This window comes from Paraburkholderia aspalathi (assembly GCF_905220735.1).
Taxonomy (GTDB): domain Bacteria; phylum Pseudomonadota; class Gammaproteobacteria; order Burkholderiales; family Burkholderiaceae; genus Paraburkholderia; species Paraburkholderia aspalathi.
The window spans coordinates 1-228,054 of record NZ_CAJNBA010000003.1 but is presented as its reverse complement, the minus strand read 5'-3'; the positions used below and the strand labels follow the sequence as shown (position 1 = coordinate 228,054).

Genomic DNA, 228,054 nt, shown 5'->3' with positions numbered 1-228,054 from the left:
AGCCACCAGTTGCGACTGGATCTGCACGGCGGCAAGCGGCGTGCGCAATTCGTGCGCGGCATCGGCGACGAATGCTTTCTGAATATCGAGCGCAGTGGCGAGCCGTTCGAGCAGGCCGTTCAACGCGCGCACGAGCGGCTGCACTTCGAGCGGCAGACGCTGATCGGGCAAGGGATCGAGCGCCTCGGGGTGACGGGCGTCGAGCGCGCTGGTCACGCGCCGCAACGGCCTCAGCCCGCGCCCGACAACGACCCACACCGCCACGCCCAATAGCGGCAGCAGCACGATCAACGGCCACAAAGTGCGCAACGCCACATTCGCCGCGAGCCGGTTGCGCACCGAAACCGGCTGCGCCAGCTGCACGACGTTATCGCCGACGATCGCGCCGTACACACGCCAATCTCCACGTTCCGTGTGCTCGGTTGAAAAGCCGAGTTCGGCGCGCGGCGCGAGCGGCGCTCGCGGGCGTGAGTAGTACATCAACACACCGTTGCGATTCCATATCTGCAACACGATGCCTTCGTCGCCGGTGTCGCGCGAACCGAGCACCTGGGAGAACGGCTCCGACGGCAGTGCCGCGGCGATCTGCTCCAACTGGTAATCGAACAGTTCGTTGGCTTCGGCAAGCGCTTGCCGGTAAATCAGCCAACCCGCAATGCCGACGCCGAGCAACACCAGCGCCAGCAGCCAGAACAACAATTGACGGCGAATCGAACGCATCGGCTCAGGCGTCCTTCGCGATCATGTAACCAAGACCGCGCACGTTGCGGATCAAGTCCGCGCCGAGCTTCTTGCGCAGAGCGTGGATGTAGACCTCGACCGTATTGCTGCCGATTTCCTCGCCCCAGCCGTACATTTTTTCTTCGAGCTGGCTCTTGGAAAGCACTGCGCCGGGCCGCGCGATCAACGCTTCGAGCAGAGCGAATTCACGCGCAGACAACGCGACCGGCGCGCCGTCGAGCGTGACCTGATGCGAGGCGGGATCGAGCGTCAGATTGCCGTGGCGAATCGTCGAATCGCTGCGGCCCGATTGACGGCGGATCAACGCGCGCATGCGGGCGCCGAGTTCGTCGAGATCGAAAGGTTTGACGAGGTAGTCGTCCGCGCCGGCGTCGAGGCCTTTGACGCGATCGGCAACCGCGTCGCGCGCGGTGACGATCAGCACCGGAATGGCTTGGCCCTTGGCGCGCAGCGTGCGCAGCACGTCGAGACCGTCGCGTTTAGGCAGGCCGAGATCGAGCAGCACCAGATCGTAAGGTTGGCTGGCCGCCGCGCTGAGCGCCGCTTCGCCGTCTTCCACCCAGTCGACCGCGAAGCCTTCACCGCGTAGCGCCTTGCGTACGCCTTCGGCGATCATCCGGTCGTCTTCGACAAGCAATATGCGCATGGTTGGTACGGTCCCGAAACATTTGATGATGCCGCATTCTAGCGCCCAGCCCTGGCGTGCGCGCCACGCGACGCTTTTTCACCGCAGCGTGGCGGCATGTCTCTACAATGGGCGCTTTGCGTCGCGCCGCGGTTTTTCGCGCGCTACGCGACGCTTCGACACACTCTGGATTGCCGCGCGCCACCGCGCCCCGAAATCTTGCTTCTTCGCCTGTCCATGACGCACGCTTTTTTGTCCGCTTTTTTGCACTCTCTCGCACGCCGTGTAGCGCTGCGTCCGCTGTCTTCTTCTGTTGCCGACTCTCTGCCTCGCCGATTCGCACCGCGCTCGGCGGCGTTGCTGCTTGCCTGCGCCGCGCTCGGCAGCGGCGGCGCGGCGCTGCCGCTTGCCGCGCAGGCGCGCATCAAGGCAACCCATCCGAGCGTCAACGTCACCACGGTGTTGCCGCAATCGGTCATGGTCGGCCTGCAGCGCGCGCATGTGCCTTTGTCGTCGATCAGCGTGGTGGTCGAGAAAGTGGGCGACCGCACGCCGATCCTCGCCTTGAACGCCGGCAAGCCGATGATGCCCGCCTCGACGATGAAACTCGTCACCACCTACTCCGGCCTGTCGATCCTCGGCCCGGAGTATCGCTGGCGCACGAGCGCCTACGCGGACGGCACGCTCGACGCCAACGGCGTGCTGCACGGCAATCTGACCATTCAGGGAACGGGCGATCCGAAACTCGTGCCCGAAGAACTGATCGACCTTGTGCAGAAGATCCACAAGGCGGGGATCAACGGCATCGACGGTGCACTGGTGCTCGACAAGCGCTATTTCGACGCCTCCACACGCGATCTGCCGCCGTTCGACGACGACGCCACCGCGCCGTACAACGTCGGCCCCGATCCGCTGCTGTACGCCTTCAAATCGCTGTCGTTCACGCTGACGCCTTCGCCGGACGGCAGCGTCGCCATCGACGTGCTGCCCGCACTCTCGCAGCTACAGATCGACAATCAGATGCACGCCGTCAACGGCCCGTGCCGTGGCGACGCCGCCTCCGTCTCGCCCACCGTCACGCCGCAGCCCAACGGCACCGTGGTGGCCTCGTTCGACGGCGACTACTCGGTGCGCTGCGGCCCGCGCACGATCAACGTCGCGGTGCTCGATCACTCCGCATTCTTCGCGGGCGGTTTCCTCGCCCTGTGGCAGCAAACCGGCGGCACGTTCAGCGGCGCGACCCGCGAAGGCCCGGTGCCGGTCGGCGCGCGCCTCGTCGCCACGCACCAGGGGCCGATGCTGTCCGACATCGTGCGCGACATCAACAAGTTCAGTAACAACACGATGGCGCGCAACCTGTTCCTGACGATCGGCGCCACGGAAGAAAAAGGGCCCGCCACGCCCGCGAAATCGGCGCGCGCCATCGAGGAATTTCTGCGTCGCGACAGCGTCGACATGCAATACATGACGCTCGACAACGGCTCGGGCCTGTCGCGCGACGAGCACGTTACCGCGCTCTCGCTCGCCGATCTGCTGCAGCGGGCCAATGCGAGCCCGGTCGCCCAGGTGTTCGTGGAGTCGCTGCCGATTGCGGGCGTCGACGGCACCATGCGCAACCGCTTGACCAACCAGGGCGCGGGCGGCAACGCACACATCAAGACCGGCACCCTGCGCGACGTGCGTGCGATCGCCGGTTACGTGGCCTCGTCGGACGGCAACAGCTATGTGGTGGTGAGCCTGATCAACGACCCGCATTCGGAGGCCGCGCGCGCCGCGCACGACGCCTTGCTCGAATGGGTCTATCAGGGACCGTCCCAGGGATTCACGAAGGTCTCCGACCCCGTCGCCGAACCGCGCGGCAGCAAGCCCAGGAAAAACCCGCACAAGCGCGGCACCCATTGAGGATTCCTTCTATAGAAGCCACGCGCGGCAATGCGCCCAAGCGTGTACGCTGTCGGGCAGTGTTTGAGGCGCGCGTAAAACATTATGCGTAGCGCACGAGCCACGCAGCCGTTACGAAAGCGTGGCCCAATCAAACGATAACGACAACGTCCGCTGCGGCAAGCGCAGCGGCAAGGGACCGCGGAGGAAGACACAATGCAATTCGATGCCGAATTGCTGCTGCTCGCCATGGCGCCAGTCTTTCTCGCATGCATTGGCTGGGAGGCGTGGCACCTGCGGCGTACGCGCCCCGGCGCGCAGCTCTATAGCTGGCGCGACACGTTCTGCAACGCCGCGCTCGCGCTGATGCAGCAAGCCGCCGACAAGCTCGCGTGGCTCGTGATCATCCCCGTCTATGCATTTTTCTACGATCACTATCGCGTCTATACGTGGCAGGCGAGCTGGGTGTCGTTCGTCGTGCTGTTCGTCGCTCAGGATCTGCTCTATTACTGGTTTCACCGGTGCAGCCACCGCGTGCGCTGGCTGTGGGCCGCGCATGTCGTGCATCACTCGTCGGAACGGATGAATTTTTCGACCGCCTTCCGCCAGAGCCTGATGTATCCGATTGCCGGCATGTGGCTGTTCTGGATTCCGCTCGCCGTGTTCGGCTTTCCGCCGAAGCAGATCGTCGCGATCGTGCTGATCAATCTCGGCTTCCAGTTCTTCGTGCACACCCAGGCGATCGGCAAACTCGGCTGGCTCGAATATGTGCTCAACACGCCGTCGATTCACCGCGTGCATCACGCACGCAACGATCGCTATATCGACCGCAACTATGCCGGCGTGCTGGTGATCTGGGATCGCCTGTTCGGCAGCTATGTCGAGGAAGATCCGCACGATGCGCCGGTGTACGGCATCGTCGAACCGCTTCACACCTATAACCCGCTGAAGGCGACGTTTCACGAATGGGGGTCAATGGCCGCCGATTTCGTGAGCGTGCGAGGCTGGCGCAACAAGTTGCGCGCGCTGTTCGCACCGCCCGCATGGGCCGCGGCTTATCACGCGGGCCGCGCTGCGGGTGCGGGTGCCGCTGCCGCTGCTTCCAGCGGCGCTACAAGCATTGAAGGTAACCATACGGCCGCGTTTCAAACACCGCGCAGGCCGTAGAAGATTCTGTAAGCTGTCGTCATGCCGCCGACGCGGTGGGCGCTGCCTGCAACACATGGCATAAGGGCCACACATACGAGGAGATGTAGTCAACATGAAACAAACAGCATCGAGGAAACGCAATTTCGTCCGCGTCACGCAGATCGCCATCGCCAGTGCGGCGTTTGCACTGCTCGCGGCTTGTGGCGGCGGCAGCGATAACAACAACAGTTCGAGCAGCAGCACGCCGGCAGGCGGCGTGAAATTGCAGGTCGTTTCGTTTGGCGACAGCTTGTCGGATGTCGGCACGTACGCGCCGGTGATTCAGGCGAGTTTCGGCGGCGGCCGCTTCACGACGAACCCGGGTGAAGTGTGGACCCAGAAGGTCGCGGAGTACTACGGCGGCACGTTGACCGCTGCGTATCTAGGCGGCTTCGGTCAACCGCTGGTTGCGACGGGCGGGCTCGGTTACGCGCAAGGCGGCTCGGACGTCGTGAACGCCCAGGGCGAAGGTTGGGCACCGAACAACGCGGCGGCAACGACCGTGCCGGTGGTGACCCAGGTGGCGAACTACCTGGGCGCGCATACGAGCTTCAACGCGAACCAGCTCGTGCTGGTGAACGGCGGCGCGAACGACATCTTCCAGTTCGCGGGGACCACCGCCAACCTGACGGCGCTCGCCACCGCGCTGCAGACGCAATATCCGCTGCTCGTGCAGGCCGGCAAACTGCCGAACACTCAGGCAGGCCAGGTACAGTTCATCGCCGGCTACCTGCAGCAGTTGGCCAACCCCCAGATCGCGACGGCCGCCACGCAGCTCGCCGCGCAAATCCAGACCATCGTCAACTCGGGTGCGACCCACGTGGTGGTGTCGACGGTGCCGGACATCGGCAATACGCCGCAAGGCGTTCAGGCCAACGCAGCCTCGCCTGGTGCGGCTGCACTCCTGTCGGGGATTACCGCGGCGTATAACGGCATCCTGGTCCAAACCATGACGTCGCTCGGCCTGCTGGGCACGGGCAAGGTCATCGTGGCCGACGCGTTCACGTGGATTGATCAGCAGTTGCCGAACTACCAGGCGCTGGGCTTCACGGTGTCCAACACCGGTACGGCGTGTAACCTGACGTCGATGGTGACCAACGCAACCGCGTACGCCACCGCCAATCCGAGCGCAACGAACGGGCTGACCCCGGCACAGTATGGTGCCCAGTTCGGCTCGTCGCTGTTCTGCTCGCCGCAGACTTACACGGTGGCCGGCGCTGACCAGACCTACATGTTCGCCGACCTGGTCCATCCGAGCACGCACTTGCACGCCTTGTTCGCGCAGTACGTTCAGCAGCAGATCGCTGCGACGGGATTGGGGAAATAAGTTGAGGGTTGCCGCGTAGCGGCAGCAGGATGCGAGTTCTGCGAACGCCCGGCTTGCTGGTCAAGCCGGGCGTTTTTTTATGTTTGTCGCGCGCGGGACAACGGTTGAGACGGTGGGTTGAAATGACAAGTTGCAGCAACAGATTGTGGCGGCGCCGGTGAGCAAGCCGAACCAATCAGGCAGGTCCTACCCCTGCGCTTCGAATGCAGCCGCGGCCCTGCCCAGCCGATCGTTCACAGCGATCCACTCGATCGTGTCCGGCAACTTCTCGATGAGAATCCGGCTCACATCCGCGCGATCGAGTGCCCTTAGCAACCCGTACAACTCGCGCGCATAAACGTGCGGATCTTCAGGCGCGGCAATGAAGTGCACGCCCTCGGCATGGGCCCACTCGCCTGCGCGGGAAGCACGCGCCACCAAGGCCACGCGTTCATCGCTCTGACGCGCCGCGAGCAAAATCTGCAACGCATCAAAAGGCAGCAAGGCCAACGGCGTGCGCGGCGCATAGTGCGCCTTTAACGTCCCCGAAGCGCGCGGTGCCGTGGCATCCGAACCGTCGGGCAGGCGTGGCGCCTCGCCGAGTACGTCGGCGATATCCTGCGGCGTTACGCGACCCGGTCTCAACAGCGCCGGAAATCCGCGCGACAAATCCAGAATCGTCGATTCGATCCCGACGTCAGATGCGCCGCCGTCCAGCACATGAATCGCGCTGCCGAACTCGTCGCGCACGTGCTGCGCCGTAGTTGGGCTCACGTGACCAAATCGATTCGCGGAGGGCGCCGCCACGCCGCCATGTCCGCCGCGCAACGCACTGAACGCTTCGAGCAAAGCCTGCGCAACCGGATGCGACGGGCAGCGCAAACCCACTGAATCCTGGCCGCCGCTCACGGCTGCATTGATCCGCTCGGCACGCTTCAGGATCAACGTAAGCGGCCCCGGCCAGAACGCATCGATCAAGCGCTGCGCCTCCGCGGGCAAATGCTCGACCCAGTAGTTCGGATCGCCCTGCGGCGCCAGATGCACGATCACCGGATGATTCGCCGGCCTGCCCTTCGCCGCGTAAATACGCGCGACCGCGTCCGGACTTTCGGCGTCGCCGCCGAGTCCATAGACCGTCTCCGTGGGGAACGCGACGAGGCCGCCCGCGTCGAGCAGCGCGGCAGCGTGTTCGATCTGCTCGGCGCTCACAGGCAAGGCGCTTGCGGCGCCCCCTTCGGCAGGTTTGCTTTGATCCGGCATGGTGCTCGCGTCAGCCCGTGATGATATGCAGGAGCCGCGCGCAATCGCGCGCCGACGTGCGGGCTTCTTCGAGTGTCGCGGCCGTGAAGTTCACGTGACCCATCTTACGGCCGCAACGTGCTTCTTCCTTGCCGTACAGATGCAAACGCGCTGCCGGCATCGCGGCGACTTCGTGCCACGGCGGCGTGACCGCGGCGCCCTTCGGGCCGCCTGGGAACCAGACGTCGCCGAGGATGTTCAGCATCACCGCCGGCGAATGCTGACGCGTGTCGCCGAGCGGCATGCCGGTCATGGCGCGGACCTGCTGTTCGAACTGGCTGGTCGCGCAGGCGTCGACGGTGTAATGGCCGGAGTTATGCGGACGCGGCGCCATTTCGTTGGCGACCAGCGACCCGTCTTCGAGAATGAAGAACTCGACGCACAGCACACCGACATAGCCGAGCTTGTCCGCGATTTGCAGCGCAGCCTGCTGTGCTTGCTGGACCAGCGTCGGGCTTGCATCCGGCGCAGGCACGATGGTGTGCGACAGCACGCCGTCGCGATGCGTATTCTGCGCCAGCGGATATACCACCGACGCGCCGCTCGCCGCGCGCGCGATCAGCGCGGACACTTCGAACTTCAGCGGCAAGCGCTTTTCGAGCACACACGGAACCCCTGCGAGCGACGCATGCGCCTCGCGTACTTCCTCGGCGTTGCGCACACGGATTTGACCTTTGCCGTCGTAGCCCATGCGTGCAGTCTTCAGAATGCCGGGCAGCACGGCTTCGAGCTTCGCGTTGTCGAGCGCGGCCAGCGCGTCCGACGATTCGATCACCACGTGCGGCGCCACGGTCACGCCTGACGACGCGATAAAACGCTTCTCGGCGATCCGGTCCTGGGCGACGGCGACGCAACGGCCGGCCGGGCTCACGAAGGTGGTTTTCGCCATGAAATCGAGGCTCGCCGCCGGCACGTTCTCGAATTCGGTCGACACCGCCGCGCACAGCCGCGCGAGTTCAGTGAGCGACGCTTCGTCGTCGTAAGCCGCCCGGATATGGCGGTCGGCAACTGTGCCCGCGGGACTGGTTTCGTCCGGGTCGAGCACGGCGACGCGATAGCCCATTGCCTGAGCGGCAAAACAGAACATGCGGCCGAGCTGGCCGCCACCGACCATGCCAAGCCATGCGCCGGGCAGAATCGGTGAAACCGGTGTGTTGTCTGGGTTCATCTTAGTGGTCGGTCGCGGCCGGGTGCTGCATTCATGCAATCGCAGCACCTGGCCGGGGGTCAGACAGGGGGACGTCTAAAAGCAATCAGCCTTGGCGCTTACAGCGCCGGCAGCACCATTGCGTGGGCCGCTTCGTTCTGGCGCACGCGGAACGCAGCCAGCTTTTCCGCATACTCGGCGCTCGTGCCGCTCAGAATCGACACCGCGAACAACGCCGCATTCGCCGCGCCCGCTTCGCCGATTGCAAACGTGGCGACCGGCACGCCTTTGGGCATCTGCACGATGGAGTGCAACGAATCGACGCCCTTCAGATACTTGCTCGCCACCGGCACGCCGAGCACCGGCACCGTGGTCTTGGCGGCCAGCATGCCCGGCAGATGCGCCGCGCCGCCCGCACCCGCGATGATCGCGCGAATGCCGCGCTCACGCGCGCTCTCGGCATACGCAAACATCTCGTCAGGCATGCGGTGCGCGGACACGACTTTGGCCTCATACGGCACGCCGAATTCTTGCAAAATCGCGACGGCGTTCTTCATCACTTCCCAGTCGGAACTGGAACCCATCAGCACGCCGACAACCGGCGCGCCATGCGTATGGGCAGTTTGTGCTTCACTCATGGTACGGCTTCCTTGTTTCTTGAGCACTGCAGATATAGCCAGGTAAGCGTACTTAAGCGAGCTTGTGTCCGGTCAGGCGTTCGAGCGCTTCCTGATACTTCTCGCCTGTCTTCGTGACCACATCGTCCGGCAGCTTCGGTGCAGGCGGTTCTTTCTTCCACGGCTGGGTTTCGAGCCAGTCGCGCACGAATTGCTTGTCGAACGACGGCGGGTTGGTGCCGACCTGATACTGGTCAGCCGGCCAGAAACGCGACGAGTCGGCGGTCAGCGCCTCGTCCATCAGATACAGCTGGCCGTGGTTATCCAGACCGAATTCGAACTTCGTATCCGCGATGATGATGCCGCGCGTTGCAGCATAGTCAGCGGCTTCCTTGTACAGCTTGATCGAGATGTCGCGGATCGTGGCCGACAGTTCGGTGCCGATGCGGCGTTCCATCTCGTTGTACGTGATGTTCTCGTCGTGGTGGCCCATTTCGGCCTTGGCTGCCGGCGTGAAGATCGGCTCAGGCAGCTTCTGCGCGTTTTGCAGACCCGGCGGCAGTTCGACACCACAGACCGAACCGGTTGCCTGGTAGTCTTTCCAACCGCTGCCGGCCAGATAGCCGCGCACCACGGCTTCGACGAGGATCGGCTCGAGGCGCTTCACCACCACGGCGCGGCCCTTCACCTGCTCGACTTCGTCAGCCGCCACCACGGATTCGGGCGCCACGCCCGTGAGGTGATTCGGCACCACATGCTTGAGTTTCTCGAACCAGAAGTTCGCCATTTCGTTGAGCACGCGGCCCTTATTCGGAATCGGCTCGCCCATGATGACGTCGAACGCCGACAGACGGTCGGTCGTGACAATCAGCAACTGGTCGTTGCCCACCGCATAGTTGTCGCGGACTTTACCGCGGCCGAGCAGCGGCAGCGAGTGGAGCGTGGATTCGTAAAGGGTAGACATCGTCGTGGTTCGCTAAAAGTGGGGCAAAAAGTATGACCGGAACAAAAGGGAAACGCCGTTCCCCGGATGATGCGGGAACGGCGATCGGACGACAACCTGGCCAATCGGCCAGATGTAGAGCCTGCTTATAGCTTAGCGGACGACTTGCGCGAGCTCGCCCGATTTGTACTTCTCCGCGATTTTATCAAGCGAAACCGGCTTGATCTTGCCAGCCTGGCCTTCGCAGCCAAATTGCGTGAAACGCTCGAGACAGATCTTCATCGCGGCTTCACGCGCCGGCTTCAGGTAGTCGCGCGGATCGAACTTGCCCGGATTGGTCGCCATGTAGCGGCGGATCGCACCGGTGATCGCCAGACGCAGGTCGGTGTCGATATTGACCTTGCGCACGCCATTCTTGATGCCTTCCTGAATTTCCTCGACCGGCACGCCGTAGGTTTCCTTCATGTCGCCGCCGAATTCGCGGATTTCCGCCAGCAGTTCCTGCGGCACCGACGACGAACCGTGCATCACCAGGTGCGTGTTCGGAATGCGCTGGTGAATTTCCTTGATGCGCTGGATCGACAGGATGTCGCCCGTGGGCTTCTTGCTGAACTTGTACGCGCCGTGCGACGTACCGATCGCGATCGCCAGCGCGTCGCATTGCGTCAGCTTGACGAAGTCGGCAGCCTGCTCCGGATCGGTCAGCAGTTGCTCGCGGGTCATCGTGCCTTCCGCGCCGTGGCCGTCTTCCTTGTCGCCCTTCATGGTTTCCAGCGAACCGAGCACGCCCAGTTCCGCTTCCACCGTGATGCCGATCGAATGCGCCGCTTCAACCACCTTGCGCGAGACTTCGACATTGTATTCGTACGAAGCGACCGTCTTGCCGTCGGCTTCGAGCGAACCGTCCATCATCACGCTGGTGAAACCGCTGCGGATCGCCGCCATACAGACCGCCGGCGACTGGCCGTGATCCTGGTGCATCACGACCGGAATGTGCGGATACGACTCGACCGCGGCTTCGATCAGGTGGCGCAGGAACGGCTCGCCCGCGTACTTACGCGCGCCGGCCGACGCCTGCATGATGACCGGGGCGTTGACCTTGTCCGCTGCGAACATGATCGCCTGCACCTGCTCCAGGTTGTTCACGTTGAATGCCGGAATGCCATAACCGTTTTCGGCGGCATGGTCCAGCAGTTGACGCATTGATACGAGAGGCATGCTTAACTCCTTAGATTGAAACGAATTCTGTGCCGTCGGCATCTTTTGGGGCGATTTTATCGCGAAGCAAGCTGCATACCCGTTCACACATTCCCTAAAGCGCGTCACCTGCGGACCTTTACCGCACGCGCGATTGGAGTCTGTGCGCCGCCTCTCGCGGGGCATGACAGCCTGCTTCACTCAATCAAGCCTGTGCCGATCGAGCAGTCTGTTGTGTAGGGCGGCAATAAGTGCTTTAGCGGTTACTTCCGTCCCACACACAGTGCGTCAAATCAATACGGTTCACCAACGCGCACGATCTTCAGCGTATTCGTACCGCCTGCCTGACCCATCGGCTCGCCGACGGTCAGCACCACCATGTCGCCGCGCGATGCATAGCCCTTGCCGACCACGGTTTCCAGCGCCTGCTGCAACGCGGTGTCACGATCGGTGCTGGTGTCCAGATGCAGCGACGTAACGTTGCGGTAGATCGCCATCGCCCGTTCGCTGCCGACACGCGGCGTGAGCGCAAAAATCGGCACATGCGTCCAGTGACGCGACATCCACAGCGCGGTCGAACCCGATTCGGTCAACGCGACGATCGCCTTCGCACCCAGGTGGAACGCCGTGAACAGCGCACCCATGGCGATGGACTGGTCGATTCGCGTAAACGTGCGGTCGAGGAAATCCTTATCCAGCTCCGACTGCTCCGACTTTTCAGCTTCGAGGCAGATCGCCGCCATCGTCTCGATGGTCTGCACCGGGTACTTGCCCGCTGCGGATTCGGCCGACAACATCACCGCGTCCGTGCCGTCCAGCACCGCGTTGGCGACGTCCGACACTTCGGCGCGGGTCGGCACCGGCGCGTAGATCATCGATTCCATCATCTGGGTCGCGGTGATCACGAACTTGTTCGATTCGCGGGCCATACGAATCATGCGCTTTTGCAGCGCAGGAACTGCGGCATTGCCCACTTCCACGGCCAGGTCGCCGCGCGCAACCATGATGCCGTCCGATGCGTCGAGGATGCCTTGCAGTGCCGGAATCGCTTCCGCCCGCTCGATCTTCGCGATCATCTTCGGCTTGATGCCGTAGGGCGCGCCCGCGATGTTCGCGAGCTGGCGGGCCATTTCCATGTCGGTGGCGTTCTTGGGGAACGATACCGCGACGAAATCCACGCCGATCGACATCGCCGTGCGGATGTCTTCCATGTCCTTGGCCGTCAGGGCCGGCGCCGTCAGTCCGCCGCCCTGGCGGTTGATGCCCTTGTTGTTCGACAGATCGCCGCCGATCTTCACGGTGGTGTGGATCTCGCTGCCGAGCACGCGCACGACGTCGAGCACGATCAGGCCGTCGTTGAGCAACAGCACGTCGCCCGGTTTCAGGTCGCGCGGCAGGTCTTTGTAGTCGAGGCCGACGCGATCGTCGTTGCCAAGTTCGCACTCGGCGTCGAGGATGAACGGGCTGCCGGCAACCAGCGTGGTCTTGCCGTTTTCGAATTTGCCGACCCGAATCTTCGGGCCTTGCAGGTCAGCCATGATGGCAACTTCACGGCCGGCCTGGCGGGCCGCCTCGCGCACGAAATCGGCGCGCTGGCGGTGGTCGTCGGCCGTGCCGTGCGAGAAATTGAGCCGCACCACGTCGGCGCCTGCCTGAATCATTTGCAGCAGGATTTCCGGCGTACTGGAAGCCGGTCCGATGGTAGCGACAATCTTGGTGGCGCGATGCATGAGTCTCCTCGTCTGGGTGGGATCGCTGGAATGAGCGCTGCGAGTCGGATGCGGAGGCTGCGCACCGAAGGGTGCTGCTGGGGGCTGCGCGCCGGTTGAAACCAGCGTCGCTTTATGGGGTGAAGCGGTGTTCGATACCGGCAGGGGGCGCGCCGGTGAGGGGGCGAGCGTCGTCTCGTCGTACGGGAGTTCTGCGGGCGAGTGGGCGGCTTGTCCGGTGGACAATTCCGCTGCCTCGCCGGCAGTGGTCAACTCCGCGAGCGCGAGGGACAACTCGGATTCCTGCTGCTGCGGGGCGGCGGCTTCAGCCACGGCCGCTGTGGCGGCGGAGCGCGCTTCGCGCTCCCCTGCCGTTGCTGCTGCGGTGTTGCGCGGCTTGCTACCGCGCGCTTTTGCAGACTTCGCTGAGGGGGAGCGCGTCACCACGTTAAGCCCGCGATTCCAGAACTGCGACAGCGGGGAGTGTCTTGCCCTCGAGGAACTCGAGGAAGGCGCCGCCGCCCGTCGAGATGTAGCTGACCTTGTCGTGGATGCCGTACTTGGCAATCGCCGCGAGCGTATCGCCGCCGCCTGCAATCGAGAACGCCGACGATTTGGCGATCGCGTCAGCCAGCGTCTTCGTACCGTTGCCGAACTGATCAAATTCGAACACGCCGACCGGACCGTTCCACACGATCGTGCCGGCTTTTTCCAGTTGTGCGGCGAGCACCTTGGCGGTTTCCGGTCCGATGTCGAGGATCATGTCGTCGTCTTGCACGTCGGCGACGGCCTTGACTTCAGCCTTGGCGGTCGGAGAAAACTCTTTCGCCGTGACCACGTCGGTCGGGATCGGCACCGAGGCGCCGCGGGCTTTCGCTGCGTCGATGATTGTCTTGGCTTCGGCGACCAGATCGGCTTCGGCAAGCGACTTGCCGATCTTGAGGCCCGCCGCCAGCATGAACGTATTGGCGATGCCGCCGCCCACAATCAACTGATCGACCTTGTCGGCCAGCGACTTCAGAATGGTCAGCTTGGTGGACACCTTCGAGCCGGCGACGATCGCCACCAGCGGACGCTTCGGCGCGCCCAGCGCCTTACCGAGCGCTTCGAGCTCGGCGGCCAGCAGCGGGCCGGCGCAAGCGATCGGCGCGTATTTGGCGATGCCGTGCGTGGTGGCTTCGGCGCGGTGCGCAGTGCCGAATGCGTCATTCACGTAGACGTCGCAGAGCTTCGCCATTTTCTGCGCGAGCTCGTCGGAATCCTTCTTTTCGCCCTTGTTGACGCGGCAGTTTTCCAGCAGCACGAGCTGGCCCGGCGCGACGTTCACGCCGTTTTCGACCCAGTTGGCGACCAGCGGCACGTCACGGCCAAGCAGCTCGGCGAGGCGCTTCGCGACCGGCGCGAGCGAATCTTCCGGCTTGAACTCGCCTTCGGTCGGGCGGCCCAGGTGCGACGTGACCATCACGGCGGCGCCTGCGTCCAGCGCGGCCTTGATCGCCGGCACGGAGGCGCGGATGCGGGTGTCTTCGGTGATGTTGCCTTGATCGTCCTGCGGCACGTTCAGATCGGCGCGGATGAACACGCGCTTGCCGGACAGCTTGCCTTCGGCGATCAGATCGGAGAGACGCAATACCTTGTTCATGGGCGTGTATGTGCGAGTTGATGGGAAGGCGGTGGCGGACGACGCGCTGGGCCTTAAGCGCGGCAAACTCCAGCGCTTCGGCACGGCAGCGGCTCCACTGAGTCGGGCGCCGGCGGCAAAGCCGCGGCTGTCGCGCCATGCAGCGGCGCGCTTATCCCGGAAACACCCATTTTAACTGATCCACACGGCCTTCTGACCCGCAACCAGGCGAATGTCCCGTATTTGAAGAATGCGCCGCGCATGTCGCAGTGCAGCATTTTCGTTCCAATCAATTACATGAAGAGGCGCAAGAGCGTGAACACGGCCATTCCCACCACAATCGTGCCGAGCATGGTGCGGCGCCACATAAACCACGCCAGACCGGATAGCGTCGCGTAAAACTCGTGGTTCGAGGGCGCGAACGAGAGCCCCTCCGGCGTCGCCAGCACATCGGGCAGCACGACGGCGGCAAGCGCCGCGGCCGGCGCATAACGCAGCATCCGCTGGACACGCGCCGGCAAAACCGTGCGCTCGCCGCCGATTAGAAACATCGCGCGTGTCACCGCGGTGACGAAGGTCATGCCGATAATGGACAGCCAGATCTGTAAGGACGTCATTGGGAATCTCCGGCGCTGTTGCGGATGCGGCGCAAGTCGGCGCGCTCGACCATTAGATCGGCCGCGCTGCCCGCGATAATCGCCGCAATCACCGCGAGCGGTAGCGCAAGCCGGTACGGCAGGTCGAAAGCGAGCAGCGACACCAGGCCGGCGATGCTGACCGCGACCAGCGTGGAGCGCGTGGCGATCGCCGACACCATGATGGGCAGCAGCGCCAGCGTGCCTGCCAGCGCGAGGCCCCAGTTATCCGGAATCAGGCTCGCCAGCAGAATGCCGACGATCGACGAGACCTGCCACGACAACCAGCTGCACACCGCCATGCCCCAGAAGTACGCCTCTTTGCCCGGCACGTAACCGGTCTGGAAGCTCTTCTTCTGGAACAGCAGATAGATCACGTCGCCGTTGAAGTAGCCGAGCACGATGCGGCGCCACATCGGCAGATAGGAAAAATGCGGTGCGAGACCGGCGCTGAAGATCACGAAACGCGTATTGACCATCGCGGCGGTGAGCAGCACGGTCCAGATCGGCAGCTTGGCGGCCAGCAACGGCAGCACGGCCAGTTGCGACGATCCGGCGTAGCAGAGCAGCGACATGGTGAGCGCCTGCGGCAGCGTGAGCACGGACTTGCTCATGGCGATGCCGGTGACGAGACCCCAGGAGAAGATCGCCATCAGCGTGGGCGAATAGTCGCGCGCGCCCTGACGAAAGGAACGGCGATCGGTATCTGACAAGCGAGCGAGCATGGGGCGAAACGCGGGCGCCAGGCGGCGGCGCAACGAAGGGAGGTCGGCGCCAGGTCGTCAAGCACCCGCTGGCGCATCCGGATGAATTATGCGTGCGCCGAATTATAGCGCCCGGCATGCGGCCAAATGCCCGTTCCTTGTGCAAAAGACGCTAAAATAACGCTCTTTCACCGCACCGCTGGAGAATCGCATGTCAATGGCCGATCGCGACGGCAAGATCTGGATGGATGGCAAGCTCATCGACTGGCGCGATGCCAAGATCCACGTGCTTACGCACACGTTGCATTACGGCATGGGCGTTTTCGAAGGCGTACGCGCCTACAAGACGGCTGACGGCGGCACGGCGATTTTTCGCCTCCAGGAACATACCAAGCGTCTCCTGAATTCGGCCAAGATCTTCCAGATGGACGTGCCGTTCGGTCACGAAACGCTGGCTGCGGCACAGTGCGAAGTGGTCCGTGAAAACAAGCTCGAATCCTGCTACCTGCGCCCGATCATCTGGGTCGGCTCGGAAAAGCTCGGCGTGTCGGCCAAGGGCAACACGATCCACGTGGCGATCGCCGCCTGGCCTTGGGGCGCTTACCTCGGCGAAGACGGTATCGCCAAGGGCATCCGCGTGAAGACCTCGTCGTTTACGCGCCATCACGTGAACGTGTCGATGGTCCGCGCCAAGGCCTCGGGCTGGTACGTGAACTCGATCCTCGCCAACCAGGAAGCAATTGCCGACGGTTACGACGAAGCGCTGCTGCTGGACGTGGACGGCTACGTGTCGGAAGGCTCCGGCGAGAACTTCTTCCTCGTTAATAACGGCAAGCTGTACACGCCGGATTTGTCGTCGTGCCTCGACGGCATCACGCGCGACACGATCATCACGCTGGCGCGCGACGCGGGCATCCAGGTGATCGAAAAGCGCATCACGCGTGACGAGGTCTATACCTGCGACGAAGCGTTCTTCACCGGCACCGCCGCGGAAGTCACGCCGATCCGCGAACTCGACAACCGCACGATCGGCTCGGGCGCACGCGGTCCGATCACCGAGAAGCTGCAATCCGGCTTCTTCGATATCGTGAACGGCAAGAGCGACAAGTACGCGCACTGGCTCACCAAAATCTAACGCACGCTGTGCCGGCCCAAGGCCCTTGGCCTTTACCAGCGCAACGCACGCACCCTGCATACAACGAGAAACTCCTCATGAGCGAAATCAAAGAAATGCCGCTGGTCGAATTGACCGCAAAAGATCTGCCGGCGTACTGCCCGAATCCGGCCATGCCGCGCTGGAGCGCGCACCCGCGCGTCTTTATCGACGTCACGCACGGCGAAGCGAAATGCCCGTACTGCAGCACGCGTTACAAGCTGCGCGACGGCGAAGTGGTCAAGGGTCACTGAACGCAAGCGCTTCGCAGTAAGGCCGCAGCCGCGGCGGGACCGGTCATGCCGGATCCGCGCCGCAAGGCTCGCGGCTTTCCCCTTTTTACCCAATCGAACGCCACGCGCATGGTTCGCGCGGCGCTTCGTTTCGACACCGGACACCCACTCTGATGCGTCGCGCGTTGGTTATCGCACCGAACTGGATCGGTGACGCATTGATGGCGCAGCCGCTGTTTGCGCGCCTCGTGAAATTGCATCCGCGCATCGTGATCGACGCGGTCGCGCCCTCGTGGGTCGCGCCCGTGCTCGAACGCATGCCCGAGATTCGCGACGTCTACGCAACCGACCTCGCGCACGGCAAGCTGCAGATGCTGCGCCGCTGGCAGCTGGCGAGCGACTTGCGCGATGTCGGCTATGACGCGGCCTATGTGCTGCCGAATTCGCTCAAGTCGGCGCTGATTCCGTGGATGGCGGGCATTCCGCTGCGCATCGGCTACACCGGCGAGAGCCGCTACGGCCTGCTGAACGTGCGTCACTCGAATCCGCGCAAAGACGAGCGCCCGCCGATGGTCGGTCATTACGCCGCCCTCGCCTACGCGCAAGGCGCCAAGGTCCCCGACGACCTGCCGATGCCGCGGCTCGACGCGGATCTGAACGAAGCGTCGCGGGTCTCGGCGCGCTTCAATCTGGATACGCGCGTGCCGCTGCTGGTGTTCTGCCCGGGTGCCGAGTACGGTCCGGCCAAGCGCTGGCCGCCCGAGCATTTCGCCGCGCTCGCGCAGATCGTCGGCCAGTCGTTCCCCTACACGCAGATCATCGCGCTCGGCTCGCCGAAAGACGCGCCGCTTGCCCAGGCCATCGCCGAGAAGGCGCCGAATGTGCGCAACCTGTGCGGCCAGACCGCGCTGAGCGAAGCTTGCGCGCTGATCTCGCGGGCCAACGCGGTCGTCACCAACGATTCCGGCCTGATGCACGTGGCCGCCGCGCTGCGCCGGCCGCTGGTGGCCGTGTACGGTTCGACCGATCCGCGCCACACGCCGCCCTTGTCCGAGCTCGCGAAGGTACAATGGCTTCATCTCGAATGCAGCCCCTGTTTTCAGCGCGAGTGTCCGCTCGGGCATCTGAACTGCCTGAAGCAGTTGAGTGCCGAGCAGGTGTTCGGCGATTTGCGCGGCATGTTGCTTGCGCAACGTTGAACCTGGCTGATTCGGCTGATACTTGCACGCAACACCGCACGCCTTGAGCGCGTCGCGTCATGTTCGCGCCTTGCGGCGCGGGCATCCTCGCGCTCAGGAGCGATTGTCCGGTGCTCCGGACTGTCCCGCTGACCGCTGCCCCGCAACCGCGCGCCGCGCACAAGAGACTGACGAGCCATGCCACGTTTTGCCCATATCTTCGAAGCCGCCGCCGATACGCTGAACGCCTATTACCAGGCCATCGCCGAGGTGAATATCGACAGCTTGATGGGCCTGTGGATCGATGAGGAATTCGTCAGCTGCATCTGCGCCGACGGCTCCCATCTGCACGGCCTCGACAGCATTCGCGCCGGCTTGCAAATCCAGCTCGAAACCGCGCCCGTTTCGATTGAACCGCTCGATATTCGCGTCTACGACAGTCTCGGCACCGTCGTCTACGCCATCGCCGAGGCGCACCGCCCGGCCGATCCGAAGGCGGCGCCCGCGATGGTGTTCACCACATACGTGATGGTCCACGAACGCGGCGAATGGAAAATTGCGCACATTCACGCGAGTCCGATGCCGAACGAAGCCGCCAGTCAGTTCGCGACCAAGATGCGGCATGGCCAGGGGTCGTTGCACTGACGCCTGACGTGCGCATTTCGCTCGTTCGGCCTGTTTCACCGGTTCTACCTTTTTTGCTTTGACGCTGGCATGAGCACGCCCCGCAGGAAGTCACCCGTCCAGAACGAATCCCCGATAGGGGATTGGGAGACGGCGCACGATCAATCCGCCTCTACCGGCGCAGCACGCGCCGCGGCGGCGGCTGTCGAGGCCACCGTCGAACTGCTCTACCGCGCGCCGCTCTGGCTGCCGAACCGGCATGTGCAGACCATCGTCCCGGCGCTGTTTGCGCGCCGCCCGGCCATCGCGTTCCGGCGCGAACGCTGGGACACGCCGGATGGCGATTTCATCGATCTCGATTGGGTCGTGCATGACGGCAAGCCTGCCTCAGCGCTCACCCCTGCCACGCCCGCCAGAATTCCCGCAGACGACGCTCCGTTGTTCGTGCTGTTTCACGGCCTCGAAGGCAGTTCCACGTCGCACTACGCCACCACGTTGATGGCGGCCGCGCGCGAGTACGGCTGGCACGGCGTGGTGCCGCACTTTCGCAGTTGCAGCGGACCGCTGAACCGGTTGCCGCGCTTCTATCATCTCGCCGACAGCAACGAAGTCGACTGGATCCTGCGGCGCTTGCGCGCCACGCATCGCGGGCCGATCGTGGCGGCGGGCGTATCGCTCGGCGGCAATGTGCTGCTGCGCTGGCTCGGCGAGCGGCGCGAAGATGCCTCGCCGGTGCTCTCGGCCGCCGCAGCGATTTCCACGCCGATCGACGTGCACGCCGGCGGCCGCGCGTTGTCGCAGGGCTTCGGCATGATCTACACGCGCAGTTTCCTGAAGACGCTGAAGCAGAAAGCCGAGCAGAAGCTGACGCAGTTTCCGGGGCTGTTCGACCGCGACGCGATGCTGGCGAGCCGCACGATGTACGACTTCGACAACGTGGTGACGGCGCCGCTGCACGGCTTTCGTGACACCAACGATTACTGGAGCCGCGCGACCACGCGGCCGTTGCTGTCGGGAATCACCGTGCCGACTCTGGTGCTGAACGCGCGCAACGACCCGTTCCTGCCGGCTGAAGCGTTACCGGCAAAGCATGAGGTGTCGGCGTCGGTGGAACTCGATCAACCCGAACATGGCGGCCACGCGGGCTTTATGACTGGGCCGTTCCCGGGCCGCATCGACTGGTTGTCGCAGCGCGTGCTCGGTTATCTGGAGCAGTACGTCGATCATGGATGACATCGTCAAACAGGCCTTGGCCAAATGGCCGAACGTGCCGAGTTGCACGGGATGGTTGATGTTGGACCGGCGCGGCAACTGGCGCATGCGGGATGAAGCCGCTCAGGCCAGCGGTACGCCAGGTACGGCGATCCGGCATGAAGCGTTGCTCGGGTTTATCAACCGGAATTACGACGTCGACGAACGCGGCCAGTGGTTTTTCCAGAACGGCCCACAGCGGGTGTATATCGAGTTGGGCTATACGCCGTGGGTGGTGAGGTTGTCAGCCGATGCCGCTGGCGTGCTTTCCTTGACGGACCAGGCCGGCGGGGCTTTCGAGCCTGCGGCCGTGTTTGTCGACGACGAAGGCGGGATTCTGTTCGTCGACGGCTCGACGCCGCCGAGAGTCGCGGTTTTGCACGATCACGACCTCGAGGTTTTTTCCGACCACGCGGCGTTGGGCGATGACTCGATGAGCGGCGCGTTTCACTGGAACAATGGGCTTGTGTTGCCCTTGCAGGGCGTGCAGCGAAGTGAGGTTGCCGCGCGGTTTGGGTTTGTCGATAGTCCGGCGGGTCAGATAGCGCAAGCCCGCAACCCCTAACTCTTCTCGTCAAGCCGCTCCTCTTTATAGCGGCTCTCCATTTCATGTAAGCGGGCGTCGACGGTCGCGAGATCGTAGTAGCCGATCGTCTTCAGATCCCGAGCTTCCTTCAATTGCCGGATGGCCGACGGCCACGCCCCCTCGAGCGCGAATTTTTCGGCGAGCGCCCGATGCTGCGTCAACGCATCGCCGCTGCCCGCGCTTGCCTGCGCGAGATACATCCACCAGGCAGGCTGATCGGGTTGCACACGCGTTTCCTTCAGGGCCAAAGACTGCGCGTCGGCGAATCGCTTCAAGGTCAGCAAGGTCTGGATATGCATGTCGATTGCAGCGTTCGACTGCGGCCAGCGCTTCTGCGCAAACTCGGCGAGACGTGCCGCCTCGTCATTACGCCCGGCGCGGCGCGCGATGTCGGCCGCCATCACGTCGAGGCTCGGCGAACTGCGCATGGGCTCGCCTTCGCCACGTTCGCCCGCGGCAAATGCTGCCCGCGACGAAGCCAGCGACGCCACCGCGTCGTCGTAACGCTCGAGCAGCATCTGCCCATAGGCAATCCCGTACCAGTTCGCAGCGACGTTCACCGCGGTGCGGTCCTCGATTTCGGAGCGCAGGCGCGAAATCTCATCCGCGTATTCGCTGCGCGAGCGGTCCTGCAGCAGGCGCGCCCGTGCCCGCACGAAGCCGTATTCGGAGGTCTGATGCGGTTGCCGGTAAGGCGCGCGGCGTGCACGGTCTTCCATGTCGGCGATCCGTTCGCCAGTCAGCGGGTGGGTACGCGCGTAAGCCGGTATGCCGGTGTCGCTCATCGCCGCACGATCGAGGCGACCGAAAAACGTCGTCATCGCATAGGGATCGTAGCCGGCGCCGGCCAGCAGCAGAAAGCCGACGCGGTCCGCTTCATGCTCGGCGGAGCGCGAGAAACGCAACTGGTTGTCGACCGCATAGGCCTGGCCGCCGATCGCAATCGCGCTGCCGAGGTCGCCGCTGTGCGCGAGCACGCCCGCCAGAATGCCGAACAACAGGCCGGCGAGCGCCGCATAGCCGCTACGCTCGCCCGTGGTGATCATCCGCGAAATGTGCCGCTGCAGGACGTGCCCCATCTCGTGGCCGAGCACGGAGGCGAGTTCGGACTCGGTTTGCGTCGCGACGATCAAACCGGTGTTCACACCGATAAACCCGCCCGGCAGCGAGAAGGCGTTGATTTGCGTATCGCGGACCGCGAACAGCTCGAAGTCCGGACGATAGCCGCCGATGTAGAGCGCGCTCGCCGCCGCCGAGAGTTTCGCGGCGACCGAGTTCAGATAGTCGCGCACGAGCCAGTCGTCGAGATAGTCGGGGTCGCGGCGCAACTCGCGCATCACGCGTTCGCCGAGCTTGCGCTCGGCTTGCGGCGTCAGCGAGCCGGAGCCGCCGTTACCGAGGTCGGGCAATTGCTGGGTGACGATCGGGGTGCGCCAGTTGGCGGTCGCGCCTGAGTTGCCGGAGAAGCGGCTCTGCGCACCGCCATAGACGCCGAATACGCCTTGGGCGATGTCCGGTGGCACGATGGGGTCGGCGAAAGTTTCGACCGGGCCGCTTTCCAACGGTGGTTCCGCGGACTGCATGTTGAGCGCGAGGGTCGCGCTCGTGTTGGTGTTCGCATTCGCTGCGCCGCGCGATTGCGGGTACGCGCCCGGCGGCGCCGCGAGCGCGACAGACAACAACGCAGCAAGAAACCGTTTCGAGCGCATCGCGAGGTCGATATGACGAAGTCGAAAAGCGGCGCCCGCCGCTCGGACTAAGATAGCGGGCATACGGTGATTGTAATCATCTCGCCCCGTCCAATCACGCTGCTATGATAGGCGCCCTCTGAAGGAGCCCAACCATGCCTGAACTCACTCATTTCGACGCGGCCGGCCAGGCGCATATGGTGGACGTCGGCGGCAAGCAGGAGACCAAGCGCATCGCGATTGCGCGCGGCTCGATTCGCATGCTGCCGGAGACGTTCGCGCTGATCCGCGACGGCAACGCCAAGAAAGGCGACGTGATCGGGATCGCACGCATCGCGGCGATTCAAGGCTCGAAGCGCACCGCCGATCTGATCCCGCTATGTCACCCGCTCGCGCTGACCCGCGTGAAAGTGGACTTCGAGCTCGATGAAACGTTACCCGGCGTGCATTGCACGGTGCAAGTGGAAACGCTGGGACGCACGGGTGTGGAGATGGAAGCGCTAACCGCCGTGCAGGTCGGATTGCTGACCGTGTACGACATGTGCAAAGCGGTGGATCGCGGCATGACGATCACCGATGTGAAAGTGCTGGAGAAGCACGGCGGGAAATCGGGGGATTGGGTGGCGGGTTGATGACGGGCAACGTCATCGCCCCGCTTTACTGCTACTAAGCTACAGAACGACAGCGCGGCTCAATCGTCTTCGCTGTCGTCGTCCTGATTGACGTCGCCCGCCGGCATGCCATAGCGCTTGACCAGTTCCGCCTTGAAGCCGGTCAGCGTCTTCTGTTCGTCGCACAGCTCATACACGTAGGCCAACTGCGACGGCCAGTCCTTCAACTCCTGGGCAAAAATCTTCAGACGCTCGACGGTATCGAACGCCCCCGCCGTATCGCCGCTCAATGCCTGCAGCACCGCATACCGGCGCAGCACAGTCTCGCCCGGCAGCAGCGCGATCGCCTGCTTGTGCATATCGAGCTTGTGTTGCAGGTTCATCGAATTCATCGGCTCCAACGTCGCAAGGCCATACTCGCCCCACGCCTGAAACAGGAACGACGGATCCGCACGATACTGCTCGGCGGGCCGCGAACCGTAATACAGCACCTCGGCACGCGAGTAGTCGCGATACACCGGATACAGCGCGGCGATCCCGCCGAACACGATCACGGCAAACGCGCCGAACGACAGGCGGCCAGGCACGAGCCGCAGCGACCGCGTCTCGAGCAAACCGAACACGAACATCGCCGGCAGCAGGAAGAACATGTACTGCTGTGGATATTCGACCAGCGCATGCATGACCAGCACGCCAATCAGCGCGACGCCGAACACACGCGCGGCGCTCTGCGGCGCGCGGACCACGCGAATCAGCCACGTAATCAGGCCGAACAGAACGATCGCAAGGCCGATCAGACCCGTCTTCGCGAGCAGGTCGATGAAAATGTCGTGCGAGTTATTGGCGATCTCGACGCCGCCCAGCGCCTTCACATACTCGAACTGGTAGCTCGGAAACTCGCCCCAGCCGACACCCAGCAGCGGATGCGCCTTGAACATCGTCCAGCCGTACTTCCACAGCGCGAGGCGCGGGGCGATCTGGCCGGCGTCCTTGAAACGCTCGGCCGCCGACTGCCCAAGCTCCAGGTGATAGTGCACATTGGCCCAGCGGATCAAGGCATTGATGACGAAGAACAGCACCGCCAAGCCGATCGGGATCAGCCATTCGCGATTGCTACGGCGGAGCTGCGGCTGGTTACGCATCTGCGCGAAGGCCATCCAGAAACCCGCCACCACGATCACGCCCATCTGCAGCCAGGGGCCGCGCGACACGGTCAGCGCGAGTCCAATGGCAAAAATCGTCGACACGAGCAGCCAGATGCTGACCGCAATGCGGCGCGTCTGCACGAGGAACAGCGCACCGGCCATCGCGAATGCGATATAGGTGGCAAGGTGGTTCGCCTGCGCCATATTGCCGAACGGCCGACGCTCGACGGTCACGTTGTAGGCGACGACCAGCGGCGACACGCGCACTTCGAGGTGAAACAGCTGGATCACCTGGCAAAACACCGCAAACAGACCACCGACGATCAACGCCCCTGCTGCCCAGCGCAGTGCTGTTTCGTTCAGCTTGACGCGTGTGAAACCGTAGCCCGCGTGCGTCGCCATGAATGCTGCGAGCAGGTAACCGCCGCCGAGCCAGTTCATCGACGGCTGCGAGACCGGCAGCAGCACCGACTGCGCCACCAGCACCAATCCGAACAGCAACGGCACCAGCGCGACCATCGGCGACGCAAACGTCACGCGCGGCCTCGCCGTCCACACCAGCAGCACGACGCCCGCGCCGGTCAGCAGATGTAGCGCGAGCGCCGTGAATTCAGCGTAGAAGGTCGGAATCGGATACGTGTGGTTGGCGACTGCATAAGGCAGCACCAACGCAAGAGCCAACAGAATGAGAGACAGGTAGCGCGCAAATGGGGTGGGCATCGAGTAACCGGGAGGGCGTCAGCAACCGGCGCACTATACAAAAAAATTCTCCTGCTGTGCGCCGGCTGGGCTGAAATATCCCGAAAATCAGTGTTTTACGTTCGGATAACAACTCACCCGAACTTTCTCCCCATTGCTTACGCTCGGCACTCCGGCGGTGCAAGATTCGACGGCAAGGAAGGCGTGTCGGCTGGTGCGGGCCCGGCGCCTGGCGCAGGCAACGAGGAGGCTGTTTTGCCACCGGCGAAACATTCCCAGGTGACCGCCCCCGACTGCACCGCGCCCTTGCTCAAGGCGATTCGCGCAGTGGGTGCGTCGGCGTTGTCCGGCACCGATGGCACCAGGGTCAGCGTGTTCGACCCGGCAGGCGCGACGCGCATCGTGAAGGCGACGGTGATCTGCCCGGTATCGTCGTCGACGTGAACGGATTCGACGTTGCGGGTGGCCGGCGGCGACGCATAACCACCGCCGAACGCATTGCCGCTGGCGGCGTTTTCGGACACTGCAAGCCGCGCGGAGGCAGCCAGCGAGAGACCCTCGCCAACGCGACTGCGGGCCAGATAGTCCTGATACGCCGGAATCGCATAGGCGGCGATCACGCCGACAATTGCCAGCACGATCATCAGCTCGATCAGCGTAAAGCCGAAGCCGAAACTGGAACCGACGCGGCGGCAGACACGTGCGAGGGGCACGGTCCAGCGCGCTCGTTCGAACGTGTTTCTCGGCGAGGGCGTCGATTGTGAAAAAGGGGAATACGGCAAAGTAACGGTCATCGGCAGGCTCCTGAAACGAAAAACGCCTGCCCCTCGAATCGGGGACAGGCGTTTCAATCGTAGCCAGCGGCGCGCTTTCGACACAGTCAGCCGAATGGCTAACGCTGCGCTCACGCCGCGGTGTTCAGGTCAGCTCGCCCAGCAGCGTCAAGCCGCCGCGCGACTCGCGTTGCGGCGCTTGAGCAGATACCCGAGGATCACGACGAACAGCGCACCGGCGATGCTCATGCCGTACTCGGCCAGCGGCGTATCGAGGATCGGCCAACGGTCGCCTGCCGGATCGTTGATGATCAGGCCACCAGCAATCCAGCCGAGAAGCGCGGCGCCGAGCGTGATGACGATCGGAAAACGGTCGAGCAGCTTCAACACCAGCTGACTGCCCCACACGATCAGCGGAATACTCACCACCAGCCCGAAAATCACCAGCGCAAGGCGATGCTCGGGGTCGGCCGCCTCGGCCGCGCCGGCAATCGCGATCACATTGTCGAGACTCATCACGGCATCCGCGATGATGATGGTCTTGATCGCCGACATCAGCTTGTCGGCCGGCTTGACGTTCTCGTGGGCATCATGAGCGGGCGCCATCAGACGCACGCCGATCCACAGCAGCAACAGGCCACCAGCGAATTTCAGCAACGGCACGTCGAGCAGCGCCACGGCAAACGCAATCAGCGCGACGCGCAGCACGATGGCGCCGGCCGTGCCCCACAGCACGCCTTTCGTACGCTGCGCAGGCGGCAGGTTGCGGCAGGCAAGCGCGATCACGACGGCATTATCACCACCCAGCAGGATGTCGATGACGATGATCTGAATGACTGCGCCCCAATGGAGCGTGGCGAAGAACTCGAGCATGAGTGAAAGAATGAGAAGGAATCGGACGCGCGGGCAATAAAAAAGCGGAGGAGTCTAGACTCCCCCGCTTTTTAGAATCGCACGCTTACGAAAGGATCTCGTAAGCGTATCAAAAAATGCGCTGTACGAGCCGCAAATTTCGTTTTTACAGCATCGCCTTCAGAAGACGCGCCATTTCCGACGGGTTCTTCGTGACCTTGATACCGCATGCGTCCATGATTTCCAGCTTGGCTTCGGCCGTGTCCGCACCGCCCGAGATCAGCGCGCCGGCGTGGCCCATGCGCTTGCCCGGAGGCGCCGTAACACCAGCGATAAAGCCAACCACCGGCTTCTTCATGTTGTCCTTGATCCACTCAGCAGCATTCGCTTCGTCCGGACCACCGATCTCGCCGATCATGATGACGGCGTCCGTTTCCGGATCGTCGTTGAACATCTTCATCACGTCGATGTGCTTCAGACCGTTGATCGGGTCGCCGCCGATACCGACTGCCGACGATTGGCCAAGGCCGATTGCCGTCAATTGACCAACTGCTTCATACGTCAGCGTGCCCGAACGCGACACGACGCCGATGCGGCCCTTGCGGTGGATGTGACCCGGCATGATGCCGATCTTCAGTTCGTCCGGCGTGATCGTGCCCGGGCAGTTCGGTCCGAGCAGCAGCGTCTTGCTGTTCTTTGCGCGCATGCGTGCCTTGAGCTCGATCATGTCACGGACAGGAATGCCTTCCGTGATACAGATTGCGAGATCCAGGTCAGCTTCGACGGCTTCCCAGATGGCAGCGGCAGCGCCTGCCGGCGGAACGTAAATCACCGACACGGTCGCGCCCGTTTCAGCCTTGGCTTCAGCGACGCTCGCGTAGATAGGAATGCCTTCGAAATCTTCGCCGGCCTTCTTCGGGTTCACGCCTGCAACGTACGCTTCGCGGCCGTTTGCATATTCACGGCAAGCACGCGTATGGAACTGACCGGTCTTGCCGGTAATGCCCTGCGTGATGACCTTGGTGTCTTTGTTAATCAGAATCGACATGTATTGACCTCTGTTCGTTTGGCGTCATGCGGTGGCGCCGCGAAGCGGAATGTTCTCGCCCGCGTCGCTGTTGCGCCACTCACGCGCCGCCATTCGTAATCCTGGTAAACGCGCTTGGGGTTTGGCTTACGCCTTGCCCGCAGCAGCCGCGACGACCTTCTGAGCCGCTTCTTCCATGCTGTCAGCCGCGATGATCGGCAGACCGGATTCAGCGAGCATCTTCTTGCCGAGGTCTTCGTTCGTGCCCTTCATGCGGACGACGAGCGGCACCTTCAGCGACACGGCCTTCGACGCCGCGATCACGCCTTCCGCGATCACGTCGCAGCGCATGATGCCGCCGAAAATGTTGACCAGAATCGCGGTCAGGTTCGGGTTCTTCAGCATGATCTTGAACGCTTCCGTGACCTTCTCGGTCGTGGCGCCACCGCCCACGTCCAGGAAGTTCGCCGGTTCGCCGCCGAACAGCTTGATGGTGTCCATCGTTGCCATTGCGAGGCCAGCGCCGTTCACGAGGCAGCCGATGTTGCCGTCGAGCGAGATGTAGGCGAGGTCGAACTTCGACGCTTCGACTTCAGCCGGATCTTCTTCGTCCAGATCGCGATACGCGACGATTTCCGGATGACGGAACAGTGCGTTCGAATCGAAGTTGAATTTCGCGTCCAACGCGATGACCTTGCCGTCGCCGGTCAGGATCAGCGGGTTGATTTCTGCCAGCGATGCGTCGGTTTCCCAGAATGCCTTGTACAGGCCTTGCAGGATCGCGCGTGCTTGCGGCAGCGAAGCGGCGGGCACGCCGATCTTCGTTGCGAGCTCGTCGGCTTCGGCGTCTTTCAGACCGGTCGACGGGTCGACGGCGATCTTGTGGATCAGCTCAGGCGTCTTTTCCGCGACTTCTTCGACGTCCATGCCGCCTTCGCTCGATGCCATCACGACGATCTTCTGCGAAACGCGATCGATCACGAGGCCGACATACAGTTCCTTCTTGATGTCAGCGCCTTCTTCGATCAGCAGACGATTCACCTTCTGGCCTTCCGGACCGGTCTGGTGCGTGACGAGCTGCATGCCGAGGATCTGGTTCGAGAATTCACGAACCTGTTCCAGCGACTTGGCGACTTTCACGCCGCCGCCCTTGCCACGGCCACCCGCGTGGATCTGAGCCTTCACGACCCATACCGGGCCGCCGAGCTCTTCCGCGGCCTTGACCGCATCATCCACCGAGAAGACCGGCTTGCCGCGCGGTACCGCGACGCCGAATTTCCGCAGGATTTCCTTACCCTGGTACTCGTGAATCTTCATGCGTGATTCCCTTCAGTCTGAGAGTTGGATTGAACTTCGTTTCCGCTGCCGTCGTTCATGCCGGACGCGTTGCCGCCCTCACCTGTCTGGCGGGCTGCCCCGTCGCCTGACGAAGCCGCGCGATCCGCTGTATACGGAGCGCGGCCATACCAGCGCGGATAAAACTGTTGCACCGCCTCGCCGTCGAAACGCAGCGCGTGGCAGCGTCCCAACTGGAATGGCGGTTTGTTTTTGGAATGCTCGTCTGTGCTGTCTTTGCTTCTGGACTGCTCGGTCCCGGAACTCGCCGCTTCGCCCGGCGTGTCTTCATTGGTGTTCCACACGTCGCCGGCGAACGCCTGGATTGCGGCGGTTGGCAAAAGCGCGCACAACTCGGTGAGATGCGTGCAGCCAGCCGTGCCGGCCAGCAAACGGGCAGCATCGCGACGGAAGTTGTGGAACAGATTGAGCCCGATGAGGGCACGGTAGGCGGGATTGCTGGCCTGGCACAACCCTGGATAGGGCACCCAGTCGGACGACGCTTCGGCGTCGACGACGTTGAGCTTGCGATCGATGGTGATGCGAAGCCAGAGTTCATGGATCGGCTGACCATTGGGCCGGACGCCCGACGCAAGCACCACATCGCGCGGTTTTTCGTCGGTCAAGCACGCTTCCACATCCCACAGGCCATCGGCTCGCTCATAGGCTTCCGCTCTGATTGCGCGACGATGGCGCAACTGACGGGATACTGGCGGGGAGAGCGGCATGCGGGAAGGAAAGGCCGGATTGGAAAACCCACGAATTTTAGCATACTGGGTATTTGAGACAGGCCGGAATGCGCAGGGCCGCCCAGCAGGCCGGAGAGCGCGGCAGACGCTATCTCAAAGTGGGAAGCGCACAGGTATGCGGCACGCGCTGTGCGCCAACCGGGATGACGCAGCTAGCCGCCGCATCACTCCTCGTCGAACCCTTTGAGAATTTTGCCAATCGTCGCGCCCGAGAAACCGCGCGATGCCAGAAAGCGCGCCTGCTTGGCCCGCTCGGCGGCAGTTTCTGGAAGCCGGTCGAATTTTTTCCGCCAAACGGCTTGGGCGCGCGCCAGTTCGGTCTCGCGCAGTTGCGCACTGGCTTCTTCGACCAGTGTTTGGTCGACCGCATGCTGCTTCAATTCGCCCACGATCCGGCTCGCGCCCAAGCGCGACGAGCGCCGATGGATCAGGCTTTCGGCAAAACGCGAGTCGGACAGCCAGTTTTCGGCTTCCAGCGCATCGAGCAAGGTATCGAGCGAATCGGTTTCCTCGACGAACGGCTTCAGCTTGCGTGCCAGTTCGGAGCGGCTGTATTCACGCCGGGACAAATAGCCGAGCGCACGTCCTTTTAGCGAACGGGCCGGACGTTGGGATTTTTTTGCCTCGTCCTGTTCCGGCTTCGCCTCGCCAAGCGTGCGGCGCGAGCGGGTATAGGTGGTTTCGGACGGGTCCGCGTCAGCCTGCGCGGATGGATCAGATTGCGGCTGGCGACCTGCGGCGCGATCGTGCGCGTCGAATGATTCGAAGGGATCGGCTTCGCCGGCTGCGGCAAAGGGATCGGGATCTGATGTGTATGAGCGTCTGGGGGCAGCGTTGCCGGCAGGATCACGCGGCGAACGTGAGGTGGAACGCCCGAAAGAGCTTCCAGAAGACTTGCCGACCGATGAACCGGATGAACGACTGAACGAACTGCTGGAATTGCTAGACGACTTTCCCGACGACCGCCCAAACGACCGCGTAGACCGGGAAGTCGATGAAGAGGACGACGACTCGAACGAATCGTCGCCACCGTCACGCGGGCCGTCCGCGTTGTGTCCAGCGTTGGACGGCGTCCGGCCCTTGCGTATCACGTGCTGGTTACTCTTCTTCGCCCGCGACTTCAGCGGCCGCACCGGTCGCCACTTCCGCCATGGCGTTCACGCCCAGCGATTCGCGGATGCGGTTTTCGATTTCACGAGCGATGTCCGGATTTTCGCGCAGGAATTCACGCGCGTTGTCCTTACCCTGACCAATACGTTCGCCGTTGTAGCTGTACCAGGCGCCGGCCTTGTCGACGATCTTGGCCTGCACGCCGAGGTCGATGACTTCGCCCTGACGAGAGATGCCCTCGCCATACAGAATGTCGAAAATCGCTTCGCGGAACGGCGGCGCAACCTTGTTCTTCACCACCTTCACGCGCGTTTCGTTACCGATCACTTCGTCGTTCTTCTTGATCGAACCGATCCGGCGAATGTCCAGACGCACCGACGCGTAAAACTTCAGCGCGTTACCACCCGTGGTGGTTTCCGGGTTGCCGAACATCACACCGATCTTCATACGGATCTGGTTGATGAAGATCACGAGGCAGTTGGTGCGCTTGATCGTACCGGTGAGCTTGCGCAGCGCTTGCGACATCAGACGCGCTTGCAGACCCGGCAGCGAGTCGCCCATTTCGCCTTCGATTTCGGCCTTCGGCACGAGTGCCGCGACCGAGTCGATCACGATCATGTCGATCGAGCCCGAGCGCACGAGTGCGTCAGCGATTTCGAGCGCCTGTTCACCGGTGTCCGGCTGCGAAACCAGCAGGTCGTTGACGTTCACGCCGAGCTTGCCCGCGTACTGGATATCCAGCGCGTGCTCCGCGTCGATAAACGCTGCCGTGCCGCCGAGCTTCTGCATTTCGGCGACGACTTGCAGCGTCAGCGTGGTTTTACCGGACGACTCCGGACCATAAATTTCGACCACCCGGCCACGCGGCAAACCGCCGACGCCCAGCGCGATATCGAGGCCGAGTGATCCCGTTGAGACCACCTGGATATCTTCGACCGCCTCACCTGCGCCGAGCCGCATGACCGACCCTTTGCCGAACTGCTTTTCGATCTGCGCAAGCGCGGCAGCGAGTGCCTTGCTCTTTTCAGCAGTCAGTCCAGCCGAGCCTTTCTTGCTTTCTTCCATGAATCGTCCTTTGCTATGATGAACGGCGTCTGAGGCAGATGTGCAGCCCAGTTTTCACGGACAGCACACGAAACTCAGACACTGTATAAAAAAACAGTAGTTTTGGCAAGCGCGATTCTCATGCGAACGCGCATTTTTACTGTCGCGCTGCCCAACTACCCACAATAATTTTCGGAGACCGCTGTGCGCCGGGGGACACCCCAAGGTGCCGGCAAGGCCAGGCTTGCGCACCATGCGAATTCTGATTGCCGAAGACGACAGCATACTCGCGGACGGTCTGGTTCGATCACTCCGCCAATCGGCCTATGCCGTTGATCATGTGAAGAACGGCGTCGAGGCCGACACCGCCCTGTCGATGCAAACTTTCGACCTGCTGATCCTCGATCTGGGCCTGCCGCGCATGTCCGGGCTCGAGGTGCTGCGCCGCCTGCGCGCCCGCAACTCGACCGTGCCTGTGCTCATCCTCACGGCGGCGGACAGCGTCGACGAGCGCGTCAAAGGCCTCGATCTCGGCGCCGACGACTACATGGCCAAACCCTTCGCGCTGAACGAACTCGAGGCGCGCGTGCGCGCCCTGACCCGGCGCGGCGCGGGCGGCGGCCCGACGGTGGTGCGGCACGGCTCGCTGTCGTTCGACCAGGTTGGCCGGATCGCCTATGTCAACGAGCAGGTGATCGATCTGTCGGCACGCGAACTCGGTTTGCTCGAAGTGCTGCTGCAGCGGATCGGCCGGCTGGTGTCGAAGGAACAGCTCGTCGACCATCTGTGCGAATGGGGCGAAGAAGTCAGCAATAACGCGATCGAAGTCTACGTGCACCGGCTGCGCAAGAAGATCGAGCCGAGCGGCGTACGCATCATTACTGTGCGGGGCCTCGGATACTGCCTCGAGAAAGCCGCCCTGCCGTCGAACGTGAACGCGAACGTAAGCCCAAGCGCCAATCCGCCCGCCGAATCCGAGCCGCCCCCCTCGGCCGCGATGCCCGCGAGCCACCACTTCAAATAGAGGATCTCCATGTCCGCACGCGCAGATCGCGCCACGGCGCACGCGGCGGACCTCGACGAGGTGCGCGACGAGCGCTACGCCAATCCGTTCGCCCCGCCCGACGAGACCGAAGCCGCCGCCGAAGCCCGCCCACGCTCGCTGTTTGGCGAGATTCTCGACTGGATGCTGGCGCCGCTCCTGTTGCTATGGCCGATGAGCCTCGCGGTCACCTACCTGGTCGCCAAATCGATTGCCAACGGCCCGTTCGACCGCGCGCTCGAAACCGACGCCTACGTGCTCGCCCGCCAGATCCATCCGATCAACGGTGTGGCGGAGCTGTCGCTGCCCGACTCCACCCGCGACTTTCTGCGCGCCGACAATGTCGACAGCGTGTTTTATCAGGTGCTCGGTACGCGCGGCGAACTGGTGGGCGGCGAGCGCGACATGCCGCTGCCGCACGAGGAAGACCGGCCACCGCCGGGTCTCGTCGAATTCCGTGACGACGTGCTGCGCGGCAACGATATCCGTGTCGCCTATACGACCGTCGAGTTTCCGCAGACGCCCGGCGCCCAGCCGGTGCTGGTGCAGGTCGCCGAGACGCTCGACAAACGCAGCCAGCTTGCCAACGACATCATCAAAGGCGTGATCCTGCCGCAGTTCGTGATCCTGCCACTGGCGATCCTGCTGGTGTGGTTCGGCCTGTCGCGTGGACTCGCGCCGCTGCACGCCCTGCAGGCGCATATTCGCGCGCGCCGCCCGGACGATCTGTCGCCGCTCGAAGCCCGCCGCGCGCCGCCGGAAATCGAGCCGTTGGTGACGTCGTTCAACGATCTGCTGACGCGCCTCGAACAGAACATGGAACTGCAGAAGCGCTTTATCGCCGACGCCGCGCATCAGATGAAAACGCCGCTTGCCGGCCTGCGCACCCAGGCTGAGCTCGCGCTGCGCCAGGATGCCTCCGAGGAAGTCCACCGCTCGCTCGAACAGATCGCCACCAGCTCCGAGCACGCGGCGCGCCTCGTCACCCAATTGCTGGCGCTGGCGCGCGCGGAGAACCGGATGTCGGGCCAGATTTTCACGCCGGTCGAGGTGACCGAAGTAGCGCGCAGCGCGGTGCGCGACTGGGTTCAGGCCGCGCTTGCCAAGCAGATGGACCTCGGTTATGAAGCGCCCGAAAAACCGGTTGAAGTCGACGGCAATCCGGTGATGCTGCGGGAAATGCTGTCGAATCTGATCGACAACGCGATCCGCTACACACCGCCTGGCGGGCGGATCACCGTGCGGGTGCGGCACGACGTGTCCGCGCGACTCGTGCATCTGGAAGTAGAAGACACCGGGCTCGGCATTCCGGTGGCTGAGCGCTCGCGGGTGGTCGAGCGTTTTTACCGGATTCTCGGCCGCGAAGGCGACGGCAGCGGCCTCGGGCTTGCGATCGTCCGCGAGATCACGACGATGCACGGCGGGGAGATGAGCATTGACGATAACGTCTATCAAACCTCCCCGCGGCTTGCCGGAACCCTCGTGCGTGTCAGCTTGCACGTGCTCGAACGGGCACGGGACTTACCCTAAGAGCGCAAAAACCCACGCTGATCCGGCGCCATATTGAGAGACGTTTGTCAAAAATTATAAGAACTTAACCGCCAGTTGCTGAATTTTGATGGGATTTCCCTCCGCACACCGGAAACTGCCATTTCACCCCTCCACGTCAGTACGCCGTAAGTTTCCACTCCAATAATCGGTTTCACGGGAACGCCTTTGCCGGCGGACCGCGTGCACATATCAATATTGGAGACAACATATGGCTACCGTTGGCGGGCAAATCTCGCACGTGCCAATGACGAAAGAAGAGAAGCGGGTGATCTTCGCGTCGTCGCTGGGTACGGTTTTCGAGTGGTACGACTTCTATCTGGCCGGCTCACTCGCCATCTTCATCAGCAAGAGCTTCTTCTCCGGCGTCAATCCGACTGCCGCTTTCATCTTCACGCTCCTCAGCTTCGCCGCAGGTTTCGCAGTTCGGCCGTTCGGCGCGATCGTATTCGGCCGCCTCGGCGATATGGTCGGGCGCAAATACACGTTCCTCATCACGATCGTGATCATGGGTCTGTCGACCTTCCTGGTCGGCTTCCTGCCCGGCTATGCGTCGATCGGCATTGTGTCGCCAGTGATCTTCATCGCGATGCGGATGCTGCAAGGCCTCGCACTCGGCGGCGAGTACGGCGGTGCGGCCACCTACGTCGCGGAACATGCGCCGGCGGGACGCCGAGGCTTCTACACCGCATGGATCCAGACGACTGCCACGCTCGGCCTGTTCCTCTCGCTGCTGGTGATTCTCGGCGTGCGCACGGCCATGGGCGAAGACGCGTTCGGCGCATGGGGCTGGCGCATTCCGTTCATCGCGTCGATCATCCTGCTCGGCGTGTCGGTGTGGATTCGTCTGCAACTGCATGAATCGCCGGTGTTCGAGCGCATCAAGGCCGAAGGCAAAACCTCGAAGGCGCCACTGTCCGAAGCGTTCGGTCAATGGAAGAACCTGAAGATCGTGATTCTCGCGCTGATCGGCCTGACCGCCGGCCAGGCCGTGGTCTGGTACACGGGTCAGTTCTACACGCTGTTCTTCCTGACGCAGACGCTGAAGGTCGACGGCGCGACGGCCAACATCCTGATCGCGATCGCGCTCCTGATCGGCACGCCGTTCTTCCTGTTCTTCGGCTCGCTGTCGGACCGCATCGGCCGCAAGCCGATCATCATGGCCGGCCTGCTGATTGCTGCCTGCACGTACTTCCCGCTGTTCAAGGCGCTGAGTCACTACACGAACCCGGCGCTGGAAGCGGCCACGGCGAAGTCCCCGATTGTCGTGATCGCGAACCCGGATGAGTGTTCGTTCCAGTTCAATCCGGTCGGCACGGCGAAGTTCACGAGCTCCTGCGATATCGCCAAGAGCGCGCTCTCGAAAGCCGGCTTGAACTACGAGAACGTCGCCGCGCCTGCCGGCTCGCTAGCGGAGATCAAGGTCGGCGATACGGTGATCAACACGTATGACGGCAAGGCCGCCGACGCCAAGGACCAGGGCAAGGTGTTCGACAAGACTCTTGCGACCACGCTGAAGACCGCCGGCTATCCACCGAAGGCCGATCCGTCGCAGATCAACTGGCCGATGAGCGTGGTGATCCTGACGATCATGATGATCTACGTGACGATGGTCTACGGGCCGATTGCGGCGATGCTGGTGGAGATGTTCCCGACGCGCATCCGCTATACCTCGATGTCGCTGCCGTATCACATCGGCAATGGCTGGTTCGGCGGCTTCCTGCCGGCGACCGCCTTCGCGATCGTGGCGGCCAAGGGCAACATCTACTCGGGGCTGTGGTATCCGATTGTGGTCGCGCTCATCACGCTCGTGATCGGCGTGCTGTTCGTGAAGGAAACCAAGGACTCGGACATCTACGCGAAGGACTGAAACGCCTGACAGTCCGGGCAATTTAAAAAAGTTGCGGGCCGGGGGTTGACAGCCTCCGGCCCTATCCTCATAATCTCGCTTCTTTCGGCGAATTAGCTCAGTTGGTTAGAGCGACGGAATCATAATCCGCAGGTCCGGGGTTCGAGTCCCTGATTCGCCACCAGTTGCAAGAAGAAGCCGCTGATCCACAAGGTCAGCGGCTTTTTTGTTTTGGCTTTCCCAAACAGCAACTTCAAGGAGGTTTCTTGATGACGTTCCGTACCGCCGCGCTTGCCGTGGCCACCGCATCCAGCACGCTTCTCGCCGCCGCATCGCCGCTCTCCGCCAACGCCCAGACGCCGCCCGACAGTCAGTGGCGCGCCAGTTCGCTCACGCTCTCGACCTTGCTGCAGGACGGCTACAAAATCGTCGCCGTTGTGAACGGCGTGCGCGGCAACGCCGGCCCAACCGACACGATCTTCGTTCAGCGCGATCAGAGCGCGTTCAAATGTCTCGACCCGTCGTCGTCCGATGCGAAATCGAAGGCTGCGTGCTTCGAACTGGTTCAGCCGTCGGGTGCTGCCCCCGAATCCAAATAGACGGATGACTTTGCACAATCGAGCCATCGGCTTTAACGCCCGCAACTAAAAAAGGAGCTGGCTTGCGCCAGCTCCTTTGCAGTGTCTTAGCCCGGTGCTGCCCTAACAAAAACGGCCAAGCCCCACACTCACCGATCCACCAGTCGGCTGAGATTCCCGCGCACCCGTTGCAGCAGCGCGATGAGCTGCTTCGCTTCTTCGTCGGTAAAACCGTTCAGCGCTTCGAGCGCAACTTCATCGCCCACTTTGCGGGCCTTGCCGAGCGTGCGCTCGGCCTTCGGTGTCATGCGCACCTGGCGTTCGCGGCGATCCTCCGGATTGGCCGTGCGCTCGATCCAGCCGCCCTCTTCCATCCGGTCCAGCAGACGCCCCGCCGAAATCGGCGCGACTTCGAGCAGGTCCGCGAGCCGCGCCTGATTGACGTCGCCGTAATGGGCGAGATTGGCCAGCACGCGGCACTGCGCGCGCGTCAGATCGACCGATGACTTCGCGAGATCGTCGAAACGCTTGCCTGTCAGGCGGCCGACGTCGGAAATCAGAAAGCCGAAGCGCTCTTCGAGTTGGGTAGTCATGCGCCGATTATACGAAAGGGTTTCGTTTGTCATCGTCGGAATGGCTGCAAAACCGGCGCAGCGGGCGTAATTCAGGCTCCGCATAAATCCTGGTGGGCGGATGCATTTGCAGCCAATATAATAAGCATGCTTACTATATCGAAGGTCCTGCTCTCCCATGTCAACCGACTCCGCGTCGACGAGCGCCGCCCCGCTCAATCGGCCGATGATCACCGTCTCGATCATGCTCGCAACGCTGATCCAGACGCTCGACAGCACCATCGCCAACGTCGCACTGCCGCACATGCAAGGCACGCTGTCGGCGTCGCAGGATGAGATCACGTGGGTGCTGACGTCGTACATCGTCGCGGCCGCGATCGCCACGCCGCTGACCGGCTGGCTATCCGACCGGCTGAGCGTCAAGCGGCTGCTGATCTTCGCGATCGGCGGCTTCACGGTGGCCTCGGCGCTATGCGGCTTGTCGGAAACGCTGACGCAGATCGTCGCATCGCGTTTGCTGCAGGGGATTTTCGGGGCCTCGCTGGTGCCACTGTCGCAATCGATCCTGCTCGACATCAATCCGCGCGAAAAGCAGGGCCAGGCGATGGCGGTGTGGGGTATGGGCGTGATGGTCGGACCGATTCTCGGGCCGACGCTCGGCGGCTGGCTCACCGATAGCTACAACTGGCGCTGGGTGTTTTTCATCAACGTACCGATCGGTGCGTTCGCGCTGTTCGGCGTGGCGACCTTCCTGCCCGCGCGTGAACCGAAGCACGATGCGAAGTTCGACGCATTCGGCTTTGCCACCCTGGGTCTCGCGATCGGCGCGCTGCAGGCGATGCTCGACCGCGGCGAGCAACTCGACTGGTTCGGCTCGAATGAGATCGTCATCGAGGCGCTACTCGCGGCGATCAGCTTCGCGTTCTTCCTCGTGCATACGGCCACGGTCGGCAAGAAATCGTTCTTCAAATACGAATTGCTGAAGGACCCGAACTTCGCCACCGGCACGTTCTTCATCTTCGTGATCGGCGCGGTGATGTATGCGACGCGTGCGTTGCTGCCGCCGATGCTGCAAAACCTGATGAACTATCCCGTGGCGACCACGGGTCTCGTCACAGCGCCGAGCGGCGCGGGAACCATGGTGGCGATGCTGTTCGCCGGACGGCTATTGAAGCGGATCGACGCGCGGCTTCTCCTGCTCGCCGGCTTCCTGATCTCCGCGTTCGCACTGTGGCAGATGATGCAGTACACGATCGTGTTGTCGGAATCGGACATCATCTGGCCTGGCGTGATTCAGGGCTTTGGTCTCGGCCTCGTGTTCGTGCCATTGAGCGCGCTGACCTTCTCCACGCTCACGCCCGAACTGCGCGCGGACGGCACCGCGACGTACAGCCTGATGCGCAATATTGGCAGCAGTATTGGCATTTCGATCGTGCAGACGCTGATGACCCGCAACACGCAGGTCTCGCATGCCGACCTCGCAGCGAATGTCACGCCGTTCAATCCGGCAATCCAGCCGATGCTCAATAGCGGCTCGAATTACGACCTGGCCGCGCTGAATGCGTCGATTACGCAGCAGGCGTCGATGATCGCGTATCTGAATGACTTCAAGCTGATGTTCGTGGCGACGCTACTGGTCATTCCACTGCTGCTGTTGATCCGACCAGCGCGCCAGGCGCCGGATGCATCAGTGGCGCACGCGGCGATGGATTGAGCATGATGATGGCGTCAAGCGGGAGCGGCAGAGCTTTCGCGCCACGCTCACGCTTCGATTCTCCCTCGCGTCACGCCCAGCAATCCGGCCATTGCCTCTCGCGCCGCCGTTGCATCACGGTCGCGGATCGCTTCGAACACCGCCGTGTGTTCGGCCAGCGACGCATTGAACACGTCCGCGCGTTTCGCGTTCAGGCGGAGCTGCGCTTCCAATGTGCGCTCGATCAGCGTGCCGAGCGGAATCAGCAATTCGTTGCTGCAGGCCGTCAGCACGCTTAGATGAAACTGCAGATCGGCGCGCACCCATTCATCGACGTTACGCGCCCCGACCATCGACGCATGCGCTGCCGCGAGCGCATTGAAGGTGCCGTCCGTATGCGAGGCCGCCGCCAGCCCCGCCGCGTACGGCTCGATCATCTCGCGCATTTCCTGCAGCTTGAGCGCAAAGGCCATCGGTTCGGCGACGCGCGAATACCAGTCGAGCACATCGACATCGAGCAGATTCCATGCATGTTTCGGCCGCACCCGCGTGCCCACCCGGGGACGCGATTCGATCAGCCCTTTCGACGTCAGCGTACGCAGCGCTTCGCGCAACACTGTCCGACTCACGCCGAAGGTGTCCATCAACTCCGCCTCACGCGGCAGGATCGAATCGGGCGCGTAGTCGCCGCGCAGAATCGCGGTCGCCAGCAGATGGGCGACGCGCCCATGCAGATCGTGCTGAATAGCTTTCTCCCAGCGGCCTCTCGGCGCTATTGATATTGGACCTGAGCCCGGAACGACCGCGATTATCCGGTATCTCCACTTGCCAACTTCTGAATTCAGCGCCGTTGCCGGGTTGGCATGCTCGGCGGCGTTCAGTTGCGACCTCGTCGTCGCCAGCCACTATTTGGCCAATAGTACTATTAATAGTACTTAATCGCACTTTTGTTGTAGCATGTGAATCCTCGAAATTGCCCGCACACGCAGGCACCCAAGCCGCAAGGAGACACACATCATGAAAATCACCAAGCTCGAAACCTTTATCGTCCCGCCGCGTTGGTGCTTCCTGAAGATCGAGACGGATGAAGGCATCGTCGGCTGGGGCGAGCCGGTGGTCGAAGGCCGCGCGCATACGGTGGCCGCCGCCGTCGAGGAACTGTCCGACTATCTGATCGGCAAAGACCCGCTGCTGATCGAAGATCACTGGCAGGTGATGTATCGCTCGGGCTTCTACCGCGGCGGCCCGATCACCATGAGCGCGATCGCCGGCGTCGACCAGGCGCTGTGGGACATCAAGGGCAAGCATCATGGCGTGCCGATTCACGCGCTGCTCGGCGGCCAGGTGCGCGACAAGATCAAGGTGTATTCGTGGATCGGCGGCGACCGTCCGAGCGACGTCGCAAACAATGCTCGCGCCGTGGTCGAACGCGGCTTCAAGGCCGTGAAGATGAACGGCTCCGAAGAGTTGCAGATCATCGACACCTTCGACAAGGTGCAAGGCGTCATCAACAACGTCGCCGCCGTGCGCGAAGCGGTGGGACCGAACATCGGCATCGGCGTGGACTTCCACGGCCGCGTGCATAAGCCGATGGCGAAGGTGCTGGCCAAAGAACTCGACCCGTACAAGCTGCTCTTCATCGAAGAGCCGGTGCTGTCGGAAAACGCGGAAGCCTTGCGCGACATCGTCAACCAGACCAACACGCCGATCGCTTTGGGTGAACGTCTGTATTCGCGCTGGGACTTCAAGCACATCCTGTCGGGCGGCTACGTCGACATCATCCAGCCGGACGCGTCGCACGCGGGCGGGATTACCGAATGTCGCAAGATCGCCTCGATGGCCGAGGCGTACGACGTCGCGCTCGCGCTGCACTGCCCGCTCGGCCCGATCGCTTTGGCCACCTGCCTGCAGATCGACGCAGTGAGCTACAACGCGTTCATCCAGGAACAGAGCCTGGGCATTCACTACAACCAGGGCAACGACCTGCTCGACTACATCAAGAACCCCGAAGTCTTCAAATACGAAGACGGCTTCGTATCGATTCCGCAAGGCCCGGGCCTCGGCATCGAAGTGAACGAAGAGAAGGTGCGCGAGATGGCGAAGGTCGGCCACCGCTGGCGCAATCCGGTGTGGCGCCATGAGGATGGCAGCGTCGCGGAATGGTAATAGCCGGCGCGCACGTTACGGCAGACGTAGCGTGCGCCGTCTCAGTTACGTAACACCACGGACCGAAGCCGCCGGAATACGCCCTTTCCGGCACTTTTCCGGTTTGATCGCATCACCCGCAAAGCCTTATCCATAAAGGCTTTCAAGCCGTTTGTTCGGCATCAGACATACGCATGGCCCGCTCCTTGCTCAAATGCATTCAGAACGACAAATGCATCGGGGAACATCATGGGCGAATTCCTTCCAGACTATCTGATCCGCGAACAGGCCGCCGTCGGCGCGCTGGTGGTGTTCGGCGTGCTTCGCATCTTCGGCGCGATGCTCGCGTATGAACGCGGCTGGCGCATCTCGGTAGTCGAAAAATGCTTTATCGCGGCCGCGGTGCTGTACTGCCTGCCGCAACTCTTCGACCTGCTCACCCACATGTATGGCTCGCGTGCCGCCGGCGCGGAACTGGAAGGCAAAGCCGCGGGCTGCGCGATCGCGCTCTTCTGCGCGCCGATTCTCGGACACCGGCTCGGCCTCGAATGATCGGTTTCGTCGAACGGACGCTCATCATGCGACTGCGAAAGAAACCTGCGAGCCCCGCGAAGCCTGCCTACCGGGCCGGCGACGTCCTGACGCTCAAATCCGGTGGACGTCCGATGACCGCCACCTGGAGCGGACCGGTGCTGTTCGCGCCGGGCAACTGGTTGATCTGCCAGTGGTTCGGCAACGACGGCGAACTGCAGCAGGAAATGTTTCCGGAAGAGACGCTGGAACGGGCGCACAACGCGTTCACCGCCTAGAGGGCAGTAACGGATCAGCCGGCCACCGCCGGGCGACCGTGTGTATTGCGCCGCACGCCTTTGCTGTGCGGCGCTTTTTTTAGCCTTAACTGCCCAACGCGGCGAATGCCGGCACGCTGTGCGACAAGACTGCCGCCGCGACAAACACACCGATTATCGCCAGCGCTTCGAGATACAGCACGTTGACGAAGGTATGCGCGTCCATCGTCGAGGCCGTGCGGCGCAGGCGCGGCAGCGCCGAGAAACGATTGAGCCCGCCGAGCACCAGCGCGAGCGCGACTAACGCAAGCTTCAGCGTCAGCACATGGCCCCATGTGCTCATCTCGATGGCTTCGAACGAGCCGCCCGAGCCACGCACGGCGTTGAAGATCCCGGTGAGCAGCACCAGCCCGACCGCCACCACAGATACGCTCGACACCTGGGTCGCCGTGCGGATCAGCATCCCGCGTGCGGTCGACGTGCCGAGCGCGGGCAATACCGCGAGCCCCGCCGCCATCGCCAGTCCGCCCCAGACGCTCGTCACCAGCACATGCAGCGTCTGCATGCCGATCGCCGCCGAAGCCGGACCGGCATCGGCCGCATGTCCGAGCGACGCCTTGCCTGCCGCGATCGCGATCACCGCGAGCCACAGCAGCGCATTGCGCAGCATACCCGTATGACTGGCCATGGCCGTGCCCAGCAGCACCAGCGCGCCGGCGAACGCCACGCTCCAGCCGTAACCGACATGGGTTTGCGTCAAGACAGTCGGCACCACGCCAATCGCCGCCGGCAACGCGACGCCGCTCATCGACGCCGCCTGATACAGCAGCCAGCCCAGGTCCGCGAGCACCAGCACGACGGATGCCGTCAGCATCGACCGTTGCGCGCGCAACCAGGCGGGCCGTGCGGGGTTGATCTTGCTCTGCGCGTCCTTGGCGAGCCAGGCGCTGAGCAGCGCCGAACCGACGGCAAACGCAAACGCGACATTCATGAGCGCGGCCATCGCGACCTGCCCGATCCACAGTCCGTCCATGCTCATTTGACGATGAACGCGAAGTTGCCTTGCGTACGGTGGCCGTCCGTGGCTACCGCGATCCAGTGCACCGCGTAGCGGCCGGCCGTCAGTTGCGGCAGCGCCAGGTGCATCACCTTTGCGTCACTTTGGTCGACTTGCGACGCAGCCGGTGCGGCGGGCTTGCCGCTCGCGTCGCTCAGTTCGATCCGGCTGAACGCCGGTTCGAGCGGCTCGGTGAAATGGATCGTCACTTCAGTGGCAGCGGCCACTTCGGCGTTTGCCGCAGGCTCGCTCGACACCAGATGCGCATGCGCGAAAGCCGTGGACGTCATGACCAGCGCCGCGGCGCCGAACGTCAACGCATGGAGCGCCGGACGGGAAAAATTGAATAGCTTCATGTAAGGCAGATAGCTCGTGGAAAGTAAAACGGTAGACGGTGAGCCGAAGGTCGTCCGCGTCGGACGGACGCCGGCGCGCCCGGAAGTGTACGCTTCGATGGCCGGCGCGCGCGTCGGTTCAACCTGCTTTGTTATGCAAGCCGGCATGAACGCAACATGCGTCCGCGATCCCGAGGATAGAATCGGGACGCCCGCTCCGCTTGCCAGCCAACGACGCGCGTCAAACTGTCGCATCGCTGTGACACCCGGAACCTTCTCTAATGTGGCAAATAGTCACCATCACCCTTCGATGATAGAATGCTGCGTCGCCGCAGCGCCGGCTGCCCTTCACACCGAGCCGCTCGAAGTTCGGTCAGGTCCCCGATTTTGATGGAGTTACGCGTGTCTTCAAGACGCATTTTCCGCCCGTTGCTTGCCCTTCTGCTGATCGGCTCCGCGGGTGTCTATAGCGCTGCGAAAGCGCAGACTCAACCGAAGGCCCCCGATACGATGGAAGCGCGCGTGCAAGGCTGCACGGCTTGCCACGGTTCGCACGGCCAAGGTACCGACAACGACTACTTCCCGCGTCTGGCGGGCAAGCCGGCCGACTATCTGTACAACCAGTTGCAGAACTTCCGCGAAGGGCGCCGCAAGTACCCGCCCATGAACTACCTCGTCACGTATCTTTCTGACGACTACCTTCATCAAATCGCCACGTACTTCTCGCAGCAACGCCCGCCGTACCCCACACCGGCCAAGCCGACCGTGTCGGCTAGCATCGTTGCGCGCGGCCAGCAGATCGTCCTGAACGGCGACGCATCCAAACAGATTCCGGCGTGCGCGGCTTGCCACGGCAAGGCGCTGACCGGCATGGAACCCGCTATCCCGGGTCTGGTCGGCCTGCATGCTGACTACATCAGCGCGCAATTGGGCGCATGGCGTTCGGGCTCGCGCCACGCCATCGCACCGGATTGCATGCACACCATCGCCACCCGCCTGACTGATGAAGACGTGAACGCCGTTGCTGCCTGGCTTTCCACGCAAAAGGCTCCACAAAACCCCGTGCCGGCTCCGGCCCGCTCGTTGAAGACTCCGCTTGCCTGCGGCAGCGAACCGCAATAAGGCACCGGGAGAGACACTCAAATGAAACGCAAGTCTTTGTTCGCCCTCTCGGCAGTCGTCGTCGTTGCGGCTGCCGCACTCGTTCCCGTCCTGTGGTCGGGCGGCGACAACCTGCATAACGGCACGGCCATGGCGGCAACGCCCGCCGACCAGGCCGCGCTGATCAAGAAGGGCGAGTACCTCGCCCGCGCCGGCGACTGTATCGCCTGCCACACGGTGCGCGGCGGCAAGCAGTTCGCCGGCGGCCTTCCCATGCTGACGCCGTTCGGCACGATGTTCACGCCGAACATCACGCCTGACGACCAGTACGGTATCGGCAAGTGGACGCAGGACGACTTCTACCGCGCCATGCACACGGGCCGCTCGAAAGACGGCAGCCTGCTTTACCCGGGCTTCCCGTTCACGAGCTACACGAAGGTCACGCGCGCCGACTCGGACGCGATCTACGCGTACCTGCGCTCGGTTACGCCGGTCAATGTGGCGAGCCGTCCGCACGAACTGAAATTCCCGTTCAACCAGCGCAACATGCTGATCGGCTGGCGCACGCTGTTCTTCCGCGAAGGCGAGTACAAGGCTGATCCGACCAAGTCGGTCGAATGGAACCGTGGTGCGTACCTGATCGAAGGCCTCGGCCACTGCGGCATGTGCCACACGTCGATCAACGCCATGGGCGGCCCGGTCAGCTCGGCTGCGTTTGCCGGCGGCTTGATCCCGCTGCAGAACTGGTACGCACCGTCGTTGACGTCGAACAAGGAAGCCGGCCTCGGCGACTGGGAGACCAAAGACATCGCCGATCTGCTGAAGACCGGTGTGTCGAACCGCGGCGCGGTGTTCGGTCCGATGGCTGAAGTGGTTCACAACAGCCTGCAGTACATGTCGGACGAAGACATCAACGCGATGGCCACGTACCTGAAGACGATTCCGCAGAAGAGCGAAGCGCCGGAACCGCTGCAGCTCGAAACCTCGGAAAAGTTCGGTGGCGAACTGTTGAAGCAAGGTCAGAAGATCTACGCTGACAACTGCGCGAAGTGCCACGCGGAAAATGGTCTTGGTATGCCGCCGGCCTTCCCGCCGCTCGCGAACAACCAGTCGATCCAGATGCCGTCGGCGGTCAACCCGATCCGTATGGTGCTGAACGGTGGTTATCCGCCGAGCACGGACGCCAACCCGCATCCGTATGGCATGCCGCCGTTCGCCCAGGCACTGTCGAACACGGAAGTGGCCGCCGTTGTGACGTACATTCGTATGTCCTGGGGCAACCACGGTACGGCTGTGTCGCCGCAGCAAGTGTCCGATCTGCGCTCGGCGCCGCTCGACTAAGCAGCGTCAGATGCACCTGGGGCGCGGCCTGCGAATCACGCGGCCGCGCCCTTCGTTTTTGCAGGACCGGTATCATGTGGGTATAAACCCTTATGAAACCGCGCAGGAGGAAAGAGCCGTGCATGTCGGTGAGCGTTTCAACAGCATTACCCATCTCGTCGGCGCCGTGCTGTCGGTGGCGGGGCTGGCTACGCTCGTGACAATGGGCGCGCTCGACGGCGACGCGTACAAGGTGGTGAGTTTCAGCGTCTACGGTGCGATGCTGTTCGTGCTGTATGCTATCTCCACGCTCTACCACAGCGTGCGCAACCCGCGTGTCAAAGCGGTTCTGCAAAAATGCGACCATTCGGCGATCTATCTGTTGATCGCCGGCAGCTACACCCCGTTCACGCTGGTCACTTTGCGCGGACCGTGGGGCTGGTCGCTATTCGGCGTAAGCTGGGGGCTTGCCGCTCTCGGCATCGTGCAGGAACTGACGCTCGGGCGACGCACCCGCAGCGTTTCGATGGTGTTGTATGTCTTGATGGGATGGCTCGCGCTCGTTGCCGTCCGCCCGCTGGTTCAAGCCTTACCGGCAGCGGGTACCGCCTGGCTCGTGGCCGGCGGGGTCATCTACAGCGCCGGCATCTACTTCTTCATCAACGACGAGCGCATCCGGCACGGACATGGTATCTGGCACCTGTTCGTACTGGCGGGCAGTCTGTGTCAATTCGTCAGTGTTGCGCGCTACGTCGCGTGACATCCCACGGCGGCGAAATGCAACTTAAGGCCAGTCAACGTGTCTTCATAGCGCGTTGAAGCATTCGGCACGCTTGTGAGCGTGCCGCCGATTTCTCTGCGACCGGAACTGGGCTTTGGCCTCGAACGCGCCATAGAGGCGTGTTCATGCCGTGCCTTACCCGCTGGTACCCGCCTGGGTCCATTGGGTGCCGTCTGGTGCCGTTCGCGAAACTGCATTGCAAAGAGCATTTATGTCTTTTGATTCCCTCGGCTTGTCCGAACCGCTGGTCCGCGCTGTACACGAACTCGGCTACACCACCCCGACTCCGATCCAGACACAAGCAATCCCCGCCGTGCTCAACGGCGGCGACCTGCTGGCCGGCGCGCAGACCGGCACCGGCAAGACCGCCGGCTTCACGCTGCCGATCCTGCAGCGTCTGAACACCATGCCCGCTGTCACCACGGCGTCGGGCAAGCGCGTTGTCCGCGCACTGATCCTCACGCCGACGCGTGAGCTGGCCGCACAAGTCGAAGAAAGCGTGCGCGCCTACGGCAAGTATCTGAAGCTGAAGTCGACCGTGATGTTCGGCGGCGTCGGCATCAATCCGCAAATCGGCGCGCTGCGCAGCGGCGTGGACATCGTCGTCGCGACGCCGGGCCGTTTGCTCGACCACATGCAGCAGAAGACCATCGACCTGTCGCATCTCGAGATTCTCGTGCTCGACGAAGCGGACCGCATGCTGGACATGGGCTTCATCCATGACATCAAGCGCGTGCTCGCGAAGTTGCCGCCGAAGCGTCAGAACCTGCTGTTCTCGGCTACGTTCTCGGACGAGATCAAGACGCTCGCCGACAATCTGCTCGACTCGCCGGCGCTGATCGAAGTCGCCCGTCGCAACACGACGGCTGAACTCGTCGCACAAAAGATTCACCCGGTCGACCGCGATAAGAAGCGTGAGCTGCTCACGCACCTCATCAAGCAACACAACTGGTTCCAGGTGCTGGTGTTCACGCGCACCAAGCACGGCGCGAACCGCCTTGCCGAACAGCTGACGAAAGACGGCATCAGCGCACTGGCGATTCACGGCAACAAGAGCCAGTCGGCCCGCACGCGCGCGCTCGCCGAGTTCAAGGACGCCACGCTGCAAGTACTGGTCGCAACCGACATCGCCGCACGCGGTATCGATATCGATCAGCTGCCGCACGTGGTCAACTACGATTTGCCGAACGTGCCGGAAGACTACGTGCACCGCATCGGCCGCACGGGTCGTGCAGGCGCATCGGGCGAGGCGATTTCGCTGGTGTGCGTCGACGAATTGCAACTGCTGAAGGACATCGAGAAGCTGATCAAGCGTCAGGTGCCGCAGGAAGTGATCGCCGGTTTCGAGCCGGATCCGACTGCGAAGCCGGAGCCGATTCTGCGCCGTGGCCAGGGTGGTGGTGGCGGCGGTGGCAATCGTCAGCCGCGCCAGAGCCAGGGTGCGCCGAAACGCGACGGTGGCCAGCGTGACGGCGGCCGCCGCGATGGCGCGTCGTCGGCCAAGCCCGCACAACGTTCGGGTCAGCGTCCGGCGAATGGTCAGCAACAGCCGAAGCCGCAAGGGGCGAAGCCGGCCGGTAACGGCGGCCAGCCGCGCCGCGACGGTCAGCGCCATGACGGTCAGCCGCGTGCCGCGGCGCACGAAGGTAGCGCCGCACAACATGCACCGCGCAAACCGCAGGCTGCAAAGCCGCAAGGCGGCAATCCGGGTGCGTTGCTGGGTGGCGCAAAGCCGCGCAACGACGCGCCGCGTGGCGGCCAGCCGACGCGCAGCGGTCAGCGCGGCCGTTAAGTTTCAAGCACTGCCGCTCGCTCGCCGTAGTCGCAGACTATCGGCTAGCCGCAGCGGCAGCCTGCTTCAGGTGCTCGATCTGCCGCTCCCATCGATCGAGCACCGCCTTCCCTTCCCCTTCCAGTTCAAACGTGATGCCGCTCGTCAGGCGCGCATAACGCACGCTCTGCGCCTCCGCTGTGTCGATCGAGCCGATGAGGTACACGAGGCCGCTGTCGTCGCCTGTCACGCCCGCTAACGGCGTCAAACGCAACTGCACCTGATAGAACGCCTCGTCGCAGACGAACGTCAGCGCGGCCCGGCCGTTTTGCGCGATCACGCGTGCCGCCCGAGCCTGCGGCCACAATGCGATGCACAGCGAGCGCGAATCCGGCGCGTACAACTCGCCGACGCCAAGCAGCGACGTGCGCACATGGCCGTTTGCATCGACGGTGAGCAGCGACGCGGTGAACCCCGTCTTGCTCGCCAGCGACGACCCGTCGAACAGCGTGCGAACGGCGTCGGGCCATTCGTCGAACACGTTCTGTTCAAGCGGACGGTCGGGTGAAGGAGAGTCGCTCATGGTATCGATCCAGTCAGTGGCGGATTGCCGAGGTTGCGAAGGCTGCCGAGGATCAATCATGCCTCGAAAAGCAAATGGCCCGCACAAGCGGGCCATTCATCTTCATCCATGCACCGTGCACTCAGCAGAAAAACATCAGCGGAAGAACACGTGCTGCGTGATCTTGGCGAGCGGATAATGCACGCCCGGCTGAATCTTGGCCGGCAGATCGAGCGGCTTAAGCAGCATCTTCACGCACATGTCCGCCGACAGATTGCGCCGAACCAGCGCATTGATGCGCGCGGCCCGTTCGCGGTTATAGGCCGAATCGTGCACGCGTTCCGGATAACGAATCGCGAAGACATGGCGCAAGGCGATCTCCGAGTCTTCGTTCTTGATCTCCATCACACGTCGCATCAACGCGCCGAGAACCGCAAGACGGCCATTGCCTTCGATCTTGTTGTACTTCTTGAAGAACTTGAAAAAGTGCTTGTAGTGACGGACTTCGTCAGTGCGAATGTTGTCGGTGATCTGCTTGAGCACGGGCTCGTCCGAACATTCGCCAATCGCGCGATACAGCGTTGCGGTACCCGTTTCCACTACACAGCGCGCAACCATCTCGAGCGCGCGGGTCTTTTCGAAGTCTTCGACCGAGCAGGTCAGCGAGTACTCCTCCATGAATTTGCGGAAGGCGGTGTCCCAATCGAACTCAGGCCAGACGTAGGCGATATACGTCTTGAGGGCCCGGCCGTGCTGCATTTCTTCCGGCTCCCATTCCTGGTTGAGCCAGGCCGACACTTCGGGGTCGCCGTCGAAGAACGTGCTCAGATTGCTGGTGTAAAGATCGGTACCGCTTTCGATGAACGAAGCGGCGCACAGCAGAAGCAGCAGGTCCTCATTAGCGACGGCCTTCTGACGATCTATGCGGGTAAGGTCGATATCCTCGATCCGCCAGGGCATCACATGGTTCAGCTCAGTGTGCATTGTGTCTTTGCTCCGAAAACTGTATCGACTCGTGGAGCGCGCTCGAAACCGCCCACTATCGCAAGGGCGGTCCGCCGGGTCAGATACAGCGCCTTGATTAGAGTTAACCCCTTGTATCCTGCATCTTAGCCGGTGTTTCACAATTCTGCAGATAACCCAGCACAGACCATGCCGAACCGCCGCAGTTCAAATTTCACGGTAGTCGAATGCTTCAGTTGATTACAAGCGGCACACGCAAGGCACAAAAAAAGCCAGCTCGAGGAGCTGGCTTTGACTTGCAAAGACGTTTCACGTCAACTGCGGCAGGCTCGCTGCGAAGCACAACGGCCGTCGGTCACGCCTTCATGCGGGCTGAACGCCGTCCAGACGCCGGACGCGCCGCATACGCCACGCGACCACGACAAGCGACAAGCCTGATAGCACGGCCGCAACCAGAACGTAGTAACTTGGCGCCAGTTTGTCGCCGGTCAAGTGAATGAAGGTCTCGACAATCGTCGGCGCAAAGCCACCGAAAATCGTTACGCCGATGCTGTAACCGATTGAAAGACCCGTCGAGCGCACCTGCGTGGGAAAGATCTCGGACATCAGTGCGGGCATCGGTCCGGAATAAGCCGCCTTGAAAATTCCAGCGGTGCCTTGCAACAGCAGCAGCCAGCCAATCGTCGGATGCGACTGCAGCAAAGCGAACATCGGATAGATCAGCAAGCCCATCAGTATCGACGTCGTCAGCATGATGCGAATCCGGCCGATGCGGTCCGACAATGCGCCCATCACGGGCGACAGCAGGAACTGCAAGCCGCCATTGAGCACCACCACGCCGAACGACGCCGCAGCCGGCATGTGCAACTGCTTGACCGCGTACATCGGCATGTAGAGCTGCAACACATACACGCCGACCGTGGATTGCGCGACGATGCCCACGGCCAGCAGCAGATTCACCCACTGGCTGCGGAACGACGCGTCCTTCGCATCAGACGCCACCTGATGCTTGCTCGCGGACTCACGCGCTTTACGCAAGGCGAGAAACTCCGGCGTCTCGTCGAGATGCGAGCGGATGTAATAGCCCACCGGCCCGACCAGCAGACCAAAGATGAACGGAAGGCGCCAGCCCCAGCTATTGAGTTGCTCGGGTGGCATCCACGCGGTCAGGAGCGAACCGAAGGCCGCCGCGGTGATCGCGGCCAGTCCCTGGCTCGCGAACTGCCAACTCGCATAGTAGCCACGCCGTGACGCACTGTGTTCGACCATGAAGGCCGTCGCACTGCCGAACTCGCCGCCCACCGCGAAACCTTGCACGAGCCGCGCGAGCAGGATCAACACGGGCGCCGCAAGACCGATCGACGCATACGGCGGCATCACCGCCATCGTGAAGGTGCCGACCATCATCAGCGCGATGGCGAGCGTGAGCGCCGCCTTGCGGCCCTTGCGGTCGCCGTAGACGCCCAGCACGATGGCGCCCAATGGCCGCATCAGGAACGAAATGCCGAAGGTGGCAATGGCGAGCAGCGTCGAGAGCCACTCGTCCTGCATCGGGAAGAACTCTTTCGCGATGATGGTCGCGAAGTAGCCATAGACCAGAAAATCGAACCACTCGAGCGCGTTGCCGACCGACGACGAAAACACGATACGCCGCACCATCGCTTTGGAAAGCGGTGCGGACGTTGAGCGCGGGGATGCAGTCGCGGATTGCGACGCGGGGATGTTCATTTAGAACCCCGCTGCCAGGCCATCGCGACGGCTGTCGCTTGCCGCTACATAGCCGCGGTCCGGATCGTTGCGATCGAGCTTCCAGATGTACTGGCCGGAGCCGAAGTCCATGTACGGATCGTCGACCGACTTGATCGTGTGACCCAGCTTCTGCAATGCCTCGGCAGTCTTCGGATCGAGCGTCGATTCGATGTCGATCGTGAAGTCGCGGTTGACCTTCCAGCGCGGGGCGTCGCAGGCGGCCTGCGGCTGCTGACCATAGTCGAGCATCCGCACGATCGATTGCAGGTGGCCTTGCGGCTGCATATCGCCGCCCATCACACCGAAGCTCATCACCGCTTCCTGCTTGCCGTCCACCTGCTGCGTCAGGAACGACGGGATGATCGTATGGAACGGCCGCTTGCCTCCTTCCACCACGTTCGGCGACTTCGGGTCCATCGAGAAACCGCAGCCGCGGTTCTGCATGGCGATACCGCTATCGGGCACCACGATGCCCGAACCGAAGCCCATGTAGTTCGACTGGATGAAGCTGACCATCATGCCGCGTTCGTCCGCCACCGACATGTAGATCGTGCCGCCGGCCTTCGGCATGCCGAAGTCGAATTGAGTGGCGCGCTTGTGGTCGATCAGCTTCGCGCGCGACGTAAGGTACGCGTCGTCGAGCATCTGCTCGGGCGTGACTTCCATCGAGCGCGGATCGGCGACGTAGCGGTAGACGTCGGCGAATGCCAGCTTCATCGCTTCGATCTGCAAATGCTGCGACTCGACGTTATCGACGGCGAGCTCTTTCACGTCGAATTTTTCGAGGATGCCCAGCGCGATCAGCGCCGCGATGCCCTGGCCGTTCGGCGGAATTTCGTGCACGGTGTAGCCGCGATAATCTTTGCCGATCGGCTCGACCCAATCCGCTTTGTAGTTGCGCAGATCGTCGAGGGTCAACGCGCCGCCGCCTTCACGCGCAAACGCCGCGATCTGTTCGGCGATCTCGCCTTCGTAGTACGCACGCGGACCTTGTTCGGCGAGCTTGCGCAACGTCTTCGCGTGGCCAGGAAAGCGCACCAGTTCGCTGACTTCCGGCGCGCGGCCGCGCGGCATGAAGGTTTGCGCGAAGCCCGGCAGGTCCTTCAATTCGGGGACGGCTGCCGCCCATTTGTAGGCGACGATGCTTGCCACCGCATGGCCGCGCTCGGCGATCTCGATCGCCGGTTCCATCAGATCGGCGAACGGCAGCGAGCCGAATTTCTGATGCAGCGCCTCCCAGCCGGCGATCACGCCCGGCACCGTCACAGCGTCCCAACCGCGCTTGGGTTGTTTGGCAAGACCGTTTTCCTCGCCGTACTTGCGCCTGAAGTAATCGACGTTCCAAGCCGCCGGCGAGACGCCCGACGCGTTCAGGCCATGCAGCTTCTTGCCGTCCCACACTAGCGCGAAAGCGTCGCCGCCAAGGCCGCACGAGACCGGCTCGACCACAGTGATGGCGGCGGCCGCCGCGATCGCCGCGTCGACGGCATTGCCGCCTTTCCACAGCATCCGCAGACCGGCTTGCGCCGCGAGCGGATGCGAAGTCGAAACGATGTTGCGCGCGAATACAGGCAGACGCGGCGTCGGATAGGGGTTTTGCCAGTTGAAGCCAGTCATGTCGAACACTCTCGAAAGCGCGGTCCGGCGTGTTCTATAACGCCGGAACCCATGGGAAACGGGTAAGACTCAGGTAAAACTCGGGTAGCACGCGGGGTAAAACGCGGAGCCTTGGATTGCAGCGCGATCCGGCACAAAAAACAAATTCATTTATCAAATGAATAAATGCGTAAATGACCTGAATAGATCGCCGCACGGTCGTCCTGAATCCGAACCATGACGCATGAGTTGGCAGACAAGACGTGCGATGGTCTTACAATACCCCCACCCTCGTTCACGCATTACCCGTCTTCCGGCTCGGCTTCTTGCGTCGGCGGCGGGCAGCGCCGATAAAAACCCACGACCCGAGACACATGACCCGAGACCCCCGCCTGACTCTCAACGCCCGGCAACAGGAACTGCTGGAGTGGGTGCAACGCGACGGCTTCGTGACCGTGGACGACCTCGCGGCCCACTTCGACGTGACACCGCAGACGATCCGCCGCGACGTCAACTGGCTCGCTGACATGAACCTGCTGCGCCGCTATCACGGCGGCGCCAGTCTACCGACCAGTTCCGAGAACGTCTCGTACACGGCGCGTCAGCGGATGTTTCACGAAGAGAAGCGGCGCATTGCGGCGCTAGTGGCCACTCACATTCCCGATCAGGCGTCCCTCTTCATCAACCTCGGCACGACGACCGAAGAAGTCGCACGAGCGCTCAACCGGCATCGCGGCCTGCGCGTGATCACCAACAATCTGAATGTCGCCAGCATGATGAGCGGCTATCCGGATTGCGAAGTGCTGGTGACGGGCGGCATCGTGCGGCCGTGGGACAAGGGCATCGTCGGCGAACTGGCGATCGACTTCATCCGGCAGTTCAAGGTGGACTTCGCGATCATCGGGACGTCCAGCATTGAAACGGATGGCACGCTGCGCGATTTCGACACCCGCGAAGTGCGCGTGGCCGAGGCGATCATCCAGCATGCACGCACCGTGTTTCTCGCCGCCGACAACTCCAAATTCGGCCGTCCGGCACTCGTTCGCCAAGGTCACCTCGATCAGATCGACGCGCTTTTCACCGACGCCGCGCCACCCGCCGAGATGAACGAAACCCTCGCCGCCGCCAACTGCCAGGTGTATATCGCCGAGTGATCCCAGGCGACTTCCGCCATGTTGCAGTGCACGCGAAACTTCGAGTGAAATCAAGGATCTGGCCGCTGCTCCAAACCGCCGCTGCGAGTCCCAATTGTCAAAGGAAAAATTTACTGGGGCCCATTTGGTGTTTGACGGGCGGTTGACTACACTCCAGTTCCCCGGCGTCCGTTCCGCGTTACGCGGAGTGCCGGCAGCGTGAACCTGTCGTGATAGCCGCACCTCCCGCCTGATCCTTTAGCGGACTCCACTGGCATCGTGCCAGTCGCCTCCAAGGCCGTCCGCGTTTGCTTGACATGGAGAGAACGATGCTGAGTCCGCATGAATTCGCCACGTTGTTGCTCGTCAAGGACGCTCCCAATCAAGTCGACATGGAGCGAGAAGAACTCGACGCCTTGCTGGAACGCCAGCTTGTGCAACTCGAACGGCTCGCGTCGGGCAACGAACAATGGCGCGTAACCGAAACCGGCGACAGTGCGCTCCGGGCCATCAAGCGTTTTTCCTAGTACCCTTGATTACCAAGCAAAGCGGCCGCGTCAACGGCCGCTTTGTTGTGCCCAATTCATTTACACAGTAAATTGACGCGACGGACCTTCTTCCTTCGCGCATGCCAAAAACGCTCTCTTCCGACGACATCCAGCAATTCCGCGAAACCATGCGGCGCGTGGCCGAAAACGCGTTCGCCACGCGCGGCGCGCAAGGCGTGACGATGCGCGAACTGGCGAAGGAGCTGGGTTGCAGCGCGATGACGCCCTATCGCTACTTCCGCGACAAAGACGAAATCCTTGCGATGGTCCGCGCGGCGGCGTTCAACCGATTCGCGGCGCGGCTCGAAGCCGTGGCAAAGGAAGCACCCGCGACCGACCGCTCCGCCGTCAGCGACGCCTACGTGGCGTTCGCACTCGACGAGCCGCATGCTTACCGCCTGATGTTCGATCTGACGCAGCAGGATGGCGCCTATTCCGAACTTCAGGCCGCATCGCACCGCGCCTGGCGCATGCTCGGGGTGCACTTCGAGCAGCTCGTGGCCGCGGGTCTTCTGGAAGGGGATCCGGAATTGATCGGTTACGCGTACTGGGCGAGCCTGCACGGCTTCACCATGCTGGCGCTCGCCAATCAGTTGCCTTTGCCACAGGCGCAGCAAGCAGCAGGGAGCAACGCGCCGACGCGTGAGGCCGTGTTCGCGCAGATTCGCCGGATGTTGTGGCGGGGGGCGCAGCCGCAGCGCGGCTAGCCCCGGGTTGGTCTATCAAATCACGCAGCGCGAATAAGCTGGCGAAACGTTCTGGGTAGGAACAAGCAGGCGCGAAACTCAGCCCGCGCGCAAGGTCGGATCGGCCGCCGCGCGCCAGCTCAACGCTTTGGCTCGCTGGTCGGTGAAGAAGGTCACCCACTGATTGCGCACTTGCGGATCAGCACTCGCACCGAGGCTCGTGTAATGCTGTGCCAGCGACGCCTGAAACGCGCAGTAATCGTCCTTCGACAACTTGCCGCGCCGGTTCGCCACGTACGCGTCGAACAGCGTCACGTAGACGCCTTGCGCGTCGTTGCCGTAGTCGACCGTCTGGGCGCTGCACATCTGCTGCAACGATGCGAACGAAGGTGCGCCCGTCGTCCCGTTCAGGCTCGGCGAGCTGATGCATCCCGTCAGGAGCGCAGCGGCCCCAATTATCCAAAGTCCACGCATGAGTTCACCTCGAAATGGCTGCTGCCGAGAGTATTGTCCGTGGCCGCGCGTTACGCCACCACCTTAGCCAGGCACTAGAGGGGCGCTTAAGAAAACCGAACTTTACTTTTTCGAATATGTTCATTAAAGTTCGCAAACGAACACTATCGGTTCGATAGTTTTTCCAAACCAGTTTCCGAATACGACGCAGAGGACACAGCAGGTGACGCAAGGCTCGAGATACGATTTGCTCGTCGTGGGCGGCGGGATCAACGGCGCAGGCATCGCACGCGATGCGGCGGGCCGCGGCCTGTCAGTGCTGCTCTGCGAACAAGACGATCTGGCGGCCCATACGTCGTCGGCCAGCACCAAGCTGATTCACGGCGGCCTGCGCTACCTCGAATACCGCGAGTTCGGGCTGGTGCGCAAAGCCCTGCAGGAGCGCGAAACGCTGCTGCGCGCGGCGCCGCACATCATGTGGCCGCTGCGCTTCGTGATGCCGCACATGCCCGATCTGCGTCCGGCCTGGCTGATCCGCGCCGGCTTGTTCCTTTACGATCACCTCGCTAAACGCGAACTGCTGCCCGGCTCGCGCGGCATCGTGATGCGCAACCATCCGGCTGGCGCACCGCTCGTCGATTCGATCAAGCGCGGTTTCGTGTATTCGGACGGCTGGGTGAATGACGCGCGTCTGGTCGTGCTGAACGCGCTGGATGCGAAGGAACGCGGCGCGAAGATTCTCACGCGCACCAAGTTGCTGAGCGCGGTACGCGCCGGCGGCGAATGGCGCGCGCAACTCAAGCGTGACGACGGCACGATCCTCGACGTGCGCGCCGCGTCGATCGCGAATGCGGCCGGACCGTGGGTCGGCGAATTGCTGCATGGCGCGCTCGGCCGGGAAGCAACGCACAGCGTGCGCCTCGTGAAAGGCAGCCATATCGTCACGCGCCGTCTGTTCGAACACGATCACGCGTACATCTTCCAGAATCCGGACAAGCGGATCATCTTCGCGATTCCGTACGAACACGATTACACGCTGATCGGCACAACCGACCTCGAATATCGTGGCGACCCGTCGCAAGTGGCGATCAACGCCGACGAAACGCAGTACCTGTGCGATTCGATCAACCGCTACTTCAAAGAAAAGATCTCGCCGCAAGACGTGCGCTGGACCTACTCGGGCGTGCGTCCGCTGCTCGAGGAAGAAGGCGCGGACAATCCCTCAGCGGTTACGCGTGACTACTCGCTCGAACTCGACGCACCTGCGGGCGAAGCACCGCTGCTATCGGTATTCGGTGGCAAGATCACGACCTTCCGCAAGCTGGCGGAAGAAGCCGTCGACAAACTCGCGTACGCGCTGCAGAACGGCACGCCCTCGTGGACGGCCGGTGCGCCGTTGCCCGGCGGCGATATTCCGCAGGCCAACTTCGAGCGCTTCCTCGCCGGTTTCAAGCAGCAGAATGCATGGCTGCCCGCCGATCTGGCTCACCGCCTCGCGCGTGCGTACGGCACGCGTGTGAAAAACGTCATTGGCAACGCGCGCTCGGTGGCCGACCTCGGCCGCGCTTTCGCGCCGGGTCTCTACGAAGCCGAACTCACTTACCTGCGCGACACCGAATGGGCACGCAGCGCGCAAGATGTGTTGTGGCGCCGCTCGAAACTCGGCCTGCACGTCGAACCGGGCACGCTCGATTCGATCACACACGACATTGACGCATGGTTCGCCCGCGAACCGTTCCGACAGAGTGCCTAGCCGAACCAGCTAGTCAGGTCATTTAGCTGAGCCGCATAGCCGGACCACCCAGGTCAGGCTATCGCAACACGGCCTGGTTATGTGGATGAACCCGCGTGACCCGATTCGATTTTCACCCCCTCGGCTACTGACAAAGCCGGGACGCACAAGCTCGAACTGTTGCAACCCGCTTGAACCAACACGCCGTTCCCGTCGCCGGTCAGCAATCCGGCGATTCATAAAACACATGGAGAAGAGACAATGCAGGATCAGTACATCCTCGCGCTTGACCAAGGCACCACCAGCTCCCGCGCGATGCTGTTCGACCGGCTCGGCAATATCGTGTCGACCGCTCAGAAAGAATTCCAGCAAATCTATCCACGTCCGGGTTGGGTCGAACACGATCCGCAGGAAATCTGGTCAACGCAAGCCGGCGTCGCCGCTGAAGCGGTCACGCGAGCCGGCATGAACGGCACGTCGATCGCGGCGATCGGCATTACCAATCAGCGTGAGACCACCATCGTGTGGGACCGCGAAACCGGTCATCCAATTTATAACGCGATCGTCTGGCAAGACCGCCGCACCGCCGACTTCTGCGACCAGCTCAAAGAGCAAGGTCTCGAAGAAAAAGTCCGCGCAAAAACCGGTCTGCCAATCGACTCGTACTTCTCGGCGACCAAGATCCGCTGGATTCTCGACAACGTCGAAGGCGCACGCGAAAAAGCGAAGCAAGGCCGCCTCGCCTTCGGCACGGTAGATAGCTGGCTGGTGTGGAATTTCACCAAGGGTGGTCTGCATGTTACCGACGTGACCAACGCGTCGCGCACGATGCTGTTCAACATCCACACGCTGAAGTGGGACGACGAACTGCTCGAAGCGCTCGACATTCCGCGCAACATGCTGCCGGAAGTGCGTGCCTCGTCGGAAGTGTACGGGCCGACCAAGACCACCGTGTTCGCCTCCAAGATTCCGCTCGCGGGCATCGCCGGTGACCAGCACGCGGCGCTGTTCGGCCAGATGTGCACGGAGTCGGGCATGGTGAAGAACACCTACGGCACCGGCTGCTTCCTCGTGATGAACACCGGCGGCAAGCCGATCGAATCGAAGAACAATCTCGTCACCACCATTGCGTGGCAGATCGGCGACCAGATCAACTATGCGCTCGAAGGCAGCATCTTCATCGGTGGCGCGGTGGTGCAATGGCTGCGCGACGGCCTCGGCATCATCAAGAACGCAGCCGAGATCGAAACGATGGCGCGCAGCGTGCCGCATAGCGATGGCGTGTATCTGGTGCCCGCATTTGCAGGCCTCGGTGCGCCGCACTGGAATGCACGGGCTCGCGGCACGCTGTTCGGCGTGACGCGTGGCACGAGTTCGGCGCACATTGCCCGCGCCGCGCTCGACTCGATCGCCTATCAGTCGCTCGACGTGCTGAAGGCAATGGAAGCCGACTCCGGCATTCGCATCGGCGAATTGCGTGTGGACGGCGGCGCTTGCGCGAACAATCTGCTGATGCAATTTCAGGCGGACATTCTCGGCGTCGACGCTGTGCGTCCGAAGGTATCGGAGACAACCGCATTGGGCGCGGCATATCTGGCCGGTCTCGCGGTCGGCTACTGGAAAGACGTGAACGAACTGAAAAGCCAGTGGGCCCTCGATCGTCGTTTCACGCCTGCCCTGCCGCACGCCGAAGTCAAGGAGTGCCTCGACGGCTGGCAGCGCGCGATCCGCGCCGCGAAGGCCTGGGCCGACACGCCCTGATTGCCGTTCATCGGTTCCTAAGACACCTTTCGACATAACGAAGCCGCCTATCCAGCGGCTTCCCTAACAACTATATTTCGGATACCCAATCATGTCTCCTTACATTGCGGAATTCATCGGCACCGCACTTCTGGTGCTGCTCGGCAACGGCGCGGTTGCCAATGTGCTGCTCGCGCGCACCAAGGGCAAAGGCGCGGACCTGATCGTGATCGTGATGGGCTGGGCGATGGCCGTGTTCATCGCTGTGTACGTCACGGCATCGTACAGCGGCGCGCACCTGAATCCTGTGGTCACGATCAGCCTCGCGCTGGCAGGAAAATTCGCGTGGGCCAAAGTGCCGGGCTACGTCGCGGCGCAGATGCTCGGCGGGATGGCGGGCGCACTGCTCGTGTGGCTCGCGTATCGTCAGCACTTCAACAAGGAAGGCGATGCAGACGTGAAGCTCGGCGTGTTCTGCACGTCGCCCGCAATTCGCAGCGTGCCGCATAACCTGCTCACCGAAATGATCGCGACTTTCGTGCTGATTCTCGGCGTGCTGTATCTCGCTTCGCCGCAAGTCGGCCTCGGCGCGCTCGACGCGCTGCCGGTTGGCCTGCTGGTGCTCGGCATCGGTATTTCGCTCGGCGGCCCGACCGGTTACGCAATGAGCCCCGCGCGCGATCTGTCGCCGCGTCTGATGCACGCGCTGCTGCCGATTCCGGGCAAACGCGACAGCGACTGGCGTTATTCGTGGATTCCGGTGTGCGGTCCCTTGCTGGGCGGCGCGGCGGCAACAGGGCTGTATTTGTATCTGCACGCGCACTGATTCTGCAGCGCACGTGGGTGCGTATTTAGGGCCCGCACGAGGCACACTAAAGGCTCACTAAACGCGGTCCCACGGCGCAAATTAGCGCCGACGGCAAGCGACGGCGCCGCGCATGCGGCGCCAAAGCACGTATCATGATGCTTTCAATCTCCGCGCATGAGCTTGCAACTGTCTTGCTCGCGTGCCTCTCGCTTTCCGTCTTAAAGCATGATCGACCACCTCATCTGTGACTGCGACGGCGTGCTCGTCGACAGCGAAATCATCGCTGACCGCGTAATGCTCGAAACGCTGTCCGCCACCTTCCCCGGCCTCGACTTCGAACCCGTCGTCAAGACGGCGTTCGGCCAGCAGACCTCGCGCTTTCTCGAAGGTATCGAGAAGTCGTTCGATATCACGCTGCCTGCCGATTTCTTTAATACGATCGAACACAACGTCGAGCTTGAACTCGCGGCGTCGCTCAGCCCGATCAACGGTGTGCGCGAAGCCTTACAACGCGTGACGCTGCCGGCCGCGGTTGTGTCGAACAGCCGGATGGCGCGCGTGAATGCGTCGGTGCGGCGCGCGGGTTTGCAGCAAATTTTCGGCGAGCGGATTTTCAGCGCCGAACAGGTCGCACGGCCGAAGCCTTATCCGGATGTGTATCTGTTCGCTGCAAAGACACTGGGCGTGGAGCCCTCTCGCTGCGTCGTCGTGGAAGACAGCGTGGCCGGTTTGAATGCGGCGCGGGCGGCGGGTATGAAGACGATTGCTTTCGTCGGTGCAAGCCATATCCCCGACGGTTACGCGGACGCCCTGCGCAAGATGGGCATGACACGCATCATGAAGCATATGGATGAACTGCCCGCGCTGGTCGAGGCCGGTGTGCGTGGGGAGTTTGGCGACGTGCAGTCTTAACGGGCGCAGCAATAAAAAAGCCGGCTGCAATAGCCGGCTTCAAATTCCTGAGAAACCCCGCGCTTTTCCGAGTGCGGTTTTTTTTCTAACGCATCAAACCTCATCCGCGACGCATTCGCGCGCCGTCGCCAGCGCCTCACGGAATTCCACCAGCTCGGCGATCGTCAGCATCGGCAGATTGTGTTGTTGAGCGAAGCGCTCCACATCCGCGCCGCGCGTCATCGTGCCGTCCGCGTTCATCAGCTCGCACAGCACGCCGGCCGGTTTCAGACCCGCGAGAATCGCCAGATCGACTGTGCCTTCGGTGTGGCCGCGACGCGCGAGCACGCCGCCGGGTTGCGCACGCAGCGGAAACACGTGGCCTGGACGCACGATGTCGGCAGGCTTCGCCGTATCGCTGATAGCTGAGCGGATTGTCGTCACGCGATCGAGCGCGGATACGCCGGTGGTCACGCCATCGCGCGCTTCGATCGAAACCGTGAACGCGGTGCCGTGACGGCTTTCGTTGTTGACAGACATCGGCGGCAGTTCGAGTGCGCGGATCTTCTCGTCAGGCAGGCACAGGCAGACGATGCCGCTGCATTCGCGAATCAGCAAGGCCATGGTTTCGACGGAAAGACGCTCGGCGGAAACGATCAGATCAGCTTCGTTCTCGCGGTCGTGATCGTCTTGCAGGACGACAGCGCGGCCATCGCGCATGGCTTGCAAGGCAGCGGCGATACGCGGCGGAACGGGCTCGGTGGCGAGCAGGGGAAGGTCAAGTGATGCGCTATCCGCAATCACCGACGGAGCAGGAAAAGTAGCAAAGGACATAGTTGAAACGCTCATCGCAAAAGTTGGGCGAAAAACGTTTCAGGGCATTGCAAACAGACAAAGACGCGCCGTTGAACGCCGCGCAAAGCGGCGCTCGCGCACCGCCCGAAACTCTGGCGGCAACACGGAAACGAACATGACTATCTGCACATCTTCTTCCATCCGGACTCTAACCGTCGGCTCTGGCTTCTCACCAGATCTGCTGACCCCGCTGCGCTTTCGATACGCTGAAAGCTGAACAAAGCGGGCGCTCGCGGGCTCACCGGCTCACGCTTTCGCGCTGCCGGCATACCGCCGGTGGGGAATTTCGCCCCGCCCTGAAGACGCACTGATTGCCGGATTGACCGGCCGGCAAAGAATACAACAGTCGCGCGAAACCTGCAGCGCAACCCCTACTGACTAGACGGACATCCCGGCTTCACCGCCGATTTTGACAGCACATCCGCCTGAAAAACTGCACTCGTCAAGCCGGTCAAACCGGCGCGGCCTGGCGTGTCAAATCGTGCTGCGCGGGCACATCCCAGCGCGGCGGCGTTTCCGCCTTCAACGTGACGCGAAACGCGCGCGCTTCGGTGTCGCCGGGATTGCGCAGGCTGTGCGGCTGGTCGGCATCGAACACGATCGCATCGCCCGTGGCCAGCAACTGGCGCTGGTCGTGCACGCTGACTTCCAGCGTGCCTTCGCTCACCACCAGATTCACCGTGGTGCCCGGCGCGCGGCGCGTGCCGGCCTCGGTGTGCAACGGCGCGATACGCAGCTCGTGAAACTCTGCGGCGGTCGGCTCGGCATCAGGATAGAGCGGCCGGGCCGAGTAGCGCCCATTCGAACTGACGAGCCGCGACGAACGCTCCGCCGGCAAATGCTCGAAGCCGTTGGTCGCATGACGCCGCAAGAACGCCGCCACCGAAACCTTCAACGCCGATGCCACTTTGCAGAGCACCTTGATCGACGGCACGCTGCGCGCCGACTCGATCTGCGCGAGCATCGCTCGCGAGACGCCGGAGGCGCGGGCCAGAGCGTCGAGCGAAAGTTGGCGCTCGGCGCGCAAACGAGCGAGATTCACGCCGACCAGATGTTCAAGAGCATCGAAAGGTTCAGCGGCACGCGGCGACGCATCGGTGTCAGCCGTGGGATCGCGAACCAGCGCAAGCGGGGAATGCATGATTGCCTCCAGGAGCGCCGCCGGACGGCGGGCAAGCGGTTAGTGGAAGCAAGATAGCACCGCGCCCCGCCGCGCCCAACGAAGTTATCTTCACACTGTTATCAGCATTGCGGAGGACGATTCTCGCAAAGCTTGTGCGAATTTTTCATATGGGCGTATTTGGGGCGGATGCGCTCACGCAGACTCAGGCGCTTTGCGCCACCGTCCTTGCCGGCGCATCCATCCGCGCCGCGAACCACGTGAGCAACAACGCCACCACGCTAACCGCCGCTGCGACCCACGGCAGCGTATCGAGCGAATGGCCATGATTGATCACCAGACCGCCGAGCCACGCGCCGCCCGCATTGCCAACGTTGAACGCACCGATGTTCAGCGTCGAAGCCAGATTCGGCGCGGCAGCAGCCTTCTCGACCACACGCATCTGCAACGGCGGCACCGTCGCAAACGCCGCAATGCCCCACACGAAAATGGTAATCGCCGCCGCCACCTGCGAGTGGCTGGTCCGCGCGAAGATCGCCATCACCACCGCGAGCGCCACCAGAATGCCCATTAGCGAAGGCATCAGCGCACGGTCCGCGAGCTTGCCACCCACGGTATTGCCGATCGTGAGACCGACGCCGAACAGCACCAGAATCAGCGTGACGCCACGCGGCGAGAAACCGCTGACCTGCTCGAGAATCGGCGCGATATAGGTGAACACGACAAACACGCCGCCGAAGCCCAGCACGGTCATCGCGAGCGCGGTCCAGACTTGCGGGTCTTTCAGCACGCGCACTTCGTGACCCAAGCCAACCGGGCCGGAATCATGGCGATTCGGCACCAGCAGCGACACGCCCGCCAGCGACAGCACACCAAACGCGCTGACGATCCAGAATGCCGCACGCCAGCCAAACTCCTGACCGACGAAAGTCCCGAACGGCACGCCGAGCACATTCGCGAGCGTCAAACCGGTGAACATCAGCGCAATGGCGCTTGCCCGCTTTTCAGCCGGCACGAGCGAAGCCGCTACCACCGCACCGATGCCAAAGAACGACCCGTGCGCAAACGACGTCACTACGCGCGCGATCATCAGCACCGAATAGCTGGACGCAATCGCGCACAGCGTATTGCCGACGATGAACACGCCCATCAGCAACTGCAACGCAAGTTTGCGCGGCATCTTGCTGGTGACCACGGCGAGCAGCGGCGCACCGACGGCGACGCCGAGCGCATAGCCGCTCACCAGCAAACCGGCCGACGGAATCGACACAGCCAAATCGCGCGCGACCTCGGGCAGCAAGCCCATGATCACGAACTCGGTCGTGCCGATCGCGAAAGCGCTGATCGCGAGCGCCAGTAATGGAATGGGCATTTTTCTACTCCAGGTTCTAAAGTTGAGCGTGTTAGCTACGGTGGGCGTTGCGCAGCGCCGTTACGAATTCGATGAGCACGCCCGGCGCGAGCGCGATAAACAACTGCTGCTCGGCTTGCTGCGGCCCCATCTGCGGCACTTCGGCAAGCTGATAAGGCAGCTCCGCCGCATGCACGCGCCGCAAGAGCGCCGCCCATTCGTCGGCACTTTCCAGCCGGAAGGCGACATGGTCGATGCGTGGCATGGCCCTGCCCGTTACGGCGGGCACCGTCGCATCGATCAGATGAATCGCCGGCCGGCCGTTCGCATACAGCCAGTAGCCGTCGATCGAAAACCGCGGACGCGCGCCCTCCGTCAGCCCGGCGACGTCGACGAAGAAAAGTCGGGCGGTCTCGAGATCGGCGGTGACGATCGTTGCGTGATCGAGTTGCATGGCGTGGGCTGCACGGAGCACAAAGGGTTTACGAGGAGTGCATTGTGAGCGGAACACGTCAATTTGATAATTGGCGTAGCATTTGAAACATTTTCAAATAACTTTGAAAGATCGCGATGGATAACCTCGGTGATATCCGCCTGTTCGTTGAAGCGGCGCAGCAGGGCAGCCTGTCGGCGGCCGGCCGCAAGATGGGCCTGACACCGGCCGCCGCCAGCGCGCGGCTGGCCAAACTCGAAACCGGGCTGAAAACGCGCCTGTTCGAGCGCACCACCCGTCAGTTGAGGCTCACGGACGAAGGCCGTCTCTACCTGAACTGCTGCCGCCAGGCGCTGCAATCGCTCGACGACGCCGAAGCCGCGCTGCAAGCCGGCCAGGGCGTGGTGCGCGGCAAGGTGCGGATCTCAGCGACCTCGGACTTCGGCCGCAACCTGCTGATGCACTGGCTCGACGAGTTCAACGCGCTCTACCCGGAAGTCACGTTCGCGCTGACGCTGTCGGACTCGCTGTCGAATCTGGTGCAGGAAGACATCGATCTGGCGATCCGCTTCGGCGTGCCGCAAGACAGTTCGCTCATCGCCCGTAAGCTGGCGCCGAACCGCCGTGTGCTGTGCGCGTCGCCGGACTACATCGCACGCAAGGGCGAGCCGAAGGACCCGAACGATCTGGCGAATTTCGACTGCATCGTGCTCGGCACCGCATCCGGCCCGGCCAACGAATGGCGTTTCACGCGCGGCGAGGAAGTGCAGCACTACACTGTGCCGTTCGAAACGTCCCGGGAAACCAACGACGGCGCGGTCGCCCGCGAATGGGCGCGGCGCGGCTACGGGATCGTCATCAAGTCGATGTGGGACGTGGAAGCGGACTTGCGGGGCGACTGCCTGAAAATCCTGCTGCCCGAATGGCGCTACCCCGACGCGCCGTTGCACGCGCTCTACCACCGCAACCGCTTCATGGCGCCGCGCGTGCGCGTGCTGCTCGATTTTCTGAGCGAGCGCTTCGCGCAGGTGTCGGACGAACTGGAGGGCCTGCTGGGCTTGCCGCCGGAGCGGCCGCGCGCCAAGGCCGCCGCGGAAACCGCATCCGGTGAAGGGCTATAATATTGAGCTACGCTGCAAACGTGCATTGAAAGTGGACCGGAATAGGCTCAAGCGGGCTCGAGCAAGCCCCAGCGCCGCCCCGCGGCGCCGTCCGCACGTTTTCACCTCTCTCCACCTTTTAAACGACGCCCCCAGGTTAACCACTGCGACCGGCGAAAATCGATGACCAAGAAAGTTTATGTAAAGACCTACGGCTGCCAGATGAACGAGTACGACTCCGACAAGATGGTCGACGTACTCGGCGCGGCTGAAGGCCTCGTCAAAACCGACACCCCGGAAGACGCGGACGTTATTCTCTTCAACACCTGCTCGGTGCGCGAAAAAGCGCAGGAGAAAGTCTTCTCCGAACTCGGCCGTGTGCGCGAATTGAAAGAAGCGAACCCGAATCTGATCATCGGCGTGGGCGGTTGCGTGGCGAGCCAGGAAGGCGCGTCGATCGTGGCGCGCGCACCGTATGTCGATCTGGTGTTCGGGCCGCAAACGCTGCACCGTCTGCCGCAAATGATCGACAAGCGCCGCGAAAGCGGTCGCGCTCAGGTCGACATCTCGTTCCCGGAAATCGAAAAGTTCGATCACCTGCCGCCGGCGCGCGTGGATGGCGCGAGCGCGTTCGTGTCGATCATGGAAGGTTGCAGCAAGTACTGCAGTTACTGCGTCGTGCCGTACACGCGCGGTGAAGAAGTGTCGCGTCCGCTCGACGACGTGCTGACTGAAATCGCCGGCCTCGCCGACCAGGGCGTGCGCGAAGTCACGCTGCTCGGCCAGAACGTGAATGCTTACCGCGCCGGCATCACGCTTGGTTCGTCGGAAATCGCCGACTTCGCCCAGCTGATCGAATACGTCGCGGACATTCCAGGCATCGAACGGATTCGCTACACCACATCGCATCCGAAGGAATTCACGCAGCGCCTGATCGACACCTACGCCAAGGTGCCGAAGCTCGTCAGCCACCTGCATCTGCCGGTGCAACACGGCTCCGACCGCATCCTGATGGCGATGAAGCGCGGCTACACCGTGCTCGAATACAAATCGGTGATCCGCAAGCTGCGCGCGATCCGCCCTGACCTGTCGTTGTCGACGGACATGATCGTCGGCTTCCCGGGCGAGACGGAAGAAGACTTCGACAAGATGATGGCGCTCGTGCACGAGATGAAGTACGACACCAGCTTCTCGTTCATCTACAGCCCGCGTCCCGGCACGCCGGCTGCGAATCTGCACGACGACACCCCGCGTGAAGTGAAGCTCAAACGTCTGCAATATTTGCAGGCTACGATCGAAGAGAACGTGCAGCGCATCAGCGATTCGATGGTCGGCAAGATCGAGCGGATTCTGGTCGAACGCCCGGCGCGCAAGGACCCGAACGAACTCGCGGGCCGCACCGAGAACAACCGCGTGGTGAATTTCCCGGCGCCGGTCGCGTCGCACGCACGGCTGATCGGCCAGATGGCGGACGTGAAAATCGTCCATGCGTACCCACATTCGTTGCGTGGCGAGCTCGTGCTGGTGCACGACGACGCGCCCGCAACCACCCACTGAGCGACGCCAGCCAGCGTCACAACCCCGACAGGATCGATCCTCCGCCTTGAAGACCACTCAGCAGCATCTGGAATTCACCGCACCGCGCGACGACAACGCGCGGCTCGCCAACCTCTGCGGACCGCTCGACGAGAATCTGCGGCAGATCGAGCAGGCGCTCGACGTGACGCTGCAACGCCGTGGCCACCGCATCACGATTCGCGGGCGCGGCGCGAAACTCGCGCTGACCGCGCTCGAAAAGTTCTACGACAACTCACAGAAACCCCTGTCGGTCGACGACATCCAGCTCGCGCTCGTTGAAGTGCGCCAGCCGGCACGCCATCGCGCGAACGGCAACGGCCATGGCACGGAAGCGCTGGACCCGCGCTTTCCGGGCAATCCGGATCACCCGTTCGATCAGCCCGCCGACAGCGGCGACGACGACCTCGAAGAACTCGGCCCGAAGCTGTACACGCGTCGCGCCGATCTGCGCGGCCGCACGCCGATGCAACGCGAGTATCTGAAACAGATCATTTCGCACGACGTGACGTTCGGCATCGGTCCGGCGGGAACGGGCAAGACCTATCTCGCGGTGGCTTGCGCGGTGGACGCGCTGGAGCGCGATCAGGTCAAACGCATCGTGTTGACGCGTCCGGCCGTCGAAGCGGGCGAACGTCTTGGCTTCCTGCCGGGCGATCTGGCGCAGAAGGTCGATCCGTATCTGCGTCCCTTGTACGACGCGTTGTACGACCTGCTCGGTTTCGACAAGACCGCCAAGATGTTCGAGCGGCAAATGATCGAAATCGCCCCGCTCGCGTACATGCGCGGCCGTACGCTGAATCACGCGTTCATCATCCTCGACGAGGCGCAGAACACCACGCCCGAACAGATGAAGATGTTCCTCACGCGGATTGGCTTCGGCTCGAAGGCCGTGGTCACCGGCGACACGACCCAAGTCGACTTGCCGCGTGGTCACAAGAGCGGGCTGATCGAAGCGCAGCAAGTGCTGGCGGACGTGCGTGGCATTGCGCTCACGCGCTTCACGAGCGCCGACGTGGTGCGGCATCCGCTGGTCGCGCGAATTGTGGAGGCGTACGATGCGCATTCGCAGAAAACCGCCAGTCCGGCGGATTCGCGCTAGATTGCCTCGTTAATTTACGTCGTTAATTTTGCGCCGAACTCCACTGGACAGGCCGCAGCAAACCAGGCAACAAACCGAACAAGCATGAGCCGCGCACCGAAACTGACGTTGAATCTGCAATTCCCCGCCGCCAAGACCTGGCCGGAACATAAGGCGCTGCTGCCGCGCGCCACCGTGGCCGGTTGGATAAAGGCGGCGCTCTTCGCAGACGGCGAGCTGACCGTGCGGTTCGTCGATGCCGAAGAAGGCCGCACGCTGAACCGCACCTATCGCGGCAAAGATTACTCGACCAATGTGCTGACGTTTGCGTACGCCGAATCGGAAGACGATCCGGTGACGGGCGATCTGATCCTGTGCTGTCCAGTGGTCGAAACAGAAGCCGCCGAACAGGGTAAGCCGCTGATCGCGCACTACGCGCATCTGCTGGTGCACGGCACCCTCCATGCGCAAGGCTACGACCACGAGGTCGAGGAAGAAGCCGAGGAGATGGAAGCGATCGAAACCGAAATTCTCGGCAAGCTCGGGTTCCCGGATCCTTACCAATAGTCTTTCCCAACCTCTTTAACTTCTCCGTCAGAAACTACCGTGAGCACGTCCTCCCCTGAAACCGATACGCGACGCACGCCCTGCCCGGACTACCCGCCCGCGCTCGGCGAACCGCGGCTGCTGACTGAGGAGGAGTTGCGCGCGTCGCTCGAATGCACGTTGCGCGACTGGGACCGCAAGAGCGATCTGTGGCTGTTCGGTTATGGTTCGCTGATCTGGAATCCCGGTCTGCCTAGTGTCGAAGCGGCCCGCTCGAAAGTGCATGGTTATCACCGTGGACTGTATCTGTGGTCGCGTGTGAATCGCGGCACGCCCGAACAGCCGGGCCTCGTGCTCGCGCTCGATCGCGGCGGCTCGTGCTCCGGCATCGCCTTCCGCCTCGCCGCCGAGGGTGCGATGCCGCATCTGGAAGCGCTGTGGCGCCGTGAAATGCCAATGGGTTCGTATCGCCCGACGTGGCTGCCCTGCGTGCTCGCCGACGGCCGCCGCGTCGACGCGCTCGCGTTCGTGATGCGGCGCGACGTGCCGACCTACACCGGCAAACTACGTGACGAGGTCGTCAAAACCGTGTTCGGCTGCGCGAGCGGCCGCTACGGCACCACGCTCGACTACGTGAGCCGCACCGTCCACGCGTTGCGCGAAAGCGGCATGCCCGACCGCGCGCTCGAAGCGCTGCTCGAGCGTTGCCGCGAGGAAAGCCGCGAGGCCGGTCATGACGCTGAGCGGCAAACGGGCCAAGGCTCGGCACAATAAGGCAAACGCAGCCGCGCCCACTTCAGCGCCCCGCTCGATCCTTACTTTTTTGCTCGAAAACGCTTTTCCTCCCGTAATCAGTTAGGATTGACCCATGCCCACCGCGCGCGGCCGGGCGGGTCACCACTGCTTCACTCATCGCCCAGCCCGGCAGGACACGGTCCTGCCATGTGCCTGGTGTATCCTTAATGCTCTGCAACAGCGCGCCCAGTCTCGCCGGGCGCACTACCATGAACGACACGTATCCCAGTCGACACCGAACTAGCGACAAACCACAGGAAAAACGCTCACTCCTCGAGCGTCTGACCGACTTCATCTCGCCCGAGCCCGACTCGCGGGCCGAACTTCTGGAAATCCTGCAGGACGCGCACGAGCGCAACCTGATCGACGCCGACTCGCTGTCGATGATCGAGGGCGTATTCCAGGTGTCCGAACTCAGCGCCCGCGACATCATGGTGCCGCGCGCTCAAATGGACGCGATCAACATCGCGGACAATCCCGCCGAATTCATCCCCTACGTGCTGGAAAAAGCGCACTCGCGCTATCCGGTATTCGAAGGCAATCGCGACAACATCATTGGTGTGCTGCTCGCGAAAGACCTGCTGCGCTACTACGCCGAAGACGAATTCGACGTGCGCGGCATGCTGCGCCCCGCCGTCTTCATCCCGGAGTCCAAGCGCCTGAATGTGCTGCTGCACGACTTCCGCGTGAATCGTAATCACCTCGCGGTGGTGGTCGACGAATACGGCGGCGTGGCAGGCCTTATCACGATTGAAGACGTGCTGGAACAGATCGTCGGCGATATTGAAGACGAATACGATTTCGATGAGGAAAGCGGCAACATCATCGCCTCGCCGGACGGCCGCTTCCGCGTGCGTGCGCTCACGGAGATCGAGCAGTTCAACGAGTCCTTCGGCACACATTTTCCGGACGACGAAGTCGATACGATCGGCGGTCTCGTCACGCATCATTTTGGACGGGTGCCGCATCGCGGCGAAAAAGTCCGCCTCGACGATCTGATCTTCGAGATTCTGCGCGGCGACGCCCGCCAGATTCACATGCTGCTGGTGCGCCGCGACCCGCTCGCGGGCCAGCGCGAGCGCGAAGCACAGCACGTGCAGACCTGATCCGTTCCTTTTCTTCGCCTCTTCAACTTCTCACGCCGACCGCGCAACAATGGCCGACCCGATTACATCCCGTTCGCGCCGCGGCGTGAGTGCCCCTGTCGCCCCTGCCACCCAGGAGGCGCGCGGCCGTGCACTGCCCCGCTGGCATTACCTCGTCGCGCTGGCCGCCGGTGCGGCCAATACGCTGTCGTTCGCGCCAACGCCGCATGGCGGCTGGCTCGAACTTGTGATCTTCGTGTTCTTTTTCGCATGGCTCACGCGCACGACCGGCTGGAAAAGCGCCGCGCTGACGGGCGGCGCATTCGGCTTCGGCAACTACGTCACCGGCGTATGGTGGCTGTACGTCAGCATGCACGACTACGGCGGCATGGCCGCACCGCTCGCGGGCGCAGCGGTCGTGTTGTTCACGTTGTATCTGGCGGTGTATCCGGCGCTGGCTGCCGGCGTCTGGTCGTTCTGCGCGGGGCACGCGCGCAACGGCGCATCCGACAACGACAAACCGTTTTCTCCGACCTGGCATGGCGCGCTGGCGTTTGCGAGCGCGTGGGCGATTGGCGAATGGTTGCGCGGCACGGTGTTCACCGGTTTTCCATGGCTCTCGAGTGGTTATGCGCAGGTAGATGGCCCGTTCGCCGGGTTTGCGCCCGTCGCGGGCGTGTACGGCGTCGGCTGGATGCTGGCGCTGGTGGCCGCATTGATCGTGCAGGCGCTGATACCGCTGTTGCCTTCGCGCGGGCAGCTCGATACCACCGATGCCGGCAACGAGGCTAAACGCAGCGTCGCACGCGTTGCTGTGCCGGGGGGAATCGCGGTTGCGCTGATCGCAGCCGGCCTGCTGCTGCCGCTCGCGCAATGGACCCTGCCGGCCAACGCGCCGCTGACGGTGCGCCTCCTGCAGGGCAACGTCAAACAGGAAATGAAGTTCGAAGTAGCCGGCATGCGCGCTGCGATCGACCAGTATCAGCAGATGATCACATCCAAGCCGGCCGATCTGATCGTCACGCCGGAAACCGCCATTCCGGTGCTCGCGCAGCAATTGCCGCCGCAGTTCGCGTCGGCGGTGCGCAACTTTTCAGACACGACTGGCACCGCGATCGTGTTCGGCGCGATCGGCGGCACGATCACGCCGGAAGGCCAGGTGGTCGACTACACGAACAGCCTGTTCGGCGTCACGCCGGGCACGCGCGACGTATATCGCTACGACAAACACCATCTCGTGCCGTTTGGCGAATTCGTGCCGTGGGGCTTTCGCTGGTTCGTCAACCTGATGAGCATTCCGCTCGGCGATTTCGCGCGCGGCGCGCCGGTGCAGAAGCCGTTCATCGTGCATAACCAGCCGGTCTCGGTCGATATCTGCTACGAGGATATTTTCGGCGAGGAGATTGCGCGGAACATTCGCGAGAGCGACACGCCCGCGGGTGTACTGGTCAACTCGACCAATCTCGCCTGGTTCGGCGACACGATCGCGCTGGATCAGCATCTGCAGATTGCGCGCATGCGTTCGCTGGAAACCGGCCGGCCGATGCTGCGCGCGACCAACACCGGCATGACCGCTGCGATCGACGCCAACGGCAAGGTGATCGGGCGCTTGACGCCGTTCACGATCGGCTCGCTCGATGTGACGGTGCAAGGCACCTCGGGCAGCACGCCTTATGTGACGAGCGGCAATAACACGGTGCTGGCCGTTTCGCTATTGCTGCTGGCGTTCGGGTTTGCATTCGGGCCCGGGATTACGCGGCGGCAAAACGGTAAGAAATAAATCGCGATAAAACGGCGTGACTGTGCGCATGCCGTTTATATGTGAAAACGCAGTGGTGAATCTCGCCTCAATAGAAAAACGCGCGCTCCGGAACCCCGTGAGCGCGCGTCTATAAAAAATCAGGCTTTACTGATTCGATGCGATCCGCTGCTGAATATGTTGTGCGCGCGCCGGTGAAGCCGGATGCGAACTCAACATGCTCGATTTACCGCCATCCAGTTGCGCAAGCTTGTTGAACGCCGTCACCAATCCCGACGGATCGAGATTCTTCTTTTTCTGCAAGTCGAATGAATAATCGTCGGCCGCGCTTTCCTGAGTTTGCGAGAACTGCGCGTTAATCAGCTTCTCGGAAAAATCGCCCAGTTGCGAACCGGACAATGCCCCCGCCACGCCACCCGCCGACGATGCCACCGTACGCGCCGCCGAAGTCGCGTACGCGACCTGCATCGCCTTCTTCGTATGGCCGAGTGCAACGTGGCCCATCTCGTGGCCGACCACGCCGCGCACTTCGTTGTCGTTCATCATGTCCATCAGGCCGCTATAGACGCGCACGCAGCCGTTGGCCATCGCCCATGCATTGACGTCCTTGGTGATGTACACCTTGTAGTTCACCGGCACGCCGTTGATGTTGTTGCCCAGTTGCGCGGCGATCTTGTTCAGGCGTTTCTGATACTTGCTGTTTGCGGGGGCAATCTGATTTTCGCTATCCAGCTGCGCGCACGACTTGTCGGTCAGCGTACGCACGTCAGCATCGCTGAGTGTGGCGGCCTGAGCGGCCTGCTGGCCGGACTGGATCAGCGCAGTCGGATTAACGTTGCTCACGTTCGAGCACGCAGCAAACAGCGCACAGGCGGAAGCGACAATGACAAAGCGGTACGATTTCATGGTGGAAGTCTCTTTTGCGGACGTTATTAATATCGACGGCGCGTTTTAATGCACCGCCCATTCGCAATGGCCGCAGATCACGGGAGAAAAACTCCGCGTATGTCGATTGCATAAACCATTACGCCACGCGACAGACAAAAAAATGCGCCTGACGGGTAGGCGCATTTTTACCACAAACGTAAGCTTAAATTTATGCTTATGAAAGCGTGAATGACATCATTTTGCAATTTAGCGAAAATTGCGGGCGGCGCGATTCCAGACAACCGCACCGTTGAGCGGTAACGCGTACTCCGTTCAGTCCGCCGGCACCGTATCAATGAACGACTGACGCAGCGACAGTTTCTGGAAATGTTTATCCAGGTTCGGATACCCTTCGCGCCAGTTCAACTGAGGCATGCGGAAATCGAGGTAGCCCAGCGCGCAGCCCACGGCGATATCCGCGAGCGTGTAGTGGTTGCCCGTGCACCACGGCTTGGTGCCCAAGCCCTGTGACATGGCGATCAGGCCTTCGTCGATCTTGCGCTGCTGCCGCGCGACCCACGCGTCCACGCGCTGTTCGGGCGCGCGCTGGGTGCTTTCGAGGCGAATCAGCACCGCGGCGTCCAGCATGCCGTCGGCGAGCGCTTCCCAGCAGCGCACTTCGACGCGCTCTCGCCCAGACGGCGGAATCAGCTTGCCGACCGGCGACAGCGTATCCACGTATTCGCAGATCACCCGCGAGTCGAACACCGCTTCACCGTCTTCCATCACGAGGCATGGCACCTTGCCGATCGGGTTGAAGGTGTGAATCGTGGTATCCGGCGCCCAGACGTTCTCGGGCACGAGTTCGTAGTCGATCTTCTTGTCGGCCAGAACGATCCGCGCTTTGCGCACGAACGGGCTGGCGAGCGAACCGATGAGTTTCATCATTACCATCTGCCTTTTCTTGAATTCGGCGAAAGTATAAGTGGTCGGCGGCATTCCCGAGCACAGCGCAGTCGCTTCGCAAGCCGCATGGATGCTCGCTGTGGATGGATTGCAACATTGCCGCGACGCCAGCATGCCGTCTACCCGGCCAAATGGCCAACGTGGCCGGGGCGACCACCTCTCCCCGCCAGTATCCGCGCAAAATAAGTCTCCGCATTGGGCGCTACAATCTCACGATGAACCAGCCGACCGAACCCACCATCGCCATCGACGTCTACCGCACGCGCCGCGAGCGCGTCCTCGCCGCGCTGCGCGCGACGGGTGGGGGCGTCGCCATCGTCCCCACCGCGCCGGAAAAGCTGCGCAACCGGGATGCCGACTACCCCTACCGGCACGATAGCTACTTCTACTATCTGACGGGCTTCACGGAACCCGAGGCGTGGCTGGTGCTCGATGCCAGCGCCGCATCCGGCGAACCGGCCTCGATCCTGTTCTGTCGCGAGAAGAATATCGAGCGCGAGACGTGGGAAGGTTTCCGTTTCGGGCCGGACGGCGCACGCGAGGCGTTCGGCTTCGACGCCGCCTTCCCAGTCGACGAAATCGACGCGCAACTACCCCGTATTCTCGCCGACAAGCCATCGCTGCATTACGCGCTCGGCACGTCGGCGGAACTGGACGAACGGGTGCGCGGCTGGCTCGACGCGGTGCGCTCGCTGGGACGCAGCGGCGTCGCAGCGCCCACGGCCGCGCATGATCTGATCCCGTTGCTCGACGACATGCGGCTCATCAAGGATCCCCACGAACTCGCCATCATGCACCGTGCCGGACAGATTTCCGCGCAAGCGCATCGCCGCGCGATGGCCGCCTGCCACCCCGGCGTGCGCGAGTACGAACTCGAAGCCGAGCTGCTCTACACCTTCCGCAAATTCGGCTCGCAGGCGCCGGCTTACACGTCGATCGTCGCCGCGGGCGCCAATGCCTGCGTGCTGCACTACCCGGCCGGCAACGCGATCGCCCAGGACGGCGACCTGATCCTGATCGACGCCGCCTGCGAACTCGACGGCTACGCGTCCGACATCACCCGCACCTTCCCGGCGAGCGGCCGCTTCACGCCGGCGCAGCGCGAGTTGTACGACATCGTGCTGGCCGCGCAGCAGGCTGCGGTCGATGCAACCCGCGTCGGCGCGACCTTCGACGATCCGCACCAGGCCGCCGTGCGCGTGCTGTCGCAAGGCCTGCTCGATACCGGCATCATCGACCGCGCGAAGTTCGCCTCGGTCGACCAGGTGATCGCGGAGCGCGCCTATGCGCCGTTCTACATGCACCGTACCGGCCACTGGCTCGGCATGGACGTGCACGACGTCGGCGACTACCGCGAACGCGGCGCGCCGCGCGACGAAGCGGGCGCGCTGCCGTGGCGCACGCTGCAGGTGGGGATGACGCTGACCATCGAGCCCGGCTTGTACATCCGTCCGACTGAAGGCGTGCCCGAGCGCTACTGGAACATCGGCATCCGCATTGAGGACGACGCAATCGTCACGGCGGCGGGTTGCGAGCTGATCACACGCGACGTCCCGGTGGCGGCCGACGAGATCGAGGCGCTGATGCAGGAAGCCCGCGCGGCCCAGCCGCTAAAGCAGTAACCGCGGCAGTTACCCAGGCAGCAACACAAGGAAGCAAACCCGCAATGAACGACGTTTCCCAGTCGACGGTGATTCTCAAACCCGCCGCGTCCGACCATGGCTTCGATTTCGACGTGACGATCGTCGGCGCCGGGCCGGTCGGTCTGGCGCTTGCCGGCTGGCTGGCGCGCCGCAGCGCGACGCAGGCGCTGAAGATCGCGCTGATCGACGCGCGCGAGCCGGAAGATTCGATTGCCGATCCGCGCGCGATCGCCGTCTCGCACGGCAGCCGGATGATTCTCGAACCGCTGCGCTGGCCCGCCGACGCCACCGCGATCCAGCGCATCCACGTGTCGCAGCGTGGCCATTTCGGCCGCACGCTGATCGACCACAGCGAGCACGGCCTGCCGGCGCTCGGCTACGTGCTGCGTTATGGGTCGATCGTGCATGGTCTCGCCGAAGCGGTTCATGCGAGCTCGGTGCACTGGTTCCGCTCCACCTCCGCCGCGGCGCCGACTCAGGACCTCGACGGCGTCACGCTGCCGATCGAAACCGCGGGTGTCACGCGCAATCTGCGCACGCGGATTCTGGTGAATGCCGAAGGGGGGCTGTTCGGCGACCAGAAACAGAAAGCCACCGGAAGCGCGGGCAGCAGCGCCGGCGGCGGTACGCGCGATTACGGGCAGACCGCGCTGGTCGGCACGGTCACCGTGTCGGCGCCGCAGCCGCATGTGGCGTGGGAGCGCTTCACGTCGCAAGGGCCGATCGCATTGCTGCCGATGGGCGGCGTGCGCGGCGCGAATTACGCGCTGGTCTGGTGCTGCGCCCCCGACGAAGCCGCGCGACGCGCACAACTCTCCGACGACGAATTCCTGCTTGAACTCGGCACCGCATTCGGCAATCGCATGGGCCGCTTTACGCAAATCAAGGGACGCGCGTCGTTCCCGCTCGGACTGAACGCGGTCGATACGCTGGTGAACGGCCACGTCGTTGCAATCGGCAATGCGGCGCAGACGCTGCATCCGGTGGCGGGTCAGGGTCTGAATCTGGGCTTGCGCGACGCGCACGCGCTCGCCGATGCCTTGTCGGCAGAAGGTCCGACCCCGCTGGCTCTCGCGACGTTCGCGCAACGCCGCGCGCTCGATCGGCGCCTGACGATCGGTGCAACCGACACGCTAGCGCGCCTTTTCACCGTCGACTTCCCGCCGCTCGCCGCCTTGCGCGGCCTCGCGCTCACCGCGCTCGAATTCGTGCCGCCGGTGAAAACCGCGCTGGCGCGGCAAATGATGTTCGGCCAGCGCCGCTGAGCGCGCAGCCCGTTCGCGCCTGACGCCCTCGGTGCTGCAGTCTTTTTAGGCACCGTACCAAGCACATAAGCAGGCCCGTTAGCAGCGCCGCGCGAACGGGTCCGATTCTATGAACCGGACCACTTTCATAGAAGATTTAATGAGTTACGACAGACTCAAGTCGGGTGTCGACTATCCGTTAACGCTAAAATGGCGGTTTTCCTTCGCATTTCGCGCAATCTTCGATTGTCAGAAACTTAACAATCGGCCACAAGCGCGTCCAAGTCATGCCCACTCTCGGCCCCCACAATCTGCGAAACAACCTGTTCGTCGCCCCCATGGCCGGCGTAACCGACCGGCCGTTCCGCCAGCTGTGCAAACGGCTGGGCGCGGGCTATGCGGTGTCGGAAATGGTCGCCTCGAACGCGCAGTTGTGGAAAAGCGAAAAAACCATGCGCCGTGCTAACCACACGGGCGAAGTCGAACCGATCGCCGTGCAGATCGCCGGCGCGGATCCGACCATGATGGCCGAAGCCGCTCGCTACAACGTGGCGAACGGCGCGCAGATCATCGACATCAACATGGGCTGCCCGGCCAAGAAAGTGTGCAACGTGGCCGCGGGTTCTGCCTTGCTGCAGAACGAACCGCTGGTGCAGCGCATCGTCGAAGCGGTGGTGGGCGCAGTGGGCGTCGGGCCCGATGCGGTGCCCGTCACGCTGAAGATCCGCACCGGCTGGGATCGCGACAACAAAAACGCTTTGACGGTCGCCCGTCTGGCCGAAGCCGCCGGCATTTCCATGCTGACCGTGCACGGCCGCACGCGCGCCGACCTGTATCACGGCGACGCCGAATACGAGACCATCGCTGCCGTCAAAGCAGCGGTGCGCATTCCGGTGGTCGCCAATGGCGACATCACGTCGCCGCAAAAAGCCCGCGAGGTGCTCGCCGCCACCGGCGCCGACGCCATCATGATCGGCCGCGCCGCTCAGGGGCGTCCGTGGCTGTTCCGCGAGATCGAGTATTTCCTGCAAACGGGTGAGTTGCTGCCGCCGCCGCGCATCGACGAAATCCAGCAGGTGATGAACGAGCATCTCGAAGATCACTACGCGTTCTACGGCGAATTTACGGGCGTGCGCACTGCGCGTAAGCATATCGGCTGGTACACTCGCGGCCTTTCTGGCGCCAACGTGTTCCGGCACCGTATGAATACGCTGGACACCACGCGCGAACAACTCCTCGCCGTCAACGAATTCTTCGACGCCCAAAAGGCGATTTCCGACCGCCTCGTCTACGTCGACGAGACGCTCAGCAAGAATGACGGCGAGCCGGACCATACCGACCGACTAGCAGCATGAGCAAGAACAATATCGAACAATCTGTCCGCGACAGCCTGGGGATGTATTTCCAGGATCTCGACGGCTCCAATCCGCATGACGTCTACGACATGGTTATTTCATGCGTGGAAAAACCCTTGCTCGAAGTGGTGCTCGAGCAGGCCGGCGGCAATCAGTCGCTGGCCGCCGAGTATCTCGGCATCAACCGCAATACGCTGCGCAAGAAGCTGCAACAGCACGGTCTGTTGTAGTTTTTTTTTCGGCGCCCTGCCACGTTTCCCTTCGGCTTTTCGTCTTCATCATGATCAAGCAAGCGCTCATCTCCGTTTCCGACAAGTCCGGCATCGTCGACTTCGCCAAGTCGCTGTCGGACCTCGGCGTCAAGATCCTGTCGACCGGCGGCACCGCGAAACTGCTCGCGGACGCGGGCCTCTCCGTCACCGAAGTCGCCGACTACACGGGCTTCCCGGAAATGCTGGACGGGCGCGTGAAAACGCTGCATCCGAAGGTGCACGGCGGCATTCTCGCGCGCCGCGACCTGCCGGAACACATGACCGCGCTTGAAAAGCACGACATTCCGACGATCGACCTGCTGGTCGTGAATCTGTATCCGTTCGTGCAGACCGTGTCGAAGGAAGAGTGCTCGCTGGAAGACGCGATCGAGAATATCGACATCGGCGGCCCGACCATGCTGCGCTCGGCCGCGAAGAATCATCGCGACGTGACCGTCGTGGTTGATCCGGCGGATTACGCGGTCGTGCTCGACGAAATGCGCGCGAACAACAACACGGTTGCCTACAAGACGAACTTCCGTCTGGCCACCAAGGTATTCGCGCACACCGCGCAGTACGACGGCGCGATCACGAACTACCTGACGAGCCTGACCGACGAATTGCAACACTCGTCGCGCAACACGTACCCGGCTACCTTCAACCTGGCTTTCGACAAGGTGCAGGATCTGCGCTACGGCGAGAACCCTCACCAGAGCGCCGCGTTCTATCGCGATCTGTCGGTGCCGGCCGGCGCACTGGCGAATTACAACCAGTTGCAGGGCAAAGAACTGTCGTACAACAACATCGCCGATTCCGATGCAGCGTGGGAATGCGTGAAGACGTTCGACGTGCCGGCTTGCGTGATCGTCAAGCACGCGAATCCGTGCGGCGTCGCAGTGGGCGCGGACGCGAACGAAGCGTATGCGAAGGCGTTCCAGACCGATCCGACCTCGGCGTTCGGCGGCATCATCGCGTTCAACCGTGAAGTCGACGAAACGGCAGCGCAAGCTGTGGCCAAGCAGTTTGTCGAAGTGCTGATCGCCCCGTCGTTCAGCGCGGCGGCTCGTCAGGTGTTCACGGCCAAGCAGAATGTGCGTCTGCTGGAAATCGCCTTGGGCGAAGGCCATAACGCGTTCGATCTGAAGCGCGTCGGCGGCGGCCTGCTGGTGCAATCGCTCGATTCGAAGAACGTGCAGCCGCACGAATTGCGCGTGGTCACGAAGCGCCACCCCACGCCGAAGGAAATGGACGACCTGCTGTTCGCATGGCGCGTTGCGAAGTACGTGAAGTCGAACGCGATCGTGTTCTGCGGCAACGGCATGACGCTCGGCGTCGGCGCGGGCCAGATGAGCCGCGTGGACTCGGCGCGTATTGCGAGCATCAAGGCGCAGAACGCTGGTTTGACGCTGACCGGCTCGGCCGTGGCGTCGGACGCGTTCTTCCCGTTCCGTGACGGTCTGGATGTGGTGGTGGCGGCAGGCGCAACCTGCGTGATTCAACCGGGCGGCTCGATGCGTGACGACGAAGTGATCGGTGCAGCAGACGAGCACAACATCGCGATGGTGTTGACCGGCGTGCGTCACTTCCGGCATTGAATTCGGCTTCGCGGGCGGCGTGAGCGTTACGCGCCGCTCGCCCGCGTAGCTTGAGCGAAACGGCTCGGTGGAGTTTTCCGCCGGGCCGTTTTGTTTTGGAACACCGCCCGCCACATGGCGCGTTCGTTGTAGTATCGCAAGCACCTGGTTTTTACCGCACGTGCGGCACCTCATGAGAATTCTCGGCATCGACCCCGGCTTGCGCGTGACCGGCTTCGGCGTGATCGATCAACACGGCCATAAGCTCAGCTACGTCGCGAGCGGCACGATTAAAACCGCCGACGCCGATCTGCCGTCGCGTCTCGGCACCATCTTCGAAGGCATTTCGACGCTGATCCGCCAGCACTCGCCGGATCAGTCGGCGATCGAAAAAGTGTTCGTCAACGTCAACCCGCAATCCACTTTGCTGCTCGGCCAGGCGCGCGGCGCGGCGATCTGTGGACTGGTGGCCGGTGGCGTGCCGGTTGCCGAATACACGGCCTTGCAGTTGAAGCAGGCCGTGGTCGGTTATGGCCGCGCGACCAAGGAACAGATGCAGCAGATGGTGGTACGGCTGCTTAACCTCTCCGGCGTGCCAGGCACCGATGCGGCCGACGCCCTCGGCATGGCGATCTGCCACGCGCATGGGGGCTCGACGCTTAGCACGCTGGGCGGCATCGCGCCGTCGCTAGCCAAGAAGGGCCTGCGAGTGCGACGCGGACGGTTGGTCGGCTAGGCCCTCAGTTTCGACTCGCCAGCGCCAAGCGGCACGCCAGTCCGGCAAACACCGTCCCCAACAAATACTGCGGCACGCGCGACGGCCTGCGCCCGGCACTGAGCTTACGGCTCAGCTTGCTCGCCATCAGAATCACGGCGCCGTTCACACAGAAGCCGATCAGATTCAGCACGGTCGCGAGCACCATAATCTGCAGCGCCACCGAGCCCGCTTCGGGCCGCACGAACTGAGGAAATAGCGCGAGCACGAACAGCGCGACTTTAGGATTCAGTAAATTGGTGAAGAGACCCTGCCGGAAGATGCGACCGACCGGATAACGGCTCATCGACGCATTCGGCGACAGCACGGTGCCTTGCGTGCGGAACGTCTTCCAGGCGAGATACAGCAGGTAGGCGGCGCCGGCGAAACGCACGACGTCGTAGGCCATCGGCACGGCCAGGAACAGCTGCGACAGACCGAATGCGGCGGCTAGTGCGTGACAGTAAGTCCCGACCAGAATACCCGCCAACGAGGCGAAACCAGCGGGACGCCCCTGGCTCACGCTGCGCGAAGCGATCAGCAGCATGTCGGGGCCGGGCGTGGCGGTCAATGCGAGACAGGCGCCGGCAAACAGCGCGAGAGTGGTGAGGCTCAGCATGGAAGCTCCTTCTGGTTGTGCCGGGCGAGAACCCGCCAAAAGGGATCTCAGTCTAGGGGGCTGCAACACGCTGGTCAACCGCAGTTGCGCATAATGCAGCGCGCTACTGCGCTGCTTGCCGACGCGCCATCGCGCTACCACGCCCGCGGCGCATCCACTGCGCTACACTCGCCCTTTCTCTCAAGATTGAATCCGCCATGATCGGTCGCATTGCCGGCGTTCTGCTGGAAAAAAACCCGCCGCACCTACTCGTCGACTGCAACGGCGTCGGTTACGAAGTCGACGTGCCGATGAGCACGTTCTACAACCTGCCCTCGACCGGCGAACGCGTCGTGCTGCTCACGCAAATGATCGTGCGAGAAGACGCGCATTTGCTGTACGGTTTCGGCACTGCCGAGGAACGCTCGACGTTCCGCGAACTGCTGAAGATCAGCGGCATCGGCGCGCGTATGGCGCTCGCCGTGCTCTCCGGCATGAGCGTGCATGAGCTGGCGCAGACCGTCACCATGCAGGACGCAGCGCGCCTGACTCGCGTGCCGGGCATCGGCAAGAAAACAGCGGAGCGGCTGCTCCTCGAACTGAAGGGCAAGATCGGCGCCGACCTGGGCGCGCTGGCGGGCGCGGCGTCGGCATCCGACCACGCCTCCGATATCCTGAACGCACTGATCGCATTGGGTTACTCCGAAAAAGAAGCATTGGCGGCCGTCAAGAACGTGCCGGCGGGCACCGGCGTTTCCGAAGGCATCAAGCTCGCGTTGAAGGCGTTGTCCAAGGGTTAAAAGCTCATGCCGTGACGATGGCACCACGTGCGACAAGTAAAGCTTCGCACACGGCGGCGCGGCGCACACCCTGGCCGTTCGGCCGAGTTTCGCAACGGGCGGGGCGCGGTACAATGACCGCATGATCGAAACCGATAAACTCGCCGCCGAGCGCATCATCGCGGCCACGCCCGTCTCGCCGAACGAAGAAGCGTTCGAGCGCGCGTTGCGCCCGCGCCAGCTCGAAGAATATGTCGGGCAGGAAAAAGTGCGCGGTCAGCTGGAAATCTTCATCGAGGCCGCCAAGCGCCGGTCGGAATCGCTCGACCACGTGCTGCTGTTCGGGCCGCCGGGTCTCGGCAAGACTACGCTCGCGCACATCATCGCGCGGGAAATGGGTGTCAATCTGCGGCAAACGTCTGGTCCGGTTCTTGAACGCGCCGGCGACCTCGCTGCATTGCTCACCAACCTCGAAGCCAACGACGTCCTGTTCATCGACGAAATCCACCGGCTCTCGCCGGTCGTCGAAGAAATTCTGTATCCGGCGTTGGAGGATTATCAGATCGACATCATGATCGGCGAAGGACCAGCCGCGCGCAGCGTGAAGCTGGATCTGCAGCCGTTCACGCTGGTCGGCGCAACTACCCGCGCGGGTATGCTGACCAATCCGCTGCGCGACCGCTTCGGTATCGTCGCGCGGCTCGAGTTTTATAACGCAGAACAGTTGGCGCGCATCGTCACCCGTTCCGCGTCGTTGCTGCATGCGCAGATTCACCCGGATGGCGCATTCGAAATCGCCAAGCGCGCACGCGGCACGCCGCGGATCGCGAATCGGCTGTTGCGCCGCGTGCGCGATTTCGCCGAGGTGAAAGCGGACGGCAACATCACCGCAGAAGTGGCGGACGCGGCACTCAAGATGCTCGACGTGGATGCGGTCGGCTTCGACCTGATGGACCGCAAACTGCTCGAGGCGATCCTGCACAAATTCGACGGTGGCCCGGTCGGCGTCGACAATCTGGCAGCGGCAATCGGCGAAGAGCGCGACACGATCGAAGACGTTCTCGAACCGTATCTGATCCAGCAAGGCTTCCTGCAGCGCACGCCGCGCGGCCGCGTCGCCACGTTGCTCACGTACCGGCATTTCGGCCTCGCTGCACCGGACGCTTCGAACCCCATATCCGGCCTGTGGGACGCGGCCGCGACCTGAGCCTGATGCGCGAGTTGAAATAACTCGCGCCGTTTAACGCCCCGGTTCCGGCACCCTCTTCTTGAAGCTATCGTCGTCGCTCGGTGCGTCGAGGTGCGACACGTCCGCCCACGACACGATCGTCGCCTTGCTGGCGTCGTCGGCATAATCCACTACGTTGACGCTCGTGTTCAGCAACGCGTAATCGCGCGGCGCATCGAGTGACAAACCGCACGCAAAGCGACGCACGCAATCGAGCACGCCGCCATGCGCGACGACAGCGATCCGACCGCCCGGATGCGCGGCCACTAGAGGTTCGATCGCGTGCAGCACGCGGTGATAGAGCGTGCGCTGCGACTCACCTTCAGGCGGCGCAAAACCCGGATCGCGGGTTTGCCAGTGCGCGTATTCATCAGGAAACCGGACTGCGATTTCGTCGCTGTCGTGCCCTTGGAACGCGCCATACGAACGCTCACGCAAACCCTCACGCAGTTGCAGCTGAAGGCCGAGCGCGTCGGCGATCGGCTGCGCGGTTTGCTGGGCACGTTGCAGATCGCTCGAATAGATCGCGTCGAGCCGTGCGCCCTCTTTCACCTCACTCGCGATGCGGCGTGCAAGGCGTTGCGCCTGCGCGAGGCCGGTCGTCGCGAGCGGAATGTCGATGTGACCTTGAATGCGCTTGATGCGGTTCCAGTCGGTCTCGCCGTGGCGAATGAACAGAATCTGCGTGGTCATGGGATGGACGTGGGCGCCAGTAGCCGGTTATGCCGAGCCGCTATTGTCGCAAAAAGCGGCTGGAGGAATGGATGCGTGCCGCCGAATACACCATGCGGCAGCAGTGGAAGCTCAAGCGTTCGTCTGCAGCCAGAACGTGACCGGTCCGTCATTGACGAGCGACACCTGCATATCGGCGCCGAACTCGCCCGTCTCGACGATCGGGTGCTTTGCGCGCGCTGCCGAGACGAAGTAGTCGAATAGTCGCTTGCCCTCGTCGGGCGGTGCGGCGGGTGTGAAGCTGGGGCGCAGGCCGCTATTCGTGTCGGCCGCCAGGGTGAACTGCGAAACGAGCAGCAAGCCACCTGCGCGCCCGGCGCCGTCGAGATTCTGCACGGAGAGATTCATCTTGCCGGCCGCGTCGCTGAAGATGCGGTAGCCGAGCACCTTGGCGAGCAGCCGGTCGGCTGCGGCCTCCGTGTCGCCACGTTCGGCGCACACGAGCGCGAGCAAGCCCGCCTCGATCGCGCCGGTCACGCGCTCGTCCACGCGCACTTCCGCGCGGCGAACGCGCTGGATCAGCGCGATCATCGGCTCGACTCCGGATGCGACAACGCCCGAATCAGCATCGTTATCGCTGAGCCATCAAGCCGTCAGCGTGACGCGCGCAAAACGGCGCTTGCCGACCTGCACGACGTACTCGCCGGCTTCGACCTTCAGGCCCTTGTCGGACACGGTCGTGCCGTCGATCTTCACGCCGCCCTGCTCGATGTTGCGCAGCGCCTCGCTGGTCGACGGTACGAGATTGGCCTGCTTGAGCAACTGGCCGATTGCGAGCGGTGCGCCCGCGAGCGTCACGGCCGGAATATCGTCCGGCACGCCACCCTTCGCGCGATGATTGAAGTCCTCGAGCGCGCGTTCGGCATCGGCTTGCGAGTGGAAGCGCGCGACGATTTCCTGACCGAGCATCACCTTGAAATCGCGCGGATTGCGGCCCGCTTCGATCTCTTTCTTGAAGCCGGCAATCTCGTCCATTGGACGGAACGACAGCAGTTCGAAGTAACGCCACATCATCACGTCGGAAATGCTCATCAGCTTGCCGAACATATCCGTCGGTTTTTCGCTGATACCGATGTAGTTGTTCTTCGACTTCGACATCTTCTCGACGCCGTCCAGGCCTTCGAGCAAGGGCATCGTCAAGATGCACTGCTGTTCCTGACCATACTGCTTCTGGAGTTCACGGCCCACCAGCAGGTTGAACTTCTGGTCCGTGCCGCCGAGCTCGAGGTCGGCGTTCAGCGCGACCGAGTCGTAGCCTTGCATCAGCGGGTACAGTAATTCGTGGATCGAGATCGGCACACCGCCCTGGAAGCGCTTGGTGAAATCTTCGCGCTCGAGAATCCGCGCCACCGTGTAGCGCGAGGCGAGCTTGATCATGCCGTCGGCGCCGAGCGGCATCGACCATTCGCTGTTGTAGCGAATTTCGGTTTTGTCGCGGTCGAGCACGAGCGCGGCTTGTTCGAAATACGTCTTCGCGTTCGATTCGATCTGCTCGCGCGTAAGCGGCGGGCGCGTGGCGTTGCGGCCCGACGGATCGCCGATCAGCGAGGTGAAGTCGCCGATCAGGAAAATCACCGTGTGACCGAGATTCTGCAACTGACGCATCTTGTTCAGCACGACCGTGTGGCCGATGTGGATGTCCGGCGCGGTCGGATCGAGGCCGAGCTTGATGCGCAGGGGCACACCGGTGGCCGCGCTCTTCGCGAGCTTCTGTGCGAATTCTTCTTCGATCAGCAGTTCGTCGACGCCGCGTTTGGTGACGGCTAGTGCGTGACGGACTTCGTCGGTGATCGGGAAGGCGGGGCTGGGCTTGGTGGACTCGGTGGTCATGCTGGAAACGTGAAGTCGCGAAAAAAGGAGATTGTCCCATAGATGCGCGCCGCCGCGCCCACTGACTCGGCCGCAAGCGTGCTGCCGACGCACGATTTCGGTCTGTCGGGATGCACCATTGGCGCTGCGACGCTTTATATTCGACCGCACTTGCACCGATAATCTGCTAAAACAGATCGCAACGAATCATCGAGAGGAGCAACAACGTGGCGCAAGACCCCGCAGACGGCGTGTACCTGGGATTGATGTCCGGCACGAGCATGGACGGCGTGGACGGTGTTGCCGTCAGATTCGCGAAAGGAAAGCCGCCGGTGGTGCTGGCCGAAGCGTTTGTCGGTTTCGCGGCAGGCTTGCGCGACGCGCTGTTCGCGCTTCAACAGCCGGGCGACAACGAGATCGAGCGTGAGGCGCTGGCCGCCAATGCGCTCGCCACACGCTACACGGTGTGCTGCCACGAACTGCTGGGCGCGAGCCGCGTGCCGGCCTCGGAAGTCCGTGCAATCGGCGTGCATGGTCAGACGGTGCGGCATCGGCCGGAAAAGGGTTACACGCGGCAGATCAACAACCCCGCACTGCTCGCGGAAATGATGCACATCGACGTGGTCGCCGATTTCCGCAGCCGCGACGTCGCGGCCGGCGGCCAGGGCGCGCCGCTCGTGCCGGCGTTTCACGCCACCGTGTTCGGTGCGAAAGACGAAACGCGGGTGGTCTGCAATCTTGGCGGCATCAGCAATATCACGATCCTGAACGCGACCGGCGGCGTGCGCGGTTTCGACTGCGGGCCGGCGAACGCATTGCTCGACGAATGGGCGCAGCGCCATCTCGGCAAGCCTTTCGACGAAAACGGCCATTTCGCCGCAAGCGGCCAGGTCGATCGCACGCTGCTGAACGCACTGCTCGACGAACCCTTTTTCTCGGCGCAGCCGCCGAAGAGCACCGGCCGCGACCTGTTCAACCCGCAATGGCTGGATGCCAAGCTCCAACCGTTCGCCGCCCTCGCCCCCGCGGACGTGCAAGCCACACTGGTCGCGCTGACCGCCGTAACCGTTGCTCGCGAAATCGAACGGCATGCGTCGGACGCCAAGGCGGTCTATGTGTGTGGCGGCGGCGCGCGCAATCCGGAGATTCTGAAAGCGCTGCATCAGGCGCTGGAGGACAGCGGCGTAAGCGGCGTGCCCGTGATGACAACCGACGCGCTCGGCGTACCGCCGAGCCAAGTCGAGCCGCTGGCCTTCGCGTGGCTGGCAATGCGCTGCGTGGCGCGCCTGCCGGGCAATTTACCGGCCGTCACCGGCGCCACCGCCGAACGCGTACTGGGGGCGATCTACCCGCGGTGATTGGGGGAATTCAGCTCAGGCAATAAAAAACGGGGCCGAAGCCCCGTTTTCTTTTACAACCTGTCGACTAATCAGCCATCAAACCGAGAACGACGAACCACAACCACACGTGGTCGTGGCATTCGGGTTCTTGATGACGAACTGCGCGCCGTTGATGTCGTCCTTGTAGTCGATCTCAGCGCCGACCAGATACTGGTAGCTCATCGAATCGATCAGCAGCTGGACGCCGCTCTTGTTCATGACGGTGTCGTCTTCGTTGACGGCTTCGTCGAACGTAAAACCGTACTGAAAGCCCGAGCAGCCGCCGCCCTGCACGAAAACGCGCAGTTTGAGGTCCGCATTGCCTTCTTCTTCGATCAGTTGCTTGACCTTGTCAGCCGCTGCGTCGGTAAAAACGAAGGGGGCGGGCATCTCGGTCACGGGTGTATCGGTGACTGCGTTCATTCGAACTCTCCAAAAAGCTTCTAACCGCTATTGTAGGGCTGATCTCGATATCGTGCCGAAGCCCACAAAATCAATGGGTTCTTACAGCAAATTCAACGGTCGGCCCTGATCCCGCCACCAGCTTGCCTGAGCAGACCGCGCCGGCACCTCCAGCAACAAAACCCTTACTGCAAAGCCTGGCTGCAAACCAATAAAAAAAGCCGCCTTCGCGAAAGCGTTGGCGGCTTTTGCAGCATTCCAGCCCGAAAGCCGGATTGCACACGAAGCGATTAACGCTTCGAGAATTGCTTCCGGCGACGTGCCTTGTGGAAGCCGACCTTCTTACGTTCGACTTCACGAGCGTCACGCGTAACGAAGCCAGCCTTCGACAGTTCCGGCTTCAGCGTTGCGTCGTAGTCCATCAGCGCGCGGGTGATGCCGTGGCGAACCGCACCGGCTTGACCCGTTTCACCGCCACCGTTCACGTTGACTTTGATGTCGAACGTGACGCCGTGGTTCGTGAGTTCCAGCGGCTGACGCACGATCATCAGCGACGTTTCGCGCGAGAAGTAATCGGCGATAGGCTTGCCGTTTACAATGATCTCGCCCTTGCCAGCCTTGATGAAGACGCGTGCGACGGCGCTCTTGCGGCGGCCCGTGCCGTAATTCCAGTTACCGATCATGTGGGCTCCCCTTAGATCTCGAGCGCTTTCGGCTGTTGTGCCGAATGCGGATGCGTTGCTTCAGCGTAGACCTTCAGCTTCTTGATCATCGCGTAGCCGAGCGGGCCCTTCGGCAGCATGCCCTTGACCGCTTTCTCGAGCGCACGGCCCGGGAAGCGTTCTTGCATCTTGCCGAACGTCGTTTCATAAATACCGCCCGGGTAACCCGAGTGACGGTAGTACTTCTTGTCAGTAGCCTTGTTGCCCGTGACCTTCAGCTTGCCGGCGTTGATAACGATGATGAAATCACCGGTGTCGACGTGCGGAGTGAATTCAGGCTTGTGCTTGCCGCGAAGACGGTGTGCCACTTCGCTGGCGACACGCCCGAGAACCTTATCCGTCGCGTCAATCACGTACCATTCACGCGTAACCTCATGGGCTTTTGCGGAAAACGTCTTCATGATCGATCCAAAAAAATTGCTGCGCCCAATGTATTTTTTCCTGCTTGTAGTGTGCGCATCGAGGCGCGTGCAGGCTCTCCCTGTTCTTCCTCCGCGGGCGCGGATGCGGAAAAGCTCTGAATTATAAAGGAATTTGTCACGCCGAGTCAAAGCTTGCGGGGGTTTCGGCGTGAAATCGGGCGATCCGGCATCAAGATTTGACCATTTGCCCTTCCCGTTCGCCCCGAATCCGGCGTTCGCGAGATCGAAGCTGTGGGCGAAAAAAAACCCGAACGAGCGGTTCGGGTTTAATCCACCAAAGGAGGAGGTGGAGGAGACAGCGGAGGTTGCAGAACTGCTGCAACCGATGGAATCGATTATATGAGGCGCACTTGTGCGACGCAAGAACATTTGCATTGTGAAATGCGTTTTTACAATGTGGCAGGCGAACTCGCCGATCAAAAAATTCTAAATTCCTTTTAAAATCAATCACAAAAGTCCTTTTAAGGGCTTGCATACACAGACATCATCTAGAGTAAAACCCCTAAACCCGTCAGGGCATTCCCGAATCGCCGAAACATGCCGCACCGCAACACGCAAGCGGTCATCGGGCATAAGTTCCAGCGAAAGTCCCCTCGGGCGGACGCGCAAACACCGGGCTACAATGCGTTTTCGATATAAGCGCAGCGCGGTGGAGCACAGCATGGAATGCAAAGTTAGCTGGATGGGGCAAGACGGGATGGCATTTGCGGCCGAGACGGGCAGCGGTCATCTGGTCACGATGGACGGCGCGCCGGAAGGCGGCGGCCGCAATCTCGCGCCGCGTCCGATGGAAATGGTTCTGCTCGGCACGGGCGGCTGCACGGCGTACGACGTCGTGATGATCCTGAAGAAAAGCCGCCAGGAAATCGCCGGCTGCTCGGTGACGCTGAAGGCCGAACGCGCCAGCGAAGATCCGAAAGTGTTCACCAAGATTCACTTCCACTTCACCGTGACGGGCAAGAATCTGAACCCGGCGACGGTGGAACGCGCGATCAACCTGTCGCACGACAAATACTGCTCGGCGTCGATCATGATCGCGAAGACCGCTGAGCTCACGCACTCGTTCGATATCGTCGCGGGTTGAACGCGGCGCTTCGGCCCAGGCTTCTGCGCGGATAACCGCGCATTGAGCCAAACCAGCGCGTCAAAATAAAAATGCCGACGTCCACACGGACGCCGGCATTTTTTGTTGGGTGGCAAAGCAAGCCGATAAGCCGGATTCTGTGCACGCGCCACGTCCGAAAACGCGACGCGCGTAGCAGTCATTCCTCTAGGCGCGCCATTACTGACGTGCTCAAGCTTCCTACCCGCAGACGTGACGGGGGCCCCGTCCTGCATCTCGAAGATGCTAGCCTGCCTACTTGGAATTGCTCCGGGTGGAGGTTACCGTGCCGGTCTGCCTTGCAGCAGCCGCGGTGCGCTCTTACCGCACCGTTTCACCCTTACCTGATCCCGGCTTGCGCCGGGCCATCGGCGGTTTGCTTTCTGTTGCCCTGTTCCGCGTGTCACCACGGATGGCCGTTAGCCATCACCCTGCCCTATGGAGTCCGGACTTTCCTCGCCCTCTTTGACCGAAGCCGCAGAGGCCGCGACTGCCTGGCCTGCTTTGCTGGGGCGCATTTTAACACTGCGGCGAATAGGGTGCGGCTTTAGCGCGAACGCCGTCCTGTGCGAAAGACGGAGGTGTCGTCGTAAAACGCGGGCGATTCGTTCTCGGCGCACCAGCCTGGGATCCCTAGTACGGGCAGCGGCGCAAACATGCGGCTCGCCAATGCTTCGGTGCCCAATAGTGCCGTGCTGACAGACTCGTCGAGCCATGCATCGCGAGCCGCGGCGTCCCATCCAAAGTACTCGGACGGTACGTCGACGATCCACGCGTGGCCCGTGCAGGCCTTGAACGGCGCGATCAGCTTTTCCAGCAACGCGTGGCCGAAGCAGCGCACTTCGCAGCGTGAGCCCCAGGCATCACGATGAGCAACCATCAGCGTCTGCCAGTCGAACCCGCGCAAAGCCGCGCTCAACGCCGGGTCGGCACTCGCGAACAGCAACGCGTTTTCGTCGAACAAGGTCAGCGTATCGCGCACGCCGCCGCGAGTCGGGCCGACGCCTAACACGTCGATCGCCGCCGACTGCCGCGCGTTCAGCGCCGCCTTGATCCGCGGAAACGCAAACCACATCGACCCGTTAAAGAAGTCATGCAGGTTGTGGCGGGTCGGCACGCAGCCCGTCGACGCAATGTGCGCCTCGTAAGCCGCGCCCGGCGGCAGATCGTCCTGCGCAATGAACGCGAGACGCTGGCCGCGCCCTGTCACCTGCCGCATCTCGCCGGCATCGGCATTCATCTCTGCGAGCAAGGCCGCGTAGCTCGTCAGCGCGCCCTGCTGCCAGCGCTCGCCGCGCGCCGCGAACTGTGCGAACCACGGCGTCGACCAGTCGATATCGGCGAAACCGAAGCCTACGCGCGCCGCCTCTTGCACCTGCATCTAATGCAACCTCAGACGAGGCGCCAGCCGATCGACTCACCGCCACGCAGCGGCACGACAGGCGTATCGCCGACCGACAATTCAGCCGGCAGCGTCCATTCTTCGCGACGCAGCGTGACTTTCTCTTCGCTGCGCGGCAGACCGTAGAAATCCGCGCCGAAGAAGCTGGCGAAACCTTCGAGCTTGTCCAGCGCGCCGGCTTTGTCGAACGCTTCCGTGTAGAGCTCGAGCGCATGCAGTGCCGTGTAGCAACCCGCGCAGCCGCAGGCGTGCTCCTTCAAACCCTTCGGATGCGGCGCGCTATCCGTGCCGAGGAAGAATCGCGGATTGCCCGAGGTCGCCGCCTCGACCAGCGCCACGCGATGCGTCTCGCGCTTCAACACCGGCAGGCAGTAGTAATGCGGGCGAATGCCGCCCTGGAAGATCGCGTTGCGGTTGTACAGCAGATGGTGCGCAGTGATCGTCGCGCCCAGCAGCCCCGGCGCCACGCCGGCTTCGCGGATGTAGTCGACTGCATCTTTCGTGGTGATGTGCTCGAACACCACCTTCAGCGCCGGAAATGCGCGGCGCAGCGGCGTCATCACGCGATCGATAAACACCTTCTCGCGGTCGAACAGGTCGATCGACGAATCCGTCACTTCGCCGTGCACCAGCAGCGGCATGCCGGTTTCCTGCATCACTTCGAGCGTTTTGGCGCACTTCATGATGTCGGTAACGCCTGCGTCCGAATTGGTCGTGGCACCCGCCGGGTACAGCTTCACGCCATGCACAAAGCCGCTTTCGCGCGCGCGGCGGATTTCGTCGGGCGGCGTGTTGTCGGTCAGGTACAGCGTCATCAGCGGTTCGAACTTCGCGCCTTCCGGAATCGCGGCGACGATGCGCTCGCGGTATGCGTGCGCCATCGCGGTGGTGGTGACCGGCGGCTTCAGGTTAGGCATGATGATCGCGCGGCCGAACTGGCGCGCGGTATCCGGCAGCACAGCAGCGAGCATCTCGCCGTCGCGAACGTGCAGGTGCCAGTCGTCCGGGCGGGCGAGCGTAACGGAGTCGATGGTGTCGACGGAATCGAGGGAGGCGTTGGAAGCGGTCATGGCGAGAGGGGAACGAGATTCGGCGGCAAAAAAAGCAAATCGGCGCGCTCGAAGCGGTACAAATCACAGCAATTCGCAGCGCTGGAGCCTAAACACACGTCAATTTTGCTATTTGGCGCTTCTGGCTCGGTGATATGCTTGGAAAATCATCATTGTAACGGCTCGCCCCGTTCACAGGCTTACCCGCAACATGTGCCAACTTCTCGGAATGAACTGCGCCGCGCCGACGGACGTCACGTTCTCGTTCACCGGCTTTGCGGCGCGCGGCGGCGTCACCGATCACCACGCGGACGGCTGGGGCATCGCCTTCTTCGAAGACAAAGCCTGCCGCCTGTTCATCGACCATCAATCGTCGGCCACCTCGCCGATCGCCGAGATGGTCAAGCGCTACCCGATCAAATCGAAGAACACGATCGCGCATATTCGCAAGGCAACGCAAGGGCACATCCTGCTGGAAAACTGCCATCCGTTCATGCGTGAACTGTGGGGGCGTCACTGGATCTTTGCGCACAACGGCGACCTGAAAGATTATTCGCCGGCGCTCAACGGCGTCTATCAACCCGTCGGCACAACCGATAGCGAGCTCGCCTTCTGCGCGTTGCTGCAAGGCTTGCGCAAGGCTTTTCCGGGCTGCCAGCCGCCGCTGGAAGAGCTGTTCGCGGCGCTCGAAACGCTCACGCGCGAAATCACGCAATTTGGCGTGTTCAATTTCCTGATGTCGAACGGGCAGGCGCTGTTCGCGCATTGCTCGACGCATCTGCATTACATCGTGCGGCGCTGGCCGTTCTCGACCGCGCATCTGGTCGATGCGGACGTGTCGATCGATTTCGCCAAATACACGACACCGGAAGACCGCGTCGCCGTGATTGCGACCAAGCCGCTCACCGACAACGAAGTGTGGACCGCCTTCAAACCGGGCGATCTGCTGATGTTCCAGCATGGCGAAGTGATCGGCCGGGTTAACGTGCCGGTGCCGGCTTCGGTGCTGGAGAAGCTACTCAATCCGGCGCTGGATGCGTCGGCTTCTGCGACTACGATTGCGGCTTCGGTTGAGGCGGTGGCCACAGCCGCCGAGCTCGACCTCGAAGCCGCAGACGACACCGCCGCTTTCGAATCCTGACCCAGGTTGGGCGGCGTTCGCGAAGGCCTGAAACGTCATCAGACACAAAAAAGCCGCTTCTTTCGAAGCGGCTTTTTTTCTGCTCGCGCCACTTAATCAGCGTGGTCCAGCAACAAACTCAGTGCAGGATCTTCGCCAGAAAATCCTTCGCACGATCCGATTTCGGATTCGCGAAGAAGTCTTCTTTCTTATCGTCTTCCACGATCAAGCCCTTGTCCATGAAGATCACGCGGTGCGCGACCTTCTTGGCAAAGCCCATTTCGTGTGTGACGCACATCATCGTCATGCCTTCCTGCGCGAGTTCGACCATCACGTCGAGCACTTCATTGATCATTTCCGGATCGAGTGCCGAAGTCGGTTCGTCGAACAGCATCGCGATCGGGTCCATCGACAACGCGCGTGCAATCGCCACGCGCTGCTGCTGACCGCCCGACAATTGCCCCGGAAACTTGTCCGCATGCGCACGCAGGCCGACGCGATCGAGCAGCTTGTAGCCCTTGGTCGTGGCTTCGTCCTTCGAGCGGCCGAGCACCTTGACCTGTGCGAGCGTCAGGTTTTGCACGATCGACAGATGCGGGAACAGCTCAAAGTGCTGGAACACCATGCCGACCTTCGCACGCAACTTCGACAGGTTGGTTTTCTTGTCGGTCAGCGATTGGCCGTTGATGACGATCTCGCCCTTCTGGAACGGCTCGAGGCCGTTGACGGTTTTGATCAGCGTGGACTTGCCCGAGCCCGACGGCCCGCACACCACCACCACTTCACCTTTTTTGACTTCCGTCGTGCAGTCCGTCAGCACTTGAAACTGACCGTACCACTTCGAAACATTCTTGATAGAGATCATCTTGCGACCTTTTTCTGAAGACCTTTGACGAGGCTCGACGCGATCACGCAGATCACGAAATAACACGCGCCCGCGAACAGTACCATTTCAACATTCGTGCCGTCACGGTCGCCAATATTCGTGGCGGTGCGGAAGAAGTCGGCGAGGCTGATCACGTAGACGAGCGACGTATCCTGAAACAGCACGATACCTTGGGTAAGCAGCAGCGGCACCATCGCGCGGAACGCCTGCGGCAGCACGATGAGGCGCATCGCCTGCGGGTAGCTCATGCCGAGCGCAAACGCGGCGTTGACCTGCCCGCGCGGCACCGCCTGAATGCCGGCGCGGATGATCTCCGAATAGTACGCCGCCTCAAAGAGCGAGAAAGCGACCATCGCAGATGCCAGACGAATGTCGATATCCGGCGACAAGCCCAGCACGTTCTGCAGCACCTGCGGCACGATCAGGAAGAACCACAGCAGCACCATCACCAGCGGGATCGAACGGAACACCGTCACGTAGGCCTTGGCGAACCATTCGAACGGCTTGATCGGCGACAGCCGCATGATCGCGAGAAGGGTGCCCCAGACAATGCCGATCACAATCGCAATCAGCGTGATCTTGATGGTGACGATAGCGCCGGTCCACAGCGTAGGCAGTGCGCCCGGAATACCGCTCCAGTCGAAATGATGCATCACTTACCTCCGATATAGCCGGGCAACCGGGTCTTGGCTTCGACCCAGCGCATCAGTTGCATCACGACCAGATTGATCAGCACATAGGCCAGCGTAACCGCGATGAACGACTCATACGTCTGCGACGTATAGTCGACCAGTTGGCGCGCCTGGGCCGACAGATCCAGCAAACCGATGGTCGACGCAACCGCCGAGTTCTTGAAGATGTTCAGAAACTCGGAGGTGAGCGGCGGCACGATGATCCGGTACGCAACCGGCAACAGCACGTAGCGATACGTCTGCCATTGCGTGAAACCCATTGCCAGACCCGCGGCGCGCTGGCCGCGCGGCAATGCGTTGATACCCGAGCGCACCTGCTCGCACACGCGCGCGGCGGTGAATAGTCCGAGACAGATAATCGATGACGAAAAGAACTGCGCGCCCGGCGGCAGTTGCTTGTACCAGTTCCCCATCGACGCGGGCAGCAACTCCGGTATCACCAGATACCAGATAAAGAACTGCACGATCAGCGGGATGTTGCGGAAGATCGCGACATAGAGCGTGCCGATACCCGACGCCCATTTGTTCGGCACCGTGCGCAGCACACCGAACAACGAACCGACGATCAGCGCGATCACCCATGCCGACAGCGACACGGTAATCGTCACCCAGAAGCCGGACAGCAGCCAGCCCAGATAGGTGGTCGGCTCGCCGGTGGAGACCGGACTCAGCAGAATGCCCCAGTTCCAGTGATATGACATGACCAAGACTCCAGCAAAAAGAAACGGAAGAAGCGCGTGGCCCCTTCCGTTTCGTTCAGCGTTTCAAAAAAACAGCTAAGGTTTAATCGATTGCCTTGTCATTCGGGCTTTTGTAGAGCGCCTTGATGTCGTCGCTTTCCGGGAAGGCCAGGTTCAGGCCCTTCGGCGGAATCGGCGATTCGAACCACTTCTTGTAGATCTGATCGGCTTCGCCCGAGGTTTCGACCTTCGCGATCGCGTCGTCGACGACCTTCTTGAATTCCGGATCGTTCTTGCGAATCATGCAGCCGTACGCTTCATGCGATTGCGGCGTGCCGACGATCACGAAATCGCCTGGGTTGTTCGACTTGGCGCGTTCGCCAGCCAGCAGCGCGTCGTCCATCATGAACGCAGCAGCGCGGCCGGTGGAGAGCGTCAGGAACGACTCGCCGTGGTCTTTCGCGCTGATGATGTTCATGCCCATGCTCTTGTCCTGATTCATCTTGCGAAGCAGGCGCTCGGAGGTCGTGCCGGCGGTCGTGACGACCGTCTTGCCCTTCAGGTCAGCGAAGTCCTTGATGCCGGAGTCTTTCTTCGTCATCAGGCGCGTGCCGATCACGAAGATCGTGTTCGAGAACGCAGCCTGTTGCTGGCGCTCGGTGTTATTCGTAGTGGAGCCGCATTCCATGTCGACGGTGCCGTTTTGCACCAGCGGAATACGGTTTTGCGACGTGACAGGCGTGAGCTTGACCTTCAGGTTAGGCATATTCAGCTTTGCCTTGACCGCCTCCACGACCTTCAGCGCGAATTCCTGCGAGTAGCCGATGACATTCTGCTTGTCGTCGTAATACGAAAACGGGATCGACGATTCGCGGTGCCCCAGCGAAATGACACCCGTGTCCTTGATCTTTTTGAGCGTACCAGCGTCTTGCGCATGCGCGCCAACCGTAAACAGTCCGAGAGTCGCGAGCAGCAGCGCAGCTTTTTTAACCTTCATGTGTGATCTCCTTGGCAAGAACCGGCGCCAGTTTAGCAAAGTAATTATTCTGAAAGTATTGCTATAAACCATGTTTGTTGCGCCCGCGCGCCGCTACGAGATTACGGGGGCTTAACCGGGCAATGCAAACACGACGGATACGCAAAGGCGGGCGGCATCGATAGGATGCCGCCCGCCGGGTGAAACACGCGGTCTTGTGGACCACGTCAAAGCAAGGATTCGCAGCGGCCCGCGAGGTGGCGGGCCGCCGTTTCAAGCCAATCGATCAGGGGTACAGTCCGCGCAATTCGCGCGCTTCGAGGATCCGCTTACATGCGACGATAAACGCCGCCGTCCGCACGGACACCTTCTGCTCGCTCGACACTTGCCACACTGCGGCAAATGCTTCGCGCATGACGCGCTCGAGACGCTGGTTGATCTCGTCTTCGGTCCAGAAGAAGCTCGAGAAGTCCTGCACCCACTCGAAGTACGACACCGTCACGCCGCCGGCGTTGGCCACGACGTCCGGAATCACGAGGATGCCGCGGTCGTGCAGAATGTCGTCCGCTGCCGTGGTGGTCGGGCCGTTGGCGCCTTCCACGACGATCTTCGTCTTGATCTTGCCGGCGTTCTTTTCGGTGATCTGGTTTTCCAGCGCGGCCGGAATCAGGATGTCCGATTCGACGGTCCAGAATTCTTCGTTCGTGACTGCGTCGGCTTCCGGGAAACCGCCTACGCCACCGTTCTTCGCCACGTAATCCGCCAGCGCAACAGCATCGATACCGGTCGACTTGTACAGCGAGCCAGTGTGATCCTGCACCGCGACCAGCTTCGAGCCCGCTTCCTGGAACAAACGTGCGGCGATGCCGCCCACGTTACCGAAACCCTGAACGGCAATCCGTGCGCCTTCGATGTCGACACCGATACGGCGTGCCGCTTCGGAGGCCACCACGAACACGCCGCGGCCCGTAGCCTCACGGCGGCCCAGCGAACCACCCAGCGCGATCGGCTTGCCCGTCACGACGCCCGTAGCCGTTTGGCCCTGGTTCATCGAGTACGTGTCCATCATCCACGCCATGATCTGCTCGTTCGTGTTCACGTCCGGCGCGGGGATGTCGGTATTCGGTCCGATGATGATGCCGATTTCGCTCGTGTAGCGGCGCGTGACGCGCTCCAGCTCGCCACGCGACAACGTACGCGGATCGACACGGATACCACCCTTCGCACCGCCGTACGGCACGTTCACAGCAGCATTTTTCACCGACATCCACGCCGACAGCGCCATCACTTCCGACAGCGTCACGTCCTGGTGATAACGCACACCGCCCTTACCCGGACCGCGCGACACGTTGTGCTGCACGCGATAGCCTTCGAAGTGCGCGACCGTGCCGTTATCGAGTTCGATAGGCACATCGACGATCAGAATGCGCTTCGGGCGCTTCAGGGTTTCGAGCCAGCGGGACAGCGAACCGAGGTACGGCGCGACACGGTCGACCTGACGCAGGTAGTTGCCCCACGGGCCGAGGTCATCTTTATTCAGGTAGGAAGGAACAGACTGCAACGTTGACGCGGATTGTGCTGCTTGTTGCTGGGATGACATGAACGCTCCGGCGTTGATCGAGTGACAGCATTGTCGAAAAACGCCGTTTTGAAATCCAATGCCGTTTCATTATCCGATTATGTTTTTTATGCATAACCATCAAAAACCCGCAAATTCGCGTCGTGGGGAAGCAGGTTCTCAGGCAGCGCTTGCGCGTTGAGCGATCTCCTCGGACACCACATCCCACAGTTGCCGCACGAGTATCTGCCGCGCATCGTCGGTCTTCGCTACGAGCTTGTCGCGATAGAGCCGGATCTCCATGGTCAGCGTGAGTTGCCCCTCAGGCGTGCCGCGGGTCGCGCGGTCGAGCCGGATCAGCTTGCCGTCGGCGACTGCGTCTTCTACGGCGCTGTGTGGCAGGAAGGCGATGCCGTGGCCGGCCAGCGCCATCGCCTTGAGTCCCTCGGCCATGTCGGTTTCGTACAGCCGGTCGAGATACAGGCGCTCCGGCGCGTTGGCGAGGATCACCTCGGTCATGCGGCCCAGATACGCGTTTGGCGTGTAGGACAGATAGGGCGTGGGCGCCTCGGGGGTGCCCGGCAACGTGTGACGCGCCCGGCCGGCGCGGGCCGGCGCGGAGAACGGGCTGATCGGCTCGTTGCCGAGCGTGAGCATGTCGTAGCGCGCCGGATCGAGCGCGACCGGATGACTCGGATGGTGATAGCCCATCATCAGATCGCAGCCGCCTTCCACCAGCGACAACGCCGCATCGTGCACGTTCAACGCCCGCAGCCGGGTGTGAATCGGACCCATCTGCGCTTCGATGCGCTGCAGCCAGCGCGGGAAGTAAGTGAGCGACAACGTGTGCGGCACCGCGAACTCGATGGTCGCCTGCGGCGTGGCCGTATGGCCGCGCAGTAGCGCGCGTGCCTCGTGGAACTGCGACAGCATCGCGAGCGCCTGCTCGTTGAACACCTGGCCGGCCGCAGTTAGTCGCGTCGGATAAACCGAACGGTCGATCAGTTCGGTGCCGAGCCACGCTTCGAGCGCCTGAATTCGCCGCGAAAACGCCGGTTGCGTGACATGACGCAATTCGGCCGAGCGGCTGAAACTACGCGTTTCCGCGAGCGAAACGAAGTCTTCGAGCCATTTCAGTTCCATGCGAAGCCTGCTGCCAGCGGGAGGGAGGAAGTCAGCATTCTAGCGGCGCGGGGTGGGGCCGCCGGGTTGAGTGGTAAAATTCGCGGTTCCCTCCGTTCCCGATCCGCTCGCTGAGCGCTCGCTTTGACTCCGGCCCCCATCATGTCCGACACCCGCCCCGACACCCTGTTCGCGCTGAACGCGCTCTCCCCGCTCGACGGCCGTTACGCCTCGAAAACCGAAGCCCTGCGCGACTGGCTCTCGGAAGCCGCTTTCATGCGCAATCGCGTGACGGTTGAAATCCACTGGCTAATCGCGCTCTCGCACGCCGGTTTCGCCGAAGTGCCGCGCTTTTCCGAAGCCGCCGAACAATTCCTGCTGCAACTGGCCGAGCGCTTCACCGCGCACGACGCCGCGCGCATCAAGGACATCGAACGTGTGACGAACCACGACGTGAAAGCGGTCGAGTACTGGCTGAAGGAATCGGTGAAGGGTCAGGAAGAACTGGAACGCGCGAGCGAGTTCATCCACTTCGCCTGTACCTCGGAAGACATCAACAACACGTCGCACGGCCTGATGCTCGCCGGCGCGCGTGAACACGTGATTCTGCCGGCACTGCGCTCGGTGCATCAGCGCCTCGTTGCGCTGGCTCACGCGCAAGCCGAACAGCCGATGCTGTCGCGCACGCACGGCCAGCCGGCCAGCCCGACCACGCTCGGCAAGGAAATCGCCAACGTCGCCGCACGTCTGGAACGCGCGATCGACCGTATCGCCAAGGTCGAGCTGCTGGGCAAGATGAACGGCGCGGTCGGCAACTTCAATGCACACCTGTCCGCGTATCCGGAATTCGACTGGGAAGCGTTCTCGCGCGCAGTGGTCGAACAGCGCCTGAAGCTCACGTTCAATCCGTACACGATCCAGATCGAACCGCATGACTACATGGCCGAACTGTTCGACGCCGTGTCGCGCGCCAATACGATCCTGCTGGATCTGGACCGCGACGTGTGGGGCTACATCTCTGTCGGTTACTTCAAGCAACGCACGAAGGCCGGCGAAATCGGTTCGTCGACGATGCCGCACAAGGTCAATCCGATCGACTTCGAAAACTCGGAAGGCAATCTCGGTCTCGCCAACGCCACGCTGCGCCACCTCGCCGACAAGCTGCCGATTTCGCGCTGGCAGCGCGACCTGACCGACTCGACGGTGCTGCGCAATATGGGCGTCGCGTTCGGCTACTCGCTGCTCGCGTACGACTCGCTGATCCGCGGTCTGGACAAGCTCGAAGTGAACGCGCAGCGTCTGAACGAAGACCTCGACAACTGCTGGGAAGTGCTGGCCGAGCCGGTTCAAACGGTGATGCGCCGTTACGGCATCGAGAACCCGTATGAGCAGTTGAAGGAACTGACGCGCGGCAAGGGCATCACGCGTGAAGCGCTGCAAACGTTCGTGACCGGTCTCGCGATTCCGCAAGATGCGAAGGATCGTTTGCTCGCCATGACGCCGGGTTCGTATATCGGCAAGGCAGTCGAACTGGCCAAGCGGATCGCTTAAGACCCAGTCACTGCCTTGCAGCTTCGGCCATAAAAAAGGCGCTCACAAACGTGAGCGCCTTTTTTTCATCTTGCAACGTCAGCGGGTTTAACTAAAACCTCACCGCTCCGTCATCTGCCTCAACACCTCGTCGACGATCGCCTCTGGCGACAACTCAATGCTCACCGTGATCGCTTCGTCCGGGCCCGGCTCTTCGAGCGTATCGAGCTGGCTTTGCAACAGCGACGGATCGAAGAAATGACCGGTGCGCGTGGTCAGCCGCTCGCGCAGCACCTCGAACGAACCCTTCAGATAAACGAAGCATACGTCCTTGTCACCGTTGCTCCCGCCGCGCAGAACATCGCGGTACGAACGCTTCAGCGACGAGCACGTGAACACCGCTTTCTCGCCCGCCCGCTGCTTTTCTTCGATCGCGACACGGATGGTTTGCAACCACGGCCAACGGTCTTCGTCGGTCAGCGGAATGCCGTGGTGCATTTTCTCCTTGTTGGCGGCGCTGTGAAACGCGTCGCCGTCGGTGAATGCGCAGTGCAGGCGTTCCGCCAGCATTTCGCCAATCCTCGTTTTGCCGGCGCCCGACACGCCCATTGCGATCAAAATCATCAAAAACTCCTTACACGACCGTCGCGAGCGCGAAAGTCAAACCCAAGCCCATCAGGGAAATAACGGTTTCGAGGAGCGACCACGTCTTGAAGGTCTGCCCCACCGTCATACCGAAGTATTCCTTGATCAGCCAGAAACCGCCGTCATTCACATGCGAGAAAATCAGCGAGCCTGAACCGGTGGCGAGCACCAGCAATTCCGGCGTGACCTGCACCCCACTAGCCGAAGCGATCGGCGCAACGATGCCGCAGGCCGTCGTCATCGCAACGGTTGCCGAACCCGTAGCCAGACGAATCAGCGCGGCCACCAGCCAGCCGAACAGCAGCGGCGACAGATGCATGGCCGTCGCCACGTTGACGATTTCCTTCGAGATCCCGCTATCCATCAGCACGCGCCCGAAGCCGCCGCCCGCGCCCACGATCAGCGTGATGCCCGCGATCGGCGCCAGACATTCGCCGCAGAACTTCTGGATCTGCTCACGATTGAAGCCGCGGCTCGCGCCGAAGGTCCAGAAGCTGACCAGCACGGCGATCAACAGCGCGACGTCCGAGTTGCCGACGAAACGCAGCAGGTCGTTCGCCAGGGTCTTCGGCGTAAACACGAGGTCGGCCCAGCTGCCGACCAGCATCAGAATCACCGGTAGCAGAATCGTGAACAACGTGATGCCAAAGCTCGGCAACTCGCGCTTGGGCGCCGCGCTCTTCGCGTTATTTTGCGCGTCGTCACCGTGCCCGAGGAATTGCGCGGCGAGCGGATTGTTTTCCGGCAGCTTGATGTAACGGCTGATCAACAGCGCGAACAGCGGGCCGGCGACGATCGCCGTCGGCACGCCCACGATCAGCCCGTACGCAATCGTCTTGCCGATGTCGGCGTGATACGCCTGCACCGCGAGCATCGCAGCCGGGTGCGGCGGAATCAGACCGTGCACGACGGACAGCCCCGCAACCATCGGCAGGCCGACCAGCAGCAGCGACTTGTTGGTGCGTTTGGCGACGTTGAACGCAATCGGAATCAGCAGCACGAAGCCGACTTCAAAAAACACCGGCAAACCGACAATGATCGCCACGACCATCATCGCCCAGTGAATATGCTTCTCGCCGAACTTGTCGATCAGTGTGGTCGCAATGCGCTCGGCGCCGCCCGATTCGGCCATCATTTTGCCGAGCATGGTGCCGAGGCCGACCACGATCGCAATGTGGCCGAGCGTGTTGCCGTTGCCGGTTTCGAACGATTTGACGATCGTGCCGATCGGCATGCCGGATGCGAGACCCAACAGCAGCGAAACGATGATCAGGACGAGGAACGGGTAAACCTTGTAGCGGGTGATCAGCAGGATCAGAAGTGCGATGGCGATCACCGCGAAGACCAGCAGCGTGCTGCCGTGGACAGCTTCCATGAAGCTCCTCCTTTGCGTTATTGATTGTTGGTGCGGAACACAGCTGGCACCTGTCTCACGGCGACCTCGAGCGGTGCCTGAAAACCCGGCAAGCCGCGCGGACGCTGAATTTTACTGTTTGTTGTCTTTAAAAGCGCGTGAATCCGGCATGCATATCGCAAAGGAGCCTCGGCGCGACAGCCTGACAGGCTGTTTCGACGAGGCTCCTTTGTGTAGGACCTGGTTACTGGACTAAGGTACGGGCCGTTTCAACTCAATGGGCAGGCGCGGCCAGCTCGCTGGCGGCACGTGCGAGACGCGTAACTTCGTCCCAGTTTTGCGCGGCAAGTGCGGCCTTCGGCGTCAACCACGATCCGCCCACGCACACCACATTCGGTTGGGCCAAGAAGTTGATGGCGCTTTCGGCCGTGATGCCGCCAGTCGGGCAGAATTTCAACGTCGGGAACGGGCCGTAAAACGCCTGCAGCATCGGGATACCGCCGGCTTGCTGCGCCGGGAAGAACTTGACGATTTCGTAGCCGAGTTCGAGCGCCGCGATAATGTCGCTCGGCGTCATGACACCCGGCAGCAGCGGCAAACCCGCATCCTGGGCTGCCTTGTGCATGTCTTTCGTCAGACCTGGCGACACGCCGAATTGCGCGCCCGCTTTCTTCGCCTGAAAACAATGCTCGGGCTTCGTGATCGTGCCGACTCCAACCACGATGTCTTCGGACAGCTGGCTCGCGCGTTCGATCGCGCCGAGCCCCGCAGCCGTGCGCAACGTGATTTCGAGCACCTTCACGCCGCCCGCATGCAGCGCGCGCGACACGTTTTCGCCCTGTTCGACCGAGTCGAACGCGAGCACCGGAATCACCGGGCCGAGGCGCACGATATCGCTTACTGTTTTCGCCGTCATAGTCAGACTCCTTGTTTCTGCAGCTCGTGGCTGGCTTGAGTGGTGCTTGAGTGTGCTTTCTTGTGTCCGCCGTGCTCGCCCACCATCGGACCGAACACCGAGGCGCCCTGCTCCGCCGGCGCTGCCGCCGCACGGAACACGCCGAACAGTTCACGGCCGAAGCCGACTTCGTTTTCCGCCTGATGCTGCGGCAACGCTTCCGGCCGCGCGGCCCATTCGGCTGCATCGATTTCGATGTCGAGCACGCCTGCGTCCGCATCGATCACCAGCATGTCGCCCGTGCGAACCTTGCCGATCGGGCCTTGCAGCAACGCTTCCGGCGACAGGTGAATCACCGCCGGCACTTTGCCCGATGCGCCGGACATGCGGCCGTCGGTGACCAGTGCAACGTGAAAACCTTGATCCTGCAACACACCGAGCAACGGCGTCAAACGATGCAGTTCGGGCATGCCGTTTGCGCGGGCGCCCTGGAAGCGCACCACGGCAATGAAATCACGCTTGAGTTCGCCGTTGTCGAACGCCGCCTGCACGGCTTCCTGCGAATCGAACACAATCGCTGGCGCCTTCACCTTGCGATGCTGCGCTGCGACTGCTGAAATCTTGATCACGCCGCGGCCGAGTTTGCCTTGCATCAGACGCAAGCCGCCGTCCGGCTGGAACGGTTCCTTGATGCCGCGCAGCACCGCCGTGTCTTCGCTCTTTTCCGTGCCCGGCACCCATTGCAGCTTGCCGTCGAGCAGCTTCGGCTCTTCAGTGTAGTGATGGAGACCCTTGCCGGCGACGGTGTTCACGTCTTCGTGCAGCAAGCCGCCTTCCAGCAGATTGCGAACCAGGAACGCGACGCCGCCCGCGGCGTGGAAGTGATTCACGTCGGCCTTGCCGTTCGGGTAAATCTTGGCGAGCAGCGGCACGGCTTGTGACAGCGTGTCGAAGTCATCCCAGTCGATCACAATGCCGGCCGCGCGCGCGATTGCGACGAGGTGCAGCGTGTGATTGGTCGAACCGCCCGTTGCCAGCAACGCGACGATGCCGTTGACGATCGCTTTTTCGTCGACCACGTGGCCAATCGGCATGTAGTTGCCGCGATCTACCGTCAGGTCGAGCACGCGGCGTGCGGCCTGCGCGGTCAATGCGTCGCGCAGCGGCGTATGCGGGTGCACGAACGCCGAACTCGGCAGATGCAGGCCCATCACTTCCATCAGCATCTGGTTGCTGTTTGCCGTGCCGTAGAACGTGCAGGTGCCCTGGCTGTGATACGCGGCGGCTTCTGCTTCGAGCAGCGCGTCGCGGCCGCATTGGCCGGTGGCAAACAGCTGGCGTGTCTTGGCTTTGTCGTCATTCGACAGGCCGCTGCCCATCGGGCCGGCCGGCACGAAAATCGTCGGCAGGTGGCCGAATTGCAGCGCGCCGATCAGGAGGCCCGGCACGATTTTGTCGCAGATGCCGAGGCACAGCGCCGCGTCGAACATGTTGTGCGTGAGGGCCACTGCGGTGCTCATCGCGATCACTTCACGCGAGAACAGCGACAGTTCCATGCCCGCGTTGCCTTGCGTGACGCCGTCGCACATGGCCGGCACACCGCCCGCGAATTGCGCGACGCCGCCGTTTTCACGCGCGGCTTCTTTGATGATGTCCGGGTAGTTTTTGTACGGCGCGTGCGCGGACAACATCTCGTTGTAGGAGGACACGATGCCGATGTTCGGCTGGCGAATCTGCTTGATGACGAGCTTGTCGTGGCCTTCAAGACCAGCAAACCCGTGCGCCAGATTGGCACACGAGAGCGCGCCGCGTGCCGGGAATTTGCCCTGGGCGTGCTCGATACGGGCCAGATACGCCTCGCGAGTGGGCTTGCTGCGCTCGACCACGCGTTGCGTGACCTTCAACAATTGCGAATGCGGGGAAACCATCGGAGCTCCTTCGTCGCTGGCGTGAGGCGTAGGCGCACTATGCCAGGCAGGTATCGCGGGGATGTCGAAACAGTCGACGTCGCAATGTTAGTAGAAAAACTACACGATCGCAATCGCGACCCCTGTTGCATTGCGACATTTTTGAATGGCCGGATTGCCTTACTGGCTTTGCTTTGGCGGTGTATGCGGCAAAAACCAGGGAATACACCTACGGCCCGATATGTAGTTTTTGTACCTTCTTCAGCAATCAGATATAGTCCACGCATTCTTCAGCATAGTGCGAGTTTTCCGATGATGCTGTCCCAGGTGGAAGAGATGCGCGATCAGTTGCGTCCGTCAGAACGCAAGCTGGCCGATTACGTGATCGAAGCACCGCGTGAGGTACTCGATCTCTCGATGACCGAAGTGGCCGCGCGCGCGGGTGTCAGTCAGCCGACCATCGCGCGGTTCTGTCATGCGCTGGGGTTTTCGGGCTTCCGCGAGTTCAAGATCCGGCTGGCGCAGGGCATAGCCGCGGAAGTGCCGGCCGTCTACCGGGATGTGCGGCCGGATGAGCCGACGCCGGGCGTCGCAGCGAAGGTTCTTGACCGGACCATCGGCGCGCTGATCCAGGTGCGCAACAATTTGTCGTCAGATAGCGTCGCGGCGGCGATCGCGCTGCTGGCGCAGGCGCGGCGCATTGAGTTTTACGGCGCGGGCGGTTCGGGTATTGCTGCGCTGGATGTGCAGCACAAGTTTTTTCGCCTCGGCATGCCGAGCGTTGCGTATTCGGATCCGCACACGTTTCTGATGTCGGCGGCGCTGCTTGGTGAAGGGGATGTGGTGGTAGCGATCTCGAATACCGGGCGTACGCGCGATATTGTGGATGCAGTGAAGTCAGCGCTGGCGGCAGGCGCGAAGGTGATTGCGATCACGCACGGCAATTCGCCTTTGGCGCGACTGGCGACGGTCGGCTTGTTCGCCAATGTCGATGAAGACACGGATATTTTTTCGCCGATGACCTCGCGCGTTTCGCATCTGGCGATCGGCGATATTCTGGCGGTGGGGGTGGCGTTGAGCCGCGGGCCGGAACTGGTCGAGAAGCTGGCGCAAGCGAAGGAAGTGATCAACCGCAGAAGGATCGATCCGAGGACGTAACACGAAACCCTGTTGGCTCTGATCGCGACGCAAGCGCGGTGCGATGCAATCGGGTCTGACGAGCGCCGTGTTACCGGCACCAAAAAAATAAGGCGGACTCCCCGAAGAGAGCCCGCCTTTTTACTACCTACCTAAGACCGGTTCACGAAAAGCACCTAAGCTGCAGCGCTTTCCGCAACCATCACACGACACTTACCACTGGTACGCGGCACCCACGCCATAAGTCGTATCCGCCGAGCTGATCCCTGCACCGGCCTTGATCTTCAGGTTCTGGGTGATACGCGCCGACATGCCCAACGATACAGCCTGATAGCCCTTGTAGTTGCCGGTACCAACGCCGACTGCGATCGTCTTGCCCGGATCGACGTCCGGAATCATCGTCAGCGCGGTAGCGGCTGCAACACCGCTGTAAGCGTTACGAGCGACCGAGCCGATACCCTGCTGGAACTGACGCATGTTCACGGCGTCCGTCGGGCCTTGGCCGTCGGCGACGTTCGTGATACGGCGCTCGTTGCCCGGCGAACCCACTGAAACGGTGTTGGCCTGATCTGCCACCGAGCCTGCGCCGAGTGCCACCGAGTTGTCGCCACTTGCCTGAGCGCCACCGCCCATCGCCATCGAACCGCTGCCGGTCGCCGATGCTGCCGGACCACCTGTGTCAGTCGCGATGCTGCTGCTGCCGGTCGACTGCTGGTTCTGCACCGCCTGGTTCAGGTTAGCCACTTGCTGGTTGGTATTCCACAGCTGCGCGCCAGTTACCGCATCTGAGCTCGTTGCCGACAGTTCACCGTCCTGCAAATTGGTCAGCTTCACCTTCGGCGCGCTGGCCGAACCGCCCAACGTCACCTGGTTGTGTGCCGCGCTGTCATACGACACCGCGTTCGCCACCGAGCCGCTCATCGTGCCGACAGTTGTTTGCAGGCTAGCGATGTCCGACGTGTTTTGCGTCACACGACCGTCGATGTTGGTGATTGCTGCGCCGACGCCGCTCACGGTCGTGCCACCCACGTTGTACGTGGGCATCGAGATCGTGCCGTCCTCATTGACGGTCGAACCGCCGCCCAAGGCGTCTGCCGTACTCTGGGCGTTTGCATGCAGTTGCGCGCCGTTCACCGCATCGCTGCTTGACGCATTGACCGCACCTGCCGCCACTCCCGTCACGACGCGGTTGCCCGCTGTGCCGGCCATATTGACCCGCAGACCGTCCGTCGCCGCACCGACAAGGATGTCGCGCGAGGTCTGATTTTGCGTGACCATGCCGATGCTGCCGTTGTTAATCTGCGTCTGCAGCGTCGACAGACCGTTATCGAGCGAATCGAGTGCGCCGCCGACCGTGTTCTGCGTGCCGCCTTGCACGTGGTACGTCGGGCCGGTGACCGAACCATCGGCATTGACCTGCGCACCGCCACCGAGCGACGCAACAACCGGACTCAACTGACCAACGTTGACTGCGGAGTTGCTCGTCGTGCCGGCTGCGACGCCGACCAGTTCACGCGCACCTGCGGTGCCCGCGAAGTTGACGCGCGTGCCGTCCTTGTCGCTCGCAACCGTCAGATCACGTGTGGTCTGATCCTGCTGCACCAGGCCCAGTTCGCCGTTGTTGATCTGGTTCGTGATGTTGCTCACCGAACCTTCAACGTTCGTCACACGCGAATCGATCTTCGTGATGTCGCCTGCGTTCTTCGCGATGTCGCTGGTGTTCTGGGCGATGTCCGATGCGTTCTGCGCGATGTCACCCGAGTTCTTCGTGATGTCGCTCGTGTTCTGCGCAACGTTCTGGTTCGTCGTGTACAGCTGTGAACCATTCACCGCGTCCGTGCTCGTCGCGCTCAGCTCGCCAACCGACAGACCGGTCAGCTTGCGCGTACCTGCCGTGCCAGTAAAGTCCACTACCGAGCCGGCAGCACCCTTCGCCACCGTGATGTTGCCCGAGTCGGAATCCTGCTGCACCAGACCGATCTCACCGCTGTTGAGCTGGTTCGTGATGTCGGTCACCGAACCTTCAACGTTCGTCACACGCGAATCGATCTTCGTGATGTCGCCTGCGTTCTTCGCAATGTCGCTGGTGTTCTGGGCGATGTCCGAAGCGTTTTGCGCGATATCACCCGTGTTCTTCGAAATGTCGCTCGTGTTCTGGGCGATGTCCGAAGCGTTTTGCGCGATTTCACCCGTGTTCTTCGTGATGTCGCTCGTGTTTTGGGCGATATCAGAAGCGTTCTGCGCGATATCACCCGTGTTCTTCGAAATGTCGCTCGTGTTCTGGGCAATATCCGAAGCGTTCTGGGCGATGTCACCCGTGTTCTTCACGATGTCGCTCGAGTTCTGCGCAACGTTCTGGTTCGTCGCGTACAGCTGTGAACCATTCACCGCGTCCGTGCTCGTCGCGCTCAGCTCGCCAACCGACAGACCGGTCAGCTTGCGCGCACCCGCCGTGCCGGTGAAGTCCACCACTGTGCCGGCAGCATCCTTCGCCACCGTGATGTTGCCCGACGTCGCATCCTGCTGCACCAGACCCAGTTCGCCGTTGTTGATCTGGTTCGTGATGTTGCTCACCGAACCTTCAACATTGGTCACCCGCGAATCGATGTTCGTGATGTCGCCTGCGTTCTTCGCAATATCGCTGGTGTTCTGGGCGATGTCCGAAGCGTTCTGCGCGATGTCACCCGCGCTCTTCGAAATGTCGCTCGTGTTCTGAGCGATATCCGACGTGTTTTTGGCGATGTCGCTTGTGTTCTGCGTAACGTTCTGGTTCGTCGTGTACAGCTGTGAACCATTCACCGCGTCCGTGCTCGTCGCGCTCAGCTCGCCAACCGACAGACCGGTCAGCTTGCGTGCACCCGCCGTGCCGGTGAAGTCCACCACCGTGCCGGCAGCATCCTTCGCCACCGTGATGTTGCCCGACGTCGCATCCTGCTGCACCAGACCCAGTTCGCCGTTGTTAATCTGGTTCGTGATGTTGCTCACCGAACCTTCAACATTGGTCACACGCGAATCAATGTTCGTGATGTCGCCTGCGTTCTTCGCAATATCGCTGGTGTTCTGCGCGATGTCACCCGCGCTCTTCGAAATGTCGTTCGTGTTCTGAGCGATATCCGACGTGTTTTTGGCGATGTCGTTGCTGTTCTGCGCAACGTTCTGGTTCGTCGTGTACAGCTGTGAACCATTCACCGCATCCGTGCTCGTCGCGCTCAGCTCGCCAACCGACAGACCGGTCAGCTTACGCGCACCCGCCGTGCCGGTGAAGTCCACCACCGTGCCGGCGGCATCCTTCGCCACCGTGATGTTACCCGACGTCGCATCCTGCTGCACCAGGCCCAGTCCGCCGTTGTTGATCTGGTTCGTGATGCTGCTCACCGAACCTTCAACGTTCGTCACCCGCGAATCGATGTTCGTGATGTCGCCTGCGTTCTTCGCGATGTCGTTGGTGTTCTGGGTGACGTTCTGGTTCGTCGCATACAGTTGCGCACCGTTCACCGCGTCCGAGCTCGACGAAGACACCGCGCCATTCTTCAGATTGGTGATTGCGTGACCGCCCATCGTCACATCACCATCCATAACGATGCCGGACGGTGCGTGTAGCGTAATCACACCTTGCGAATTGGAACCACTCAGGCCAACCCTCAGATCTGCTTGAGCGCTGCTTTCAGAAGCAATGCCGTTGGTGCCTTCGGAAAGAATGACCCCAGTGGAGCCAGTGATGCAATCCTTCGGACCCGCAGCGCTGCTACCCCACGCAGCAGAGCTCCCGGTCGTCACCGAACCCCAGGCTGTCGCGTCCTTACAGTTCAAGATGCTTCCCGCGGAAGCGTCGCCGGCGGCAAGTCCCGCGCCAAGGCCACTCGCAGCGACCAGAACGGAGGTCACAATCGTGCTTTTGGCAGACTTTCCACTACGCGCTTTCGCTGTCTCCGGAGCGGCAACCGACGTCCCCGTGGCTCTATTCCAGATTGCTTTGTAGATTTTATTCATTTCGATATCCTAAATATATATAAAGGGAATCCTGGACACGCATCATCGACTATCTACTTAAGAGAAAAGTGCGAACGCATCCCGGGGCGCGTCTCGCAAACCCGCTAGAAGTTGTGCATGAGCGACTTGACCGACAAAGCGTGCCGGTCACCGTCCGATCATCCAGCGAACACCGGGCCATTGGCCCGCGAATGAGAATGTGTCGTACACATCCCAATATCTTCAACCCACAGTCCTAATTTACTGGGTTGGGATGTAAGGAAACATAAGACTTCTCTGAAATCCGCGTGGGATTCCCATGTGCTGCAGGACGATTGCATGAAACGTTACAGATCGTGGCGGGATCGTTGTGAACCCTGTTGAAGGCGCGATTACTCCAGCTTTTGACCTTGGGAAGAAGCGATGCGGGAAAACGTGCTAAGTATTGAAGGGGCGTTTGGAAATTTGCGCGATCCGCGCATCCGCATGGCTGTTCATGATCTGACGGAGATCCTGGTGGTGGCACTGTGCGCAATTCTGTCGGGCACCGATAGCTGGGTGGAGATCCAGACATGGGCCGAAGCGAAGCTGGACTGGTTGCGGCGCTACCTGCCGCTGGTCAACGGCATAGCGTCGCACGACACGTTTGGGAGTATATTTGCCGCGCTCGATGCACAACAGTTCGAGGCCTGCTTCGTACGCTGGACGGCGCATCTATGCCCGGCGTTGGCCGATCAGGTGGTGGACCTCGACGGCAAGACGATACGCGGCTCCCATCGCGGCGGCCAGCGGGCGCTTGCGTGCCTGGTGCGTGGAATCTTTGCCGCACTTGAGCGCTGGCCGGGACTGCGTTCGGTAGTCATGGTGGAGGCGACGCGCGAAATCTCCGGAGTCGCGTCGACTGAGCGGTGTTACTACATCAGGAGCCTGCCCGCCAACGCAAATAGGATCTCCCATGCCATACGTTCGCACCGGTACGTGCCCCCAAGGGGACTTCCTTTCGGGGCGTTGAGAAGAGCACGCACCGGGTGCTCGACGTGGTCTTTGGCGAAGACCACCGCCGCGTGAGAATCGAGAATGCCGCACAGAAGTTTGCAATCCTGCGCCGCATTGCCTTGCATCTGCTCAAGCGCGATACAAATACAAAAGCAGGACTGACGAGACGCCGCTTCAAGGCCTGCGTCAACGATCAATATCGTGCCGGCCTGCTGGGCTTGTGAGCTTCATGCAATCTTCCCGCCATACTCTGAAGGAAAATTCTTGCGATCTTTGATCCAAGAGTTTGAGATTGATGACCTTAATATAGGCGAATATCTTGGTATCAAGCGCTCAAAACGGCTTAATAACTACCAACGCAACTGCCGCCAGCATCCCCAGCACAGGCAGTTCATTAAACATCCGATACCACTTATCCGAGCGGCGATTCTCGCCACGCTCGAACGTCCGCAGCAGCACGCCGCAGTACGCGTGGTAAATGATCAGCAACACCACCACACCGACCTTCGCGTGAATCCAGCCCTGCCCGCGTCCGATACCGACCGCGAGCCACAGCCACAGACCGCAAGCGAGCGCCGGCACCGCGATAAACGTCATGAAGCGGAACAGCTTGCGCGCCATCGTCAGAAGGCGCGCCGTGGCGGCGGGCTCCGTCTCCATCGCCAGATTGACGAAGATACGCGGCAGATAGAACAGGCCGGCAAACCAGGAAGCAATCAGAACGATGTGAAACGTTTTTACCCAAAGCATCAGCGATCCTCGTACTGCTTGTCAGCGTGGAAATGAACAGGGGCTACCCGAGCACTGAACGGAAAGCAAGGGCCATCCCAAGGATGACGACAGTGCGTCGGCAGCGAACCGCGTTATTGCCGGCCTTCGCCGTGCCCCAGCACAATGTATTTCAACGACGTCAGCCCTTCCAGCCCCACCGGCCCACGCGCATGCAGCTTGTCGTTCGAGATGCCGATCTCCGCACCCAAACCAAATTCGAAGCCATCGGCAAAGCGCGTCGACGCATTGACCATCACGCTCGCCGAGTCGACTTCGCGCAGGAAACTCATCGCGCGGTCATGGTCTTCGGTGACGATCGCGTCGGTATGCTGCGAGCTGTAGGTGTTGATGTGGTCGATGGCCGCATCGAGGTCGTCCACCACCTTGATCGCGAGCACCGGTGCGAGATATTCGGTGCGCCAGTCTTCTTCGGTGGCATCAACGAGCGGGCCCACGCCCGCATCCGACAATACCGCGCGCGCTGCCGCGTCCACGCGCAGTTCGACTTCCTTGTCGCGATACAGCTTGCCCAAAGGAGGCAGCACTTCAGCCGCAATGCCACGCGCCACCAGCAGCGTTTCCATCGTGTTGCAGGTACCGTAGCGGTGTGTCTTGGCGTTATCACAAACGGTCAACGCCTTCGCCACATCGGCGCGATCGTCGACATAGACATGGCAGATGCCGTCGAGGTGCTTAATCATCGGCACGCGCGCTTCATTCATCAGCCGCTCGATCAGGCTCTTGCCGCCGCGCGGCACGATTACGTCGACGTATTCGGTCATCGTGATCAGCTTGCCAACCGCGGCGCGGTCCGACGTGGCTACGACTTGCACCGCATCCTGCGGCAAACCGGCGGCTTCCAACCCTTCACCGATCAGCTTGGCCAACGCCGTGTTGCACTCCAACGCTTCCGAGCCGCCGCGCAGAATCGTCGCATTGCCTGACTTCAGACACAGCGCGGCCGCGTCGATGGTCACGTTCGGGCGCGATTCGTAGATGATGCCGATCACACCGAGCGGCACGCGCATCTGACCGACCTGAATCCCGCTCGGCCGGTACTTCAGATTGTTGATCTCGCCAATCGGATCGGCCAGCGCGGCGACTTGCCGCAAGCCTTCGACCATCGTATTCAGTGCCTTGTCCGACAGCGTCAAACGATCGATGAATGCCGCATCGAGCCCTTTCTCGCGGGCACGGGCAACGTCACGCGCGTTGGCGTCCTTCAGCAACGCGGCATCGCGTTCGATCGCGTGAGCAACGGCCACGAGCGCGGCGTTCTTTGCCGCCGTCGACGCCCGCGCCATCGCACGCGATGCGTGGCGGGCGCGGCGGCCGAGGTCGGTCATGTACTGGTCGATATCCATGGTGAGTCTCATAGCGCCGCGCACGTCGAGGTGCGGCGGACAGGCAGAATTAGCGAAAGATCAAACGATTGTAAGTCGGGTGGCGGAGCTTTGCTCGCCGCCACAAGCCACCAGAAGGCGTGCCGGCGGGGCCTGATCAGGCCAGCCTGCGAGCAGGCGCTGCACCCGCAGAGCGAGGTCGTAGCGGCGGCACGGGCGCCGCTTTTGCCGGCGAAGCGACTGTCATCGCCAGTTCGAACAAGCCGTCCCACGGATCGGGCGGCGGATCGTTGCGATGATTGCCTGGCGTGCCGCCAGACAACCCTTTCACCTGCCGATCCAGTCGCGCCGCCAAAGCGAGCGCCTTTTCAAGCGCACCCTCGGTGACGCGCGACAGTGCCGGGCCAATCAACCGTTCGCGCGGACCCCAGACGCGGTTCTCGCGCACCAGCATGGCAAGCGGCTTGCCCGCCGCGACGCCGCGCTTGATCCGCAACAACGTGCGCACTTCTTCGACCACCGCCCACAGCACCAGCACGGCTGCCTCGCCTTCGCCGCGCAGGCCGTCGAGCATGCGCGACAAGCGGCCGACATCGCCCGCCAGCATCGCCTCGTTCAGCTTGAAAACGTCATAACGGGCGACGTTCAGCACAGCGTCCTGAATCTGTTCGAAGCTCAACGAACCGGCTGGATACAGCAGCCCGAGCTTCTGGATTTCCTGATGCGCGGCGAGCAGGTTGCCCTCCACACGCTCGGCAATGAACGCCAACGCGCGCCGCCCTTCTTCACCAGCAACAACCCGCTGACCCTGAGCCGCGAGTCGCTGGCCGACCCAATTCGGCAACTGCGCGCGCTCGACAGGATCGATTTTCAACGCAACACCAGCATCGGACAGCGCGGTGAACCACGCGGACTTTTGCGTGGCCGCATCGAGCCGCGGCAACGTGATCATCGTCAACACGTCGTCGTTCACAGCAGCAGCGAGCGCTTTCAGCGCATCCGCGCCTTCCTTGCCGGGCTTGCCCGACGGAATGCGCAACTCGACCAGTTGACGGTCGCCGAACAGCGACATCGACTGACTCGCGCCCAGCAGCGAACTCCAGTCGAACCCACGCTCGACGGTGAACACCGAGCGATCGGTAAAACCGGCTGCACGCGCCGTCGCCCGAATCCGGTCGCACGCCTCCTGCGCGAGCAGGTGCTCGTCGCCGTACACGACGTACAGTCCGGCGAGTCCCTTCGCGAGATGCGCTTCGAGCGCGTCAAGTCGCAGTTGCATGGCTACCGATCGGCGAGGTTGAACAAGTGAATGAGCGAGCGCAGTACATTAAACAAAGACACAGCACACCGCTCACAGCGGCGGCGGCGGCAACGGCGCACGCGGCGCAATTCCCGGCACCTGCTCACCCGGCGCCGGATGCAGCGAGCGCACCATCGACAGACGGCGCGACAACTGGTCGATCGCATCGTTTTCCATGTCCGCGAACAGAAGGTCGGATTCCGCAGCCTTGGCCTGCGAGAACTGGTCGCTATAGGTCATCGCGCGGTTCAACGCGATCACGCTCGGCGGAATCAGCACCGTACCGTCCTTGCCGATCAGCGTGTAGTTCATCGAGAGATTCATCGCATATTCTTCGACGACACCAAGCGTGTTCAGCGTCAGCGTATTGATGCCGCGGCCTTCGGTGATCTGCAGCGTTGCATCGGCATTCGCGACCGAAGTGACCACCACCGTGTCGCTTCCGCCCTGCACGATACGCGTGAGCCGCGCGCCGGCTGCTGCCGAACCGCCGGAGATAAAGAGTCGTTTGAATGCGTAGTCCTGCTGGCCGCGCAACTGGAAGCCGCAAGCGGACAACATCAGCACGCTGCACACCAGCGTCAATAACGATCTGCGAGTCACATTGGCTCCTGGTTCGCAGTAAATTCCGTGGCGCGGGACTTGCGCCGCCGTGAGCGGCGGCGTCTCGCCAGCTGTCATGTTTCGGTGGACTGTCAAACGACCACGTTCACGAGACGGCCCGGCACCACGACGATCTTCTTCGGTGCCTTGCCTTCACTGAACTTCTCGACCGCCTCGTGCGCAGCGGCAAGCTGTTCGATCGCTTCACGTGTCGCATCTTTCGACACCGTGAGCGCACCGCGCACCTTGCCGTTCACCTGCAGCACGAGTTCGATTTCGGCCTGTTCGAGCGCCTGTTCGTCGACCTTCGGCCATGCTGCGTCGAGCAGCGAGCCGAATTCGTCGGCATAACCGAGTTCCTGCCACAACTGGAACGTCTGATGCGGCACGACCGGGTACAGCACGCGCAGCATCACGCTGTAAGTCTCGCGCAGCACTGCCGGTTGCGCGCCCTTCGCGCTATCCAGCGCGTTGAGCATCTTCATCGCCGCCGACACCACCGTGTTGTACTGCAAACGCTGATAGTCGAAGTCGGCCTGCTTCAGCACGCTGTAGATCTCGCGGCGCAGCACCTTGTCGACTTCGCCGAGTTGCGCGACGTCGAACTTGCCGCCGGCGCGCAGCGCCGCTTCGTTCGCGTGACCAAAGCTCCACACGCGGCGCAGGAAGCGGCTCGCGCCTTCCACGCCCGAACCCGACCATTCGAGCTGCTGTTCGGGCGGTGCGGCGAACATCACGAACAGACGTGCGGTGTCCGCACCGTGCTGATCGATCAGCAATTGCGGATCGACGCCGTTGTTCTTCGACTTCGACATCTTCTCGACGCCGCCGAGTACCACCGGTTGGCCGTCCGAATTCAGCACAGCGCCGACCGGGCGGCCCTTGTCGTCGAACGAGACGGTGACGTCAGCCGGGTTGTACCAGGTCTTCTTACCCGCTTCGTTTTCGCGGTAGTACGTTTCGTTGAGCACCATGCCCTGCGTCAGCAGGTTCTTGGCCGGCTCGCCGAACTCGATCAGGCCCATGTCGCGCATCACCTTCGCCCAGAAGCGCGAGTACAAGAGGTGCAGAATCGCGTGCTCGATGCCGCCGATGTACTGATCCATCGGCGCCCAGTAATCGGTGCGCTCGTCGACCATGGTCTTCGCGTCCGGCGCCGCGTAGCGGTAGAAGTACCAGGACGAATCGACGAAGGTGTCCATCGTGTCGGTTTCGCGCTTGGCCGCGCCGCCGCAGGTCGGGCAGGTGCAGTTCACAAACGCTTCCGACTTCGCGAGCGGATTGCCCGTGCCGTCCGGCACGAGGTCTTCCGGCAGCACCACCGGCAGATCTTTTTCCGGCACCGGCACGTCGCCGCAGGTCGGGCAGTGGATGATCGGAATCGGCGTGCCCCAGTAACGCTGGCGCGACACACCCCAGTCACGCAGACGCCACGTGATCTGTTTGTCGCCGAGGCCGAGTTCTTTCAGATCGGCGGCGATCGCGTCAACCGCTTCCTTGTAGTTGAGCCCGTCGTACTTGCCGCTGTTGATGCAGACGCCGCCGTCCTTCTCGCCATACCATTCCTGCCAGGCGTCAGTCGAATATTCCTTGCCTTCAATGGCGACCACCTGCTTGATCGGCAGGTCGTATTTCTTCGCGAACGCGAAGTCGCGTTCGTCGTGCGAAGGCACGCCCATCACCGCGCCTTCGCCGTAGCTCATCAGCACGTAGTTGCCGATCCACACTTCGACCTGTTCCTGCGTCAGCGGATGCGTGACGTAGAAGCCGGTGGCCATGCCCTTCTTTTCCATCGTCGCCATGTCGGCTTCAGCGACGCCGCCGCGCTTGCATTCCTCGATGAAGGCCTGCAGTTCCGGCTTGTCTTGCGCGAGACGCGTGGCGAGCGGATGCTCGGCGGCGACCGCGCAGAAGGTCACGCCCATGATCGTGTCGGCACGCGTGGTGAACACGCGCAGCAGCTTCTGTTCGCCGTCGATTTCATACGGGAAACCGAAGTTCACGCCGAAGCTCTTGCCGATCCAGTTCTGCTGCATGATCTTGACGCGCTCGGGCCAGCCGAGGCCTTCGAGGTCGTTCAGCAGCTCATCCGCGTACTGCGTGATGCGCATGTAGTACATCGGAATTTCGCGCTTTTCGATCAGCGCACCCGAACGCCAGCCGCGGCCGTCGATCACCTGCTCATTGGCGAGCACGGTCTGATCGACCGGGTCCCAGTTGACGGTGCCGGTTTTTTTGTAAGCGATGCCCTTTTCGAGCATCTTCAGGAACAGCCACTGGTTCCACTTGTAGTAATCGGGGCTGCAGGTGGCAACTTCGCGCGACCAGTCGATCGCAAGGCCCATCGACTGCATCTGCTTCTTCATGTAAGCGATGTTGTCGTAGGTCCACTTCGCCGGCGGTACGTTGTTCGCCATCGCGGCGTTTTCCGCCGGCATGCCGAACGCGTCCCAACCCATCGGCATCAGCACGTTGTAGCCATTCATCCGCAGATAGCGGTACATCACGTCGTTGATCGTGTAGTTCCGCACGTGGCCCATGTGCAGCTTGCCCGACGGGTACGGCAACATCGAGACGCAATAGAACTTGGGTTTGTCGGTGGTTTCCGACGTCTTATACGCGTCGATGGCGCGCCATTGCCCTTGCGCGGCGGCTTCGACGTCGGAGGGAACGTATTTTTCGTGCATGGTGTGATGGAATCGCTGGGTTCGGTGCTTTCGCACCGGGCCTGGTGCTCTGCTGGATGAAATGGCATCGTTTCCCCTTCTGCAGGGGAAAGGGCTGATTATACCGTTCGCGGACGGGTGCGCCGCGTGGCATGGCGCGCGGGTTCGACGGGGTTGCGCCTGAGCGGGCGCGGTGCCGCTGGCGCCGCTACTGCGCCGCGCCCGGCGGCGGCGGGTCCGTCACGAAACCGATCCGCTCGAGCCCGGCCTGCTGCGCTGCGCCCATCACCTGTGCGATCACCTCGTAGCGCGTCGAGCGCTCGGCGCTCAGATGGATTTCCGGCTGGTCGGCCTGCGCGGCTTTGCCCGCTGCCATGAATTGCGCGCGCATCTGCTGCAGCGTAATGACGGTGCCGTTCCAGTACAGCTTGCCGGCGGCATCGATTGAAAGAGAAATGGTTTGCGGCGTCTGCCGCGCGGGCGCGGCCGCGACTTTGGGCAAATCGAGCCGGATCGCGTGCGTGAATAAAGGCGCGGTAATGATAAAAATCACCAGCAGCACGAGCATCACGTCGATCAACGGTGTCATGTTGATCTCGGCCATCGGCGCGGCCGCCTGCTTTTTCTCGAGTCCGCCGAATGCCATGTCGCCTCCTTGAGTCTTCCAGTCGCGGCGGTGCGCCTAGTGCGTCCCGGCGTGGGCTTGCTGAGGCTGCGGGTGGGGCCGGGGCTGATCCGCCGGCGCGCACACATAGGCGTGAAGATCGTGCGCGAAGCCGTCGAGTTCCTCCGACAACTGCCGCACCATCCGCCCGAGCACGTTATAGGCGAGCACCGCCGGGATCGCCACCACGAGGCCGAAAGCCGTCATGATCAGCGCCTCGCCGACCGGTCCGGCGACATTTTCGATCTGCGCCTGACCGCTCGCCGCGATGCTGCCGAGCGCGTGATAGATGCCCCAAACCGTGCCAAGCAGGCCGACGAACGGCGCCGTGCTGCCCACCGAGGCCAGCAGCACCTGGCCGAACTCGAGCCGCCGCTGCGACGCGTTGAGGGCCTGACGCAGCGCTCTCAACACCCGCTCGCCACGTTCGACGCGGGCAAGCAGCACGCCAGGAATGTCCACTTCGGCGGCATGCAGCGCGGCCTCGGCGAGCGGCGTGAAGACGCGTTCACGGTCCGCACGCCTCATTGCGGCGACGCCGTCCGATAGCGTCGACGCCTGCCAGAACTGCGCAATCGCCGGCGTGGCCTGACGTTTGGCGCGGGTGAGTATCCAGCTTTTGACGATCAGAAAGCACCAGCTCGCAATCGACATAGCCAGCAACACGTACGCGACGCCATGCGTGATCGCGTCGCTGGTTTCCAGGTAATGGATGATGCCGCTGCTGCCTGCCATCTGACCTCGCTGTCGAAAAGTGACTACAGGGGGCGTAACGGGACCCTGCACGGGCCCCGTGGATGCTCAGCGCAGGCCGAGCACGTCCTGCATGTCGAAGAAGCCGTTCTTGTGGCCTCCGAGGAAGCGTACAGCACGAAGCGCGCCTTGCGCATATGACAGCCGGCTCGCCGATTTGTGCGTGATTTCGATGCGCTCGCCGATGCCGGCAAACAGCACCGTATGGTCGCCGACGATATCACCACCGCGAATTGCCGAAAAACCGATCGTGGACGGATCGCGTTCGCCGGTCACACCTTCGCGGCTGTAGACCGCGCAGTCGTCGAGATTGCGGCCGAGCGCGTGGGCGATCACTTCGCCCATAGTCAGCGCCGTGCCGGACGGCGCGTCGACCTTGTGGCGGTGATGCGCCTCGATGATTTCGATGTCGTAGCCGGTCGCGAAATGCTTCGCGGCGTATTCGAGCAGCTTTAGTGTGACGTTGACGCCCACGCTCATGTTCGACGAGAACATGATGGCGATCTTGTCTGCCGCGGCGCGCAGTTGCGCTTTCTGTTCGTTGTCGAAACCGGTCGTGCCGATCACCATTTTGACGTTGTGGCGCTGCGCGGCTTCCAGATGCATCAGCGTGCCTTCGGGGCGCGTGAAGTCGATCAGGTAGTCGGATTCCGCGAACACGCGCTCGACGTCGTCCGTCAGCAACACGCCAGTCTGTTTGCCGAGAAACGCACCGGCGTCCTGACCGAGTTGCGGGGAGCCCGCACGGTCGAGCGCGCCGGACAGCGTGGCGTCAGAATCATTGAGGACGGTTTCGATGAGCATCCGGCCCATACGGCCCGATGCGCCAGCAATGGCAATTTTCATGGCTACGAGGGTTCGAAAGGGGTAAAACGCGGCAAAACCCGCCAAACGCGGCGGCCGGCAGCACGCCAGGGCGCCGCACATAAAAGGTACAGCAGAACGACTGACGGGCGTTGCGCACGGTACATTCCGACGCAGCGCCCGTCTTAACCGTCCAAAGAGAAGGACAGCGTGCTTAGCCGCCCGTTCCCGAAGATGCGGACGAAGCGGGAGAAGCTGTCAGCGGCGCGTTCAACGTCGGGCCGCCGTTATTGCTTTGCGGGCCCGTCGGTCCCACCGGATTGTCCTGCGTACCCGGAACCTGCGGCGGCGGCGGACGATGGAACTGGAACTGCGGCTGCCCGGCGGCCGTTGGGCCTTGCGACGGAATACCACCACCATTGGCGGTCGGCGCGGTAGAGCGTACCGACGACTGCGTATTGCCAGTCGGCGACTGCACTGCATTGGTCAGGCGATTGGCGGCTTGCGCGGCTTCGGCGTTGGCGTCCGTGGACGGCACGACCACAGCGGCGGCGCCATCGACCGACGGCGAGCGCGTGGTGTCCACAGCAGCCGGCGCAGTAGCCACCGGCGCGCTGGCGCCAGTCGCAGCGCTTGCCACGTTCGGCACCGCGGCCTTTTTCTTACCGAGCTTGTCGCCGTCGATTTCCGCCAGCAACTCGAGGTTGGAAGGCAGATCTTCGCCGCCCGTCCAGCTGGCGACGCGGTCGCCCGCGAACAGGATCACGAAGTCGCGCTGCTGCACGACGTTAGTCGAGCCGCGCTTGAAATAGAACACGTAGTCCCAGCGGTCCGCGTGGAACATGTCGGTCAACAGCGGCGTGCCGAGCAACTGCTTCACCTGCGCGCGCGACATGCCGACCTGCATCTGCGCAGCCGCTTCTTTCGAGACGAAATTGCCTTGCACCACCGTAATACGGTACGGGGTAATGCTTTGGGCAACGCGCTGCGTCAAGCTGTCGTAGGTGGAACATCCGGCAAGAACCGCGACAGTCGCAACAGCGATCAAGGTACCCCGCATGCGGCTCCCCCGGTAGATCAATTGAGATTTTGAAATCATTTCACTCACCGTGCGGGCCCGCTGACGAGCCGCGCGAGTTTCATTCCATCGAAGATGACCAGAACGGCAAAAACACATTACTATGAGAGCCCAGCATTGTACTCTAGGGATCCCTTGTCATGACCAATCCAACCGATCTCAAGAATATCGGGCTCAAGGCGACCCTTCCGCGCCTCAAAATCCTTGAGATTTTCCAGCATAGCCCAGTGCGCCATCTGACTGCAGAAGACGTGTACCGCAATCTGCTGCACGAAGAGCTCGATATCGGTCTCGCAACCGTGTATCGGGTGCTGACGCAGTTCGAGCAGGCAGGCCTGCTGTCGCGCAGCAATTTCGAATCGGGCAAAGCCGTGTTCGAGCTGAACGAAGGGTCGCATCACGACCACCTCGTTTGCCTCGACTGCGGGCTCGTCGAAGAGTTTTTCGACTCCGAAATCGAAAGCCGCCAGCAATCCATCGCGAAGGAACGCGGCTTCAAGCTGCAGGAACACGCGCTGGCGCTGTACGGCGCGTGTACCAAGGAGAATTGCCCTCATCGCAAGCATTGAGGTTGAATGCTTGAGATGCCGGCCGCGCCGGGGGTGCGCGGTCCGGTGGGCAACAGAAAAACCCGGTCGATGAAAAATCGACCGGGTTTTTTTACGTGTGAGGCGCTGCGATTCCAGCCTATTCCGCCAACTCGACACTCGCTTCGAACAGCAGTCGCCACGGCTCGGCCAACGACAATTCATCGCAGTTGGGCTGCTCGCCGCCACGATCCACCACCACGAAATCGCTCACCTGATCGAGCGCCAGCAGCGGATGGTGCCAAACACCTTTCGCATAATTTACGCCCTGCCAGCCGTTGCTCCAGAACGCTCGCATCCGCGCCGGATCGAGCTCGCCCGCCGGCGCGACGACCACCAGATAGCGCCGTGCCGTTAAGGGAATGAAAGCCTGACTGCCCAGCGGATGCCGCTCCATCATCGTGATTTCGATCGGCAGCGCGCGCGGCTGCGCCCGAAACAGGTTGATCAGCGGCCGCCCGCCGTGCTCCGTCACGTCGACGTTTGCGAGGTCGTGATAGCGCTCGGTCGTGCCGCCGTTGATCGGGAAATGGCGCGCGCCATCCAGTTCGATGACGTCGCCGAACGGCGCAAAGGCCGCGCGCGTCAGGCGTTCCACATGCAAGGTTTTCATCGACGCAACTCCGTTAGGCGATCTCGCCCCACAAGCGCAGACGCGATACGCCGCCGTCCGGAAAGATATTGAAACGAACATGCGTCACCGGGCCGAGCGAGGCGATGTCGTCCGCGAACGTGTGCACGTGGTCCATCTGCAGTTTCTGTTCGCCGAGCAACACCGGCCAGAACATCGCCTGCGTGACCAGCGAATCGTCCGTGCCGCCCGCGACCGAAGCCGCCTGCAGCGAACAGCGATCAGGGTAATTGCCCTTGAAGTGCGCCGTATCGACTTCGATCTTGCGAATCACACCGGGGCGTGCGAACGCGACGATCGCCCAGTCGTTGCCCGGTTCGCGACGGCGTCGCGTTTCCCAGCCGTCGCCCATATTGACGCCGCGACCCGGCATCAGCATCTGCGAGGCAGGCCCGAAATGCTGGTTGTTCGCGGCGACCAGGTACGCGCCATTTTCGATCGCGGCCAGATCCAGCAGCGTGCCGCGCTCGACACGCTCCCAGTCGCGCTTCGGCTGGCCATACACGCGCAAACGCGCGAGACCGCCGTCCGGATACAGATTCACGCGCAGATGGGTGAAGGCGCGGGTGTCGTTCACTTCGACGTAGTGGTGATGGTTGCCCTGCAGCGTGGTGGCCGGCACGAGCGTTTGCCAGTCGGCGTTGTCGGGCGGAACGTCGCCGTCCACGTAGCAGGCATCGATCGACGCGGCCGGCGGAAAGTTGCCGGTGAAGTGGCTCGTGTCCAGATCGACGCCGTAGACGACGCCCGGCCGCGCGAGCCGGATCACGCAATAGTCGTGGCCGGTGGTGCGCTTACGGCGCGTTTCCCAGCCATCCATCCATTTGCCGTGTTCGTCGTACTTGCCGGGGATGAACACTGCCGGTTGCGGCTCGAGCATACGTTCTTTCGGGGCGAAGAATTCGTCGCTCGCGTGGAGCGCCTGCGCACCCAGACGCGGGTCGGCGAGGTTCATGTAGCGACGGGTGAAAGCGGGAGCGTTGGGGTCGAGGATCGGATTGGCCATAGTCTCAGTCAGGCAACGAAAAGTAAGGGAAAGCCAGCGGAGTCAGCCCATCCGCCGGGGTAGAACGCGCGCTGCGTTGGCGCGCTGATGAGTAGCGATAGATCAGGCCAAAGGGCGGCCTAATCCCACTCGGTCACACGGCCGGTACATGTTCGCCGGCGGCCTGCTCGACGGCTGAGTCTTCGCCCGCAGGCACATAGCGCAGCGCTGCGTCGCGGTTTAACACACGATGGGCGCGCGCCCGGTCGATATCGTTTTCCCACACGGCGACCACCACCGTCGCGACGCAATTGCCGATCAGGTTGGTCAACGCACGGGCAATGCCGACGAACCAGTCGACCGGCAAAATCAGCACGAGGCCGAGGACGGGGATCGCCGGAATTGCGGACAGCGTCGCGGCCAGAATCACGATGGCCGAGCCGGGAATGCCGTGCGCGCCCTTCGACGTCACCAGCGACACCAGCACCACCACGATCAGGTCATGGATCGACAACGGCGTGTTGGTAGCCTGCGCGATGAAAATCACCGCAAGCGTCAGATAGATGGAGAAGCCGTCCAGATTGAAGGAGTAACCGGTCGGAATGACTAGCCCGACGGTCGAATCCTTGACGCCCATCCATTCGAGCTTGCGCATGATCTGCGGCAGCACGGCATCTGAAGAGGCGGTACCCAGCACGATCGAAAGCTCCTCGCGCAGATAGCGGATCAGCTTGAAGATGCTGAAGCCGGCCAGACGCATCACCACGCCCAGCACGACCGCGACGAACACGAAGCAGCTCGCGTAGAACACCAGCACCAGCATGCCGAGTTGCTTGAGCGACTCCACGCCATAGGTGCCGGTCGTGAAGGCAATAGCGCCGAGCACGCCGAGCGGCGCGAGCTTGATGATGAAGCCCATCACGCGGAAGAACACCTGCGAAAGCTCGTCGATCAGGCTGCTGACGCGCTGCGCCTTATTGCCCAGCAACGACAGCGCCGAGCCGAACAGCACCGAAAACACGAGGATTTGCAGGATATCGCCGGTCGCGAACGCATTGATCGCCGTGTCGGGGATGATCTTCAGCAGGAAGCCGGCCGTGTCCTTGAGGCTTTTCGCGTGCTCGGTATAGGTCGACAGCGAAGCGGGATCAAGCGAATGCAGATTGATGTTCATGCCGACGCCAGGCCGCGTTGCGTAGGCCAGCACCGCGCCGATCACCAGCGCAATCGTCGTCATGACCTCGAAATAGATCACCGCTTTCAGCCCGACGCGGCCGACTTTGCGCAGATCGCCGGCATGCGCCATGCCGCTCACCACCACGCAGAAGACGATCGGGCCGATCACCATCTTGATCAGCTTGAGAAAGCCGTCGCCAAGCGGGCGCAGCGTTTGGGCGAAATGCGGGAACACGGCGCCGATCACAATGCCCGCCACCAGCGCTATGACGACCCGGCCAAACAGTGAATTGAAGAACTTCAACACGGCTTCCTCCTGATTAGGATTCACATCTGTTCAGACTGGTCCGACCAGTGCTGTTATGGCGAATAGTAGGAAGCCGATATACTGGCGTCAAGGATTCATTAAATAGCGTTTACCCGCTGTCTTCTGAGCATTTCCTGGCCTGATTGCACGTCTCAGACAGCTATCCGTACGAGCGTTCAGAACGCGTATTACAATGCTGGTCAGACCGCGCACCCAAAGTGAGCCACGATGAAAAACGTTCCGCATACCGTCACCGATGCCGCCATCGCGACCATCCGCGAACGGATCGAAGCGGGCGTCTATCCGGTGGGCAGTTTGCTGCCGGCGCAACGTCAGCTCTCCGAGGAACTGGCGATCAGCCGCGCCTCACTGCGCGAGGCGCTCTCGACGCTTGAGGCGCTCGGTCTGCTGATGATCCGCCCCGGTAAGGGCGTGTATGTGGAACGCTCGCAGGCCGCGGCCGCGCAACCGTGGCGCTTCGCGGAGCAGTCGTCGCTGCCGGATACCTACCAGATGCGTTTCGCACTGGAAGGCTTTATCGCGCGCATGGCGGCGCTGGCCGTCAGCGATTCCGACCTCGCCTGGTTCGAAGACAACATCGCGGCCATGCAGACGGCGCTCGCCTGCGACGAACTCGACGAAGCCGCCCGCCTCGACTACGACTTCCATATGCGCATCGTGAGCATTGCCGGCAACGCGGCGATCGAGTCGATTCTGAGCAGTGCCGCGGACATCATGAAGGAAAGCCAGCGGATGCCGTTTTATCGGCGCGAACTGGTGCTGTCCACGTACACCGAACATCGGGCGATTCTCGATGCGCTTAAGGCGCGGGATTCTGCGGCGGCCGGCAAGGCGATCGAAACGCACATCTCGAACGCCGCGCAGCGCGCCGGCGTTTATTTCCCGATTCCGATGACATAAAAACGCAGACGTAAAAAAGCCGCTCCGAAGAGCGGCTTTTTTTACGTTACCCCGCCACCGACCCAAGGCCGGCAGCAAAGGCACACGAAGCTAGAACAAGCTTACTTCGCGTTGGCCAGCGCCACGGCCGTGTCCAGCATGCGGTTCGAGAAGCCCCACTCGTTGTCGTACCAGCTCGACACCTTCACCAGACGGCCCGACACCTTGGTCAGCGTTGCGTCGAACGTCGACGAAGCCGGGTTGTGGTTGAAGTCGATCGAGACCAGCGGTGCGTCGTTGTAACCGAGAATGCCCTTCAGCGAGCCTTCCGACGCTTCCTTCATGATCGCGTTGACTTCTTCGACCGTCGTGTCGCGTGCAGCGATGAACGACAGGTCGACGACCGACACGTTGATCGTCGGGACGCGAATCGCGTAGCCGTCCAGCTTGCCGTTCAGTTCCGGCAGCACGAGACCCACTGCCGATGCGGCACCGGTCTTGGTCGGGATCTGGCTGTGCGTGGCCGAACGCGCGCGGCGCAGGTCTTCGTGATACACGTCCGTCAGAACCTGGTCGTTCGTGTAAGCGTGGATCGTGGTCATCAGACCGTTCACGAGGCCAATCTTGTCGTTCAGCGGCTTGACGAGCGGTGCCAGGCAGTTAGTCGTGCACGATGCGTTCGAGATCACCGTGTCCGATGCCTTCAGCACGTTGTGGTTCACACCGTAGACGATCGTTGCGTCGACGTCCTTACCGCCCGGCGCCGAGATGATGACCTTCTTTGCGCCGCCCTTGATGTGCGCGCTGGCCTTTTCCTTGGTCGTGAAAAAGCCCGTGCACTCCATCACGACGTCGACGTTCAGCTCGCCCCACGGCAGTTCTGCCGGGTTGCGGTTAGCCAGCACGCGGATCTTGTCGCCGTTGACGACCAGGTAGTCGCCGTCCACCGACACTTCGCCCGGGAACTTGCCGTGCGCCGTGTCGTATTGCGTCAGGTGAGCGTTGGTCTTGGCATCGCCAAGATCGTTGATGGCGACGATTTCGATATCGTGCTTCTTGCCGTTTTCATAGAAGGCGCGCAGCGTGTTGCGGCCGATCCGGCCGTAGCCGTTGATTGCGACGCGAATCGTCATGATCTATCTCCTGATGGCTGAAAAAAATCTTCCATGTTCGTCTGCCCTTGCGGCGCAACCGCGCGTGGGGTGCACGCGGCTGCGCTTACCGAAGGTCAGCCGAGTGCGGCTTTGGCCGTCTCTACCACGTTCTCGACGGTGAAGCCGAAATGCTTGAACAGCACGCCAGCCGGGGCCGATTCGCCGAACGTGTCGATGCCGACCACGCCGCCTTCCAGACCCACGTACTTGCGCCAGAAATCTGTCACGCCCGCTTCGATCGCGACGCGGCGCACGCCCTTCGGCAGCACGCGTTCACGGTACTCGGCGTCCTGCTTGTCGAACACGGTGGTCGACGGCATCGACACGACGCGTGCCGCGATGCCTTCGCGAGCCAGCGGCTCAACTGCGTTCAACGCCAGTTCGATTTCCGACCCGGTGGCGATCAGGATGACCTTGCGCGCGACGATCTCGTCGTTCCAGTCGCGCAGCACGTAACCGCCCTTTTCGATGTTGGCGATCTGCGCGTCAGTACGCTCCGAGAACGGCAGGTTCTGACGGCTGAAGATCAGGCACGACGGGCCATGATGCTCAACCGCGTGGGTCCAGGCCACCGCCGTTTCGACCGTATCGGCCGGGCGCCACACTTGCAGATTCGGGATCAGACGCAGGCTTGCGACGTGTTCGATCGACTGGTGGGTCGGGCCATCTTCGCCCAGACCGATCGAGTCGTGCGTGAACACGAAGATCGACGGCGACTTCATCAGCGCGGCGACGCGCAGTGCGTTGCGGCTGTAGTCCGAGAACGTCAGGAACGTGCCGCCGAAGGCCTTGAAGCCGCCATGCAGCGCGATACCGTTGATCGCGGCGCTCATACCGAATTCGCGCACGCCGTAGTTCACGTAATTGCCGGCAGCCTGGCCTTCGGCGTTCACACGCACCGGCTTGGCGGCCTTCCAGTTGGTGAGGTTCGAGCCGGTCAGGTCAGCGGAGCCACCGAGCAGTTCCGGCAATGCAGCCGACAAACCTTCGATAGCCTGTTGCGATGCCTTACGCGTCGCGATGGTTTCCTTGCGTTCGTTCGCGCCGGCGATGATCGCCTTGGCCTTTTCCTTCCAGTCCGCGGGCAATTGCTTCGCGTCGCGGCGCTTGAATTCAGCGGCTTCCTGCGGGTATTTGGCTGCGTATGCTGCAAACGCCTTGTCCCACTCGGATTCGTTGCGTGCGCCGGCTTCCGTTGCGTCCCACGCTGCGTAGACTTCCTGCGGGATCACGAACGGCTCCCACTTCCAGCCGATCGCTTCGCGCGTGGCCGCGATTTCCTTGTCGCCGAGCGGCGAGCCGTGCGAATCGTGGCTGCCCGACTTGGTCGGCGCGCCTTCGCCGATCACGGTCTTGCAGCAGATCAGCGTCGGCTTGTCCGACAGTTTGGCCTGCTTGATTGCCGCATCCACCGCGTCGACGTCATGGCCGACCACGTTCGGGATCACGTTCCAGCCGTACGCTTCGAAGCGCTTCGGCGTGTCGTCGTGGAACCAGTGAACCACTTCGCCGTCGATCGAGATGCCGTTGTCGTCGTAGAACGCGATCAGCTTGTTCAGCTTCAGCACACCAGCGAGCGAGCAGGCTTCGTGCGAGATGCCTTCCATCAGGCAGCCGTCGCCGACGAACACGTACGTGTGGTGGTCGACGATCGTCGCGTCAGCCTTATTGAATTCGGTGGCAAGCAGCGATTCGGCGAGCGCCATGCCGACTGCGTTGGCCAGACCCTGGCCGAGCGGGCCGGTGGTCGTTTCGACGCCCGGCGTGATGCCGTATTCCGGGTGACCCGGCGTCTTTGAATGCATTTGACGGAAGTTTTTCAGCTCTTCCATCGGCAGGTCGTAGCCGGTCAGATGCAGCAGCGAGTACAGCAGCATCGAGCCGTGGCCGTTCGACAGCACGAAACGGTCGCGATCGGCCCATTGCGGGTTCTTCGGGTTGTGACGCAGATGGCGCGACCACAAAGCCACACCGATTTCGGCCATGCCCATCGGCATGCCGGGGTGGCCGGAATTCGCTTTTTGAACGGCGTCCATGGACAACGCGCGGATTGCGTTGGCCATCAGGGAAGTGTGTGCGGGAGACGGGGTCGTCATGTCGAGTCCGGAGACAGAGTCAGAAGGCGGTGCGCGCTTGAGGCCCGGATGCTCGAATGCCAGTCCACTTCGGCGCACGGTGCGGCGCCAGGAGACGCGAAACGGGCAGAGCAAACGGACAAGGCTGAAAGCGTGACATTCTAACAGAACGTTGACCGGCCCCCCTCGCGCAAAGCCGCCTGGCGGCCTGGTTTCAGGCTGGTTCCGCACGCGGGCCGGGCCCGCGCCACGCCTGCGCCTTTACAATTGAGCGACACCAACCCACCGCGCTCCCATCGGAGCCCGCCATCCGTGAGCGCTCCCCTGCTGTTCCACCCCACCGCCGACGCCGTCTACGGATTTCCGAACGCGCGCCGGCTTGCGCGCGTCGATTCGCCCTACCAGCGGATCGAGGTGTGGGACACGCCGCAGTTGGGCCGCCTGTTTACGCTCGACGGCCGCCCGATGACCTCCACCGGTGACGAATTCATCTACCACGAATGCATGGTGCATCCGGCCGCGCTGGCGCATCCATCGCCGAAAGCAGCGCTGGTGCTCGGTGGCGGCGATGGTGGTGCCGCGCGGCAATTGCTGAAGCACCCGGGCATCGAGCGGATCGTAGTAGCAGAGCTCGATGCCGACGTCGTGCGCCTGACCCGCGAGTATCTGCCAGAAGTGCACGGTGGCGCTTTCGATGATCCGCGGGTCGAACTCGTAATCGGCGATGCCGCGGATTTCGTCGCCGGGGCCGCCACAACCACAACGCCGTTTGATCTCGTCGTCTTCGACCTGACACCGCCGGACTCGCCCGCTTCAGGCCTCTACACGCCCGACTTCTACATGCAGCTCAAGCGCGTCATGAGCCCGACCGCCGCACTCTCGCTGCATCTCGGTTCTCCCTATTTCCACACGGAACGCGTCGCCGGCCTGCTCAACGATTTACGCGACAGCTTCGCCATCGTGCGCACAATGAACACCTTCGTCCCGCTCTATGGCTCGCTCTGGATGATGGCGACCGCCAGCGACACACTCGACCCCGCCGGCCTCACTGCCGAAGCACTCATCGAGCGCCTTGCCGCACGTCAAATCAGCTCCTTGAAACACTACGACCCAGCCCTCTATGCCGGACTGCTCTCGGCATCCCGGTCCGTGCGCGATAAACTAAGTCAATTCTTAAAGCCATCAAGCTAACGCGTGGGCAGAATGCACGGTCGGTTGGCGCGCGCCATCGGTGTATCGATGCGCGACCGCCCGCCTGGCCTCGCAGCATGCACCCCGCAACCCCAAAAGATCCGGAGAACCCCATGACCGCCTCCCGCCCAGCCGGTGTGCCCTGGTTGACCCCCTATCTGACGGTGCGCGACGCACGTGCCGCCACGGCGTTCTTCGAAGCGGCGTTCGGCTTTGAGGTACGTGACAGCGTCCAGGACGATGGTGTCGTCATGCATGTCGAGATGACCTATCAAGGCCAGCTGATCGTGATGTTCGCGCCGGAAGGCGCGTTCGGCTCGGCGGCGAAAACACCCAAAAGCGCGGGCGCGATCGCGCCGCAATCGTTCTATGTCTATGTCGACGATGTCGACGCGGTTTACACGCGGGCGCTGGCCGCCGGCGCAAAATCGCTGAGCGAGCCACAGGATCAATTCTGGGGCGACCGGTTTGCCCAGGTCGAAGATCTGGACGGCTACCGTTGGGCGCTCGCTCGCCACCTTTCCTGAACTAATGAGTATTTTTCTGATGCCTCGCTTCTTCGTCGGTACGCCCCTCAAGCCCGACGACATCATGCCGTTGCCCGATGACGTCACGCGCCACATCCTCGTGCTGCGTTTGCAGCCGGGCGACTCGATCGTGCTTTTCAATGGCGAAGGCGGCGAATACAGCGCCGAACTCGTCGAGGTCGAACGCCGCTCAGCCAAGGTCAGAATTCACGAATTCCGCAATATCGAAGTGGAAGCGCCGTATCACCTCACCCTCGCGCAGGGCATCGCCGGCGGCGACAAGATGGACTGGCTCATCGAGAAGGCCGTCGAACTCGGGGCATCGTGTTTCGTGCCGCTGACCACCACGCGCAGCGTGGTGCGTCTTTCCGGCGAGCGCGCGCAGCGGCGCCACGTTCATTGGCAAGGCATCGTGCGCGCGTCGTGCGAGCAGTGCGGGCGCAATCGCCTGCCGGAAGTGATGCCGGTGCGTGAGATCGCCACGTGGCTCGGTGCGCTGCCTCGCACGCCTGAAGAAGGCGAAATGCGCATTCTGCTGTCGCCGCGCGCCAGCATCAGCTTTTCGGCACTGCCCGCTAATCCGCCGTTCGGGCGCGTAACCGTGCTGGTCGGCCCCGAAGGCGGTTTTTCGGCGGCGGAAGAAGCCGCTGCGACTGATCACGGATTTACCGCGGTCGGCCTCGGTCCGCGCGTGTTGCGCACGGAGACCGCCGGCATCGCAGTGCTCTCGGCATTGGCAGCCCGCTGGGGTGCCTGGTAAGCCGCAAGCAAAAACAAAAGCAAAGGCCCGCCAATTGGCGGGCCTTTCTCTTTCTTTTACAACGGTAGGCGGTGCTCAGGCCTACCTTACTTACGCAAACGAATAAAACACCCGGAACGCAACCTTGCGCTCGGCCCAGAACTCGGACGCTTCGCGGAACACGTCCAGTAGCGTCTCGCGCCCTTCCTTGTCGAACTTTTGCGCGACCGGCAACTGCTCAAGCACGATCACGAACCCGGGCTGCGCGCCTGCCTTATGGACCAGATCGGTCAGGCAATCGTAGAGCGCGTCGTAATTCTTGCCGAAATGCTTCGGAAACAGGAACGACGTAGCAATGGTCTCCAGCACTTCCTGTTTGGACTGTGCATTCGCGCAGTACGCGTACAGAAAGTGCTGGCCGAGCTGGTTGGCCTCGTCAGCGAGATCCTGCACGCGAAAGGCGCGGATCGACTGTACGATGTTCGGTCGTACGGTCTTGAAAAGACTCATGGGCTCCTCGTTCGATGAGAGCACAGTGCTGGCTTCGCTCTGGTTATCCCGGCCCTGGTCGCCGGCGCGCATTCGCATGACGCGCTGGAACAAATTGCCGTCGCCGGCCGCGAAAAGATCCGTCGCGACTCCGGAGTCGTGCGCGTAGACGTTGTCGCTCATGCCGTTCATCCCGATGTCATTCAACAATACGATTAAAACTGGTGTAATGGTCGTCCGAGTAATAGCAGTTGTCGGTCCGCTGTAGCGGACCTCCGCAGACGATGCGACGCGCCCCGCGGTTTCGTGAACGAGGCGTGGGAACGGTGTATTCGTGGTAAAAGCCGCGCCGATGCGGCGGTAGCAACCGTTCGCGATTGCCGAATACGATGCCGTCCTTCTCATACGGGTAAGGCCCGCCCGCGGCAATCAAGTTCAATGTATTGACCGCTTCGCGCGGCAACTGCGCCGCCGCGATAGTGCCCTGCACCTGAGCTTGTGTATCGGCAGATGCCGTGTAGTCGCGCGCAAACGCGCCAGGCACGGAGCCCGATACAGCGCAGAGCGTCAAAGCACCGATCAGCACGCCTTTAATGCGCAGCCACTTGCGTGCCATGAATCAAGGTTCCCCGCTGTTAGATCACGAGTTTGACGACCATGAAAGTCGTAAGGGTATCGCTAAAACCCCACAGAATCAACGTTCGCCGGACAGGCAAAAGCTTCCAATCGCGCGGGAAAGAGCCACGGAACGGGCTTTGACGACTTTTGACAGAATATTTAGCTTGTGCAGGCTAAAATTAACCCGACGAAGCAAATGGAGGCAGGCCCAAGCCCACTGGGCGCCCATTGCGCAGCCCATTCCCTCTAATGAAAGCCTTGGGGATCCGCAGTCTCTCGAAGGCGGAATGGTCTCATTCGGCCTTTTTAGGGTGGCTATCCCCTGTTCACCCGCAGGCGTGCCCATTGCGGGCACGCCTTTTTTTTTGCATGGCGCCCAATTCGGCGGCGCCACGCTTCAGCCCCGGATCAAGGATCAGCGGGCCGCGATCACGTCGGCAACCAGCAGCGCCGTCATGTTGACGATGCGGCGCACCGTGGCCGAAGCCGTCAGCACGTGCACCGGCTTGGCTGCGCCGAGCAGCATCGGACCAATCGCGATGTTGTTGCCCGCGGCGGTCTTCAGCAGGTTGTACGAGATGTTGGCCGCGTCGATGTTCGGCAGCACCAGCAGGTTCGCATCGCCTTCGAGCGTCGAGTCGGGCAGCACTTCGCGGCGCAGATTCGCGTCGAGTGCGAGGTCGCCGTGCATTTCGCCGTCCACTTGCAGGTCGGGTGCGCGCTCGCGCAGGATCGCCAGCGTGTCGCGCATTTTCTGCGCGGTCGGCGCATTGCTCGAACCGAAGTTCGAATGCGACACCAGCGCGATCTTCGGTTCGATACCGAAGCGGCGCACTTCCTCGGCTGCCATGATCGTGATCTCTGCCAGTTGTTCCGGCGTCGGATCGACGTTCACGTGCGTGTCGACGAGGAAAATCTGGCGGTTCGGCAACACCAGCGCATTCATCGCCGCATAGACCTTCGCGCCTTGCTTCTTGCCAATGACCTGATCGATGAAGTGCAGGTGGCGATGCGTGGTGGACACCGTGCCGCAGATCATGCCGTCCGCCTCGCCCTTCTCCACCATCATCGCGCCGATCAGCGTGGTGCGGCGGCGCATTTCGAGCTTCGCCATCTGCTCGGTGATGCCCTTGCGGGACATCATCTTGTGATATTCCTGCCAGAAATCGCGGTAACGCTCGTCGTGGTCGGTGTTCACGACCGAGTAGTCCTGACCCGCGATCAGACGCAGACCGTAACGCGCGATGCGCTGTTCGATCACCGCCGGACGGCCGATCAGGATCGGCTTCGCGAGCTTTTCGTCGACGATGATCTGCATCGCGCGCAGAACGCGCTCTTCTTCGCCTTCCGCGAACACAATGCGCTTCTTCTCCGGCTCGACGCCACGCGCCAGCTGGAAAATCGGCTTCATGGTCGTGCCGCTGTGATACACGAACTGCTGCAGATGCTGTTCGTACGCGTCCATGTCTTCGATCGGACGCTCGGCGACGCCCGAATCCATCGCGGCCTTCGCCACCGCCGGCGCGACCTTGACGATCAGGCGCGGGTCGAACGGCTTCGGAATCAGGTATTCCGGACCAAACGAAAGATCCTGGATGCCGTACGCCGTCGCGACGATATCGCTCTGCTCCTGGCGAGCCAGTTCGGCGATCGCATTGACCGCGGCGATCTCCATTTCACGCGTCACCGTCGTGGCGCCCGCATCCAGTGCGCCGCGGAACAGGAACGGGAACACCAGCACGTTGTTCACCTGGTTCGGGTAGTCCGTGCGGCCCGTGCAGAGCACCGCGTCCGGACGCACTTCGAGCGCCAGTTCCGGCAGGATTTCCGGGGTCGGGTTGGCCAGCGCCAGAATCAGCGGCTTGTCGGCCATCTGCTTGACCATGTCCTGCTTCAGTACGCCGCCGGCCGAGAGGCCAAGGAAAATATCCGCGCCGCCGATCGCCTCAGCGAGCGTGCGAGCGTCGGTTTCGCGTGCGAAGCGTTCCTTGTCCGGGTCCATCAGTTCGACGCGGCCCTTGTAGACCACGCCGGCCAGGTCGGTGACGGTAATGTTTTCGAGCGGCAGGCCGATGTCGACCAGCAGATCCAGACAGGCCAGCGCCGCCGCGCCCGCGCCGGACGCCACCAGTTTGACCTTCTTGATGTCCTTGCCGACCACCTTCAAGCCGTTGGTGATGGCCGCCGCGACGACGATGGCCGTACCGTGCTGGTCATCGTGGAAGACCGGAATCTTCATGCGCTTGCGGCATTCGCGCTCGACGATGAAGCAGTCCGGCGCCTTGATGTCTTCGAGGTTGATACCACCGAAGGTCGGCTCCAGCGCGGCGATCACCTCGACCAGCTTGTGCGGATCGGACTCGTTCAGCTCGATATCGAACACGTCGATGCCGGCGAACTTCTTGAACAGGACGGCCTTGCCTTCCATGACCGGCTTCGAGGCGAGCGGCCCGATGTTGCCAAGACCCAGCACCGCGGTGCCGTTCGTGACGACGCCGACCAGGTTGCTGCGCGCGGTGAAACGGGCGGCGTTCAGCGGGTTTTCGACGATTTCCTCACACGCGAACGCGACGCCCGGCGAGTATGCCAACGCGAGGTCGCGCTGGTTGATCATCTGCTTGGTGGGGGCGATCGCGATCTTCCCGGGGGTCGGGAACTCGTGATAATCGAGAGCGGCTTCGCGGAGTTTGCTATTGACGGGAGTCGACATAAGGCGGGCTTCGAAGGGCGGATTAGAATAGATGTTCGACGGCATTGTAGCCCCAATTGCCGGCTCGATTCCTTCAATACGGGTACAACTGCCGCGACTGAAATATAGCGAAAGGCAGACATGGCACACGTTGGGCCAACCACTCGTTGAATCGGAGTTGAGCGCGAATAGAGTGTTTACCCGCGGGCGTCTCCGTACAATGCGCGCCGTTAGCGACTTTTCGTTGCACTTATCCGCTTACCCACTACCCCATGCTCTCTGAGTTTTCGCTGATCGATCGCTTCTTCGCCCGCCGCGCAGCCGCTGCGTCGTCCCGTACTGCTGAAGGCGAACTCGGCATCGGTGACGACTGCGCCCTGCTCGCGCCGCGCCCCGGCGAAATGCTGGCGATATCGACGGACATGCTGGTGGAAGGCCGCCATTTCTTTCCTGACGTTGATCCCGAGGCGCTCGGTCACAAGGCGCTCGCGGTGAACCTGTCGGATCTCGCCGCCATGGGCGCAAAGCCGCAGGCGTTCACCTTGGCGTTCTCCTTGCCCAAAGCCGACGAGGCGTGGCTCGCCGCCTTCAGCGATGGCCTCTTCGCGCTGGCTGGGCGCTACGGCTGCGATCTGATCGGCGGCGACACCACCGGCGGCCCGTTGAATCTGTGCATCACCGTGTTCGGCAGCGTGCCGTCGCAAGTTGCACTGCGCCGCGACGCCGCGCAACCGGGCGACGATATCTGGATCTCCGGCACGCTCGGCGACGCCCGTGCCGGGCTGGGCGTGCAGCGCGGCGAGTGGTCTGCCGATGCCAGCGACACTGCGACGTTTCGTCGCGCCCTCGAACGTCCCGAGCCGCGCATCTTCCTCGGTCTCGCGTTGCGGGGGATCGCGCATGCAGCGCTCGATCTATCGGACGGGCTCGCCGGCGACCTACAGCACATTCTTGAACGCTCGAACGTGCAGGCCACGGTCGACGTCGACGCCGTGCCGCGTTCGACCGCGCTACGCCGCCTCTCGCCCGAGATCCAGCAACGTTGCACGCTAGCCGGCGGCGACGATTACGAACTGTGCTTCACCGCCCCGGCCGCAGCGCGCGCCAAGGTCGAAGCAGCCGGCCGCGAGGTCGCCGTACCGGTCACCCGCATCGGTACAATAAGCGCTCTTCAAACGGCGGCCGACCGCCCGGCGATCGGCTGGCGCGATGCCGCCGGCGCGCCGCTCACTCTGACGTTGCAAGGCTTCGACCATTTCCATGCAGACTGATCCCCCGCTGGGCCCCGCCGACGATCTGATCGGCCATCCGCAGCCCAACGCGTCCGGCCCGCGCGCGCCGCGTCCTCAGCCGCGCCGCGCCACCGCGCGCTTCATGCTGTCGCATCCGCTGCACATTCTGTCGCTGGGCTTTGGCAGCGGCTTGTCGCCGGTTGCGCCGGGCACCGTCGGCACCCTGTTCGCATGGGCCTCGTTCGCCGTCCTGAGCCGTTATCTGACCGTGGTCGAATGGGGCGTTCTGATCGTCGCCGGCTTTTTCGGCGGCATTGCGATCTGCGGCTTTACCGCTAAGAAGCTGGGCACCGACGATCCGTCGCCGGTCGTCTGGGACGAAATCATCGCGTTCTGGCTGGTGCTGCTAATGGTCACGCCGGTCACGCTAACCGGGCAACTCTGGGCGTTCATCGTGTTCCGCTTCTTTGACATGGTGAAACCGCCGCCCATTGGTTATTTCGATCGCCGACTGAAAGGTGGTTTTGGCATCATGTTCGACGACCTGGTCGCCGCGTTCTTCACGTTGCTCGTGATTGCGCTCTGGCGCATGTCGGTTTAACCGTTGCCCGCCGGTCACCGGCTGCCGACAGCCTCCCGCAGCAGTTCCCCGTTTTCCGGATTGACGCCATGCCTACCGATTCCGTGGTTCACCAGCTTGCGATTCGCGTGAGCAACCGCCTGCGCGACGAGCGCCTGATGCTCGTCACCGCCGAATCCTGCACAGGCGGCATGGTGGCGACTGCGATCACCGATATTTCCGGCAGCAGCGGCTGGTTCGAGCGCGGCTTCGTCACGTATTCGAATCAGGCGAAGTCCGAGATGATCGGCGTGCCGGCCGACCTGATCGAAAAGCACGGCGCGGTCAGCGAACAGGTGGCGCGCGCGATGGCGGAGGGCGCGCTGCGCAACAGTCGCGCGCAGGTGTCGGTGTCGATTACCGGCGTCGCCGGCCCGGGCGGTGGAACGGAAACCAAGCCGGTCGGCATGGTGTCGTTCGGCTGGAGCAATCGGCTGCATACGTCCGTCGAAACCAAAGTCTTCAAGGGCGACCGCGAGAAGATCCGCGTGCAGGCCGCCGCGCACGCGTTACGCGGTGTGCTGGCCCTGCTCGACGAGCGCGAACATTAACGTCTGGTTCAAAATCTGAGGCCCCGTCACGATGCCCAATATTTCGACTTCGCACGCAGCCAAAGACGAGTTGATCCGCCGCTTCGATCTGAAGCCGCATCCGGAAGGCGGATTTTTCAGCGAAACGTATCGGTCCGTGGAGTCCGTGCGCCGCGATGACGGTTCAACGCAGACGCGCTCGGCGTCCACCGCGATTTACTACCTGCTTTGCGACGGCGCGCATTCGGCGTGGCATCGGATCAAGTCCGACGAGGTCTGGCATTTTTATGCCGGCGAGCCTTTGAATGTCCACGTGCTCGACGAAGCGGGCAGGTTGATTACGCACACGTTGGGCAATGCGCTGACGCATCCGGATGCCGTGTTTCAGGCAGTGGTGCCCGCGGGTTTGTGGTTTGCCGCGGAATGCGCGGACCCGGCGACGTTCGCGCTGGTGGGTTGCACGGTCGCGCCGGGGTTTGAGTTCAGCGAGTTCGAACTGGCGGATGTCGAAGCGCTAAAAGCGCGGCATCCGCAGCATGCGGTGTTTATCGAGCGGCTGGGGCCGGTTACCTGACCGGCCTCACCCTCAATTACCGGAACGCATTGATCCGGTCACGCGTTTCCATCGCGGCCTTAGCCGCGGCTTCGGCGAAATCGTCATCCTTACCGGCGTAGATAATCGCCCGCGACGAGTTGATCAACATGCCCGTGCCGTTCGCCGTCCGGCCGGCGTTGACCGTCGCCTGAACATCGCCGCCTTGCGCGCCGATGCCCGGAATCAGTAGCGGCATATCGCCGACGATCCCACGCACCACTTCGATTTCCTTCGGGAAAGTCGCACCGACCACGAGAGCCAGTTGGCCGCTCGCATTCCACTTGTCAGCCGCCAGTTGCGCGACGACCTGATACAGCGGACGCCCGCCCGTCTCCAGAAACTGCAGGTCCGAGCCGCCCGCATTCGAGGTCCGGCACAACACGATCACGCCCTTGCCCTCGTGCTCCAGATACGGCTGGATCGAATCGAAACCCATATACGGATTCACCGTCACCGCATCCGCCTGATAGCGCTCGAAGGCTTCGCGCGCGTACTGCTCGGCGGTGCTGCCGATATCGCCGCGCTTCGCGTCCAGAATCACCGGCAGGCCCGGGTGGTTCGCGTGAATGTGCGCAATCAGCTGCTCGAGTTGGTCTTCCGCACGATGAGCGGCGAAGTAGGCGATCTGCGGTTTGAACGACGACGCATAGGGCGCGGTCGCATCGACGATAGTGCGGCAGAAGTCGAAAATCGCTTCGGGACGGCCCGCGAGCGCGCCCGGGAATTTGCTGGGCTCGGGATCGAGGCCGACGCACAGCAGCGAGTTCGTGCGCTGCCAGGCGTCGTTGAGTGTCTGGATGAAATTGGACATGGTGAGTCTCGCGGCGAGCCGATAACGGAAGTGGCGCGTATTTTACCTGTCCTGCGCGACAAGCCGCGGCCACGCGTCATGCCGGTTCCGGCTGGGGCGTGACGACGGGTACGCCGTACCGCTGCGCCCTGCTCGCGCCCTACTGTCGCCGGCGCGAACCGCGTGCACCCGGCATCGAGCGCAAACCCGTGCGTTCGACGGTAAAGCGGAACGTGCGCGTGAGCCGTTCGCCGCGCGCGAGCATCGTCATCCCGTTCTCGCACGCGCCGCCCGCCAGATTCATCGCGTTGATCGGATGATCCACCGGCTCAAAGCAGAAGAAGTCTTCGCGCGGCGGCGTGTACAGCACGTAGTAGTCGGTGTCGGCGGCGATATTCAGCGACAGCCGCCGCTTCGGCCACACCACCGCCGCCTGTCCGCTCCAGCCCGTGAACGCGTGATTGACGATGGTTTCCGGCAGCGGATACGCCACGCCGAATTGCCACGCGGGCGGCGCCGGCACATGACGCACCGGCAGCCAATCGTCGCCGGAAAGCCACAGGCCGCCTGCCGCCGCCGACAGTTCGGTGTCAGCGTCACGCACAAAAAATGGATGCACGCCCAGCCCGAAAGGCAACGCCTCGCGGCCGGCATTCTCGATGTCCAGCGTGATGACGAGCGTGGGACCCTCCAGCGTATAAGTTTGCGTCGCGCGGAATGCGTACGGTTTGCCGTCGTGGCGATCGAGCGTCAGACGCACGTTTTCGCGATCCGACTCTGCAACCTGCCAAGCGGAGAGCCAACCGTCGCCATGAATCGGCAAGGCTTCGTCGGCGCGATTTTGCGGCACCTCGACACGCCGCCCCGCCACATTGAAATGACCGCCGCCGATGCGATTTGAATACGGCAGCAACGGATAGCAGGCCAGCTGATTCGGCTGGGTATCCGAAGCGACGTGACGGCAGCGCCGGAAAATCGGCGTGAGCGCGCCGTCGTTACGCCAGTCGAAACGGGTGACGCCGCCGCCGAGTGTCGGCGCGACATCGAGGCGCAAATGCGCATTGGCGAGCGTAATGCACGCGAGCTCGCCGCCGCTCGTCTCACCGACCGCAACCGCAGAAGTACTGGGACCCGGAAGCACCGGATTGGCCGCCGCGTTGAGTCGCGCGCGCCGGCTCTGAGAAGAGGCGGAAACAGGATTCGCAACAGTCATATCTGGCTCCATCGAGAGGCGTAGGACGTTGCCGTCATTGCTGACGGATGCTGTTGGGCGATTTTTTTTGCACAGGTCGCCTCAGGGTCCGAACTGCATGCTGCCGATCTACTGCCGATTTGCTGGCACTTGGTTTGCGACATCAACGACTGATTCAGTTTCAAAATCACTGCTCGACTGCACTTTGCCTTGCGACTGAGGCTGCGTCATTCTGCGCTATGTAGGCGCGCCCTGGAACACCGGCTCGGGCAAACCTTGTCGTCCGGGTGTTGCGACGAACACGCCGCCCGCATGAGAATCGCTCGCGAGCGCGGTGGCATCGAGATCGATACGCGCGCTCGTGATGTACAACGTGTCCAGTTGCGCAGGCCCTGAAGGAAGTCCTCTTGAGGGGCCGCCAAACGCGACGCAACTCGGCTGCGCGGTCGGTACGTCGACACGCTCGGTTTCCACGCCATCGGGGCCATACCGCACCACTCGCCTGCCGCCCCACTGTGCGTTCCACACGCCACCATCACTGTCGACGGTCGAGCCGTCGGGCTCGCCGGTCGCGTCCGTCAATGTCGTAAAGACGCGGTCGTTGGCAACGCTGCCGTCCGCGCGGTAGTCGCAAACGCGAATTTCACGTGTCGGCGAATCGCCGTAGTACATCGTCGCGCCGTCGGGACTGAACGCGATGCTGTTCGAGATCGCCGGTGCGGGCAACGGCAAACGCTCCAGCGACAAATCGTGATTCAGACGATAAAACCCGCCGATTGCCTGCAACGGCGAACCCTCGTCTTTCGTGCCGAATACGAAACGACCCTGACGATCGCAGCGGCCGTCGTTCACGCGCGTGTTCAAGCCAGGTTCGACGTCGACGATACGCCGCGTCTCGCCGGTTGTCAGATCGAAGAACGCGAGATGCGTCGCCAATCCGAGCAACAGGTAGCGCAGATCGGCGCACAACGCGAAACTCCCGAGACGCTCGGGCATGCGCCAGAACGTGCTCCCGCCGTCGCGCGGATCATAGCGCCACAGCCGCGCGCCTTCGATGTCGTTCCAGTAGAAGCGGCCGGTTCGCGTGCACCACGTCGCGCCTTCGCCGAGCGTGCATTTCGTGTCCAGCAGCAGCGCCGCGCTATGTGTGGGCAAATCCGCACCCGCACTCACGCCCAGCCTCCGTCGACGACGATGTCCTGCGCGGTAATCATCCTGCTGTCATCGGCCGCGAGGAACAACGCCATGCGGGCGAGGTCGGCCGGTTGCAGTTCAGCATCGATGCACTGCCCCTCCTTGATCGAGCGACGGCCCGCATCGTCGAGCCACAAACGTTTCTGCTTTTCCGTCATCACCCAGCCCGGCACCAGCGTATTGACGCGAATATTGAAGTGACCGAGGTCGCGCGCGAGGCCGCGCGTCAGACCCTGCACCGCCGATTTCGACATCACGTACACCGGATAGCCGCCGTTCTTCAGCATCCAGCTGATCGAACCCAGGTTGATGATCGAACCCGCGTTCGCGGCTTTCATGTCCTCCATCACCGCTTGCGCCGCGAAGAACTGGTGACGGATATTCACCGCGATGCCCGCGTCGAAAAACTCGCGCGTCACGTCGCCAATCGCGTGGCGTTTGTCGTTTGCTGCGTTGTTCACCAGCACCTGAATCGGACCGAGTGCGGCCTTCACATCGGCGATCGCTTTTTGCAGCGCGTCGATGTCGGTCAGATCGCAAGGCAGGAACAGCGGCTTGTGTTTCGAATCGCCGAGTTCGTCGGCGAGCGCTTCACCCGCGGTCGCGTCGATATCGAAGAACGCGACGCGCGCACCCTGCGCCGCAAAATGCTCGACGAACGATGCGCCGATACCGGTCGCGCCGCCCGTGATCAACACCGTTCGGTCGACGAGACTCGGATAGCGGGCAAACGCGTTGTCCGCGAGGCGGTCGTTTGCATTGGCCGGAGACGACATCGTTCGATTCCTTTTTAGAGCAAGGTGGGTGAGCCGCGGGTTTATTTCCGGGTTCAATCCCGGGTTAGTCCCGTGAGCCGCGGTTCTTCAACTGGTCGAGCAGCACAGCGGCGAGCAGGATCGCGCCACGCACGAGGTACTGATAGAACGCGTCGATGTTCATCAGGTTCATCACGTTCTCAACCGTACCCATGATCAGCACGCCGATCACGACACCGGAGATCGTTGCACGACCGCCGAGCAGCGACACGCCGCCCAGCACGCACGCTGAAATCACGTTCAGCTCGAAGCCTTCCGCCGCGTTCGGCTGGCCCGACGTAATCCGCGAAGCCAGAATCACACCGGCCAGCGCGGTGACGGCGCCCTGAATCAGGAAGATATAAACGCGCGTGCGTTCGACATTGATACCGGCAAGACGCGAGGCTTCCGGATTACCGCCGATTGCCAGCGTGTTACGGCCGTACACGGTCTGATTGAGCATCACGCCGAACACGATGAAGCACAGCAGCGTGACCCAGATCGGCAGCGACACGCCGAAGAAGCTCAAACCGCCCAGGGCGATAAACGTATCCGACGACACGCCCACGGCTTGCCCATGCGACACGATAAAGCCGAGACCGCGGACGATTTCCATCGTTGCGAGCGTTGTGATCAGCGCGTTGATGCGCAGATAGGCGATCACGGCGCCGTTGACGAAGCCGATCACTGCGCCCGCGAACACAGCCGCGATGATTGCGATGAACGTGTTACCGGTCGCGTTCAGCACCATCGCGCACAGCACACCGGCGAACGCGACTGTCGACCCCACCGACAAGTCGAAATCGCGCGAGGCCAGACAGAACATCATCGTGCACGCGACCATGCCGATCTGCGAAATCGACAGGGCGAGACCGAGCATGTTCTCGATCGAGAAGAAGTGGTCGACCGTCAGCGACATCGTGATGAACATCACAATGAAGATCAGGATCAGGCTGTACTCGGTGATCTGCTGCCACCACTTCGCCTTGTCGTTACCTTGCGGAATCAGCGCTTCGGCCGCACTTTTTGCGGCTTGTTGCGCGAGGTTTTCTCTGGCTTGCATGTTGAAGACTCCTCCCGTTCCCCACGGGTTGCCGGACTTTCGTCCAAATAATGTTCAGGCCGCTTGCTCGGTGGCTGCGGTTCCGGGCAGCGCTGTCGAGCTTTGCGGCAAGGCGAGGCCCAACACGGATTGTTCCGTTGCGTCCTTACGCGCCAGCTCGCCGGAAATCCGACCCTGACGCATCACGACGATCCGGTCGGATACGCCGAGCACTTCCGGCAATTCCGACGAAATCATCACGATCGCGCAGCCGCGTTCGGCGAGCTGATAAATCACGTTATAGATCTCATGCTTCGCGCCGACGTCGATCCCGCGCGTCGGCTCGTCAAGAATCACGACCTTCAGATCGGGCTCGGCCAGCCAGCGCGACAGAATCGCCTTCTGCTGGTTGCCGCCCGACAGAAAGCGGATCTTCTGACGACGGCTCGGCGTCTTGATCTTCAGCAGCTTGATAAAACGGTCGGCGGTTTCCGCCTCTTTCTTGCGATCGAGGAACATCCCGGCGCGCAGATAGTGACGGCGGCAACTGATATTGATGTTCTCCGACACGGTCGCCATCGCAACGATGCCCTCTTCCTTGCGGTCTTCCGGGCACAGCACGATGCCGTGTTTGATCGCCTCACCGGCGCTGCGCACCTTGATCGGCTTGCCGTCGAGCACGATTTCGCCGGCCCTCTTGTGATCCGCGCCGTACACCAGATGCATCAGTTCGCTGCGCCCGGCGCCCACCAGACCGAAGAAGCCGACGATCTCGCCACGCCGCACTTCGAAGCTGGCCGGCTGTGCGAGCGCATGACCTTCGATCGCTTTGGCAGCGAAGCGCACTTCGCCGAGCGGCCGTGACGAGTAGTTGTAAATGTCGGAAATTTCACGTCCGACCATTTCGCTGACAATCGTGTCGCGCTTCACGCCTTCGAGCGTCGGATGCGAAGCAATTTTGCGGCCGTCGCGGAAGATCGTGCAGGCGTCGCACAGCTCGTAGATCTCGTCCATGCGGTGCGAGATGTAGATCATCGCGCGGTTATCGGCACGCAGATCGCGCACCAGTTTGAACAGCACTTCGGTCTCGCGATGCGACAGCGAGCTGGTCGGTTCATCCAGTGCGATCACGCGTGCATTGCGCAGCAGCGCCTTGCAGATTTCGACCATTTGCCGTTGCGCGATCGAGAGCTTGCGCAGCTTCGCGTTCGGATCCAGCGCCACGCCCATCGCTTCGAGGCGTTCGCGCACGAAGCGTTTGGCTTCGCGCTTGTTGACCCAACCAAGCGAGTTCGGCAACTGGCCCAGCAGCAGGTTTTCCGCGACCGTCAGATCGGGCACGTATTGCAGTTCCTGGTGAATCACCGCGATCCCCGCCGCGATCGACGACGCCGCGCTCGTGAAGCGCACCTCATTGCCGTCGATCATCACGCGGCCCGAATCGGGCTGGTATTCACCACCGAGAATCTTCAGCAGGGTCGATTTCCCTGCGCCGTTTTCGCCCATCAGGCCGTGCACCTGGCCGACGTTGACGTCGAAGGACACACCGTCGAGCGCGCGCACGCCTGGAAAGACTTTGCCGATATTGTCAAAACGTAGCGTCGCTGACACTTCGCCTCCTATCCCATGCTACTTAATTGCTGCTTCATGTGAACCGTGCGTGTTCTGCGAGGCAGTCACGCCAGCGGCAAACACGGTCTGTCTCAACTGCTGATCTTGTATTGCTGTTGCCGGCGCGCCCAATCCTTGGAGAAACGACGCACCGGCAGTTCACTTCATTTAACTACGCTTTCAGCCGCTTAATTTGCCGCGAGGCCCATCTTCTGGCGCACATCGGCGACGTTGTCACGTGTAGCCAGCATGCCGGTCGTCAGCGTGAGCATCGGCGGTTCCTTGCCTTGCGTGATCCAGTCGTACATCAGCGTCGAGGTTTCTTCGCCGTGACGCTTCGGGCTGATGATGACCGTGCCGTAGAAGCCCGTCGGGGTCGGCTTCTTGAACTCGTTCAATGCCGAGTCCGAACCGCCGATGCCGATACCGATCATATTGTCCGCCTTGAAGCCGCGGCCTTCCGCTGCGCGCACCGCGCCGAGCACGCCTTCGTCGTTCAGCGCGTAAGCCACCCAGTGCTTGAAGTTCGGGTTCTTCGTCAGCGCGATGTTGGCGGCGTTGAACGCGTTTTCCGTGTCCGTCTTCGCTTGCGGCGCGGCGATGATGTTCGCCTTCGGGAAGCCGGCGGCGACCAGCGCGTCGGTTGCGCCGCTCGTGCGGTCATGCGCGGTCGGCAGCTGTTCGTAGGTGACGTCGATCGCGCCGACGTCCTTCATGTCCCAGCCGCGCTTCTTGATTTCCGCGGCCAGGCCGTCGCCCACCTGCTTGCCGATGTTGTACGCCGAGATGCCCATATGCGGCACCGATGCGATCGGCTTGCCCGCGCCGTCGACGAGACGGTCGTCGACCGTCATCATCTTCAGGCCGTCGGCCTTCGCCTTGGCGACGATGCCCGGCCCGAGCTTGACGTCAGGCGTGCAGATCACAAAGCCTTGTGCCTTCTGCGCCGACAGGTTGTCGATAGCGCTCATCACCTTCTCGCCCGACGGCGCGCCGATCTTCACCAGCGTGAACCCCTTCTCCTTGGCGGCAATTTCCGCGAACTTCCATTCGTCCTGGAACCACGGTTCTTCCGGCTGCTTCACGAGGAAGCCGATCTTGACCGGGTCCGCTGCTTGCGCCACCGGTGCGTTGAAGAGCACACCCGTCGCCGCTGCTGCCAGCGTGAGGAAAATTCTTCGTTTCATAATGCGTGTCTCCTGACTAATTGATAACGAGAAGGTATCGGCCGCGTCTTCTTGTACCGGGTGTGACACACGCGGCCAGCGCGTCGTCCGGTGAAACCTTTGCTGCTTTGTTCTTGCTGCCCGTTTGCTTCTTCTTGCGTTTCCCGCTTCCTGTTGCGTGCTATCCCACTACGTTCAGTCGTGATACACCGCCGAGCGGCCGCCATCCACGGTGATACAGGTGGCGTTGATGAACGGCGCCTCATCCGAGGCGAGAAACACCGCCGTCATCGCGACTTCTTCCGGGCGGCCGATGCGCTTCATCGGTTGCAGAGCGAGCGTCGCCTGTTTCGCGGCAGCGGGATCGGCTTGTTCGTTCCACCAGTCGTGCGTCAATTGCGTTTCGATGTAGCCCGGCGCGATTGCGTTGACCCGCACGTTGCGCGGCGCGTATTCGATGCCGAGCGCGCGCGTCAATCCGATCACGCCATGCTTCGCCACCGGATACGGAAAACATCCCGGAATGATCTTGAATGCATGTGTCGACGCGATATTCACAATGCTGCCCGAGCCTCGTTCGACCATGCCCGGCAACACCGCGCGACACCCGTTCCAGACGCCGTCGAGATCGACCGCGAAGCAGCGGCGCCAGTCGTCGTCCGTCATGGTCAGTGGATCGCAGAACACGTTGATGCCGGCGTTATTGACCAGCACGTCGACCGCGCCGAACGCCTGCTCGGCCTCGCTCACCGCATGCTGAACCGAGGCCGATTGCGTCACATCCGTCTGCACCGCCAGCACGCGTGCGCCGGTTTGCGCCTTGATCTGTTCCGCCGTCTGCTGCGCGGTTTCAATATCGAGTTCAGCCAGCACGACCGCCGCGCCCTCACGCGCAAACGCAAATGCGATCGCCGCACCGATGCCACGGCCGGCGCCGGTGATCAACGTGACTTTGTCGGCGAGCCGCTTCATTTCTTCGCGCCTGCACGGGCGATGCGCAACCCGTTGATGAACGCCTTTGCGTGCGAGGCGGTCACCGCCGCGCTCTGTCCCGGCTTGTACAGCGCCGAGCCGAGGCCGAAGCCATTCGCGCCGACGCTAAGGAACGGACCCATGTTGTCCGGCGTGATCCCACCAACCGGCACCAGCGGCACTTCCGCCGCGATCACCGCGCGCCACGCCTTCACGACCTGGCAGCCGAGTTGTTCGGCGGGGAACATCTTCAACACATCCGCGCCGTTTTTCAGCGCGATGAAGGCTTCGTTCGGTGTCGCCACACCCGGCGCGCAGGCCATGCCTTGCGCTTTCGCGGCGCCGACGACCTCCGGGTCGCTATGCGGCATCACGATCAGCTCGCCGCCCGCCGACTTTACGTCGTTGACGAAACTCGGATGCAGCACCGTGCCGGCACCGACGATCGCATCGGCCGGCAACACCTTGCGGATTGCCGCGATGCTGTCGAACGGCTGCGGTGAATTCAAAGGCACTTCGACGATGCGAAAGCCGGCTTCGTACAGTGCCTGAGCGTGCTCGGCGGCATCGGCGGGCGTCACGCCGCGCATGATCGCGATCAGCGGACAGACCTCGAACGCCGCGATCAACCCCGCGTGCGGCATGTACGGGGCGGGCAGATTGATGTGAGGTTGCATGTCGATTCCTTGTTTCGTGAGCGGCGGCGCTGCCGGTTAGCCGGCGTGCGCCGCTTGCGGCGTAGGCTTGACGAGCCCCGCCTGGGTGGCGACGCGCCACAAGCCGCGCTCGGTGGCGTGCTTCACCAGCTCCGCGTGCGTGCAACCGAATTGCACCAGTGCTACGCGATAGCGCTCGCACAGCGCTTCATTGCCAATCAGACGCAGATGCTGCCCGGCAAGCGAACTTTGCTGTTGCGACAGCGCGGCTTCGAGACCGGCCAGTTCGTGCCCGATCAGCAAACCCGACAGATAGTCCGGCTGCTGTTCGCGCGAAAGTTGGCCGGTGAGCCCGAGCGTGCGGGAGCTGAATACGGTGGCCAGCATGCCCGCCTGACCTTTGTCGCGCGCGATGTTCACGCCATGCAGAAACGAAGCGGTATCCGGACGATCCGGCGTGACCATCGTGCGGCCGAGGATGGTGTGCTCGCGCAAAGCCGCGAACACTTCACCGGTCATGAAGGTATGAAAACGTTCGATGCGGCCCGCCTGCACGACGGCCCATTTCGCGTGCGTGCCAGGCAAGCCGATCAGTGCGCGCTTACCGCTGTCCACTGCACCCGTGTCCTGCCCCAGCGCGCCGAAAATCTGGGTTTCTTCGCCGCGCATGACGTTAGGCAACTCGCCGCGCTGCAGGACGCCCGGCACGATGTGCAGCGTCACGCCGCACGCGGCTTTCACACGGACGATGCCGGCCACCAGCGCATCCGCATTCGCCGGCGCATCGACATACGGTGCTTCGAGCCAGCCTTGCGCGCTGCCGACCATACCGGCCGCGATCACCGACACGGCGGGCGCCTGTTCGAGCCAGGCGCCGCACGCGTCCTCGAAGGCGGCATCGAAGCCGCCTTGCTCGGCGCTACGCGGCAAATTCATGATGCCGGCCGTCGATGCCCGCGTCGCCAGCACCTCGCCGGCCGCGTCGTACAGATACGCGCGCAGCGACGTCGTGCCCCAGTCGAGCGCAATGAGCGCTGCGTCCTGGAAGGTAGTGTCGGCGACAGCGGCGGCGTGCACCGGATTGGCCGCTTGCGTGTGAGAACCCGCTCGCTTCATCGTTTGATCCTGCGGGTTGCCGGTTGCGGGGCACGCCAGCCGAGTTCTTCCGAAATCGCGCGCGCTTCGCGCTGCACGACTGGAATCAGTTCATCCATGCGCTCGAGCGACATATACGGAATCGTGCTCGCCACCGACAGCGCCGCCACGACTGCGCCCGATGCATCGCGCACCGGCGCTGCAACGCAACGGATCGACGCTTCGTTTTCTTCGAGGTCGAAGGTGTAGCCGCCGGCGGCGTAGTTGGTCATGCGCTGCATGAAGGTCTGCGCATCGGGGCGGTTATCCGGCTTGAAACTGACGCCCGCGAGCGCACGCCGCGATGCTTCGAAGAGCGACTGCCAGACGTCCGGCGTGAGGTCGAGCATCATGGCTTTGCCGATCCCCGTCGATGCCAGCGGCATCCGGTGACCGACGCGCGAGCGCATTTCGAGGCCACGGGTGCCGGGGATTTTGTCGATGTACAGCACGTCGTCGCCATCGCGCACGCCGAGGTGGATCGTGTCGAGAGTTTGTTCGGCGAGCGATTCGAGATGCTGCCGGGCGACGGTCGTGAGCGGCATCTGTTCGAGTGCGATGGTGCCGAGTTCGATCAGCTTCGGGCCGAGCAGATAGCCGCCCTGCACTTGCCGCAGATAGCGCGCCTGCACAAGGCTGCTCACCAGCCGATGCGTGGTGCTGCGGGTCGTGCCGAGCGCGGCGCCGAAGGTGCGCAGATCGCGCACGCCGGCGGCGGCGGCTTCCAGAATCGCGAGGCCGCGCAGCAGTGTTTGCGTGCCGGCCTGTTGCGGCGTGATGTCGAGCAACGTGCTCGGCAAGGCGATTTCGTCGACCACGGGCGGATGCTGGACGCTGGCGCGTGAAACCTTCGCAGCGTTGACAGCCTGCCGCGGCGCGGCGCTGGAAGCGTGATCGGCCTGCGGCGCCAGATCGGCGTCAGATTCGCTTACGGCGTGATTGGGCATCGCTTTGTTCATGGCGATTCGCTTTCAGGTAGTTTTTTGCGCTTACAGCGCGGGGCCGGAGAGGGGGCCAGTTTTGCTCGCGGCGCGTGTGTTGCCACTGGCGCGGGCGTGCGGTTGCTGCCTTTGGGGCTTTGGCATGGTGTTTGGCTTGTCTCCGGTTTTTTTCTTGCTGTCGCTGGTCGTGGCTCTTTTTTGCTCACGGTGCGTGTTGGGTTGGATTGTAGGGCGGTTTTTTGGAAATCTCCAATATGTGAATGTTTGATTCATATAATGGGATTTGGTCCTGCCGGGGGCTTGTTTGGTCGGTTTGCCTGCGGCAGTGGGATTTTCTTGAGTTTGTTGTCTGCTTGGCGCTTTTTGTCTGCGTTCTTAGGGCGTTGGCCTTTCCTTGATTTGTTAGTGGTCTATTAGTGTTGCCCCTGTGCGGGGCGGCACTTACTTTCTTTGCCGCCGCAAAGAAAGATAAGCAAAGAAAGCGGCTAGAAGCCCCTGCTAAGTGGGCACCGTGGTCTGCCACGGGTAGTGGTGCGACTGGAATCCGTGCTCTCCCACGTTCCGCGTTAGTGACAAAGGAGTCATCAGCTCCCACTCCGCACTACGTGCGTCGCGGACGGGTTTGCATGGGAAACCAGGGGCTTCGTTCAAGATCTGTGGGAGCCGTCGGCTTCGCCTCGGCGAGGCGCCTCTGCACTCACCCCGGAAACCCCGCCTCAACCTATAGGTCGGTGTGCTGAATCACCGCCCCGCCTCTCTCCACCCTGCCCCAATCCCAGCCACGGTCGCGTTCGCATCTGCCATTGCCATTGCCATTGCCATTGCCATTGGCGTTGGCGTTGGCGTTGGCGTTGGCGTTGGCGTTGGCGTTGCAATCGGAATCGAGAAGGTGATGGCGGTGCAATGACGGGCCGCGACCTGTCGGCGAGGGGTAGGAATTGAAACGTAGAGGGAGGTTTTATGAACTGATCTTCGGCGCGCGGAGCGTCGCCGGAAGTATGACGCCCTTGTCACAAGCGCATGCATCGGCACGAACACAGATTCCAGATGCACCACTACCCCAGGCAAACCACGAGACCCGCTTAGCAGGGGCTTCTAGCCGCTTTCTTTTGCCTACTTTTCTTTGCGGCGGCAAAGAAAAGTAGGTGCCGCCCCGCACAGGGGCAACGCTAATAGACCACTAACAAATCAAGGAAAGGCACCAAGGCCAGAGACACGAACAAAAAGCGCCGCGCAGGCAAAAAAAACCGTCAATCTGGCAACTCAGCCGCCCCCATCCGCCGCGCAATCACGCGCGACCTTTGAGCCAGATACGCTGAGCCCCTGTGCTCATCAAAATACTTAGGCTGCGGCAGCATCACAGCCAGCCGCGCCGACTGCCCGGCAGTCAATTTGGCAGCAGAAGTCTTGTAGTAATAATGCGCGGCCGCCTCCGCGCCATAAACCCCATTGCCCCATTCAACGGAGTTGAGATAAATCTCAAAGATGCGCTGCTTGTCCATCAAGGTCTCAAGCATCCACGTGATGATCAGCTCCTGCCCCTTGCGGATATAACTCTTCTCACGAGATAGAAAGAGATTCCGCGCCAACTGCTGAGTAATCGTCGAACCACCGCGAACGATCTTGCCCTTGGCCTTGTTCTTCTCCCACGCCTGCAAAATGGCGTCGGTCTCGTAGCCGTTGTTATTCACGAAGTTCGCGTCTTCGGAAGCGATAATCGCGCGCTTCAGATTGTGCGAAATCTGTTCGTACGGTACCCACGTGCGTTGCACCGACAGATCAGGCCGGTCCTGCGACAAACGCCACGCGTCCGATCGCATAAAAGCGGTCGACCGGGGATTCGTGTAATTCCACACCGCAATCTGCGCGAAGTAAAACGCCTGCGTCGCAAGCCACGCAATCGCCAACACGGCGCCGAGATAGACGATCCATCGCACCGGACCTGGCCGGCTCGCGCGCCGCGTTGTTTTCATCGTGCCTGGAGTCCTCAAGTCGGTGAACGTGTGGGTTGGTGAGTTGCGTAGTCCGGAAATTAAAACGGCGGCCTAGGTGTGCGATGGCGCCGTCAATAACGCTCGCAATTCAGCCAGCACCGGCGCGCCGTCGGGCCGCACGCCTCGCCACACGTAAAACGATTCGGCCGCCTGCTCAACCAGCATGCCGAGGCCGTCGGCGCCGCGCGCGCCGAGCTTCTGCGCGTGCTCCATGAAGACCGTCGGATGCGCGCCGTACATCATGTCGTAGGCGAGCGTGCCGGCGCCGAACGCGCGGTCGTCGCACTCTGGCAACGAAGCATCCAGACTGCCCGCCGTCGCGTTGACGATCACGTCGTATGTGCCTGCTTCGATCGCTCGCGCGCTGCCGCCGGTCAGACGGCAAGCGGCGTCGCGTGCGGCCTGCGCGAACTGGTCCACGAGCACTTCGGCCTTCGCCGCTGTACGGTTGACGATCGTCAGCGTATGCGGCGAGCGGTCCAGCATCGGAAGCACGACGCCACGCGCGGCGCCGCCCGCACCAAGCAGCAAAATCCGTGCACCCTTTAACGAAACGCCGAGATTCACCTCGATGTCTCGCACGAGGCCGAAGCCGTCCGTGTTGTCGCCGTAGACACCGTTTGCGTCGAACCGCAGTGTGTTCACCGCGCCCGCTGCTGCCGCCCGCGGCGACAGTGTGTTGGCGAACGCATGCGCGTCGAGCTTGAATGGCACCGTCACGTTCATGCCGCGGCCGCCAGCTTCGATAAAAGCGCGCACGTGCGGCACGAAAGCATCCACCGGCGCGAGCAGGTGGCCGTACTCGATCGGCTCGCCGGTTTGCGCGGCAAAGCGGCCATGAATGAACGGCGATTTGCTATGACCGACCGGGTTGCCGATGACCGCGTAGCGGTCGCGCGAATCGCTGACGCTCATCGTCCCGGCTCCGTTACGTGCTGCTGGTCGGCTGCTGCATCGCTGGTGCCGGCGGCGTTTTCGGCGTCGCCCGATTCAGCCGCACCGCCGTCGAAGTCGGCTTCCGCCTGAGCCTCGGCTTCGCCTTCGGCGCTTTCCTCAGCCACGTCGATGATTTCTTCTTCACCCTCGTCGGCTTCCTCAGCTTCGCTGCCGCTCGTCACCGCCGGCGCGTCGAGCACATGCAGCAGGCGCACGGACGCTTCGACGGTCAGTTCGTCGATCGACATCACTTCCATCTGCAAGCGCGTACCGCGTGCATGCACGCCGAGACCCGGCACATGCAGCAGCAGCGGAATCTCTTCCAGACGCACGAGATCGCCCTTCACCACCGATGCCACCACCTGCTTCCGGTTCTCCTGCTTCAGCCAGCGCAGGCACCAGAAGTACTCCATGCGGCGCTGGTGATCGGCATACGCGGTGTAGGTGTCGTCGAAACCTTGCACGACGGCGAACAGATCGGCGTCCTTGGGCTTGAACGGTGCGGCCAGTTTCGCGGTCACGCCATGCTGCACGCAGGCGAGCAACTGCCACTGGTTCACCAGGTCGACGTAGCGGCGCAGCGGCGACGTGCTCCACGCGTATTGCGTGACGCCCAAGCCTTCGTGCGGCGCTGCATTGGTTTGCATGCGGGTGCGCTTCGGGCCGGTCGGCGCACCGAACGCGCGTTGCGTACGGTAGATGCCCGGCACGCCGTGGTCATGCAGGAACGCGCCCCACGACGAGTTGGCGAGAATCGCGAGCTCCGCGACGATCGTGTCGAGCGGCGAACCACGTCGGCGCGGCGTGATCGTGATGTGCTCGCCTTCCACATAGAAGTTGAAATCGGTGTTGCGCTGCACTTCGCGGCGCAGGCCGTAACCGGCGCGCGCGGTCTGACGCTTTTCGAACAGCGCCTGCGCGAACGGCCACAGCACGGCAATGTCTTCCTTGTGCGGATAATCGCCGGTGCCGGCGGCCAGCGCCTCTTCGGTGACCAGTTCGTCCAGCGTGTTGTGGCGCAGATTGTTCTTCACGAACACACGCTCGGCGCGCGTTTCGCTCGCCACGATTTCCTGCGTCTCGCGATTGATGATCACGTACAGCGACAGCGCCGGTCGCAAGCCGCCTTCGGCCAGCGTGAACGCTTCCACGACGCTATCGGGCAGCATCGTGATCTTGTCGCCCGGCATATAGACGGTCGACAAACGCGTGCGCGCGATCGCATCGACCTCGTCGCCACGCTCAATGCCGAGCGCCGGCGCGGCGATGTGCACGCCGATCCGCACACGGCCGTCGGCCAGATGCTCGACCGAGAATGCATCGTCGATTTCGGTCGTGGTGATGTCGTCGATCGAGAACGCCTGTACATCGGCTTCCGGCAGATCTTCCGGCAATGTGCCGACTGTGACCGGCGGAAAACCGGTGCCATGCGGGAAAAACTCGGAGAGGAATTTCGCCTCATGCAACGCGCGAGCCGACGGAATTCCGCCGCATTCGAGCATCAGCCGCGCCTGCGAGATACCGCGCGCCGCTGCCGCGCCTTCGAGCGCCTTGTATTCGATCGTGTTCTTGTCGGGCCTCGTGAGCAAAGCCAGCGCCTTGCTGCCGCTGAAGCCTTCCGGCAGACGGCCCGCCTTCAGTTCGTCTTCGTAACCGGCCTGCACCAGCGCCTGCTGGCGTTTGCGCTCCAGTCCGGCGAGCGCCATCTTGAGTTGCTCCTGCGGCGCGCGCTGGTACATGCCGCGGCCCTTGCGGCGGAAGTACACCGGCGAGCCGTGCAGGCGCAGCACCAGCGCCGCACGCTCGATGGCGCCGAACCCATCGCCGAAATACTCGGCGCCCAGCGTGGCAAACGGGAATTCGTCTTCCGGCGCGCATTCCCACAGGAAGTCCAGATCGATATCCTGAGCAGCGGCGTCAGCCTGTTGCATCAACTCGCCCGCGCTCGGCTTTTCGAATTCGATCAGCACGTCTTTCGCGCGCACTTTGGCGCGCCGGCCGCCCGGCAGCTCGACCTGAAAAGCATCGCCCTGGCGCGACAGCACGCTGCCCGCCTTGAAACTGCCCGATTCCTCAAAGAAAACGTTCACTCAATACTCTCGTTCTGTCTTGCATCTGCCGGCGCGCCCGATTGGGTTCAGCTATCGGTCACTGCGTGCGCGGCACGGCAACGTGTTCGTGGTAGTGGATCCGCGGCGCGATACGCGCGCGCCGGCGGCATGATTCTGGTGATCCGCAGCGGCCTCGCTGCGGGATCGTCGGCACGCTCAGGCGGCCTCGCGCGGCGCCGGCGGCTCGACGTCTTCGGCATCGCAAAAGGCCAGCACCTCGTCGATGTATTGCGCGAATTCGCTGATCGCGTGGTCACTCCCTTGGATCAGCGTAGTGCGTGCGCCCGGATAGTGCGCGAGCATTTCGCGGTAATCGAGCACTTCGTCGCCGGTGGCGGCCATCAAATAATAGCGTTCGGGCCGCGTGATCGACGCGACGCCGAGCGCGCGCAGCTCGTCCAGATGATGCGGCTCGACCGTGATGCTGCCGCCGCCGTGCCACAGCGGCTGCTCGCCGAGATAGGCGCTCAGGTCGCGCTGCGGCACGACCGCCGGGTTCAACAGCACCGCCGGCCAGCCGTGCTTCTCGGCGAGATGCGTGGCGAAGTAGCCGCCGAGCGAACTGCCGATCACCGTGACGTCTTTCGGCTTCGCAGCCGCGACCAGCGATTCAGCGAGCGCAACGGTCTCGAACGGCGAAACCGGCAGCATCGGACAGCACCACTCGTCGCTGCGGCCGAGTTCGACGAGACGCGCCGCCAGCACGCGCGCCTTGAACGAATTGGGTGACGAACGGAAACCGTGCAAATAAAGGATCACGAAGCGCCTCGTGCCGAAAGTGCGTCGAGCAGCTTCTGATGCACGCCGCCGAAGCCGCCGTTGCTCATCACCAGAATCTGGTCGCCGGGGCGCGCTGCGTGAACCACCGCCTTGACCAGCGCGTCGAGATTGTCGAATGCCTGCGCTTTGCCGCCGAGCGGTGCGAGCGCCTCGCCGAGATCCCAGCCGAGTGCGTCGCGGCCAGCCGGCGCGCCGTAGCCGAACACGAGATCGGCGTTCGCCAGACTCGCCGGCAGTTGCGCCTTCATCACCCCGAGCTTCATGGTGTTCGAGCGCGGTTCCAGCACGGCCAGGATTCGCGTGTTTTCATGGCCGACGCGGGCGCGCAGTCCGGCCACCGTCGTTTCGATGGCCGTGGGGTGGTGAGCGAAATCGTCGTAGACGGTCACACCGTCGACGCTGCCGCGCACTTCCATGCGGCGCTTCACATTCCGGAAACTTGCGAGCGACTTCGCGGCTTGCGCCGGCGGCACGCCGACATGGCGCGCGGCGGCGATCGCGGCAAGCGCATTCATGCGGTTGTGTTCGCCCTGCACCTGCCACTCGACCACGCCGACGCGCTCACTGTTGTGATACACGGCGAAACGCTCGTCGACCGGCACGCCGTCTTCCGCCGGCAGGGTTTCCCAGCCGCCTTGCACGCCGAACCGCTCGACTTCGCTCCAGCAACCGCGCGTCAGCACGCGCTCCAGCGCGTCTTCACGACCGTTCGTGACGATACGGCCAATGCCCGGCACCGTGCGGATCAGGTGATGGAACTGCGTTTCGATCGCGGCCAGATCCGGGAAAATGTCGGCGTGATCGAACTCGAGGTTGTTCAGCACCGCGGTTTTCGGCCGGTAGTGCACGAACTTGGAGCGCTTGTCGAAGAAGGCCGTGTCGTACTCGTCGGCTTCGATCACGAAGAAGCTCGAATCGGTCAGCCGCGCTGACACCCCGAAGTTCAGCGGCACGCCGCCGATCAGGAAGCCCGGATTGAGACCCGCGTCTTCGAGCAGCCAGGTCAGCATCGAACTGGTGGTGGTCTTGCCGTGCGTGCCGGCCACCGCCAGCACCCACTTGCCGTTCAGTACGTGCTCGCCGAGCCACTGCGGACCGGACACATAAGGCAGGCCGCGATCGAGGATCGCTTCCATCAGCGGGTTGCCGCGCGAGACCACATTGCCGATCACGAACAGGTCGGCATTGAGACCGTTCAACTGCTCGGCGTCATAGCCTTCAATCAGACGAATGCCTTGCGCCTCGAGCTGCGTGCTCATCGGCGGATAGACGCCGGCGTCGCAGCCCGTCACGGTGTGGCCCGCGCCGCGCGCGAGGACCGCGAGTCCGCCCATGAACGTGCCGCAGATACCGAGGATGTGGATGTGCATAAGCCTGTCGTGCCGCGCGGGCGTATTTTGCGAGGGATGGGAGTGCGGAAGAGCGGTCGAAACGACCGTCCGCAAAGGACGCTATTGTAACCGACGCCTCCGAATCGCCCTACGAACGGGGCCGCCAGGATGGCTGCCCGTCCCGCCCCCGCAAAACGCCCTGCGTGAACCGCCCAGAAAGGGCTGTCATCAATCTCTAGTATGATTGAGAGATGGTTCGCAAATCACATTTCGATCCGCAGCGCGTGCGCGAGGAAATCGCCATCGCGGCTGCCCGGATGATCGCTGAAGACGGTCTGGACTACGCAACGGCCAAGCGTAAAGCGGCACGGCAGGTAGTCGGCGAGAGTCGTGTTGCCGGCGAATGGCTGCCGGATAACGACCAGATCGAAGAAGAAATCCGTGAATATCAGTCGCTTTTCCAGGGCGACAGCCAGCCGGTGCTGTTGCGGCGGCTACGCCGTATCGCGATCGACTGGATGGAGCGGCTTGCGCCGTTCAATCCCTATCTGACCGGCGCGGTGCTTGGCGGCACAGCCGGCGAACACTCGGATATCCACCTTCAGGTGTTCTGCGACAACCCGAAAGAAGTGGCGATCTACTTTCTGAACGCCAACATCCAGTACGACGTTTCGGAGACGCGGCATTTTGCCGGCCGCGGCTACGTCGAGACGCTGAGCTTCCTCTGGCGCCCCACGAACGAAGGGCGCGATGCGGAGCCGGCCGGCATCCACGTCGCCCTGTACGAAACGGACGACTTGCGCGGCGCGGTTCGGGCCGACGCGCGCGGCCGCACGGCCCGGGCGAATCAGCAGGCCGTTCAGGCGCTGCTCGACAGCAGCAATGTCACCTCTTCAACTAATTAGACAGACCTAGACCTGGAATGAATACGAAACGGATTCTGGCAGGCGCGCTCGTCGCGATCGCCGCCGCGGGTGGCGGAGTGCTGGCCAATCACTTGCTGAACGGCGACCCGGAAGTCGCCCACGCGGCGCAGCCCGGTTCCACGCAAAGCGCCGTCGAGCAACTTTGGACCGCGCCCGTCACGAATGTCGACGGCAAGCCGCAATCGCTAAGTTTGCTTAAAGGTCACCCAATCGTCGTCAACTTCTGGGCGTCGTGGTGCGGCCCGTGCGTCGAGGAAATGCCCGCTCTTTCGCAACTTCAACGCGAATATGCGAAGAAAGGAATCCAGTTCGTAGGACTTGGCGTCGATTCGGATAAAAACGTCCAGGCGTTCCTGCAGAAGGTGAAAGTGGCCTACCCGGTCTACGTCACCGGGTTCGGCGGCGCCGACCTCGCGCGCGCGTTCGGCAATACCGCGGGCGGCCTGCCCTTTACCGTCGTAATCGACGCAAAAGGCAACATCCGCTCGACAAAATTAGGGCAAATCGACCCACAAGCGCTGAAACAGACGCTCGACGCGCTCTAAATTTCACATTCTTTTGACGATCAGATCGGGGCAAAAGGCGCGAAATTACGCGCAAATCGCTCGAATTTGAGAGAAGATGGGCGCCCGGAGAGATGGCGAAAGATCGCCGGGATCGTTTCCAACGCGCAGGAAACTAGACAAGTTTCTCTAATCAGCGCTAAAGTGCGCCCAATTCCACGGAAAAAGAAGCGACCATGACGCGACTGCTGGTACTGCACGGCCCCAACCTCAACCTTCTCGGCACCCGGGAACCGGAGGTTTATGGCCGCGTAACGCTGCCGCAGATCGATCAGGCACTTGCGGACCGCGCAGCGGACGCAGGCGTCGAACTCGCGTCGTTCCAGAGCAGTCATGAAGGCGCTCTCGTCGATCGCATCCAATCCGCCCGGACTGAACAAACCGATTTCATACTGATCAATCCCGCCGCGTACACGCACACCAGCGTGGCCATTCGGGACGCACTGGCGGGGGTCGGCATCCCGTTCGTCGAGATTCATCTCTCGAACGTACATCGCCGCGAACCGTTCCGGCATCACTCGTATTTCTCCGACCAGGCTGAAGGCGTGATTTGCGGCCTTGGCTGGAAGGGATATCTGTACGCGCTCGAATTCGCGCTCGACCGGCTGTCGGCCGGCTCGTCGCGCGGCTGATTCCAAACACGTCCAATTTAAGCCGGGTACTGCGATTGCACGCGCCGGCACTTTACGCATTGAAAGGGGCTTCCTGATGGATCTACGTAAACTGAAAACTCTGATCGACCTCGTCTCGGAGTCCGGTATTTCCGAACTCGAAGTGACCGAAGGCGAAGGCAAGGTCCGCATCGTCAAGAATGCGCCGCCGGTTTACGTGCAACCGTCCGCTTCGTATGCTCCGCAATATGCCCAGCCGGCACCGCTGCCGGGCGGCGAAGCACCGGCTGCCGCAGCGGGCGCCCCGGCTACGCCGGCGCCCGTCGCGCCGCAAGGCCACGTGGTGACCTCGCCGATGGTCGGCACGTTCTACCGCGCGCCGTCGCCGGGCGCCGACCCGTTCGTCCAGGTGGGCGACACGGTCAAGGAAGGCCAGACGATCTGCATCATCGAAGCGATGAAGCTGCTCAACGAAATCGAGTCGGACAAGTCCGGCGTGGTGAAGGAAATCCTCGTCGAAAACGGCCAGGCGGTCGAGTACGGCCAACCGTTGTTCGTGGTCGGCTAACGCGGCACGCTTTGCGCTTTTTTGCGCCTGCCGCCCGCGCGCCTGCCCTCCCGAGGCGCGCGACCGATCCTCTGAGGCAGCCTGTGTTGTGATCGACCGGGCGCCTATTGATGAGTCGAAAATCCGCTATGTTTGAAAAAATTCTCATTGCCAATCGTGGCGAGATCGCGCTTCGTATCCAGCGCGCCTGCCGCGAACTGGGCGTCAAGACGGTCGTCGTCTATTCGGAAGCCGACAAGGAAGCCAAGTACGTGAAGCTCGCCGACGAGGCGGTCTGTATCGGCCCGGCGCCTTCGAATCTGAGCTACCTGAACATGCCGGCGCTGATCAGCGCGGCAGAAGTGACGGACGCCGAAGCGATTCACCCCGGCTACGGCTTTCTGTCGGAAAACGCCGACTTCGCCGAGCGCGTCGAGCAGTCCGGCTTCACCTTTATCGGCCCGCGCCCGGAAACCATCCGGATGATGGGCGACAAGGTGACCGCCAAGCAAACCATGATCAAGACCGGCGTGCCCTGCGTGCCGGGTTCTGAAGGCGCGTTGCCGGAAGATCCGAAAGAGATCGTGAAAATTGCCCGCCAGGTCGGCTACCCGGTGATCATCAAGGCCGCCGGCGGCGGCGGTGGCCGCGGCATGCGCGTGGTCCACACCGAAGCGGCGCTGGTCAACGCGGTCAACATGACGCGCGAAGAAGCCGGCCGTGCGTTCGGCAACCCGCAGGTCTACATGGAGAAATTCCTGGAGAACCCGCGGCACATCGAAATTCAGATTCTGTCCGACTCGTTCAAGAACGCAGTCTGGCTCGGCGAGCGCGATTGCTCGATGCAGCGCCGTCACCAGAAAGTGATCGAAGAAGCGCCAGCGCCCGGCATCGCGCGCCGCCTGATCGACCGCATCGGCGATCGCTGCGCGGACGCCTGCAAGAAGATGGGCTATCTTGGCGCGGGTACGTTCGAATTCCTGTACGAAAACGGCGAGTTCTACTTCATCGAAATGAACACGCGCGTGCAGGTCGAGCATCCGGTGACCGAGCTGATCACCGGCGTCGATATCGTGCAGGAACAGATTCGCATTGCAGCGGGCGAGAAACTCGCGTTCCGTCAGCGCGACATCGTGTTCAAGGGTCACGCGATCGAATGCCGGATCAACGCGGAAGATCCGTTCAAGTTCACGCCGTCGCCGGGACGTTTGACGTCGTGGCATATGCCGGGCGGCCCCGGCATCCGCGTCGATTCGCACGCCTACAATGGTTATTTCGTGCCGCCGAACTATGATTCGATGATCGGCAAGCTGATCGCTTACGGCGCGACGCGCGAGCAGGCGATCAAGCGGATGCGCATCGCACTGTCGGAAATGGTGGTGGAAGGCATCCAGACCAACATCCCGCTGCACCGCGAGCTGATGCTGGACGCGAAGTTCGTGGAAGGCGGCACCAGCATTCACTACCTCGAAAACCGGTTGGCCGCGAAGCAGCAGGCCGCGCCGGAAGAAGCATAAGTCATGAGTTACCGGGAACTGATCGCCGAGCTGGCACGCGAGCACGCGGAGGAGTTCTCCGACGCGCTGCTCGAGTTGGGCGCGTTGTCCGTATCGGTTGAAGATGCGGACGCCGACACGCCCGACGAGCAGCCGCTGTTCGGCGAGCCCGGTCTCACGCCGGATCGTACGGCGTGGCAGCGTTCGCGCGTGATCGCCCTGCTCGCGCCGGAACAGGAGCCGGGTGTGCTGCTCGCGGCGGCGGCCAACGAGGTGGGGCTGGAAAGCGCGCCGTCGTTTACCGTGCGTGAAGTCGAAGAGCAGGATTGGGTGCGTCTCACACAGTCGCAATTCGATCCGATTTCGATCGGCGAGCGCATCTGGGTGGTGCCCTCGTGGCACGACGCACCGGACCCTGACGCACTCGTGCTGGAACTCGATCCGGGCCTCGCGTTCGGCACCGGCAGCCATCCCACTACGCGTCTGTGTATGGAATGGCTGGAGCAGTCGGTGAAGGCGGAGCAATCCGTGCTCGACTACGGCTGCGGCTCGGGCATCCTCGCGATCCTCGCGAAGAAGTGCGGCGCCAACCCGGTGTACGGCATCGATATCGACCCGCAGGCGGTCGAATCGGCGCGTTACAACAGCGAGCGGAACCGAGCGGAAGTCACGTACGGTTTGCCAGACGAATGCCCCACCGGCGAGTTCGATATCGTGGTCGCCAACATCCTCTCCAACCCGCTCAAGCTGATGGCGTCGATGTTGTCGTCGAAGGTCAAGGCGGGTGGCCGGATCGCGCTGTCAGGCATTCTGGCGCGCCAGGCGGACGAAGTGGCGCAGGTCTATTCGCGATGGATCGACATCGGCGTATGGCGCGAACACGAAGGTTGGGTATGCCTGACGGGAACGCGCCGCGAAAGCCATTAGAATAAGGCGTATTGTCCAACCAACGGCCTTTCGGCTTATCGGCTCAATATGCTCCTGGCGACGCGTTGCCCCTTCTGCGAAACCGTCTTCCGCCTGCAACCGGCGCAGCTCGCGCTGCGCCGCGGCCTCGTGCGTTGCGGGCATTGCCATGAAGTATTCGACGCATCGAGCAGCCTGTTCGAACTGAACGAGGCCGGCGACTTCTCCTCCGCCAAGCCAATTGCCGCGGCTGCGGCGATCGAGGCCTTGTCCGGCGTACGCCCCAAGGGCCCCGATTTCAGCGCTGAAGCATGGGATCCATGGGCGCCGGCGCCCGACGCCACGATCGACAACCGCCTGCTTCACAACGCCAGCAATCTGCCGCTTACGCCGATTTCAACCGGCGCAGGCGTCGCGGTCACGCCGCGTCACGCTACCGAGCCGGAACTGCCGGCGAGCGCCTTCACCACGCCGATTGCTGCCGACCACGAACCCAGTCTCGCGAACGTGCCGCTCGAACCCGTTGCCAACGAGGCCGAGACGCCCCCGGACCTGCCGCGTGAGCCTTTCGCTTACGAGGCCAATCCGTCTACGGAAGCAGCGCCGCGGGTCTGGCACAAGACCGAGCGTCCTTCTGAACATCTTGCTGATGCTGACGAGCCGGTTTTGCACGAGCCGGCCAGCTTGCATGGCATTCCTGACAATGAACCGCATTTCGGAGCGGCCAGCTTGGGTGCGGCTGGCGTAGGCGCTGCAGGCGTAGCTGCGGCAGCCGGCCTGGGTGCGGCCGCCGCGGGTGGTGGCTCGGGTCCAGGCCCGGCCACCTTTGGATCGAGCGGCGAACCCTTCGCGGTCCAGCCGGTGCATGACGGCGTCGATCCCTTCCCGGTGGTGCGCGAAACACGCCCGGCCGAACCGCGCCGCCTCGGCTGGATCATCTTCGGCTCGGTGGTCGCCGCGCTGCTGGTTATCGCCCTGCTCGCGCAACTCGCCTGGTGGCAGCGTGAAACCGTGCAGGTCTACTTCCCACGCTCGCAGACGCTCTACGTAAAGGCCTGCGCGCAGCTCGGCTGCCAGATCACGCCGCCGCACGACATCGACGGTTTGCAGGTCGAACCGTCCGACCTGCGGCAGATCGACGGCCCGCACAAGCTCGAACTGAAGATGCCGCTGCGCAACCGCGCCAATGTTGCGCTGGCCTACCCGGCGATCGAACTCACGCTGCTCGACGACCAGAACAATGTCGCCGTGCGCCGCGTGTTGTGGCCGCAAGACTACGTCGCACCCGGCACGCCGATTGCGGCCGGACTGCCGGCGCACACGACCCAGACCATGATCGTGCATCTCGACACGGGCAATGCGGTCGCGTCAAATTTCCGCGTACAGATTTTTTATCCGTAACGCATCCTCGCGCCCGGCACTGACCGGGCGTGTTCACCGTCATTACTGACGAATTTTCGGAGCACGACAACATGAGTCAAGTTACGCTGGGTGGCAACCCGATCGAAGTAGCCGGCACGTTCCCGAGCGTGGGCCAGACTGCCCCCGCCTTCTCGCTGGTCGGCAAGGATCTGAAGCCGCTGTCGCTGGCCGACTTTGCCGGCAAGCGCAAGGTGCTGAACATCGTCCCGAGCCTCGACACGCCGACCTGCGCCACGTCGACCCGCAAGTTCAACGAGGCTGCAGCCAAGCTGAGCAACACGGCTGTGATCGTCGTGTCGGGCGACCTGCCGTTCGCCGCATCGCGTTTCTGCACGACCGAAGGCATCGAGAACGTCGTGACGGCGTCCACGTTCCGCGGCCATGAGTTCGCGCAAGCCTATGGCGTGGACGTCACGAGCGGCCCGCTGACGGGTCTGACGGCACGCGCCGTGGTGGTCGTCGACGAGAACGACAAGGTCGTGCACGCTGAGCTGGTCGGCGAAATCAAGAACGAGCCGAACTACGACGCAGCGCTTGCCGCGCTGAAGTAAAACCTTCGCGCACGAACCCCGGCGCCGCGCTTCATGCGCGGCGCTGTCACATCGTCGTGCCCATTCTCTTTATCGATTTTTACAGGAACGCTCGCCTTGGCTACGCTGATTTGCGGTTCGCTCGCCTACGACAACATCATGACCTTCGAAGGCCGCTTCCGGGAGCACATCCTGCCGGAGCAGGTCCACATCCTGAACGTGAGCTTTCTCGTGCCGACGATGCGCCGTGAGTTCGGCGGCTGCGCGGGCAATATCGCCTACTCGCTGCATCTGCTCGGCGGCAACGCGCGCATCATGGGCGCGCTTGGTGCGATCGACGCGCAGCTCTACATGGACCGCTTCAAGCAGCTCGGCCTCTCGACGGAAAACGTCCTGGTGGTGCCGGACACGTACTCGGCCCAGGCGATGATCACCACCGACCTCGAAAACAACCAGATCACCGCGTTCCACCCTGGTGCGATGATGCAGGCGCACCTGAACCGCGCCGACGAAGCGAAGGGCATCACGCTCGGCATCGTCGGACCGGACGGTTACGACGCCATGCTCCAGCATTCCGAGCACCTGGCAGCGGCCGGCGTGCCGTTTATCTTCGATCCGGGCCAAGGTTTGCCGCTGTTCAACGGTGAGTCGCTGCGCCGCATGATTGAACTTGCTACTTACGTAGCTGTCAACGATTACGAAGCCAAACTGGTGAGCAACAAAACGGGTTGGTCGATCGAAGAGATCGCCGGCAAGGTCGAAGCGCTGATTGTCACGCTCGGCGAACAAGGCGCGCAGATCCATCACGCCGGTGGCATCGAAGCCATTCCGGCGGTCAAGGCACAGCAGGTGCTCGACCCTACGGGCTGTGGCGACGCGTTCCGCGGCGGCTTGCTCTACGGCATCGAGAACAAGCTGGGCTGGGCGACCACGGGGCGTCTGGCAAGTCTGATGGGCGCGCTGAAGATCGAACACCAAGGCCCGCAAAACTACGCGCCCAACCGGGCGGAGATCAACGAACGGTTCAAGCAGGCGTTCGGATACGACCTGCAGTAATGCCGCAAGCTATTGGAGTTAGGGAATGAGAACAACGAGTCGCCTGGTAGTGGCCGCCTTGATCGCCGGTTCGCTGGCCATGTCGGGGTGTGCGTACAACAGCAGTTCTGCCGACGTCTACACGGCGTCGCAGGCACAACGCGAAGAAACGGTCCGCATGGGCACGGTCGACAGCGTTCGGGCCGTGAAGATCAGCTCGAACAACGGCCAGCCGAGCGGCTTGGGTGCGATCGGCGGCGGTGCGTTGGGCGCGGTGGCCGGCAGCGCGATTGGCGGTGGTCGCGGCTCGATCGTGACGGGCATCATCGGCGGCCTGGCTGGCGCAGTGGCAGGCAATGCGGTCGAGAACGGCGTTGCGGTGCACGACGGCCTCGAGATCACCGTGCGACTCGATAACGGCGACATGCGCGCGATTACCCAAAGCGCCACCGGCGAAATCTTCCGCGCCGGCGAGCGCGTCCGTCTGCTTTCCAGCGGCGGCGTCACGCGCGTCACGCACTAAGTTTCCCCTCTCGTGCGGTCGCGCTTTACGCGCCGCCGCGACGACCTCAAACGCATGCCCTCCCTGTGCATGCGTTTTTTTTCGCCTGCGGGTTTCGAACTCGCTTCTCAAAGCCAGCACCCTCGCCCGGGCAAAAAAAATCCCGTCGCCAGAAACCCGGCAACGGGACCCTGACCGAGTAGCGCTCGGTGATGCTGCTTCAAGCGCTACTCGATCATCGACACACAGTAAGACGTGTCGAAATACTTCTACTGCTTACGGACGGCTGCCCGTCGGGAACGGCCATGCAGCTGCCGGGTTCAGCGCGGTCTTCACCGTCGCCGCCGGTGCGCTCGAGACAGAAGTCGCAGCGGGAGCAGGTGCAGCCTTCTTGGCAACAGCCTTCTTCGCAGGGGCAGCCTTCTTGGCAGGAGCAGCGGCCTTCTTCGCGGCAGCCTTCTTGGCAGGCGCAGCCTTTTTAGCGGCAGCCTTTTTCGCAGGCGCAGCCTTCTTGGCGGCAGCCTTCTTAGCAGGCGCAGCTTTCTTGGCAGCAGCCTTCTTAGCAGGCGCAGCCTTCTTGGCAGCAGCCTTCTTAGCCGGCGCCTTCTTTGCTGCGGCCTTCTTCGCCGGTGCTGCCTTCTTTGCTGCAACCTTCTTCACAGCTGCTTTCTTAGCCGGCGCTGCCTTCTTTGCCGGTGCCTTCTTCGCTGCAACCTTCTTCACTGCGACTTTCTTGGCAGCGACTTTCTTTGCCGGCGCAGCCTTCTTCGCTGCAACCTTCTTCACTGCGACTTTCTTGGCAGCGACTTTTTTCGCCGGAGCGGCCTTCTTTGCCGGAGCAGCTTTCTTGGCTGCGGGTTTCTTAGCTGCTGCTTTCTTGATAGTTGCCATCATTTTCTCCTTCAGGTTTTCAGATGAGAGTCAGTTCAAACTACACCCTTCGTCAAAACCCGCTTCCCGCGGACGCTTCTCAGGGCGCGCGCTACGAAGCGGGCTATTCATCGGCGTACGCAGGTGCTGCGCGCTTACGCTAATGAATGCGGTAAGGCGCGCCGTGCCCTTGGGCACCGCGCGCCAGATCTGGTCGGCGCTGGATCTCAGCGCCGGCAATTGCTTGATCGGGCCGCTGGCGGCAACGCCAGCGGCTTTTTCCGGGGGGAAGTTTGCCCATCCCACTGAAGGGTTCGCAAAGTGCCAGTCATGTTTGTGGGCCGCGAAGGCACGCGGCGCACTGGGCACAATTTGCATCAGGCGGTTCTGCTCCTAACTAAATTGCCGCGGCCGAAGCCTGCCGGCATCCCCAAAATGAATGCATCTGCGACACGAACCCGGATCACTCCCAGGTCAGCGCGCCGCCAGTCTGATATTCGATCACTCGCGTCTCGAAGAAGTTGCGTTCCTTCTTCAGGTCGATCATCTCGCTCATCCACGGGAACGGGTTTTCCTCGTTCGGGTACAGCGGATCGAGACCGATCTGCTGGCAACGGCGGTTGCAGATGAAGCGCAGATAGCTCTTGAACATCGACGCATTGAGGCCGAGCACCCCGCGCGGCATCGTATCTTCTGCGTAACGATATTCAAGTTCGACCGCTTGCTGGAAGATCTCGCGGATTTCCGCGCGGAACTCAGCCGTCCAGAGTTGCGGGTTTTCGAGTTTGATCTGGTTGATCAGGTCGATGCCGAAATTGCAGTGCATCGACTCGTCGCGCAGGATGTATTGGTACTGTTCCGCGGCGCCGGTCATCTTGTTCTGGCGACCCAGCGCCAGGATTTGCGTAAAGCCGACGTAGAAGAACAGGCCTTCCATCACACAGGCGAACACGATCAGCGAGCGCAGCAGGGTCTGGTCTGCCTCGAGCGTGCCGGTCTTGAAGGCCGGGTCGGTCAGCGTATGGATGAACGGAATCAGGAATTCGTCTTTCGCGCGGATCGAGGAAACCTCGTGATACGCGTTGAAGATTTCGCCTTCGTCGAGGCCCAGGGACTCGACGATGTACTGGTAAGCGTGCGTGTGGATCGCCTCTTCGAACGCCTGGCGCAGCAGGAACTGGCGGCATTCGGGCGCCGTGATGTGGCGGTAGGTGCCCAGCACGATGTTGTTGGCGGCCAGCGAGTCGGCCGTCACGAAGAAGCCCAGGTTGCGCTTGACGATGCGGCGCTCGTCTTCGGTCAGACCGTTCGGGTCTTTCCAGAGGGCGATGTCGCGCGACATGTTCACTTCTTGCGGCATCCAGTGGTTGGCGCAACCAGCCAGATACTTTTCCCAGGCCCACTTGTATTTGAACGGCACCAACTGATTGACGTCGGTCTGGCCGTTGATGATGCGTTTGTCGGCGACATTGACTCGCGCTTCGGAGGCGGCAGCCGTTCCGGTAGCAGCGTGGGTCACATGAGCGACGGGAGCGACAGCGATGTCGTTCGCGAAGATGTCTTGAGCCGAGGGAGCGTGAGGAGCGGAACGCGTTCCGACTTGCGAACCGACAGCCGATCCCGCAGCGTTGCGCAACACATTCTGTTGCGTAGCGCTCGAGGGAGTTACGGCAGTGATCTCGTCATCCCAGTTGAGCATAAATGTCACCATCAATTTAGAACGGTTTGTACCATCTTTTCACGAGCGATAAAAGAGTTCGCTGATGAAAAATCCTGTTTTCGATTCGCGTTGCTACGTTCATACAACACTTTGTTCAACAGACTGTGTGTGTCGCCTCATGTGAAGCGTGTTGAACGCGTGTCGTCGAGGTGCTTCGCGAGCTCGAAGAGCAACGTGTCAAAGCGACGTTTCGCTGCTCTATCTATCTGTATTGCGGAGCGTGCTTGCAGCGTTTTGCGATTGCTTCCTGCTGCCTCGTGCTGACGTTCCGGCTGTCCCGTGCTTGCCTGTTCGTCAGTGCTGGCGAGGCGGAGTTCAATGCAATGTCGAGCGATGCATCTGACCGGTTGTGTCGATAGACCTTCGACCGGAGCGTTTGCTGAGCGCTTCATGTCGAGCGCTTCGTCGGTGCTGCCGACTGCTGACTGCGTCATCTACTACTTGCTTACCGCTTGCCTGCTGTTTGCCTGCCGCTTCACGACTTCAGTTGCTTGCCGTGCTTCGCTGCTTTTCGACGAGCGGCGCAACGTCGATTTCGTTTCGCTGCGCCGCTCGTCTACTTCGCTTATGCATCACTTCTATCAAGCTTGCTGATCGCTGCATTCGGGTCTTTACCTACAACCCGCTTAGCAAGCAGCGATCCTGCCGCCTGCTTCGTGCTTAGTCGCGATCGCCAGACTTCTTACTGGCAAGCTTCGCACTCGTCGAAACCAGGATCGCCCGGACGCATCATGCACACCGGACCATCTGCTTCCGGGGCTGCTTCGACTGCAACTGCCGGCGCTGCCGCCGCGACCTGGATGCCGCCCGAAGCTGCACCACCGCTCACGCCGAAGCCGCCTGCCGCGCCGCCGCCGACACCACCCGCACCGCCCGATCCTTCGCCGCCACCCGAGCTCACCGCGTTCAGTGCGCCATGCGCCACCGTCGACTTCTCGACGTGCGTCGCCGCCATCGTGCGGAGGTAGTAGGTCGTCTTCAGACCGCGCACCCAAGCAAGCTTGTAGATCTCGTCGAGCTTCTTACCCGACGCGCCGCCCATGTAAATGTTCAGCGACTGCGCCTGGTCGATCCACTTCTGACGACGCGAAGCCGCCTCGACCAGCCACACCGGATCGAGTTCGAACGCGGTCGCGTAGATCGCGCGCAGGTCGGCCGGGATGCGGTCGATGCGCGAGAGCGTGCCGTCGAAGTACTTCAGGTCGGCGACCATGACTTCGTCCCACAGGCCGCGTTCCTTCAGGTCGCGCACCAGGTAGTCGTTGACCACCGTGAATTCGCCCGACAGATTCGACTTCACATACAGGTTCTGGTACGTCGGTTCGATACAGGCCGACACGCCGATGATGTTCGAGATGGTCGCCGTCGGAGCGATAGCGACGCAGTTCGAGTTGCGCATGCCGTAGGTGGCGATACGCGAACGCAGTTCGGTCCAGTCCATCGATTCGCTCGAATCGACTTCAACGTAACCGCCACGCGCTTCGGCCAGCAGCTTCACCGAGTCTTGCGGGAGAATGCCGCGATCCCACAGCGAGCCGCGGTAGCTGGAGTAACGGCCGCGCTCCTGCGCCAGCTCCGTCGACGCGTAGTAGGCGTAGTAGCAGACCGCTTCCATCGACGTATCGGCGAACGCAACCGCCTCTTGCGACGCATACGGCGTGCGCAGCAGGTGCAGGCAGTCCTGGAAGCCCATGATGCCCATGCCGACCGGACGGTGCTTCAGGTTCGAGTTACGTGCCTTGGCGACTGCGTAGTAATTAATGTCGATCACGTTGTCGAGCATGCGCATCGCGACGCTGACGGTGCGCTTCAGCTTGTCGTGGTCGAGCGCCAGAGTGCCGTCCGCCTGTTCCTTCAAGTGAGCGACGAGGTTCACGGAGCCCAGGTTACAGACGGCGATTTCGGCGTCGCTGGTGTTCAGCGTGATTTCCGTGCACAGGTTCGACGAGTGGACGACGCCGACGTGCTGTTGCGGCGAACGCACATTGCACGGATCCTTGAACGTGATCCACGGGTGGCCGGTTTCGAACAGCATGCCCAGCATCTTGCGCCACAGTTGCGCCGCCGGGATCTTCTTGAACAGCTTGATCTCGCCGCGCGCGACCTTGTCTTCGTAAGCGGTGTAAGCCGTTTCGAATTCCGCGCCGAACTTGTCGTGCAGATCCGGGCAGGTGGACGGCGAGAACAGCGTCCAGTCGCCGCCTTCGTGCACGCGCTTCATGAACAGGTCGGGAATCCAGTTCGCCGTGTTCATGTCGTGGGTGCGGCGACGGTCGTCGCCGGTGTTCTTACGCAGCTCGAGGAATTCTTCGATGTCCAGGTGCCACGTTTCCAGGTACGCGCAGACCGCGCCCTTGCGCTTGCCGCCCTGGTTCACAGCGACAGCCGTGTCGTTGACGACCTTCAGGAACGGCACGACGCCTTGCGACTTGCCATTGGTGCCCTTGATGTGCGAACCCAGAGCACGCACACGCGTCCAGTCGTTGCCCAAACCGCCGGCGAACTTCGACAGCAGCGCGTTTTCCTTCAGCGCTTCGTAGATGCCGTCGAGGTCGTCGTCGACCGTGGTCAGGTAGCACGACGACAGTTGCGAGCGGCGGGTGCCCGAGTTGAACAGCGTGGGCGTGGACGACATAAAGTCGAAGCTCGACAGCACGTTGTAAAACTCGATCGCGCGCGCTTCGCGGTCGATCTCGTTCAGCGACAGACCCATCGCGACACGCATAAAGAATGCCTGGGGCATTTCGATGCGCACGCCGTCGTGATGCAGGAAGTAGCGGTCGTACAGCGTCTGCAGGCCGAGGTAGCCGAACTGCAGGTCGCGGTTGTTGTCGAGTGCGGCGCCGAGGCGCTTCAGGTCGAACTGCAGGAGTTTGTCGTCGAGCAGTTCGGCTTGCACGCCGCGCTTGATGAATTGCGGGAAGTATTCGGCGTAACGCTCGCCCATTTCAGTTTGCGTGACTTCCTCTTCGAGGATCTCGCGGCGGATCGTGTGCAGCAGGATGCGGGCCGTGACCTGGCTATAAGCCGGGTCTTTTTCGATCATCGTGCGGGCGGCCAGAATTGCCGAGTCGTAGACCTGGCTCATCGGCACGCCGTCGTACAGATTCTTGACCGTTTCCGCGATGATCGGATCGGCGCTCACGGCGTCGCCCAGGTTCGAGCACGCCAGTTCGATGATGCCGCGCAGCGCAGCCATGTCGAGCGGACGCGTCACGCCGTTGTCGGTGACGTTCAGACCCGGCGTGCTGGCGACGATCTGGTCGTCATGACCGCGCGCCTGGGTGCGCTTCTCGCGATACAGCACGTATGCACGCGCGACGTTATGTTCGCCGCCGCGCATCAGCGCGAGTTCGACCTGATCCTGGATGTCTTCAATATGGAACGTGCCGCCGTTCGGACGGCTGCGCACAAGTGCGCGCACCACGTTCTGCGTAAGTTGCTCGACCAGTTCGCGCACGCGAGCCGACGCCGCGCCTTGACCACCGTTGACGGCCAGAAATGCCTTCGTCACGGCGATGGCGATTTTCGACGGCTCGAACGACACCACGCTGCCGTTACGACGGATCACCTTGTAGTCGGCGTAGGTCACTTGCGGCGCGAGCGCCTGGGCGCCTTGTGTCTGGCCGAAGGCCTGGCCAGCCGGTGAACCCTCGTACCGGGTCGTCGCGTTGTCGGTGGTTTGCATGTGCAAAGCTCCTGGTCTTGGAAATGTTGCGGAGATAACCGCGGATTAAAACGAACGCTGCGCCGCCGCGTGCGCAAGCGATGGGGTGCAGGAAAAAGGCCGGCTGAGCCGGGTGGCGGGATGCGACAGCAGTGAAGCCTGGTTCGAATTGGTAACGGTCTTCACCATGTGTGTCGCGATCACTTGCTATGCCCTTTTCCTGAATGTTTCTGGACGCTGCCGGCTCTCTCGATCGGCCACGCCGCAGGAATTTTTATCGCTGCCCGGAATGCTTGCGGCGCCGTGCTCGGGAAGCGGGGCGCCGCAGACTTATGCACTCAGTTATGCACAGAGTTATACACACCGGACACAAGATATAGTGCGAAACTGAATTTCTGGCACCAAGTATAGTGTAGTTTCAAGACAGGTCAAATCGTTTTATTTGCTTTCAAAGGCTTGACTTTTGCATAGCGCGACGCGAAGCCGACTCCCCGGAGAACAAGGCTGTGCCTTGCTCTCCTCGCATCACGCGATGTCGCGCGAAGGGTCGTTACAGCGTTTTGGAAAACTTGAGATAGGGGAAGTACTGATCCGCCAACGCGGTGTCGCGCTGCAGACGCTGCCACTCGAAATGCGGCCCTGGATCGGTCTTGCGACCGGGGGCGATGTCCGAGTGACCGGCGAGGCCCTCGACCGGATAGCGGGCCTTGAGCGCCGTCACAAGTGCACCGAGCGTGCGGTATTGCGCCGCTTCGAAAGCAGTCGTATCACTGCCCTCCAGCTCGATGCCGATCGAGAAATCGTTGCAGCGCTCGCGGCCGAAAAAATTCGACGGCCCGGCGTGCCATGCCCGCTCGTTGCAGGACACGAATTGCTCGAGCGCGCCGTCGCGATGAATCACGAAATGCGCCGACACCCGCACGCCGCGCAGATGCGTGTCGTAGTACGGGTGCGCGTCGCAGTCGAGGGTATTCAGGAACAGTTCGGCGATCGCGGTGCCGCCGAACTCATTGGGCGGCAAGCTGATGTTGTGGACGACGATCAGCGTCGGCACGGCCCCTTCGGGTCGCGCTTCAAAATTCGGCGATGGCAGCTTGCGTGCGGCGGCGACCCAACCGTCGGCGTCGACGGTGAACTCGACACTCATCGAGCGTCGCGGCCCGAGGGACGCGCGCCATGACGCTGCGCGTGCGCGGCGCTGCAGAAAGGCTGCCCCGCCACCACCACGGAGTCGCTCTTCGGCGCGTGCACGCCGCACTCGGCGCAACGGATCATCGGCTCGGCGAGCTGGGGTCGCGCTTGCGGCGCATTAGGCCCACGCGCGCCGCCATTCGGAGCGCTCTGGCCTCGTGCACCGCCGGCGCCCGCGGCGCCATTCGCATCGGCGCCGGTGCGTTGCGACGCTTGCGCGTCGTGACGACGCAGCGCCTTGACCAGCCACTGGCCAACGATGAACAACAGGATCAGCAGAAAAATTTGTCGCATAGCAGGACACTCACACTACAGCACGGTGCAACAGCACCTCGAATACGAAACGGCTGCCGACGTACGCCAGCAACAGCGCGACGAACGACGCCAGCACCCAGCGCAATGCCGCACGGCCGCGCCAGCCGGAAACCTTGCGCGCAGTCAGCAGCGCGCCGAACATCACCCAGGAAAGAATCGCGAAGACGGTCTTGTGATCGAGCCGCAAGGCGCGGTCCACCAGTTGCTCGCTAAACAGGATGCCCGAGACCAGGGTCAGCGTGAGCAGCACGAAGCCGGCGCCGATCAAACGGAACAGCAGCTTTTCAAGTGTCAGCAGCGGCGGCAAGGTGTCGAGCCAGCTCGACAGCCAGCCGTTGCCCGCCGCAGCCGCATTGCGTTGCGACATGCCCCCGCGCATGGCATGCAGACGCCGCTCGACCAGCAGCATCAGAACCGCGTGCAGCGCCGCGATCGCGAACAGACCGTACGCGATATTGGCGATCAGGAAATGCAGCTTGAACATCGGCGCGGCTGAGTATGGCAGCACGCGCACGCCATTGAACGCCAGCGGCAATAAAGAAGCGACGCAGGCGAGCGGCAACACCAGCAGGCGCAAGCCGTCGAGAGGAAAGAAAAAGCTCTCGATCCAGTAGATGCCGGCGCCGAGCCAGAACATCGCCGACAGCGCGAACGCGAAACCGAACACCATCGCGTTCTGGGGAAAGATGGTGGTGTGCAGCAGCACGCCGTGGGCCAGCAGCGCGACAAACAGCAGCGCGCGGCCCGAGCTGCTCATGCCGGAAGCGGCCGATGCGGCCGGGATGCCCGCGGAGACGGGCACCGGCGGCACGCTCTCGAGCATGGGGCGCAAGGCGGCGTGCCGGTGCGAGCGCCAGCCGGCCACGGCGAGACCGCCGTAGAGGAGCGCAGTGAGGGCATACAGTACAATATCCATATTCGAAGTTTACACTAGGCCCCTGCTCCGCGACGTCTCCCGCTTCGCGCCCCGCTCCGGCCGCACAGTTCATCGCTCCCCATGCTCGACAATCTGACTCAACGGATGGCGCGCGTCGTCAAGACGCTGCGCGGCGAAGCCCGGCTCACCGAGGCGAACACCCAGGAAATGCTGCGCGAAGTGCGCCTCGCGCTTCTCGAGGCGGACGTGGCGCTGCCCGTCGTGCGCGAGTTCATCGCCAAGGTGAAGGAAAAAGCGCTAGGCGAGGAAGTGCTCAGCAGCCTGTCGCCGGGTCAGGCGCTGGTCGGCGTGGTGCAGCGCGAGCTGACCGCGATCATCGGCGGCGACTATGAAGGCAAGGCCGTCGAGCTGAATCTCGCCGTCACACCGCCGGCTGTCATCCTGATGGCGGGTCTGCAAGGCGCCGGTAAGACGACCACGGTCGGCAAGCTCGCCAAGCTCCTGCGCGAGAAGTACAAGAAGAAGGTCCTCACGGTTTCGTGCGACGTCTACCGCCCGGCTGCTATTGCGCAGTTGAAGACGGTGACCGAGCAGGTCGGCGCGGATTTCTTCCCGTCGGAACCGGATCAGAAGCCGGTGGATATCGCGATCGCCGCGGTAGATTGGGCCAAGCGCCACTACCACGACGTGCTGCTGGTCGACACGGCCGGCCGTCTGGGTATCGACGAAGCGATGATGGCCGAAATCGCCGCGCTGCACAGCACGCTGAAACCGGCGGAAACGCTGTTCGTCGTGGACGCGATGCTCGGCCAGGATGCGGTCAACACCGCGAAGGCCTTTAGCGACGCATTGCCGCTCACCGGCGTGGTCCTCACCAAGCTCGACGGCGATTCACGTGGTGGCGCGGCGCTCTCCGTGCGTCACGTGACGGGCAAGCCGATCAAGTTCGTCGGCGTCGCCGAAAAGCTCGATGGCCTCGAAATTTTCTACCCGGATCGCATGGCGAACCGGATTCTCGGCATGGGCGACATTCTCGCCCTCGTCGAAGAAGCGCAGCGCGGCGTAGACGTTCAGGCCGCGCAGAAGCTCGCCGACAAGGTCAAGAAAGGCGGCGACTTCGACCTCAACGATTTCCGCGCGCAATTGACCCAGATGAAGGGCATGGGCGGCCTATCGTCGCTGATGGACAAACTGCCGGCCCAGTTCCAGCAAGCCGCCGCCGGCGCCGACATGGGCCAGGCCGAAAAGCAGATGCGCCGCATGGAAGGCATCATCAACTCGATGACGCCGCTGGAGCGCGCCAAGCCCGATCTGATCAAGGCCACCCGCAAGCGCCGCATTGCCGCCGGCGCAGGCGTGCAGGTGCAGGAAGTCAACCGCATGCTGAATCAGTACGACCAGATGCGCACGATGATGAAAAAGCTGAAGGGCGGCAATCTGCAAAAGATGATGCGCGGCATGAAGGGCATGATGCCCGGCATGCGCTAAGCTTTAGCAAGACGGCGGCGCGCGTGCTTCCGTGCATAAACAACGGCACGCGCGGCTGACTCGGAATTTGTGCGGGTTTATTCTGTACCGCACGCCGTCGTTCTCACCCACACTATGTATACAGTTACCGCCCGTCAGACGTCATGAACCGCGAAGAAGCTCTCCATATTTTTAGCCACTCCGAAGAAATCGTTTCGGCCAACGACGTCAACGCGTCGATCAGCGGCATGGCTGCCGCCATCCGCAACGAGATGAGCGAGGACTTTCCGCTCGTGCTGTCGGTGATGGGCGGCGCGGCGGTGTTCACCGGCATGCTGCTGCCGCACCTCGATTTCCCGCTCGAATTCGACTACATCCACCTGACCCGTTATCGCAACACCACCAAAGGTGGTAATGAGATGCAGTGGCGCGTGGCGCCGGCTGAGTCGGTGAAGGATCGCGTCGTGCTGGTGCTCGACGACATCCTCGACGAAGGCGAGACGATGGCGGCGATCCGCGACCGCATCCTCGCGATGGGCGCGAAGCGCTTCCTGAGCGCGGTACTGTGCGAGAAGATCATTCCGAAGGCCAAGCCGCTGCGCCCGGATTACTGTGGTTTCGAAGTGCCGGACCGCTACGTGTTCGGTTGCGGGATGGACGCCAAAGGCTACTGGCGCAACCTGCCGACTATTCGGGCGTTGACCGAAGGGGCTTAATTCAAAGCCTGGTTGTTCCGGCGGCGCCACGTACGGCGCGCACCGGCGTAAAAAAAGCGGCCCGCGGGCCGCTTTTTGTTTGTCAGGCTCGCGATAGCACTGCTGCACTACCGTGCCGAACCCCGCACTGGATCTCACTCAAAGTTGATGCACAAAAGAGCGGATACCGCCGAGCATCATTTCGACTGAGATCGCCACCAGCACCAATCCCATCAGCCGTTCAAAGGCCATCATGGCGCGCTCACCGAGCCACGCCTGAATGCGCTCCGCCAGCATCAGCACGATCGCGCAGACGATCATCGTGACGGTCAGCGCACCAATCCACTCGAACATCTTGCCGGGCGCCTGCGACGTCAGCAGCATCACCGTCGCGAGAGCCGACGGACCCGCCAGCGCCGGAATGGCGAGCGGCACAATGAGCGGCTCGCCGCCGCGCGTATCGCCGCCGAACGGGCCGTCAGGATGCGGAAACACCATCCTGAGCGCAATCAGAAACAGCACAATCCCGCCACCGATGCGCAATGACTGGTCGGTCAGACTCATCATGCGCAGGAAGCGGTCGCCGACCACCATGAACACCAGCAGGATCGCGAAGGCGATCGCCACCTCACGGAGGATGACGATCGTGCGCCGCTTCGGCGAAACGCTGCGCAGGCAACTGATAAAGAGCGGAATATTGCCTAACGGATCAGTGATCAGAATCAGCAGGACGGTCGCAGATACGAAGGTGTACTCCACCGTCCGCTCCGCTTATTGCGCCAATGCTGCGCGAACCTTGCCGATCACCGTTTGAGCGGCGTCTTCGACCGGCAGCAGCGTCGCTTCAGCGTCGCGGCGGCCTTGATACTCGAGCTTGCCGTCCTTGAGACCACGATCGCCGATCACCAGGCGATGCGGCACGCCGATCAGTTCCCAGTCGGCGAACATCACGCCCGGACGTTCGCCGCGATCGTCGAGGATCACGTCGACACCGGCTTCGACCAGTTCCGCGTACAGCTTGTCGGCCTGCTCACGCACGGCTTCGCTGCGGTCGTAACCCATCGGGCACAGCACAACCTCGAACGGTGCGATCGACTCCGGCCAGATGATGCCCTTGTCGTCGAAATTCTGTTCGATCGCCGCGCCCAGAATACGCGTGATGCCGATGCCGTAGCAGCCCATTTCCATCGGCTGCGGCTTGCCGTTCTCGTCGAGACAGGTGGCGTTCATCGCTTCCGAGTATTTCTTGCCGAGCTGGAACACGTGACCGACTTCGATGCCACGGCAGATGTCGATCACGCCCTTGCCGTCCGGCGACGGATCGCCCTTCTTCACATTGCGGATATCAGCGACGACTGGCTCCGGCAGATCGCGGCCCCAGTTGACACCGGTGGTGTGGTAATCCACTTCGTTCGTACCCACCACGAAGTCGCTCATGTTGGCGACCGTGCGATCCGCGATAACCTTGATCGGCTTCTTCGTGTTGATCGGGCCGAGGTAACCCGGCGGCGTGCCGAAGGTCTCGATGATCTCAGCCTCGGTCGCCATGCGGAAGTCCGCCAGACCCGGCAGCTTGCTTGCCTTGATCTCGTTCAGTTCGTGATCGCCGCGCAGCATCAGCAACCAGATGGTCAGTTCGGCGCCTTCGTTTTCCGTGGCGAGGATGATCGACTTGATGGTGCGCTCGAGCGGGATGTTCAGCAGCTCGGCCACGGCCTCGCACTTTGCTTTGCCCGGCGTTGCCGTCTTCTTCATCTCTTCGGTCGGCGCTGCGCGTTCAGCGTACAACGGCAACGCTTCGGCCGCCTCAACGTTCGCAGCGAACTCCGAGGTCGGGCAATACGCGATCGCGTCTTCACCGGTGTCGGCGATCACGTGGAATTCATGCGAACCACTGCCGCCGATCGAACCGTTGTCCGCTGCCACTGCGCGGAAATCCAGACCGAGGCGCGTAAAGATGCGCACGTACGCGTCGTACATCTTGCGATACGACTCGCGCAGGCCTTCCGCGTCTTTGTCGAACGAGTACGCGTCTTTCATGATGAACTCGCGACCACGCATCACGCCGAAACGCGGACGGATCTCGTCGCGAAACTTCGTCTGGACCTGATAGAAGTTCACCGGCAACTGGCGGTAGCTCTTGATCTGGCCGCGCGCGATATCCGTGACCACTTCTTCGTGGGTCGGTCCGAGCACGAAATCGGATTGCTTGCGATCCTTGAAGCGCAGCAGCTCGGGGCCGTATTTTTCCCAACGGCCCGATTCCTGCCACAGCTCAGCCGGCTGCACCGAAGGCATCAACAGTTCGATCGCGCCTGCCCGGTTCATTTCTTCGCGCACGATGGCTTCCACCTTGCGGATCGAGCGCAGGCCGACCGGCAGGTAGTTATAGATGCCACCGGCAACGCGGCGGATCATGCCGGCGCGCACCATGAGCTTGTGGCTGACGATCTCGGCGTCGGCGGGCGCTTCTTTCAGTGTGCCGATAAAGAAACGGGAAGCTTTCATTCAGATTTTCCAAAAGCGGCGGCTCCGGAGGGACCGCCCGAAAGGTGAAAACGGTGGGGAAACCGACACAGACCCGGCCTTGCGCCGGCACGGACGCGCCGCATATCCGGCCAAACTCTGACCAGGAATTCGGCTCAGACCCGGCAAACGGCCTGCGCATACCAGGCAAAACCCCGGCAAAACCGGCCCGATCGCGGCGCCGAAGCCGCCGCGCAAAGCCTTTGCAGCAAGGGATAAGGCACGGAAAGACTGACAGGCTACCGCAAACGCGGGCCTTTTGCGGCGAATCGTTCCAATCTGGTGCGAATCGGTGCGTCGGGTCCGTTATCTGTTTATAATCAAAGCAATTTTAAAGGATTCGAAGGTGGTTGTATGCTGGATCGTGAAGGCTTTCGCCCGAACGTCGGCATCATCCTCTTGAACGCGCACAACGAGGTGTTTTGGGGCAAACGGCTCCGTGAACATTCCTGGCAGTTTCCGCAAGGGGGCATCAAGTACGGAGAGACCCCCGTGCAAGCGATGTATCGGGAGTTACACGAAGAAACCGGGCTGCTTCCTGAGCACGTCAAGGTGATCGGTCGCACGCGCGACTGGTTGCGTTACGAGGTGCCTGACAAGTTCATCAAGCGCGAAGTACGCGGTCATTACCGCGGCCAGAAACAAATCTGGTTTTTGCTCCGGATGGTTGGACGCGATTGCGACATTTGCTTGCGCGCCACCGACCACCCTGAGTTTGATGCGTGGCGCTGGAACGAGTACTGGGTGCCGCTCGACTGTGTGATCGAGTTCAAGCGGGATGTGTATCAGTTGGCGCTGACGGAGCTATCCCGTTTCATGCGCCGGGCTGCGCCGCGTGCGGAAAAACCTGGCGGGCACCATGGGCCGCGTTATCCCCGGATAGCGTCGTCAATGGAAAGTCCGCCGGATTCGACGATGATGACGGTCACCGCCTCGGTGACCACACTCACCATCGAAACGTCGATTCACACGACGATCGCGTCTGATTGCGGTCCGGGCTCCGGGTCGGTTGCCGAAGTTGGCTCCGCGCCGGAACACGAAGACGAATCGGAGCGCGAAACCGCTGGCTCGCTGTTCCGCCCTGGCGTGCGCAATTAACAATTCTGTGCGGCTGTCCACGCCGCCTCTACTGGTGCGGCTCGATGAGCCGCACCAGTGTTTCGAGGAAACCATATTGAAAGCACTTGCTCTCGTCGTGGCGTGCGTCGCCACTGGCGCCCTGCTGGCTGGTTGCGCCAGCAAACCCTCAAATAAAGACGACAGCGCGTTTGCCTATCTGCTGGACCGGCCGAGCAACTGGGTTGAAAACAAGGTGGACGCCTTGCCGCCGCTGCCGCAAGACTCGAATCTGCTGCCCTTCGAGGTTTCGGGCAATACGCCCCTGCAATTCGCGATCGATAGAAATTCGCTTACCGTCGGTACCGACGGCGTAGTGCGCTACACCGTCGTCGTAACGAGCCAGAGCGGCGCACGCAATGTGAACTACGAAGGGATCCGCTGCGATACGTATGAATGGCGCCAGTACGCGGGGCTGAACGCCGATCACGACGGCTGGGACCAGACCGTCGCCAACGACTTCAGGCGCATTGAGAATGGCGCGCTGAACGCCTATCAGGCGGTGCTGTATCAGGATTATTTCTGCGCGAACAAGATGCCCACGGGCAACGCCAAGCAGATTGTCGAGAACATCCGCTACAAGCGCACGCAGACCTCACTGGTTCACTAAAGCAGTTTTCGCGAGCGGACTTCTTCGAAAGTGGAAGCCGCCGCGAACGTGAAAAAGCCGTTCCAGCTCACGCTGGAACGGCTTTTTTTCTGTCGTGCGAACCGTGCTCGGGAGTCAGACCAGCACAAGATTGTCGCGGTGAATCACCTCAGGCTCCAGCATATAGCCGAGCACCGATTCAATGTCGCCGCTCGGACGCCGCTGGATCAGCTTGGTTTCCGCGCTGCTGTAGTTCGTCAGGCCACGCGCGACTTCGCGCCCTGCCGCGCTCAGGCAAGCGATCACTTCGCCGCGCGCAAACGCGCCCTGCACGCCAACGATGCCGATCGGCAGCAAGCTCTTGCCGCCTTCAGTCAGCTTTTCGACTGCACCGTCGTCGATCACCACGTGGCCTCGCACCTGCAGGTGATCGGCCATCCATTGCTTGCGCGCTGCCATGCGTGCCGTGCGCGCGATCAACTGCGTGCCGATCGCCTCACCCGAGGCCAGCCGTGACAACACGTCTGCTTCACGCCCGCTCGCGATCACCGTATTGGCGCCGCTATGCGCCGCGCGTTTAGCGGCAAGAATCTTGGTCAGCATGCCGCCGCGGCCCAGGCTCGAACCCGCGCCGCCCGCCATTGCCTCGAGCTCCGGCGCACCGGCATCGGCCTGCTGAACGAGCGTTGCGTTTGGATCCTTGCGCGGGTCGGCGGTAAAAAGCCCCTGCTGATCGGTGAGGATGATGAGCGCATCGCCTTCGATCAGATTGGCGACCAGGGCGCCTAGCGTGTCGTTGTCGCCGAACTTGATTTCGTCGGTGACGACCGTGTCGTTCTCGTTAATGATCGGCACGACGCCCAGACGCAGCAGCGTCAGCAACGTGGAACGCGCGTTCAGATAGCGTTCGCGATCGGCCAGATCGGCGTGGGTCAGCAGAATCTGCGCGGTCTGGATCGAATGCTCGGCAAAGCGGCTTTCGTAGACTTGCGCGAGCCCCATCTGACCGACAGCCGCGGCCGCCTGCAATTCGTCGATTTCTCGTGGCCGCTTGGTCCAGCCGAGCCGCTGCATCCCTTCGGCAATGGCGCCCGAACTGACCAGCACCACTTCCTTGCCCTGCGCGCGCAGTGCGGCAATCTGCGCGGCCCAGCGGCCGATCGCAGCATGATCGAGGCCGCGCCCGTCATTCGTAACGAGGCTCGAGCCGACTTTCACTACCAATCGCCGTGAATCTGCGATGACGGAACGCATTGTGCGCGGTCTCCCAAGATGACGCGTGATGCATGCCGGCGGCCCGTGCAGGCGCCGGCGCTCAGGCTTGTTATTACTGAGGGTCGACGCTCGAGTCGTCCGACGCAGCGGCCGGTGCTTCCGGCTTTGCGCGGAAACGCACGTCGGCAGCGAGATCTTCGGCTTCCGCCGCGCGCTGCGCGTCCGAATGCGCGGCGATGTGGTCATACACCGCGTAGCAAAGACTTTCGCAGCCCTGGCCGGTCAGCGCCGAGATTTCGAACACCGGGCCTTCCCAACCGTAGCCTTCAAGGAAGGCCGATACGCGCGCTTCGCGCTCGTCTTCGGGCACCATGTCGAGCTTGTTGAGCACCAGCCAGCGGGGCTTCTCATAGAGTAGCTCGTCGTACTTGCGCAGCTCGTTGACGATCGCCTTGGCTTCCGCGACGGGATCGACGGCTTCGTCGAACGGTGCAAGGTCGACGATATGCAGCAGCAAGCCGGTGCGCTGCAAGTGGCGCAGGAACTGGTGACCGAGGCCTGCGCCTTCCGCCGCGCCTTCGATCAGACCAGGAATGTCTGCAATCACGAAGCTGCGGCTCGGCCCGACACGCACCACGCCGAGATTCGGCGCGAGCGTCGTGAACGGGTAATCGGCAATCTTCGGCCGCGCGTTCGACACCGATGAGATGAAGGTCGACTTGCCGGCGTTCGGCATGCCGAGCAGACCGACGTCGGCCAGCACCTTCAATTCGAGGCGCACCATGCGGCGCTCGCCGGGTTTGCCGTCGGTTTTCTGACGCGGCGCGCGGTTCGTACTGGATTTGAAATGCAGGTTACCGAGACCGCCCGCACCGCCCTGCGCGATCTGCACGCTCTGGTTGTGCTCGGTCAGATCGGCGATCAGCTCGCCGGTTTCCATATCGGTGATAGTCGTGCCGACCGGCATGCGCAGCGTGATGTCGTCGCCGCCCTTGCCGTAGCAGTCCGCGCCGCGGCCGTTTTCGCCGTTGCGCGCCAAATGTTTTTTCGCGTAGCGGTAGTCGATCAGCGTGTTGATGTTGCGGTCCGCGACCGCAATCACGCTGCCGCCCCGGCCGCCGTCGCCGCCATCCGGGCCGCCGAACGGAACGAATTTCTCGCGGCGCATCGACGCGCTGCCATCCCCTCCGTCGCCGGCGATGACTTCAATCCTCGCTTCGTCAATGAACTTCATGCGTAACTCCGTCCCGTGGTGTGCTGCTAGATGGTGCTGCTGGGTTGATGCTTTCAGATGCTGCTATTTTGCCGCGCTCGCCGTACGGTGGGCAATCAGCCGATTGGCTAACCGCGCCGATTTGGCGATGCAATCCGCCAATTCTTCGGACAAAAAGCGCTGCAATAAAAAAAGCCCCGCGAACTTCGCGGGGCCTTTTTCCGGTCCTGAAGCCCGTGCCTGATTAAACTCAGACTGCTGCCGGGACGACGTTGACCATGTGCTTCTTCGCTGCGCCCTTCGTCGAGAAATTGACGTGGCCGTCCGTCAGCGCGAACAAGGTGTGATCCTTGCCGATACCGACGTTTTCGCCCGGGTGCATACGCGTGCCACGTTGGCGAACGATGATGCCGCCAGCGTTGATGGCTTGACCGCCGTAGACCTTGACGCCGAGACGCTTCGATTCAGAGTCGCGGCCGTTGCGGGATGATCCGCCTGCCTTTTTGTGTGCCATTTGATTTGCTCCTTAACCGTTGCGCTTACGCGTTGATCGCGTCGATGCGCAGTTCGGTATAGTTCTGGCGGTGGCCGCCATGCTTCTGGTAGTGCTTCCGGCGACGCATCTTGAAGATGGTCACTTTTGCGTGACGACCTTGCGACACGACGGTAGCCTTGACGGAAGCCCCACTGACCAGCGGCGTACCGAACTTAATCGATTCGCCTTCGCCCACTGCGAGAACCTGGTCGAGCGTGATTTCAGCGTCAATGTCTGCCGGTATCTGTTCTACTTTAAGTTTTTCGCCGACGGCAACTTTATACTGCTTGCCACCGGTTTTTATGACCGCGTACATTGAGAACCTCACTCTGTGTTCATTTTTCCCACGCACCGCGCGCGGAAACCCGTGATTATACATAGAGTTAGCTGCTCGGTCAAAACTCATTGAGAGTCGCCGCGCGCACCGCCCGGCGCCTTGCCGTCCAGCCCCGGCACACGGCCTCGCCGTTGCCTCCGTCGCGCCGTGCCGCAGCCTGCGACCCGGAACTGTCGCGATTCGCCTTATAATTCGCGGCACTACCCAATTCAGCCATCATGTCGTCGACTGCCACCCCCTCCTCCAACGCCGCCAGCCTGCTCGCTCCGATCGCCGAAGACATGCAGCAGGTCAATCGCGTCATACGGCACCGTCTGGCGTCCGACGTGATGCTGATCAATCAGATCTCCGAGTACATCATCAGCGCCGGGGGCAAGCGGCTGCGGCCCGCGCTCCTGCTGCTGGTGGCGGGCGCACTGGGTGAAACCACCGGGCACCGGCACGAACTCGCCGCGGTGGTGGAATTCATCCACACGGCGACGCTGCTGCACGACGACGTGGTCGACGAATCCGACCTGCGGCGCGGCCGCCAGACCGCCAATGCGCTGTTCGGCAACGCTGCGAGCGTGCTGGTCGGCGACTTTCTCTACTCCCGCTCGTTCCAGATGATGGTCGGCGTGGGCAAGATGCGCGTGATGGAAATCCTGTCGGAGGCGACCAACATCATCTCCGAAGGCGAAGTGCTGCAGCTGCTGAACATGCACGACGCCGACGTGGACGAAGCGCGCTACATGCAGGTGATCCGCTACAAAACCGCCAAATTGTTCGAAGCCGCCGCCCAGCTCGGCGCCGTGCTGGCCGGTTCGGACGCGAAGACGGAAGCCGCTGCCGCGGAATTCGGCCGCCGCATCGGCACCGCGTTCCAGATCATGGACGACTGGCTCGACTACACGGGCACGGCTGAATCGATGGGCAAGAACGCCGGCGACGATCTGCGCGAAGGCAAACCCACGCTTCCGCTGATTTATCTGATCGAACGCGGCACGCCCGAGCAGTCGGCACTCGCGCGGGAAGCCATCGAGCAAGGCGGCACCGATCGTTTCGACACCATTTTTGAGGCGATCACGCGCTCCGGCGCATTGGATCACACGCTCGAGTGCGCGAAGCAGGAAGCGATGGCCGCAGCTGCAGCAATTTCTTCATTTCCGGATTCCATTTTCAAAGATAGCCTGCTAGAATTATGTTCTTACTCGACGGCAAGACAGTCTTGAACGAGACTGAAACACCGTAAGAGTCCAGCAGTACAGATCGGGGTGTAGCTTAGCCTGGTAGAGCGCTACGTTCGGGACGTAGAGGCCGGAGGTTCGAATCCTCTCACCCCGACCAGATTTGCCTTGTTAGTTCAAGACTCGAAAAACCGCCCAGCTTGCTTGGCGGTTTTTTGTTTTGGGCCGCGATTTTCTGTGTCCCGCCGACGCCTCGCCACTACGTACGAATTGTCCAAAGCGTCATAGACCCTCCGCGGAGGCGGCTCGCCCAGCCCCTCTGCTATATTCTCTCCATCCCGTCCCCTATCCTTCACTACGCGTGGAACAACTTCCCTTATGGGCGCAGATCGGCGCCGTCTTTCTGCTGCTTATTTGCTCCAGCTTCTTTTCGATTTCCGAAACGGCGATGATGGCGATCAACCGCCATCGTCTGAAACACCTTGCCAACCAGAATGCGCTCGGCGCAAAGACCACTCAAGGCCTGCTCGCGCACACCGATCAGCTGTTGAGCGTGGTCCTGATCGGCAACAATCTGTTCAACACGATCATCCCGGTGCTTACCACCTCGATCGCGCTGCATACCTTCGGCCGTAACAATGTGGTGCTGTCGATCGCGACCGGCATCGTCGCGTTTCTGATTATCGTGTTCGCGGAAATCACGCCGAAAATCGTCGGCGCAACGTTCCCCGAGAAGATCGCCCTGCCGGCCAGCCTGCTGATCGCACCGATGATGCGCGTCGGCAGGCCGCTCGTCTGGTTCGTCAATCTGTTCGCGAACACCATCCTGCGCGTGCTGCATATCAATACCAAAGGCGCGCACGATCAGCGGCTTTCCACCGAAGAGCTGCGCACCATCGTGCTCGAATCAGGCAGCTTCATGCCGACCAAGCACCGCAGCATTCTGTTGAACCTGTTCGACCTCGAGAACATCTCCGTCGACGACGTGATGATCCCGCGCCGCCGCATCGAAGCGCTCGACTTCGACGCGCCGTTCGAACAGATCCTGCATCAGCTCGAAACCTGTTATCACAACAAGCTGATCGTCTATCAAGGCGACATCGACCGGGTGCTCGGCGTGCTCCACGTGCGCAAGACACTGGCTGCCCTGCACAACCAGGAACTCGAGCGCGAGACACTGCGCGAGTTGCTGGCCGAGCCGTATTTCGTGCCGAGCGGCACGCCGGTATTCCAGCAACTACAGTACTTCCAGGAAAGCCGTCACCGCACGGCGCTCGTCGTGAACGAATACGGCGAGTTGCAAGGGCTGGTCACGCCGGAAGACATCATCGAAGAGTTGATCGGCGAATTCACTACCTCGATTCCCCGTAGTGCCAATTCACGCGGCGGCTGGAACGAGAACGGCGAATGTATCGTGGCGGGCAGTATGCCGCTGCGCGAACTGAACCGCTGGCTGCATCTCACGCTGCCGACCGACGGACCTAAAACGCTCAACGGCCTGATCCTCGAGATTCTCGAAGAGATTCCGGACGGTGACGTCTGTGTGCAGATCGGCGAGGTGAAACTTGAAGTGATGCGCAGCGACGACCAGGCGATCCGCACCGTCAAGCTGTTCAAACCGCCCGTTCGCGCGGGCGCGAAAGCCATCAAGGCGGCGCGCGGCTAAGGCCTGCACACCGCACAGCGTCGCACATCGGCTCGAAACGCGCCATTAGCCGATCGGCTGAATGGTGGTGCCTGCGGCCTTACCGGATGATGAAGTCGTCGTGTTCTACAGGCGGCTCATCACCGGTCTCTCATGCAAGATTCTCTTCAACGCACGGCGTCGTTGCGGGCTGCCGTCTTAGATGGCGAAAGCCCAGCCCAACCCAGACATAACGCCTTCGCAGCAAACGCCAATGCCAGTGTCAATAGCAACCAAAGCGCGAATCTCGCCGACTCTGACAACGCGCCCGCCGTACGCCTGCTAACCGACACCTTGCAGGAGGCAACCCGCCGCAATGCGTCGGACCTGCACATCGAACCGGCGGAGCATGGCTGGCGCGTGCGCTTACGTATCGACGGCGTACTGCATGAAATCCCTCAGCCTCCCGCGCATCTGCGCGACGCGTTCATCACGCGCGTGAAAGTGCTGGCGCGCATGGATATCGCCGAACGGCGCGTACCGCAAGACGGACGGCTGCGGATTGCCACGTCGCCTGGCCGCGTCGAAGACTATCGTGTTAACTCGCTGCCTACGTTGTTCGGTGAAAAGCTGGTGTTGCGCAGGCTCGACGCACTACCCACCGATCTGTCGCTCGACTCGCTCGGCCTCGATCCACAGCAACGCGAAGCAGTTGATGCCGCGATTCGCGCGCCGCACGGCCTGGTGCTCGTCACCGGGCCTACCGGCAGCGGCAAGACGCTGTCGCTGTATTGCTTCTTGCACATGCTCAACGATGAGGCGCGCAATCTGTGCTCAGTAGAGGATCCGGCGGAGATTCAACTGGCGGGTATCAATCAGGTGAGCGTGCGCGAAAAGGCCGGCCTGACGTTCGCGGTGGCGCTACGTGCGTTTCTCCGTCAGGACCCCGATGTGATCATGGTCGGCGAAATTCGCGACGACGAAACCGCCGATGTTGCCGTGAAGGCAGCGCAAACCGGTCACCTGGTGCTGTCCACCTTGCATACGAACGACGCACCTGCGGCGGTCGCGCGCCTCATAGACATCGGCGTCGAACCGTACAACCTCGCCGCCGCGCTACGGATGGTGACGGCACAGCGGCTGGTGCGGCGGCTCTGCGTGGCATGCCGCGCACCGGCGCAGCAATCGGCAGCGGCGCTGCGAGCAGCAGGCTTCACTGACGATCACCTCGACAGCTGGCAACCATTCGCTGCAACCGGATGCGAAGCCTGCCACGGCATCGGCTACCGCGGCCGCGTCGGAGTTCACCAGGTGATGCCCGTCTCCGAGGCGATGCGCGAGTTGATCGTGGCACGCGCAGGTACCCATGAACTGGCCCGGCTCGCGCAAACCGAACAGGTGGTCACCTTGCGCGATGCCGCCCTGGCGCGTGTACGCGACGGCACGACGAGCCTAACCGAGGCGCTGGGCGCCACCGAAGTCGCATGAGCACAGCGACGACTCACCCACCGCCAACTGCCGAGATGCGTTTCAAATGGCGTGGCGTCGATGCCGACGGCGTACAGAAAACCGGCGCGCTCATAGCGCCAGACGTCAGCACCGCACGAGCCATACTGAAGCGCGAAAAGCTGTTCATCGTCGAACTCGCGGCACGCGGGCCGGCTCCGCGCCCTCAAACCCGGACCACCGACGTCACGGTGTTCACCCGACAGCTCGCCAGTCTGCTGCGTGCCGGCTTGCCACTCGCGCCTTCGCTGGAACTGCTGGCGCAAGCGGATGGTTCGCGCCGGCAAAGCATGCCGCGGATCGTCGGCGCGCTGGCACGCGGCATCACCGGTGGCCTGCGCTTTTCGGCAGCGTTGCAGCGGCATCCGGCGCAGTTCAACGCGCTGTACTGTCAACTTGTCGAAGTCGGCGAAGCAGCCGGCGCGCTGCCTGCCGTCCTCGCCCGGATCGCCGACGACCGCGAACGCGCCGCCGCGCAGCGTGCCAAGGTGCGCGCGGCGCTCACCTATCCGGTCGCGATCCTGTTGCTTGCCATCGCAATTACCGCCGCGTTGCTGGTGTGGGTCGTGCCGACTTTCAAGCAGATCTTCGACGGCTTCGGCGCGAAACTGCCCGCGCCCACGCAGTTCGTGCTGGCCTTGTCTGCGGGTGCCGCGCGCTGGAGCATTCCTCTGCTCATCATGGTTTTCGCCGTGGGCTCGGCTATGACGTTTCTGCTACGACGTTCCGAAGCAGCGCGCATCCGTTTCGCGCGCATATCGCTGACAATGCCGGTCGCCGGTCCGTTGCTGCGCACCTTGTGCGCGGCGCGCTGGAGCCGAGCACTCGGCACCTTGCTGTCGGCGGGCACACCGCTCGCGGACGCATTCGATTCACTGACTCACGCTACCGGCAACGCTTTCTTCGATCGCGCCACCGTGGAGATTGCTGCGCGGCTGCGGCGCGGCGAACGGCTCGCCGCCGCAATGCGCGCGGCGCACTGCTTTCCACCGGAGGTCGTGCAGCCGGTTGCGGTTGCCGAGGAGTCAGGGGCGCTCGATACGATGCTGATCGATGTGGCGTCGCTCGCCGATCGTCAGGTAGACGAAAAGATCGGCACGCTCTCGAGCCTGTGCGAACCACTTGTCATCATCGTGCTGGGCACGCTGGTCGGCGGCCTGGTGATCGCGATGTATCTTCCCATTATTCAACTCGGCAACGTGGTGTAGCATCGCAGCCGAATCCCACCCTTTATATGCAGGCTACCCCTCCGCTCGTGTCAGATACTTCTTCCAGCCTGTTTTCGGGCCTGCTGTCCGGCCACGTCACAACCGGTCTCGGCCTCGCGTTCGGCAGCTTGCCCAGCGGCCTGCAGATTGCATTCGCGATCGTGTTCGGGCTGGTGATCGGCAGTTTCCTGAACGTGGTCGTGCATCGGGTGCCAATCATGCTGGAGCGTACGTGGCGCGAGGAAGTCAGCGAGGCCACCGAACAAGTGCCCGAAGACGACGGCCTGCCCGCCCGCTACAACCTGTGGGTGCCGCGTAGCGCGTGCCCTCATTGCGGCCACGTGCTCAGCGCGTGGGAGAACCTGCCGGTGCTGAGCTATCTGCTGTTGCGCGGACGCTGCTCCGCATGCAAGACACACGTAAGCCTGCGCTACCCGCTGCTCGAAATCGCCAGCGCCGCCTTCGCGGCCGGGGCGCTCGCGCTGTATGGGCCGACGGGCATGGCACTCGCCGCCTTCGGACTATGCGCCGCCTTGCTCGCAATGAGCGCGATCGATATCGACACTCATCTGCTCCCTGACTCCATGACACTGCCGCTCCTGTGGGCCGGCTTGATCGTCAACTTCAACGGCATGTTCGCGAGCCTGCACGATGCCGTGCTGGGCGCGATCTTCGGCTATCTGGTGCTATGGGTCGTACATTGGCTGTTCCGGCTGGTACGCGGCGTCGAAGGGATGGGTTATGGCGATTTCAAACTGCTGGCTGCGCTCGGTGCGTGGCTCGGCTGGGCCGCGCTACCGCAAATCGTGCTGATCGCGGCCGTGGCCGGCGCAGTGGTCGGCCTCGCGGCGACGTGGCGCGGCCGCATGCGCTTCGAAGAGCCGCTGCCGTTCGGGCCGTTTCTCGCAGCGGGCGGTGCTGTTACGCTATTTCTCGGCACACCGCTTTATCTGGCGTTGGGAGGCTGAAGCATGTTTGCTGTGGGACTGACCGGTGGCATAGGCAGCGGCAAATCGACCGTGGCTGACCTGTTCGCCGCGCACGGCGTGCCGCTTGTCGACACGGACCTGATTGCGCACCGCATCACGGCGCCACACGGCATCGCAATGCCACAGATCGCTGCGGAGTTCGGCGATTCGTTCGTCGCGGCAGACGGCTCGCTCGACCGCGCTCGCATGCGCACGCTGGTATTCAGCGACGATGGCGCGCGCAAACGCCTCGAAGGCATCACGCATCCATTGATTCGTGCGGAGACCGAACGCGAGCAGCGCGAGGCGCAAGGGCCGTACGTAATCGTGGTGGTACCGCTGCTGGTGGAGTCGGGTAGCTGGAAGACTCGCGTGAATCGTGTACTGACCGTCGATTGCAGCGTCGAGACGCAAATTTCGCGCGTGATGAGCCGCAACGGCTTTAGCCGTGAACAGGTGCTGGCGATCATCGCCCGCCAGGCAACGCGCGAAGCACGCCTCGACGCAGCGGACGACATCATCGACAACGACAATGCGCCCCTCAAGTCACTCAAGGCGCAGGTCGACGCACAGCATCGCGTCTATCTGTCCCTAGCGGGCGCCTGAGAATACGCTGAACGTGGCTTGCTGCCATGTTTGCTCAGCCATGCAGTGACAGGCACACGCAAAGCACGCGCCAAACCGCCTGAAACATGTGAAAAAAGTTGCGAAAGCGCGCTGAAAAAGTGCGTGATTGCTAGGGTAGTCTCACGGCATTAGAATGTTCTGCATTCCCGTCACCGACCACGCCCGAGGCGAGCCCGCTTGATCCTTTACGAGTATCCCTTCAACGAGCGAATCCGGACGCTGTTGCGCCTCGAAGATCTGTTCGAGCGCTTCACGTTCTTTCTAACTCAGGAAGACGCCAGGGAACATCACGTCGCACTGACAACGTTGTTCGAAATCTCAGAGGTTGCGGGTCGCGCGGATCTGAAGTCCGATCTGATGAAGGAGCTCGAGCGCCAACGGCAAACGCTGGCGCCGTTCCGGGGCAATCCGGGGATCGAGCAGAACGCGCTGGAATCCGTGCTAGGGGAAATCGAGCAAACCTTGTCGGGGCTTTCACAGATGCAGGGCAAGACCGGTCAGCATCTGGCGGACAACGAATGGCTCGCCAGCATCCGCAGCCGCGCGATCATCCCTGGCGGCACTTGCAAGTTCGATTTGCCTTCGTACTACGCATGGCAGCAGATCCATCCTGATCAGCGTCGGCAGGACATCGCCAAATGGGTCACGCCGCTGCTGCCGTTGCGCGACGCGGCAACAATCGTGCTGCGCCTCGCGCGCGAATCGGGTCAGGCGTCCAAGGTCATGGCGATGCAGGGCAGCTATCAGCAGATGCTGTCAGGCCGTTCATACCAGTTGATGCAGGTACGGGTGGCACCGGAATTGCGGGTGATCCCCGAGGCCAGCGCCAACAAGTACATGCTCTGGGTGCGATTCACAGTGCAGGATGGCGATTTGCGTCCGCGCGCGGTGGATGTCGACGTGCCGTTCCAGCTCACGCTTTGCAGTCTGTAACGCCGGCCCTGCAGACCTGAATGAGGGGCCGCGCCTTTAAAGCGGCGAAAAATGCCCCTATATTCGTAACTTGTTCCGTTTCCGATTGACTGCCTGACCGTATGCCTACCGTCGTCAAATGCCCCACTTGCGGCAAGGATGTCCGCTGGACTCCAGAAAGCCGCTTCCGCCCGTTCTGCTCTGACCGCTGCAAGCAGACTGACCTCGGCGCCTGGGCCGCTGAGAAGTACGAGATAGGCGGCACCGAGGAAGAAACGCCGTCAGATGAATCGCCCGGCGGGGACTACAACCCGCATTAAGCGCTGCAGGCTGCAGAAGCTCACCGCTTGCGCGCGTGCTGCGACCAAGCAAAACGGCGCTGCTCACGCAGCGCCGTTTAAAACCGCCGATCATCTCTCTAGTTTTTCTCAGCCGCGAGCCATTCCAGCACGGGAATCGTCGCCGGCAACAGCGGCGAGACATCCGCCGGCAGCGCCTGCCATACAAATGCCTGGCCTTCACGGCCGTGCGGTTCGCCGGACCACTGCGTCACCTTGCAGAAAAACAGCCTCACGTAGGCGTGCGGATAATCGTGTTCGAGCGTGTGCCAAAGATGGCTCGCCTTGACGTCGATACCCAGTTCCTCGTGCAACTCGCGGGCTAGCGCGGCCTCGACCGACTCGCCCGCCTCCAGCTTGCCGCCCGGAAACTCCCAGTATCCCTCGTACGGCTTGCCTGCCGGGCGCTGCGCCAGCAGATAGCGTCCGTCCGGCTGAATCAGCACGCCGACGGCGACTTCAGTCACCGGGCGGCCAGCCACGTTCTTTTGCGCATCGCTCATGCCGGGGTCTTCCGTCCGGACCAGTCGCGAGCGAATTGCCACGCGACGCGCCCGGAGCGCGACCCACGCTCCAGCGCCCACACCAGCGCATCGCCGCGCGCCGCTTCGACTTCCGCATCGTCGCAGCCGAAATGGCGCAGCCAGTGGCCGATGATCGACAGGTAGTCGTCCTGCTTGAACGGATAGAAGCTGACCCACAGGCCGAAGCGCTCGGACAGCGAGATCTTTTCTTCGACCAGTTCGCCCGGATGAATCTCGCCGTCGGACGTGTGCTTATACGTCTCGTTGTCACTCATGTACTCGGGCAACAGATGGCGGCGATTGGACGTCGCGTAGATCAACACGTTGTCCGACTGCGCAGCGATCGAGCCATCGAGCGCGACCTTCAGCGCCTTGTAGCCTGACTCCCCATCTTCGAACGAAAGGTCGTCGCAGAACACCACGAAGCGCTCCGGCCGCTGCGCGATCAGATCGACGATGTCGCCGAGATCGTGCAGATCGTCTTTATCCACTTCGATCAGGCGCAGGCCGTCTTTTGCATAGGCGTTCAGGCAAGCCTTGATCAGCGACGACTTGCCGGTGCCGCGCGCGCCCGTTAGCAGCACGTTGTTGGCCGGCTGCTTGCGCACGAACTGACGTGTGTTCTGCTCGATCAACCCTTTCTGTCGATCGATGTTTTGCAGGTCGTCGAGCGTGATCGACGAAATGGCGGGCACCGGCTGCAGATAGCCGCGCCCCTGGCGCTTGCGCCAGCGAAAGGCGACCGCCGCCGACCAGTCGATCTCCGGTGCAGCGGGCGGAAGCATAGCTTCGAGGCGGACGAGCACGGCTTCGGCCCGGGTCAGAAACTGTTCGAGTTTGTCCATGGCTGTGAGATAAGCGGCCTTAAGCGCCGCGTAATAAACCTGGTTACGAACGATAGTCGGCGTTGATGCTCACGTAATCGTGCGACAGATCGCAAGTCCAGATCGTGGCTTGCGCATTACCGCGGCCGAGTACGACACGAATGCCGATCTCGCTCTTTTTCATGACGCGCTGGCCATCTTCCTCACGGTAGGCCGGGTTGCGGCCACCGGCGGTAGCAACCAGCACGTCGTCCAGATACAGATCGATCTTGCCGACGTCGAGATCGTCCACGCCGGCATAGCCGATGGCCGCAAGAATGCGGCCGAGATTCGGATCCGATGCATAGAAGGCTGTCTTCACGAGCGGCGAGTGGCCGATCGCGTACGCAATCTGGCGGCATTCGCCGACGCTCGAGCCGCCTTCGACATGCACGGTCATGAATTTGGTCGCGCCTTCGCCGTCGCGCACGATCAGCTGTGCGAGGGTCTGGGCGACTTCGGTCACCGCGTCGCGCAGCGCTGCATAAGCGGGCGAATCGGTGGACGTGATCGCCGGCAGGCTCGATTTGCCCGAGGCGATCAGGATGAACGAATCGTTGGTCGACGTATCGCCGTCGATCGTGATGCAGTTGAACGAGCGGTCCGCCACGTGCTTGACCAGTGCGTCGAGCACCGGCTGCGCGACGCTAGCGTCGAATGCGAGGAAGCCGAGCATGGTCGCCATGTTCGGCTTGATCATGCCGGCGCCCTTGCTGATACCGGTGAGCGTGACTGTGTGACCGTCGATCGTGACCTGGCGCGAGGTGGCTTTCGGCAAGGTATCCGTGGTCATGATCGCCTGGGCGGCGTCGTACCAGTTGGCTTCCTTGCGGTTCGCCAGCGCCGCGGGCAGACCCGCCTTCAGACGATCGACCGGCAGCGGTTCAAGAATCACACCCGTCGAAAACGGCAACACCTGTTCCGGCGCGATATCAACGAGACGCGCGAGCTCGACGCAGGTTTCGCGCGCGGCCACGAGGCCGGGCTCACCCGTGCCTGCATTTGCGTTACCGGTGTTGATCACCAGCGCGCGAATCGGCTTGCCGCCCGCGCGCACGCGCTCCAGATTCTCTCGGCACACAGTGACGGGTGCGGCGCAAAAACGGTTCTGCGTGAACACGCCGCCTACTGTCGCGCCTTCGCCGACAGAAATGACCAGCACGTCCTTGCGGTTCGGCTTGCGGATATTCGCCTCCGCCCAGCCCAGCGTGACGCCGGCGACAGGGTGAAGTTGAGTGGGATCGATCGAGGGGAAATTGACAGCCATGGTCGCGACCTGTCGAAGAAAATGCCGGCAGGCGCCGGCATCGGGGGATCGGTAACTGATGGCTCAAGCCTGTAGCCGAACCACCGCGAAATCATCAGCAAAACATTGTGTAAAACGAAGCGGCGCGCTTAAAGCGCGCCGCTTTTCGGCATTATGCGATCTTGCCGTGACACTGCTTGTACTTCTTGCCGCTGCCGCACGGGCACGGGTCGTTACGGCCGACCTTCGGCACGTTGTCCACGCTCACGTCCGACCCAATGGCGTGCGAGGCACCGTGGCTCATCGCGTCGCCGATCATGGCGGCGGTAGCCGCTTCCGCAGCGGCAGGCGCTGCTGCTGCCGCTTCGGCGAATTCGGCGTGACGGAACTCGACGTTTTCGAGGTGGCCGCCTTGCTCTTCGAGTTGCTCGGCGGCCTGTTCCAGCTGTTCCGGCGACTGGATCTGCACGTTCATCACCACCCGGGTGACTTCGAGCTTCACGGCGTCGAGCATCGCGGCGAACAATTCAAACGCCTCGCGCTTGTATTCCTGCTTCGGATTCTTCTGCGCATACCCGCGCAGATGGATACCCTGGCGCAGATGGTCGAGCGCGGCCAGATGTTCGCGCCAGCTACGGTCCAGCGTTTGCAGCATGATCGAGCGTTCGAACGCACTGAACGATTCGCGGCCGACCTGTTCGACCTTCGATTCATACGCTTCGTTTGCGGCGGCTTCGACAGCTTCGAGAATCTCGTCCGCGCTGATCGAGTTCGACTCGTTGATCATTTCCTGGATCGCGAGGTCGAGCTGCCATTCATTACGCAGAACTTCCTCCAGCTCGGGCACGTCCCACTGCTCTTCGATGCTGCCTGCCGGCACGAACTGGTGAACGATATCGGCGATCACGCCACCGCGCATCGCGCCGATCGTTTCGGTGATGTCATTCGCTTCGAGCAATTCATTGCGCTGCTGGTAGATCACCTTGCGCTGATCGTTCGACACATCGTCGTATTCGAGCAATTGCTTGCGAACGTCGAAGTTACGCGCTTCAACCTTGCGCTGCGCCGATTCGATCGAGCGCGACACGATGCCCGCCTCGATCGCCTCGCCTTCCGGCATCTTCAGACGGTCCATGATCGCGCGCACGCGATCGCCCGCGAAAATGCGCAGCAGCGGATCTTCCAGCGACAGATAGAAGCGCGACGAACCCGGATCGCCCTGACGGCCGGCACGGCCGCGCAACTGGTTGTCGATCCGGCGCGATTCGTGACGTTCGGTGCCGATGATGTGCAGACCGCCCGCGGCCTTCACCTGATCGTGCAGCGCCTGCCATTCGTCGTGCAGCTTCTGGATACGGCGTTGCTTCTCTTCTTCCGAAAGCGTTTCGTCCTTCTCGATGAAGGACGCCTGCTTTTCCGCGTTGCCGCCGAGCACGATGTCAGTACCGCGACCGGCCATGTTCGTGGCGATCGTGACGCGCTTCGGACGGCCTGCTTCAGCGACGATCTCAGCTTCACGCGCGTGCTGTTTGGCGTTCAGCACTTCGTGCGGCAACCCGGCCTGCTTCAGCAGATGCGACAGCAGTTCCGAGTTCTCGATCGACGTCGTGCCGACCAGCACCGGCTGACCGCGCTCATGGCAATCGCGGATGTCGCGAATCACCGCGTCATAGCGCTCCTTGGCGGTCTTGTAGATCTGATCCTGCTTGTCGATCCGCTTCGGCGGACGGTTGGTCGGGATCACGACCGTTTCGAGACCATAGATCTCGTTGAATTCGTACGCTTCGGTATCAGCCGTGCCGGTCATGCCGGACAGCTTCGCGTACATACGGAAGTAGTTCTGGAACGTGATCGACGCGAGCGTCTGGTTCTCGCTCTGGATCTTGACGTGTTCCTTCGCCTCGACGGCCTGGTGCAAGCCATCCGACCAGCGGCGGCCCGACATCAAACGACCGGTGAATTCGTCGACGATCACGACTTCGCCGTTCTGCACGACGTAGTGCTGATCCTTGAAGAACAGCGTGTGCGCACGCAGTGCGGCGTACACGTGGTGCATCAGCGTGATGTTCTGCGGCGCGTACAGGCTTTCGCCCTCGCCAATCAGGCCCCATTCGGCGAGCAGACGCTCGGCCTTTTCGTGGCCCGATTCCGTCAGGAAGACCTGGCGGCCTTTTTCGTCCAGCGTGTAGTCGCCCGGCTTTTCTACGCCGGTGCCGTCCGCTTTTTCTTCGCCGATCTGGCGTTCGAGCAGCGGCGGCAGCGCATTCATGCGCACATAGAGTTCGGTGTGATCTTCGGCCTGGCCGGAGATGATCAGCGGCGTACGGGCTTCGTCGATCAGGATCGAGTCGACCTCGTCGACCACCGCGAAATTGAGGGCTCGCTGCACGCGCGCATCGGTCTCGTAGACCATGTTGTCGCGCAGGTAGTCGAAGCCGAATTCGTTGTTGGTGCCGTAGGTGATGTCTGCCGCGTACGCTTCCTGCTTCGCGCCATGATCCATCTGCGACAGATTGATGCCGACCGAAAGACCCAGGAAGTTGTACAGACGCGCCATCCATTCGGCGTCGCGTTGTGCCAGGTAGTCGTTGACCGTAACAACGTGCACGCCACGACCGGACAGCGCATTCAGGTACACCGGCAGCGTAGCGACGAGCGTCTTGCCTTCGCCGGTGCGCATTTCGCCGATCTTGCCGTAGTGCAGGACCATGCCGCCGATCAACTGCACGTCGAAGTGGCGCATTTTCAGCGTCCGCTTGCTGGCCTCGCGGCACACCGCGAAGGCCTCCGGCAGGAGCTTGTCGAGCGACTCACCACTCGCGACGCGCTGGCGGAATTCACCCGTTTTGGCGCGCAGTTGGTCGTCCGTCAATTGCTCGATCTGCGGCTCGAGCGCATTGATCGCCGTGACGGTCTTTTGATATTGCTTGACTAGCCGCTGGTTGCGGCTGCCAAAAATCTTCTGTAGAAAACCGGTGGTCATCGGATCGGTGTCTGCGTCGCGGCTTCGGCTGGTTCGCGGCGTGCAAGTTCATGCACGTGCGCTCCGGGGTCGGAAGGGCCTCGGCGGCTTAGTCCAAGAGTGAATTCGAATCGGGCATTTTAGCACGCGCCCCCGGCCGCGCCTGTGTCAGCCGTGCGACGTTGGCAGGGCACAGAAAGCCCGCCGCAGCGACGTCCGACGGTACGCATTGAGGCGGGTCCGCATGCATCCCGCGCGGTACAATCGCGGCGTGAACGCACATAGGGTGCGAACGCGCCGTTACTATCGAACATGAGCCGTATTCCGTCCTTTTCAAGGCCGCCGCCCAAGCAGTTCAAAGCGCGCCGCCCGCAGCCCGTCGCCGAAGTGCTCAATCGCACCGACGCGTTTGTGGCCCTGCGCGCGGGCGTCGAGCAGATTGCGGCGCTGGAAAAGGATCTGCGTGAACTGCTGCCGGATTATCTGGCCACGAGCGTAGAGCCCAGCTTCATCAAGGAAGGCGTGCTGGCCCTATTTGCCGCGCACAATGCGCTGGCCGCCCGCCTGCGCCAGATCGAACCGAGGTTGCTGTCGGATCTGCAGCAGCGCGGCTGGCCGGTCAATGCGCTGAGAATTCGCGTGCGGCCGCAGCCTTTGAAGGAGCCGCCGCCCGTCAAACAGGCGCGCATGACGCCGGTCGGCGCGGACGCGCTGCACGCGCTCTCCCAATCGCTCGCGCCCTCGCCGCTGCAGGAAGCTTTGGCGAAAATGGCAGCGCGGCATCGGAGAAATCGCTGAACAAAAAAATAAGCGGCCCATCTGGGCCGCTTATTTTTCATCCATTCGCTTCGGACATTTCATCCGAAAGCGCTACGCCGATCAGGCAAATGCCGTCTGCGTTTCGTACGCGAAGCCGCGCGGCGCCTTCTGCGTGTCGTCAAACGTGACGACTTCGTACGCATCTTCATGCGCCAGCAACTCGCGCAGCAGCGCGTTGTTCAGGCCGTGGCCCGATTTGTATGCCGTGTACGAAGCCAGCAGCGGATGGCCGACCACGTACAGATCGCCAATCGCGTCGAGCATCTTGTGCTTCACGAATTCGTCGTCGTAACGCAGGCCGTCGTTGTTCAGAATGCGGTATTCGTCCAGCACGATGGCGTTATCCATGCTGCCGCCGCGTGCCAAACCGAGTTCGCGCATCATTTCCACTTCATGCGCAAAGCCGAACGTACGCGCACGGGCAATTTCCCGCACATACGACGTATTGGCAAAATCCACTTCCAGCGCCTGGCCGGTTTTATCCACAGCCGGGTGACGGAAATCGATGGTGAATTTGAGTTTGAAACCGAAATACGGATCGAGACGCGCGAATTTATCGCCGTCGCGAATTTCAACCGGCTTGGTGACCTTGATGAATTTCTTCGGCGCGTTCTGTTCTTCAATACCGGCCGACTGAATCAGAAACACGAACGAACCCGCACTGCCGTCCATGATCGGAATTTCTTCAGCGGTGACGTCGATATAAAGATTGTCGATGCCGAGGCCTGCGCATGCGGACATCAAATGCTCGATGGTCGACACGCGCGCGCCGTCTTTCTGCAGTACGGAAGCCAGACGCGTATCGCCAATCGCCATTGCCGACGCAGGGATATCCACCGGCGTAGGCAAATCCACCCGCGAAAACACAATGCCGGTGTTCGCCGCCGCCGGGCGGAGCGTCAATTCGACTTTGCGGCCGGAGTGCAGGCCGATGCCGACTGTCTTGACGATTGATTTGATAGTGCGCTGCTTCAACATGGTGATCTTCTATTCGATTGAAAATCCCAATCGGGACTTTTTATTCCATAGCGCGAAGTATACTCCAATACCCTAAGGAGCGTCGTTACACGGAACGTATCAATCTGTTTCGCTGCATTACCCAAAGCGCGCCCGTCAGGGAAAGCGTGACGGGCCGATGTCCGGAACGGAGGCGTTTCCGGTCATCGGCCCGAGTAACGGCCCGTCACAAAAGCGTCTTATACGCCGTTGCCCTGATACAACGCGGTAACCGCGCAGCCCGAGGCAAAAGCGTCGAACGCCATCGTAACTAGCTCAACGTAGCGAGAATACTCCCTGCATCGCTGACTTCGAATTTGCCGGCAGCCTCGACGTTCAACGTCTTGACCACGCCGTCGTCGACAACCATTGCGTAGCGCTGGGAACGGATTCCCATGCCGCGCGCCGACAAATCCTGCTCAAGACCGAGCGCCCGCGTGAAAGCCGCACTGCCATCCGCCATCATGCGCACCTTGCCCGAGGCATGCTGATCGCGTCCCCACGCGCCCATTACGAACGCGTCGTTGACGGACACGCACCAGATCTCGTCGATGCCAAGCGCGCGCAACTGCTCGGCGTGCTCGACGTAACCCGGTACATGTTTGGCTGAACAGGTCGGCGTGAACGCACCGGGCAATCCGAAGATCACCACGCGCTTACCCGCCGTCTGCTCGTGCACGTCGAAGCTGTTAGGCCCCAGCGTGCAGCCCGCCCGCGCGTCTTCGACGAACTCGAAGAGCGTCGCGTCGGGCAGCTTTTCACCTACTTGAATCATGCTCAGTCCTTTGCATCGATGCGAAGCACACTCGCACGCCATCGTGTCGCAGTGAACTTCAGCGTCTGCCTAACTGCAGGCTCCGCCATCCGGCGACAGTTGCCCCATCCGCTTCGCGAATCCGAAGAGGGCACTTGTCCTTGCCGCGAATCAGACGATACGCGGCTTGTTCGCCGTTCACCCGCCACGCTCATGCATTCGTCCGCCAGTGCTACGCTGCCGTACAACCCGCAGCACCGCAACGAAAGCCTGCTCGTGCGCTCAGTCCGCCTGCTTGCGCAGGAATGCCGGAATGTCGTACGTGTCGACGCCCTTTTCCTGCAGCGCCTGCACGTGCGAAGCCGCCGTATCGCGGGACGTACGCCACACAGCCGGCGTATCCAGCGCGCCGTAATCGGCCGTGCTTGCGTGGGACTGCGACGTTGCGTAAGCAGCGTGCGCGCTGACCGGCTGATTGTCCGTGCCGGTGCGCAGCAGCGTCATCGGGGCCGATTGCTGCTTCTTCGCCGCACGGCCCAGACCCGTTGCCACGACCGTCACGCGCAGCGCGTCGCCCATTGCATCGTCGTACACCGCGCCGAAAATCACGGTTGCGTCTTCAGCAGCATAGCTCTTGATGGTGTTCATCACTTCGCGCGTTTCCGACAGACGCAGCGAACGGCTCGACGTGATGTTGACCAGCACGCCACGCGCGCCTGACAGATCCACCCCTTCCAGCAGCGGGCTGGCCACAGCCTGCTCGGCAGCCAAACGTGCGCGATCGACGCCGGCAACCGTCGCCGTGCCCATCATCGCCTTGCCCTGCTCGCCCATCACCGTCTTCACGTCTTCGAAGTCGACGTTCACCAGACCGTCGACGTTGATGATTTCCGCGATACCGGCAACTGCGTTGTTGAGAACGTCGTCTGCGCACTGGAAGCACTTGTCCATCTCGGCGTCATCGCCCATCACCTCGAACAGCTTGTCGTTCAGAACGACGATCAGCGAGTCGACGTGATCCTCCAGTTGCTGCGAACCAGCTTCTGCTACACGCATGCGCTTGCCGCCTTCGAATTCGAACGGCTTGCTGACCACGCCAACAGTCAAGATACCCATTTCTTTGGCGATCTGCGCGACCACCGGTGCTGCGCCCGTGCCCGTGCCGCCGCCCATACCGGCGGTGATGAACACCATGTGCGCGCCGCGCAGTGCGTCGGCGATGCGCTCACGTGCTTCTTCTGCTGCCGCGCGGCCCATTTCCGGCTTGGCGCCAGCGCCCAGACCCGTGTTACCGAGCTGGATCACCGCGGATGCACGCGAACGCGACAGAGCCTGCGCGTCCGTGTTCATCACGATGAAGTCGACGCCTTGCACGCCTTTGTTGATCATGTGCTGAACGGCATTGCCGCCAGCGCCACCTACTCCGATCACCTTGATGATGGTGCCGTTCGTTTCGGTTTCCAGCATCTGGAATTCCATGTTGCCTCCGTCAAGATAAAAAATTGCAGCCACTTCGGCCGTTATTCGGCAGGAGATCGGGCAACCTCCTGTCGCGCGCCAGCCGCCGGCACCAGCGCGTGTTTACGTAAAACCGTTCAAACCCAGAATTCGTTAGAAGTTGCCGAGGAACCAGTCTTTCATTCGCGTGAAGACCTGACCCATCGACCCCGACTGCACCGCGACCTTGCGGCCGCGCATCCGTTGCGAGCGTCCTTCGACGAGCAGGCCCATCGCCGTCGAATAACGCGGGTTACGCACGACGTCCGCAAGACCGCCCGCGTATTCCGGCACGCCGATGCGCACCGGCTTCAGGAAGATGTCCTCGCCAAGTTCGACCATGCCGAGCATCATCGATGCGCCGCCGGTCAGCACCACGCCGGAGCTCAACAGTTCTTCGTAACCCGACTCGCGCACCACCTGCTGCACGAGCGAAAACAGTTCTTCGACACGCGGCTCGACCACCGCCGCCAATGCCTGGCGCGACAGCGTGCGCGGACCGCGCTCGCCGAGACCCGGCACTTCGATCATTTCGTCCGGATCGGCCAAGGCCTGCTTTGCAATGCCGTAGTCGACCTTGATGTCTTCCGCGTCCGGCGTGGGCGTGCGCAGCGCCATCGCGATGTCGCTCGTGATCTGGTCGCCGGCGATCGGAATCACCGCCGTGTGACGAATCGCGCCTTCGCTGAAAATCGCGATATCCGTCGTGCCGCCGCCGATGTCGACCAGCACCACACCGAGTTCCTTTTCGTCTTCCGTCAGCACCGCCAGCGACGAAGCGAGCGGCTGCAGGATCAGATCGTTCACTTCGAGCCCGCAGCGGCGCACGCACTTCACAATGTTCTGCGCCGCGCTCACCGCGCCGGTGACGATATGCACCTTCACTTCCAGCCGGATGCCGCTCATGCCGATCGGCTCGCGCACATCTTCCTGACCGTCGATGATGAATTCCTGCGTCAGGATGTGCAGCACCTGCTGATCGGTCGGGATATTGATCGCTTTCGCCGTCTCGATCACGCGCGCGACGTCCGTCTGCGTGACTTCCTTTTCCTTGATCGCCACCATGCCGCTCGAATTGAAGCTGCGGATATGGCTGCCGGCGATCCCGGTGAATACGTTCGTGATCTTGCAGTCGGCCATCAGCTCGGCTTCCTCGAGCGCGCGCTGAATGGACTGCACGGTGGCTTCGATGTTCACCACCACGCCCTTCTTGAGCCCCTTCGATTCGCTCTGGCCGAGGCCGATCACCTCGTAGTGGCCCTCGCCCTTCAACTCGGCGACGATAGCCACTACCTTCGACGTCCCAATGTCGAGGGCGACCAGCAGATCTTTATAGTCTTTACTCATAGCGTGCTCATTGCGTGTGATGTCCGTTTACTTCTTGCCCTTGTCGGGTTCGCTGATAAAGCGCATGCCAGCGGCACGAATCGCGAAACCGTTCGGATAGCGCAAGTCCGCATACTCGATGTCCTTTCCCCAACGTTGCGTCACCGCGTTCCACGCCGCGGTCAGGCGCTTGCTCCGATCGAGCAAGGTGTCCTGATTGCGTTCGCGCCCAAGTTCCACCTGCATGCCGTTCGACAGCTTCACCGTCCACGCGTAACGCGGCGACAGCGTGACTTCTTCGGGCGTCGCGCCCAAGGGCGCAAACCACTTCTTGAAATCGCCATAACGCGCGACGACTTCTTTGGCCGTTCCGTCCGGACCGTCGAACGCCGGCAGCTCCTCTTCGAGCTCGCCCTGGTTCGCGGTGAACAGTTCGCCGTCCACGCTCACCAGTTGATCGCTGCCCCACGTTCCAAGCGGTTTGTACTCTTCAAGCGTGACAGCCAATGCATTCGGCCAAACCCGCCGCACACTCGCGTGACGCACCCATGGCATCTGCTCGAACGCCTGGCGTGCGACGTCGAGATCCACCGTAAAAAAGTTGCCTTTCAAGCGCCCTACTACACCCGCGCGCACCGTCGGCGAATTGATGTGCTCGGTGTCGCCGTCGATCTGGATTTCGCGCAACGCGAAATTCGGACGCTGGATGAGCCAGTAACCGCCTGCCGCCAGCAGCACGAGCACCAGCAACGCATGCAATGCGTTGGCGGCGAGATTGAGCTGGCGAACGTTGTTCCACATGGAGTTGCTTTCGGGTCGCCCCGCTTAGTCCTTTGTTAATCCTTAAGCGTCAGCGCCAACACGCCGACCACCAGTTCCTGATAGCTGATGCCCACCGCACGTGCCGCTTTCGGCGGCAACGAGTGATCGGTCATCCCAGGCGCCGTGTTCACTTCCAGGAAGTACGGGTTGCCGTCGGCGTCGAGCATGAAATCGGCGCGGCCCCAATCGGTGCAGCCGAGTACGTCGAACGCACGGCGCGCCAGCACTTTCAGGCGTGACTCTTCGTCAGCCGCCAGACCGCACGGAATCAGATACTGCGTGTCGTTCGCGATGTACTTCGCGTGGTAGTCGTAAAACTCGCCGGCCGGAATGATGCGGATCACCGGCAGATCCAGATCGCCGGCGATACAGGCCGTAAATTCGCCGCCGCCCTCGATGCTCTTTTCCACCACGACGATCTTGTCGTACTTGACCGCTTCGAGCAGCGCGGCCGGCAATGCGTCGGCGCTTTTCACCTTGATCACGGCGACGCTCGAGCCTTCGCTGGCCGGCTTCACGAATAGCGGCAAGCCGAGCTTCGCGACGATGTCTTTTGCGCGTGCTTCGTAGTCGTCGCCGCGCAGCACAGCCTCGAACGGCGGCGTCGGAATGCCGAGTTGCTGCCACACGAGCTTGGTGCGGAACTTGTCCAGACCCAGCGCCGAGCCGAGCACGCCGCTGCCCGTGTAACGGATGCCGTAAAAATCCAGCGCCCCCTGAATCTGGCCGTTCTCGCCGTAACCGCCGTGCAGCGCGTTGAACGCGCGCACAAAACCTTCGTCCTTCAATGCGGCGAGCGGACGCTCAGCCGGGTCGAACGGATGGGCGTCGATACCGGCGTCGCGCAGACCTTGCAGCACGAGGCGGCCGGAATTGAGCGACACCTCGCGCTCGGCGGAATCCCCACCGAGCAGCACTGCTACCTTGCCGAATTGTTTAGGGTCAATGCTGCTCATTTCACTCACACCTTCGTTTCTTGCGCCAGGCGACCCGGCACACCGCCGATCGAACCCGCGCCCATCGTGATCACCACATCGCCGTCGCGCACCACTGCTGAGAGCGCGTCCGGCACTTCATCCACCGTATCGACAAACACCGGCTCGACCTTGCCCGCCACGCGCAGTGCGCGCGCGAGAGCGCGGCCGTCTGCGGCGACGATCGGCGCTTCGCCGGCCGAATACACTTCGGTCAGCACGAGCGCGTCGACGGTCGACAGCACCTTCACAAAATCTTCGAAGCAATCGCGCGTACGCGTGAAACGGTGCGGCTGGAATGCCAGCACCAGACGCCGCCCCGGAAACGCGCCACGCGCCGCCGCGACCGTTGCCGCCATTTCAACCGGGTGATGGCCGTAATCGTCGACCAGCGTGTACGCGCCGGCCGGTTTGCCTTCCGATACGACCGGCACTTCGCCGTAGCGCTGGAAGCGTCGGCCCACGCCGTTGAAATCCGCCAGCGCTCGCTGGATATCGGCATCTTTCACTTCAAGTTCAGTCGCAATTGCAATTGCGGCCAAAGCGTTCTGCACGTTGTGCTCGCCCGGCAGGTTCAAAACGATGTCGATCGGCGCCGCGTCTTCACGCAGTGCCGTGAAATGCATCTTGCCGCCGCGCGCTTCGACATTGACCGCACGCACCTGCGCGTCCGGCGCAAAACCGTAGCGGATGATCGGCTTCGACACGAACGGCAGGATCTCCTTCACGTTCGGATCGTCGACGCACAGCACCGCTATCCCATAGAACGGCAGACGGTGCGTGAATTCAATGAACGCCTGCTTGAGTCTCGCAAAGTCGTGCCCGTAGGTGTCCATGTGATCAGCGTCGATGTTCGTGATGACTTCGATCACCGGGAACAGATTCAGGAACGACGCATCCGACTCATCCGCTTCAGCGACGATGAAATCACCCGTACCCAGACGCGCATTCGCGCCCGCGCTGATCAGGCGCCCGCCGATCACGAAGGTCGGATCGAGTCCGCCTGCCGCCAGCACGCTCGCCACCAGCGAGGTGGTCGTAGTCTTGCCGTGCGTTCCGGCAATCGCGATGCCCTGCTTCAGGCGCATCAGTTCCGCGAGCATCACCGCGCGCGGCACGATCGGAATGCGGCGATGACGCGCGGCCAGCACTTCCGGGTTGTCGCTGCGCACTGCTGTGGAAACGACCACGGCGTTCGCACCTTCGATGTTCTCCGCCGCGTGACCGATCGCGATGCGCGCGCCGAGTGCGGCGAGGCGATCGGTGATCGCGTTGCTCGACAGATCCGAGCCGCTCACCTGATAGCCAAGGTTGACCAGCACCTCCGCGATGCCGCTCATGCCGACACCGCCGATGCCGACAAAGTGAATATGTTTGACGATATGTTTCATTGCTTTCCTTCTGGGCTCGCGCCCGAAATCGAACCCGCCACAGTCGCGCAAATCTGCGCGACCTGTTCCGTGGCGTCGGGTTTCGCGAGCGAGCGCGAACGCTCTGCCATCTCTGCGAGGGTCTCTCGCGTCTGGCTGCGCAACCAGTCGGCGAGCATTTCCGCCGACAGATCGCGTTGCTGCACGACCAGCGCCGCGCCGTTATCGGCGAGGAACGCTGCATTAGTGGTTTGGTGATCGTCTACTGCAAACGGGAACGGCACGAAGAATGCCGCCACGCCTACTGCTGATATCTCCGACACCGTCATCGCGCCCGAACGGCAGATCACCAGATCCGCGTTCGCGTACGCGCTCGTCATGTCGTCGATGAAAGGCACGAGTTCGACATCGGCGCCGGCCTGCAGGCCCGCCGCCGCATAGTTCTCACGCAGTGCTTCAATATGCTTCGCGCCCGCCTGATGCACGATGCGCGGACGTTCATTCGGCGCCAGCAGCGCAACCGCGCGCGGCACCACTTCGTTCAATGCGGCTGCACCCAGACTGCCGCCCACCACCAGCACATTCAGCGGACCGCTGCGCGCTGCGTAGCGTGCTTTGGGTGCAATTGCGCCCGCAAGTTCCGCACGAATCGGGTTTCCAGTCCATTCGCCGTGCGGCAGCGCATTCGGGAATGCAACCAGCACGCGTTTCGCGACTTTCGCGAGGACCTTATTGGCGAGACCCGCAATCGAATTCTGTTCATGCAGCACCAGCGGACGGCCGCTCAACGCGGTCATCAAACCTGCCGGAAACGTGATGTAACCGCCCATGCCGAGCACGACGTCCGGCTTCACGCGACGCAGCACGCTCAAACTCTGCGAGCACGCGCGCAGCAGGTTCAGTGGCAACATCAGCTTGGTCTTCAAGCCCTTGCCGCGCAGTCCGCCAAAGCGCACGTATTCCATCGGAATGCCGTGCTTCGGCACCAGCGTGGCTTCCATGCCCGCGGGATTACCGAGCCATACGACCTTCCAGCCCCACGCCTGCATCAGGTGCGCGACCGCGAGCCCCGGGAACACGTGTCCCCCGGTGCCACCGGCCATCACCATCAGCGTGCGTTGCGGGAGAGCCGTCATACTTTGCCCCCACGCATCAACACCCGGTTCTCATAGTCCACACGCATCAATACAGCCACCGCCACGCAGTTCAGCACGATGCCCGAACCGCCGTAGCTAACGAGCGGCAACGTAAGACCTTTAGTCGGCAGCAGGCCGAGGTTCACGCCCATGTTGATAAAAGTCTGCGCACCGAACCAGATGCCGATACCCTTCGCGACCAGCCCGGCAAAAGTGCGGTCAAGTGCGAGCGCCTGACGGCCGATCTCGAACGAACGGCGCACGATCCAGTAAAACATCAGGATCACGACGAGCACACCGACAAAACCTAGCTCCTCGCCGATCACCGCGAGGATGAAGTCGGTATGCGCTTCCGGCAGATAGTTGAGCTTCTCGACACTGCCGCCCAAACCCACGCCAAACCATTCGCCGCGCCCGAAAGCGATCAGCGAGTGCGTCAATTGATAAGCCTTGCCTTGCGCGTAACGGTCGTCCCACGGATCGAGGTAAGCGAAAATCCGCTCGCGACGCCATGGCGACGCCCACACGAGCAAGCTGAACGTGCCGACCGCAGTCGCCACCAGACCGCCGAACAGCTTGCCGTTCACGCCGCCGAGGAACAGCACGCCCATCGCGATCGCGGCGATCACCATGAACGCGCCCATGTCCGGTTCGAGCAGCAGCAATGCGCCGACGAGACCCACTGCAACCGCCATCGGCAGAAAGCCCTTGGCGAAGCTGTGCATGTATTCCTGCTTGCGCACGGTGTAATTCGCCGCGTAAATCGTCACGGCGAGCTTCATGATTTCCGATGGCTGCATGTTCGTGATGCCGAGCGGAATCCAGCGACGCGCACCGTTCACGCCCTTGCCGACGTGCGGGATCAGCACGATCACCAGCGCGGCGAGCGAAATCAGGAACAGCTTCGGCGCGTACTTATCCCACGTCGAAATCGGAATGCGGAACGACACGACGCCGATCACCGAGCCCATCACCACGAAAATGATCTGGCGCACGAGGAAGGCGTAGTCGCGGTACGACGCGTATTTCGGCGAATCGGGCATCGCGATCGACGCCGAATACACCATCACGACGCCGAGCCCCAGCAGCGCGACGACCACCCACAGCAACGAGTGATCGTAGTCGAGCATCCGCGAGCGCAGTGGACGAACGCCGTTCACGGCACTCGCGAGACCACTGCCGCCCGAGCGGCCAGAGGCGCGGCTCGTGCTACCCGTATCGCCATTGCCGGCACGGGAGCCGGCCAGGCGCGAACCGAAGCGTTCTGACCAGCTCATATCATCGTCCCCCGTTCAGCCGCGATGTCTTCCACCGTGCTGCGGAACACCTGCGCGCGATGGGCGTAACCCTTGAACATGTCAAAGCTCGCGCACGCCGGCGACAGCAATACGGCGTCGCCAGGTTGCGCCAATGCGGTGGCGGCCCGCGTCGCTTCTTCGAGCGTCGCGTGGTCGGTCATCGCGATGCCGGTGTCTTCCAGCGCGGCGCGAATCTGCGGCGCATCGCGACCGATCAGCATCACGGCGCGGCACCACCGCATCACCGGCTCGGCGAGCGGCTCGAAATCCTGGCCCTTGCCGTCGCCACCGGCGATCAGGACCGCGCGCTGCGCGAGGCCGTCGAGCGCGGCAACTGTCGCGCCGACATTGGTGCCCTTGCTGTCGTCGACGTAATCGACGCCTTCGATCGACGCGATCAATTCCACCCGATGCGGCTCGCCACGGTATTCGCGCAGGCCGTGCAAAAGCGGCGCGCCAGGCAGACCGATCGCGCGCGCCAAGGCATACGCGGCCAATGCGTTGGCGGCGTTATGCAGGCCGCGGATACGCAATGCGTCCGCCGGCATCAGGCGTTTGAGCGCGATGTTCTTCGGCGCCGCCACTTCGTTCTTGCGACGGCGCGTCGGTGCGGGTTCGTCGCTGACGTCGCGATCGTGCGCCTCGACCAGCCAGATCATGCCGTTGTCGCGCAGCAGACCGTAGTCGCCGTCGTTCTTCGGCTCGGTCACGCCGAACGTGACCATCGCGGCATCGCTATCGGCCGAAGGCGCGAGCGCCATCACGCGGGCGTCGTCGCGATTCAGCACGCGCACGGTTTGTGTACCGAAGATGCGGCCCTTCGCGGCAGCGTATGCGTCGAGCCCACCATGCCAATCCAGGTGATCCTGCGTGATGTTCAGAACGACCGCTGCATCGGGCGTAAACGTATGCGCTGTTTCCAGCTGGAAGCTCGACAGCTCCAACACCCACACGTCGGGCAACGCGGTGTTGTCGATCGCTTCGCTGAGCTTGTCCAGCGCGGCCGGGCTGATGTTGCCCGCCACCGCGACCTTCTTGCCGGCGCGTTCGCACAGCAAGCCAGTAAGACTCGTCGTCGTGGTCTTGCCGTTGGTGCCGGTGATCGCGATCACCTTCGGCACGTAACCGCTTTCGCCAAGCGTCTTCAATGCTTGCGCGAAGAATTCGAGTTCGCCCCAGACAGGGATGTCCCGCTCACGCGCCGCGGTGATGAGCGGCAGCAAATCAGCGGCGAGCGGCGACAAGCCCGGGCTGATCGCCACGAGTTCGACGCCTTCGAGCAACGAGAGCGAGAACGGGCCGCCGACGAATTCGGCGTCGACGCTGTGCGCTTCCAGCGCGGACAGGTTCGGCGGCACCTCGCGCGTATCGGCCACACGCAGCCGACAGCCGTGCCGCGCGCACCAGCGCGCCATCGCGAGACCGGATTCACCGAGTCCCAGCACGAGCACCATCGGCTTTTGCCGATCCCGAAACTTCTCGCCAAACATCGCCTGCTTCCCCTAAATACGACTTAACGCAACTTGAGCGTGGACAAACCGAACAGACACAACATCAGGGTGATGATCCAGAAGCGCACGACCACCTGCGTTTCCTTCCAACCCGACAATTCAAAATGATGATGCAGCGGCGCCATCTTGAAGAGACGCCGGCCTTCGCCGTAGCGGCGCTTGGTAAATTTGAACCACGTCACTTGCAGCATCACGGAGAGCGTCTCCGCGACGAAAATGCCGCCCATGATGAAGAGCACGATTTCCTGACGCACGATCACGGCAACCGTGCCAAGCGCGCCGCCGAGCGCGAGCGCCCCCACGTCGCCCATGAACATCTGCGCCGGGTGCGTGTTGAACCAGAGGAACGCGAGCCCTGCCCCGCCCATCGCCGAACAGAAGATCAGCAACTCACCGGCACCGGCGATATGCGGAAACAGCAGGTACTTCGAATAGACCGAGCTACCCATCACATAAGCGAACACGCCGAGCGATGCGCCGACCAGCACGACCGGCATGATCACGAGGCCGTCGAGACCGTCGGTAAGGTTCACCGCATTGCTCGCGCCGACAATCACCAGATACGTCAGTACGATGAAGCCCCACACGCCGAGCGGATAGCTGATCGATTTGACGAATGGCAGCATCAGGTCGGCGCGCGCCGGCAAGCCCATCGACAAGCCGCTGCGCACCCACGCCATAAACAGGTCGAACACGCGCACATTGCTCGCTTCGGACACGCTGAACGCGAGATACACCGCCGCGAACAGTCCGATCACCGACTGCCAGAAATACTTTTCGCGCGACGACATCCCGCGCGGGTCCTTGTAGACCACCTTGCGGTAATCGTCGACCCAGCCGATCACACCGAAACCAAACGTGACGAGAATCACGATCCAGATGAAACGGTTTGTCAGATCGGCCCACAGCAACGTTGCCACGGCAATGCCGAGCAGAATCAACACGCCGCCCATCGTCGGCGTACCGGATTTGACGAGGTGCGTTTGCGGACCGTCTTTACGAACGGCCTGACCGACCTTCATCGCGGTCAGCTTGCGGATCACCGCCGGGCCACAGACGAGCCCGATCAGCAGTGCGGTGATGGTGGCCATCACCGCACGGAAAGTCAGATAACTGAACACGCGCAAGAAGCTTGCGTCATTCTGCAGCCATTGCGCCAGCGCCAGTAGCATGCTTCGGTCCTTCTATTTCAATGTGCAGCGGGCGTATTGCCCGCTGCGTTGGGTTGTGGACTCGTTACGGCGTCCACCACGCGTTCCATTTGCATGAAACGCGAGCCTTTCACGAGAAGCGTTGCAGCGGCGCCAAAACCCGCCTGCTGCAATTGCGCGACCAGCGTGCCGACATCGGCGACGTGATGCGCGTCCGCGCCATACGCAGTGCAAGCGTCGCGCGAGGCGTCGCCCATGGCGTACAGCACGTCGATACCGCGTTCTTTGGCGTAGGCGCCGATTTCACGGTGAAACGCCGGGCCGTTGTCGCCGACTTCGCCCATGTCGCCCATCACCAGCACACGCGGTGATGCGCGCGATGCGAGGACGTCGATCGCCGCGCGCATTGAATCGGGGTTGGCGTTGTAGGTGTCGTCGATCACCGTTGCGCCGGCGAGTGTGCCGAGCGCGGCGCGCTTCACCTGCAAACGGCCCTTGACGGCGCCGAACGATTCGAGGCCGCGCTTGATTGCGTCGAGCGACACGCCTGCGGCGAGCGCAGCCGATGTCGCGGCCAACGCGTTGTGCGCGTTGTGATCGCCGAGCACTTGCAGCGTGACGTCGACGTGGCCTTCCGGTGTGTCGATGCTCAGAACGTTGCCGGCGAACGTGCCGGTTACGGCGGCTTCGGTCACGCGATCGGCGGTGTTCAAGGCGAAGTCGATGATGCGATTGCCGGTTGCGGCGACGCGCCAGATGCTCGCGTAGGCATCATCGGCCGGGAATACGGCGACGCCTTCCGGCGAGAGCGCGTGAATCACGCTGGCGTGTTCGAGCGCGACGGCTTCGACCGTCGCCATGAATTCCTGGTGCTCGCGCTGTGCGTTGTTCACCACCGAGACCGTCGGCTCGGCAATCTTCGCAAGCAGCGAGGTCTCGCCCGGATGGTTCATGCCGAGTTCGACCACCGCCAGTTGATGCGCGGCGTGCAGGCGGAACAGCGTGAGCGGCAAACCGATATCGTTGTTGAAGTTGCCAGCAGTTGCGAGGCGTGCGTCCGCGCCGACAGCAGCAGCGAAGATCGACGCGATCATTTCCTTGACCGTCGTCTTGCCGTTGCTGCCCGTCACGGCGACGAGCGGCATGCTGAACGTGCGCCGCCAGCCGCGCGCAAGTGCACCGAGCGCGACACGCGTATCGGCTACCCGCAAAGCGGGCACGTGCCAGTCTTGCGGCGTGCGCGTCACCAGCGCCGCCGTGACGTTGCGCGACGCGATTTCCGGCAGGAAATCGTGCGCGTCGAAACGCTCACCCTTGATCGCGACGAAAAGTTCGCCCGGACCGGCACTGCGGCTGTCGGTCGAAACGCGGTCGAACGTGACGTTGTCGTCACCCAGCACGGTGGCGCCGGGGATCAGCGCAGCAGCCTCACGCAGCGAGAACATGCTCATTCACCACCTCCGCGTGCGTGCGTCGCCCGTGCGGCAAGCGCAAGGCGAGCGTGGTCCTGATCGGAGAAAGCGCGCTTCTTACCCATGATTTCCTGTGTTGCTTCATGCCCCTTGCCGGCCAGCACGATAACGTCTTCGCGCGCGGCGCCGCGGATCGCTTGCAGGATCGCGCTCGCGCGGTCCTCGATACGGCGCGCCTTCGACGCGTCTTTCATGCCCGCGGCGATCTGCTCGATGATCGACTGCGGATCTTCACTGCGCGGGTTGTCGCTGGTTACGACCACGCCGTCGGCGAGCTTCTCGGCGATCGCGCCCATCAGCGGACGCTTGGTCGCGTCGCGGTCGCCGCCGCAGCCGAACATGCAGATCAGTTCGCCACCGCGCGCGGCCGCCATCGGGCGCAGTGCTTCCAGGGTCTTTTCCAGCGCGTCCGGCGTGTGCGCGTAATCGATCACGACGAGCGGCTCGTCGTTCTGCAAGCGGCCGCCGAGACGTTGCATGCGGCCATTTACCGGTTCGAGCTTCGCCAGTTCGGCAAGCGCTGCGTCGAACGGCACGTCGGCTGCAAGCAATGCACCGAGTACGCCGAGCAGATTGCTGACGTTGAAAGCGCCGAGCGTTTGCACTTCGACGTCGGCGTTGCCCCAGTCAGATGTGGTCAGATGAAATGCGGTGCCGGTGGCGGTTGCACGCACATTCGAGGCGAGCAGCAACGCGTCGGCTTGCGGCGCGTCTTTCAGCGTTTCGTCGAGACCGTAGGCGATCGTGCGAGCATGGCCCTTCGTGCTCGCGAGCAGACGGCGACCGGCGGCATCGTCGCGGTTGATCACTGCGGCGCGCAGTTCCGGCCATGCGAACAGACGCGCCTTGGCGGTTTCGTAGGCTTCGAACGTGCCGTGATAGTCGAGGTGGTCTTGCGTGAGATTCGTGAACACGGCGATGTCGAACGCCGTGCCGTTCACACGGCCTTGATGCAGCGCGTGCGACGACACTTCCATCGCCACCGCTTGCGCGCCGGCGTCGCGCAACTGAGCGAGACTGCGTTGCAGTTGCGGCGCGTCGGGCGTCGTGAAACCGGTGTGCACGAGTTGACCCGGCAGACCGGTGCCGAGCGTGCCGATGATCGCGCAACGCTTGCCGAGCGCGGTCAAGGCCGCCGAGATCCATTGGCTGCAGGAGGTCTTGCCGTTCGTGCCGGTGATGCCGACCGTCAGCATGCCGTCGCTCGGATCGTTATACCAGGCGCTCGCAATCGAACCGGCGAGTTCGTTCAGCGCCGGCACGGCCAGCGTGGTGGACGAGTCGATCGCACCGCTAAAGCCTTCGGGCTGGACCAGCACGGCTGCCGCGCCACGCTCGATCGCGCCGTCGATAAACGGGCGGTTGTCCGCGCCGTCGACCGCATAGGCGAAAAATGCGTCACCCGCCGCAAGCGAACGCGTGTCGGCGTGCAGATGCGCGCCTGGCTGCACGCGAGCGTGCAGCCAGTTGAGTGCGTCGGCAATTTGCCGGTGCGCTGGGTGTTTCTTACGCAGCGCGCTCATCGCACAACTCCGGGATGGCTTTTCGCGTTGGCGGCAATCGTCATTTTCTTCGCGCCAGCGCTGGTGGAAAGTTTCTTGACCGTTGCGGGCGAGGGCGGTGCGCTTGGCGCAGCAGGCGCCGAATCGTCCGACACGACCATCTGTTTGACCGGCATATCCGGCGGCACATTCAGCGACCGCAGCGTGTCGCCGACAATCGACGAGAACACCGGACCGGACACCTGACCGCCGAAGTGGCTGCCCGCCGTCGGTTCGTCGACCGACACGGCAACGACGATGCGCGGATTCGGCATCGGCGCCATGCCGACGAACGAAGCGCGGTACTTGGAGTGGTCGTAGCCGTGCGCGCCGTGCTTGTACGCGGTACCGCTCTTGCCGCCGACGCGATAGCCGGGCACGGCCGCATCTGGCGACGTGCCACCCGGCGCCGTGACGGTTTCGAGCATCGCGCGCACTTCGCGAGCGGTGGTAGGCGCGAAAATTTGCGGGCCTGTGGCCGGCTGATCGCCAGGCGTGCGGAAAATCGACACTGGCATGATCTCGCCGTCATGCGCGATCGCGGTGTACGCACGGCCCAACTGGAACAGCGACACCGACAAGCCGTAGCCGTACGACATGGTCGCCTGTTCGATGCGGCGCCAGCTCTTCCACGGACGCAGACGGCCCGCCGCCGCGCCAGGGAAGCCGACCTTCGGCGCCTGGCCGAGACCGATGCTGGTGTACATGTTCCACATCTCTTCGGGCTTGAGCTGCATGGCGATCTTCGTCGCGCCAATGTTGCTCGACTTCTGGATCACGCCACCCACTGTCAGCACGCCGAACGCGCTGTCGTCGGTAATCGGCGCACCGTCGAGCACAAAGCGGCCCGGCCCCGTATCTACCAGTGTAGTCGGCGTCACGCGGTGCAGGTCGAGCGCGAGCGACACCGTGAACGGCTTCATGATCGAACCCGGTTCGAAGGTGTCCGTGAGAATGCGGTTGCGCAGCTGGTCGCCCGTGAGGTGCGAACGGTCGTTCGGGTTATACGTCGGGTAGTTAACCAGTGCGAGCACTTCGCCGGTCCGCACGTCGATCACCATCGCCGCGCCGGCCTTCGCCTTGAATTTCTCGACGGCCGCTTTCAGGTTCGTATACGCGATGTACTGAATCTTGCTGTCGATCGAGAGATCGACGTCCTGGCCGTTGTGCGGCACGACCTGCTCGTCCACGTCCTCGATGATGTGGCCCATGCGGTCTTTAATGACGCGGCGGCTGCCCGACATGCCGGCCAGCAACTTCTGGTCGCCGAGTTCGACGCCTTCCTGGCCTTCGTCTTCCACATTGGTGAAGCCGATCAGGTGAGCCGTGATCTCGCCTTCTGGATAGAAGCGCTTGTATTCGTCGCGCGCGTAAATGCCGGGGATGTCCAGAGTGGTGACTTTCTCGGCGATGTCGACCGGCACCTGCCGCTTCACATAGACGAAGTTCTTGTCCTCGGACAGCTTGGCGCGTAACTCCTTGTTCGTCATGCCGAGCAGCTTGCCGAGCTGGGTCAGCTTGTCGGCGCCGAGGTCGTCCGGCACCGAGTCGGGAATTGCCCAGATCGCGCGCACCGGCAGACTCGTGGCGAGCACGAGGCCGTTGCGGTCGAGAATCTTGCCGCGCGTGGCCGGCAGTTCGAGCCGGCGCTGATAGCGGATTTCACCCTGCTTCTGATAGAAGGCGTTGCCCGGCCCCTGAATCCAGAAGGCGCGCGCGGTCAACGCGACAAACGCCATGAACAGCATGAACACGACGAGTTTCGAGCGCCACATGGGCAGGCGCACCGACAGGATCGGGTTCGCAGAAAAGGCGACGCTTTTGCGAGTCGACGATTTTTTCATCGCACGCCTCCGCGACGGGTCGCAAGCGGCGCCGACGCCGGACCGGAAGTCGGGATCGGTGCATCCTCCGCCTTGGCGGCGCCCGGGTCGAGCGTGAGGTATTGGGTACGCCCGGTCGTGACCGATTGCATCTTCAGGGAATCAGTGGCGATCTGCTCGATGCGCGAGGTCTTCGACAACGCGCTCTGCTGATATTGAAGCTGTGAATAATCCTGCTGCAGCTGGCGCTCCTGCGATTGCGCGCGTTGCAGCTGGATAAAGATCTGACGCTGCTGATTGGTAGCGTTGACGACCGACAAAGCGCAACCCATCACGATCATCAGCAGGAAGATATTGAGGCGGCTCATGGCGCGATCCGCTCCGCCACACGCATCACGGCAGAACGGGCGCGCGGGTTCGCGGCGACTTCAGCGTCGCTGGCGAACACGCGGCCAATGATTTTGAGCGGAGGGCTCGGCAGATCGACTGCACGAATCGGCAGACGGCGATCCACCGCAGGCGTACTGGCGTGCGCCTGCATGAATCGCTTGACGATCCGGTCCTCGAGCGAATGAAAGCTGATGACCACCAGCCGCCCCCCTTGCTCCAACAGCGACAACGCTGCTTCTAAAACGACTTGCAGCTCCGCAAGCTCTTGATTGATGTGAATCCGTATAGCTTGAAAGGTGCGGGTTGCCGGATCCTTGCCCTTCTCACGGGTTTTGACGACGTTAGCCACGATTTGGGCAAGCTCGCCCGTGCTGACGAGAGGCCCAAGACGGTCGGACTCTGCCCGGCGAGCAACAAGCGCCTTTGCAATCTGAAAAGCAAACCGTTCTTCCCCATAATCTCGTATCACCTCCGTCAGTTCCTGCACCGTGGCCCGCGCCAGCCAGTCAGCCGCTGACTCGCCGCGCGTCGGGTCCATCCGCATGTCGAGCGGGCCGTCGGCGCGGAAACTGAAACCCCGCTCCGGATCGTCGACTTGCGGCGACGACACGCCCAGATCCAGCAAAACACCCGACACCCGCCCTACCCCGCGCTCCGCAATCGCGTCACGCAGTGAAGCAAAACTCTCGTGCACGATGCCAAAGCGCGGATCCGCAATCTGCTGAGCCGTGGCGATGGCGAGCGGGTCTTTGTCGAACGCGATCAGGCGCCCGGCTTCACCCAGCTTCTCCAGCACCAGGCGGCTATGACCACCGCGCCCAAACGTACCGTCCACATAAATGCCGTCCGCGCGTGTGACCAGCGCTTCGACCGCCTCTTCCAGCAGCACCGTGCGATGCTGCAATTCGTTTCCCATCGCAGGTGCCATATATGTAGTCCGCGATCAGAACGTGAAATTCTTTAACGCTTCGGGCATGCCCTCGGCGATCGCTGCCTGTTCCTTTGCTGCGTAAATTTGTGCGTCCCACAACTCAAAGTGACGCCCCATGCCGAGCAGGTTCACTTCCTTCTCCAGCGAGCCGGCCGCGCGCAATTCCGGCGACACGAGCACGCGGCCCGCGCCGTCCATATCGACGTCCATGGCGTTGCCGAGAAAAATGCGTTTCCACCAGGCTGCGTTCATAGGCAGCTTGTCGACCTTGTCGCGGAAGATCTCCCACTCCGGGCGCGGAAAGAGCAACAGGCAGCCGTCCGGGTGCTTGGTGATCGTCACCCGGCCCTCTGCCTGTGTTTGCAGCGCATCCCGATAACGAGAGGGAATCGACATCCGCCCTTTCGCATCGAGCGTCAGCGCCGACGCCCCTTGGAACACTTCGCTCTCCCATACCAGCGTTTTTTCGCCAGCTATCCGATTCGTGAAAATCTACCCGAAACCGCCTGTGAGATCACACAAAAATACACTTTCTCACACTGTCTCCCACTTTAGAGTAACGCTAAACAGGGGTCAAGGGAGATACACGCTTTTCGAGCGAATTTTGTTTGTTAGAACAAGGACTTAGCGCGACTCCTTCACGTCAGACATAAAACGGAAAACCGTTATAAATGAATGAGCTAGTGAATCTTGTGAAGGTGATACGTGAAAAGTGCGAGGGAAAGGCGCGGAATGTAAGAGATCGTGAAGCAGGATCGGGAGGTGTTTGCTGGCGTTCCGGGTATTTCGTGCGGACGACGCGCGAGGCGTCGTCCCACTCTCAGGCGGTGCGTGAGCAGAAGTCTCGAACTTATAGGTAATAGGCAGTGCGGGTCATGACTTTCGATACTGCGCGCATCAGTGCGCGTGCGGGGAATGGCAACTCGACGCCGCCTGCATCCATAGCGGATTTACCGTGCTCCGCTTCATCTACGCGCATCTGTTCGACGATCGCGCGCGACTCGCGGTCGGCTGCGGGCAACTGATCCAGATGGCTATCCAGATGCTGTTCGACCTGGCGCTCGGTTTCGGCCATGAAGCCTAGACTCACGCGATCACCCATGCGGCCCGCTGCGAGGCCGATTGCCAGCGCGCCTGTATACCAGAGCGGGTTCAACAGACTTGGGCGCGAATCGAGCGCCTCGAGGCGTTTGGCGGTCCACGCCAAATGATCCTCTTCTTCTATGGCAGCGTGATTAAACACAGCTCGCAAAGACGGCGACCTGGTTGCGAGTTTCTGAGCTTGGTAAAGCGCCTGGGCGCATACCTCACCGACGTGGTTCACCCGCATCAAACCAGCCGCGTGGGCGCGCTCCTCCGGGGACAGCTCGGCGGGCTCCGCCGCCGATTCTTGCGGAACCGGCAATGGACGACTCATCCGCGACACGCCGGTCATTGAGCGTAAACCCCGATCAAACTCGCTAATCAACTCGTCCAGAAACATTCAGCACTCCCTGATTCGACAACCGTCCCGCCGCGCTGACCGGCCCACGCGACAAGACTTTGCTGGGTAAACCAGGCTTCGCGAAGACCTTGAATTCAAACGAATCCGACGGCCAATTTGAGATTTTAGACCATGTTGCGTAAACGAAACAGGACCGGCCCTGGCCGTCTCCTTTTTCTTTGTGCCATGTATGCCTTTTGTTACATTACGTGCAACTTCTCGCGAAGTTGGACAAGCAAGGCCTCAACGCTAGACAAATATTCGCCTTGTACAAAAGATTCGTAATCCTTGGAGATCATTCGATGAAAAAGTCGCTTCTCGCTCTTGCAGCACTGGGCGCATTCGCAGGCGTCGCACATGCTCAGAGCAGCGTGACCCTGTACGGCATTATTGATGAAGGCTTCAACATCAACACCAACTCGGGTGGCAAGCACCTGTACAACCTGTCCAGCGGCGTCATGCAAGGCTCGCGTTTCGGCCTGCGCGGCACGGAAGATCTGGGCGGCGGTCTGAAGGCAATCTTCGTGTTGGAAAACGGCTTTGACGTGAACACCGGCAAGCTGGGTCAAGGCGGCCTGATGTTCGGTCGTCAAGCTTACGTTGGCCTGTCGAGCCAGTTCGGTACGGTCACGCTGGGTCGTCAGTACGACTCCGTCGTCGACTACGTTGGTCCGCTGGAAGCCGGCGACCAGTGGGGCGGCTACATCGCTGCTCACCCGGGCGACATCGACAACTTCAACAACGCGTACCGCACCAACAACACGGTCAAGTACACGAGCGCAAACTACGGCGGCCTGACGTTCGGCGGCACGTACAGCTTCGGCGGCCAGGCTGGCAACATTACCGGCAACCAGATCTGGTCGTTGGGCGCTGGCTACAACAACGGTCCGTTGGTCTTGGGCGTTGGCTACTTGAACGCGCGCACCCCGGCAGCTTCGGGTGGCCTGTTCAATAACGGCAGCACGGCATCGACGAACACGGGTGCTCTGTCGAACTTCGCCGTGCAGTCGCCGGTCTACGCTGGCTTCGCTTCGGCTAACACGTACCAGGTGATCGGTGCAGGCGGCGCATACACGTTCGGCGCAGCAACGATCGGTGCGACGTACTCGAACATCCGCTTCGCCAACCTGGGCGTGGCGTTCGCATCGCCGTTCAAGGGCCAATCGGCTACGTTCAACAACGCGGAACTCAACTTCAAGTATCAGTTGACCCCGGCGTTGCTGGTCGGCGCAGCGTACGACTACACGCGCGGCGCGGAAATCAACGGCGCATCGCGCGCTCAGTACCACCAAGGTTCGGTCGGCGTGGACTACTTCCTGTCCAAGCGTACCGACGTGTACGTGATCGGTGTGTACCAACACGCTCTGGGCGAAACGCTGAGCGCAACGGGTGCTACGGTCAACGCAACGGCTGGCATCAACGGCCTGTCGGGTTCGTCGAACCAGAACCAACTCGCAGCTCGCGTTGGTATCCGCCACAAGTTCTAATAAGTCGTAATAAAGCAGTTTGCCTCAAAGGCGCCTTCGGGCGCCTTTTTTTATGGTTGCGCCCCGCATCACGCGGCCCGCTGTTTTGCGTGAATACGACGGCTCAAAGAGAAAGGCCCGGCAGACTTTCGTCTGCCGGGCCTTTCTCTTTTTCCTTCACTCAGTGCGTTACTTCGTGTCGGCTTCGGCCAGGCTGCCGATGAGCCTGATGCGCGTGACGCGCTTACGCCCGGCCGTCGCGCAATTCGCGACGCAGAATCTTGCCGACATTGCTCTTGGGCAGTTCGGTCCGGAATTCGACGATCTTCGGCCGCTTGTAGCCGGTCAATTGCTGTTTGCAATACGCGAAGATGTCCGCATCGGTAAGCGCCTGGTCCTTCTTCACGACAAACAGCTTCACCGCTTCACCTGAATGCTGATCCGGCACGCCAACCGCCGCGACTTCGAACACACCCGGCAGCTTGGCAACCACGTCTTCGATCTCGTTCGGATAGACGTTGAAACCCGAGACCAGAATCATGTCCTTCTTCCGATCGACGATCTTGACGAAGCCATTTTCGTTCATCAAGCCGACATCTCCCGATTTGAAGAAGCCATCTGGCGTCATGACCTTGGCCGTTTCGTCCGGGCGGTTCCAGTACCCCGCCATCACCTGCGGCCCGCGGATGCAGATTTCTCCCGGCTGGCCGAGCGGCACCTCGTTGCCTTCGTCGTCGCGAATCGAGATTTCCGTCGACGGCAGCGGCAAACCGATCGTGCCGCTATATTCCGTGACGGTGACCGGATTGCAGGTGACGCACGGCGAGGTCTCCGACAGACCGTAGCCTTCGATGATCGGCGTATGCGTGTGCTCGAACCAGCGCTTGGCGACCGCTTCCTGTACCGCCATACCGCCGCCATTTGCTGCGATCAGCTTCGAAAAATCGAGTTTGTGGAAGTCCGGGCTGTTCAACATCGCGTTGTACAGCGTATTGACGGCGGGAATCGTCGTGATCGGATAGCCTTCCAGCGCCTTGATCATGCCGGGGATATCGCGCGGATTCGGAATCAGCACGCCAAGGCCGCCGGTACGGATCGTTAGCAGCCCGCAGACAGTCAGCGCAAAGACGTGATAAAGCGGCAACGCAACAACCGTGACGAACTGATCGATGTCCTTGCGGTTAGCGCGAACCGGATCGAGCCAGATTTCCGACTGCAGTACGTTGGCGATCAGGTTCCGATGCAGGAGCGTCGCGCCCTTGGCCACGCCGGTCGTGCCGCCCGTGTACTGGAGAAACGCGACGTCGTCCGGACCTTGCTGGACCGGCTTGAACTTCTGACGGCTGCCCTCGGCGATCGCCGTGTTGAATTTGACGTGCCCCGGCAGACTCCACGCCGGCACCATCTTCTTCACTCGCCGCACGACAAAGTTCACCAGCGTGCCCTTCACGCCCATCAGATCGCCCATTGCGGCGACGACGACGTGCTTGACCGACGTATTGCGCACGATCGCCTGCAGCGTGACAGCAAAGTTCTCGAGCAGGATGATCGCTTCCGCGCCGCTGTCCTTGAGCTGATGCTCGAGTTCCCGCGGGGTGTAGAGCGGGTTCACATTCACCACCACGTAACCCGCGCGCAAGATCGCCGCAATCGCGACAGGATATTGCAGCACGTTCGGCATCATGATCGCGATGCGCGCGCCACGGGCAAGACCCCTCGACTGAAACCACGCGGCCAACTTGCGCGAGAGCTCGTCAAGCTCGCCGTAGCTGATCTCCTTGCCCATGCAGACGAACGCCGGTTTGGCGCGGTGGTCGCGGAAGGCTTCTTCGAGCAGTTCGGCGACGGACGAATAGCGAGTCGGATCAATCTCTGCGGGAACGCCGGGTGGATAAGATTTCAGCCAGATTTTGTCCATGCAGCGTCTCCTCCTTTATTTTCGAATGGTCGTGCTAAAAACGCATCGTAGCATGGGCATCCCTGTGCTATTCGTGAAAAGCGGCCAGGTTAGACTGCAACCTCGAACCCGCTGCGAGCCGTTGCCGCGAGATTTTTGAACGTGTTTTCAGGCGCGTTCGACTTCGACGAGGCAGTCGTAAAACGTGGCCGATCCGCCCAGATCGGTGAGCGCCTGGCTGGTGACCTGATTGGCGTTACAGCCGTCGGGCGCGAGCTTCTTCCACCATATCGACAGCCCGACCACGAGCCCTTTACGTGTCTTGTCGGTGACACGGGCACGCGCCTGCATCGCGCCGCGATCGTTGAATATGCGCACCAGGTCACCGTCAGCGATGTTTCGCTGCTGTGCGTCGGACGGGTGGATGTCCAGGTGCGGCTCGCCCTCTGTGGAGCGCAGGCTTTCGATGTTCACGAAGGTGCTGTTCAGGAAGTTACGGGCAGGCGGCGAGATCATCGCAAGCGGGTAACGAGCGGCGAGCTCGGGCGCACCGTCTTCGGATTCGTAAGGCGGCAGGTAGTCGGGCAACGGATCGAGCCCTTGCTGCGCGAGGCGCTCGCTGAAGAACTCGCATTTACCGGACGGCGTGCGAAAGCCGCCCTCGGCGAATGGTGCGTCAGGCAGGTTCAACGCGGCCCAGCCGGTTTTCTTTAGCGAGTCCCAGTTAACGCCTTCCAGCGTTTTGTCGTTCCAGCGGAAAGCAGACTGCGCGATAGCGTCGTCGCTCTCGTAAAGTGCCGGCTCCTGCAGGCCCATGTGGCGCGCGAGGCCGCGAAAAATCTCCGTGTTCGGGCGTGCATCGCCGACCGGCGCGATCGCCGGCAAGTTGACCATCACATGTGTGTGTCCGTACGACTTGTGCACGTCGAGGTGCTCCAACTGGGTCGTGGCAGGCAGAAGTAGATCGGCGTAGTCCGCGGTGTCGGTCTGAAAGTGCTCGAGGACGATCGTGAACAGGTCTTCGCGTGCAAAACCTGCGGCAACCCGTTCCGAGTCCGGCGCGACCGCGACCGGATTCGAGTTATAGACGATGATCGCTTCGACTTTCGGGCCGAACGTGGCATCGCCCGGATGCAGCAACGCGTCGCCGATCGCGTTCATATTGATGACGCGCGAAGTTTTGGCGGGCCAGCCCGGCATCAGGTCCGGGCGCTGCAACGCGTGCGAATCCACCGGCGCCCATCCGCCCGAAGACAGCAACACACCGCCTGCCCGCTCGCGCCATGCGCCTGTCAGCGAAGGTAAGCAGGCGATTGCGCGCACCGCGTTACCGCCGCCACGCACCCGTTGCAGGCCATAGTTCATCCGGATCGCGGCCTTTTTCGTGCTGCCGTAAAGGCGCGCAAGATCGACGATCACCTGCTCGTCGACACCGCAGATTTGAGCTGCACGTGACGGCGGATAACTGAGTGCGCGATCCTTCAGTTCTGCAAAGCCCAAGGTATGAGCCGCGATGTAGGCGTGATCGAGCAGATTTTCCGCGATCAACACGTTGATCATGCCGAGCGCCAAAGCGCCGTCAGTTCCCGGCTTCAGTGCAATGTGCTGGTGGCATTTTTCCGCCGTCAGCGACCGGTACGGATCGATCGCGATCAGCCTTGCACCGCGACGCTTGGCTTCCTGGGCGCGTGTCCAGAAGTGCAGGTTCGAAGCGATGGGGTTCGAGCCCCAGATCAGGATAACCTCGCTTTCACCGAAAAACTCGGTGAGCATGCCAATGCCCGCGCCGTAGGTGTATTTCAACCCCGCCGCACCGGCGGCTGCACAAATCGTGCGGTCTAACTGCGATGCGCCGAGTTTGTGAAAGAACCGTTGCGCAATGCTGTCGCCTTGAACCAGGCCCATCGTACCGGCATAGCTGTAGGGCATGATGGCTTCGGGCGCACGGCGCGCGATTTCCGACAGGCGTGCTGCGGCGAACTCAAGCGCCTCGTCCCAACTAATCGGCTCAAAACGGCCTTCGCCTTTGCGGCCGACGCGCTTCATCGGAGTCGTCAACCGATCCGGATGGTGCACCCGCTCGGCATAGCGGCTGACCTTGGTACACAGCGCGCCTTGCGTCGGCGGGTGATCGGGGTCGCCGACGACCTTGATCGCCCGTCCGCCTTCGACGGTTACGCGCATCGCGCAGGTATCAGGGCAATCGTGCGGACACACTGCGCGAGCGAATTCAGTCGGGGCATTCATCGGCGGTCCGTCCAGGAGAGCAGTAAGCGGCGGGGCAATCCCGAATTTTATTACTTCCGTGGCCCGTTGACCTGCGTGGTGCCGCCAAAAACGCCTTCGGCGTAGAATCGGTTATCAACGTGCCCGGGCAATATGGCCCCGAGCGATTCCACGCAAAGCAAAGCACAAGCGCACCATCATGAAACTGATCCCAGAAATCCAGGCCGCTCACGGCGAAATTCAAACCCTTCGACGAACCATTCATGCCCACCCCGAGTTGCGTTATGAAGAAACAGCAACAGCGGATCTGGTTGCCAGGACACTTGAGTCCTGGGGCATCGAGACTCATCGCGGATTGGGCAAAACAGGCGTAGTCGGCGTACTGAAGCGCGGCAACGGATCGCGCTCGATCGGACTGCGCGCCGACATGGATGCATTGCCGATTCAGGAGCTAAATAGCTTCGATCATCGTTCGCAGAACGACGGCAAAATGCACGCTTGCGGCCATGACGGACATACCGCGATGCTGCTCGGCGCGGCGCGGCATCTGGTCAAACATGGCGAGTTCGACGGCACGATCGTGTTCATCTTTCAACCGGCAGAAGAAGGCGGCGCCGGCGCGCAGGCAATGATCGACGATGGGCTGTTTACGAAGTTTCCGGTCGATGCTGTCTTCGGCATTCACAACTGGCCGGGCATGCCGTCAGGCCACTTCGGTGTGACCGAAGGGCCGATCATGGCGTCCAGCAACGAATTTCGCATTGAAATCAAAGGCGTGGGGTCACACGCGGCACTGCCGCACAATGGCCGCGACCCGGTGTTCACCGCGGTTCAGATTGCGAGCGGACTGCAGAGCATCATCACGCGAAACAAGAAACCGCTCGATACCGCCGTGTTGTCGATCACCCAGATTCACGCCGGCGACGCGCTCAATGTCGTCCCGGACGATGCGTGGATCGCAGGGACAGTGCGGACGTTTACCACCGAAACGCTCGATCTGATCGAAACACGCATGCGCAAGATCGCCCAGAGCACGGCCGAAGCTTACGACTGCTCGGTCGACATTCACTTCCATCGAAACTACCCGCCGACGATCAACAGCAGCGAAGAGACCCGCTTCGCGGCGTCGGTCATGAAGGAAATTGTCGGTGCGGAAAATGTTGATGACTCAGTCGAACCGACGATGGGCGCTGAGGATTTTTCGTTCATGCTTCTGGCGAAGCCCGGATGCTACGCATTTCTCGGTAACGGCGACGGTGGGCACCGGGACTCAGGACATGGTGCCGGACCTTGCATGCTGCATAACGCGAGCTATGACTTCAACGACGAGCTATTGCCAATCGGCTCGACCTATTGGGTTCGGCTGGCGCAGCGATTTCTGGCACAGGAGAAATAAGGCGGCTGAATGGATCTGGGAGACGGCTTGTGATTCAGCCGTCGACTGTAGCTGCGCGTATGTCGACGCGCGGCGCTACTGACGTCGGACGTGCTTGTATGGAGCTGACGGGTTACGCGAACGCGCTGCGGATCGGGAAGGAGTGAGTGGCGTTGCTGACTGACGGTGTTTTTCCGGCGCCGTAAACGCAGAAACCCCACCTTTGCGGGGTGGGGTTTCTGATGCTGCTGGGGAGCCTGACGATTACCTACTTTCACACGGGAATCCGCACTATCATCGGCGTGGAGTCGTTTCACGGTCCTGTTCGGGATGGGAAGGGGTGGGACCGACTCGCTATGGTCATCAGGCATGACTTGTTGTCGTGTCGCCTTTGGGGGCGGCACAACCAATCTGGAAGAAGTAGTTTCTGGTGATGCTCACCAGAGGGGGGTTGTGTTGTTTCTGGCACAACACTGATCTCAACCTGTGTGTCGCCCCCTGCGGGGGTTGTTTCGGCTAGGCGCTAAAGCGCAACCCGAAACGAAACACACCTGTTATAGGATCAAGCCTTACGGGCAATTAGTATCAGTTAGCTTAACGCATTACTGCGCTTCCACACCTGACCTATCAACGTCCTGGTCTTGAACGACCCTTCAAGGGGCTCGAAGCCCCGGGGATATCTCATCTTAAGGCGAGTTTCCCGCTTAGATGCTTTCAGCGGTTATCTCTTCCGAACATAGCTACCCGGCGATGC

Annotated in this window: 211 protein-coding genes, 2 tRNA genes, 2 rRNA genes, 1 other RNA gene and 1 riboswitch (1 of these 217 only partly in view); of the genes, 88 read left to right on the top strand and 128 right to left on the bottom strand. The window is 62.3% G+C overall.

Going from position 1 to position 228,054, the window contains the following annotated elements; all coding sequences use genetic code 11:
- Both KHO30_RS19870 and KHO30_RS19865 read right to left on the bottom strand, forming a co-directional pair.
- Nucleotides 1-720 carry the 5' portion of an ATP-binding protein gene (locus KHO30_RS19870; RefSeq protein WP_211701937.1) on the bottom strand. 582 nt of this gene lie to the left of the window's left edge, so the window shows 720 of its 1,302 coding nt (coding positions 1-720); the start codon lies at nt 718-720; the stop codon falls past the left edge of the window.
- 4 nt (nt 721-724) lie between these two features.
- Entirely contained in the window at nt 725-1,387 is a 663-nt protein-coding gene (locus KHO30_RS19865; RefSeq protein ID WP_054034404.1) for a response regulator, read from the bottom strand.
- 216 nt (nt 1,388-1,603) lie between these two features.
- Between KHO30_RS19865 and dacB the strand changes: the two genes are divergently transcribed.
- The 3 genes from dacB (at nt 1,604) to KHO30_RS19850 (ending at nt 5,762) form a co-directional block, all read left to right on the top strand.
- Nucleotides 1,604-3,268 (top strand): D-alanyl-D-alanine carboxypeptidase/D-alanyl-D-alanine endopeptidase, encoded by a 1,665-nt coding sequence (dacB, locus tag KHO30_RS19860; RefSeq protein ID WP_211701936.1) that lies wholly within the window; start codon nt 1,604-1,606, stop codon nt 3,266-3,268.
- Between the two features lie 195 nt (nt 3,269-3,463).
- Entirely contained in the window at nt 3,464-4,414 is a 951-nt protein-coding gene (locus KHO30_RS19855) for a sterol desaturase family protein (RefSeq protein WP_211701935.1), read from the top strand.
- A 94-nt stretch (nt 4,415-4,508) separates the two neighbouring features.
- The gene (locus KHO30_RS19850) at nt 4,509-5,762 is read left to right on the top strand and encodes an SGNH/GDSL hydrolase family protein (RefSeq protein ID WP_211701934.1); all 1,254 of its coding nucleotides are present in this window, start codon (nt 4,509-4,511) and stop codon (nt 5,760-5,762) included.
- 186 nt (nt 5,763-5,948) lie between these two features.
- On the opposite strand, the gene KHO30_RS19845 is transcribed toward KHO30_RS19850, so the two are convergent.
- The 9 genes from KHO30_RS19845 to KHO30_RS19805 all read right to left on the bottom strand — a co-directional run bounded on the left by KHO30_RS19845 (nt 5,949) and on the right by KHO30_RS19805 (nt 15,634).
- Nucleotides 5,949-7,001, bottom strand: coding sequence for an L-threonylcarbamoyladenylate synthase (locus KHO30_RS19845; RefSeq protein ID WP_211701933.1), 1,053 nt, complete (start codon nt 6,999-7,001; stop codon nt 5,949-5,951).
- Between the two features lie 10 nt (nt 7,002-7,011).
- On the bottom strand, nt 7,012-8,208 hold the full coding sequence (locus tag KHO30_RS19840) for a 5-(carboxyamino)imidazole ribonucleotide synthase (protein WP_093635587.1): 1,197 nt from the start codon (nt 8,206-8,208) through the stop codon (nt 7,012-7,014).
- 98 nt (nt 8,209-8,306) lie between these two features.
- Nucleotides 8,307-8,825, bottom strand: a complete 519-nt coding sequence (gene purE / locus KHO30_RS19835; RefSeq protein ID WP_029968172.1) for a 5-(carboxyamino)imidazole ribonucleotide mutase — start codon at nt 8,823-8,825, stop codon at nt 8,307-8,309.
- 52 nt (nt 8,826-8,877) lie between these two features.
- A complete protein-coding gene (locus KHO30_RS19830) occupies nt 8,878-9,768 on the bottom strand; it encodes a phosphoribosylaminoimidazolesuccinocarboxamide synthase (protein WP_028196245.1) in 891 nt (296 codons plus the stop codon).
- A 132-nt stretch (nt 9,769-9,900) separates the two neighbouring features.
- On the bottom strand, nt 9,901-10,965 hold the full coding sequence (gene fba / locus KHO30_RS19825; RefSeq protein ID WP_054034414.1) for a class II fructose-bisphosphate aldolase: 1,065 nt from the start codon (nt 10,963-10,965) through the stop codon (nt 9,901-9,903).
- A 272-nt stretch (nt 10,966-11,237) separates the two neighbouring features.
- Entirely contained in the window at nt 11,238-12,674 is a 1,437-nt protein-coding gene (gene pyk / locus KHO30_RS19820) for a pyruvate kinase (RefSeq protein ID WP_093635756.1), read from the bottom strand.
- Nucleotides 12,675-13,101: 427 nt separating this feature from the next.
- Nucleotides 13,102-14,295 carry a phosphoglycerate kinase gene (locus tag KHO30_RS19815; protein WP_093635585.1) on the bottom strand — a complete coding sequence of 398 codons (1,194 nt, stop codon included), beginning with the start codon at nt 14,293-14,295 and terminating at the stop codon, nt 13,102-13,104.
- Nucleotides 14,296-14,567: 272 nt separating this feature from the next.
- Entirely contained in the window at nt 14,568-14,891 is a 324-nt protein-coding gene (locus tag KHO30_RS19810; protein WP_054034418.1) for an AzlD domain-containing protein, read from the bottom strand.
- On the bottom strand, nt 14,888-15,634 hold the full coding sequence (locus KHO30_RS19805) for an AzlC family ABC transporter permease (RefSeq protein WP_054034673.1): 747 nt from the start codon (nt 15,632-15,634) through the stop codon (nt 14,888-14,890). Before KHO30_RS19805 ends, KHO30_RS19810 begins: the two co-directional genes overlap by 4 nt.
- A gap of 190 nt (nt 15,635-15,824) precedes the next feature.
- Here KHO30_RS19805 and KHO30_RS19800 point away from each other — a divergent pair, with 190 nt between their 5' ends.
- From KHO30_RS19800 to KHO30_RS19775, 6 genes are all read left to right on the top strand, one after another.
- Nucleotides 15,825-16,748, top strand: a complete 924-nt coding sequence (locus KHO30_RS19800) for a branched-chain amino acid transaminase (RefSeq protein WP_054034420.1) — start codon at nt 15,825-15,827, stop codon at nt 16,746-16,748.
- Between the two features lie 77 nt (nt 16,749-16,825).
- Nucleotides 16,826-17,020: a zinc-finger domain-containing protein gene (locus KHO30_RS19795; protein WP_054034422.1), complete on the top strand. Its 195-nt coding sequence runs from the start codon at nt 16,826-16,828 to the stop codon at nt 17,018-17,020.
- Nucleotides 17,021-17,172: 152 nt separating this feature from the next.
- Nucleotides 17,173-18,198 carry a lipopolysaccharide heptosyltransferase II gene (gene waaF, locus KHO30_RS19790; protein ID WP_093635581.1) on the top strand — a complete coding sequence of 342 codons (1,026 nt, stop codon included), beginning with the start codon at nt 17,173-17,175 and terminating at the stop codon, nt 18,196-18,198.
- A 177-nt stretch (nt 18,199-18,375) separates the two neighbouring features.
- On the top strand, nt 18,376-18,822 hold the full coding sequence (locus KHO30_RS19785) for a nuclear transport factor 2 family protein (protein ID WP_054034426.1): 447 nt from the start codon (nt 18,376-18,378) through the stop codon (nt 18,820-18,822).
- Nucleotides 18,823-18,891: 69 nt separating this feature from the next.
- Entirely contained in the window at nt 18,892-20,034 is a 1,143-nt protein-coding gene (locus KHO30_RS19780; RefSeq protein ID WP_093635579.1) for a hydrolase, read from the top strand.
- Nucleotides 20,027-20,617 (top strand): DUF2946 family protein, encoded by a 591-nt coding sequence (locus KHO30_RS19775; RefSeq protein ID WP_211701932.1) that lies wholly within the window; start codon nt 20,027-20,029, stop codon nt 20,615-20,617. Before KHO30_RS19780 ends, KHO30_RS19775 begins: the two co-directional genes overlap by 8 nt.
- Here KHO30_RS19775 and KHO30_RS19770 read toward each other — a convergent pair.
- Entirely contained in the window at nt 20,614-22,347 is a 1,734-nt protein-coding gene (locus tag KHO30_RS19770; protein WP_211701931.1) for a M48 family metalloprotease, read from the bottom strand. The genes KHO30_RS19775 and KHO30_RS19770 overlap by 4 nt on opposite strands.
- 134 nt (nt 22,348-22,481) lie before the next feature.
- Here KHO30_RS19770 and moaC point away from each other — a divergent pair, with 134 nt between their 5' ends.
- Nucleotides 22,482-22,958 carry a cyclic pyranopterin monophosphate synthase MoaC gene (moaC, locus tag KHO30_RS19765; RefSeq protein ID WP_200618205.1) on the top strand — a complete coding sequence of 159 codons (477 nt, stop codon included), beginning with the start codon at nt 22,482-22,484 and terminating at the stop codon, nt 22,956-22,958.
- A gap of 59 nt (nt 22,959-23,017) precedes the next feature.
- Here the strand turns inward: moaC and KHO30_RS19760 are convergent, their stop codons facing one another.
- The 8 genes from KHO30_RS19760 to recA all read right to left on the bottom strand — a co-directional run bounded on the left by KHO30_RS19760 (nt 23,018) and on the right by recA (nt 31,692).
- Nucleotides 23,018-24,802 (bottom strand): PglL family O-oligosaccharyltransferase, encoded by a 1,785-nt coding sequence (locus tag KHO30_RS19760; protein WP_211701930.1) that lies wholly within the window; start codon nt 24,800-24,802, stop codon nt 23,018-23,020.
- Between the two features lie 137 nt (nt 24,803-24,939).
- Complete coding sequence (locus KHO30_RS19755) at nt 24,940-25,575, bottom strand: pilin (protein ID WP_211701929.1); 636 nt, start codon at nt 25,573-25,575, stop codon at nt 24,940-24,942.
- 147 nt (nt 25,576-25,722) lie between these two features.
- Complete coding sequence (locus tag KHO30_RS19750; RefSeq protein ID WP_093635567.1) at nt 25,723-26,427, bottom strand: TerC family protein; 705 nt, start codon at nt 26,425-26,427, stop codon at nt 25,723-25,725.
- 145 nt (nt 26,428-26,572) lie between these two features.
- Complete coding sequence (sucD, locus tag KHO30_RS19745) at nt 26,573-27,454, bottom strand: succinate--CoA ligase subunit alpha (protein WP_030101039.1); 882 nt, start codon at nt 27,452-27,454, stop codon at nt 26,573-26,575.
- Between the two features lie 126 nt (nt 27,455-27,580).
- Nucleotides 27,581-28,750: an ADP-forming succinate--CoA ligase subunit beta gene (sucC, locus tag KHO30_RS19740; protein WP_120303042.1), complete on the bottom strand. Its 1,170-nt coding sequence runs from the start codon at nt 28,748-28,750 to the stop codon at nt 27,581-27,583.
- The gene (locus KHO30_RS19735; RefSeq protein WP_093635565.1) at nt 28,747-29,496 is read right to left on the bottom strand and encodes a DUF2889 domain-containing protein; all 750 of its coding nucleotides are present in this window, start codon (nt 29,494-29,496) and stop codon (nt 28,747-28,749) included. The genes sucC and KHO30_RS19735 overlap by 4 nt, the downstream gene beginning before the upstream one ends.
- Before the next feature lie 185 nt (nt 29,497-29,681).
- A complete protein-coding gene (gene recX / locus KHO30_RS19730) occupies nt 29,682-30,605 on the bottom strand; it encodes a recombination regulator RecX (protein ID WP_211702408.1) in 924 nt (307 codons plus the stop codon).
- A 10-nt stretch (nt 30,606-30,615) separates the two neighbouring features.
- Nucleotides 30,616-31,692 (bottom strand): recombinase RecA, encoded by a 1,077-nt coding sequence (recA, locus tag KHO30_RS19725; protein ID WP_054034441.1) that lies wholly within the window; start codon nt 31,690-31,692, stop codon nt 30,616-30,618.
- A 232-nt stretch (nt 31,693-31,924) separates the two neighbouring features.
- On the opposite strand from recA, the gene KHO30_RS19720 reads away from it, so the two are divergent.
- From KHO30_RS19720 to KHO30_RS19700, 5 genes are all read left to right on the top strand, one after another.
- Nucleotides 31,925-32,695, top strand: a complete 771-nt coding sequence (locus KHO30_RS19720) for a response regulator transcription factor (protein ID WP_211701928.1) — start codon at nt 31,925-31,927, stop codon at nt 32,693-32,695.
- Nucleotides 32,696-32,704: 9 nt separating this feature from the next.
- Nucleotides 32,705-34,243 carry a sensor histidine kinase gene (locus KHO30_RS19715; RefSeq protein ID WP_093635561.1) on the top strand — a complete coding sequence of 513 codons (1,539 nt, stop codon included), beginning with the start codon at nt 32,705-32,707 and terminating at the stop codon, nt 34,241-34,243.
- A gap of 229 nt (nt 34,244-34,472) precedes the next feature.
- Nucleotides 34,473-36,131 (top strand): MFS transporter, encoded by a 1,659-nt coding sequence (locus KHO30_RS19710; RefSeq protein WP_200650533.1) that lies wholly within the window; start codon nt 34,473-34,475, stop codon nt 36,129-36,131.
- Between the two features lie 86 nt (nt 36,132-36,217).
- Nucleotides 36,218-36,294, top strand: a tRNA-Met gene (locus tag KHO30_RS19705).
- Between the two features lie 85 nt (nt 36,295-36,379).
- On the top strand, nt 36,380-36,709 hold the full coding sequence (locus KHO30_RS19700) for a hypothetical protein (protein ID WP_211701927.1): 330 nt from the start codon (nt 36,380-36,382) through the stop codon (nt 36,707-36,709).
- Between the two features lie 128 nt (nt 36,710-36,837).
- Here KHO30_RS19700 and KHO30_RS19695 read toward each other — a convergent pair whose 3' ends face one another.
- Nucleotides 36,838-37,281 (bottom strand): MarR family winged helix-turn-helix transcriptional regulator, encoded by a 444-nt coding sequence (locus tag KHO30_RS19695; protein ID WP_054034675.1) that lies wholly within the window; start codon nt 37,279-37,281, stop codon nt 36,838-36,840.
- A 157-nt stretch (nt 37,282-37,438) separates the two neighbouring features.
- Here KHO30_RS19695 and KHO30_RS19690 point away from each other — a divergent pair, with 157 nt between their 5' ends.
- The gene (locus tag KHO30_RS19690) at nt 37,439-38,974 is read left to right on the top strand and encodes a DHA2 family efflux MFS transporter permease subunit (protein WP_211701926.1); all 1,536 of its coding nucleotides are present in this window, start codon (nt 37,439-37,441) and stop codon (nt 38,972-38,974) included.
- 47 nt (nt 38,975-39,021) lie between these two features.
- On the opposite strand, the gene KHO30_RS19685 is transcribed toward KHO30_RS19690, so the two are convergent.
- On the bottom strand, nt 39,022-39,729 hold the full coding sequence (locus tag KHO30_RS19685) for a FadR/GntR family transcriptional regulator (protein ID WP_200618259.1): 708 nt from the start codon (nt 39,727-39,729) through the stop codon (nt 39,022-39,024).
- Nucleotides 39,730-39,970: 241 nt separating this feature from the next.
- Between KHO30_RS19685 and dgoD the strand changes: the two genes are divergently transcribed.
- The 3 genes from dgoD (at nt 39,971) to KHO30_RS19670 (ending at nt 41,907) form a co-directional block, all read left to right on the top strand.
- A complete protein-coding gene (gene dgoD / locus KHO30_RS19680; RefSeq protein WP_012434262.1) occupies nt 39,971-41,119 on the top strand; it encodes a galactonate dehydratase in 1,149 nt (382 codons plus the stop codon).
- A 228-nt stretch (nt 41,120-41,347) separates the two neighbouring features.
- Nucleotides 41,348-41,650 (top strand): hypothetical protein, encoded by a 303-nt coding sequence (locus KHO30_RS19675; RefSeq protein ID WP_093635549.1) that lies wholly within the window; start codon nt 41,348-41,350, stop codon nt 41,648-41,650.
- A 26-nt stretch (nt 41,651-41,676) separates the two neighbouring features.
- Nucleotides 41,677-41,907, top strand: a complete 231-nt coding sequence (locus KHO30_RS19670) for a YodC family protein (RefSeq protein WP_093635754.1) — start codon at nt 41,677-41,679, stop codon at nt 41,905-41,907.
- An 85-nt stretch (nt 41,908-41,992) separates the two neighbouring features.
- On the opposite strand, the gene KHO30_RS19665 is transcribed toward KHO30_RS19670, so the two are convergent.
- On the bottom strand, nt 41,993-42,925 hold the full coding sequence (locus tag KHO30_RS19665) for a CopD family protein (protein ID WP_211701925.1): 933 nt from the start codon (nt 42,923-42,925) through the stop codon (nt 41,993-41,995).
- Nucleotides 42,922-43,299 carry a copper homeostasis periplasmic binding protein CopC gene (gene copC, locus KHO30_RS19660; RefSeq protein ID WP_175050779.1) on the bottom strand — a complete coding sequence of 126 codons (378 nt, stop codon included), beginning with the start codon at nt 43,297-43,299 and terminating at the stop codon, nt 42,922-42,924. Before copC ends, KHO30_RS19665 begins: the two co-directional genes overlap by 4 nt.
- 369 nt (nt 43,300-43,668) lie before the next feature.
- On the opposite strand from copC, the gene KHO30_RS19655 reads away from it, so the two are divergent.
- From KHO30_RS19655 to KHO30_RS19640, 4 genes are all read left to right on the top strand, one after another.
- Nucleotides 43,669-44,400 (top strand): c-type cytochrome, encoded by a 732-nt coding sequence (locus KHO30_RS19655; RefSeq protein WP_093635543.1) that lies wholly within the window; start codon nt 43,669-43,671, stop codon nt 44,398-44,400.
- A gap of 21 nt (nt 44,401-44,421) precedes the next feature.
- Complete coding sequence (locus KHO30_RS19650) at nt 44,422-45,720, top strand: c-type cytochrome (protein WP_200650528.1); 1,299 nt, start codon at nt 44,422-44,424, stop codon at nt 45,718-45,720.
- A 118-nt stretch (nt 45,721-45,838) separates the two neighbouring features.
- Nucleotides 45,839-46,459, top strand: a complete 621-nt coding sequence (trhA, locus tag KHO30_RS19645) for a PAQR family membrane homeostasis protein TrhA (RefSeq protein WP_093635539.1) — start codon at nt 45,839-45,841, stop codon at nt 46,457-46,459.
- Nucleotides 46,460-46,691: 232 nt separating this feature from the next.
- Complete coding sequence (locus tag KHO30_RS19640; protein ID WP_211701924.1) at nt 46,692-48,272, top strand: DEAD/DEAH box helicase; 1,581 nt, start codon at nt 46,692-46,694, stop codon at nt 48,270-48,272.
- Between the two features lie 37 nt (nt 48,273-48,309).
- On the opposite strand, the gene KHO30_RS19635 is transcribed toward KHO30_RS19640, so the two are convergent.
- From KHO30_RS19635 to ggt, 4 genes are all read right to left on the bottom strand, one after another.
- Entirely contained in the window at nt 48,310-48,834 is a 525-nt protein-coding gene (locus tag KHO30_RS19635) for a pyridoxamine 5'-phosphate oxidase family protein (RefSeq protein WP_093635534.1), read from the bottom strand.
- A 135-nt stretch (nt 48,835-48,969) separates the two neighbouring features.
- Nucleotides 48,970-49,797, bottom strand: coding sequence for a ferritin-like domain-containing protein (locus KHO30_RS19630; protein ID WP_211701923.1), 828 nt, complete (start codon nt 49,795-49,797; stop codon nt 48,970-48,972).
- Between the two features lie 342 nt (nt 49,798-50,139).
- Nucleotides 50,140-51,504: an MFS transporter gene (locus KHO30_RS19625; protein ID WP_211701922.1), complete on the bottom strand. Its 1,365-nt coding sequence runs from the start codon at nt 51,502-51,504 to the stop codon at nt 50,140-50,142.
- Complete coding sequence (gene ggt, locus KHO30_RS19620; protein ID WP_211701921.1) at nt 51,505-53,142, bottom strand: gamma-glutamyltransferase; 1,638 nt, start codon at nt 53,140-53,142, stop codon at nt 51,505-51,507.
- A 353-nt stretch (nt 53,143-53,495) separates the two neighbouring features.
- Here ggt and KHO30_RS19615 point away from each other — a divergent pair, with 353 nt between their 5' ends.
- From KHO30_RS19615 to KHO30_RS19605, 3 genes are all read left to right on the top strand, one after another.
- Nucleotides 53,496-54,275 carry a DeoR/GlpR family DNA-binding transcription regulator gene (locus KHO30_RS19615; protein ID WP_093635526.1) on the top strand — a complete coding sequence of 260 codons (780 nt, stop codon included), beginning with the start codon at nt 53,496-53,498 and terminating at the stop codon, nt 54,273-54,275.
- Nucleotides 54,276-54,583: 308 nt separating this feature from the next.
- A complete protein-coding gene (locus KHO30_RS19610) occupies nt 54,584-54,781 on the top strand; it encodes a hypothetical protein (protein ID WP_054034465.1) in 198 nt (65 codons plus the stop codon).
- Nucleotides 54,782-54,882: 101 nt separating this feature from the next.
- Nucleotides 54,883-55,509 carry a TetR/AcrR family transcriptional regulator gene (locus KHO30_RS19605; RefSeq protein WP_211701920.1) on the top strand — a complete coding sequence of 209 codons (627 nt, stop codon included), beginning with the start codon at nt 54,883-54,885 and terminating at the stop codon, nt 55,507-55,509.
- 78 nt (nt 55,510-55,587) lie between these two features.
- On the opposite strand, the gene KHO30_RS19600 is transcribed toward KHO30_RS19605, so the two are convergent.
- Entirely contained in the window at nt 55,588-55,962 is a 375-nt protein-coding gene (locus KHO30_RS19600; RefSeq protein WP_211701919.1) for a hypothetical protein, read from the bottom strand.
- A 202-nt stretch (nt 55,963-56,164) separates the two neighbouring features.
- Here KHO30_RS19600 and glpD point away from each other — a divergent pair, with 202 nt between their 5' ends.
- The 4 genes from glpD (at nt 56,165) to KHO30_RS19580 (ending at nt 61,133) form a co-directional block, all read left to right on the top strand.
- On the top strand, nt 56,165-57,694 hold the full coding sequence (gene glpD / locus KHO30_RS19595; protein WP_211701918.1) for a glycerol-3-phosphate dehydrogenase: 1,530 nt from the start codon (nt 56,165-56,167) through the stop codon (nt 57,692-57,694).
- 240 nt (nt 57,695-57,934) lie between these two features.
- Nucleotides 57,935-59,434, top strand: a complete 1,500-nt coding sequence (glpK, locus tag KHO30_RS19590) for a glycerol kinase GlpK (RefSeq protein WP_211701917.1) — start codon at nt 57,935-57,937, stop codon at nt 59,432-59,434.
- A 91-nt stretch (nt 59,435-59,525) separates the two neighbouring features.
- The gene (locus KHO30_RS19585) at nt 59,526-60,239 is read left to right on the top strand and encodes an MIP/aquaporin family protein (protein ID WP_054034471.1); all 714 of its coding nucleotides are present in this window, start codon (nt 59,526-59,528) and stop codon (nt 60,237-60,239) included.
- A gap of 207 nt (nt 60,240-60,446) precedes the next feature.
- Nucleotides 60,447-61,133 carry an HAD family hydrolase gene (locus KHO30_RS19580; RefSeq protein ID WP_054034473.1) on the top strand — a complete coding sequence of 229 codons (687 nt, stop codon included), beginning with the start codon at nt 60,447-60,449 and terminating at the stop codon, nt 61,131-61,133.
- Nucleotides 61,134-61,226: 93 nt separating this feature from the next.
- On the opposite strand, the gene ribB is transcribed toward KHO30_RS19580, so the two are convergent.
- From ribB to KHO30_RS19560, 4 genes are all read right to left on the bottom strand, one after another.
- Nucleotides 61,227-61,946 carry a 3,4-dihydroxy-2-butanone-4-phosphate synthase gene (gene ribB / locus KHO30_RS19575; RefSeq protein WP_211701916.1) on the bottom strand — a complete coding sequence of 240 codons (720 nt, stop codon included), beginning with the start codon at nt 61,944-61,946 and terminating at the stop codon, nt 61,227-61,229.
- 146 nt (nt 61,947-62,092) lie between these two features.
- A riboswitch (FMN riboswitch) is annotated at nt 62,093-62,275 on the bottom strand.
- 143 nt (nt 62,276-62,418) lie between these two features.
- Complete coding sequence (locus KHO30_RS19570; protein ID WP_175050764.1) at nt 62,419-63,108, bottom strand: helix-turn-helix domain-containing protein; 690 nt, start codon at nt 63,106-63,108, stop codon at nt 62,419-62,421.
- Between the two features lie 184 nt (nt 63,109-63,292).
- Entirely contained in the window at nt 63,293-64,459 is a 1,167-nt protein-coding gene (locus KHO30_RS19565) for an MFS transporter (RefSeq protein WP_093635507.1), read from the bottom strand.
- 31 nt (nt 64,460-64,490) lie between these two features.
- Nucleotides 64,491-64,892, bottom strand: coding sequence for a VOC family protein (locus KHO30_RS19560; RefSeq protein WP_211701915.1), 402 nt, complete (start codon nt 64,890-64,892; stop codon nt 64,491-64,493).
- Nucleotides 64,893-65,008: 116 nt separating this feature from the next.
- Between KHO30_RS19560 and KHO30_RS19555 the strand changes: the two genes are divergently transcribed.
- The 7 genes from KHO30_RS19555 to lnt all read left to right on the top strand — a co-directional run bounded on the left by KHO30_RS19555 (nt 65,009) and on the right by lnt (nt 72,833).
- Nucleotides 65,009-65,992: a LysR family transcriptional regulator gene (locus tag KHO30_RS19555; RefSeq protein ID WP_054034481.1), complete on the top strand. Its 984-nt coding sequence runs from the start codon at nt 65,009-65,011 to the stop codon at nt 65,990-65,992.
- A gap of 162 nt (nt 65,993-66,154) precedes the next feature.
- The gene (miaB, locus tag KHO30_RS19550; RefSeq protein WP_211701914.1) at nt 66,155-67,528 is read left to right on the top strand and encodes a tRNA (N6-isopentenyl adenosine(37)-C2)-methylthiotransferase MiaB; all 1,374 of its coding nucleotides are present in this window, start codon (nt 66,155-66,157) and stop codon (nt 67,526-67,528) included.
- Nucleotides 67,529-67,574: 46 nt separating this feature from the next.
- Nucleotides 67,575-68,648 (top strand): PhoH family protein, encoded by a 1,074-nt coding sequence (locus KHO30_RS19545; protein WP_200618182.1) that lies wholly within the window; start codon nt 67,575-67,577, stop codon nt 68,646-68,648.
- Between the two features lie 84 nt (nt 68,649-68,732).
- The gene (gene ybeY / locus KHO30_RS19540) at nt 68,733-69,194 is read left to right on the top strand and encodes an rRNA maturation RNase YbeY (protein ID WP_211701913.1); all 462 of its coding nucleotides are present in this window, start codon (nt 68,733-68,735) and stop codon (nt 69,192-69,194) included.
- A gap of 39 nt (nt 69,195-69,233) precedes the next feature.
- Nucleotides 69,234-69,947, top strand: coding sequence for a gamma-glutamylcyclotransferase (locus KHO30_RS19535; protein WP_093635499.1), 714 nt, complete (start codon nt 69,234-69,236; stop codon nt 69,945-69,947).
- Nucleotides 69,948-70,177: 230 nt separating this feature from the next.
- Nucleotides 70,178-71,074, top strand: a complete 897-nt coding sequence (locus KHO30_RS19530; RefSeq protein ID WP_054034680.1) for a CorC family transporter — start codon at nt 70,178-70,180, stop codon at nt 71,072-71,074.
- Nucleotides 71,075-71,123: 49 nt separating this feature from the next.
- Nucleotides 71,124-72,833: an apolipoprotein N-acyltransferase gene (lnt, locus tag KHO30_RS19525; RefSeq protein ID WP_200618180.1), complete on the top strand. Its 1,710-nt coding sequence runs from the start codon at nt 71,124-71,126 to the stop codon at nt 72,831-72,833.
- 126 nt (nt 72,834-72,959) lie between these two features.
- Here lnt and loiP read toward each other — a convergent pair whose 3' ends face one another.
- A complete protein-coding gene (gene loiP / locus KHO30_RS19520; protein ID WP_211701912.1) occupies nt 72,960-73,718 on the bottom strand; it encodes a metalloprotease LoiP in 759 nt (252 codons plus the stop codon).
- 294 nt (nt 73,719-74,012) lie between these two features.
- Complete coding sequence (locus KHO30_RS19515) at nt 74,013-74,627, bottom strand: glutathione S-transferase C-terminal domain-containing protein (RefSeq protein ID WP_175050754.1); 615 nt, start codon at nt 74,625-74,627, stop codon at nt 74,013-74,015.
- Nucleotides 74,628-74,860: 233 nt separating this feature from the next.
- Here KHO30_RS19515 and KHO30_RS19510 point away from each other — a divergent pair, with 233 nt between their 5' ends.
- The 6 genes from KHO30_RS19510 to ruvC all read left to right on the top strand — a co-directional run bounded on the left by KHO30_RS19510 (nt 74,861) and on the right by ruvC (nt 81,448).
- Nucleotides 74,861-76,267: an aminopeptidase P N-terminal domain-containing protein gene (locus tag KHO30_RS19510; protein ID WP_211701911.1), complete on the top strand. Its 1,407-nt coding sequence runs from the start codon at nt 74,861-74,863 to the stop codon at nt 76,265-76,267.
- Between the two features lie 44 nt (nt 76,268-76,311).
- Nucleotides 76,312-77,553 (top strand): UbiH/UbiF/VisC/COQ6 family ubiquinone biosynthesis hydroxylase, encoded by a 1,242-nt coding sequence (locus KHO30_RS19505; protein ID WP_200658729.1) that lies wholly within the window; start codon nt 76,312-76,314, stop codon nt 77,551-77,553.
- Between the two features lie 266 nt (nt 77,554-77,819).
- Entirely contained in the window at nt 77,820-78,887 is a 1,068-nt protein-coding gene (dusB, locus tag KHO30_RS19500; RefSeq protein WP_093635492.1) for a tRNA dihydrouridine synthase DusB, read from the top strand.
- On the top strand, nt 78,884-79,117 hold the full coding sequence (locus tag KHO30_RS19495; RefSeq protein ID WP_007180440.1) for a Fis family transcriptional regulator: 234 nt from the start codon (nt 78,884-78,886) through the stop codon (nt 79,115-79,117). The genes dusB and KHO30_RS19495 overlap by 4 nt, the downstream gene beginning before the upstream one ends.
- Nucleotides 79,118-79,167: 50 nt before the next feature.
- Nucleotides 79,168-80,733, top strand: coding sequence for a bifunctional phosphoribosylaminoimidazolecarboxamide formyltransferase/IMP cyclohydrolase (purH, locus tag KHO30_RS19490; protein WP_211701910.1), 1,566 nt, complete (start codon nt 79,168-79,170; stop codon nt 80,731-80,733).
- A 172-nt stretch (nt 80,734-80,905) separates the two neighbouring features.
- Entirely contained in the window at nt 80,906-81,448 is a 543-nt protein-coding gene (gene ruvC / locus KHO30_RS19485; protein WP_093635488.1) for a crossover junction endodeoxyribonuclease RuvC, read from the top strand.
- 4 nt (nt 81,449-81,452) lie between these two features.
- On the opposite strand, the gene KHO30_RS19480 is transcribed toward ruvC, so the two are convergent.
- On the bottom strand, nt 81,453-82,085 hold the full coding sequence (locus tag KHO30_RS19480; RefSeq protein WP_093635486.1) for a LysE family translocator: 633 nt from the start codon (nt 82,083-82,085) through the stop codon (nt 81,453-81,455).
- Nucleotides 82,086-82,282: 197 nt separating this feature from the next.
- On the opposite strand from KHO30_RS19480, the gene ruvA reads away from it, so the two are divergent.
- Nucleotides 82,283-82,864, top strand: coding sequence for a Holliday junction branch migration protein RuvA (ruvA, locus tag KHO30_RS19475; protein ID WP_211701909.1), 582 nt, complete (start codon nt 82,283-82,285; stop codon nt 82,862-82,864).
- Between the two features lie 121 nt (nt 82,865-82,985).
- Nucleotides 82,986-84,050: a Holliday junction branch migration DNA helicase RuvB gene (gene ruvB, locus KHO30_RS19470; RefSeq protein WP_211701908.1), complete on the top strand. Its 1,065-nt coding sequence runs from the start codon at nt 82,986-82,988 to the stop codon at nt 84,048-84,050.
- Nucleotides 84,051-84,083: 33 nt separating this feature from the next.
- Here ruvB and KHO30_RS19465 read toward each other — a convergent pair whose 3' ends face one another.
- From KHO30_RS19465 to tyrS, 3 genes are all read right to left on the bottom strand, one after another.
- Complete coding sequence (locus KHO30_RS19465; protein ID WP_054034491.1) at nt 84,084-84,764, bottom strand: histidine phosphatase family protein; 681 nt, start codon at nt 84,762-84,764, stop codon at nt 84,084-84,086.
- 111 nt (nt 84,765-84,875) lie between these two features.
- The gene (gene dtd / locus KHO30_RS19460; protein WP_211701907.1) at nt 84,876-85,334 is read right to left on the bottom strand and encodes a D-aminoacyl-tRNA deacylase; all 459 of its coding nucleotides are present in this window, start codon (nt 85,332-85,334) and stop codon (nt 84,876-84,878) included.
- Between the two features lie 54 nt (nt 85,335-85,388).
- The gene (gene tyrS / locus KHO30_RS19455; RefSeq protein WP_211701906.1) at nt 85,389-86,633 is read right to left on the bottom strand and encodes a tyrosine--tRNA ligase; all 1,245 of its coding nucleotides are present in this window, start codon (nt 86,631-86,633) and stop codon (nt 85,389-85,391) included.
- Nucleotides 86,634-86,839: 206 nt separating this feature from the next.
- Here tyrS and KHO30_RS19450 point away from each other — a divergent pair, with 206 nt between their 5' ends.
- Nucleotides 86,840-87,970 (top strand): anhydro-N-acetylmuramic acid kinase, encoded by a 1,131-nt coding sequence (locus KHO30_RS19450; RefSeq protein WP_211701905.1) that lies wholly within the window; start codon nt 86,840-86,842, stop codon nt 87,968-87,970.
- 78 nt (nt 87,971-88,048) lie between these two features.
- Here the strand turns inward: KHO30_RS19450 and erpA are convergent, their stop codons facing one another.
- From erpA to rplM, 3 genes are all read right to left on the bottom strand, one after another.
- Nucleotides 88,049-88,414, bottom strand: coding sequence for an iron-sulfur cluster insertion protein ErpA (gene erpA / locus KHO30_RS19445; RefSeq protein WP_007180424.1), 366 nt, complete (start codon nt 88,412-88,414; stop codon nt 88,049-88,051).
- 269 nt (nt 88,415-88,683) lie between these two features.
- Nucleotides 88,684-89,076: a 30S ribosomal protein S9 gene (gene rpsI, locus KHO30_RS19440; protein WP_007180423.1), complete on the bottom strand. Its 393-nt coding sequence runs from the start codon at nt 89,074-89,076 to the stop codon at nt 88,684-88,686.
- An 11-nt stretch (nt 89,077-89,087) separates the two neighbouring features.
- Entirely contained in the window at nt 89,088-89,516 is a 429-nt protein-coding gene (gene rplM, locus KHO30_RS19435; RefSeq protein WP_020069304.1) for a 50S ribosomal protein L13, read from the bottom strand.
- Between the two features lie 682 nt (nt 89,517-90,198).
- Here rplM and KHO30_RS19430 point away from each other — a divergent pair.
- On the top strand, nt 90,199-90,621 hold the full coding sequence (locus tag KHO30_RS19430; RefSeq protein WP_063497318.1) for an OsmC family protein: 423 nt from the start codon (nt 90,199-90,201) through the stop codon (nt 90,619-90,621).
- A gap of 110 nt (nt 90,622-90,731) precedes the next feature.
- Here KHO30_RS19430 and rnpB read toward each other — a convergent pair.
- From rnpB to pyrC, 3 genes are all read right to left on the bottom strand, one after another.
- Nucleotides 90,732-91,145, bottom strand: an RNA gene (gene rnpB, locus KHO30_RS19425) — RNase P RNA component class A.
- A gap of 41 nt (nt 91,146-91,186) precedes the next feature.
- Entirely contained in the window at nt 91,187-92,020 is an 834-nt protein-coding gene (locus KHO30_RS19420; RefSeq protein WP_211701904.1) for a DUF3025 domain-containing protein, read from the bottom strand.
- A gap of 11 nt (nt 92,021-92,031) precedes the next feature.
- Entirely contained in the window at nt 92,032-93,111 is a 1,080-nt protein-coding gene (gene pyrC, locus KHO30_RS19415; protein WP_211701903.1) for a dihydroorotase, read from the bottom strand.
- A 190-nt stretch (nt 93,112-93,301) separates the two neighbouring features.
- On the opposite strand from pyrC, the gene KHO30_RS19410 reads away from it, so the two are divergent.
- Nucleotides 93,302-94,231, top strand: coding sequence for a class II glutamine amidotransferase (locus KHO30_RS19410; protein ID WP_200565196.1), 930 nt, complete (start codon nt 93,302-93,304; stop codon nt 94,229-94,231).
- 118 nt (nt 94,232-94,349) lie between these two features.
- Here KHO30_RS19410 and KHO30_RS19405 read toward each other — a convergent pair whose 3' ends face one another.
- The 6 genes from KHO30_RS19405 to KHO30_RS19380 all read right to left on the bottom strand — a co-directional run bounded on the left by KHO30_RS19405 (nt 94,350) and on the right by KHO30_RS19380 (nt 100,145).
- On the bottom strand, nt 94,350-95,075 hold the full coding sequence (locus KHO30_RS19405) for an amino acid ABC transporter ATP-binding protein (protein ID WP_054034498.1): 726 nt from the start codon (nt 95,073-95,075) through the stop codon (nt 94,350-94,352).
- On the bottom strand, nt 95,072-95,749 hold the full coding sequence (gene gltK / locus KHO30_RS19400; protein WP_054034499.1) for a glutamate/aspartate ABC transporter permease GltK: 678 nt from the start codon (nt 95,747-95,749) through the stop codon (nt 95,072-95,074). Before gltK ends, KHO30_RS19405 begins: the two co-directional genes overlap by 4 nt.
- On the bottom strand, nt 95,749-96,489 hold the full coding sequence (locus tag KHO30_RS19395) for an amino acid ABC transporter permease (protein ID WP_200618173.1): 741 nt from the start codon (nt 96,487-96,489) through the stop codon (nt 95,749-95,751). The genes gltK and KHO30_RS19395 overlap by 1 nt, the downstream gene beginning before the upstream one ends.
- A gap of 82 nt (nt 96,490-96,571) precedes the next feature.
- Entirely contained in the window at nt 96,572-97,465 is an 894-nt protein-coding gene (locus KHO30_RS19390; RefSeq protein WP_054034501.1) for a glutamate/aspartate ABC transporter substrate-binding protein, read from the bottom strand.
- Between the two features lie 265 nt (nt 97,466-97,730).
- Nucleotides 97,731-99,044: a Glu/Leu/Phe/Val family dehydrogenase gene (locus KHO30_RS19385; RefSeq protein ID WP_054034502.1), complete on the bottom strand. Its 1,314-nt coding sequence runs from the start codon at nt 99,042-99,044 to the stop codon at nt 97,731-97,733.
- A gap of 138 nt (nt 99,045-99,182) precedes the next feature.
- On the bottom strand, nt 99,183-100,145 hold the full coding sequence (locus tag KHO30_RS19380; RefSeq protein ID WP_093635468.1) for a LysR family transcriptional regulator: 963 nt from the start codon (nt 100,143-100,145) through the stop codon (nt 99,183-99,185).
- Nucleotides 100,146-100,286: 141 nt separating this feature from the next.
- On the opposite strand from KHO30_RS19380, the gene purB reads away from it, so the two are divergent.
- Nucleotides 100,287-101,675, top strand: a complete 1,389-nt coding sequence (gene purB, locus KHO30_RS19375; RefSeq protein ID WP_211701902.1) for an adenylosuccinate lyase — start codon at nt 100,287-100,289, stop codon at nt 101,673-101,675.
- Between the two features lie 99 nt (nt 101,676-101,774).
- Here the strand turns inward: purB and KHO30_RS19370 are convergent, their stop codons facing one another.
- The 4 genes from KHO30_RS19370 to edd all read right to left on the bottom strand — a co-directional run bounded on the left by KHO30_RS19370 (nt 101,775) and on the right by edd (nt 106,476).
- The gene (locus KHO30_RS19370; RefSeq protein ID WP_093635466.1) at nt 101,775-102,278 is read right to left on the bottom strand and encodes a gluconokinase; all 504 of its coding nucleotides are present in this window, start codon (nt 102,276-102,278) and stop codon (nt 101,775-101,777) included.
- 10 nt (nt 102,279-102,288) lie between these two features.
- Nucleotides 102,289-103,674 (bottom strand): GntP family permease, encoded by a 1,386-nt coding sequence (locus KHO30_RS19365; RefSeq protein WP_093635464.1) that lies wholly within the window; start codon nt 103,672-103,674, stop codon nt 102,289-102,291.
- A gap of 253 nt (nt 103,675-103,927) precedes the next feature.
- On the bottom strand, nt 103,928-104,569 hold the full coding sequence (eda, locus tag KHO30_RS19360; RefSeq protein ID WP_054034506.1) for a bifunctional 4-hydroxy-2-oxoglutarate aldolase/2-dehydro-3-deoxy-phosphogluconate aldolase: 642 nt from the start codon (nt 104,567-104,569) through the stop codon (nt 103,928-103,930).
- Nucleotides 104,570-104,571: 2 nt separating this feature from the next.
- The gene (edd, locus tag KHO30_RS19355; RefSeq protein WP_093635460.1) at nt 104,572-106,476 is read right to left on the bottom strand and encodes a phosphogluconate dehydratase; all 1,905 of its coding nucleotides are present in this window, start codon (nt 106,474-106,476) and stop codon (nt 104,572-104,574) included.
- Nucleotides 106,477-106,767: 291 nt separating this feature from the next.
- Here edd and KHO30_RS19350 point away from each other — a divergent pair, with 291 nt between their 5' ends.
- Entirely contained in the window at nt 106,768-107,613 is an 846-nt protein-coding gene (locus KHO30_RS19350) for a MurR/RpiR family transcriptional regulator (protein ID WP_093635458.1), read from the top strand.
- A gap of 192 nt (nt 107,614-107,805) precedes the next feature.
- Here KHO30_RS19350 and KHO30_RS19345 read toward each other — a convergent pair whose 3' ends face one another.
- A complete protein-coding gene (locus KHO30_RS19345) occupies nt 107,806-111,582 on the bottom strand; it encodes a YadA-like family protein (RefSeq protein WP_211701901.1) in 3,777 nt (1,258 codons plus the stop codon).
- A 402-nt stretch (nt 111,583-111,984) separates the two neighbouring features.
- Between KHO30_RS19345 and KHO30_RS19340 the strand changes: the two genes are divergently transcribed.
- Both KHO30_RS19340 and KHO30_RS39765 read left to right on the top strand, forming a co-directional pair.
- The gene (locus KHO30_RS19340; RefSeq protein WP_408381930.1) at nt 111,985-112,629 is read left to right on the top strand and encodes an ISAs1 family transposase; all 645 of its coding nucleotides are present in this window, start codon (nt 111,985-111,987) and stop codon (nt 112,627-112,629) included.
- Nucleotides 112,590-112,781: a hypothetical protein gene (locus KHO30_RS39765; protein ID WP_408381931.1), complete on the top strand. Its 192-nt coding sequence runs from the start codon at nt 112,590-112,592 to the stop codon at nt 112,779-112,781. Before KHO30_RS19340 ends, KHO30_RS39765 begins: the two co-directional genes overlap by 40 nt.
- 109 nt (nt 112,782-112,890) lie before the next feature.
- Here the strand turns inward: KHO30_RS39765 and KHO30_RS19335 are convergent, their stop codons facing one another.
- The 9 genes from KHO30_RS19335 to KHO30_RS19295 form a co-directional block, all read right to left on the bottom strand.
- Nucleotides 112,891-113,307 (bottom strand): CopD family protein, encoded by a 417-nt coding sequence (locus KHO30_RS19335; RefSeq protein WP_054034510.1) that lies wholly within the window; start codon nt 113,305-113,307, stop codon nt 112,891-112,893.
- A 113-nt stretch (nt 113,308-113,420) separates the two neighbouring features.
- On the bottom strand, nt 113,421-114,692 hold the full coding sequence (locus KHO30_RS19330) for a glutamate-5-semialdehyde dehydrogenase (RefSeq protein WP_211701900.1): 1,272 nt from the start codon (nt 114,690-114,692) through the stop codon (nt 113,421-113,423).
- Nucleotides 114,693-114,828: 136 nt separating this feature from the next.
- Nucleotides 114,829-115,950 carry a DNA polymerase III subunit delta gene (holA, locus tag KHO30_RS19325; protein ID WP_093635452.1) on the bottom strand — a complete coding sequence of 374 codons (1,122 nt, stop codon included), beginning with the start codon at nt 115,948-115,950 and terminating at the stop codon, nt 114,829-114,831.
- A 72-nt stretch (nt 115,951-116,022) separates the two neighbouring features.
- Nucleotides 116,023-116,574 (bottom strand): LPS-assembly lipoprotein LptE, encoded by a 552-nt coding sequence (locus KHO30_RS19320; RefSeq protein ID WP_200650512.1) that lies wholly within the window; start codon nt 116,572-116,574, stop codon nt 116,023-116,025.
- Nucleotides 116,575-116,666: 92 nt separating this feature from the next.
- Nucleotides 116,667-119,261: a leucine--tRNA ligase gene (leuS, locus tag KHO30_RS19315; protein ID WP_211701899.1), complete on the bottom strand. Its 2,595-nt coding sequence runs from the start codon at nt 119,259-119,261 to the stop codon at nt 116,667-116,669.
- A 187-nt stretch (nt 119,262-119,448) separates the two neighbouring features.
- The gene (locus KHO30_RS19310) at nt 119,449-119,886 is read right to left on the bottom strand and encodes an ExbD/TolR family protein (protein ID WP_211701898.1); all 438 of its coding nucleotides are present in this window, start codon (nt 119,884-119,886) and stop codon (nt 119,449-119,451) included.
- Nucleotides 119,887-119,922: 36 nt separating this feature from the next.
- Nucleotides 119,923-120,639 carry a MotA/TolQ/ExbB proton channel family protein gene (locus KHO30_RS19305; protein WP_093635444.1) on the bottom strand — a complete coding sequence of 239 codons (717 nt, stop codon included), beginning with the start codon at nt 120,637-120,639 and terminating at the stop codon, nt 119,923-119,925.
- A gap of 66 nt (nt 120,640-120,705) precedes the next feature.
- Nucleotides 120,706-121,503 (bottom strand): 4-hydroxy-tetrahydrodipicolinate reductase, encoded by a 798-nt coding sequence (dapB, locus tag KHO30_RS19300; RefSeq protein WP_093635442.1) that lies wholly within the window; start codon nt 121,501-121,503, stop codon nt 120,706-120,708.
- Between the two features lie 172 nt (nt 121,504-121,675).
- On the bottom strand, nt 121,676-122,521 hold the full coding sequence (locus KHO30_RS19295; protein ID WP_093635440.1) for an outer membrane protein assembly factor BamE: 846 nt from the start codon (nt 122,519-122,521) through the stop codon (nt 121,676-121,678).
- A 158-nt stretch (nt 122,522-122,679) separates the two neighbouring features.
- On the opposite strand from KHO30_RS19295, the gene fur reads away from it, so the two are divergent.
- A complete protein-coding gene (fur, locus tag KHO30_RS19290; protein WP_012434340.1) occupies nt 122,680-123,108 on the top strand; it encodes a ferric iron uptake transcriptional regulator in 429 nt (142 codons plus the stop codon).
- A 118-nt stretch (nt 123,109-123,226) separates the two neighbouring features.
- Here fur and KHO30_RS19285 read toward each other — a convergent pair whose 3' ends face one another.
- From KHO30_RS19285 to KHO30_RS19275, 3 genes are all read right to left on the bottom strand, one after another.
- Nucleotides 123,227-123,739 carry an ureidoglycolate lyase gene (locus KHO30_RS19285; RefSeq protein WP_211701897.1) on the bottom strand — a complete coding sequence of 171 codons (513 nt, stop codon included), beginning with the start codon at nt 123,737-123,739 and terminating at the stop codon, nt 123,227-123,229.
- Between the two features lie 13 nt (nt 123,740-123,752).
- Nucleotides 123,753-124,763: an allantoicase gene (alc, locus tag KHO30_RS19280; protein WP_211701896.1), complete on the bottom strand. Its 1,011-nt coding sequence runs from the start codon at nt 124,761-124,763 to the stop codon at nt 123,753-123,755.
- 133 nt (nt 124,764-124,896) lie between these two features.
- Entirely contained in the window at nt 124,897-126,225 is a 1,329-nt protein-coding gene (locus tag KHO30_RS19275) for a C4-dicarboxylate transporter DctA (protein ID WP_200621383.1), read from the bottom strand.
- A gap of 228 nt (nt 126,226-126,453) precedes the next feature.
- On the opposite strand from KHO30_RS19275, the gene KHO30_RS19270 reads away from it, so the two are divergent.
- Nucleotides 126,454-127,146, top strand: a complete 693-nt coding sequence (locus KHO30_RS19270; protein ID WP_211701895.1) for a FadR/GntR family transcriptional regulator — start codon at nt 126,454-126,456, stop codon at nt 127,144-127,146.
- 101 nt (nt 127,147-127,247) lie between these two features.
- Here the strand turns inward: KHO30_RS19270 and gap are convergent, their stop codons facing one another.
- Nucleotides 127,248-128,258, bottom strand: a complete 1,011-nt coding sequence (gap, locus tag KHO30_RS19265) for a type I glyceraldehyde-3-phosphate dehydrogenase (protein WP_063497349.1) — start codon at nt 128,256-128,258, stop codon at nt 127,248-127,250.
- Between the two features lie 95 nt (nt 128,259-128,353).
- Nucleotides 128,354-130,375, bottom strand: coding sequence for a transketolase (tkt, locus tag KHO30_RS19260; RefSeq protein WP_093635429.1), 2,022 nt, complete (start codon nt 130,373-130,375; stop codon nt 128,354-128,356).
- Between the two features lie 291 nt (nt 130,376-130,666).
- Between tkt and speE the strand changes: the two genes are divergently transcribed.
- The 3 genes from speE to KHO30_RS19245 all read left to right on the top strand — a co-directional run bounded on the left by speE (nt 130,667) and on the right by KHO30_RS19245 (nt 132,832).
- Nucleotides 130,667-131,545 (top strand): polyamine aminopropyltransferase, encoded by an 879-nt coding sequence (gene speE, locus KHO30_RS19255; RefSeq protein WP_211701894.1) that lies wholly within the window; start codon nt 130,667-130,669, stop codon nt 131,543-131,545.
- A gap of 113 nt (nt 131,546-131,658) precedes the next feature.
- Nucleotides 131,659-132,072 (top strand): VOC family protein, encoded by a 414-nt coding sequence (locus tag KHO30_RS19250; RefSeq protein ID WP_054034519.1) that lies wholly within the window; start codon nt 131,659-131,661, stop codon nt 132,070-132,072.
- A gap of 19 nt (nt 132,073-132,091) precedes the next feature.
- The gene (locus KHO30_RS19245; protein ID WP_093635425.1) at nt 132,092-132,832 is read left to right on the top strand and encodes a 16S rRNA (uracil(1498)-N(3))-methyltransferase; all 741 of its coding nucleotides are present in this window, start codon (nt 132,092-132,094) and stop codon (nt 132,830-132,832) included.
- A 90-nt stretch (nt 132,833-132,922) separates the two neighbouring features.
- On the opposite strand, the gene KHO30_RS19240 is transcribed toward KHO30_RS19245, so the two are convergent.
- The 3 genes from KHO30_RS19240 to KHO30_RS19230 form a co-directional block, all read right to left on the bottom strand.
- A complete protein-coding gene (locus KHO30_RS19240) occupies nt 132,923-133,483 on the bottom strand; it encodes a barstar family protein (protein ID WP_093635748.1) in 561 nt (186 codons plus the stop codon).
- A 16-nt stretch (nt 133,484-133,499) separates the two neighbouring features.
- Nucleotides 133,500-133,916 carry a ribonuclease gene (locus KHO30_RS19235; protein ID WP_093635423.1) on the bottom strand — a complete coding sequence of 139 codons (417 nt, stop codon included), beginning with the start codon at nt 133,914-133,916 and terminating at the stop codon, nt 133,500-133,502.
- A gap of 417 nt (nt 133,917-134,333) precedes the next feature.
- Nucleotides 134,334-136,673: an NADP-dependent malic enzyme gene (locus KHO30_RS19230; RefSeq protein ID WP_093635421.1), complete on the bottom strand. Its 2,340-nt coding sequence runs from the start codon at nt 136,671-136,673 to the stop codon at nt 134,334-134,336.
- Nucleotides 136,674-136,879: 206 nt separating this feature from the next.
- Here KHO30_RS19230 and thiL point away from each other — a divergent pair, with 206 nt between their 5' ends.
- The 4 genes from thiL to KHO30_RS19210 all read left to right on the top strand — a co-directional run bounded on the left by thiL (nt 136,880) and on the right by KHO30_RS19210 (nt 139,562).
- The gene (gene thiL, locus KHO30_RS19225; RefSeq protein ID WP_093635419.1) at nt 136,880-137,878 is read left to right on the top strand and encodes a thiamine-phosphate kinase; all 999 of its coding nucleotides are present in this window, start codon (nt 136,880-136,882) and stop codon (nt 137,876-137,878) included.
- Nucleotides 137,868-138,440: a phosphatidylglycerophosphatase A family protein gene (locus KHO30_RS19220; RefSeq protein WP_171926716.1), complete on the top strand. Its 573-nt coding sequence runs from the start codon at nt 137,868-137,870 to the stop codon at nt 138,438-138,440. Before thiL ends, KHO30_RS19220 begins: the two co-directional genes overlap by 11 nt.
- A gap of 68 nt (nt 138,441-138,508) precedes the next feature.
- A complete protein-coding gene (locus KHO30_RS19215; protein ID WP_054034521.1) occupies nt 138,509-139,009 on the top strand; it encodes a CinA family protein in 501 nt (166 codons plus the stop codon).
- A 40-nt stretch (nt 139,010-139,049) separates the two neighbouring features.
- On the top strand, nt 139,050-139,562 hold the full coding sequence (locus tag KHO30_RS19210) for a cupin domain-containing protein (RefSeq protein ID WP_408381979.1): 513 nt from the start codon (nt 139,050-139,052) through the stop codon (nt 139,560-139,562).
- A 16-nt stretch (nt 139,563-139,578) separates the two neighbouring features.
- On the opposite strand, the gene pyrF is transcribed toward KHO30_RS19210, so the two are convergent.
- From pyrF to mpl, 16 genes are all read right to left on the bottom strand, one after another.
- Nucleotides 139,579-140,394 carry an orotidine-5'-phosphate decarboxylase gene (gene pyrF, locus KHO30_RS19205; protein WP_093635415.1) on the bottom strand — a complete coding sequence of 272 codons (816 nt, stop codon included), beginning with the start codon at nt 140,392-140,394 and terminating at the stop codon, nt 139,579-139,581.
- 139 nt (nt 140,395-140,533) lie between these two features.
- A complete protein-coding gene (locus KHO30_RS19200) occupies nt 140,534-141,586 on the bottom strand; it encodes an aldose 1-epimerase (RefSeq protein ID WP_211701892.1) in 1,053 nt (350 codons plus the stop codon).
- Nucleotides 141,587-141,802: 216 nt separating this feature from the next.
- Nucleotides 141,803-142,738: an SMP-30/gluconolactonase/LRE family protein gene (locus tag KHO30_RS19195; protein ID WP_211701891.1), complete on the bottom strand. Its 936-nt coding sequence runs from the start codon at nt 142,736-142,738 to the stop codon at nt 141,803-141,805.
- On the bottom strand, nt 142,735-143,535 hold the full coding sequence (locus tag KHO30_RS19190) for an SDR family NAD(P)-dependent oxidoreductase (protein ID WP_175054491.1): 801 nt from the start codon (nt 143,533-143,535) through the stop codon (nt 142,735-142,737). Before KHO30_RS19190 ends, KHO30_RS19195 begins: the two co-directional genes overlap by 4 nt.
- Before the next feature lie 64 nt (nt 143,536-143,599).
- Nucleotides 143,600-144,616 carry an L-arabinose ABC transporter permease AraH gene (gene araH, locus KHO30_RS19185; RefSeq protein WP_093635407.1) on the bottom strand — a complete coding sequence of 339 codons (1,017 nt, stop codon included), beginning with the start codon at nt 144,614-144,616 and terminating at the stop codon, nt 143,600-143,602.
- 54 nt (nt 144,617-144,670) lie between these two features.
- A complete protein-coding gene (gene araG, locus KHO30_RS19180) occupies nt 144,671-146,206 on the bottom strand; it encodes an L-arabinose ABC transporter ATP-binding protein AraG (protein WP_211701890.1) in 1,536 nt (511 codons plus the stop codon).
- Nucleotides 146,207-146,394: 188 nt separating this feature from the next.
- On the bottom strand, nt 146,395-147,393 hold the full coding sequence (locus KHO30_RS19175; protein WP_093635403.1) for an arabinose ABC transporter substrate-binding protein: 999 nt from the start codon (nt 147,391-147,393) through the stop codon (nt 146,395-146,397).
- Nucleotides 147,394-147,567: 174 nt separating this feature from the next.
- Entirely contained in the window at nt 147,568-148,344 is a 777-nt protein-coding gene (locus KHO30_RS19170) for an SDR family oxidoreductase (RefSeq protein WP_211701889.1), read from the bottom strand.
- Nucleotides 148,341-149,021 (bottom strand): 2-dehydro-3-deoxy-6-phosphogalactonate aldolase, encoded by a 681-nt coding sequence (locus KHO30_RS19165; RefSeq protein ID WP_200621373.1) that lies wholly within the window; start codon nt 149,019-149,021, stop codon nt 148,341-148,343. The genes KHO30_RS19170 and KHO30_RS19165 overlap by 4 nt, the downstream gene beginning before the upstream one ends.
- Nucleotides 149,022-149,057: 36 nt before the next feature.
- Nucleotides 149,058-150,116, bottom strand: a complete 1,059-nt coding sequence (locus KHO30_RS19160; RefSeq protein ID WP_200621372.1) for a 2-dehydro-3-deoxygalactonokinase — start codon at nt 150,114-150,116, stop codon at nt 149,058-149,060.
- Nucleotides 150,113-151,093 (bottom strand): IclR family transcriptional regulator, encoded by a 981-nt coding sequence (locus tag KHO30_RS19155; RefSeq protein ID WP_211701888.1) that lies wholly within the window; start codon nt 151,091-151,093, stop codon nt 150,113-150,115. Before KHO30_RS19155 ends, KHO30_RS19160 begins: the two co-directional genes overlap by 4 nt.
- Before the next feature lie 1,232 nt (nt 151,094-152,325).
- Nucleotides 152,326-153,048 (bottom strand): monofunctional biosynthetic peptidoglycan transglycosylase, encoded by a 723-nt coding sequence (gene mtgA, locus KHO30_RS19150; protein ID WP_211701887.1) that lies wholly within the window; start codon nt 153,046-153,048, stop codon nt 152,326-152,328.
- A gap of 72 nt (nt 153,049-153,120) precedes the next feature.
- Complete coding sequence (aroE, locus tag KHO30_RS19145) at nt 153,121-153,984, bottom strand: shikimate dehydrogenase (RefSeq protein ID WP_211701886.1); 864 nt, start codon at nt 153,982-153,984, stop codon at nt 153,121-153,123.
- The gene (locus KHO30_RS19140; protein WP_211701885.1) at nt 153,981-156,095 is read right to left on the bottom strand and encodes a ribonuclease catalytic domain-containing protein; all 2,115 of its coding nucleotides are present in this window, start codon (nt 156,093-156,095) and stop codon (nt 153,981-153,983) included. The genes aroE and KHO30_RS19140 overlap by 4 nt, the downstream gene beginning before the upstream one ends.
- Before the next feature lie 177 nt (nt 156,096-156,272).
- On the bottom strand, nt 156,273-156,875 hold the full coding sequence (locus KHO30_RS19135) for a YqiA/YcfP family alpha/beta fold hydrolase (RefSeq protein ID WP_211701884.1): 603 nt from the start codon (nt 156,873-156,875) through the stop codon (nt 156,273-156,275).
- Nucleotides 156,872-158,266, bottom strand: a complete 1,395-nt coding sequence (gene mpl / locus KHO30_RS19130) for a UDP-N-acetylmuramate:L-alanyl-gamma-D-glutamyl-meso-diaminopimelate ligase (RefSeq protein WP_093645192.1) — start codon at nt 158,264-158,266, stop codon at nt 156,872-156,874. The genes KHO30_RS19135 and mpl overlap by 4 nt, the downstream gene beginning before the upstream one ends.
- Nucleotides 158,267-158,478: 212 nt before the next feature.
- Here mpl and KHO30_RS19125 point away from each other — a divergent pair, with 212 nt between their 5' ends.
- The 10 genes from KHO30_RS19125 to KHO30_RS19080 all read left to right on the top strand — a co-directional run bounded on the left by KHO30_RS19125 (nt 158,479) and on the right by KHO30_RS19080 (nt 166,786).
- Nucleotides 158,479-159,132 carry a UDP-N-acetylmuramate--alanine ligase gene (locus tag KHO30_RS19125; protein ID WP_093645194.1) on the top strand — a complete coding sequence of 218 codons (654 nt, stop codon included), beginning with the start codon at nt 158,479-158,481 and terminating at the stop codon, nt 159,130-159,132.
- 17 nt (nt 159,133-159,149) lie between these two features.
- Nucleotides 159,150-159,698, top strand: a complete 549-nt coding sequence (locus tag KHO30_RS19120) for a TlpA family protein disulfide reductase (RefSeq protein ID WP_093645197.1) — start codon at nt 159,150-159,152, stop codon at nt 159,696-159,698.
- Nucleotides 159,699-159,892: 194 nt separating this feature from the next.
- Nucleotides 159,893-160,348, top strand: coding sequence for a type II 3-dehydroquinate dehydratase (gene aroQ / locus KHO30_RS19115; RefSeq protein ID WP_211701883.1), 456 nt, complete (start codon nt 159,893-159,895; stop codon nt 160,346-160,348).
- 76 nt (nt 160,349-160,424) lie between these two features.
- Nucleotides 160,425-160,895, top strand: coding sequence for an acetyl-CoA carboxylase biotin carboxyl carrier protein (gene accB / locus KHO30_RS19110; protein WP_093645201.1), 471 nt, complete (start codon nt 160,425-160,427; stop codon nt 160,893-160,895).
- A gap of 128 nt (nt 160,896-161,023) precedes the next feature.
- A complete protein-coding gene (gene accC, locus KHO30_RS19105; protein ID WP_054040733.1) occupies nt 161,024-162,391 on the top strand; it encodes an acetyl-CoA carboxylase biotin carboxylase subunit in 1,368 nt (455 codons plus the stop codon).
- A 3-nt stretch (nt 162,392-162,394) separates the two neighbouring features.
- On the top strand, nt 162,395-163,297 hold the full coding sequence (gene prmA / locus KHO30_RS19100; protein WP_211701882.1) for a 50S ribosomal protein L11 methyltransferase: 903 nt from the start codon (nt 162,395-162,397) through the stop codon (nt 163,295-163,297).
- A gap of 48 nt (nt 163,298-163,345) precedes the next feature.
- Nucleotides 163,346-164,677 (top strand): zinc-ribbon and DUF3426 domain-containing protein, encoded by a 1,332-nt coding sequence (locus KHO30_RS19095; protein WP_211701881.1) that lies wholly within the window; start codon nt 163,346-163,348, stop codon nt 164,675-164,677.
- A 71-nt stretch (nt 164,678-164,748) separates the two neighbouring features.
- Complete coding sequence (tpx, locus tag KHO30_RS19090; RefSeq protein WP_054040805.1) at nt 164,749-165,249, top strand: thiol peroxidase; 501 nt, start codon at nt 164,749-164,751, stop codon at nt 165,247-165,249.
- A gap of 96 nt (nt 165,250-165,345) precedes the next feature.
- A complete protein-coding gene (locus KHO30_RS19085) occupies nt 165,346-166,284 on the top strand; it encodes a carbohydrate kinase family protein (RefSeq protein WP_211701880.1) in 939 nt (312 codons plus the stop codon).
- Nucleotides 166,285-166,309: 25 nt separating this feature from the next.
- Nucleotides 166,310-166,786, top strand: coding sequence for an outer membrane lipoprotein (locus KHO30_RS19080; protein ID WP_054040737.1), 477 nt, complete (start codon nt 166,310-166,312; stop codon nt 166,784-166,786).
- Between the two features lie 255 nt (nt 166,787-167,041).
- Here the strand turns inward: KHO30_RS19080 and KHO30_RS19075 are convergent, their stop codons facing one another.
- The 3 genes from KHO30_RS19075 to KHO30_RS19065 all read right to left on the bottom strand — a co-directional run bounded on the left by KHO30_RS19075 (nt 167,042) and on the right by KHO30_RS19065 (nt 169,334).
- The gene (locus KHO30_RS19075; protein ID WP_093645210.1) at nt 167,042-167,656 is read right to left on the bottom strand and encodes a histone H1-like DNA-binding protein; all 615 of its coding nucleotides are present in this window, start codon (nt 167,654-167,656) and stop codon (nt 167,042-167,044) included.
- Nucleotides 167,657-167,686: 30 nt separating this feature from the next.
- Nucleotides 167,687-168,013 carry a hypothetical protein gene (locus tag KHO30_RS19070; protein WP_093645212.1) on the bottom strand — a complete coding sequence of 109 codons (327 nt, stop codon included), beginning with the start codon at nt 168,011-168,013 and terminating at the stop codon, nt 167,687-167,689.
- Nucleotides 168,014-168,098: 85 nt separating this feature from the next.
- Complete coding sequence (locus KHO30_RS19065; RefSeq protein WP_054040807.1) at nt 168,099-169,334, bottom strand: ribonucleotide-diphosphate reductase subunit beta; 1,236 nt, start codon at nt 169,332-169,334, stop codon at nt 168,099-168,101.
- A gap of 411 nt (nt 169,335-169,745) precedes the next feature.
- On the opposite strand from KHO30_RS19065, the gene KHO30_RS19060 reads away from it, so the two are divergent.
- Nucleotides 169,746-169,949: a hypothetical protein gene (locus KHO30_RS19060; protein ID WP_143131828.1), complete on the top strand. Its 204-nt coding sequence runs from the start codon at nt 169,746-169,748 to the stop codon at nt 169,947-169,949.
- An 88-nt stretch (nt 169,950-170,037) separates the two neighbouring features.
- Here KHO30_RS19060 and KHO30_RS19055 read toward each other — a convergent pair whose 3' ends face one another.
- From KHO30_RS19055 to KHO30_RS19040, 4 genes are all read right to left on the bottom strand, one after another.
- Nucleotides 170,038-173,043, bottom strand: a complete 3,006-nt coding sequence (locus KHO30_RS19055) for a ribonucleoside-diphosphate reductase subunit alpha (protein ID WP_211701879.1) — start codon at nt 173,041-173,043, stop codon at nt 170,038-170,040.
- 529 nt (nt 173,044-173,572) lie between these two features.
- Entirely contained in the window at nt 173,573-174,169 is a 597-nt protein-coding gene (gene ampD / locus KHO30_RS19050; protein ID WP_211701878.1) for a 1,6-anhydro-N-acetylmuramyl-L-alanine amidase AmpD, read from the bottom strand.
- The gene (locus KHO30_RS19045) at nt 174,166-174,507 is read right to left on the bottom strand and encodes a PP0621 family protein (RefSeq protein ID WP_200620038.1); all 342 of its coding nucleotides are present in this window, start codon (nt 174,505-174,507) and stop codon (nt 174,166-174,168) included. The genes ampD and KHO30_RS19045 overlap by 4 nt, the downstream gene beginning before the upstream one ends.
- Nucleotides 174,508-174,517: 10 nt before the next feature.
- Nucleotides 174,518-175,444, bottom strand: a complete 927-nt coding sequence (locus KHO30_RS19040) for a cytochrome C assembly family protein (protein ID WP_093645223.1) — start codon at nt 175,442-175,444, stop codon at nt 174,518-174,520.
- 81 nt (nt 175,445-175,525) lie between these two features.
- On the opposite strand from KHO30_RS19040, the gene ffh reads away from it, so the two are divergent.
- Both ffh and KHO30_RS19030 read left to right on the top strand, forming a co-directional pair.
- Complete coding sequence (gene ffh, locus KHO30_RS19035; protein WP_093645225.1) at nt 175,526-176,893, top strand: signal recognition particle protein; 1,368 nt, start codon at nt 175,526-175,528, stop codon at nt 176,891-176,893.
- A gap of 143 nt (nt 176,894-177,036) precedes the next feature.
- Entirely contained in the window at nt 177,037-177,588 is a 552-nt protein-coding gene (locus KHO30_RS19030) for a hypoxanthine-guanine phosphoribosyltransferase (protein ID WP_200620035.1), read from the top strand.
- Nucleotides 177,589-177,726: 138 nt separating this feature from the next.
- On the opposite strand, the gene KHO30_RS19025 is transcribed toward KHO30_RS19030, so the two are convergent.
- Together KHO30_RS19025 and KHO30_RS19020 are read right to left on the bottom strand one after the other, a co-directional pair.
- The gene (locus KHO30_RS19025) at nt 177,727-178,326 is read right to left on the bottom strand and encodes a MarC family protein (protein ID WP_054040747.1); all 600 of its coding nucleotides are present in this window, start codon (nt 178,324-178,326) and stop codon (nt 177,727-177,729) included.
- A gap of 12 nt (nt 178,327-178,338) precedes the next feature.
- Nucleotides 178,339-180,075, bottom strand: coding sequence for a proline--tRNA ligase (locus KHO30_RS19020; protein ID WP_211701877.1), 1,737 nt, complete (start codon nt 180,073-180,075; stop codon nt 178,339-178,341).
- A gap of 372 nt (nt 180,076-180,447) precedes the next feature.
- Here KHO30_RS19020 and KHO30_RS19015 point away from each other — a divergent pair, with 372 nt between their 5' ends.
- Together KHO30_RS19015 and KHO30_RS19010 are read left to right on the top strand one after the other, a co-directional pair.
- Nucleotides 180,448-181,191 carry an RNA pyrophosphohydrolase gene (locus tag KHO30_RS19015; RefSeq protein WP_093645229.1) on the top strand — a complete coding sequence of 248 codons (744 nt, stop codon included), beginning with the start codon at nt 180,448-180,450 and terminating at the stop codon, nt 181,189-181,191.
- Nucleotides 181,192-181,267: 76 nt separating this feature from the next.
- On the top strand, nt 181,268-181,819 hold the full coding sequence (locus KHO30_RS19010; protein WP_093645231.1) for a CNP1-like family protein: 552 nt from the start codon (nt 181,268-181,270) through the stop codon (nt 181,817-181,819).
- Nucleotides 181,820-181,933: 114 nt separating this feature from the next.
- Here KHO30_RS19010 and proB read toward each other — a convergent pair whose 3' ends face one another.
- From proB to rplU, 4 genes are all read right to left on the bottom strand, one after another.
- On the bottom strand, nt 181,934-183,052 hold the full coding sequence (gene proB, locus KHO30_RS19005; RefSeq protein WP_093645233.1) for a glutamate 5-kinase: 1,119 nt from the start codon (nt 183,050-183,052) through the stop codon (nt 181,934-181,936).
- Between the two features lie 73 nt (nt 183,053-183,125).
- Complete coding sequence (gene cgtA, locus KHO30_RS19000) at nt 183,126-184,247, bottom strand: Obg family GTPase CgtA (RefSeq protein WP_054040755.1); 1,122 nt, start codon at nt 184,245-184,247, stop codon at nt 183,126-183,128.
- A 229-nt stretch (nt 184,248-184,476) separates the two neighbouring features.
- The gene (gene rpmA / locus KHO30_RS18995; RefSeq protein ID WP_007180330.1) at nt 184,477-184,740 is read right to left on the bottom strand and encodes a 50S ribosomal protein L27; all 264 of its coding nucleotides are present in this window, start codon (nt 184,738-184,740) and stop codon (nt 184,477-184,479) included.
- A 25-nt stretch (nt 184,741-184,765) separates the two neighbouring features.
- Entirely contained in the window at nt 184,766-185,077 is a 312-nt protein-coding gene (gene rplU / locus KHO30_RS18990) for a 50S ribosomal protein L21 (protein WP_007180329.1), read from the bottom strand.
- Nucleotides 185,078-185,316: 239 nt separating this feature from the next.
- Between rplU and KHO30_RS18985 the strand changes: the two genes are divergently transcribed.
- The 9 genes from KHO30_RS18985 to KHO30_RS18945 all read left to right on the top strand — a co-directional run bounded on the left by KHO30_RS18985 (nt 185,317) and on the right by KHO30_RS18945 (nt 193,429).
- Complete coding sequence (locus KHO30_RS18985) at nt 185,317-186,309, top strand: polyprenyl synthetase family protein (protein ID WP_054040757.1); 993 nt, start codon at nt 185,317-185,319, stop codon at nt 186,307-186,309.
- A gap of 38 nt (nt 186,310-186,347) precedes the next feature.
- Nucleotides 186,348-186,424 (top strand) — tRNA-Pro (locus KHO30_RS18980).
- Nucleotides 186,425-186,625: 201 nt separating this feature from the next.
- Nucleotides 186,626-187,930, top strand: coding sequence for an HlyC/CorC family transporter (locus KHO30_RS18975; protein ID WP_211701876.1), 1,305 nt, complete (start codon nt 186,626-186,628; stop codon nt 187,928-187,930).
- Nucleotides 187,931-188,062: 132 nt separating this feature from the next.
- Nucleotides 188,063-189,376 (top strand): GspE/PulE family protein, encoded by a 1,314-nt coding sequence (locus KHO30_RS18970; protein ID WP_211701875.1) that lies wholly within the window; start codon nt 188,063-188,065, stop codon nt 189,374-189,376.
- Entirely contained in the window at nt 189,373-190,602 is a 1,230-nt protein-coding gene (locus KHO30_RS18965; protein ID WP_211701874.1) for a type II secretion system F family protein, read from the top strand. The genes KHO30_RS18970 and KHO30_RS18965 overlap by 4 nt, the downstream gene beginning before the upstream one ends.
- A 26-nt stretch (nt 190,603-190,628) precedes the next feature.
- Entirely contained in the window at nt 190,629-191,570 is a 942-nt protein-coding gene (locus KHO30_RS18960) for a prepilin peptidase (RefSeq protein WP_211701873.1), read from the top strand.
- A gap of 3 nt (nt 191,571-191,573) precedes the next feature.
- Nucleotides 191,574-192,176: a dephospho-CoA kinase gene (gene coaE / locus KHO30_RS18955; RefSeq protein ID WP_211701872.1), complete on the top strand. Its 603-nt coding sequence runs from the start codon at nt 191,574-191,576 to the stop codon at nt 192,174-192,176.
- A 198-nt stretch (nt 192,177-192,374) separates the two neighbouring features.
- On the top strand, nt 192,375-193,130 hold the full coding sequence (gene zapD, locus KHO30_RS18950; protein WP_054040764.1) for a cell division protein ZapD: 756 nt from the start codon (nt 192,375-192,377) through the stop codon (nt 193,128-193,130).
- Between the two features lie 101 nt (nt 193,131-193,231).
- Complete coding sequence (locus tag KHO30_RS18945; protein ID WP_211701871.1) at nt 193,232-193,429, top strand: DNA gyrase inhibitor YacG; 198 nt, start codon at nt 193,232-193,234, stop codon at nt 193,427-193,429.
- 98 nt (nt 193,430-193,527) lie between these two features.
- Here the strand turns inward: KHO30_RS18945 and KHO30_RS18940 are convergent, their stop codons facing one another.
- The 4 genes from KHO30_RS18940 to secA all read right to left on the bottom strand — a co-directional run bounded on the left by KHO30_RS18940 (nt 193,528) and on the right by secA (nt 199,063).
- Nucleotides 193,528-193,950 (bottom strand): NUDIX domain-containing protein, encoded by a 423-nt coding sequence (locus KHO30_RS18940; protein ID WP_054040765.1) that lies wholly within the window; start codon nt 193,948-193,950, stop codon nt 193,528-193,530.
- Nucleotides 193,947-194,816 carry an ATP-binding protein gene (locus KHO30_RS18935; RefSeq protein ID WP_093645245.1) on the bottom strand — a complete coding sequence of 290 codons (870 nt, stop codon included), beginning with the start codon at nt 194,814-194,816 and terminating at the stop codon, nt 193,947-193,949. The genes KHO30_RS18940 and KHO30_RS18935 overlap by 4 nt, the downstream gene beginning before the upstream one ends.
- A gap of 43 nt (nt 194,817-194,859) precedes the next feature.
- Nucleotides 194,860-196,101: a bifunctional glutamate N-acetyltransferase/amino-acid acetyltransferase ArgJ gene (argJ, locus tag KHO30_RS18930; RefSeq protein WP_093645247.1), complete on the bottom strand. Its 1,242-nt coding sequence runs from the start codon at nt 196,099-196,101 to the stop codon at nt 194,860-194,862.
- Between the two features lie 151 nt (nt 196,102-196,252).
- Nucleotides 196,253-199,063: a preprotein translocase subunit SecA gene (gene secA / locus KHO30_RS18925; protein ID WP_211701870.1), complete on the bottom strand. Its 2,811-nt coding sequence runs from the start codon at nt 199,061-199,063 to the stop codon at nt 196,253-196,255.
- 291 nt (nt 199,064-199,354) lie between these two features.
- Here secA and KHO30_RS18920 point away from each other — a divergent pair, with 291 nt between their 5' ends.
- Complete coding sequence (locus KHO30_RS18920) at nt 199,355-199,840, top strand: DciA family protein (RefSeq protein WP_054040773.1); 486 nt, start codon at nt 199,355-199,357, stop codon at nt 199,838-199,840.
- An 81-nt stretch (nt 199,841-199,921) separates the two neighbouring features.
- Here the strand turns inward: KHO30_RS18920 and lpxC are convergent, their stop codons facing one another.
- From lpxC to coq7, 18 genes are all read right to left on the bottom strand, one after another.
- Nucleotides 199,922-200,839, bottom strand: coding sequence for a UDP-3-O-acyl-N-acetylglucosamine deacetylase (gene lpxC, locus KHO30_RS18915; protein ID WP_093645251.1), 918 nt, complete (start codon nt 200,837-200,839; stop codon nt 199,922-199,924).
- 289 nt (nt 200,840-201,128) lie between these two features.
- On the bottom strand, nt 201,129-201,632 hold the full coding sequence (locus KHO30_RS18910) for a peroxiredoxin (RefSeq protein ID WP_093645253.1): 504 nt from the start codon (nt 201,630-201,632) through the stop codon (nt 201,129-201,131).
- Between the two features lie 261 nt (nt 201,633-201,893).
- Entirely contained in the window at nt 201,894-203,090 is a 1,197-nt protein-coding gene (gene ftsZ, locus KHO30_RS18905) for a cell division protein FtsZ (RefSeq protein ID WP_093645255.1), read from the bottom strand.
- 132 nt (nt 203,091-203,222) lie between these two features.
- Nucleotides 203,223-204,455, bottom strand: a complete 1,233-nt coding sequence (gene ftsA, locus KHO30_RS18900) for a cell division protein FtsA (protein WP_007180311.1) — start codon at nt 204,453-204,455, stop codon at nt 203,223-203,225.
- 27 nt (nt 204,456-204,482) lie between these two features.
- Nucleotides 204,483-205,235: a cell division protein FtsQ/DivIB gene (locus tag KHO30_RS18895; protein ID WP_200620025.1), complete on the bottom strand. Its 753-nt coding sequence runs from the start codon at nt 205,233-205,235 to the stop codon at nt 204,483-204,485.
- Between the two features lie 35 nt (nt 205,236-205,270).
- Entirely contained in the window at nt 205,271-206,212 is a 942-nt protein-coding gene (locus tag KHO30_RS18890) for a D-alanine--D-alanine ligase (RefSeq protein WP_054040783.1), read from the bottom strand.
- A 5-nt stretch (nt 206,213-206,217) separates the two neighbouring features.
- Nucleotides 206,218-207,621 (bottom strand): UDP-N-acetylmuramate--L-alanine ligase, encoded by a 1,404-nt coding sequence (gene murC / locus KHO30_RS18885; RefSeq protein ID WP_211701869.1) that lies wholly within the window; start codon nt 207,619-207,621, stop codon nt 206,218-206,220.
- The gene (gene murG / locus KHO30_RS18880; RefSeq protein ID WP_054040787.1) at nt 207,618-208,736 is read right to left on the bottom strand and encodes an undecaprenyldiphospho-muramoylpentapeptide beta-N-acetylglucosaminyltransferase; all 1,119 of its coding nucleotides are present in this window, start codon (nt 208,734-208,736) and stop codon (nt 207,618-207,620) included. The genes murC and murG overlap by 4 nt, the downstream gene beginning before the upstream one ends.
- The gene (ftsW, locus tag KHO30_RS18875; RefSeq protein ID WP_211701868.1) at nt 208,733-210,013 is read right to left on the bottom strand and encodes a putative lipid II flippase FtsW; all 1,281 of its coding nucleotides are present in this window, start codon (nt 210,011-210,013) and stop codon (nt 208,733-208,735) included. Before ftsW ends, murG begins: the two co-directional genes overlap by 4 nt.
- Nucleotides 210,010-211,524, bottom strand: coding sequence for a UDP-N-acetylmuramoyl-L-alanine--D-glutamate ligase (gene murD, locus KHO30_RS18870; RefSeq protein ID WP_054040790.1), 1,515 nt, complete (start codon nt 211,522-211,524; stop codon nt 210,010-210,012). Before murD ends, ftsW begins: the two co-directional genes overlap by 4 nt.
- 23 nt (nt 211,525-211,547) lie before the next feature.
- Nucleotides 211,548-212,717 (bottom strand): phospho-N-acetylmuramoyl-pentapeptide-transferase, encoded by a 1,170-nt coding sequence (gene mraY / locus KHO30_RS18865; protein ID WP_093645262.1) that lies wholly within the window; start codon nt 212,715-212,717, stop codon nt 211,548-211,550.
- A gap of 17 nt (nt 212,718-212,734) precedes the next feature.
- On the bottom strand, nt 212,735-214,147 hold the full coding sequence (locus KHO30_RS18860) for a UDP-N-acetylmuramoyl-tripeptide--D-alanyl-D-alanine ligase (protein WP_211701867.1): 1,413 nt from the start codon (nt 214,145-214,147) through the stop codon (nt 212,735-212,737).
- A complete protein-coding gene (locus KHO30_RS18855) occupies nt 214,144-215,691 on the bottom strand; it encodes a UDP-N-acetylmuramoyl-L-alanyl-D-glutamate--2,6-diaminopimelate ligase (protein WP_211701866.1) in 1,548 nt (515 codons plus the stop codon). The genes KHO30_RS18860 and KHO30_RS18855 overlap by 4 nt, the downstream gene beginning before the upstream one ends.
- Nucleotides 215,688-217,553, bottom strand: coding sequence for a peptidoglycan D,D-transpeptidase FtsI family protein (locus tag KHO30_RS18850; protein ID WP_211701865.1), 1,866 nt, complete (start codon nt 217,551-217,553; stop codon nt 215,688-215,690). The genes KHO30_RS18855 and KHO30_RS18850 overlap by 4 nt, the downstream gene beginning before the upstream one ends.
- Nucleotides 217,550-217,900, bottom strand: coding sequence for a cell division protein FtsL (gene ftsL / locus KHO30_RS18845; protein ID WP_093645270.1), 351 nt, complete (start codon nt 217,898-217,900; stop codon nt 217,550-217,552). The genes KHO30_RS18850 and ftsL overlap by 4 nt, the downstream gene beginning before the upstream one ends.
- Entirely contained in the window at nt 217,897-218,850 is a 954-nt protein-coding gene (gene rsmH / locus KHO30_RS18840; RefSeq protein ID WP_200653876.1) for a 16S rRNA (cytosine(1402)-N(4))-methyltransferase RsmH, read from the bottom strand. The genes ftsL and rsmH overlap by 4 nt, the downstream gene beginning before the upstream one ends.
- A 15-nt stretch (nt 218,851-218,865) precedes the next feature.
- On the bottom strand, nt 218,866-219,294 hold the full coding sequence (gene mraZ / locus KHO30_RS18835; RefSeq protein ID WP_025647927.1) for a division/cell wall cluster transcriptional repressor MraZ: 429 nt from the start codon (nt 219,292-219,294) through the stop codon (nt 218,866-218,868).
- Nucleotides 219,295-219,703: 409 nt separating this feature from the next.
- Entirely contained in the window at nt 219,704-220,336 is a 633-nt protein-coding gene (gene coq7, locus KHO30_RS18830) for a 2-polyprenyl-3-methyl-6-methoxy-1,4-benzoquinone monooxygenase (protein ID WP_093645274.1), read from the bottom strand.
- A gap of 302 nt (nt 220,337-220,638) precedes the next feature.
- On the opposite strand from coq7, the gene KHO30_RS18825 reads away from it, so the two are divergent.
- Nucleotides 220,639-221,823 (top strand): porin, encoded by a 1,185-nt coding sequence (locus KHO30_RS18825; protein WP_211607862.1) that lies wholly within the window; start codon nt 220,639-220,641, stop codon nt 221,821-221,823.
- Between the two features lie 223 nt (nt 221,824-222,046).
- On the opposite strand, the gene KHO30_RS18820 is transcribed toward KHO30_RS18825, so the two are convergent.
- Together KHO30_RS18820 and KHO30_RS18815 are read right to left on the bottom strand one after the other, a co-directional pair.
- Nucleotides 222,047-223,720, bottom strand: a complete 1,674-nt coding sequence (locus tag KHO30_RS18820) for a long-chain fatty acid--CoA ligase (protein ID WP_211701864.1) — start codon at nt 223,718-223,720, stop codon at nt 222,047-222,049.
- Nucleotides 223,721-223,867: 147 nt separating this feature from the next.
- On the bottom strand, nt 223,868-225,946 hold the full coding sequence (locus tag KHO30_RS18815; RefSeq protein ID WP_200653873.1) for a molybdopterin-containing oxidoreductase family protein: 2,079 nt from the start codon (nt 225,944-225,946) through the stop codon (nt 223,868-223,870).
- Nucleotides 225,947-226,124: 178 nt separating this feature from the next.
- On the opposite strand from KHO30_RS18815, the gene KHO30_RS18810 reads away from it, so the two are divergent.
- Nucleotides 226,125-227,321 carry a M20 aminoacylase family protein gene (locus KHO30_RS18810; RefSeq protein ID WP_211701863.1) on the top strand — a complete coding sequence of 399 codons (1,197 nt, stop codon included), beginning with the start codon at nt 226,125-226,127 and terminating at the stop codon, nt 227,319-227,321.
- Nucleotides 227,322-227,555: 234 nt separating this feature from the next.
- Here the strand turns inward: KHO30_RS18810 and rrf are convergent.
- Both rrf and KHO30_RS18800 read right to left on the bottom strand, forming a co-directional pair.
- Nucleotides 227,556-227,668 (bottom strand): 5S ribosomal RNA (gene rrf / locus KHO30_RS18805).
- 190 nt (nt 227,669-227,858) lie between these two features.
- Nucleotides 227,859-228,054 (bottom strand): 23S ribosomal RNA (locus KHO30_RS18800); the annotation flags it as partial.

What these genes read in the sequence shown, in the direction of transcription:
- KHO30_RS19865 (WP_054034404.1), bottom strand. Translation starts at nt 1,387, where the DNA reads ATGCGCATATTGCTTGTCGAAGACGACCGGATGATCGCCGAAGGCGTA.
- dacB (WP_211701936.1), top strand. Translation starts at nt 1,604, where the DNA reads ATGACGCACGCTTTTTTGTCCGCTTTTTTGCACTCTCTCGCACGCCGT.
- KHO30_RS19855 (WP_211701935.1), top strand. Translation starts at nt 3,464, where the DNA reads ATGCAATTCGATGCCGAATTGCTGCTGCTCGCCATGGCGCCAGTCTTT.
- KHO30_RS19850 (WP_211701934.1), top strand. Translation starts at nt 4,509, where the DNA reads ATGAAACAAACAGCATCGAGGAAACGCAATTTCGTCCGCGTCACGCAG.
- KHO30_RS19845 (WP_211701933.1), bottom strand. Translation starts at nt 7,001, where the DNA reads ATGCCGGATCAAAGCAAACCTGCCGAAGGGGGCGCCGCAAGCGCCTTG.
- KHO30_RS19840 (WP_093635587.1), bottom strand. Translation starts at nt 8,208, where the DNA reads ATGAACCCAGACAACACACCGGTTTCACCGATTCTGCCCGGCGCATGG.
- purE (WP_029968172.1), bottom strand. Translation starts at nt 8,825, where the DNA reads ATGAGTGAAGCACAAACTGCCCATACGCATGGCGCGCCGGTTGTCGGC.
- KHO30_RS19830 (WP_028196245.1), bottom strand. Translation starts at nt 9,768, where the DNA reads ATGTCTACCCTTTACGAATCCACGCTCCACTCGCTGCCGCTGCTCGGC.
- fba (WP_054034414.1), bottom strand. Translation starts at nt 10,965, where the DNA reads ATGCCTCTCGTATCAATGCGTCAACTGCTGGACCATGCCGCCGAAAAC.
- pyk (WP_093635756.1), bottom strand. Translation starts at nt 12,674, where the DNA reads ATGCATCGCGCCACCAAGATTGTCGCTACCATCGGACCGGCTTCCAGT.
- KHO30_RS19815 (WP_093635585.1), bottom strand. Translation starts at nt 14,295, where the DNA reads ATGAACAAGGTATTGCGTCTCTCCGATCTGATCGCCGAAGGCAAGCTG.
- KHO30_RS19810 (WP_054034418.1), bottom strand. Translation starts at nt 14,891, where the DNA reads ATGACGTCCTTACAGATCTGGCTGTCCATTATCGGCATGACCTTCGTC.
- KHO30_RS19805 (WP_054034673.1), bottom strand. Translation starts at nt 15,634, where the DNA reads ATGCTCGCTCGCTTGTCAGATACCGATCGCCGTTCCTTTCGTCAGGGC.
- KHO30_RS19800 (WP_054034420.1), top strand. Translation starts at nt 15,825, where the DNA reads ATGTCAATGGCCGATCGCGACGGCAAGATCTGGATGGATGGCAAGCTC.
- KHO30_RS19795 (WP_054034422.1), top strand. Translation starts at nt 16,826, where the DNA reads ATGAGCGAAATCAAAGAAATGCCGCTGGTCGAATTGACCGCAAAAGAT.
- waaF (WP_093635581.1), top strand. Translation starts at nt 17,173, where the DNA reads ATGCGTCGCGCGTTGGTTATCGCACCGAACTGGATCGGTGACGCATTG.
- KHO30_RS19785 (WP_054034426.1), top strand. Translation starts at nt 18,376, where the DNA reads ATGCCACGTTTTGCCCATATCTTCGAAGCCGCCGCCGATACGCTGAAC.
- KHO30_RS19780 (WP_093635579.1), top strand. Translation starts at nt 18,892, where the DNA reads ATGAGCACGCCCCGCAGGAAGTCACCCGTCCAGAACGAATCCCCGATA.
- KHO30_RS19775 (WP_211701932.1), top strand. Translation starts at nt 20,027, where the DNA reads ATGGATGACATCGTCAAACAGGCCTTGGCCAAATGGCCGAACGTGCCG.
- KHO30_RS19770 (WP_211701931.1), bottom strand. Translation starts at nt 22,347, where the DNA reads ATGCGCTCGAAACGGTTTCTTGCTGCGTTGTTGTCTGTCGCGCTCGCG.
- moaC (WP_200618205.1), top strand. Translation starts at nt 22,482, where the DNA reads ATGCCTGAACTCACTCATTTCGACGCGGCCGGCCAGGCGCATATGGTG.
- KHO30_RS19760 (WP_211701930.1), bottom strand. Translation starts at nt 24,802, where the DNA reads ATGCCCACCCCATTTGCGCGCTACCTGTCTCTCATTCTGTTGGCTCTT.
- KHO30_RS19755 (WP_211701929.1), bottom strand. Translation starts at nt 25,575, where the DNA reads ATGACCGTTACTTTGCCGTATTCCCCTTTTTCACAATCGACGCCCTCG.
- KHO30_RS19750 (WP_093635567.1), bottom strand. Translation starts at nt 26,427, where the DNA reads ATGCTCGAGTTCTTCGCCACGCTCCATTGGGGCGCAGTCATTCAGATC.
- sucD (WP_030101039.1), bottom strand. Translation starts at nt 27,454, where the DNA reads ATGTCGATTCTGATTAACAAAGACACCAAGGTCATCACGCAGGGCATT.
- sucC (WP_120303042.1), bottom strand. Translation starts at nt 28,750, where the DNA reads ATGAAGATTCACGAGTACCAGGGTAAGGAAATCCTGCGGAAATTCGGC.
- KHO30_RS19735 (WP_093635565.1), bottom strand. Translation starts at nt 29,496, where the DNA reads ATGCCGCTCTCCCCGCCAGTATCCCGTCAGTTGCGCCATCGTCGCGCA.
- recA (WP_054034441.1), bottom strand. Translation starts at nt 31,692, where the DNA reads ATGGAAGAAAGCAAGAAAGGCTCGGCTGGACTGACTGCTGAAAAGAGC.
- KHO30_RS19720 (WP_211701928.1), top strand. Translation starts at nt 31,925, where the DNA reads ATGCGAATTCTGATTGCCGAAGACGACAGCATACTCGCGGACGGTCTG.
- KHO30_RS19715 (WP_093635561.1), top strand. Translation starts at nt 32,705, where the DNA reads ATGTCCGCACGCGCAGATCGCGCCACGGCGCACGCGGCGGACCTCGAC.
- KHO30_RS19710 (WP_200650533.1), top strand. Translation starts at nt 34,473, where the DNA reads ATGGCTACCGTTGGCGGGCAAATCTCGCACGTGCCAATGACGAAAGAA.
- KHO30_RS19700 (WP_211701927.1), top strand. Translation starts at nt 36,380, where the DNA reads ATGACGTTCCGTACCGCCGCGCTTGCCGTGGCCACCGCATCCAGCACG.
- KHO30_RS19695 (WP_054034675.1), bottom strand. Translation starts at nt 37,281, where the DNA reads ATGACTACCCAACTCGAAGAGCGCTTCGGCTTTCTGATTTCCGACGTC.
- KHO30_RS19690 (WP_211701926.1), top strand. Translation starts at nt 37,439, where the DNA reads ATGTCAACCGACTCCGCGTCGACGAGCGCCGCCCCGCTCAATCGGCCG.
- dgoD (WP_012434262.1), top strand. Translation starts at nt 39,971, where the DNA reads ATGAAAATCACCAAGCTCGAAACCTTTATCGTCCCGCCGCGTTGGTGC.
- KHO30_RS19675 (WP_093635549.1), top strand. Translation starts at nt 41,348, where the DNA reads ATGGGCGAATTCCTTCCAGACTATCTGATCCGCGAACAGGCCGCCGTC.
- KHO30_RS19670 (WP_093635754.1), top strand. Translation starts at nt 41,677, where the DNA reads ATGCGACTGCGAAAGAAACCTGCGAGCCCCGCGAAGCCTGCCTACCGG.
- KHO30_RS19665 (WP_211701925.1), bottom strand. Translation starts at nt 42,925, where the DNA reads ATGAGCATGGACGGACTGTGGATCGGGCAGGTCGCGATGGCCGCGCTC.
- copC (WP_175050779.1), bottom strand. Translation starts at nt 43,299, where the DNA reads ATGAAGCTATTCAATTTTTCCCGTCCGGCGCTCCATGCGTTGACGTTC.
- KHO30_RS19655 (WP_093635543.1), top strand. Translation starts at nt 43,669, where the DNA reads ATGGAGTTACGCGTGTCTTCAAGACGCATTTTCCGCCCGTTGCTTGCC.
- KHO30_RS19650 (WP_200650528.1), top strand. Translation starts at nt 44,422, where the DNA reads ATGAAACGCAAGTCTTTGTTCGCCCTCTCGGCAGTCGTCGTCGTTGCG.
- KHO30_RS19640 (WP_211701924.1), top strand. Translation starts at nt 46,692, where the DNA reads ATGTCTTTTGATTCCCTCGGCTTGTCCGAACCGCTGGTCCGCGCTGTA.
- KHO30_RS19635 (WP_093635534.1), bottom strand. Translation starts at nt 48,834, where the DNA reads ATGAGCGACTCTCCTTCACCCGACCGTCCGCTTGAACAGAACGTGTTC.
- KHO30_RS19630 (WP_211701923.1), bottom strand. Translation starts at nt 49,797, where the DNA reads ATGCACACTGAGCTGAACCATGTGATGCCCTGGCGGATCGAGGATATC.
- KHO30_RS19625 (WP_211701922.1), bottom strand. Translation starts at nt 51,504, where the DNA reads ATGAACATCCCCGCGTCGCAATCCGCGACTGCATCCCCGCGCTCAACG.
- ggt (WP_211701921.1), bottom strand. Translation starts at nt 53,142, where the DNA reads ATGACTGGCTTCAACTGGCAAAACCCCTATCCGACGCCGCGTCTGCCT.
- KHO30_RS19615 (WP_093635526.1), top strand. Translation starts at nt 53,496, where the DNA reads ATGACCCGAGACCCCCGCCTGACTCTCAACGCCCGGCAACAGGAACTG.
- KHO30_RS19610 (WP_054034465.1), top strand. Translation starts at nt 54,584, where the DNA reads ATGCTGAGTCCGCATGAATTCGCCACGTTGTTGCTCGTCAAGGACGCT.
- KHO30_RS19605 (WP_211701920.1), top strand. Translation starts at nt 54,883, where the DNA reads ATGCCAAAAACGCTCTCTTCCGACGACATCCAGCAATTCCGCGAAACC.
- KHO30_RS19600 (WP_211701919.1), bottom strand. Translation starts at nt 55,962, where the DNA reads ATGCGTGGACTTTGGATAATTGGGGCCGCTGCGCTCCTGACGGGATGC.
- glpK (WP_211701917.1), top strand. Translation starts at nt 57,935, where the DNA reads ATGCAGGATCAGTACATCCTCGCGCTTGACCAAGGCACCACCAGCTCC.
- KHO30_RS19585 (WP_054034471.1), top strand. Translation starts at nt 59,526, where the DNA reads ATGTCTCCTTACATTGCGGAATTCATCGGCACCGCACTTCTGGTGCTG.
- KHO30_RS19580 (WP_054034473.1), top strand. Translation starts at nt 60,447, where the DNA reads ATGATCGACCACCTCATCTGTGACTGCGACGGCGTGCTCGTCGACAGC.
- ribB (WP_211701916.1), bottom strand. Translation starts at nt 61,946, where the DNA reads ATGTCCTTTGCTACTTTTCCTGCTCCGTCGGTGATTGCGGATAGCGCA.
- KHO30_RS19570 (WP_175050764.1), bottom strand. Translation starts at nt 63,108, where the DNA reads ATGCATTCCCCGCTTGCGCTGGTTCGCGATCCCACGGCTGACACCGAT.
- KHO30_RS19565 (WP_093635507.1), bottom strand. Translation starts at nt 64,459, where the DNA reads ATGCCCATTCCATTACTGGCGCTCGCGATCAGCGCTTTCGCGATCGGC.
- KHO30_RS19560 (WP_211701915.1), bottom strand. Translation starts at nt 64,892, where the DNA reads ATGCAACTCGATCACGCAACGATCGTCACCGCCGATCTCGAGACCGCC.
- KHO30_RS19555 (WP_054034481.1), top strand. Translation starts at nt 65,009, where the DNA reads ATGGATAACCTCGGTGATATCCGCCTGTTCGTTGAAGCGGCGCAGCAG.
- miaB (WP_211701914.1), top strand. Translation starts at nt 66,155, where the DNA reads ATGACCAAGAAAGTTTATGTAAAGACCTACGGCTGCCAGATGAACGAG.
- ybeY (WP_211701913.1), top strand. Translation starts at nt 68,733, where the DNA reads ATGAGCCGCGCACCGAAACTGACGTTGAATCTGCAATTCCCCGCCGCC.
- KHO30_RS19530 (WP_054034680.1), top strand. Translation starts at nt 70,178, where the DNA reads ATGAACGACACGTATCCCAGTCGACACCGAACTAGCGACAAACCACAG.
- lnt (WP_200618180.1), top strand. Translation starts at nt 71,124, where the DNA reads ATGGCCGACCCGATTACATCCCGTTCGCGCCGCGGCGTGAGTGCCCCT.
- loiP (WP_211701912.1), bottom strand. Translation starts at nt 73,718, where the DNA reads ATGAAATCGTACCGCTTTGTCATTGTCGCTTCCGCCTGTGCGCTGTTT.
- KHO30_RS19515 (WP_175050754.1), bottom strand. Translation starts at nt 74,627, where the DNA reads ATGATGAAACTCATCGGTTCGCTCGCCAGCCCGTTCGTGCGCAAAGCG.
- KHO30_RS19510 (WP_211701911.1), top strand. Translation starts at nt 74,861, where the DNA reads ATGAACCAGCCGACCGAACCCACCATCGCCATCGACGTCTACCGCACG.
- KHO30_RS19505 (WP_200658729.1), top strand. Translation starts at nt 76,312, where the DNA reads ATGAACGACGTTTCCCAGTCGACGGTGATTCTCAAACCCGCCGCGTCC.
- dusB (WP_093635492.1), top strand. Translation starts at nt 77,820, where the DNA reads ATGCCCACTCTCGGCCCCCACAATCTGCGAAACAACCTGTTCGTCGCC.
- KHO30_RS19495 (WP_007180440.1), top strand. Translation starts at nt 78,884, where the DNA reads ATGAGCAAGAACAATATCGAACAATCTGTCCGCGACAGCCTGGGGATG.
- purH (WP_211701910.1), top strand. Translation starts at nt 79,168, where the DNA reads ATGATCAAGCAAGCGCTCATCTCCGTTTCCGACAAGTCCGGCATCGTC.
- ruvC (WP_093635488.1), top strand. Translation starts at nt 80,906, where the DNA reads ATGAGAATTCTCGGCATCGACCCCGGCTTGCGCGTGACCGGCTTCGGC.
- KHO30_RS19480 (WP_093635486.1), bottom strand. Translation starts at nt 82,085, where the DNA reads ATGCTGAGCCTCACCACTCTCGCGCTGTTTGCCGGCGCCTGTCTCGCA.
- ruvA (WP_211701909.1), top strand. Translation starts at nt 82,283, where the DNA reads ATGATCGGTCGCATTGCCGGCGTTCTGCTGGAAAAAAACCCGCCGCAC.
- ruvB (WP_211701908.1), top strand. Translation starts at nt 82,986, where the DNA reads ATGATCGAAACCGATAAACTCGCCGCCGAGCGCATCATCGCGGCCACG.
- KHO30_RS19465 (WP_054034491.1), bottom strand. Translation starts at nt 84,764, where the DNA reads ATGACCACGCAGATTCTGTTCATTCGCCACGGCGAGACCGACTGGAAC.
- dtd (WP_211701907.1), bottom strand. Translation starts at nt 85,334, where the DNA reads ATGATCGCGCTGATCCAGCGCGTTCGCCGCGCGGAAGTGCGCGTGGAC.
- tyrS (WP_211701906.1), bottom strand. Translation starts at nt 86,633, where the DNA reads ATGACCACCGAGTCCACCAAGCCCAGCCCCGCCTTCCCGATCACCGAC.
- erpA (WP_007180424.1), bottom strand. Translation starts at nt 88,414, where the DNA reads ATGAACGCAGTCACCGATACACCCGTGACCGAGATGCCCGCCCCCTTC.
- rpsI (WP_007180423.1), bottom strand. Translation starts at nt 89,076, where the DNA reads ATGATCGGTAACTGGAATTACGGCACGGGCCGCCGCAAGAGCGCCGTC.
- rplM (WP_020069304.1), bottom strand. Translation starts at nt 89,516, where the DNA reads ATGAAGACGTTTTCCGCAAAAGCCCATGAGGTTACGCGTGAATGGTAC.
- KHO30_RS19430 (WP_063497318.1), top strand. Translation starts at nt 90,199, where the DNA reads ATGGAATGCAAAGTTAGCTGGATGGGGCAAGACGGGATGGCATTTGCG.
- KHO30_RS19420 (WP_211701904.1), bottom strand. Translation starts at nt 92,020, where the DNA reads ATGCAGGTGCAAGAGGCGGCGCGCGTAGGCTTCGGTTTCGCCGATATC.
- pyrC (WP_211701903.1), bottom strand. Translation starts at nt 93,111, where the DNA reads ATGACCGCTTCCAACGCCTCCCTCGATTCCGTCGACACCATCGACTCC.
- KHO30_RS19410 (WP_200565196.1), top strand. Translation starts at nt 93,302, where the DNA reads ATGTGCCAACTTCTCGGAATGAACTGCGCCGCGCCGACGGACGTCACG.
- KHO30_RS19405 (WP_054034498.1), bottom strand. Translation starts at nt 95,075, where the DNA reads ATGATCTCTATCAAGAATGTTTCGAAGTGGTACGGTCAGTTTCAAGTG.
- gltK (WP_054034499.1), bottom strand. Translation starts at nt 95,749, where the DNA reads ATGCATCATTTCGACTGGAGCGGTATTCCGGGCGCACTGCCTACGCTG.
- KHO30_RS19395 (WP_200618173.1), bottom strand. Translation starts at nt 96,489, where the DNA reads ATGTCATATCACTGGAACTGGGGCATTCTGCTGAGTCCGGTCTCCACC.
- KHO30_RS19390 (WP_054034501.1), bottom strand. Translation starts at nt 97,465, where the DNA reads ATGAAGGTTAAAAAAGCTGCGCTGCTGCTCGCGACTCTCGGACTGTTT.
- KHO30_RS19385 (WP_054034502.1), bottom strand. Translation starts at nt 99,044, where the DNA reads ATGTCATCCCAGCAACAAGCAGCACAATCCGCGTCAACGTTGCAGTCT.
- KHO30_RS19380 (WP_093635468.1), bottom strand. Translation starts at nt 100,145, where the DNA reads ATGGAACTGAAATGGCTCGAAGACTTCGTTTCGCTCGCGGAAACGCGT.
- purB (WP_211701902.1), top strand. Translation starts at nt 100,287, where the DNA reads ATGTCCGACACCCGCCCCGACACCCTGTTCGCGCTGAACGCGCTCTCC.
- KHO30_RS19370 (WP_093635466.1), bottom strand. Translation starts at nt 102,278, where the DNA reads ATGATTTTGATCGCAATGGGCGTGTCGGGCGCCGGCAAAACGAGGATT.
- KHO30_RS19365 (WP_093635464.1), bottom strand. Translation starts at nt 103,674, where the DNA reads ATGGAAGCTGTCCACGGCAGCACGCTGCTGGTCTTCGCGGTGATCGCC.
- eda (WP_054034506.1), bottom strand. Translation starts at nt 104,569, where the DNA reads ATGACGGCGAAAACAGTAAGCGATATCGTGCGCCTCGGCCCGGTGATT.
- edd (WP_093635460.1), bottom strand. Translation starts at nt 106,476, where the DNA reads ATGGTTTCCCCGCATTCGCAATTGTTGAAGGTCACGCAACGCGTGGTC.
- KHO30_RS19350 (WP_093635458.1), top strand. Translation starts at nt 106,768, where the DNA reads ATGATGCTGTCCCAGGTGGAAGAGATGCGCGATCAGTTGCGTCCGTCA.
- KHO30_RS19345 (WP_211701901.1), bottom strand. Translation starts at nt 111,582, where the DNA reads ATGAATAAAATCTACAAAGCAATCTGGAATAGAGCCACGGGGACGTCG.
- KHO30_RS19340 (WP_408381930.1), top strand. Translation starts at nt 111,985, where the DNA reads ATGCGGGAAAACGTGCTAAGTATTGAAGGGGCGTTTGGAAATTTGCGC.
- KHO30_RS19335 (WP_054034510.1), bottom strand. Translation starts at nt 113,307, where the DNA reads ATGCTTTGGGTAAAAACGTTTCACATCGTTCTGATTGCTTCCTGGTTT.
- KHO30_RS19330 (WP_211701900.1), bottom strand. Translation starts at nt 114,692, where the DNA reads ATGGATATCGACCAGTACATGACCGACCTCGGCCGCCGCGCCCGCCAC.
- holA (WP_093635452.1), bottom strand. Translation starts at nt 115,950, where the DNA reads ATGCAACTGCGACTTGACGCGCTCGAAGCGCATCTCGCGAAGGGACTC.
- leuS (WP_211701899.1), bottom strand. Translation starts at nt 119,261, where the DNA reads ATGCACGAAAAATACGTTCCCTCCGACGTCGAAGCCGCCGCGCAAGGG.
- KHO30_RS19310 (WP_211701898.1), bottom strand. Translation starts at nt 119,886, where the DNA reads ATGGCATTCGGCGGACTCGAGAAAAAGCAGGCGGCCGCGCCGATGGCC.
- KHO30_RS19305 (WP_093635444.1), bottom strand. Translation starts at nt 120,639, where the DNA reads ATGGCAGGCAGCAGCGGCATCATCCATTACCTGGAAACCAGCGACGCG.
- dapB (WP_093635442.1), bottom strand. Translation starts at nt 121,503, where the DNA reads ATGAAAATTGCCATTGCTGGCGCATCGGGCCGTATGGGCCGGATGCTC.
- KHO30_RS19295 (WP_093635440.1), bottom strand. Translation starts at nt 122,521, where the DNA reads ATGCGGGGTACCTTGATCGCTGTTGCGACTGTCGCGGTTCTTGCCGGA.
- fur (WP_012434340.1), top strand. Translation starts at nt 122,680, where the DNA reads ATGACCAATCCAACCGATCTCAAGAATATCGGGCTCAAGGCGACCCTT.
- KHO30_RS19285 (WP_211701897.1), bottom strand. Translation starts at nt 123,739, where the DNA reads ATGAAAACCTTGCATGTGGAACGCCTGACGCGCGCGGCCTTTGCGCCG.
- alc (WP_211701896.1), bottom strand. Translation starts at nt 124,763, where the DNA reads ATGGCCAATCCGATCCTCGACCCCAACGCTCCCGCTTTCACCCGTCGC.
- KHO30_RS19270 (WP_211701895.1), top strand. Translation starts at nt 126,454, where the DNA reads ATGAAAAACGTTCCGCATACCGTCACCGATGCCGCCATCGCGACCATC.
- gap (WP_063497349.1), bottom strand. Translation starts at nt 128,258, where the DNA reads ATGACGATTCGCGTCGCAATCAACGGCTACGGCCGGATCGGCCGCAAC.
- tkt (WP_093635429.1), bottom strand. Translation starts at nt 130,375, where the DNA reads ATGACGACCCCGTCTCCCGCACACACTTCCCTGATGGCCAACGCAATC.
- KHO30_RS19250 (WP_054034519.1), top strand. Translation starts at nt 131,659, where the DNA reads ATGACCGCCTCCCGCCCAGCCGGTGTGCCCTGGTTGACCCCCTATCTG.
- KHO30_RS19245 (WP_093635425.1), top strand. Translation starts at nt 132,092, where the DNA reads ATGCCTCGCTTCTTCGTCGGTACGCCCCTCAAGCCCGACGACATCATG.
- KHO30_RS19240 (WP_093635748.1), bottom strand. Translation starts at nt 133,483, where the DNA reads ATGAGCGACAACGTCTACGCGCACGACTCCGGAGTCGCGACGGATCTT.
- KHO30_RS19235 (WP_093635423.1), bottom strand. Translation starts at nt 133,916, where the DNA reads ATGGCACGCAAGTGGCTGCGCATTAAAGGCGTGCTGATCGGTGCTTTG.
- KHO30_RS19230 (WP_093635421.1), bottom strand. Translation starts at nt 136,673, where the DNA reads ATGCCGTCGAACATCTATTCTAATCCGCCCTTCGAAGCCCGCCTTATG.
- thiL (WP_093635419.1), top strand. Translation starts at nt 136,880, where the DNA reads ATGCTCTCTGAGTTTTCGCTGATCGATCGCTTCTTCGCCCGCCGCGCA.
- KHO30_RS19220 (WP_171926716.1), top strand. Translation starts at nt 137,868, where the DNA reads ATGCAGACTGATCCCCCGCTGGGCCCCGCCGACGATCTGATCGGCCAT.
- KHO30_RS19215 (WP_054034521.1), top strand. Translation starts at nt 138,509, where the DNA reads ATGCCTACCGATTCCGTGGTTCACCAGCTTGCGATTCGCGTGAGCAAC.
- pyrF (WP_093635415.1), bottom strand. Translation starts at nt 140,394, where the DNA reads ATGTCCAATTTCATCCAGACACTCAACGACGCCTGGCAGCGCACGAAC.
- KHO30_RS19200 (WP_211701892.1), bottom strand. Translation starts at nt 141,586, where the DNA reads ATGACTGTTGCGAATCCTGTTTCCGCCTCTTCTCAGAGCCGGCGCGCG.
- KHO30_RS19190 (WP_175054491.1), bottom strand. Translation starts at nt 143,535, where the DNA reads ATGTCGTCTCCGGCCAATGCAAACGACCGCCTCGCGGACAACGCGTTT.
- araH (WP_093635407.1), bottom strand. Translation starts at nt 144,616, where the DNA reads ATGCAAGCCAGAGAAAACCTCGCGCAACAAGCCGCAAAAAGTGCGGCC.
- KHO30_RS19175 (WP_093635403.1), bottom strand. Translation starts at nt 147,393, where the DNA reads ATGAAACGAAGAATTTTCCTCACGCTGGCAGCAGCGGCGACGGGTGTG.
- KHO30_RS19170 (WP_211701889.1), bottom strand. Translation starts at nt 148,344, where the DNA reads ATGAAGCGGCTCGCCGACAAAGTCACGTTGATCACCGGCGCCGGCCGT.
- KHO30_RS19165 (WP_200621373.1), bottom strand. Translation starts at nt 149,021, where the DNA reads ATGCAACCTCACATCAATCTGCCCGCCCCGTACATGCCGCACGCGGGG.
- KHO30_RS19160 (WP_200621372.1), bottom strand. Translation starts at nt 150,116, where the DNA reads ATGAAGCGAGCGGGTTCTCACACGCAAGCGGCCAATCCGGTGCACGCC.
- KHO30_RS19155 (WP_211701888.1), bottom strand. Translation starts at nt 151,093, where the DNA reads ATGAACAAAGCGATGCCCAATCACGCCGTAAGCGAATCTGACGCCGAT.
- mtgA (WP_211701887.1), bottom strand. Translation starts at nt 153,048, where the DNA reads ATGAAAACAACGCGGCGCGCGAGCCGGCCAGGTCCGGTGCGATGGATC.
- aroE (WP_211701886.1), bottom strand. Translation starts at nt 153,984, where the DNA reads ATGAGCGTCAGCGATTCGCGCGACCGCTACGCGGTCATCGGCAACCCG.
- mpl (WP_093645192.1), bottom strand. Translation starts at nt 158,266, where the DNA reads ATGCACATCCACATCCTCGGTATCTGCGGCACGTTCATGGGCGGACTC.
- KHO30_RS19125 (WP_093645194.1), top strand. Translation starts at nt 158,479, where the DNA reads ATGGTTCGCAAATCACATTTCGATCCGCAGCGCGTGCGCGAGGAAATC.
- KHO30_RS19120 (WP_093645197.1), top strand. Translation starts at nt 159,150, where the DNA reads ATGAATACGAAACGGATTCTGGCAGGCGCGCTCGTCGCGATCGCCGCC.
- aroQ (WP_211701883.1), top strand. Translation starts at nt 159,893, where the DNA reads ATGACGCGACTGCTGGTACTGCACGGCCCCAACCTCAACCTTCTCGGC.
- accB (WP_093645201.1), top strand. Translation starts at nt 160,425, where the DNA reads ATGGATCTACGTAAACTGAAAACTCTGATCGACCTCGTCTCGGAGTCC.
- accC (WP_054040733.1), top strand. Translation starts at nt 161,024, where the DNA reads ATGTTTGAAAAAATTCTCATTGCCAATCGTGGCGAGATCGCGCTTCGT.
- prmA (WP_211701882.1), top strand. Translation starts at nt 162,395, where the DNA reads ATGAGTTACCGGGAACTGATCGCCGAGCTGGCACGCGAGCACGCGGAG.
- KHO30_RS19095 (WP_211701881.1), top strand. Translation starts at nt 163,346, where the DNA reads ATGCTCCTGGCGACGCGTTGCCCCTTCTGCGAAACCGTCTTCCGCCTG.
- tpx (WP_054040805.1), top strand. Translation starts at nt 164,749, where the DNA reads ATGAGTCAAGTTACGCTGGGTGGCAACCCGATCGAAGTAGCCGGCACG.
- KHO30_RS19080 (WP_054040737.1), top strand. Translation starts at nt 166,310, where the DNA reads ATGAGAACAACGAGTCGCCTGGTAGTGGCCGCCTTGATCGCCGGTTCG.
- KHO30_RS19075 (WP_093645210.1), bottom strand. Translation starts at nt 167,656, where the DNA reads ATGGCAACTATCAAGAAAGCAGCAGCTAAGAAACCCGCAGCCAAGAAA.
- KHO30_RS19070 (WP_093645212.1), bottom strand. Translation starts at nt 168,013, where the DNA reads ATGCAAATTGTGCCCAGTGCGCCGCGTGCCTTCGCGGCCCACAAACAT.
- KHO30_RS19065 (WP_054040807.1), bottom strand. Translation starts at nt 169,334, where the DNA reads ATGCTCAACTGGGATGACGAGATCACTGCCGTAACTCCCTCGAGCGCT.
- KHO30_RS19060 (WP_143131828.1), top strand. Translation starts at nt 169,746, where the DNA reads ATGTCGAGCGCTTCGTCGGTGCTGCCGACTGCTGACTGCGTCATCTAC.
- KHO30_RS19055 (WP_211701879.1), bottom strand. Translation starts at nt 173,043, where the DNA reads ATGCAAACCACCGACAACGCGACGACCCGGTACGAGGGTTCACCGGCT.
- ampD (WP_211701878.1), bottom strand. Translation starts at nt 174,169, where the DNA reads ATGAGTGTCGAGTTCACCGTCGACGCCGACGGTTGGGTCGCCGCCGCA.
- KHO30_RS19045 (WP_200620038.1), bottom strand. Translation starts at nt 174,507, where the DNA reads ATGCGACAAATTTTTCTGCTGATCCTGTTGTTCATCGTTGGCCAGTGG.
- KHO30_RS19040 (WP_093645223.1), bottom strand. Translation starts at nt 175,444, where the DNA reads ATGGATATTGTACTGTATGCCCTCACTGCGCTCCTCTACGGCGGTCTC.
- ffh (WP_093645225.1), top strand. Translation starts at nt 175,526, where the DNA reads ATGCTCGACAATCTGACTCAACGGATGGCGCGCGTCGTCAAGACGCTG.
- KHO30_RS19030 (WP_200620035.1), top strand. Translation starts at nt 177,037, where the DNA reads ATGAACCGCGAAGAAGCTCTCCATATTTTTAGCCACTCCGAAGAAATC.
- KHO30_RS19020 (WP_211701877.1), bottom strand. Translation starts at nt 180,075, where the DNA reads ATGAAAGCTTCCCGTTTCTTTATCGGCACACTGAAAGAAGCGCCCGCC.
- KHO30_RS19015 (WP_093645229.1), top strand. Translation starts at nt 180,448, where the DNA reads ATGCTGGATCGTGAAGGCTTTCGCCCGAACGTCGGCATCATCCTCTTG.
- proB (WP_093645233.1), bottom strand. Translation starts at nt 183,052, where the DNA reads ATGCGTTCCGTCATCGCAGATTCACGGCGATTGGTAGTGAAAGTCGGC.
- cgtA (WP_054040755.1), bottom strand. Translation starts at nt 184,247, where the DNA reads ATGAAGTTCATTGACGAAGCGAGGATTGAAGTCATCGCCGGCGACGGA.
- rpmA (WP_007180330.1), bottom strand. Translation starts at nt 184,740, where the DNA reads ATGGCACACAAAAAGGCAGGCGGATCATCCCGCAACGGCCGCGACTCT.
- rplU (WP_007180329.1), bottom strand. Translation starts at nt 185,077, where the DNA reads ATGTACGCGGTCATAAAAACCGGTGGCAAGCAGTATAAAGTTGCCGTC.
- KHO30_RS18985 (WP_054040757.1), top strand. Translation starts at nt 185,317, where the DNA reads ATGTCGTCGACTGCCACCCCCTCCTCCAACGCCGCCAGCCTGCTCGCT.
- KHO30_RS18970 (WP_211701875.1), top strand. Translation starts at nt 188,063, where the DNA reads ATGCAAGATTCTCTTCAACGCACGGCGTCGTTGCGGGCTGCCGTCTTA.
- KHO30_RS18965 (WP_211701874.1), top strand. Translation starts at nt 189,373, where the DNA reads ATGAGCACAGCGACGACTCACCCACCGCCAACTGCCGAGATGCGTTTC.
- KHO30_RS18960 (WP_211701873.1), top strand. Translation starts at nt 190,629, where the DNA reads ATGCAGGCTACCCCTCCGCTCGTGTCAGATACTTCTTCCAGCCTGTTT.
- coaE (WP_211701872.1), top strand. Translation starts at nt 191,574, where the DNA reads ATGTTTGCTGTGGGACTGACCGGTGGCATAGGCAGCGGCAAATCGACC.
- KHO30_RS18945 (WP_211701871.1), top strand. Translation starts at nt 193,232, where the DNA reads ATGCCTACCGTCGTCAAATGCCCCACTTGCGGCAAGGATGTCCGCTGG.
- KHO30_RS18940 (WP_054040765.1), bottom strand. Translation starts at nt 193,950, where the DNA reads ATGAGCGATGCGCAAAAGAACGTGGCTGGCCGCCCGGTGACTGAAGTC.
- KHO30_RS18935 (WP_093645245.1), bottom strand. Translation starts at nt 194,816, where the DNA reads ATGGACAAACTCGAACAGTTTCTGACCCGGGCCGAAGCCGTGCTCGTC.
- argJ (WP_093645247.1), bottom strand. Translation starts at nt 196,101, where the DNA reads ATGGCTGTCAATTTCCCCTCGATCGATCCCACTCAACTTCACCCTGTC.
- secA (WP_211701870.1), bottom strand. Translation starts at nt 199,063, where the DNA reads ATGACCACCGGTTTTCTACAGAAGATTTTTGGCAGCCGCAACCAGCGG.
- KHO30_RS18920 (WP_054040773.1), top strand. Translation starts at nt 199,355, where the DNA reads ATGAGCCGTATTCCGTCCTTTTCAAGGCCGCCGCCCAAGCAGTTCAAA.
- lpxC (WP_093645251.1), bottom strand. Translation starts at nt 200,839, where the DNA reads ATGTTGAAGCAGCGCACTATCAAATCAATCGTCAAGACAGTCGGCATC.
- KHO30_RS18910 (WP_093645253.1), bottom strand. Translation starts at nt 201,632, where the DNA reads ATGATTCAAGTAGGTGAAAAGCTGCCCGACGCGACGCTCTTCGAGTTC.
- ftsZ (WP_093645255.1), bottom strand. Translation starts at nt 203,090, where the DNA reads ATGGAATTCCAGATGCTGGAAACCGAAACGAACGGCACCATCATCAAG.
- ftsA (WP_007180311.1), bottom strand. Translation starts at nt 204,455, where the DNA reads ATGAGTAAAGACTATAAAGATCTGCTGGTCGCCCTCGACATTGGGACG.
- KHO30_RS18895 (WP_200620025.1), bottom strand. Translation starts at nt 205,235, where the DNA reads ATGTGGAACAACGTTCGCCAGCTCAATCTCGCCGCCAACGCATTGCAT.
- KHO30_RS18890 (WP_054040783.1), bottom strand. Translation starts at nt 206,212, where the DNA reads ATGAGCAGCATTGACCCTAAACAATTCGGCAAGGTAGCAGTGCTGCTC.
- murC (WP_211701869.1), bottom strand. Translation starts at nt 207,621, where the DNA reads ATGAAACATATCGTCAAACATATTCACTTTGTCGGCATCGGCGGTGTC.
- murG (WP_054040787.1), bottom strand. Translation starts at nt 208,736, where the DNA reads ATGACGGCTCTCCCGCAACGCACGCTGATGGTGATGGCCGGTGGCACC.
- ftsW (WP_211701868.1), bottom strand. Translation starts at nt 210,013, where the DNA reads ATGAGCTGGTCAGAACGCTTCGGTTCGCGCCTGGCCGGCTCCCGTGCC.
- murD (WP_054040790.1), bottom strand. Translation starts at nt 211,524, where the DNA reads ATGTTTGGCGAGAAGTTTCGGGATCGGCAAAAGCCGATGGTGCTCGTG.
- mraY (WP_093645262.1), bottom strand. Translation starts at nt 212,717, where the DNA reads ATGCTACTGGCGCTGGCGCAATGGCTGCAGAATGACGCAAGCTTCTTG.
- KHO30_RS18860 (WP_211701867.1), bottom strand. Translation starts at nt 214,147, where the DNA reads ATGAGCATGTTCTCGCTGCGTGAGGCTGCTGCGCTGATCCCCGGCGCC.
- KHO30_RS18855 (WP_211701866.1), bottom strand. Translation starts at nt 215,691, where the DNA reads ATGAGCGCGCTGCGTAAGAAACACCCAGCGCACCGGCAAATTGCCGAC.
- KHO30_RS18850 (WP_211701865.1), bottom strand. Translation starts at nt 217,553, where the DNA reads ATGAAAAAATCGTCGACTCGCAAAAGCGTCGCCTTTTCTGCGAACCCG.
- ftsL (WP_093645270.1), bottom strand. Translation starts at nt 217,900, where the DNA reads ATGAGCCGCCTCAATATCTTCCTGCTGATGATCGTGATGGGTTGCGCT.
- rsmH (WP_200653876.1), bottom strand. Translation starts at nt 218,850, where the DNA reads ATGGCACCTGCGATGGGAAACGAATTGCAGCATCGCACGGTGCTGCTG.
- coq7 (WP_093645274.1), bottom strand. Translation starts at nt 220,336, where the DNA reads ATGTTTCTGGACGAGTTGATTAGCGAGTTTGATCGGGGTTTACGCTCA.
- KHO30_RS18825 (WP_211607862.1), top strand. Translation starts at nt 220,639, where the DNA reads ATGAAAAAGTCGCTTCTCGCTCTTGCAGCACTGGGCGCATTCGCAGGC.
- KHO30_RS18820 (WP_211701864.1), bottom strand. Translation starts at nt 223,720, where the DNA reads ATGGACAAAATCTGGCTGAAATCTTATCCACCCGGCGTTCCCGCAGAG.
- KHO30_RS18815 (WP_200653873.1), bottom strand. Translation starts at nt 225,946, where the DNA reads ATGAATGCCCCGACTGAATTCGCTCGCGCAGTGTGTCCGCACGATTGC.
- KHO30_RS18810 (WP_211701863.1), top strand. Translation starts at nt 226,125, where the DNA reads ATGAAACTGATCCCAGAAATCCAGGCCGCTCACGGCGAAATTCAAACC.